This is a genomic window from Arthrobacter sp. WCS2018Hpa-7 (assembly GCF_031843805.1).
Taxonomy (GTDB): domain Bacteria; phylum Actinomycetota; class Actinomycetes; order Actinomycetales; family Micrococcaceae; genus Arthrobacter.
In genome coordinates this window covers 56892-284194 of the sequence record NZ_JAVTJB010000004.1, presented here as the reverse complement: position 1 = coordinate 284194, position 227303 = coordinate 56892, and the positions used below count along the sequence as shown (strand labels likewise).

Genomic DNA, 227303 nt, shown 5'->3' with positions numbered 1-227303 from the left:
TGGCTGGGAGTTGAAGGCGGTGGGGCCGAACTTGGTCAGCTCGTAGATGGCGCGGGCCTGCTCGTCGGTGACCTCACCGGCAAAGCTGTTGGCGGTACGGGCTTCGGCAAAAATGGCGTCGACTGCTGCGGCGTCAATGACTGCTTCTTCGTGGGCGATCGTCATTCGTAAACCTTTCGCTGGGCCCTGGCCCTGAACCGGCCGGGCACTTCTGCTTTCCATGGTTGCAACTTCAACTTCCGTTGTCCTCTTCCCGTGACGGCCCGTGACGTTGGGCACACAGCGTGACTCCGCGTGTCGTTTCCTTGCGTTGTGAGGCCCGCTTTGCGCTTCATTCGGCGCGCGAGGCGCGTAGAGCGGGCCCCGCAATGGCGGTAATGTTGCACCGAATCCCAACACTCTTCTGAGGAAGGCCCGCCATGAGCATGCTCGGCATCAAATGGAAGCTCCACGGCAACGGCAAGTCCATTCGCCCCGGCCACGTGGTGGCGCCCGACGAGCGGCTGGCTTGGCCCCTGACCATCGGCATCGGCATGCAGCACGTGGTGGCCATGTTCGGAGCGACGTTCCTGGTGCCCATCATCACGGGCATGCCGCCGGCCACCACCCTGCTCTTCTCCGGCATCGGCACCCTGCTGTTTCTGGTGATCACCAAGGGCCGCGTGCCCAGCTACCTTGGTTCGAGCTTCGCGTTCATCGCCCCGATCATGGCGTCCCAGCAGCAGTACGGCGTCAGTGGCGCCTTGGGCGGCGTGGTGCTGGCCGGCGTCGTACTGGCGCTTATTGGTGCGGTGGTCCAGAAGTTTGGCGCCGAATGGATCAACCGGCTGATGCCGCCGATCGTCACCGGTGCCATTGTGGCGCTGATTGGTCTCAACCTGGCGCCGGCCGCAAAGGCGAACTTCGACCTCGCGCCGGTTACCGCCCTCATCACGCTTGTCACGATCATCCTGGTTTCCGTTCTATTCCGGGGAATTCTGGGGCGACTGAGCATCCTGGTGGGCGTTGTCGTGGGGTACCTCGTTGCGATGATGCGCGGCGAGGTTTCCTACGAAAAGATGGACGCCGCCGCGTGGATTGGCCTCCCCCTGTTCCAGACCCCCGAGTTCCACATCGGTGTGGTGGGGCTGTTCGTGCCGGTAGTGCTGGTGCTCGTGGCTGAGAACGTGGGGCACGTGAAGTCTGTGGCCGCGATGACCGGCCAGAACCTCGACGGCGTCTCCGGCCGCGCGCTGATGGCCGACGGCGCCGCGACCGTACTTGCCGGGTTCGGTGGCGGTTCCGGTACCACGACGTATGCGGAAAACATCGGCGTTATGGCAGCCACCAAGGTCTACTCGACGGCGGCCTACTGGGTGGCCGGTATCTTCGCCATCTTGCTGAGCTTCTCCCCGAAATTCGGCGAACTCATCGCCACCGTCCCGGCCGGTGTCCTGGGCGGCGCCGCGACCATGCTGTACGGCATGATCGGCGTGCTCGGCGTGAAAATCTGGGTGCAGAACAAGGTCAACTTCTCCAACCCGATCAACCTGACCACAGCTGCCGTGGCTCTGATTATCGGCATCGCTGACTACACGTGGACGATTGGCGAACTGAAGTTCACCGGCATCGCTCTGGGCTCCGCTGCTGCCTTGGTGATCTACCACGGCATGAAGGGGCTGGCTCGCTGGCGCGGGACCGTCGCTGAGCCGGAAACCGAGACGGCGGGGCTGCCGCCTGCGGTGAAGTCGGCGATGAACGCTGCGGCTAAGCGGGGCGGGAAGAAGGGGAAGTAGGGGGGGTGGCACCGGCAGGAATGTCACGCGTTCCGGATAACTGGTTGCTGGCTAGGGGGCTTGTGATCGTGGCCGGCCTCAAGTTCAGCGTACGGGACACCAAGGGCTGATAAACCACGACGGCGGTCCTCGCCTCAGACTAAGGCGAGGACCGCCGTCGTGGTTCAGGCAAAACGCGTCAGTCCGCGGCCTCGCGTCCCATGGACCTTTCCACCTGGCCAAGCCAGTCCCCGACGAGGGCAGCCGTTAGCTCCGGTTGATCCAGGTGCGCGTTGTGACCGGCTCGATCAAGAACGGCGGTGGTGGATTGTGCGTAGCTGCGCGCGAGCTCGGTCTGATCCTCAAACCCCACTACATGGTCCTGGCGCCCAGCGAGAATCAGCGTGGGTCCCCGAAAGTTGGCCAAGCGATCTTCCGGCTCGGCACGGAGTGCGTAGCTGCTCGAAATCCGCTGGACCGCTGCTTGATCGAAGACTCTTAACCCAGGCAGGGCCGCATCTCGGAAACGAAACCAATTCTCGGGGGATTGGACCACGGCCATGGCCTCATAGTCGGCCGCATCCGCGGGTTCCAAGGCCGCCAACAAGGTCGGGTCTGTTTGGAGCACTGTCTTGGCAGGAAGGGTCCGGGAACCGTGATCCGCAACGACCACTGGGCAAAGGAGCGCCAGGCCCAGTACCTGTTCCCCGAATTCGGCCACCAGGTGACGGGCGATCATGCCACCGAAGGAGTTTCCGAGGATCGCGAACCTTTCTGCACCGAAGGTCTTTCGGGCAAAGGAGACAACTGCTTTGGCCACGGCATCCGCGCTATCGATCTCGGGTCCTGCCGCGGATTGGCCCATGCCCGGCAAGTCCACGTAGACCCGCCGCCACTGACCGTGAGCATCGAATACGGGGTCGAGCCCCAACAAAAGGCGATGATCAACGCAGAATCCGTGAATGATCAGGATTGGGGTCCCCGCCCCATAGTCAACAGAATGCACCCTCGAACGCTAACACCGGTGGCAACTGACTGGGACCGCATGTGGCCGGCCTTGCCCGAGTCAGACCCGCGACCTCGAAGCACGGAGGTGGCGCGACAACCAATGGCGATCACCTTGAAGGTGAACGCCTTCTCTCATAATCGAGTCGAATATGGGCGCCTTCCGAACTTCGGACGCTTCGTAGATCATCGGGCGAACGTCATTGCCGGTGAGACGGTAGACGTCTAGGGCCAGATCCCCGATCTGCTCATAGAGTTCATCGCCGGTGCCGTCATGAACGATGAACAGCAAGTCGATATCAGAGTCGTTGCGCATGTCCCCGCGTGCGGCAGAACCAAAAAGAGTTACCTGCAGGGGGCGTTCAGGCCATCTCAATATTGCGCGGGATACGAAACGCGTGAAGCGTTCCCTGCCCTGGGAGGCTTCAGCGATGACGCCGGCGAGCATGTGAGACGAATTCAGGGTGTACTCGGTTCGGTTGCCGACCTGTACGCCCATGACAATGCCGCTGTCTTGAAGTCGCTCCAAGCATCGCCGAGTGCCAGACACCGAGGCATGGATGCCACGGTCCCGAACCAAATGCCCGGGTGTACTTGGACGCCCGTCCGCCAGTGCCATAAGGACATCCGCCTCAAGCGTCGGACATATCGCCCTCAAGGGGTTTTGCAGTTGCATCAGGCCTCCAGAATCGCTTCTTATTATACGCGATTTGCTGCTATCGCCGGGCGCGCTGGACGCGCCTGTCAGAAATCGTTTCTGGCAACACCATCACCTTTGCCGGCACCAATGCGACCCTTCGGGATAGTTGGTGGAGAGCGCCCATCGAGGGGCGAGCTCTCGACAGTAAAGGCCCTCCATACCCCCGAGAGCTAACCCCTCGGCAACTTGAGAGCCAACCCCTCGGCGGGCCGACTTACGAAGACACAGAACCACTGTGAGAGAGCGCTCTCTTGACGTACGTGACTTGCAGCACATACATTGGTCCCACATCCCAGAGAGCGCTCTCTCGCCACAGGCGTACGGTCGCTCGAACACACAAAGGAGTGATCGTGGAGTTTTCGCGACTAAGGAAATTTACTGCCCTGGCGGGCGTAGCCTCTCTTGCCCTCGTGGCGGCAGGCTGCAGCGGCGGAGGCGACAAAGCGGCGAGCGGCGACAACCCCGTCACACTGACCGTGACAACGTTCGGTACCTTCGGATACGACGACCTGTATGCCGAATACGAGAAGCAGAACCCCGGCGTCACCATCGAGGCCACCAACATCGACCGTGGTTCCAACGCCAGGACCGATGCGTTCACCAAGCTGGCCGCCGGCTCCGGACTCAGCGACGTCACGGCAATCGAGGAAGGCTGGCTCGGCTCCATCATGGAGGTTTCGGACCAGTTCGTGGACCTCAAGGAGCACGGCGCCGAGGACATCAAGGGCAACTGGGTGGACTGGAAGTTCAAGCAGGGTACCGACCCCAATGGCCGCGTGATCGGTTACGGAACGGACATCGGACCGCAGGCCTTGTGCTACAACGGCAAGCTCTTTGAAGCAGCAGGCCTGCCGAGCGCCCGTGAGAAGGTCGCGGAATTGTTCGGCGGCAAGGACGCAAGCTGGGACACGTACTTCAAGCTGGGCCGCCAGTACAAAGAGGCCACGGGCAAGGCCTGGTATGACCAGTCCGGCTTCGTCTGGAACTCCATGGTCAACCAGATGGACGAGGGTTACTACGCCAAGGACGGCAAGCTCAACGTCGAGGGCAACAAGGACATGCGGGCAAAGTTCGACATGCTCGCGGCCGGCACTGCCGATGGCCTGTCCTCCAACCAGACCCAATTCGACTGGGGTAACGGCAAGGCATTCGTGGACGGCTCCTTCGCCACGCACGTTTGCCCGGCATGGATGCTCGGCACCATCAAGGGCCAGCTCGAGTCAGCAGGCGGCGGGGCAGCCAGTGGTTGGGACGTAGCCGATGTCTTCCCCGGCGGCGCCTCCAACTGGGGCGGCGCGTTCCTCTCAGTCCCCAAGAGCTCCAAGCACCCCGCTGAAGCAGCCAAGCTGGCAGCATGGCTGACCGCACCTGAGCAGCAGATCAAGCAGTCCGCTGCAGCGAACAATTTCCCGAGCACCCTTGAAGCACAGGCAAAGATCGTGGAAGCAGCAAAGCCGAACGAACTGTTCAACAACGCTCCCTACGGCGCCATCTTTGAGTCCCGCGCTGAGGGTGTCATCGCCCAGTTCAAGGGTCCGGATGACTCCGTGATCCAGGAGAACGTGTTCGGCCCGGCCCTCAAGATGCTCGACTCGGGCAAGGGCACCGCAGATGAGGCCTGGAATGAAGCCGTCAAGCTCCTCAACGACCTCGTGGTCAACAACTAGCAGCACCCGGCCGTGGGGCCTCCGGGAAACCGGAGGCCCCCTCACAGAGTCTGAGACCCGACCATGACCACCACCTTGAACCGCCCGGCGGCCGGCAGAACGGCCCCCACCAAACCGAAACCGACGTTCCGCCAACGCCTTAGCGTCTTCGACATGAAGGCGTCCCCGTACTTCTATATCGCCCCGTTCTTCATCCTGTTCGCTTTGGTGGGCCTCTTTCCCCTGGGCTACACCTTCTTCGTCTCCCTCTTCGACTGGCACCTACTCAAAGGCCAGGGCGAGTTCGTGGGATTCCAGAACTTCGCCGAGGTTCTTCAGGACAGGTTCTTCTGGAACTCCCTGTTCAACACCGTCAGCATCTTCTTGATCTCCACCATCCCCCAGCTGATCATGGCCACCATCATCGCCGCGGTCCTGGACCAGAACCTCCGCGCCAAGACGTTCTGGCGCATGAGCATCCTGCTCCCCTACGTTGTCACTCCCGTGGCTGTCGCCATGATCTTCACCAACATGTTCGGGGAGCAGTACGGGCTCATCAACAACATCCTGTCCAGCTTCGGCATCGACCCGGTGATGTGGAAGAACGACACTCTTCCCAGCCACATCGCGATCGCCACCATGGTGAACTGGCGCTGGACCGGCTACAACGCGCTGATACTCCTGGCCGCCATGCAGTCGGTACCGCGCGATATCTACGAGTCCGCAGCAATCGACGGTGCCGGTTCCGTCCGCCGCTTCTTCAGCATCACACTGCCGAGCATCCGGCCCACCATGGTGTTCGTCATTGTCACTGCGACCATCGGCGGGCTGCAGATCTTCACCGAGCCCCGCCTCTTCGATCCCGTAGCTGCCGGCGGAACGGCACGACAGTTCCAGACCACCGTGCTGTACCTGTGGGAGATGGCCTTCCAGCGGCAGAACTTCGGCAAGGCCTCCACCATCGCCTGGCTCCTGTTCCTGATCATCCTGCTCTTCGGCATCGTGAACTGGCTGATCTCCCGCCGCATCGCCACCAACGGCGACGATCGCGGCGCAGCCAGCCGCCGCCGTCGTCAGCGTTCTTCCGCTGCGAATACAAAAGCGGACGACGCCGGCCTCACCGCCCAGGCGGCAGCGGCACCAGGCGCGGCACCAGACTCAACCCCGAGGAGCGGGAAATGACCCTCACGCAAAACCGGCCACCAGCACCGGCCCCTCAGCGAGCCTCCCGATCCCTGGCCACTCGAAAAGCACTTTTCGGCAACGGCCGGCGACCCGGTTTCCTCACTTATGGGTTGCTGCTCGCCTTCTTCCTGGCCTCCGCCTACCCGCTGTGGTGGTCCGTGATCATCGGCAGCCGCTCCAACGAAGCCCTCGGCGAAACCTGGCCGCCGCTGTTCCCGGGCGGCAACTTCTGGACCAACGTCGGGGAGGTTTTCGACACCGTCCCGTTCTGGCTGGCACTCGGCAACAGCGTCCTGATCTCCGGCATCATCACCATTTCGGTGGTGGGCTTCTCCACCCTGGCCGGATACGCGTTCGCCAAGCTGCGCTTCCGCGGCCGCAACTGGCTGATGGTCGCGGTGATTGCCACCATGGCCATCCCCACGCAGCTCGGCATCATCCCGCTGTTCATGCTGATGCGAACGCTCGGCTGGACGGGTGAGATCGGCGCCGTCGTGATCCCTACGCTGGTAACAGCGTTCGGTGTCTTCTTCATGCGGCAGTATTTGGTGGACGTGATCCCGGACGAGCTCATCGAGTCCGCACGCATGGATGGCGCGTCCATGATCTCCACGTTCTGGCATGTGGCACTGCCGGCCGCGCGCCCGGCCATGGCAATCCTGGGCCTCTTCACGTTCATGACGGCATGGACTGATTTCCTGTGGCCCCTGCTGGTGCTCGACGCCGGCAACCCCACTTTGCAGACGGCGCTCAGCCAACTGCAGTCGGCCCGGTACGTGGACTACTCGATCGTCCTGGCCGGCGCCGTCATGGCAACACTTCCGCTGCTGGCACTTTTCGTCCTGGCGGGCCGTCAACTTATTTCCGGAATCATGCAAGGAGCAGTGAAGGGCTAATGCCATTCGAAGCAACAACCCACCCAGCGATCACCCCCTTTAACAGGGTGTGGCCCGAGGGCTTCCTGTGGGGCTCGGCTACCGCCGCAGCCCAGGTGGAAGGCGCCAGCCACGAGGGCGGCAAGGAAGACTCCGTGTGGGACGCGTTCGCCCGCGTTCCGGGTGCCATCGCCAACGGTGAGACGCTGAAGGACGCGGTGCAGCACTACCATCGCATGCCCCAGGACGTCAGGATCATGAAGGAGCTGGGCCTGGATTCCTACCGCTTCTCCACCAGCTGGTCACGCGTCCGGCCGGGCGGCCCTACAGCGAACGCCGAAGGCCTGGACTTCTACTCCCGTTTGGTCGATGAACTGCTCGACGCCGGCATCCTCCCGTGGTTGACCCTTTACCATTGGGACCTGCCGCAGGCGCTGGAGGAGAAGGGCGGCTGGGCAAACCGCGACACCGCCTACCGCTTCGTCGACTACGCGAACGACGTCTATTCGGCCCTCGGTGACCGTGTTCAGCACTGGACCACGTTCAACGAACCGTTCTGCTCCTCGCTCCTTGGCTATGCGGCGGGCGTGCACGCTCCCGGCCGTCAGGAGCCGGAAGCAGCCGTCGCGGCGATCCACCACCAGCACCTCGCCCACGGCCTGGTGGTCAACGAGCTGCGGAGCCGCGGCGCCCAGCAGTTGGGGATCACGCTCAACCTCAGCAACTCCATCCCGCGGGATCCTTCCGATCCCGTGGACCTCGATGCCGCGCGCCGATTCGATTCGCTGCAGAACAGGATCTTCCTGGATCCGATCCTCCGCGGCACTTACCCCGAGGACACGCTCAACGACCTTGAACAGTTCGGCATCCGGGACGTCATCAAGCCCGGCGACCTGGACATCATCGGTGCACCCATCGATTTCCTGGGCGTCAACCACTATCACGACGACCTCATAAGCGGTCACCCCACCGCGGAACACGGCGACGGCCACTCGGGCGGCGCAACCCGCCCGACGTCGTCTTGCTGGATCGGTTCGGAGGACATCGCGTTCCCGAGCCGAGGCCTGCCGCGAACAGCGATGAACTGGGAGGTCAACCCCGATGGACTGCGGAAACTCCTGGTGCGCCTTGGCGAGGAATACCCCACGCTGCCGCCGGTGTACATCACGGAAAACGGCGCTGCCTACGACGACGTCGTCAGTCCCGACGGCGCAGTCCACGACGCCGAGCGGACCCAGTTTGTCCTCGACCACATCACCGCCGTCGGCGAGGCACTCGACCAAGGCGCCGATGTGCGCGGCTACTTTGTGTGGTCACTCCTGGACAACTTTGAATGGTCTTGGGGTTACGGCAAGCGCTTCGGGGTGGTTCGCGTGGATTACGACACCTATGAGCGGACCGTGAAGGACAGCGGACTGGCATATTCGCGGGTCATCGCCTCGGCCAAGGCATCAGCCGACGTCACTGTGAACGCCTAAAGTAGCCTTCAGAGGCATACTTTTCTTTACGTTCCGGAGATAACGATGACGCAGGACACCAGCGGCCCCCGGCCGGTACCCACCCTAGAGATGGTGGCTGCCTTGGCCGGGGTGTCGCGGGCCACCGTGTCCCGCGTAGTCAACGACAGCCCGAGCGTTGACCCTGAAATGGCGCAGTCCGTGCGGAAAGCCATCCTCGCACTGGACTACACGCCCAACCGCGCAGCCCGTTCGCTCGCCAAACGCCGGGCAAATGCGGTCACGCTGATCGTTCCGGAGTCGACGTCCAAGGTCTTCGCCGATCCCTTTTTCGCCTCGGTAGTGCAGGGCATTGCCCTGTATCTCACCGATACCGAGTACACGCTGAATATGGTGATCTCCTCGGAATCCAAGCCGGAGAAAACCCGCAGCTTCCTGCTCGGAGGCAACGTTGACGGTGTCCTGGTGGTGTCACACCACAGTGGTGACAACTCCTGGACGCACCTTTCCGGGTCCCTTCCGATGGTGTTCGCCGGACGCCCGTTGGTGGGCGGCAAAGAGAGCTACTACGTGGATGTCGCCAATGAGCAGGCGGCCTACGAAGTCACCAAGTTATTGACCGGGAGCGGCCGGACAAACGTAGCCACCGTTGCGGGGCCTCAAGACATGCCACCGGGCCTCGACCGCTTGGCTGGGTGGAGGACTGCCATGCGGGAGGCGGGTCTTGGGGAAAGTTTGGTGGAGGAGGGCGACTTCACCTTGGCTTCCGGCGCCAAAGCAATGCACCGTTTGCTGGATCGCGGCGTGCCCATTGACGCCGTTTTCGCAGCGAACGACCAGATGGCCGCCGGCGCCTACACCGCCATCCAAGGGCGGGGCCTGCGGATTCCGGAGGACATCGCCGTCGTCGGTTTTGACGACGATTCCTTCGCTACCTCCGTCACGCCCGCCCTCACCACCGTGCATCACCCGATCGTTGAACTCGGCAAGAAAATGGCCGAGACCCTCGTTCACCTGATCGAGGGCAAGCCGGCGGAACGCGTCACCAGGATGCCAACGTCGATCGTGATCCGCGATTCCGTCTAGGAGCGATCCTCGGATTGCCATCGCAGCAGATCCCCTGGTTGGCACTCCAACACCTCGCACAGGGCTTCGAGCGTAGTAAACCTCACGGCTTTCGCACGCCCGTTCTTGAGTACAGCCAGGTTCGCCGGGGTGATGCCTACTTTCTCGGCGAGGACTCCGACGGGCATTTTGCGCTTGGCCAGCATGACGTCGATGTCCACGATGATCGGCATCAGATAACCTCGTCCAGCTCGGCCCTCAGTCCAGCGGCTTCGACGTCCCGCGCCACGGCCTGGGCGAGGAGGGTTCGCATCACCAGCACAACCAGCGCCACTCCCCCGATCATCAACGCAGCACCACAAATCAACAACACGATGCCAGGGGCTGTCTCGCCGGGCGCCAGGATCACTGCGATGGCAAACATCAGTACCGCCGCAAAAGCGATGGCTCCGAAGATGACGTCCACAAATCGGAAAGCCCGGTGGGAGAACACCGTCCCGCGGCGGACCATGGTCAGCAAACGCCACACGCAGACCGCAACCACCTGGACACACAGAATTCCCAAGACCATGATGGCCAGCAGCGCAATCCGCGGCCCATCCGGGGCGCCTGCCTCCATCAGGTCGGTTGAAAGCATTGGCACCATCCGCACCTGCACGAACAATGAACCCGCCAGCACCAAGGCAATCACAACCCGCAAGGCGAGGATCGTCAGCTTTCCCATTGAGAACTCCCTTATCGAACAACAACCTGATTCTATCGATATTCGATACTTAAGCAACTGCAGTTACCGCTTTCTCCGATAGTCAGCTTGCTTACTAAAAGCTCTTTCCCTAGGCTTGAACAGGTCAGACAAGAAACTCTCACAGCGGCGGACCACGCTCAAAAGCACTCCGCCGCGCAATGGAGGAGGAACAATGTCAGAACACAACATCGCAGGCAAGAAGGTCGCATTCCTGTTGACGGACGGCGTGGAGCAGGTGGAACTCACCAGCCCATGGCAGGCGGTCAAGGACGCGGGTGGCGAGCCAACCCTCGTGGCTCTGTCCAAGGAAAAGCTCCAAGGCTTCAATGGTGTTGAGAAGGGTGACACCTTCGACGTCGACCTCGCCGTGGCCGATGCCAACGCCTCCGACTTCGACGCCCTTGTCCTTCCCGGCGGCGTCGTGAACGCAGACCATCTCCGTGTAGACAAAGACGCGCAGAACTTCACGCGGGGCTTCTTTGAACAGCACAAGCCGGTGGCCTCAATCTGCCACGGACCGTGGATCCTCATCGATGCCGGCGTTATCAAGGGCCGCAACGTCACCTCCTACCACACCCTCCAGACGGACCTGAGGAATGCGGGCGCCAACTGGACCGACGAGGAAGTGGTGTGCGACCAAGGCTTGGTCACCAGCCGCACCCCGGACGACCTCCCCGCCTTCAACGCCAAGGTGGTCGAGGAGATCTCCGAGGGCCAGCACGCCGGCCAGACCGCTTAGCGGTCACCGACCCGCATACGGCAAGTGCCGCCGTCGTACTTTCACAAGAAGCACGACGGCGGCACTTGGCGTTTCGCTGACCTCACCTATTGGCAGCGGGACTATCCACGCACAGTGACGGAGAACTTCCACACGACTTTCCCGGTGTCGGTCATGATGAAGCACTGACTCGCACGGGTCCAGGAAGAGTTCATCGTGAGGCGCTTCGTGTTGCATGAGGACTGTGTACTGAAGTCCGTCGGGTACAGGTAGGTGTAACCCGCAGCCTGTGCGGGCGCCGCAACCGCGAGGCCTCCGGCGGCAAGTGCGATCGCTGCAACAACACGGGCAATGGTCTTCTGATGCTTCATGGTCTCTCCCCATATAGGCCTGAATGAATATGGGCAAACTATCAGTGCAACCCAGGGGACAAAATGGGCAGGAGTGCCCATGATGGCGATGCGTCGGGCTGTGGGTAGTTCACCCCATCGCGCGCACCTCAGCCGTGCGCGAGGATACGCAAACACGCTTCGGCGAAACCGGACGGCCACCTACATCCCCGATAAAGGAGTAAGAACCATGAAACTCGCCTCAAAGATCGCAAGCGCCGGCGCTCTGCTGGGACTCGCTGCAACGTCACTGCTAGCGGGAGCGCCTGCGGCTAATGCCTCGGGTACGGGCAAAGCCTGCCCGGTAAACCGTGTGTGCCTGTACTTCAACAGCAACTTTGAAGGGGCACGGGCTGACTTCGCATACAGTGATGCCGGCCTGGGCAACGAGCTCTTCACCGATGGCCCAGCTGGCGCGAACGGCTGGGGAGTCCAAGTCAACAACAACGCGGCGTCACTCATCAACAACACCCCAAGCGGAGCTAACATCTATGACGGACCCAACTGCACTGGTGAGGCATGGGCTACCTACGGTGGAGAACGCGTCAACTTGGCTTCCATGGGCATGAAGAACCGGGTTACCTCAATTCAGATAGAAGGCGCATGCATCAACCGGGATCAGTCCTGGGCATAGCAGGCCGACGAAAAGATCAAGGACGTGCTCAAGAGGGAGCACCCCAATTTGATGGCCGGGGCGTGGCGGGCTGTCGGAACTGAGCCCACCACGCCCCGGCTTTGATACGGCACCGACGCCTGTCCCAAACACAACCTGACGTCCCACTTGCTTGGTAGTGGGACACGAAAGCATCAGCCTGATGTAGGGACAGATCTACGGCCACAGGACCATGTCACAGAGGTCTAGTCCCACCAGAGTTCGACAATGGTGCTGCAGTTTGGCTCTGCGGAGACGATGGTGACATCATCGCAGGCTTGTTCCAGCTCCCCTTGGATTCTTGGCAGATCCGGGACAGCCAGGACGAGGGTGGCGTTGTCCGTATCCGAGAGGTGCAGCGGCACGGCACCTGCGAGCCGGTTCCATCGGCGTAGGAGCACTGCGAGTTCCGTTCGGGTGCTTAGGTTGTCGGCGCCTTCCCATTCGACGGAGTGGACGACATCGCCGGGGTTTTCAACTTGAACGGCAACCAGGTTACCCACACCAATACTGACCACCGGGGCATCCGCGGGCAGGACCACTGACTGGGGCCCAGTGTCGCGCCCTGCGGTTGCGTCGGCTACGACCGTGTATTCGTGCAGCGCCCGCTTCTCGGCCTCGGCGTCGAGCAAGGGTGGGAGTTCTTCGGATTCGGGGCCTTGCTCGTCCCATGCTTCGGCGAGTTCTTCAGGGTCCGACGGTTCCACACCGTAGGAGAAAACATGCCAGCCCGGCAGCTTTCCCGTCAGTTCACCCTGGACCTGCCACAGCTGGGCACCGGTCAGGACGCCTGCTCCGCGCGTCCGTTATCGTTGGCCATCAGCCCTTCAAGCATGTGGGTGCGGGCGCGCTCGATGCCTGAGGAGACTACGTGCCGGATTTCGTCTTCCGTCCCGGTGCGGATGATGTCGACGATTCGTCCATGATTGGTGGCCGTGTAGGGACGCCCCTGTGCACCCCGGAAGTTAAGAAATCGCTCGATTTCCTCATGAAGAGAATTTATGGTTTGTGCGAGCAGTGGTATGCGTGACAACTCCGCGATCCGGACATGGAGGAGCCGGTTCCTTTCGTTCAAAGTCGCCGCATCCGCGTCGGGGCTGACGCTGGCCTCACCGAGCTCCGCCAGCGCGTCAAGCTCTTCAGCATTGGCACGCCGGGATGCCAGAACCGCCGCCTCCGGTTCAAGAAGTTGGCGCATGCGGTAGGTGTCTTGGAGTTCCCCGAAGTCAATCGGCTTCACGAGAGTGCCCCGCTTTGGAATCACCACAACCAAGCCCTCGCGACGGAGCAGATTCGTAGCCTCGCGAATTGGGGTTCTACTCATTCCGTACTCTGCGGCCAGATATGTATCCAAGATGGCGCTGCCAGGTCTGAAGCGGCACCGCAGAATGTCCCTCTTGAGCATTTCGTATGCCCGATCCGCCATCGAAACCGGCTTATCCATCAGTCCTGGCCTTCCCCAGCGCCGCAGCGCACGCCTTGCCTCTTGCACTTCTGTTTTCGCGACTGCTATTGACAGCAGCGTGTGACCAGCCTAACATCCCTGTTATATATAACACGAATAACACTTGCATTCTTGAGTCGATGTGCCTTGTAGTTCAGGCCTTAAGCGACGACGCTGAAGGTGTCGAGCTCGAGCGGACCCATCCACTCAGGTAGTCCAACTCAACTCCCCATTTCCATGTGATCCACCTGAACCAGACAAGGCTTTGAGCGATGACACAAGCTCCTGTCGATACGACAATCGATGTCCCTACAAACCGTCTCTATCGGGCTCTCAGCGCCATAGAGCGTGCCGGCAACAAGCTCCCCCACCCGTTTTGGCTCTTTGTCATTTTGATAGTGATTCTCGGTGCGGTGAGCGCGATACTCGCTGGCCTGAACGTCACTGTCACCCTGCCAGGCAAGAACGAGACAGTCGCCGTCAAGAACCTCTTCTCCATGGAGGGGGCCAAGTTCGCTGTTGAGTCCGCGCTGACCAACTACGCCACGTTCCCGCCACTGGCGACTGTTGTCGTCGTTCTGCTCGGCGTTGCCGTCCTGGAACGCAGCGGGCTTCTGACAGCTCTACTCCGGGTCACCATTGGGCGGTTGCCAGCCTCAGTGCTGACCTTCTCCATTGCTTTTAGCTCGATGATCGCCCACGTCATGAGCGACTCCGCCTACCTCGTCATGATCCCCCTCGGCGCACTGGCCTTCCGCGCGGTAGGCCGTAGCCCTGTCCTGGGCCTCATGGTCGCTTACGCTGCAACTGCCGTTGGCTTCAATGCGAGCCCCCTGGTGACACCAGCTGATGCCATTCGGTCCTCGTTGTCGACCGCGGCAGCCCGCCTTGTCGACAAGGACTACGTCATCACCCCGGTGGCAACATACTTCTTCACGGCTGCCTCTTCGGTAGTTCTGGCCGTTGCCATCGCTTTCATCGTGGACAAGCTCCTAGCGCGCCGCCCAGAGTTCGGTTCATCCACCCTCGAAGCTGACTTCGAAAAGGCCGACAAACTCTTCAACACCTCTGCCAACGCCAACAGTGCAGTAAAGCTTGCCCCAATCGAAACGAAGGCGCTCACTGTTTCCGCGCTGACCTTCCTGTTGTGCGTGGCCCTCATCTCGGTGATGCTGTTTCCGGGCTCACCGTTCCTTGGTGAAGGCGGCGACCTCGTGACTTCCGTCGTCGTAAAGAACATCGCCATTTTCCTTTGCATCATCTTCGCCGTCCTTGGCATCGTCTACGGGCGGATCACAGGCTCAATCCCTAAACTCAGCGAGGTCCCCGTGGCCATGGCCGAGGGAATCCGCAATCTTGCACCCGTGCTCGTGCTCTTCTTTGTCGTGGCTCAATTCCTGGCCTATTTCGCATGGACAAACATCGGTTCGGTGATCAGCGTCAATGGCGCCCAGGCGCTTAAGTCCCTCGAAGCACCGCACCTTGTCATCCTGCTGGTGATCGTGCTGGCCATCAGTGTCCTGAACATGCTCATCACCAGCGGCTCGGCAATGTGGTCAATCCTGGCCCCAGTGATCATCCCAATGGTGATGTACGTCGGGCTCAAGCCCGAAGCCTCGATGGTGGCCTTTATGATCGGCGACTCCGTCACAAACTGCGTCACACCGCTGAACGGATACTTCGTGCTGGCCCTCGGCTTCGTCCAGCAATTCCGGAAGGGCGCAGGCATTGGAACCATGCTCTCCTTCACCATTCCGCTGGCCGTTGGAGTCCTCGTGGTCTGGACCGCGTTCTTTGTCCTCTGGTACGCCCTCGGAATCCCTCTCGGACCCGGCGTCCCTGTCCGCTAAGGCAGCGGCCCCTTGTACCTGCGCGGAATAGCTCGTTTCGCGTTCCTCATAAACGAAGGAAACATACCCAAATGGGAAGTATCGCAATTGTTGGAGCAGGAAACGTCGGCCAAGCAATCACCGGCCATATGGTTCTCCAAGGACATGACGTCCGGCTCTTCTCACGCTGGGAGAAGGATTTCGAGGCAATCATTGCCAACAACGGAATCGATCTCTCAGGCGATGTTGAAGGTCACGCAAACAAACCGACGCTGACAACCGACCTCGACGATGCCATCGTTGGCGCTGACGTCGTCATCGTCGCTGCGCCAGCGTTCGCCCATGCCTACCTGTCAGAGCGTCTCGCCGCGTTGCTGGAACCAGAACAACTGGTGGTGTTCCAGCCCAGCGTCCTGGGCAGCTCCGTCGAACTCGCCAGGCACTTCGCCCTGGCACAGCGAACGCCATGCCTCATAGCCGAAACCCCGACAAGCCTATATACCTGCCGCCTCCGTGGCCCGGCGCAGGTCTTCATCGGCGCAATCAAGCAAGCTGTTCACCTGGCAACCATCCCTCACGCGTCCTCCCAAGACGCACTCGACCGTCTAAGCCACTACTTCGGCGACCGCTACATCGCCGGCAGCGATACCCTGTCAGTGGGCCTTGGAAACTGCAACGCGATTTACCACGTCCCCCCGGCAGTGCTGAACATCAAAACCGTCGAAGATGCAGACGCCCGGCCCCACCACACATTGGTAACCCCCCGCGTCGCGGAGGTCATCAACGCGCTCGATCAAGAACGGCTCGCTCTGGCGGAGGCGCTCGGAGTAAAGACGCCGAGCTTCTGGGAATTCCTCGAAAGCGCCTACGGCGTCACCGAGGGAACCCATGTGGAACGAATTGTTCAAGGCTACGGACGTCAAGCATTCCCGGAACCCGATTCTCTGACCCACCGGTACTTTACTGAGGACATCCCCTTCGGTTTGGTGATCTGGAGCTCGCTGGCAAAACAAATCGGGCTCCCCCTCCCACTGACTGACTCCTTCATCAAGATCAGCGGACTCATTTGCGGAACTGACTTCGAAGCCGAAGGCCGGACAGCGGACGTACTCGGCATTGAAGGCCTGGACGCTGCAGCAATCAAAGAAGCCTTCCTAAACGGCGTGACTCCGCTAGTCACCGCGTAAGGAAACCACTGCTGGCAGGGTCAGGTCTTCCTTCGAAGACCTGACCCTGCTGGTTCAGATACAGCTCAGCTCGTGTGTCCCGGATTCGCCCGGACCAAGTAGCGGCACCTGATTCAGCGCAGACGGGACAGACAGATGGGATACGCCACGACGCCAGCCCGAGATTTCACCGCGATCAACTGATGACACCGCCAGCCCGAGATTTCACCGCGATCAACTGATGACACCGCCGGCCCGATCAGCCACGGCGAGAGTGCAGCCATCAAGGACCTCACCCACCGCGACGGAATGCTCCGCGTAGACCAGCTCACTTCGACGGTCCGGGTCCAGCGCCACGACGGCTACCACGCCACGTACGACCTCGACACAGGCCAGACACAGGAACCGTAGACGCAGTCATGCCCGATACGCATGGGACACCCCACCCCAAAACCGGGTCATTCGTTCGCCAAGCGCTCTGTCCGAGCCGACTCCCTGGCGAGCGTCACGGTTCTACAAAGGTGTCCCACAACCTTAGTACTGGAACACTCTCGTTGGGACGGTCCCACTCGGCTGATTTAGGCCGCGACGCCACCCCGACACCGCGCCGTGCCGCAAAACGGACTTAACGGCATCCACTCCGGGGCATCTTGCAAACGGCTTTAGGCCATTCATCAAGGCACTTTTGAGCACTGGTGGAATGCCGAATCAGCCTCCACGTAACATTTCAGTCCCGTATGTTGTCCCAAAACATCCCCTGCAAACAGCTGTCACAAAGACAACTTCCGGGACAGTTCGGTTTGTGACTCAGGAGCCCATATCCATGCGTGAGTACACAGCGGCCTGGCTGACGCCGACGATCTTCAGCCGCAGCTGCCATGTCAGTCATCGCCGTCGTAATGTTGCGCAGGTCACACATCGCACATACGCTGGGGGCGCTGCAGCGTGGCAGCAAGGATGAAAGGCAGTGCATTGGCCAGCGAGAAGCTCTCCGTTGTTGTTCGCGTCGACGTGGACGGCGAACAAATTCAGATCGCAGCAACCGGTCGCGTGACCGCTCTGAGCCTTCAGGGTCTCTACCCCGTGGTCCAACGCACCAAGGGTCTTGGCGGCGGTCTCGGAATTGAGATGGACCTGTCCCAAGCGACCATTGATGAGGATGCGCTGAAACAACTGCAGGTCTACGCCGAACTCCACGAAGTGCCCGTGCGCCTCAGCCCGGACCACAACAATGTGACCGCCCTTCCGTCCCGAGGCTTCCAAACCACCAGCCGCGCCGCCTAACATCGTCGTCATAGCCACCGCCTACCAGGAGAAACAATTGCGCAAAGTCACCGCTGGCCTGTTCCACTCCGTAGACGGCGTAGTTCAGGATCCGTTCAAGTTCCAGTTCGACAGCTTCGACGACGAGCTGGGCACGGGACTCACAAAGATGATCAATTCCGTGGACACCGTCGTCCTGGGGCGGGTCAGCTACCAGGAATGGGCCGGATATTGGCCCAACGCCCCGCGGGACGAGGACTTTGCCGCCTTCATCAATCCCGTGGAAAAGTTCGTGGCATCGCGCACCCTCACAGAGTCTCTTGAATGGGAAAACTCGCACCTGATCGAGGGCGATGTGGAGAAGTTCGTCACCGAGCTGAAGTCGCGTGACGGCGGCGAGATTGCCGTCTGCGGCAGCATCTCCCTGGTCCGCCAGCTGTTTTTCGCGGGCATTCTGGACGAACTGACCCTCATGACGCATCCCGTGGTGGCTGGCAGCGGGCGGCGGCTCTTTGAGGACGGCGCCCCACTGCACCGGCTCGTGTTGGAGGACCAGTACGCCACCAGCAAGGGCAACGTGATCAGCACGTACAGCCTCCGCAAAGACTAAACGCACGACGACGACACCCGCCTGAGGGGCGTCACATGCCAACAGCCGCCTCCCCACGGGTTCGGCCACAGGAAGGCAGCTGTTGGTTATCAGGCGAACGTCAGTGGCTGCCGGTCACTTCCTGCCAAGGAAGCCGGTGTCCGTTGCAGAGAAGGCTGGGCGATTCGCCCTGCTCAGCCAATTCGGCCTTGAGCCCCTGCCTCACGGCCTGACCGTAGGACTGCACCCGGCCCCCTTCGGGGTATGCCGCATCAGGGTGGTCATTCAGGCCCGAGTATGAGCAGATGGAGTTGGAATTATCCGGGCCCTTTTCCACCTGTCCGGCCGCGAAAGCCGGCGTCGCAGATAAGGCCGTCAGCGCGCCCACACAGAGGGCAGCAGAGAGAATTCTGATTCGCATTGTGTTACCTCGCTTAGTTGTGACTTGGCGCGTGCTTCCCAGCCAGCCCGACGCAGGTGGGAACAAGATAGCGCAAGTCCACGCCGAGGGTAAGGGCCCTTCGGTAGCATCCTCGCGCCGCTCACGTTCCCGGTCGTAGACCACGGTCAGTCCCCCTCACATCAATTCGTCATGCCGTTCCTGATCATCACACGAATCTGGCTGCGATTGCTTCGACTCCCGCGGAAGACAGGACTGACCTTATGCGATGTGCACAGTTGACCGCATCGAGCACTGCACATTGCCCAGTGACCTTGGCACGACGCGCAGATACTGTGAAGTGAATCACTCGAAAGGAATGCATGTCATGTCCACCTCCGACACAGGGCACGATGACTACCCCATCACCAGGGTTCCCGCAACGAAGCGGAAGCACTGGTTCGGCATCGCGGTCCAACGCTTCGGTCAGACTTCCGACCTGAGCCAGTTTCTCCTCGGGGCAACCTTTGGCTTTGGAATGACCTTCTGGGACGCCTTCTGGGCGTTCACGGTGGGCGCATTGATCGTCGAAGCCCTCATGATTTTCGTCGGCATCGCCGGCATGCGCCAAGGCCTCACAACATCCATGCTTGCCCGCTGGACGGGCTTTGGCCGCGGGGGCGCCTCCGTCCTTGGACTGGCCATCTGCATCAGCCTCATCGGATGGTTCGGTATCCAGTCAGGGATTTCCGGCGCGGGGCTGAACCAGATTGTCCCCGAGATTCCCACCTGGGCTTGGTCACTGGTCTTTGGCCTGGTGGTCACACTGATTGTGGTCCGCGGCTTTGAATCAATGCAGTGGTTGGCCAACATCACTGTGCCGCTGTTCATGATCCTGATTGCTTGGGCAGCCTGGGCCGAGCTCAGCAACCACTCCATCAGCCAGCTCATGAACGATGCCCCTCCCGGGCCGCAATTGGATTTCGTCACCGCGACCACCATCGTTGCTGGAAGCGCTGTTCTCGGGGCAGTCATTACGCCCGACATGACCCGCTACAACAGGAGCGCCGGCGACGTCGTCAAGCAGACCGTCGTCGGGATGACGCTCGGCAACTACAGCATCGGCATGATCGGCGTCCTGCTGGCCCACGCCGTGAAAACGGCAGACGTCACCCAAATCATCTTCTCCTCCGTGGGCTGGGTGGGCATCCTGATCATCGTCCTGGGAACATCCAAGATCAATGACTGGAATCTCTACAGTGCCGGCCTCGGCGTCGTGTCCTTCTTCAACAGCGCCATGAACAAACGCCTGAACCGGGGACACGTGACGTTGCTGTTGGGCGTCGTCGGAACGGTATTGGCAGCCGCAGGCATCCTGGATAAGTTCATCGACATCCTCATGGTTCTGGGCGTCGTGTTCCCACCTGTAGCCGGCATCATCATGGCCGAATACTTCGTGGTCAAGAAGTGGCGGCCGCTCCTGGAAGCAAGCCGCGATTCCGGGCTCCCACCAGCTGAGTCACCCAATTGGATCCCCGCCACGTTCGTCATCTGGGCGATCTCCGCAGCGCTGGGATACTTCGTCACCTTCGGGCTTCCGGCATTCACCTCGCTGGCCGCTGCCTTCATCCTCTACATCGTCGCCGGCAAGCTGAACCTCTTGCGATCCTATGGCGACAACCTACCAAGCACCCCAAACACCACACAGGAAGAAGCGGTAACCGCACCATGAGCAGCCTGAGAATCGGCATTGACGTCGGCGGCACCAACACGGACGCCGTACTGCTGGACGGCACGCAGGTGCTCGCCTCTACTAAAGTCCCCACCACCAAGGACGTCACCAGCGGCATCACGCAGGTGCTCACCGCGCTGAAGGAACTGAATGGCTTCAGCCCGGACCACATCCGAGGCGTGATGATCGGAACCACGCACTTCATCAACGCCCTTATTGAAGCGCGGGACCTCTGCCCCACAGCTGCGATCCGGCTGGGTCTTCCGGCCACCGCTTCCCTGCCACCATTCACTGACTGGACCGATACCCTCATCAACGCCGTCAGTGGCCGAGCGTATATGGCCCACGGCGGTCACGAGTTCGACGGCCGTGCCATCAGCCCCTTCGACCCCGACGAAATAAGGCGCCACGCTGCCGACATCGCAGCTCACGGCATCCGTTCCGTGGCGGTATCCAGCGTCTTCTCGCCCGTCAACGATGAATTCGAGCAGCGCACCCTGGCCATTCTCCGCGAAGAGCTCGGCCCGGAATTCCCCGTCTCCCTCTCGCACGAAATCGGCCGGGTGGGCCTCCTGGAGCGCGAAAACGCCACTATCGTCAACGCTTCCCTCGCCGAGATGGCCAACCGGATTGTTGATGGCCTCGCAAAAGCCGTGCTGGAGCAGGGCATCACAGCTCCGCTCTACGTCAGCCAGAACGACGGCACGCTCATGGACATCGAGTACACCCGTCGTTACCCGGTTGCCACCTTCGCCTCAGGACCCACCAACTCCATGCGCGGAGCAGCGGCACTGTCCGGGTTCGCCGACTGCCTGATTGTGGACATCGGCGGCACCACTACAGACGTCGGCGTCCTGGTGAACGGGTTCCCCCGCGAGTCCAGCACCCACGTTCGGCTGGCCGGGCTCCGCACCAACTTCCGTATGCCGGACGTGCTATCGGCAGGACTGGGAGGAGGTTCCCGGGTCAGGACCGACCAAGGAACCGTGGGCCCGGACTCGGTAGGCTACCGCCTCACCGACGAGTCGCTCGTCTTTGGCGGTTCCGTCCTGACGGCAACTGACATCGCCGTCCGCAGCGGAAGGGCCGACGTCGGAGACGCATCTTTGGTGAGCCATATCAGTGACACTGTGGTCAGGTCAGCCCTGGAACAGATCGACCGCACCATCGCCGATATCGCGGACCGGATCCGGACCTCGTCGGCAGCCTTGCCGGTTGTCGCCGTCGGGGGTGGATCCATCCTGCTGGCAGACAAACTGGATGGTCTGGGCACCATCCACCGCCCCGGGAATTTCGACGTCGCCAACGCGTACGGGGCCGCAATCGCCCAGATCAGTGGCGAGGTGGACCGCGTGTCCTCCATCGCGGACGGCGATCAAAAGCGCGCCATGGAATCCGCCCGGCAGGAAGCCGTTGACCGCGCCGTAGCCGCCGGCGCCAACCCGGACACTGTGACCATTGTTGAGCAGGAAGCCATACCCATTCCTTACCTGCCGGGAAACGCCATGCGCGTCCGGGTCAAAGCAGCCGGCAACCTCACGTTAGGAAAGTGACATGACCCTTGAAGTGACGCAGGGCCGCAAGCTCAAGAAGATCACCGTGGAGGACATCGATTCCCTGGCGCGCGGGGCGGCCATCCTGGGAACAGGCGGAGGCGGCGATCCCTATATCGGAGCCCTCCTCGCGAAACAGGCCATCCACGAGTTTGGTCCCGTTGAGCTCGTCTCACTCGAAGACCTTCCCGATGATGCCTTCATCGTTCCCATTGCGGCGATCGGTGCCCCCACGGTGTCCGTTGAGAAGCTCGACACCGTGGAGAACCTGCACCTGACCATCCAGAAGTTGGCGGCGTCGTTGAACCGGACCGCGACCCACACCGCCTGCCTGGAGATCGGGGGATCCAACTCGATGCTGCCGATCGTGGCGGCCGCGCAGTTGGGGATTCCGCTGATTGACGGTGACCTGATCGGACGGGCGTTCCCGGAAATACAGATGGGAATGGCACCGCTGTACGGAATCCATGCCACTCCCATGGCCCTGGCTGACGAAAAAGGCAACACTCTTGTCATCGAAGCCATTGACTCGTTCTGGGCCGAGCGCTTTGCCCGCCAGGCCTCCATCGAAATGGGGTGCAACGCCTTCAACAGCACCTATGCCATGACCGGCGCCCAAGCCCGCGAGAGCTTCGTAGGCGGGTCCATGTCGTTCGCCATCACCATCGGCGATGCCGTTGCAGAGGCACAGCACAACAACCTGAACCCCTGCGACGTGTTGGCGGAAACTCTCGGGGGCCGGGTGATCCACCTCGGCAAAGTTGCCGACTTGCAGCGCCAGACAACGGGGGGCTTCGCCAAGGGCCAGGCCTTGATCGAGGGCATGGGCGCCGACACTGGCTCCGTTCTTTCACTGCACTTCCAGAACGAACATTTGCTTGCCACCAAGGACGGAACCGTGGTGACCACTACCCCGGACCTGATCATTGTGGTGGACGCAGAATCCGCAGAACCGGTCACCACCGAAAACCTGCGATACGGGCAACGCGTCTGCATCCTGACCGCGCCCAGTGATCCCCGCTGGCACACCACGGAGGGCCTCGAACTGGCCGGACCGGGGTACTTCGGGTACGGCGTCCCTTCCCACAGGTGGGACGGAACGCCGGAAGAGCACACCGAGTCGATCGAGCGCTACCGCGCCTGACCGCCGTCGAACATGGCCTTGCTGCCGCGCCTCCAACGTCTGTTGGCGGCGCGGCGGTGGCATCATTGGGAGCATAGCCGTCGAGGAGAACCGGAGCAGCAGAATGATTCCCCCGATACCGCTGTGGTCTGTCACGAACCACTCACCGGCGGGCGTGACAGAGAGTGTTGGGGAGCCGCGCAGCGCAACGGTTTCGTCGCTGGTTGCCTTGTCCGGATCCCTCGCCGAGGTCAATCGCCAGGTCCGCGAACAACGGACCCTTGATGGCGACCCCCTCACCCTCCACAACTGCATTTTGCTCCCCCTCGAGCCGTTGCCGTCGCGCGTATCGTGGGACGTGGAGGCCCTGTTGGCGCTGTCTTCAGCGGCCGGCGTCGTGGCCCTTGCGGTAAATCTACAGAACGACGACGGCGCGTTGCCGCCCAACGTGAGAAGGCTCGCCGAGCGCTTGGGGATGGTGGTGCTGGCCGTCCATAACACTTGGCAATTCGGCATCGCGGCGCAGGAGCTGTTGTCCGGCGCCGCGCATCTTCAGGGGCAGTTGATCTCTCGCGTGGCGGCCGAGTGCCGAACGCCCTACGGCACCCTCACCCATCTGCTCCAGCGGCTGGGAGCCGCGATCGGGCATGAAGTGACGCTCGTGGATCCGTCCGGGAAACTGATCTCCGCTGATCCTTCAGGCGCTGGGTCTGTACCGGAGACGGATGGCCCACAAAGCGCAGCGACGGAAATCCTTGCGTCGGTCCATCGGGAACAAGAGAACAGTCCGCGACTCCGGGTTGTCCCCGGCCCCACGTTGGATCAAGAGCGGTCCGCGATCCGCGCAGCCTTGGAAGTCGCGGCCATAGCGGTATCCGAGCTCCTGTCCCGGCAACGGCTGGAGAGGGAGCGCGACGCGCGGCACCGCATCGCCCTGCTGGGTCAGCTCATCGACAACGCTGGAGATGTCACCCCGTCCTTCAGGGCGCGGGCGCTGGAACTGGGATGGACCCTGGACGGATTCCACATTGCGTTCCGCGTCATCACGCGCGAATCCGTGGATCTTGTGGCGCGGAAACCGGACCTGGACCGGGCCCTGATGCGCGAGAAGATCGAGGCTTCAACGGTTGAACAGTCAGACGGCTGGTCCGGCTGGCTAAGCTTCCCCTCCAAGCCCGGGCCGGCGGAAGTCAGCCGCGTCAGCAGTGCGCTTCGTCGGGCTCAGCGGGAGCTCGCAGCTACGGTAGCCACGCAATTCGGAGTGGGACGCCTGCAAGCGCAACCCGAAGGGATCGTCAGCTCGCTGGAGGAAGCCAACGACGCCGCCCGCATCGCGGGTGCCAGGGAAAACTCCGGATACTTCGTGCACGTGGACAGGCTGGATATGGCCCAGCTACTGCTGATTTGGACTAGAACGGACACCTTCCGCCCAGCAGCACGGGAACTCCTTGCCCCGCTTCTCAAAGCCGGCCCCGAGCTCCTGCAGACTCTCACCACCTTCCTGGACTGCGAATCCTCATTGACCGAGACGGCAGCCATCCTCAATGTCCACCGCAACACCGTGAGCGACCGCATCAGGCGAATCCAGTCACTCATTGCCATCAACCTGGAGGATCCGGAAGCGCGGTTGGCTCTGCAGCTGGCTTGTCGAAGCGTGCTGACGGATAAACCGGAGTAGGGCTTCCGGCAGGAGGCTACTTCTTCCCCGCCTTCAGGTCCGCCACCACCTTCGCGATCCGCCGTGCACGCGTCTCCTCGGTCTTGGCATCACCGATCGGCTCAACATAGCGTCGCTGGCTGCTGTAATTCAGGGTCCCGTAGAAGGCCTTTGCCTCAGGTTCGGCATCCAGCGCGGCGGCCAAGTCCCCGGGCACCTCGATCACGCGTGGCTGGGCGTCCACTTCAAGGCCAACCTCAACCGTGTCTCCAGCCGAAGCGCCCGTGAGCTCCCGGTTGGCCGAGCTGACGCCCACCATGTATTTCCCGCCCATCACCGCGATGCTGCTGCGGTAGCTCTGACCGTAGATGGTCACCACCACAGGGGGCCGTTTGCCGGCTCCAAGCCCGTCAACGATCTCATCGGGAACTTCGATGCCGGCCTTGTTGCCATCGCCAACGATGGTGGTTGTGAATTTCATGTCCCAAGTATGCCGTTGGCCATTGGTAGACGCACTGCACCTACAGGACTATTTTCGAGATAGCCGCAATCCCCCCCACCAAAGGAGACACCCGTGGACAACCAAGATCTCTTGGAACGCATCCAGTCGCTGGTCGAAGAGGAGCATCGCTTGCGCGACTCCGAAGGGTCGGGAAACGACGCCGCCCGCCTCGCCCAACTGGAGGCGCAGCTGGACCAATGCTGGGACTTGCTGCGCCAACGCCGCGCCAAGAAGGATGCAGGCGGGAACCCCGACGACGCCGAACCGCGGCCCGTCAGCGAAGTCGAGGGCTACCGGCAGTAATCAGGCTCCCTCGAGCACCTGGCTGGTAGCCCACGCGAGGTATTTGGCGGCATTGGCTACGGCGTCGGCGACGTCAGGAACGCCATCTTTGCGCTGCGCTACGTCCAGCAACTGGGCCGCGGCCACAATGCCGTGCTTCGCGAGGTCTTCGGGCGTTACCGTAATGCGCCCTGCGACGGCGATGACGGGAATTCCGTGCATGCTCGCGGCATCAGCCAGCGCGATCGGCGCCTTGCCTGTGAGCGACTGCTCGTCCATGGAACCTTCGCCGGTGATCACCAGGTCGGCCTCGCCCAAATGCTGCGCGAGGCCTGTGAGCCCGGCGACCAGCGCGAAGCCGCCTTCCAGCGCAGCATCGGTGAAAGCCAGGAACGACGCCGGGAACCCGCCCGCCGCTCCAGCTCCCGGAACGTTCACGTCGCGGCCCGTAGCTTCCCGAAGGAGCGACGCCCAGTTGCGGAGACCGGCGTCGAGCCTTTCAACAGCGTCCTCATCCGCGCCCTTCTGCGGACCGAAAACATGGGCGGCACCCTCCGGCCCATAGAGCGGGTTTTGGACGTCGACGGCGATGCGGAACTTCACGGCGGACAGCCGCGGATCCAGCTCGGAGACGTCGACGGCGACGACGTCGGCCAAGGAACCTCCGCCGAGCGGCACTACGTTCCCCGCCGCATCAAGGGGCTTGAGCCCCAAGGCACGCAAGGCGCCACTGCCGGCGTCGGACATTGCCGAGCCACCCAGGCCAAGCACGATCTCGGTGGCTCCGGCGTCGAGGGCGGCGGCGATCAGCTGGCCGCAGCCGTAGCTGTGGGCTCGCAGCGAATTCTCAGGTGTCGGCTCCATGTGCGCCAGGCCGGAAGCCATCGCGGTCTCGATGACGGCGCTGGCCCCGCCGAAAGCGTCTTTGCGGATCGCCCAGGAGGCTCCGACCGGCTTGAGGATCGGGCCAACAACGGCGTTGTTCCGTTCCTCGTAGCCAGCGGCGATCGCGGCATCCAGTGTGCCTTCGCCACCATCGGCCACCGGGAATTGGGTGGTCACGGCATCGGGGTAGACACGGAGGGCGCCCTCGGCCATGGCTGACGCGGCTTCGGCGGCGGTCAGTGATCCCTTGAACTTGTCCGGGGCGATGAGGATACGCATGGGTCCATCTTGCCAGCTTCGTTCGGAAAGCGCTTGCCCAAGCGTAATGTAGCGGCTGATTAGCCCATGATCACCCGGACAGGAGCCCCATCCAGCCACCCCTTGACGTCCTCGAAAGCCCCGCCATAGAACTGCCGGTAACTCTCGTGGGTCACGTAGCCGACATGCGGTGAGAGCACTGTCCGCGAAGAGTGCAGCAGCGCGTGCCCGGACGGAAGGGGTTCTTCGTCGAACACATCCAGCGCAGCGCCGCGGATCCACCCCTCCTCCAGCGCCTGAATCAATGCAGCCTCATCCACCAACGGCCCGCGCGCAGTGTTGACCAGCACGCCCTCCGGGCCCAGAAGACGCAACTCCTTTGGACCGACGATCCCCTCAGTCCGCGCAGACAAGCGGAGATGCAGCGTCACGACGTCGGATTCCCTGAACAACTCCTCCTTGCTGACCTTGCGTGCACCCGCATCAGCGGCAGCCTCGGCCGTGAGGTTCTGGCTCCAAGCCAGGACGTCCATACCGAATGCTTTCGCGTAGCCTGCCATTCGCTTGCCGATCTTGCCCAGGCCAACGATTCCCAGCGTTTTGCCTTCGAGTTCAAACCCGACGCCGGCCTGCCAGTCGCCTGCGCGCAGGGAGTTCTCCTCCACGGTCAGATTCCGGGCAAAGGCCATGAGCAAGGCCCACGTCAGCTCGGGCGCGGCGGCCGGTGAGCCACCTGTCCCACACACCACGATGCCCCGCTCTGCAGCCGCTTCCAAGTCAATGGCTGCGTTCGCCATTCCAGTGGTCACCAGCAGCTTCAGATTGGGCAGGGATTCCAAAACGTCCTGGGGGAAGCGAGTGCGTTCGCGCATCGCCACAATGATGTCGAACGGCGCCAAGGCGGCCACGGCCTGCTCTTCCGACACGAAAGGTGCGCTGAAGACGCTCACTTTCACGCCGTCGTCGAGCAATGAGTCCCACGGGGCGTAATCGCCGGAGACCTGCTGGTAATCGTCCAGGATGGCTAAACGGAATCGGGTCACGTCACCCATCCTCGCGCGGCGGCCGGTGGTACTCAACCCCATCTCGCGTTAGGTTTTTGAGTGTGACCCAAAATGTGACCTCCGCCATGCCCAAGCCCGAGCACCCCCGCCCGCAACTGGTTCGCAAGAAGTGGATGAACCTCAACGGACCCTGGGGTTTTGAGATCGACGCCGGTGACTCCGGTTTGGAGCGCGGGCTCACCACCCGCGAGCTCAACAGCGAGATCCTGGTTCCGTTCGCACCGGAATCTGCGCTTTCGGGGATTGAACACGTGGACTTCATGGAAGCCGTTTGGTATCGGCGAACCGTGACCATCCCGCAGGAATGGGCCGGACAGAACATCTTGCTTCACTTTGGCGCCGTGGACCATGACGCCACCGTATGGGTCAACGGGGTTGAAGTTGCCCGGCATCGGGGCGGTTTCACTCCCTTCACCGCAGATCTTGGGGGTGTCACGGAGCCCGGTTCGGACGCGGTGATCGTTGTGCGCGCCAGGGATTCACGGCACGAAATGCAGGCCCGCGGCAAGCAGGCAACTTGGTACAACAACACCCACTGCCAGTACACGCGAACCACCGGCATCTGGCAGACCGTGTGGATGGAAGCCGTGCCCGAGGTGCACATCAAACGCCTCCGGATGACCCCAAATCTCGCGGACTCCAGCATCACTCTGGAGGTACCCGTCAGCCAGAACCGGAGCGGGCATGTGGTTGCTGCGGTGCTGACTGACAAATCGGGCCTGAGGATTGAGGCTTCGGCCAAAGCTGATCTGGACCTCACGCCCTCCCTTCGATTCGAAATTCCCGCCGGATCCCTGCGACCCTGGTCCATCGAGGATCCGTTCCTTTATGACCTCGAAGTGAGCGTCCGGGACCAATCCGAAGCCGTCGTCGATGAAGTCAGCAGCTACGCGGCCATCCGCTCAATCGCCCTGGACGGAAAGGTGGTCCGCCTCAACGGCAAGCCCGTTTTCCAGCGGCTGGTCCTGGACCAGGGCTATTGGCCCGATTCCCTCATGACGTCACCGGACGAGGAAGCGCTGATCAAGGACATCGAACTTTCCATGGCCGCAGGATTCAACGGCGCCCGCCTGCACCAAAAGGTCTTTGAGGAGCGTTTCCTCTACCACGCCGACCGGCTCGGGTACCTGGTGTGGGGCGAGTTCGGCGACTGGGGTGTCTCGGGCGGCGGCACCATAGGACACAACCAGCAGCCCACGGCGAGTTTCGTTGCCCAGTGGCTGGAAGTCTTGAAAAGGGACTACAACCACCCGTCCATCATCGGCTGGTGCCCCCTTAATGAGACGCACCAGGTTCTCCACGATCGCCTCACAGTTCTGGATGACGTCACAGAGGCCATGTTCCAGGCCACCAAACTGGCTGATCCGACACGTCCGGTCATCGACGCCTCCGGTTACGCGCACCGGATCCGCGATACGGACATCTACGATTCCCACTCCTATGAGCAGGACCCGGACCGCTTCCGCATCGAGCAGCAGGGCCTGGCAGAGGGGAAGCCCTACATCAACCGCAAGGGCGACGGCGAGGAATACTCGGTGCCGTACGCCGGCCAGCCCTACTTCGTCTCGGAGTTCGGCGGAATCTGGTGGAACGAGGTGGAGGCCCGCCAGGCTGTGGAGGGAAGCGACGTCGCCACATCATGGGGCTACGGCCAGCGGGTCGGTTCAGAGGAAGAGTTCTACACCCGGTTCGACGGACTCTGCTCCGTGCTGCTGGAGAACCCGGACATGTTCGGGTACTGCTACACCCAACTGACGGACGTCTTCCAGGAGAAAAACGGCATCTTCACCTTCGACCGCAGCAACAAATTCGACCTGGCGAGAATCCGCGCAAGCCAAATCCGGCCGGCGGCGATCGAAACCCAGGACTAACCCCCGCCGAGGTGGCATTTAATGACAATGTGAGCGCCTGGGATTGTCATTAAGTGCCATCTCGCGGGGCTGTGCTGCGGGGTTAAACCCACTCGCCCCGGCGGACCAGCACTTCCTTCAGCAGATCCAGGCGGTCCGAGACCAATCCGTCAACTCCCAGGTCCAGCAGACGCTCCATCTCCAAGGGATCGTTGATGGTCCACACATGCACCTGCCTGCCAAGCCGATGCGCGCGACGAATGAAGCCCGGCGTCACCACCGGCAACCGCCCATAGCGGACAGGAACTTGGAAGACGTCGACGCCGGAGAGCAGCTTGCGCGCCAAAGGGGCCGGCAGCACGGGGCCTAGAAGGACGAAAAGCGCTGTCAGGGAGCTGCCTGCCGAGGATGCCACCCGCCGTGACAGCTTGGCAAGGACTGCGCGGCGTCGCTTATCCGAGAAGCTGGTGACCAAAACGCGGTCGTGGATGCGGTGCTTCTCAATGGCCGCAGCCATCGAGTCCACGGAGTTCCAGTCTTTGACGTCCAGGTTGAGCCGGGCTCCGGGCAACGACGTGACCAGCTCGTCAAAAGTTGGCACCGGTTCCACGCCACCGATCCTCGCCGGAGCAACTTCCGCCGCCGTCAGCTCGGACACTTTCCCCACGGAATCAGTCACCCTGTCCAAGGACGAGTCATGGAAAACCAGCAGCACCCCGTCCGATGTGGTGTGGACGTCCGTCTCGAGGTGCACTGTACCCAGCTCCACCGCAGCCCTGAACGCTGCCATGGAATTCTCCAGGCCGTCCAAGGAGAATCCCCGGTGGGCGAAGGCCAGAGGGCCCACTGAACCATCCTTGCGGAGGAAATAGGGCAGCGTCACACCCGTAGCGTAGCCCATCGCCAAGGTGCGCCTAGGACTCCTGCGGGACTGCCGCCGTCGTCCGTTGTGGAACGATCGCCACGCCGTCGCTGACGTGCACCAGCGTTCGGCCGCGACCGTCGTCGAGCTCTACCCACACCGCGGTGGCATCGCCGGTGACGGCGTCCACCACCCCGGACGATTCGTAGCCCGGCGTCAGGGTGACGCTGACCCGATCGCCCTGGCGCAGCGACCGCCATTGATGGTCCGGTTCGATCCGCCGCAACGGCGCAGTATTGACGTTGTTGATCCGACGCTTGGCCATGATTCCCCCTACACATTCAACGAGACGATTTTGACCGTGCGAACGGGTCCTTGGCTGGAAGCCTACGGAGCCAAGTTGAACGCCGGTTGTATGGAAGCTGGGAACTGGGTGACACCGCGGGACTGGCAAACTAAAGGGCATGACTGTGTTGATTGCCGGATGCGGCGACCTTGGGACCGAAGCCGGACTCCGCTTCGCCGCTGCGGGCCATGACGTGGTGGGCTTGCGCCGGTCCCCCGAGAAGTTGCCTGCCGAAATCCGCGGCCTGTACGCGGACCTCTCCACTGAGCTGCCGGACCTGCCGTCGGACGTGGAGATCGTGGTGGTGGCCGTTGCGGCCGACTCCTCCACTGAAGAGGCCTACCGCGCTGCCTACGTGAACGGAGTCAGGAACGTCCTGGACGCGTTGGAGCGGCAGTCCATTCAACCGCGGCGCGTTCTGTTCGTCTCCTCCACGGCGGTGTACAAAGACTCCGGCGGGGCTGTGGTGGACGAGTCGACCCCCACGGAGCCCACGCGGTTCAGCGGCAAAGTCCTGGTGGAGGCCGAAGATCTGCTGTTCGCCCGGACACTCGGGACCAACACCCAGCCCATCTCGCTCAGACTAGGCGGCATTTACGGGCCTGGTCGCACGCGATTGATCGATCAAGTCCGTAGCGGCAAGGCCGTCATTCCGGCGCAGCCACGGCACACCAACCGCGTCCACAGGGACGACGCCGCGGCCATGATTGTCCACCTCACCACCATGAGCCAGGACCCGGACAGGGTGTACGTCGGTGTTGATGACTACGCGGCGGAGATGGGCGACGTCATGCGGTTCCTCGCCTCCGAGGTGGGAGGCCCGGAACCCACGACGGCAGCACCCGGCGACGCCTCCGACGCCGGCCCGGGCGACAAGCGCTGCAGCAACGCACGGCTCAGGGCGACCGGTTTTGATCTCACCTATCCGACGTTCGAAGAGGGCTACCGCGCGCTGCTGGCCGGCGAGGGCGTACGGCACCCGTGAAGCCGCACGCCTCCCACCAGCCCGGGAACTAGTTGGAGCCGGCGAACAGCCCGTTCAGGGAGCCGTAGTCGATGGCTTCGTTCACGGCGGTATAGGTGCCAGCGGTGTTGAGCTCTGCCGCGGCGCGCTGGGCTACGGCATAGGCGGCTTGGGCGACGCTGGATCCGAGGCTGACCCTGGAGACGCCAAGCCTTCCGAGTTCGGTGACACTCAGCGAGCCTGCCCCCACCATCACGTTGACGGGGACAGAGATCCCAGCGGTCAACGCGGCAATCGTATCTGCATCCGATGCTCCGGGAACAAAGATGCCGTCGGCGCCTGCTTCCACATACTTTTCGGCTCTGGCCAGGGCCTCGGCAATTTGCTGCTGGACGGTGCCGTCCCCGGCAAGGAACACGTCGGTGCGTGCATTGATGAACAAGTCGTTGCCCGCGTGCTGTGCGGCATCCCGTGCGGCTGAGATCCTTGCGCAGAATTCGTCCGGATCCCGCGAGCCATCTTCCATGTTGATCCCCACGGCGCCGGCCGCAAGAATATCGGCGACCGTCCCGGCGATTCCTTCCAGCGTTTCCGAATAGCCGCCCTCTATGTCAGCCGTCACGGGCACGTTGACCGCCCTAACGATGCTGGCGATAACGGCCACAGCACGCTCCCTGTCCAGTCGGTCGCCGTCGGGCATACCCAAGGACCAAGCAACTCCGGCGCTGGTGGTGGCTACAGCGGGCGCGCCCGCTGCCTCCGTAATGACGGCGCTGGCGACGTCCCAGGCGTTGCTCAGTGCCAAGGGCTTTTGGCTGGTGTGGAGAGACCTGAAATGGGCTGCGGTTCGGTTATGTTCCGGATTCATCGGTCCATTCCACCAGCCATCACGGTGGATGTCTGGCAGGAATCGGACATCACCAGTGCCGGATCAAACTAGACCCGCTGCTCCGTCAACTTCGCCTCGAGAATCTGGGCCACGCCGTCGTCGTCGAAGTGCGGCGCCTGCTGGCCGGCCGCCAGGATGGCTTCCGGGTGACCACTGGCCATCGCGTAACCGTGGCCGGCCCAGCGAAGCATCTCGATGTCATTGGGCATGTCCCCGAACGCCACCACATCAGCGGCTTCGATGCCCAAGGACTCGGCGTACTTGGCCAGCGTGACGGCCTTGTTGATGCCGGGAACGGACATTTCCAGCATCGCCGTCCGGGGTGCCGAGTGCGTGGTGCTCACCAGGTGCGCGACGGCCGGCTGAACTTCGGCCAGGAATTCGTCCGGCGTACCTTTGCGGGTAATCGCCAGGAACTTCACGACGGCGTCATCCGCCGTGAGCGTCTCAGCCAGCGGTTTCGGGGTGAATTCGGCAAGAAGCTCGCTGGTTTCGTTCTCGATGAAGCCCGGCTCAAGCTGGAAACCCGTGAGGGTCTCAACGGCGAAGAGGGCATCGGGCCGGAGCGACTTGATGATACGGCGGGCCTCGAACACAGATTCCGCGTCCAAGGCACTGGAGGACAGTGCTTTCTCGGTTTCGAGGTCCCACACCACGGCGCCGTTGGAACAGATGACGATTCCGCTGTGTCCCAACTGCTCCTGCAGCGGGTACAACCAGCGCGGTGGGCGACCCGTGACGAAGACGAGTTCCACCCCTGCGTCGCGGCATGCCTGGAATGCCTTGATGGTCCGGTCACTGATTTTGCCGTCGTGACCGAGGATGGTGCCGTCAATATCGCTTGCTACGAGCCGCATCATGCCAGTCTACGTGGGCACAACGGCCCACAAGGTCGCGGGGTTCAGGGAACCCGGCTTAGGCTGAAGTCATGAGTGAGAAGACCAGGGAAGTCGACGAACACAGCACCCGCGGGGCCTATGTCACTGGCAGTGAGTTCACCCGGGACACGAATTACATCGAGGACCGCATCACCCGGGACGGCACTCCCGGAGCGGACGGCGAGCCCGGCTGGCCCGTGGAGCCGGGACGCTACCGGTTGATTGCTGCGCGGGCTTGTCCGTGGGCCAACCGCGCCGTCATTGTGCGCAGGCTGCTGGGACTTGAGGACGTCATCAGCCTTGGCCAGCCCGGCCCCACGCACGACGCCCGGTCCTGGACCTTCGATCTGGATCCGGACGGCAAGGACCCGGTACTCGGCATCGAACGCCTGCAGGAGGCATTCTTCCGACGCTTCCCGGACTACCCCCGCGGCATCACAGTTCCGGCTCTGGTGGACGTCCCCAGCGGACAAGTGGTGACCAACAACTTCCCCCAGATCACCGTGGACTTCTCCACGGAGTGGACGGAATTCCATCGTCCGGGCGCGCCGCAGCTGTATCCGGAGCACCTGCGCGAGGAAATCGACACCGTCAACAAGAGAGTCTTCACCGAGGTCAACAACGGCGTCTACAGGTGCGGCTTCGCCGGGTCCCAGGAAGCCTACGATTCCGCCTATGCCCGTCTGTGGAACGCGTTGGACTGGCTGGAGGAACGGTTGACCGGCCAACGGTACCTCGTGGGCGATTCCATCACCGAAGCCGACGTCCGGCTCTTCACCACTCTGGCACGCTTCGACGCCGTCTATCACGGACACTTCAAGTGCAACCGCAACAAGCTCAGCGAAATGCCGGCGCTTTGGGGCTACGCCCGGGACTTGTTCCAGACGCCGGGCTTCGGAGACACCACCGACTTCGTGCAAATCAAACAGCACTACTACATAGTGCACGAGGACATTAATCCCACGCAGATCGTTCCTGCGGGACCAGATCTGTCCGGCTGGCTGAGTCCCCACGGACGGGAATCCCTGGGCGGAAGTCCGTTCGGGGAGGGCACCCCGCCAGGACCGGTGAAGGCCGGCGAGGAAGTGGCCGCCGGTCACGGGGCCGGTTAGACACCTGCGCTACGCGCCGGGGTTTATGCCACGCGGCGGTTATTCCACGCCGTGATTGAGCTCGGCCCTCGTGGGCGGATTCGCGCCGGCCCGTGACACCGTCACGGCAGCCGCGCGTGTTGCGTGATCCATGATGGCTGCCAAGGTCTCAGCCGGCATGGCCCTCAAGGCGTCACGGTTCTGAGCGCCATCCAGACCATGGTCCACAATGGCGGACAACAGCCCCGCCATGAACGAATCCCCTGCGCCCACGGTGTCCACCACATTCACGGATGGTGCCGGAATCTGGGTCTCGCCTGCCCTGGTGATGCCCCACGGACCACGTGAACCACGCGTCACCACCACCAGGGCCGGGCCTCCGGCGCCGCCCAACGTCAGCCAACGGCGCGCGGATTCCACCGGATCAACACCAGGATAAAGCCACTCAAGGTCCTCGTCGGAGGCCTTGACGACGTCGGACAGCGCCACGAAGCGTTCGGCTTGCGTCCGTGCGTAGTCAACGTCGGTAATGATGCTCGGACGGCAGTTGGGATCGAAGCTGATGGTGCTGCTCGGGTGGGCATGTTCGACGGCGGCAAGCACCTCTGCGGCGCCCGGCTCCAGTGCGGTGGCTATGGAACCTGTGTGCAGCAAGGTAGCGCCCTGCAGCATCAGCGGCAACCTTGCGGCGAGTCCGGGCAATTCCCAGGCGAGGTCAAAGACATAGGTGGCGGCGCCGTCGTCGTCGATTTGCGCGGTGGCCACGCTGGTGGGCTTCTCGTCCGGCGGAAGCGGCACCATCACGGAGCTTGAGCGGAGGTGCGCCGCCACGGAATCGCCGTAGGCGTCCCGGCCATAGCGCCCGATGAACTGCACCGGGTGGTCCAGGCGCGCCAGACCGACGGCTACGTTGAGCGGGCTGCCGCCAACGTGCGCCTCGATTCCGGAGGAGCGTTGAACCACATCAACCAGGGCCTCACCAATGACTGTCAGCATGGGACAACTCTGCCAGAGGCAAGCCCACGCGAACCAGAGATTACGAGAGCAGTCGCTGGACCAGTTCGCGGCACTTCTTGTAGGCGACGGCCTTGGGGTCGATCAGGTCGAAATGGTCGCCGGGGACGCGCAGCAACTGGGCGGCGCTTCCGGCAGCCGTGGCTGCAGCTACGTATGCCTCGGACTGGCTCGCTGGGACGTCCTCATCATCCGTGGCGTGGACGGCATATACGGGAACATCCAGCGGCAGCGAACTCATGGGGTCCGCGTACTTATGCCGCTTGGGGAATCTATGGGAATCCCCGCCCATGAGGTTGCAGACGGCTCCGTTGCTGAGGTTCAACTTCTCCGCGGCCGCGAGGTTCAGAAGGCCGGACTGGCTGACGACGCCGGTCAGGTGCACGGCGTTGTCTTCCGGGCTGCGCTGGAGCTGGCGGTCGGCGTCGGGCGTTCCGATGTCCGAGAGCCGCTGCCGTCCCGCAGCCCAGACAGCCAAATGGCCGCCGGCCGAGTGGCCCAAGGCTACTACTTTGCCGAGCTGGAGATCGTGATCGCCGGCAATGGTGGACAGGTGGTCGATGCCGGCCAGGATGTCCTCGAAAGTATGGGGCCAACCACCGCCGTTGCCGGCCCGCCGGTACTCGAGGTTCCAGGCGGTGATGCCGTGGGCTGCGAGGTCCCGCGCAAGAGGCTCGCCAAGCTCCGCGCCGTACTGTGACCGCCAGTAACCGCCATGGATCACAACAGCGATTCCACCGGCCAGCGCAGACGCGCCGCGATGGTTTCCGTTGGACGGTTCAGGTATGAAGAGTTCGCCCCATTGGCTGGGGTGTTCGCCGTAGCTGTACTTGTGCCGCAACATTGCGCCCTCCTTTGTACTGAGCCTATCGTGACGATTCACAAGTTTGGCTAGAGGCACCCCGACGGCGAGTGGCTCGGTTCAGTGTCGGACCCGCCCCGTAAGCTGGGGGCATGGCAAGCAATTGGGACAGCCTGGACCAGGATCAGCGCGACGCAGTGGAAGCAAACGTGGCGCTCTATGAGCGTGTCCGCCCTGCCCTGAAGCGGGTCACACGTGATGTCCTGCTCACCTTGAGGGACATGCTGAATGACGCCGAGGTCACTCCCTTGTTTGTCACCGGACGGACCAAAACAGTGGAGTCCTTCCGGGAAAAAATTTCCCGGACCGATGATCCCCTGGAGCCGGGCGGGCCCCGGTTGTTGAAGTTCCCGGATCCCTTCCGCACGTTGAATGACATGGTGGGCATCCGTGTCATCACCAAGCTTCCGGCCGAGAATGCTGCGGTGGCCAATATCATCAAGCGGCAGCGGCAGCTCTTCGATTGCCGCGGTGACCGCGAGAAGGACATCGGCTCCATCGAGTCGGGAACCTACGGATACTCCAGCCGGCACCTCATTCTGCGCACCATCCAGAACGAGGCCGTCAAGGAATACCAGCAGGCCTTCAACCCAGACATGCCCGCCAACGGCAGCTACTTCTTCGAATGCCAGATCCGCACCGTTTTTGCCCACGCTTGGAGCGAGATCGAGCACGACATCCGGTTCAAGGCCGAAGATCCGCGTGCGTGGACACCCCACTTTGACCGCCAGTTCACTGCAACGGCTGCCATGTTGGAAACAGTGGAGAGCGCCTTCGCCGATCTTCACGAGCGGTACGAGGAAGTTCGCGGCTACTGGGATCTTGAGGGCGATGGCGGCATGCCCCTGACGCCCAATAGGGTCCGTGACGTCTGGCGTACTCTGCTGCCGCACGTTGACCGTAAAGTTGATGATGACTGGGGATGGGCTGCCGAGCTGCTCGCCGCCCACGGACTCACCAAGACCGTGGAGCTTGCCGGACTGCTCAGCGCCAACCGGATCACCGAGGTCCGCAAGGCCTTGGACCACCGCTACTCCCCCGGCCCGGACCGCCTCCTGGATGACCTCCTGCTGTGGCAGTACGGAACCGAACACCTTGATCTCACCGCTGAGGCGCCCGACGTCGTTCCGCACCCGCGGCGCGACAGCCTCCTGCGGCGCCTTAAGCAGATTGAGCGCTACCGCCAGACTGCGCTCTAGGACAACTGCACTCTAAGGACCCATGACTCCCGAGCAACTCATGTCACTGCGGGCGACCTTCCGTTCGCCCCGCCGCCTGCTGACGGAATCCCTCGCGGGACTCGTGGTGGCGTTGGCTTTGATCCCCGAGGCCATCGCGTTCTCGGTGATTGCTGGGGTTGATCCCCGCATCGGTTTGTTCGCTTCCTTCACCATGGGCGTTGTGACGGCTTTGGTGGGTGGCCGGCCTGCCATGATTTCCGCAGCCACCGGTGCTGTTGCCTTGGTAATTGCCCCGGTGATGAAGGAGCACGGGCTCGATTACCTGATCGCGACGATCATCCTGGCAGGTGTTTTCCAGATCGTCCTGGCGGTGCTGGGCGTCACCAAACTGATGCGTTTCATCCCGCGGTCCGTGATGATCGGCTTTGTGAATGCGCTGGCCATCCTGGTGTTCATGTCCCAGATGCCCGAGCTCTTCAACGTGCCGTGGATGGTCTACCCGATTGTCGTTGTTGGCCTGGTCATTGTGTTCGGGCTGCCCCGCCTGACCACAGCGATCCCGGCTCCTCTGGTGGCTATTGTTGCCATCACATTCGTGACTGTCCTTGGTGGCATCGACGTGCCCACTGTCAGCGACAAGGGTGAGCTCCCGGACAGCCTGCCGGGTTTCTTCCTGCCCAACGTTCCCCTGAACCTGGAAACTTTCCAGATCATTGCGCCCTTCGCACTGTCCATGGCGTTGGTGGGCCTGCTGGAATCCCTGATGACTGCCAAGCTGGTGGACGACATCACGGACACCCGATCCAACAAGACCCGCGTCTCCTGGGGGCAGGGCGCCGCCAACATTGTCACAGGATTCCTTGGTGGCCTGGGTGGTTGCGCGGTGATTGGTCAGACCATGATCAACGTCAAGGGATCTGGCGCTAGGAGCCGGCTCTCGACGTTCCTGGCCGGTGTGTTCCTGCTGGTGCTGGTAGTGGTCCTCGGCGACGTCGTGGGCATGATTCCCATGGCGGCGTTGGTTGCCGTGATGATTTTCGTTTCGCTGATCACCTTCGACTGGCACTCGATTCGTTTGTCCACGCTCAAGCGGCTGCCCAAGTCGGAGACCGCCGTCATGCTGATTACGGTTGCCGCTGTAGTGGCGACGCACAACCTCGCGGTGGGTGTCGGCGTCGGCGTCCTGACCGCCATGGTGCTGTTCGCGCGGCGGGTGGCCCACTTCGCAACGGTGGAGCGGACGGAACTCGAACTCAACGGCGAAGTTGTTGCGACATACACCGTGGACGGCGAACTGTTCTTTGCTTCGTCCAATGATCTGTACACGCAGTTCGACTATTCAAAGGATTCCTCAGAAGGAATAGATCGCGTGATCATCGATCTTCACGGATCACATATCTGGGATGCATCGACTGTTGCCGTGCTGGACTCCGTGACCGAAAAGTACCGGAACCATGGGCGCGAGGTGGAGTTTATCGGGCTCAACGAGGCCAGCATCCGAATGCGTGAGCGGCTTGCCGGAAAACTCAACTCCTGACCCCACCCCTCCCAACTGCGGTTGTCTGACATATTCCCCTGCATGGATGTAAAAAAGTCGTTCGGTTTAGGGGCCAAGTGTGAGCATGGATGAATGCTTGAGGCAACCAATACCCCGTCGAAAACAGAACAACCCGCTGCGCCCGTGAACGCCGCCCTTGCCGCTGAAGCCAGGATTGCGCGCATCGCCGTCACAGTGTTCCCGCTCCTGGTGGTTGTTGCAGGGGTCCTCGGATTCCTGATTCCGGATCTGTTCAAACCCATGGGCGTCGCGGTTCCCTACCTGCTGGGCGTCATCATGTTCTGCATGGGCCTCACGCTCACCCCGCCGGACTTTGCCTCGGTGGCGCGCCGTCCTTGGGCCGTTGCCCTTGGCATCGTGGCGCACTACGTCATCATGCCCGGCGCCGGGTGGCTCATCGCCGTCCTCCTGCAGTTGCCGCCGGAACTGGCCGTCGGACTGATCCTGGTGGGTTGCGCACCTTCCGGCACAGCCTCGAACGTCATGGCGTTCCTGGCCAAGGGCGATGTAGCCCTGTCCGTGGCTGTCGCCTCGGTTTCCACGCTGATCGCGCCCATCGTGACCCCCGCCCTGACACTCTTCCTGGCTGGCTCCTTCCTGCACATCGATGCCGGCGCCATGGTGATGGACATCGTGAAGACCGTGCTGCTGCCGGTAATCGCAGGTCTGTTGGCCCGCCTCTTCCTTTCGAAGCTCGTCGCAAAGGTTCTTCCCGCACTTCCGTGGGCGTCCGCCGTCGTGATTTCGCTGATCGTAGCCATCGTCGTCGCGGGAAGTGCCAGCAAGATCGTGGCTGCAGGCGCGATCGTCTTCCTGGCCGTCGTTCTCCACAACGGTTTTGGTCTGGGCTTGGGCTATTTGGCGGGCAAGCTCGGCCGGCTGGACGACAAGGCACGCCGAGCCCTCGCGTTTGAAGTTGGAATGCAGAACTCCGGCCTGGCCGCCACTCTGGCCACAGCGCACTTCAGCCCCCTGGCCGCACTGCCGTCGGCCGTGTTCTCGCTGTGGCACAACATCTCGGGCGCAATTGTGGCTGCCTGGCTGGCGCGCCGCCCACTGAAGGACTAGCTCCTAGGGCTGCGTGGTGCCTCGGTGGTGCAACTTCCACGGCGAGGCAACCCGGATGCCCTCGGCCGGCGTGGTTCCCGCCAAGCGATCAAGCAGCATCCGGACCACCAGTTCAAAAATCGGGTCCGGCCCAACGGTAGTAAGCGCCGGGTCATACTCCTGGCCCTCGGTGGAGTTTCCTACGCCAACAATCTGGATATCCTCAGGGACCCGCAGGCCCAGGCGATACGCGGCACGGATGGCCTGCAGCGCTTCCATGTCGTCCGTGCAGAAGATGGCCGTGGATCGGTCCGGCAGCTGGAGCAACTCCAACGCCGACTGGTACGCGGTGGCAGGGTGGTGCTGCGACGTCCTGACCAAGGATTCATCCAGGGGTGTGCCCGCCTTCTCCAACCCGGCAGCATAAGCGGCAAAACGGCTCTTGGGCCGGCCCGCCGGGTCTGCCCTGCGGATGCACGCGATTCTGCGGTGGGATGCGGTGAGGAATTCCATGCACTCCGCGAGCCCTTCATCGGACTCGGGAGCCAGGACATCAAACCCCGCGGGCTTCATGGTTCCGGAGATCACCACTTGCGCGACGCCGCGGCGAGCCAGCTCGGTGACGGTTTCGTCGTCTGCCTTGGCCTCGGGGAAATAGCCGATGATGACGCCATCGGCACCCCCGGACATCATGAACTTTCGCCAATCGTCGCCCAGCAGGATCACCGGCTGGTACCCGTGCTCCGGGAGGATCCGGGCCGCCGCCGTGGCGAGGGCACGGTCCCAAGGCCAGTCAAGGTTTCCGATAGCCACGGCCACCACGTCCGTCTTGCCCCGACGCATGCCCCTTGCCGCCTGGTTGGGCACATAGCCGAGCTCCTTCACGGCCGCCAACACGCGGTCCTGCGTGGGCTGGCTGATCCGTGTGGTCCCTCCGTGACGGCCGGAAAGCACGTAGGACACCGTGGTCAGCGATACGTCAGCCGCTTTCGCAACGTCGCGGATGGTGGGCTTGGATCCCTGGCTCACGTGCAGCTCCTGGTAGACAGCGGGTTTCCTTGAACTCTATCGGCAAGGGTTGGACACCCCTTGACGCAAATAGTTGTGAACGTTAACAATTTATGGGAGTCCGTAAACGCCAGATGGGAAGATCATTCAATGAAGAACTGGGCAGGAAACCTCGAATACTCCTCCGCGGAAGTCCACCGCCCCGCTTCGGTGGCCGAACTGCAGGAGCTCGTGGCGAACGCAACCAAGATCAAGGCCCTCGGCTCCAGGCACTCCTTCAACACAGTCGCCGACACGGACGGGACCCATATCCTCCTCGACGCGCTCCCCCAGGAAATTCTCTTGGACACGGCAAAGAGCACGGTCAAAGTCGGCGGCGGCATCAGCTACGGCGCCCTCGGACGCGCGCTCGAGGAGCAGGGCTACGCCATCCACAATCTTGCTTCGCTCCCCCACATCTCAGTCGCCGGTGCCATCCAAACCGGCACGCACGGCAGTGGCGTCAACAATCCCTCCCTCGCTGCCGCCGTCGTGGGTGTTGACCTGGTGCGCGCCTCCGGCGAGCTGGTGACACTGACAGCGGACGACGACGAATTCCTCGCCAGTGTGGTGGGCGTGGGAGCCCTTGGCATTGTCACGGGACTTGAGCTGGCGGTCCGTCCGAGCTACGAGGTCCGCCAACGTGTGCTCACCGGGCTTTCATGGGAGGGTGCCTTGGCAAACTTCCAAGCCATCGCATCCAGTGCCTACAGCGTCAGCTTCTTCACGAATTACACCGGAGACACCATCCCGCAGGTCTGGCTCAAAGCACTCGACTCCGAGGCTCCCCTGCCGGACCTCTTCGGAGCAACAGCAGCAACCGCGGCAATGCACCCGCTGCCGGACATGTCGGCTGAAAACTGCACCGAGCAGCTGGATGTCGCTGGAAAATGGCTGGACCGCCTGCCGCACTTCCGCCACGAATTCACACCGAGCAACGGCGAGGAGCTGCAGAGCGAGTTCCTTCTGCCGCTGGACCAGGCGCCCGCTGCCTTGCAGGCAGTCCGCGCGCTTGCAGGCAAGCTGGCGCCGCTCTTGTTCATCTCGGAAATCCGCACCATTGCTGCTGACGAGTTCTGGCTCAGCCCGTTCTACCAGCAGCAAAGCGTGGCGCTGCACTTCACCTGGAAGCCCCTTCAGTCCGACGTGGAAGCAGTGCTCCCGGAGCTTGAGGAAGCTCTGCGTCCGTTCGGGGCACGCCCGCACTGGGGCAAACTCTTCACGCCCGGGCAGTACGACTTCGCCGCGCTCTACCCGCGGTTCGAAGACTTTCGCGCCTTGGTCCAGGCGAACGACCCCACAGGCAAGTTCCGCAACGGCTTGCTGGACAGCGTGCTGGGCATCTCAGCGGCAGCACACGCCTAGCGGAGCTACTGGATGTGAGCCAGTACGGCGCCGGCGGTGACCACTCCGCCCGGTGCGGACAGGACTTCGGAGAGCGTGCCTGCCCGGTGGGCGGGAACTTGGGTTTCCATTTTCATGGCTTCGAGGACCACCAAGGGATCGCCGGCCGCTACGTCAGCGCCAGGTTCAACGAGCCACTTGACCACCGTGCCGGCCATGCTGGAGACGAGCGCGGATTCGGCTGGGGAGTCTTCGGCGCCGGAGCCCGGCAGGCCCGTCACGTCTGAAGCCGCCGGGAGGCCTTGCCCTGATCGGGCCCAGCCGTCCAGCAGGTCGGCGGGAAGTCCCACGGCGAGGCGTTTTCCGTCCACATCGATGGTGATGGTTCTGCGCTCACCTCCGGGGGCCACCACGTTGTATTCGGGATCCACCGGGATCTGGTCCGCAAAGTCTGTTTCGATCCACCGGGTGTGGACCCGCATTTCGGCAATGGACGTGAAGTCTTCGGATTCCAGAACCGCTCGGTGGAACGGCAGAACAGTGGCGAGTCCGGTGATGTTGATTTCAGCGAGGGCCCGGCGTGCACGGCGGAGTGCCTGCTGGCGATCAGCTCCGCTCACGATCAACTTGGCCAGCAGGGAGTCGAACTGGGGCGCCACGAAGGAACCGGACCGGACACCGGTATCCAGTCGGATGCCTGGTCCCGTCGGTGCTTCGAACAACCCAACGGTGCCCGGCGAGGGAAGGAATCCGCGGCCGACATCCTCTGCGTTGATGCGGAACTCGAAGGAGTGTCCACGCGCAACGGGGTCCTCCGTGATGCTCAGCGGCAGACCGGCAGCAATGCGGAATTGCTCCTGGACAAGGTCAATCCCTGCGGTTTCCTCCGTGATGGGGTGCTCCACCTGAAGCCGGGTGTTGACCTCCAGGAAGGCCACGGCACCGTCGGCTGAGACCAGGAATTCCACTGTCCCGGCACCGTAGTAGCCTGCTTCGCGGACAATGGCCTTGGAGCCCTCGTAGATTTGCTTCCGCTGTTCGTCGCTCAAGAAAGGCGCCGGAGCTTCTTCCACGAGCTTTTGGTGGCGGCGCTGCAGGGAGCAGTCGCGGGTTCCCACCACCACCACGTTGCCGTGGATGTCCGCGATGACCTGCGCCTCCACATGCCGGGGCCGGTCAAGGTACTGCTCCACGAAGCACTCGCCGCGACCGAACGCAGCCACTGCTTCACGCACTGCGGAGTCGAAGGCTTCCTCTACTTCGGCGAGCTCACGAACCACTTTCAGGCCGCGGCCACCGCCGCCGAAGGCCGCCTTGATCGCAAGTGGGAGTCCGTGTTCTTCGGCGAAAGCGCGGGCCTCTGCCGCGGACGAAACCGGGCCGTCGCTGCCGGCCACCAAAGGTGCGCCGGCGCGGACGGCGATATCGCGGGCCGTGATCTTGTTGCCCAGCTGGCGAATCGACTCCGGTGAGGGGCCGATCCACTCGAGTCCGGCGTCGAGCACTGCTTGCGCAAAGTCAGCGTTCTCGGACAGGAATCCGTATCCGGGATGCACGGCGTCAGCGCCGGACTCCTCGGCAACGTTGAGGAGTTTCCCAATGTTCAGGTAGGTATCAGCCGGCGCGTTGCCGCCCAGGCTGTAGGCTTCGTCGGCAGCGCCAACGTGCATGGCATCGGCGTCGATGTCTGCATAAACGGCGACTGACTGGATGCCGGCGTCGTCGCAGGCTCGGGCGACGCGGACTGCGATTTCGCCGCGGTTCGCGATCAGGACCTTGCGCATCAAATACTCAATTCTCTGGGTTCTTGGTAAACGTCGTGGTGAAGTCCGGCGCATCCGGAACGAGGCGGAACCGGATCCGTCCACCGATGGGGACTTGGGCAGCGAGGTCAAGGTGTTCGTCGCGCACCACGCCAATCACCGGATAGCCGCCTGTGATGGGGTGGTCCGCCAGGAACAGGACGGGCAGCCCCGCGGGTGGAATTTGAAGGGCGCCGGCCATGGTGCCCTCGCTGGGGAGTTCGCCCTCACGGGTGCGTCGCAACGGGGTTCCGTCCAGGCGCATGCCCACACGGTTGGACTGCGGCGTGACCAGCCACTCCTGACCGCAGAGGGAATCAAGCGCTTCCTGGTCGAACCAGTCGGCACGTGGTCCGGGAACGACGTCGAGTACCGTGACGCCCTGGCCGGGGAGGCCGGGGAAATCCGGTTGGAGCTCCGGGCTTTCCACTGCTGTGGATGCGGTGGCTTGACCGGCCGGGAGCTCCTGGCCAATTGCCAGAGGCGCGGGACCAATCCCGGACATCGTGTCAGCGGACCGGCTGCCCAGAACCTCAGGAGCATCAACGCCGCCACGGATCGCCACATAGTTTCGGAAACCCGACTGGGGAGCCCCGACGGTGAGCACTTCGCCGTCGAGCAGCGCGAAGGGCGCGGCCATGGGGACGGTCCGCTGAGCGCCGGACTGGACGTAGCCGTCGTCGGATCCTTCAGAATCAACCCACGACGGCGACTCGATGGTAAGCGTCGTCGGTGCACCCGCCACGGCAATCACTTGGTCGCCGATTGCTTCCACCGTGAGTCCGCCGTTGACGCTCTCAACGGCTGCAGCCGACGAAGCATTCCCCACCAGCCGATTGGCGCGGCGCAGCGATGCCCGGTCCAAAGCCCCGGCAGCAGACACCCCCAGCGGACCGTAGCCCCGGCGGCCGAGGTCCTGGATGAGGCTTTGCGCCCCAGGGTTCAGGATCCGAAGACCGGACTCGGTGTGGCGCTCCTTGTCGGAGTCGCCGGCCGAGGAGTCTCCGGCTGAAGCGTCCCCTGCCGAGGAAGGGCTGGCCGTCACAACCTCGCGGACGGCCTTGTACTGCACACGGTCACCGGGTCGAACCAAGGCAGGCTGGGCACGGTCAAGGTCCCACATCCGTGCCCCGGTCCGGCCAATCAGCTGCCAACCGCCTGGTGAACTGCGGGGATAGACAGCCGAGTACTGGCCGCCGAGGGCAACAGATCCAGCGGGAACAGCTGTCCGCGGGGAGGAGCGGCGCGGAACCGTGAGGGCCTCGTCCTCGCCCACCATGTAGCCGAACCCGGGGGCGAAGCCCGCGAAGGCAACGGTCCAGATCTGGCTGGTGTGGGCGGCTATGACGCCGTCCACGCTCAGGCCGGTGAGCTCCGCGACATCGGCGAGGTCGTCGCCGTCGTATACGGTCTCGATGACCACCAGCCCGGAGTCGGTGGCTTCCGAAGCGGTGAGTTCCAGCTCGAGCAACCGGGCGCCGATGGCGCGGGTGGCCGCTGCGGACTCTCCCACGACCATGACAGTTTCGGCGGCGGCAAGAACGTCTACTTGTCCCGGCAGCGGTGACTTGTTGAGCATGTCCTGCAGGGCCAAGACGTCCTGCAGCCCGTCCATTTCAGCCAGCACGGCACGGGTGCCGACGGGCCTGACAGAGCGAACCCTTTTTGCGGTGGCTGTGTGCATCACGGTTTCCATTTTTCGCTACGCCGCCGGCTGAGCGTGCGTCCCCTGCATCAAACGGACGTCTTCTTCCGGCTTGGGGTCGCGGCCAAGGAGCATGCCCACGATCGTCACGACAGAAGCGACGAGGATGTAAACAGCAATCAGGTACCAGCCGCCACCTGCCGCGCCGTAGAGAGCGGTGAAGATGATGGGTGCAACGGCCCCACCGATGACACCGGCCAAGGTGTAGGCCAGTGAGCTGCCGGCGTACCGGAGCCGTGCCGGGAACTGTTCGGTGATGAAGGCCGCCTGGGGTCCGTACATGAAGGCGTGCAGGGCCAGGCCGATGACGGTACCTACGGTCAGCATGGCTACGGACTTGCCCTGGATCATCAGGAAGAAGAGCGGGATATAGGCGGCGGTAGCAGCTGCAGCGATTCCGTAGACCCAGCGACGGTTGAAGCGGTCCGTCAACGCACCGGCCAACGGGATCAGGAAGAGCTGGAAGGCGGAGCCGATCAGGATGGCGGACAAGACGTTGCCCGTTGTCATGCCCAGTTCCTTGGTGGCGTAAACGGCGACGAACACCGTGAACAGCGCGTAAAGGATGTCCGGGCAAACCCGGGACAGCGCTGCGGCGACCAGTGCCTTGGGCTGCGTGGTGAAGACTTCCTTGATGGGAGCCTTGGGACGATCGCCGTGGGCCTGGATGGCCTTGAAGACCGGGGTTTCTTCAAGCTTGAGGCGGATGATCAGGCCGAAGACCACCAAGAAGGCGGAAGCCAGGAAGGCTACGCGCCAGCCCCAGGAAAGGAAGGCTTCATCGCTGAGCGAGGCGGCAAGGATGGCGAGGACACCGTTGGCCATGAGGTTACCGGCGGGCGGGCCGATCTGTGCTGCGGAGGACCAGAAACCGCGCTTGTTGGGATCGCCGAATTCGCTGGAAAGCAGCACGGCACCGCCCCACTCGCCGCCAACGCCGATGCCCTGGGCCAGGCGCAGCAACACAAGGATGGTGGGAGCCGCGACGCCGATCACCGAGTAGTCAGGCAATGCGCCGATGAGGACAGTGGCGACGCCGATCAGGACGAGCGTGAAGACCAGGACGTACTTGCGGCCGATCTTGTCGCCCAATCGGCCGAAGATGACCCCGCCGATTGGTCGGGCCAAGTAACCAACTGCGAAGGCCGAGAAGGAGAGCAGCAACGCCACAAATTCGTCATTGCCGGGGAAGAAGATCTTGGGGAACACGAGGGCCGAAGCCACCGAGTAGATGGCGAAGTCGTAGTACTCAAGCGAGGTGCCGGTGAGGCTGGCGACGTACGCCTTGATGGCGCCGGCCGGTGGCTTCCTTGTCACGGCCTTGGCTGCCTTGTTGGTGCTGGTCATGGTTTCCTCCGGGGGTGAGGGATGTGGTGCTGGGCCTGAATGGAACGGGTTAGAGGAACGAGCCGACGGTGACGCCGGTCTCGCCCAAAGCGGACTTCACCGCGGTGGCCATTGCAACGGCCCCCGGTGAGTCACCATGCACGCAAATGCTCTCTGCGCGGATTTTCAGGATGGAACCATCAGTGGTTCTGACGGATTGTTCGGTGGCCATACGCAGGACGTGCTCAGCCACTTGGGCCGGATCATGGAGAACGGCGCCCGCCTGTGAGCGGGAAACCAGCGTTCCATCCGGGTTGTAGGCGCGGTCCGCAAAAGCCTCGGCAACGCCTCGAAGACCTGCTTCTTCAGCGAGACGCAGTACTTCGGAGCCCGGGAGGCCGAGAATCGGGAGGTTGGGGTCCACCGACTTCACAGCTTCGACGACGGCACGGGCCTGCGCCGTGTGCTTCACGATCGCGTTGTAGAGACCACCATGGGGCTTCACGTACTGGACGCGCGCACCGGCGGTGGCCGCCAGAGCCTGCAGGGCACCGATCTGGTACACCACGTCATCTGCCAGTTCCCTGGGGTCGATGTCCATGAAACGGCGACCGAATCCAGCGAGGTCGCGGTAGCCAACATGGGCGCCAATAACGACGCCGGCCTTCGCCGCCTTTTCGCAGGTGCTGCGGATGACACTGGGGTCCCCAGCATGGAATCCACAAGCGACGTTGGCACTGGAGACCGACTCGAACATGGCTGCGTCGTCACCCAGTGTCCAGCGCCCGAAAGACTCTCCGACGTCGCTGTTCATATCGATGATTGCCATGATGTGATCCCTGCCTCGTGATGTGCGTTACATCTAGGATGCCTTAATCTGCTGGATTGTTCAACGATCCAGCGATCCTAGTTTTTGGCAATCGTGTATTTTTGGTGTCATGGCCAGTGCAGATCAGGAAGTAAACGAACCCGCTGGCCTCAATAGCGCTCGGGCCCGGGTCCGGATGAGAGTCCCATCCGTTGCCGAGAGGGTCGCCGAAGAACTGCGCTACCAACTGGCCGAGGGTTTCCTGGTTCCTGGTTCCAAGCTGACTGAAGCAACCATCGCTGAGGATTTGGGGGTTTCGCGGAACACGGTCCGCGAGGCATTCGCTGAGCTGGCCGGTGAACGGCTACTCCTCCGTCAGCCCAATAAGGGTGTTTTTGTTGCCACCCTTGAAGCCGGCGACATCCACGACGTTTATACGGTTCGCCGCGCCATCGAGGTCAGTTCTCTCCGGGCGGGTGGTTCGCCGGAACGCGTAGCCGCCGTCAGGGCCGCCGTCGACGAGGGGAAGCGGGCCGCAGAGGCCAACGACAACGAAGGACTGGGCAGCGCCAACCAGCACTTTCACGGCGCGATCGTTGCCCTCGCCGAGAGCAACCGGTTGAACACGATCATGGCCCAGATTTTGGCCGAGATGCGCCTGTACTTCCACAAGGCCACCTTGAATGCGCACTTCTACAGCGACTGGCTCACGGAAAACGAGCGCATCTGTTCAGCGCTGGAGGCGGGTGAGCTCGAACGGGCCGGCGACCTTCTTCTGGCCTACCTCAACCGTTCAGAGCAGCAACAAACCGCTATCCACGGCGCGTAGCTAGCGTTTGCCCTTCTTGCGGGAACCTTTACCCCGGCCCTTGTCAGGATTCGGGGCGTAACGTTGCGCGACCGCAGGCTTCCTGGGGCCTCCCCCGCGGCGGTCGGGCTTGGGTTCCTTCTTGGGCTTCTCCTGCTGGGCCGAGGGTTGGCGTGAACTCTGCGCGGTCCGCCCACGCACAATTCCAATGAACTCCTCGATCACGGGGCTGTCGGTTCCAACCAGCCAAGCCAGGCCGATCTGCGTCCCGGGAGCGCCGGTCAGGCGGCGCATGACAGTGTCTTTGGCGTTCAAGTGCCGCGCAACTGACATCGGCAGGATCGCCAACCCAGCACCGGACGCGACAACTTGGAGGGCCATGTCCGGCCCGCCCATTTCCTCGATGTCGAGGAAGTTCTCCTCGGAAAGATCATCGAGGGCCACCTCTTCGAACACGGAGATCTCGTGCCCCTTGGGAGCAACCACCACTGGCTGCTCTTCATACAGGGGGATGACGTTCAGGCCCTCCCGGTCCACGGGCAACCGAACGAAGCTCAGGTCGGCGGAACCGTCATGCAACACCGAAACCTGGGCGTCGTCGTCGGACATGAACGAGTGCAACGGAAAGTTGGGCATGCGCTCTTCCCACCGCCGGATCCATTTCCCAGGGGTCACACCCGCAACATAGGCGAAGCGGAGGCCGGCAAGGGGCCCGGTTGTTTCGGCGGATTCTTCAGCGTCTGGCACACACTCACAGTACCGGCCAGATACCCTTGAAGCATGACGTCCTCGAACTCCCAGTCCATGAAGCCGGCAACAGTTGCCAAGAAACTCGGCATCTACCTGCCCGCTACACCCCAAGAGTTCCAGGATTCGTCCATTACCCGTGACGAATTCGCCGAACTCCAGGCCAATCCCCCGGAATGGCTCGCCGAACTTCGCCGCAACGGCCCGCACCCCCGCCCGGTTGTAGCGCAGAAGCTGAACGTCTCCATCAGCGGCCTCGCCCGCGGCGGCATCGAAGATGCACTCACGACGGCGGAAATCACCGAGCTGCTGCAGGCTCCGCCGCAGTGGCTGGTCACCGAGCGCGCCACCCACGCTGCCGTGCGCACCGAAGCCCAGCGGGTCAAGGACGAAGCTACCAAGAAGGCCGCCACCAAGGAAGCACGGGACAACGCCGCCGCAAAGCGCGACGCCCCGAAGACCTCCAAGCGCGATCACGCTTAAGTCTGTGTAAGTTGTGGCCGGGACCAATGGTCCCGGCCACAACTGTTTCAAGCTCAGTCCTGGTGAAGCTGAATGAAGTTGCCACACCCGTCGTCGAAGACTGCGCTGACCCCTGAAGGATCCTCCGACGGTTCACCCTGGAACGTCACACCGGCGGCAAGCAAACGCTCATACTCAGCCTGCACATCGGGCACGCCGAAGGTGATCGCGGCCAGGCCGGACTCGTGGAGAGCGTTCATGTAGTTCGAGGCGATGGGGTTGTCGCTGGGTTCCAACAAAAGGCCGGGGGAACTGCTGTTCTCCGCGCCGGGATCCTTGATAATGAACAAGTTGTACTCGGGCATGGCCATCAGGGTCTCGAAGCCAAGGGTCTCCGTGTAGAAAACATGGGCTGCTGCGGGGTCCTTGACGTGGATGCTGCACATTTTCAGTCTCATGCTGCCTAGGCTACGCCCCGGCTCTGACAACCTGACCCCTCGCGCCCAAGCAGCCACTGCCGCATACTGAATTCAAAGCAGCGAATTCGCCTGGAGGTGGTCCGATGCCCGCCATGATGCTCCTGTGGGGTGTAGCTCTGGTCCTTGCAACCGCAGCAACCACGTATGTCCTGCACAGGAAACTGACCTACGGCCGCGGCCCGGAGCCTGACGGCGTCTTCTGGGATGTGTTCGGTGGGCTGGTCGTCACAGTGCCCGCCATCATCGTCCCGGCCGTGCAATGGCCGCCGGCCGGGCTGATCATGATTTTCGTAGGCATCACTACTGCGGCAGGAACGCTGCTGAGCATCCGCAAAGTGGAGCGCCTCCACGCAGCTGAGCCCCGCCGTCGTGCTGGTTTCCCGGATGACGCAGCCCGCCACGAAAGCCTTCTGGAGCAATGGCGCCAATACGAGCTGGATCCTGGGCGGACCATCGACTTCCCGGCCATGACTGACGTGAGGGCTGCCGAGACAGCTGCACTGACGCGGGCCATGCGGGAAGCCGAGTACTGCAAGGTGACGGCCGGGACCGACTACCGTGCCGCCGTCGAGCGTCTCGCCCAGGCGCTGACAGACGCCGAGCGGGCAGCAGGCGTCCCCACGCCAGCCCTCCCCTCGCCGAGCTGACACTTCACCCCCATCCCAAGCGGAAACATGGGGGTGAACTGCCAACTCGGCGGCAGGAAACTACAGAACCTTGCCCTTGAAGAACTCGGGCCGCACCCGGTACATCACCAGCATGATCACGACGCCCAACAGGATCACACCCATTCCCAGCACGAACACCAGGCCCACACCGCCCACGGAGGAGCCCGAGCCGTACTCCGGGTCCATCGAGTCCATGGCCGTCTTCACGAACATGACCAGCAGGATCACTCCGCCCACAAGCGGCGCAAGGAACTTGAAGAAGAACGGACGGACACCGCTAAACGCCGATGCCCGGAAGAACCAGACGCAAGCCAGGGCTGTGATGCCGTAGTAGAAGCAGATCATCATGCCCAGGGCAGTGATGGTGTCCCACAGCGCGTTCTCGGACACGGTGCGGGTGATCACGTAGAACGCTGCGGCGGCGATCGCTGCGGCGATGGTCGCGAAGCTGGGCGACTTGTACGTGGGGCTGATCTTGCCAAACTTCGGCGAGATGGCGCGGTAGTGGCCCATGGCCAGCATGGTGCGGGCGGGGGAAACGAACGTCGACTGCAAAGATGCCGCTGAGCTGCTCAGAATGGCCAATGACATCAGGATCGCGAACGGACCCATCACCGGGCCGGCAAGCACGGCGAAGATGCTGGACTGGTTCTCTGGGTTTCCGGCACCCAATCCGGTCTCGCCAACGCCGGCGAAGGACAGGGTAGCCAGTGCAACGGTCATGTAGATGACCACGATGACCAGCACGGTGATGGTCGCTGCGCGGCCAGGGGTCTTCTCGGGGTTCTTCGTTTCCTCGTTCATGGTGAGGGTGACGTCCCAGCCCCAGTAAATGAAGATCGAGAGCGACACACCTGCGGCGAATTGTGAGAACGAGTCCACGGCGAACGGGTTGAACCAGTCCGGTGAAATGGCGGTGGCATCGAAGGCCGTGCCGTTTGCCACGTGGGCGAATGCGGAGACTGCGAACCAGCCCAGGACCAGCAACTGGAAGGCTACCAGCACGTACTGAACGCCCTTGGTGGTCTCCATCCCGCGGTACGAAATCCAACAGGCCAGCGCGATGAACACCAGGGTGGTGGCGATGTTCAGCGGAAGGATCTTGCTGAGCTCACCCAGCTCCGGATTACTGAAGATCTGGGCGAGCATCAGGTAGAAAAAGTCCACCGCCACGGCCGCCAGGTTGGACAGCACAATGATGGTGGCCGCGATCAGCCCCCATCCACCCATCCAACCGATCCACGGACCGAAGGCGCGCGTCGCCCACGTGAAGGAGGTACCGGCGTCGGGCATGGCGTTGTTCAGTTCGCGGTAACCGAGCGCCACCAGCAGCATGGGGATGAAGCCCACCAGGAAGATGGCGGGCAGGTGCACGCCCACCTCGGACACGGTGGGGCCCAGGGCCGCGGTCAGGGTGTAGGCGGGCGCGATGCAGGAAACGCCGATCACGACGGCGCCGATGAGGCCCACCGATCCGGCCTTTAGCCCCTTTTCACTCAAGGCTGGCGATTCTTTCGACTGGACCGTCTTTGGTGCAGTTGACATGGGTTTTGCCTTTCAGGCGATTGCTAGGCGCTGTGGCGCGAGTAGTCGCGGGGGACCACGATCATGGGTACGGGGAGGGCACGCAGGATCCGGTTTGCGGTGGTGCCCAGGAACGTGGCTCTGTGCTGGGCCAGGCGGCTGGAACCGATCAGCAGGATTTCGCCGTCTTCCCAGTCGAGTCGATCCACGGCTTCCTCGATGGTGCGGCCTTGGGCTACGACGATCTCGGGTTTTTCGTGAAGGGAAGCTGTCGGTTCGTTGGCATCACTGGAACCCACGACGGCGGCAAGCCGGGCGGCGGCATGCTCCCGGGCGGCCTCGGCCAACTCAGGCGAGTCACCGCCGTCGAGCGCCAACAGGGAGACGAGCCGCAGCGGAAGGCCCCGGTCACGGGCGGATTCAACGGCCACGTCAAGGAGCTCGTCGGCACCCGGACGGGTGCCGAAACCGCAGCTCATACGGGTGATGGGATCGGTACGGTGATAGCCCTGAGGCGCCAACACCACAGGAACCGGCGACGAATGGAGCAGCGAGCTCGCAACGGAGCCGATAGTGAACCGCTTGAACAAGCCGCTGTTGGCGGCCCCGATGACCAAAGCCGCAGCATCCATTTCCACGGCAGTATCGATCAGGGTTTGCGCCTCGGAATCACCTCGACGGATGTGCCCCCGAGCGGTGACATCGGCCGGAACCAGCGCAAGGCCTTCATCCAGCCAGCGCTGTGCCTGCTCAGTGAGGATGTCGTTGTAGCCGGTCTCCGGCGGGTAGACGGCGTTGAACGGGGAATCCTCCGGCACCACAAGGACCAAGTCCAGGCTCACATCGTGATTCCGGGCCAGCGCAACGGCGAGGTGAACGGCGTCGTGCCCCCTCGCATTGGCGGTGTAGCCAACTACGTAGCGCATGGTGGTCCTTTCCTCGGTCCTGCTTAAACAGTGGTGCCGGCAGGCCGGGAATGACGCTCCCCCGGCCTGCCGGTTTTGGTGGTGCCCGCCTTAGGCGACGGGCAGTGCGCTCATCTTGTTGGCTTCGACGATGCGGGCAGCAGTTGCCTGGCCCATGCGGACCGCGCCGTCAACGTGCTGGTAGCCCTCGGCAGCGAGGTCGGACGAGGACCAGAAGATGGGTCCGACGTTCGCGTGCTGGTCCTTGCCGTAGCGGTGAAGTCCGCCGAGGTCGTAGCTGGATGCGTAGGCGCCGCGGGTCCATTCTTCGGAGCCCCAGTCGGACTCGTAGTAGACCTCGGGAGTGAGGGCCTTATCGCCCAAGAAGCCGGCGATGGATTCGAGGATGGCCTTCTTGCGGTCTTCGGCGCTGAGTTCGAAGACGGCGTCGGCCTTTTCGTCGGAGACGAAGCCCACCAAGGTGCCGCGGGCGTCGCCGTGGTTGGTGTTGTCGTAGACCTCCTGGACGAGTGCGCCTGCACTGAAGCCTGTGCCGGAGAGTCCTTCTTCGCGCCAGAACGGGGTGTCGTACACGGCGTGGACCTTGATGACCAGGCCCAGCGATTGGTGCTGGTGCATCTGGTGCTGGCGGCGCGGCAGCGGGGGCTCGAACGAGACGCGGGAGTACAGGTTCGGCGGCACGGCCATGATCACATACCGCGCGTTGACGGTTGCCTGCTCGGACACGACGGTCACGTTGTTGTCGTCCCACTTGATGGTCCGCACCGGGCTGTTGAGGACGACGTCGTCGCCCAGCTCAGCTGCCTGCAGAAGGGAGACCTGCTGCATGCCGCCGATGACGCGCTTGTCCAGGATGAAATCCTCGTCCGTCAGGTGGCTGAAGGAACCGGCCGAGGCCGCCATGAGGACTGCCTGCAGTGCCGAGAAAGCGTGGGCGGGCTTGGTGAGCATTCCACCAGCGATGAAGAGGCCAATGTTGTTGCAGGCTTCCTCGTCGTTGGAGTTCTGGCGGAGCCAGTGGTGGAAGGAGATGGTGTCCAGCTCGCGTGCCTTGGGGTGTGCCCAGGGCTCGGTGGGGCCGATCTCGGCGGCGAGGCCGTCCAGGATGGCGACGAGCTTGTCCATTTCGGCCTTGGTGGTTTCATTGACCGGGAAAGTGTCACCGGTGTACTGCGTGCGCTTGCCGTCTTCGCCGATGTAGACGGACTCGCCGTCGCGGTAGCGTGAGTACATTTTCAGTCCGAGCTCGTCCAGCAGCTCCATGAGGACCGTCTGGTCCGGGGAAACCCACTGGCCGCCGATTTCCAGCATGGCGCCGTCGATGGTGTCGGTCCAGGTTCGGCCGCCCACGCGGTCGCGCGCTTCGAGCACTGCGACGCTGAGTCCGGCCTTTTTCAATGCGCGTGCGGCCGTCAACCCCGACGGTCCGGCGCCGACGATCACAACGTCGCGATCAAGATTCTGCATGTTGTCCTCTCCGTGGCCGTCCGTGGTGGCTGACCAATAAATGAATGGCATTCATTTACTTCCATAGTAGCGCTGGAGTCAGCCGCTGTGAAGACCCGGTGGAATAATGCTGGGGACACAGGCAGCAGAAAGGCTACCGATGCCCGCACCCACCCCCGCTTCTTCCGCCGGCCCTGCCGGTTCTGCCGGCTCTGTGCGCCGCCGCGCCGGTCGACCTACGGCGGCGGTCCTGGACCAGGACGGGATTACGACGGCGGCGCTCGAGTTGATCAGCTCCAAGGGTTACAACGGACTCACCATGGCGGCACTGGCCCGCTCCCTGGGCGTCGCGCCGTCTGCGTTGTACAACCATGTGGCCTCCAAGGACGACGTTTTGCTGCTGGTGGAGGACCACTTGGCAGCGATGGTTGACGTCTCCACTTTCGGCGTGGAGCCGTGGGACGTAGCCGTGCGCCGCTGGGCCTGGTCCTACCGCGACGTTTTCTCGGAGCATACGCCGCTGATCCCTGTCATTGCAGTACTTCCGGTGGCAAATGCACCCAAGACACTGGCGATGTACGAGGCCGTGACCGCCGGCTTCCGCGAGGCCGGGTTCCCTGAGGAGAAGATCATCTCCGCGATCGTGGCCTTGGAGGCGTTTGTGTTCGGCGCCGCTTACGACGTCAACGCGCCTGAGGACATTTTCGACGCCGGCAGCCTCGCTGAGCAGGTCCCCAACTTCACCGCCGCGGTGGACCGGTTGGCCATGGAAAGGCACCCGCGTCCGACTGACGTTGCCTTCAGCCTGGGACTTGAGGCGTTGATCACGGGGTTCGGCGCGCTGCGGGGATAGTTCCGTACTTAAAGGGTTGCACCGTCGAGGCTGAGATGGCGCGTTTCTGTCGTGTTGTCGGTGTATGTCACCTCGACGGGTACGTCTTGGTCAGAGGAATTCGGCAGCTCCCCACCCGGGAGCCAAAACGCGAACTGGCCTTTGGACACAGTGGCCGTGATCTTTTCCCCGGCACTGCTGGTGTAAGTCATGGCTGCAACGTCCGGACCAACCTGACCTGAAGCCATGGAGAGCGGGTTGTCCGCGATGACGCCGGTACCCAATTGCGTCGCCTTGATTTCACGGCCTACGGGTTCGCGTCCATTGCCGGGCTTTCCCACTGAACCGAAGGACCCCTTCTTAAACCACACGGCCGTGGAGTCGGTGGTGCAGGTGGCTTCGAAACCGTCAGCGCCGCTGAGGACAACCGTGGTCCAGGCCCCGCGCCTCTCGGCGATGGCAACTTCCGCCGCGTTCACATCGCCGGCGAACATGCCGTCACCAACACCTTTACTCGACCGGACGCAGTCGGAGACCGCACTGTCACGCTCGGCACCTGTCAGCGCACCCGGAGCGGCAGTCCACGTTGCGAAGGCAGGGTCGCCTCCCGAGAGTGCCGGAACAACTAAAAACCCTGCTGTGGCGGCAAAAGCAACGGCACCCAAAGCGATGGTTCGACGACGACGACGGCTTGGGCGCGACGTCGTCGTTTTGTATTCCGCGGGTCCGGCGACGCCGGTCGCGGAGGTTGGGGACCTGAGAATCCGTTCCAAGTCGTTCTGCGAACGGCGCGGGTCGGGAGCTGCACTCTGTCCGGCTGCGTCCAAGGAGCGCAGCAGCGTGTCGATATTCCGGCTGTTTTTCATGGTGTCGCCGCCTTTTCGGGAAATGTCGCCGACACCGGCGACTCATTCTGGGGTGCATGGTCAAGAAGCAGTCGCAGGGCCCGCCTTGCGCGGGTGAGGCGGAGGCGAAACGCGACCGGGGAAATACCCACAACATGCGCTGCTTGGGGTGCGGCCAGATTCTCGAAGATTGCAAGCCCAAGGGCCTCTTGGTGGACTTCGGAAAGAAGCGCCCAGGCTCTGCCTAGATCAACGCGGCTGCTGACCAGGTCAGCGTGGGAATCGACGTGGGATATGGCTGTCGCCTCAGCTAATCGGACACCAAGGGCCTGCTGCCGCTGTTCTCCGCGGCGGGCATTCAGCATGAGATTCCGCGTGATGCCGAAGAGCCATGCCCGGGCGTCATCCTCATGCTTTGGCGCTTCCGAAAACCGCCGCCAAACGATAAGAAATGCCTCAGCCACGACGTCCTCGGCATTCACCGCATCCGTACGACGCTGCACGAACTTCAGCAGGTCGGCGTACGCGGATTCGTACAGCGCCCGAAAGGCCTCTTCCCGGTCAGGGGCTCTCGAAAGGTAGCTCATACCCTGTACTTGTCCGCCACATAGCTAAGTGTGTTGCAGTGGCACGAATATTCCCGGAACTCGAAGTGGGTCTTGCGCCGGATCACCGTCCCGGCACGCGTGGTGTAGGCCTCCATCACCAAGGCGGGCTTCCCGGCGTCGTCGACCATTTCAGCAGTAGCTGAAGCGCCGTCCGAAAACGTGACCAGCCCTCAATCTCTTGTAGTACAAGTTTAAAACTTGTATCCTAAGTGGCAGGCAAGGATGCCGCACCCACTAGGAGAACCATGAGCACCGTAGATCTCATTCGCCACGTCAAGCTATCCACGGCACGTTTGCCCCTCACCGTACCCATCAGCGATGCCAAAGTCTTCACGGGCCGGCAAAAGCCCATGACTGAAGTGGTGTTCCTGTTCGCGGAGATCACTACGGAGCAAGGTCACAGCGGCATCGGCTTCAGTTACTCCAAACGTGCAGGCGGACCCGCACAGTACGCCCACGCCAAGGAAGTCGCAGAAGGCATCATCGGCGAGGACCCCAACGACATCGGCAAGATCTACACCAAGCTCCTCTGGGCCGGCGCATCGGTGGGCCGTTCGGGTGTGGCAACGCAGGCACTTGCCGCCATCGATATCGCACTGTACGACCTCAAAGCCAAGCGCGCCGGGCTCCCCCTGGCCAAACTGCTGGGCTCCTACCGCGACTCCGTCCAGACCTACAACACCTCAGGCGGCTTCCTCAACGCAACACTGGACGAGGTCAAGGAACGCGCCACCCGGTCCATCGATGAGGGCATCGGCGGCATCAAGATCAAGGTCGGCCTGCCTGATTCCAAGGAAGACCTGCGACGCGTGGCCGGAGTCCGTGAGCACATCGGCTGGGACGTCCCGCTCATGGTGGACGCCAACCAGCAATGGGACCGTGCCACGGCGCTGCGCATGGGCCGCCAGTTGGAGGAATTCAATCTCATCTGGATCGAAGAACCGCTGGATGCCTACGACTTTGAGGGCCATGCACACCTCGCCCACGTCTTGGACACCCCCATCGCCACCGGCGAGATGCTCGCATCCGTTGCTGAACACAAGGGCCTCATCAACGCCAACAGCTGCGACATCATCCAGCCCGACGCTCCCCGCGTCGGCGGCATCACCCAGTTCCTGCGCCTCGCGGCGTTGGCAGATGAACGCGGCCTTGGCCTGGCACCGCACTTCGCCATGGAGATCCACCTCCACTTGGCCGCCGCCTACCCGCGCGAGCCGTGGGTGGAGCACTTCGACTGGCTGGACCCCCTGTTCGAGGAACGCCTGGAGACCAAGAACGGCCGCATGATCGTTCCCGATCGTCCGGGCTTGGGCGTCACACTCAGCGAGCAGGCCCGCGCGTGGACCACGGAATCCGTAGAGTTCGGCGCGTAATCTTGAAGACATGAGCCGAAACCTGACCGCGGATCTCGCCGCCGACCTTCGCAACCGCATCGTCGACGGCGCCATCCAACCAGGTGAGAAGCTCCCCAGCGAAAACACCCTCATCAGTGAGTTCGGGGTGAGCCGGACCGTCGTCCGTTCTGCCCTGACCCGCTTGCAAGCAGAGGGATTGGTGGAAACCGAACGCGGGCGCGGCAGCTTCGCGCTGACCCCGCCCGCGGAAGGTCCCGCAGCAGCGCCGGGAACGCGGCCCGTTTCCAGCATGGAAGACCGGCTTCAGATGCTCGATTTCCGCATCGGCGTCGAGACCGAAGCCGCCGCAATGGCAGCGAAGAACCACACCGAACAACAACTCAAGGCCGTCCACGGCGCGTTGGAACAATTCACCGCGAGCTCAGGCCACCCGGCGCACTCCATGAAAGCGGATTTCGAGTTCCACCGGGCCGTTGCTGCGGCCACTGGCAATCCCTTCTATACGGACTGCATTTCCGCCCTGGGCCAGACAATGATCACCATGCCCCGCCCGCGCCTCGTTGCCAGCGAAGACCGGGACTCCCCCGAGCGTTTCGCCCAGGTGGTCCACGAACACTCCTCTATATACGCAGCCATCGCGGAGGGCGACCAAGTGGCTGCCGCGGCAGCGATGCGCCTGCACCTGAGCAACTCACGACGCCGGTTCACAGGTTCTGCGCGCAGCTGACGGTCGCGTTCGCCCATCTAAGTCGCAGTTGGGGTCGTTCCCAGCGCTCAGAACGACCTCAACTGCGACTTACTTGGGTGCACGGAAAACAAAAGAGCCCCAGTCCTAAGACCGGGGCTCTTTCAATTGCGTGCGCGAGGGGGGATTTGAACCCCCACACCCTTTCGGATACTGGCACCTGAAGCCAGCGCGTCTGCCGTTCCGCCACTCGCGCGCAACTTCTTTTTCCGGACTTCTGCGGGTTTCCCAGCTTCGTTTCCTTCAAAAGCAGCGAGATCAAGCATAACGGACATTCCCGGCAAAACACCAATCGGGAGATGGCACCCCCTCCGCGAGGCCCTGGAGCCCCTAAAAAATCCCCGATCAACCACTGAACTCCACGGAAATTTCATGGCCCGCCTCCCGCACCAGCAAGGGCCGGAAGCGAACTTTTCCGGGTCGCAAGGCGTTGTGGATTAAGGCCATTCCCAGTCAGTCCCAGTAGTATCGGGAAGTGGAAGGGCCGTCAGGCGCGTACTTCGCTGTGTGCGCAGACGGACTATCGGATCAGGCACAGCGGGTGCCGCGGCAAGGAAAGGAGAAGGACATGGGTTTGCTGGACAAAGTCGAGCGCGGCATTGAAAAAGCCGTTCGCAACGTCTTCTCCACGGGGTCGCGGGCACGTGTTGAGCCAGTGGAGATTGCGAGTAAGTTAAGGCGCGAGTTGGACAACAAGTCCATCACCATCGCCGCCGGCCGCACCCTCGCCCCCAATGTTTTCGATGTCCTGCTCAGTGACGAGGATTTCGCCAGGGCCCAGGAATGGGGAACTCCCCTGGCAGAGGAACTGTGCGACGTCGTCATCCAGCACGTACGCAGCCAGGGCTACACGCTCCAGGGTGCAGTCCGGATTTCGTTCCGCCGCAATGACGAAGAACGTGCCGGGCACTTTGAGATCACTTCCCGGACCGAGAAACCCTCCGATGACGCTGCTCCCGCCCCGCAGGCCCCACGGGCCAACGTTCCGGCGGCCCCGGCACGGCAGCCCATCCGCCTCCAGCCCGTTCTGGACATCGGCGGCCAGCGGTACTCCCTCAATGCCCAGTCCGTGGTGCTGGGACGCTCCTCGGAGGCCGACATCCTGGTGGATGACACCGGTGTCTCCCGGAAGCACCTTGAGGTCCGCACACAGAACGGCAGCACTTGGGCCGTAGACCTTGGCTCCACCAACGGAAGCTACGTCAATGGCCACAAGGTAAACGGCAGCGTGGAACTTACAGACGGCTCAACCATCACGATGGGACGTACCAAGATTATTTTCCGCCTTCTCCCCCAAACCCCGGGTGGCAACGCGTGAACGACGTCAGCGAACTGACCATCACAGCGCTTCGCTTCGGGTTCCTCCTGCTGTTGTGGGTCTTGATCTTCAGCATCGTGTCCACCATGCGCCGCGATCTCCAGATCGGCCGCAAAGCAGTGACCGGAGCCCCCACAGCCCGCGAAGTCCGCAAGCATCCGGAACTTGCCGCGTCACCGGCGCCGGCTATCCAGCATGCACGCACGCTGGTGGTCACTGAGGGTCCGCTCAAGGGCACCACTGTTCCCTTGGCTGCCAGCCCCATCCTGCTGGGCCGCGCGCAGGAAGCCACCTTGGTCCTGGAAGACGACTACGCTTCCGGCCGTCACGCGCGCCTGTTCCCGCAGGGCAGCCGCTGGTTCATTGAGGATCTCGGTTCAACCAACGGCACCTACTTGGCCGATCAACAGCTCACCCGTGCTCTGCCGGTTGAGCTTGGCGTCCCCGTGAGAATCGGCAAGACGGTCATTGAATTGAGGCCGTAGTCCATGGCCTCCCCCGAGACCCCCGAAAGCAAGGAGATACCCGCGGAGCGCCCACTCATCATGCGCTACGCGGCCCGCTCCGACGTGGGAAGGATCCGCTCCAAGAATGACGACTCCGCCTATGTGGGTCGCCATCTGGCAGTGGTGGCCGACGGCATGGGTGGTCATGCCGGCGGCGATGTCGCCTCAGCATCAACGGTGCTGGACATGATCCATCTGGACCATGACGACTACCCTGACGGCGCGGAGACAGTCCTCGCAGACGAGATCCAGACGGCCAATTCGCTGCTTTCCGAGCTTGTTCACCAGAATCCCAAGTTGTCCGGCATGGGAACTACCGTGACTGCCCTTCTCCTGGAAGACCGCAAGCTCCACTTCGCGCACATCGGTGACTCCCGTGCCTACCGGCTGCGCAACAAGAAGTTCGAGCAAATCAGCATCGACCACACGTTCGTGCAGCGGCTCATTGACGAGGGACGCCTCCGTCCCGAGGAAGCCGAAACCCATCCCCATAAGAACGTGCTGATGCGCGTCCTGGGTGACGTCGATGCCAGCCCGGAGCTGGACTTGGACGTCCTCGAAGTCGAACCCGGCGAACGCTGGCTCCTCTGCTCCGATGGCCTCAATTATGTGGCCGGGCACGTCGTGGAGCGCATGGTTCGTGAGACCAAAGACCTCCGCGAATGCGCCGAGATCCTGGTTGACCTTACGTTGGAAGCCGGCGCCCCGGACAACGTCACCGTGGTGATGTTGGAGATCGTGGAAGAGACCGACGACGACGTCAACACGGCCGCCGTCGACGTCGTTCCGGCTGCGGCGCTTGCCGCGGTGGACGAGCCCGTAGCGGTCACCGCCTCCAAGCCCGCCGAGGGTCCTTCCGCCACCAAGTCGGCCGAGGATGCACCGGTCGAGTCCAAAGAGAAGGCCTCGAGGGAGGCCGATGCTGGATCCTCGTTCAGTGCCAATGACCCCAGCGCCACAGACGACGAATCCATTGAGGCTTCCGCATCCCCGGATGAATCCAAAGAACCTCCCATCACCACGGATCCGCACTTGGGCGAGCACCTGTCCGCCGAGGTCCTGCGCGAAGAATTGGCCAGCCGCCCCCATGAGCTGGTTGGCGCTGCGGCAACAGCCGCGGAGACCGGCTCCATTCCTACGGTCGCAGGCCGGACGGTTGCCCGCAGGGCTGCCACCGTCCTGACCCACAAGGCCGAGCAGGATCGACTGGACGTGGAGGAACCTGCACGACGCCGCGTCCGCTGGCTGATGCCCGCCGTTGCAGCTGTTGTTGTAGTGGGCGTCGTCGTTGGCCTGTGGCTTGGCTACGCGTGGACCCAAACCCGTTACTACGTGGGCGAATACGATCAGCGCGTCGCCATCTTCAATGGCATTTCGCAGCGACTCGGCCCCATTCAGCTCTCCCGGCTCGAAGCCGTAACCGATATCAGGGTGGATTCATTGCCGGAATACGGTCAGCAGAGCGTACGCCAGACGGTTCCCGCGGGTGACCTCGACGATGCGCAGGCCATTGTGGAGAACCTCAAGAACACCGGCAGCGCCTCCGCCAACTGCCCCACCACTATTCCAGCGACGGCGACAGCCACCCCGTCGCCCACCAGCACCGTGCCCGTACCGAGTACAGCGGCCGTTGCTACGCCTTCGCCCGTCCCGACTCCCTGTGAGGCGGCCAAGTGATACAGACAGAAACTGCTCCTAAACCGCGCCGGAATGTTGAGCTGGTCCTCATCGTGCTGGCCCTGGCCGTTGGCGTCGGCGCGAGCGCCCTGGTGAGCCTGAACTCCGATGTCGGGTTGGACCGGGACTTCTGGTTCCAGTCGAGCTTGCTGGCTGTGGCGGCTTTCGCCTTCCACATGGTCCTCAGGCTCCGCGCGAAGTATGCCGATCCGGTAATACTTCCTATTGTCGTGGCCCTGAACGGTCTGGGACTTGCCCTGATCCACCGCATGGACGGCCCTGGCGACGATACTGGCAACAACCAGCTCCGCTGGACCCTGATCGCCATGGCAGTATCAATCGCCGTGATCTGGTTCCTCAAGGACCACCGCATCCTGCGCCGTTTCACGTACATTTCCCTGGCGGCCAGTGCGTTCCTGCTTCTCCTTCCCTTGATTCCGGGCATCTCAGCCGGCGAAATCCTGGGTGCGCGAGTGTGGATCCGCGTGGGCCCCATGACATTCCAGCCCGGTGAAATCGCCAAGATCACGCTGGCCATCTTCTTCGCCGGGTATCTCTCCTCCAACCGGGATCTCATCCTCTTGGCGGGCCGGAAGATCGGCCCCATGCAGTTCCCACGTTTCAAGGACCTCGGGCCCATGATTACCGCCTGGCTGGTCAGTATCGGAGTCCTGGTCTTCCAGCGTGACCTCGGGTCCTCCATCCTCTTCTTCGGCCTGTTCATCGTGATGATTTACGTGGCCACCAGCCGTATCTCCTGGGTTGTCATCGGCCTGTTGTTGATCCTCGGCGGCGGTTTCATCGCCTCGCAGATCTTCTCGCACGTGGCTTTCCGCATCGACAGCTGGATCAATGCCTTCACCCCGGAGGTCTTTGGCAGGTCGCCCGGTGGCAGTGGACAGATTGTGCAGGGCTTGTTCGGCATGGCCGACGGCGGTCTGGTGGGTACCGGCCTTGGCCAAGGCCGCCCGGACCTGGTTCCGTTCGCCAACAGCGACATGATTGTGGCCCTCATCGGCGAGGAACTCGGCTTGATCGGCCTCTTCGCCGTCGTCATGCTGTACCTGCTTCTCTTCACCCGTGGCTTCCGCGCCGCCCTCGGTACCCGCGATGCTTTCGGGAAACTCCTGGCATGCGGTTTGTCCTTCGCCATCGCCTTGCAGTGCTTCGTGGTCATTGGTGGCGTCACCCGGCTCATTCCGTTGACTGGCCTGACCACGCCGTTCCTGGCGGCGGGTGGTTCCTCGCTCCTGGCCAACTGGATCATCGTCGGCTTGCTGCTCATGATCTCCAACACGGCCCGCGGGCCGGTGGACACCACTCCCATGGTGGGCAAACCCCCAGCCAGCAGCAGCGCGCCCGCACGTAAACCGACCACAGGACAGACCCCCAGCGCACCAACAGAGGCGGTGAAGCACCAATGAACCAGGCTATTCGCAGCTCCTGGATGGCCGCCGTCGCCATGTTTGCGTTGATCTTCGGCGCCATCAGCTATGTCCAGGTCATTGGCGCCGATGACCTCAACGCCAATCCCTGGAACCAGCGCGCCATCCTCGCCTCGTTCTGTAACGACCGCGGCGCCATCATCGTTGGCGGCAAGCCGGTGGCTGAGTCTGTTGCCGGCACAGAGTCCTGCGCGTTCCAGCGCAAGTACACCGAACCCGAGCTGTACGCGGGGATTACCGGTTACTTCTCCAAGGGCTTCGGCTCAACGGGCCTTGAACAGTCCATGGGCGATACGTTGGCCGGCAACTCCGACCAGCTCTTCCTTGACCGCATCAGCCAGATGTTCCTGGGCAACGAGCCCAAGGGCGCTTCAGTGGAGCTGACCCTGGATCCCGAGATCCAAAAATTGGCCTTCGATCTCATTCCCGATGGCCAACGTGGATCGATCGTGGTCACGAACCCCCGGACCGGCGCAGTTCTCGCAATGGTGTCCAAGCCGTCCTACGACCCCAATTTGATCGCTAGCCATGATACTGCAGCCGCAGCCGCCAGCTACGCCGAGCTGAACCAGGTCCCGGGCATCAACCTGAACCAGAACGTCAGCGGCCCCACGGGCAACCTGCTGTCACCGGGCTCGGTCTTCAAGCTCATCGACACAGCTGCTGCGCTGAACTCAGGCAAATACAACAAGGACAGCGAGCTGCCGAACCCCAGCAGCCTGCCGTTGCCCGGTTCCAGTGCCAGCCTGCCCAACTACGCCGGCGGTAACTGCAATGTCCGGGAGACGGCGTCGTTCGCCTTTGCCCTGGAGCAGTCCTGCAATACTCCGTTCGCCAGCATTGCGCTGGACCTCGGCCAGGATGCCATCCGCGATCAGGCACAGAAGTTTGGCTTCGGCGAGACCTTCGGCGATCAACTCAAGCTCCAGCAGGCGCCCAGTATTTTCCCTGAGGACCTCGACCAGGCCCAGCTCGCACAGTCTTCCGTGGGCCAGCGTGACGTCAAGGCCACCCCGCTGCAGATCAACATGATGACTGCCGCGATCGCCAACGGCGGTGTGCAGATGAAGCCGAACCTCATCAAGACGGTCCGCGCTCCTGACCTCCGCGTCATCAGCGAACTCAGGCCCGAGGCTCTCCGTACCAGCACCACCCAGCCCATCGCGGCCCAGATCACCGAGTGGATGACCAGTGCGGTGGACAACGGCATTGCCAAGGGCGCGGCAGTGTCCGGCGTCAAGGTGGCCGGCAAGACCGGTACCGCGGAACTCGGCGATTCAGGTTTGAACAACTCATGGTTTACCGGGTTCGCCCCGGCAAACGACCCGCAAGTAGCCGTCACCATCGTCATGGAAGGTGTGGATGTGCTCAGCGGTGCCCAGCTAACCAGTCCGAACGCAAAGAAGATTTTTGAGGCGGTGTTGAATAAGTGAGGCCTACTTCGGGAATCACACTCGGCGGCAGGTTCCAGCTGACCAGTCGCATTGCGATTGGCGGCATGGGCGAGGTCTGGAAGGCCAAGGACCAGATCCTTGGCCGGATCGTTGCCATCAAGGTGCTCAAGGAGGAATACACGGGGGATCCCGGCTTCCTCCAGAGGTTCCGTGCCGAGGCACGGCACACCGCCCTCCTCAACCACGTGGGCATCGCCAACGTCTTCGACTACGGCGAGGAAGCCGGATCGGCCTACTTGGTCATGGAGCTCGTTCCGGGCCATCCCTTGAGTGGAATCCTTGAGCGTGACCAGGTCCTGTCTCCGGACATGACGCTCTCCATCATCGCGCAGACAGCACGCGCCTTGGCCGTTGCTCACGCGCAAGGCCTGGTCCACCGCGACATCAAGCCGGGAAACCTGCTGATTACGCCGGACAACCGCGTCAAGGTCACGGACTTCGGCATCGCCCGGCTGGCAGATCAGGTTCCGCTCACGCAGACCGGCCAGGTGATGGGTACCGCCCAGTACTTGGCCCCGGAGCAGGCCACCGGCCAGACAGCTACAGGGGCCTCGGATATCTATTCCCTGGGTGTCATCGGTTACGAGTGCCTCACCGGGCACCGTCCGTTCACCGGCGAATCACAGATCGCCATTGCCCTCGCCCAGGTCAACGACGCGCCGCCGCCCCTGCCGGAAACCCTTCCCACGCCGGTGCGGGCCCTCCTGATGTCCATGTTGGCCAAGGACCCCAAGAACCGTCCTGCCAACGCGATCAAGCTGGCCGAGGCCGCCGACGCCATCCGCAACGGCGACATCGCTACAGCCCATGCCGCCGTACCCGGCATGCTGCTGTTCGAATCCACTACCGGACCCATCACGGCGCCTGTAGACACCGCAACGGCCCCCACCGGCGTCGTCACCTCGCCTTACGGTAAGGAGCAGTCGTCGACGGCGACCTCCGCACTTCCGGTACTGGGCGCCGGTGCAGCCGGAGCTGCTGTGGGAGCGGCTGCCGCTTCGTCCGACAATCCGCTGTCTCGCGCCAATGCCCTGGAGGCAGAACGCCAGCTGAACGACGACGAGGAAGTCGCCTACACGGACGACGAGAACTTCGACGATATTGAGCCGGAACGCAAGAAGCGCAGCCCCTGGACCTGGCCGATGGTTGCCTTGATCCTGCTGGTGCTGTTCGCGCTGGTTGGTTTCCTGATTACCCAGTCCGGTTTCTTCTCGCCGACCCCCAGCCCGAGCCAGTCCACCACTGCCAGCACAAGCCGCTCGGCAAGCCCGACATCCACCTCGGCCACGCCAACGCCATCGCAGACTTCTGAGGCGCCGTCCCCGACGCCGACGCAGTCAACGCCGCAGAAGATCAACGTGATCCCCGAGCAGTACCTGGGTCAACCGTTCCAAACCGTCAGCGCGGAACTCCGCGATCTGGGCCTCGGCGTCAACGGTGTGGAGGTCTTCAACCCGGCTGCTCCAGGGACCGTAGTCGACATCAACCCCACAGGACCTGTTGATCCAGGACAAACCATCACGGTTCAGTACTCCAAGGGGCCTGAGGCGGTGGCCGTCCCCACCATCAGCGTGGGAGCCAGCGAGTCACAGGTTCGTGCGGCCATTGAAGGTGCCGGACTGCGATGGGTAGCCGGGGATCCCGTGAACGGAGGCGTTGGCCAACAGGCCGGTACGTTCGTAAGGTCTTCGCCGGCCGCCGGAGCCGAGGTTCCCGCTGGTTCTACAGTGACCTATTTCCTGTCCAGGACCGTTGTACCAACCAACCCCGGTTCCTCGAGCGCCAGCCCCAGTGGCACCGGCAGCCCGAGCAACTAACTGAGTCCCATGTCCACGCCACGCCAAGGTCCCGCGCATCGAGAGGAGAGCACACCTGTGTCTTCACAGCGCATCCTCAATGAACGCTACGAGCTCGGTGATCTGATCGGTCGTGGTGGCATGGCGGACGTATACCGCGGAACGGATACTTTGCTGGGACGGACCATCGCGGTCAAGATCCTGCGTGCAGACCTGGCCCGCGATCCGCAGTTCCAAGCCCGGTTCAAACGTGAGGCCCAGGCCGTTGCGGCGTTGAACCATCCGTCCATCGTGGCCATTTTCGATACGGGCGAATACTCCGTACCTGGAGGTCCCGGGGAGGACGTCCGGGTGCCGTACATCGTCATGGAATACGTCGCCGGCCGCACCCTGCGCGACATGATCAAGGCGAACGAGCTGGGGGTGGAGAGTTCCATCGGCTTCACCCTCGGTGTTCTGGCGGCCCTGGAGTACAGCCACCGCGCGGGCATTGTCCACCGCGACATCAAGCCGGCCAATGTCATGGTTTGTGCTGACACCGGAGACGTCAAAGTCATGGACTTTGGCATCGCACGCGCCATGGCGGATTCCGCTGCCACCATGACCCAAACCCAGGCCGTGGTGGGCACAGCACAGTACCTGTCACCGGAGCAGGCCCGCGGCGAAACCGTGGACGCACGCAGCGACCTCTACTCGGCCGGGTGTCTCCTCTACGAACTGCTGACCAGCCGGCCGCCGTTTGTCGGCGACAGCCCGGTCTCGGTGGCCTACCAGCACGTCCGCGAAATCCCGGATATGCCCAGCGCCCACAACCCCGACATTTCCGAAGCCCTCGACTCAGTCCTGGCAAAGGCCCTGCAGAAGAGCCGGACAGACCGATTCCAGGACGCTGCCTCCTTCCGCCGCGCCCTGCGCGCGGCAAGCAACGGCATTCCCGTCCCGGCTGTCCCGGCCAGCGAGGCGCCCACAGATCCGAACGACCTCGTGGACCAAGAGGACCCGGCCACCCAACTCCTGAGCTCCACCGCGGTGGGCTTCCTTGCCGCTGACCAGTACAAGGAAGCAGAGTACAAGGACGAACCCGCTGAACAGCAGCCGGAAGAGCCGCTTCCTCTGGGCCTCCCACCAGAACGCGAGCGGTCAGCGGGACAGAACAAACGGCGTCGAACCTGGATTGCCACTTTGGTGATCTTCACGCTCATAGTCCTGGCAGGCGGCGGGTTCTGGCTTTACAACCTCATGAACACGCAACCGCCGCCCCCGGCCAAGATCGCCGTACCCGTGGTGGCCAACATGTCCGAATCGCAGGCCATCCAGGAGTTGTACTCAGCCAAGCTGGTGCCTAAAACGGCGCGCGAAGCCAGCGACACGGTGGCCAAGGACATGACCATCGGCACGTCGCCCACCGCTGGTTCCATGCTCGATCAGGACGCCGAAGTTGTCGTCAAGATTTCCAGCGGACCCAGCTCGGTGACCATTCCGGCCGACATCGTAGGCCGTACGGAGCCGGACGCCCGCGACGCCCTGCGCAGGCTGGGCATCACCGGCGATATCGTGACTGTCCGGACGCACAGTGCCACCGTGCCCGTGGGACTGGTGATCAACACTGGACCGGCCCCTGGCGGAGCCATCGCCATCAGCTCCAAGGTGGAGCTCCAGGTCTCCTCGGGCAAGGTACTCATGCCCCAGCTGATCGGACTGCCGCTGGCTGAAGCGGAAGCCTCACTCAAGACCAACGGCTTGCCCATGGTGGTAGTGGAGCAGGAAAACTCCGAGGTCGCTGCAGGCACGGTAACCGCCCAGAGCGAGACGTACAACACCGAAGTAGATCAGGGCAAGTCCGTCACCATCACAGTGGCGAAGGCCCCCGCCCCGAGCCCCACACCCACTCCGACACCCACGGAGACGGACAAGCCCACCCCCAAACCGACGGCCACCAAAAAATAGCTGGATGACCGAAGGCAGCGGGCCGGCGCCCGGAAGCGTGCGTCAAAGCGAGGAACGAGCTAGCACGCGGAGGGCGGCGGTCGCTGCCGACCGCCGCAGCCCCGCCACTTATTGCTTGATCAGCGGGCTCAGTTTGGAGGCGCGTTCGGCCGCTCCGGCCATCCCCAGGGACTCCAACCAGTTGCCGAGCATCTGGTAGCCACCTTCTGTCAGGACCGATTCGGGGTGGAACTGGACACCGCAGAGGGGTGCGGTCTTGTGTTGCAAGCCCATCACTACGCCGTTGGTGGTTTCCGCGGTGATCTCCAGGACGTCCGGGATGGAATCGCGAACTGCGGCGAGCGAATGGTAGCGCGTTGCGGTGACAGGTGAGGGGAGACCGGCGAATACGCTCTTGCCTTCGTGCTGCACCGGGGATGTCTTGCCGTGCATGAGTTCCGGGGCATGGGTCACCACACCGCCGTACGCTTCGGCCAGGGCCTGGTGGCCGAGGCAGACGCCGAACATCGGTTTGCTGTTGTCGCCACACCACTTGATGAGCTCGATGCAGACGCCGGCTTCGGCAGGGGTGCCGGGACCCGGCGAGACGAGGACGCCGTCGCGCGTTGCTGCGAGTTCAGTGGCCTCGGCGAGTGTCACGTCGTCGTTGCGGACCACGGTGGTCTCCGCACCGAGTTCCTGGAGGTATCCCACCAGGGTGTAGACGAAGCTGTCGTAGTTATCTACTACAAGAATTTTTGTTGTGCTCATGGCTGCTGCACTAAACCAATCGTTGAGTCAGTCAAAGTGGTGAATTGGGAGAACCAGGGGAAAAGGAACTGGACCATCAGTACCAGGGCTGCTGCCACCAATACCAAACAGGTCAGGATCCGCACCCAGACGGGTCCCGGTAGATTGCGGAAAATCCACGCGTACATCCGTTACCCCTTTCCTTGGGCCTTGGCTACTTGAGCGGCAATGTCCGACGGCGGTCCCGCTGCGGCCGGTTGCCAGCCCTCCATGACGGAGTAGGCGATGATGCGTTCCTGCGAGCCGAAACGCGGGTTGCAACTGGTCATGGTCAGGATTCTTTCCTCCGGCGCGACACCCTGCTGGGTGGGTACGGGCAGCAACACATCAGTTCGGTTGGGAAGCACGATCTGGTTGTTGCGGAAGACGTAGGTGTAGTACCCGTCAGCAGTCTGGACGTAGATCTTGTCCCCGGGAACCAGGGTGTGAATGCTGTCCAGGACCGCTCCGTGTGTTTGCCGGTGGCCGGCCACCGCGAAGTTCCCCACGGCGCCGGGCATGCTGGTGCTTCCGTAGTGTCCCAGGCCCAGCGTGTCCAGGACGTCCGCGCCGGTCCCTTCGATGATGGGACGGGTGTAGTCGGCGCCGAAGCGGGGGATGTACATGATCCCGATCGTTTCCCCGTTGGCAGGGGCCGTTCCCACTACTGGGTCCCCATGGTCCGCCGGGTTCGCGGACTCTGCAGGGGTAACGGGCCCCGTGAGTTGCTCGGCGAAGTTTTGAATGGCTTCCGTCTGTTTGGCGTCTGCCTCGACGTTGGTCCACCACAGTTGCCAGCCCACAAAAAGCAACAGGACAACACCGCCCGTGATGAGGAGTTCACCCAGGATCTGGCTGATTTTTCGGATGACGTCCGAAGCGCGGAGCCGCTGGCGTGGACCTTGTTCCGGCCTCTGGCGCCCGGACGGCACGGCGGAAGCCGCCGTCGTCTGCTGATGCGCCACAGCGTCTCCTCGGATCGGGCGCGGGCGCGGCGGGCGGACCCCGAGTTGCGGCTAGACTTGACAGCTAGAACCAACCCGGAACGCCGCGTGGCCGTTAACCGCTGGAATTTTCCTTCCTGCAGGATATCAAGGCTGGCTGGAACGGGTACCCACGTACAGCCAAGGAGGATCCGTGCCCGAGTCCAAGCCCCGCAAGCGGCCTGCCCGTCAGGACCAGCAGGCTTCCGCAGCGCAGCAGTACAAGCCGAACCCGGTTTGGTACAAAGCCGTCATGTTCGGACTGATGATCCTCGGCCTCATCTGGATCATCACCTTTTACATCACCGAGGGACAATTCCCGGTCCGCGACTGGGCCTCATGGAACATCGTGGCCGGCTTCGGCATCGCCATTGTGGGCTTCCTGATGACCACGCGCTGGCGCTCCTAGGAAAGCCGCACCTCACATCTCCGTGCCCGTGGACGTCTACAAGATATGAACAGCCGGCACACCACCATGGATTCCCCGTTGGGGCAGTTGACTCTGACTGCCCGCGGGGAATTTTTGACGGGAATCTTCTATGAGGGCCACTGGCATATGCCTCCGCCCGACTACTTCGGGGTTCCCATAGGACTCGAGGATCCTGTGTTCGCCCGGACCCGGCACGAACTGGACGAGTATCTGAGTGGCCACCGCACCGTATTTGACGTCCCGCACGAGGCACGCGGGAACCCCTTCCAGGAAAAGGTCTGGACGCGGCTCCACGACATTCCTTTTGGAGAAACCGTCAGTTACGGCGAGTTGGCCGCTGAGTTGGGCGATCCTCATCTGGCCCAAGCCGTCGGCTCCGCGGTCGGTCGCAATCCCATCAGCATCATCATTCCGTGCCACCGCGTGGTGGGGCGCAAGGGTCAACTGACCGGGTACGCCGGTGGCCTCCGGAACAAACGCTTCCTTCTTGAATTGGAGGAACCGGTGGCTGTGAAAGAAGGAAAGCTTTTCTGATGGAGCTTCGGCAAACGATCAGCAAGAAACCCTTCGAATCGGTAGTGCACGAACAGGGCGCCACGGTCCTGCGGGTGTGCCGTGCGGTCCTCGGCGTGCACGATGCAGACGACGCTTGGTCCGATACCTTCCTCGCTGCCCTCCAGGCCTATCCTGACCTCCCGCACGACGCCAACGTGCAGGCCTGGCTGGTCACCATAGCGCACAGAAAATGCATCGACCATCTGCGGGCCGGCAACCGTCGGGCCCTCCCGGTGGATTCACCGCCCGAGAACGCCTCGCACCTTGGCATTCCCGGTGAGGACCACTCCGAGTTGCTGGACGCGGTGACCCACCTCCCACCTAAACAACGGCAAGCCGTGGCGTATCACTACCTGGCGGGACTTCCCTATAAAGACGTAGCCGAACTCCTGGGAGGTACTCCCGAGGCCGCACGACGCGCCGGGGCGGACGGCGTCAAAGCCCTCCGCAGCGCACTGGCTGACCTTCCGGCGATGGCACATTCACTTCCGAAGGGAGAAATCCGATGACCCTTGAATCAAGCCCCGACCACGCGGATGTCCTGTCACTCCTGGAACCCCTCGACGCCGGCCTGGAACCCGCGCTTGCGAGCCTTCGCGCACGGCTTGCCCGCGATGCCCAACTGACCCACACCTTGGACGTCGCCTACAGGGTAATGGACTCGCCTGTGGGGAAACTCCTGTTGGCTGCCACTGACCGGGGCATAGTTCGGGTGGCATTTGAGGTGGAGAACCATGCCGCAGTCCTGCAGCGCCTGTCCGACACCATCAGCCCCCGCATTCTTCAGGCACCGGCACGGTTGGACGGTGCTGCGCGACAGCTCGAGGAGTATTTTGGCGGCACCCGGACAGAGTTCGATCTCACCGTGGACTTCCGTCTGTCCCGCGGGTTCCGGTTGAACGTGCTGCAGCACCTGCCCCGGATTGCCTACGGACGCACCGAAAGCTACGCCGAGGTCGCTTTGGCTGCGGGCAGCCCCAATGCAGTCCGGGCTGTAGGAACCGCCTGTGCCACCAACCCGCTTCCCGTCATCATCCCTTGCCATCGTGTAGTGAAATCGGATGGCAGCTTTGGCGGCTACCTCGGGGGACCGGAGGCGAAACGCGCACTGCTGACCATGGAGGCAGCGGCGTGAGTGATGACGCATTGTTCCCTTTGGAGCTGGTTCAGCCGGAAGCGCACGACGCCGGACCCCGGCTGATTGCCCCGGGCGCGGTCCATGTTCCCGGCTGGCTCAGCGCCGAACAGCAGCGGTGGATCGTGGGGCGCTTCGGCGAATGGACCCAGGGGCCGGTACCTTTGCGGGCGGCGACACTTCCCGGCGGCCGCCGGATGTCGGTACGCACCGTGTGCCTTGGGTGGCATTGGCAACCCTACAAGTACACGCGGGAAGCCACCGACGTCAACGGCCGTCCTGTGCTTGTTTTCCCGGACTGGATGGTTCGTTTGGGACGGAAGGCTGTTGCGGACGCATATGCGTCCGGAGCAGACCCTGATGAGTCACTGGCCCACCTCGCCACGGACTACACGCCCGACGCCGCGCTGGTGAACTTCTACGACGATGGCGCTGCCATGGGTATGCACCAGGACAAAGACGAACGCTCCGGGGCACCCGTAGTGTCCCTTAGCATCGGCGAGGGCTGCCTTTTCCGCTTCGGCAACACCACCACACGGACCAAGCCATACACAGATGTGGAACTCCGCTCCGGGGACCTGTTCGTCTTCGGTGGGCCGTCCAGGTTTGCCTATCACGGCATTCCCAAGGTCTTTCCCGGGACGGCTCCCGAGGATTGTGGCCTGTCGCACGGACGGATCAACATAACCATGAGGGTTACTGGACTGTCCTGAGGCGCTGAATGTCAGAGCCACAAGGCAGAATATCCCCAGACGCCATAACAACTGGCCGGGGTTCCAGAAGTGCCGGCTGCGGAGGAGCATGCATGAGCCCGGACAACGGCACCATCACCGGCGAGGACGGTCTTGCCCGCCCCCTGTGGGCTGCGTCGGATCCGCTCATGCAGGCTTACTACGATCACGAGTGGGGAATGCCTGTCCGCGATGAGCAGGGCATGTACGAACGCATCAGCCTGGAAGCCTTCCAAGCGGGCCTGTCCTGGGCCACCATCCTCCGGAAACGGGAAGCATTCCGCACCGCGTTCCTGGACTTCCATCCGGAGAGCGTTGCCGCCTTCACGGATGAGGACGTCGAACGGCTGATGCTGGATGCGGGGATCGTCCGCAACCGCCTCAAGATCCGTGCAGCGATCACCAATGCCAAGGCCACCATTGCCCTGCGCGAGGAGGGCGGTCTGGTGGACTTTGTGTGGTCTTTCCAGCCCCAGAGCACCCCGGCGCCCCGAACCTATGCGGACATTCCCACAACATCTCCTGAGTCAATCGCACTCTCCAAGGCACTCCGGAAGAAGGGCTTCGCTTTCGTTGGGCCCACCACCATGTACGCACTCATGGAAGCAATCGGCATCATAGACACCCATCTTCTGGACAGTCATCGCCGCGGGTCGTCGGGGGTATGGGCCTGAGCCACCGGCTCAACGGGTGCGTGAATCGGGGGGCCAGGCAATCCCCGGCCCTTGTCCACAGAAGTGCGCAACTTTATCCACAGGCGTGGATAAACTCTGTGGACATCCATGGAAATTGGCCACAGATCGTTGCATTGGCGCCACTTTTGACCAGACATCCCGGGTACTGACAGTTATACCCACTGTGTATCAAGCTGTGGATAGTGCTCCAAGCTTCACTCAAAGTTCAACGTCACGGGATTGCCGCTTTTGCCTTGAGTCATTCCGAAGCGTCATCAACTGTGCCCGGGGAAGACACTTTGGCTGCCGTAATTCCACAGGGACAGGGTCAGGCGGGTACCACTGGGATCCAGCGCCCAGGAAGTTACCCACTTAATAACAACCGCCTACCCACAAGTTATCCACAGGTGGGGAAAACTTGTGGGTTTCTCCGGGGGAAATCCCCGCTACGCCGGTCCTCCAGGGTCGCTGAATGCTCTGAACTACACGGGTGTAAGTTATTAACAGTGTTGATAAGCCTGTTGATAGAACGTGCTGCACGGCGTCATTAACAGGGTTGTCCACAAGTGTTGGTATTCGGCCTGACTTGTCCACATAAATGGGTCGGGCGGGGACAAAGTTATCCACAGGTGTGGAGAAATTCATGCCTTTCGGGGGATATCTGCCGATCTGACAGCCTCCATGAGGGCTCATGGGGATAACTACATGCTTGTAAGTTACGCACAGTGTGGATAACAGCTGTGGATAACCTTCCGTATAGCCCGCTCTGCAGAGGACGCGGCCGGATTGTTCGATGCGGTCCTACCGTGCGCGTACCGTGGTCCCATGAAGAGCGACTTCAAGAAAGAGATCCGAACCTACAGTGCCCGGCACGGTGAATTCTCCGTGGTGACCGTTCCCACCCTGCAATTCCTCATGATCGACGGCCACGGGAATCCCGGCACTGCCCAGGCCTATAAAGACGCCCTGACCACGCTGTATCCAGTGGCTTACAAGCTGAAGTTCTTCAGCAAGAACGAACTCGGTAAGGACTACGGAGTGATGCCCTTGGAGGGCCTCTGGTGGGCTGATGACATGGAGTCCTTCACCAGCGCCCGGGACAAATCACGGTGGGACTGGACGTTGATGAACATGGTCCCGGACTGGATCACCCCTGAGCACTTCGATGCAGCGAGGGAGGTAGTAGCCCAGAAGGGGGAGGCCCCCGCATTGGACGCTCTTCGCTTGGAGCCGCTTGAGGAGGGCATGAGTGTGCAGACACTCCATGTAGGCCCCTACGACGCTGAGGGGCCGGTACTGGAGGAGATGCACAGCAGTTTCATTCCCGGAAACTCTCTGGCGATGACAGGGAAGCACCATGAAATCTACCTCGGCGACGTGCGCCGCACGGCACCGGAGAAGCTAAAGACCATCCTCCGACAGCCGGTCAAGCCTGCGGTCTGAAAAAGATCCTGCAGTGTTCTGAAGAAGATGGAGCGAGGAAGGCCCCGCTAGCCGGCAGTGACGCGGAACCACGTGACTACGGCCAACAGGCCGGCCACCAGGATCAGCCCGCCGGCTTGCAGCAGGGCCTGGTTCTTGCCGCGTGGGGCATAGGCGATCACTGCGGCGGCGAGCCCGCCCGTGATCAGCCCTCCCAGGTGCGCTTGCCAGGCGATGCTGGGGACGAAGAAACCTATGGCGCCGTTGATGGCGATCAGGACCCACAGTTGTTTGGTTTCACCGCCACGGTGACGTTGCACCACCAACATGGCGCCGAAGAGGCCGAAGATGGCCCCGGACGCACCCACGACGGCAACGGGCGGAAGCATCGGGGTCAGGGCGAGGTAGCCCACTGATCCGCCGACGGCAGAGATCAGGTACAGAGCGAGGAACCGTATGCGCCCGAGCAAAGGCTCAAGGGCTTGTCCGAAGATCCACAGCGTGTACATGTTCAAGACGATATGAAGCAGGAAACCCTGCGAATGCAGGAAGGCTGCAGTGAGCATGCGCCACGGTTGGGTATCGGCGAAGATGTTCGCGAAGGCGAAGTTCTGGAATACCGCATCCCGGGGCACAATCCACTGAAGGACAAAGATCAACAGGCAGAGGCCAATGATCACGTACGTCACCAAGGGCTTGCCCACAGCCAAGGCGCCGCCGTACGGCGACCGGTAGGCCGGCGTCGTACGTTTTTGTTCGTTGACGCAGTCAACGCATTGGAACCCGACGGCGGCCGCCCGCTGGCACTCGGGGCACGCAGGGCGCCCGCAGCGCTGGCACCGCACATAGGAGGGCCTGTCCGGGTGCCTCGGGCACACCGGAATATCAGCGGACGGCTCTGCCGACGGGATTCCGTAACTCATGAGCTCAGGTTCAGATTGTTGTTAGAGCTGTTCGATGTCGATGCTGTTGATGACGACGTCCTCAACGGGGCGGTCACCCATACCGGTGCGGACGGCCTCAATTGAATCCACGACCTTGCGGGATTCCTCATCGGTGACCTCGCCAAAGATGCTGTGCTTGCCGAACAGCCAGTCGGTGTTCACGGTGGTGATGAAGAACTGTGACCCGTTGGTGCCCTTGCCCATCTGGATACCGGCATTGGCCATGGCCAGCTTGTACGGAGCGTTGAAGGTCAGTTCCGGGTGGATTTCGTCGTCGAACTGGAAGCCCGGTCCGCCAACGCCGCGGCCCAGGGGATCTCCACCCTGAATCATGAAGTCCTTGATGATGCGGTGGAAGATGGTGCCGTCGTACAGCGGCGTCCCGGTCTTGTCTTCGCCCGTTTCGGGGTGGTTCCAGGACTTTTCGCCCGTGGCCAAGCCAATGAAGTTGGCGACCGTCTTGGGCGCGTGGTTGCCGAAGAGGTCAACCTTGATGTCGCCGAGGGTCGTGTGGATCGTTGCTTTTGCGGTTGCGATGGTCATGGCCCCATTCTTCCATGCAGGGTCAACGCCGTTGCAGTTGTAAAGCCGGTTCCGCGCTCGGTGAAATCCGGGACGAATCCGGCAGATGAATAGCCGGTGTTCCCCAAGCGACGTAGGCTAGCAACAAACGAGCATGTGTATCGGGAGGTAGTTGTGAAGAAATCAGACCGTATTGCCCGCGACCTCGAACAATCCGTTGTGGCAGGTGTGGATAACGCCCGCGACTGGGCAGCACCCCGCGTGGAAGCCGCCGTCAACTGGGCTGTTCCGCGTATCCAGCACGGCATTGATACCGCTTCCCCCAAGATTCAAGAGGGGCTGAAGTCCGCTGCGCACAACCTCGCCGACGGCGTTGCTGTTGTTACGCCGCGGATTCAGGATGGATTGGCGCACCTCGCGCCGAAGATCCATGACGTAGTGGAGGACGCCACGCCCAGGATCCAGGAGACGCTCAACAAAGCCACTCCGGCTCTGGGACACGCACGGGACAAAGTTGTGGACGAGTACCTGCCCAAGCTGTCCGAGCAGTTGGGCCAGGCTTCGGTAGCTGTTCACCACGCATTGGAGAACGCGCCGGCCCAGGTTGACGCCGTGGCGCAGAAGCTGGTTGATTCCGGCGTTGTGCACAGCGTCCAGGAGCAGGCGCAGGCCACCGGCAAGCAGCTCAAGGCAGTGGCTGAGGATGCCACCAAGGCCGTTTCCTCCAAGCTGGGCAAGGAGCCGAAGCCCAAGAAGCGCGGCTGGCTGATCGTGACTGTTATCGCCGCGGCTGCTGCCGCCGGCGTTGCCGCATGGAAGGCTTCCAAGCCGGTGGAGGATCCGTGGAAGACACCTTCCCCGGTAACGCCCACGCCCGCTCCGGTTCCGGCTGCCCCGGCTTCGGCTGACGCCTCAGCATCAGCAACGGCTGCCGCAGTGACTGAATCCGGCACGAAGGACATCACGCCGGAGGAAGCCGCAGCTGAGGCAGAGCAGGCCACCAAGGATGCGTTCAAGAACGTTGAAGACTCCTCTGCGAAGGTGGCCACCGACGCCAAAACTGCGGTAAAGAACATCGCCGCCAGCTTGCACAAGGACACTGAGGGTTCGGACTCGGACGCCAAAGGTGTACAGAACTAAACACTGACATGAGGCCTCGAGCAGGGGCCGGCACGTCGAGCAACTGAAGGGATCCCGGCCATCGCCGGGATCCCTTCAGTGTTTGCCGGCTTGTAACCAAAGCCTCCGTCCGACGCACTGCCTCGGGTGTTAGATTTGGAGTGATGTCAGCCGATAGACCCTCTGCGGGTGCCCTTCAGGATGGTCCGGTGCCCCCGGGCGTGTCCATCGTCATCCCGGCGTATAACGAGGAAAGCGTCATTCGCCAGTGCCTCATCGCGGCCATCTACCAGTCGGTTCCTGCTGACGAAATCATTGTGGTGGACAACCTCTCCACGGACCGCACAGCACGGATCGTGCGCCAGATGCAGCAGGAATACCCGGAAAGCCCCATCATCCTCCTCCGCCAGGAAGCCTCGCAGGGCCTGATCCCCACCCGTAATCATGGCCTCAACAGCGCCACAGGCGAGGTTGTGGGACGCATCGACGCTGATTCCGTCCTGGAACCGGACTGGGTTGAACAAGTCCAAAAGGCGTTCACCGACCAGTCGATCGCTGCGGCAACGGGTCCAGTGGTCTATTACGACATGCCCATGCGCCGCTTCGGCCTCAAGGCGGATGACAAGATGCGCCAGCTCATGTTGCGCCTGGCCAAGCACCAGTACCATTTCCTCTTCGGTTCCAACATGGCCCTGCGCCGCACTGCCTGGGAGACCATCCGCGACGAAGCGTGCCTGGATCCCAAGGACGAGATGCACGAGGACATTGATCTGTCCCTGCACCTCTTCGAGCACGATCTCAAAGTGCAGTACGTGCCGCAGATGGTGTCCGGGATGTCCGCCCGCCGGCTGGAGGATTCACCCCGCGATTACCGCTACTACGTGCAGCGCTTCGACCGGACCTACAAGGCCCACAACGTCAAAAAGATGGCCCTGAAAGCACCCATGGTGGTGTTCTTCTCGGTGTATTTCCCGGCCAAGATACTGCGGGCCATCCACACGGCCAACGCCGCGCAGGGCGCCCGCCGCGGTGGCATCTAGGCGCGCAGCGCCTGCAATAAGCGCCCGACGCCGGATCCTCAGTCCGTGCCCAGCTCGGCTTCGCGGCGGTCTGCCTGAGGGCCGTCTGCTTCAGGCCTGCCCCGCCGCTGCCCGGCCACAACCACTGCCAGTCCAACCAGGATCAGCGCCAGGCCCGGATAGGTCCCGGCCGGCAAGGTCTCAGCCAGGAATATGGCGGCCAGGATTGCAGCACCTGGAATCTCCAGCAGGATGATCATGGACACCAGCAGCGGACTCATCGTGGCCAGCAAGTGGTTGAAGGCCGTGTGCCCCACCAGCTGCGCGCAGACGGTGATGGCAATAATGCCAAGCCAGCCTCCGGCGTCGAACCCTGTCAGTGGCTGGGCGCTGAACAGGGCCAGTACCGCCACAATCGCCGCGCACATGCCGTAGCAAAGCGTGGTGTAGGTACCTGTTCCCATGGTTTGGCGGGCTTTCCCGCCCGCAAGTGTGTACAGACCCGCCAGAGCGCCGCCGGCAAGCGCCAGCAGGTCTCCGAGCAGTGCTTCCGGCGAGGAACCCATGTCGAACCCCGTAATGGCCACCACGCCACCGAAGGCGATCCCCAGGCCCACAAGCACCGGCCACCGGTGCCGTGTGCCCCGGAACAGCTGGAACACCGCGATCCACGCCGACTGCAGGCACACCAAAGCAGTAGCGGCCGCCACCGACGTCAGTTGGAGGGCGGTGATGAAGCAGGCGAAGTGGAAGGCCAGTGCAACGGCAGCAACAGTGGACCAGCCGAATTCCCGTCGGGTGATCCTGCCGAACGCTTTCGGCTCGCGGATGGCCACGGGAGTTGCCATCACCACCGCACCGATCGCATTCCGCCAGAAAGCGATGGCCAGTGCCGTCACTGAAGTGGCTCCGAGGGTGCCCGCAATGAGCGGTCCGGAGGAGGCAACACCCAGGACACCCAGGGCGGCAATGAGAAGGGTCACGGATCAACATTAGTGGGGCGGGGCAGTGTTCCAACCCCTATCTGATGCTCCAACAGTGTGATTGTCTTGACTCAGCATTCCCGAGTGCCGGTGACGGCGTACCCAAGGGGTTATCTGATTGAACACGGCACCCGTGGGCCCCGGCGCAAAGCGTCGGCGGTCAGTCCTGCTGCTGGTGGCGGCCGGGGTGCTCGCGGCTGCCCTGATCGTCGCTGGATGGTCCACTGTTTCACATGACCGTCCTGACGGACCCCAGGGAACCGGCGGAAACGGGGCAGGTGTTCCAAGCATCTTCCCGGTACCTCAGCATGCCCGGGCCGGAACAGGTGCCGCTGTTCCGTTGACCGGTCACGTGTACGTTGTGGCACCCGCCGGAACCGATAAGTCCTCCACCGCCGCCGTGCAGGACCTCGTTGCCGGTGCTGGAGGCACCGCGGACATCGTGACGCAGCTTGCCAACCCCCGCGAAGGATCATCTGCCATCCATCTTGGCACCGAATCCGCCGTTGCTCCGGTGCTCAAGGCCTTGAAAGTGGACGGCGACCCGTCCCTCCGTGATGCCCTTGGGCGCGCCGAAGGCTATGCGATTGCTACCGGACAGCCTGACGGGATTCCGACGGCGGTCCTCGCCGGACGCGATGACGACGGCGTCTTCCACGCCGTCCAAACCCTCCGGCAGTTGCTCAAGGCCGGCTCTGTGGCCCCGGTCCTGGTCAGTGACTGGCCTCTGATGAAGACCCGCGGCGTCATTGAGGGCTTCTATGGCACACCGTGGTCCCACCAGGCCCGTCTGGATGTCATTGAATTTGCGGGCAGCCAGAAGATGAACACCTACATCTACTCGCCCAAGGACGATCCTCTGTTGCGCGACAAGTGGCGCGAGCTGTACACCGACAAAGAGCTCGAGGAACTGCGGGAACTGATCGACGCTGCTGCAGCCAACCACGTCCGCTTCAGCTACGCCCTCTCACCAGGGATCGATGTTTGTTATTCGCGCGAGGCCGACCTTGAGGACGCGGTGGCGAAGCTTGAATCCCTGTATGCGCTGGGAGTTCGTTCGTACGTGATTCCACTGGATGACATCGCCACCAAAGTCCAATGCGCGGAAGACCTCCGGGAATTTGGTGCGGGGCAAGAAAACCTGGCGAAGGCGCAAGCGTCCTTCCTCAACGACGTGAATGAAAAGTTCATCTCCGCCAAAGACGGCGTCCTCCCCTTGGAAACAGTCCCCACCTTCTACAACGGCTCACCGAGCACTCCGTACAAGCGCGAACTCGGTCAGGCATTGAACCCTGGAATCGTGGTGCAGTGGACCGGTGAAGACGTAGTCTCCCACCGGATCACCCGGAGGTCAGCAGAGACAGCCGGCCAGAGCTACGGAGCGGCCGGTGCCCCCCGGAGCATAGTCATCTGGGATAACTATCCGGTCAACGACTTCTCCCAAGACCATCTCTTCCTGGCACCCGTGATTGGCAGGGACGCAGATCTGCACACCTCCATCCAGGGCATTGTCACCAACCCGATGATCCAGCCATATCTCTCCCTCCCCGCCATTTTCAACTATGCAGACCTCGCGTGGAACGGCCCCGCTTACAATGCTTCCAACTCCATGAACGCCGCGTTAGCCTTGCTCGCTGGCCCCGATCCTGAGGTCCAGGCAGCGGTGCGGGCCTTCGTGGACCTGAACCAGGACTGGCAGGACGACGAACTCACCCCTTCCGCACCAGAGCTGCGGCGCGATATTGCCCAGTTCTGGACAGAGTACGACGCCGGCAAGCAACCCTCGGGGGCACTGAGGAACCGCGCTGAGCTGATTCAGCGGCTTCCCGCTCTCCTGCCCCGGATGGCCGAGCCCGGTTTCGCCCAGGACGGCTCTACGTGGGTTGCAGCGGCGGCAGAGTACGGACGTGGCGTGGAGGAGGCCCTCACCATGCTGGAAGCGGCCAAACGCGGCGATACAGAAGCCGCAGCGGCCGCAGGCACCACAGTGCAAGGTGCCCTGAAGACTGCTGGAGCCAAGACACAGCCCACCTTGGAACTCGGCGTAGTGACACCTGTCCTGGGCAACAACGAGCTGGCGGCGTTTTTGGAGCGCGCACTGCAACAGGTCCCGGCTGGCTGAGAGCCATGTGGTTCATGCCCTGCTGCGAGCCGGTGGCTGAGTGAGAGCCTTGGGGCGCATGCCCTGCTGCGGGGCCGGTAGCCGGGGGCAGGGCTTAAACGCAAAAGTCCCGGTCATTTCTGACCGGGACTTTTCTTATGGTGGAGGCACGGGGACTCGAACCCCGAACCCCCTGCTTGCAAAGCAGGTGCGCTACCAATTGCGCCATGCCCCCATAAGAAGCAACCCGTCAATCATACCCCATGTCCACCCTGGTAATTACCAGTTCGAACCGGGCTCTTCGGCTAGTCGACCGTGTCGGTTGACTTGCTCCAGATATCCTTCCGGGCTTCGGATTCCTGGGCCTTTTTATAGACCAGGACACCTGCGATCGCCGCTGCCACAACTACCAGCAACTTCTTCACAAGTACCTCATTCCGGTTCAGTTTTACCTGAACCTCTTTTGGTTCCGTGGGCGTACCAGGACTTGAACCTGGGACCTCTTCGTTATCAGCGAAGCGCTCTAACCGCCTGAGCTATACGCCCCGATGCCTCATCGGGCCGAGATATGACTGTACAGCACATCCCGGCCCGATCTCAAATCGAGGCATTTCCGTAAGGATAATCCGCCAATTTCGGCGTATTTCCGCGGATTTTTCCTAGTCGTCGGTCAAAGTGACGCCGACGCCGCCAACCAACGTTGCGGAAATGTTATACAGGACCGCGGAAAGCATGGACAGTGCGGTCAGCAGGACCACGTTCACCACGGCAATAATGGTGGCGAAGGATGCCACCTGGCCGAGGGATGCGATCTTCTTCAGTTCGAATCCACTGCCTTCCGATCCCGCCAAGGTCCCCAGGAGGCTATCCACCTGGTTGAAGATGCCCGTGAGATCCAACACAGTCCACAGGACGATGGCAGCCACAACTGTGACGATGCCCAACGCAACGGACAGGAGGAACGCCATCTTCAGGACGGACCAGGGATCCACCTTGCTGACGAGCAGCCGTGCGCGGCGGACCTTGGCCTTTGGAGCGGGCTTCACCAAGCCGGGAGCACCCTGTGCGGGGCGCTGACCTGACTGGGCAGGGCGCTGGCCGGGCTGGGCCGGGCGCTGTCCAGGAGTGCCGGCAGGCCGTTGTCCTGCCTGGGCGGGCCGCTGTCCGGGAGCTCCGGTGGGCCGCTGCGCGGAGTTCGTGCCAGTTGCTGGGCGCGCTCCAGCGGCTCCGGCTCCAGTAGCCCCGGTTCCGGGACGCTGTTGGGGCCGTGCAGGCGTTCCTGATTGCGCGCTGCCCGAGGGCTGCCGGAGTCCGCCGGGGACACCTGTGCTCGGCTTGGGATATGAGTCGGAATTACTCACTCGTTACCTCCGGTGTTGTCTTCGTTCAGCTCCGCGCCCGTTTCGGTTTCCGGGTCTGCGTCGTTTTCCGTTTCGGCCGTCACGGTCGCCTCAGAGGCGCCGTCGTTTGCAGCCAACGTTACGTCATCGTCGAGTCCGTCTTCTGACTCTTCGACTTCCAAGCCACGTTCGCTGTTGCGCGCAACCTCAATAATGCGGTCATTCTTGTCCGGCTTGGCGAAGATGACGCCCATGGTGTCACGGCCCTTGGCAGGCACTCCGGTTACTGCCGAGCGCACCACCTTGCCGCCCTCCATGACCACCAGGACTTCGTCCTCTTCCTGCACGATCAAGGCGCCCACAAGGTCACCGCGGTCTTCAGCAAGCTTGGCGACCTTGATGCCCAGGCCGCCACGGCCCTGCAAACGGTATTCGTCCACGGCGGTTCGCTTGGCGTAGCCACCCTCGGTCACGATGAAGACGAAGGAACCGTCCTGGACCACGTCTGCGGCAAGCAATTCGTCGTCTTCACGGAACTTCATACCCGTCACACCGGACGTAGCACGGCCCATGGGGCGCAGCGCGTCATCGGTGGCCGTGAAGCGGATGGACTGGCCCTTGCGTGACACCAGGAGGAGGTCGTCGGTCTCGCTGACCAGCTGGGCGGAAACCAACTCGTCCTCGTCGCGCAGGTTGATGGCGATGACACCGGCCGTGCGGTTGGTGTCGTAATCCTCGAGCCTCGTCTTCTTGACCAGGCCGTTCTTGGTGGCGAGCACCAGGTACGGGGCCTGCTGGTAGTCCCGGAGGTCCAGAACCTGGGCGATGTGCTCATCCGGTTGGAAAGCCAGCAGGTTGGCCACGTGCTGGCCCTTGGCGTCTCGTCCCGCTTCTGCAAGCTCATAAGCCTTGGCACGGTAGACGCGGCCGAGGTTGGTGAAGAACAGCAGCCAGTGGTGGGTGGTGGTGACGAAGAAGTGCTCCACGACGTCGTCGCCGCGCAGCTGTGCGCCCTTGATGCCCTTGCCGCCGCGCTGCTGGGAACGGTAGTTGTCGCTGCGGGTGCGCTTGACGTAGCCGCCGCGGGTAATGGTGACAACCATTTCCTCTTCGGGGATCAAGTCCTCCATGGACATGTCGCCGTCGAAACCCATCAGGATGTGGGTGCGGCGGTCATCGCCGTGCTTGGCCACGATCTCCGCGAGTTCTTCACTGATGATCTGGCGCTGCCGCTCCTCGGAAGCAAGGATCGAGTTGTATTCCTCGATCATCGACTCGAGCTCGGAGTGGCGATCCTGGATCTTCTGGCGTTCCAGGGCGGCCAGACGGCGCAGCTGCATGTCCAGGATGGCGCGGGCCTGGAGTTCGTCGATCTCCAGGAGTTCCATGAGACCTTCACGGGCAGCCTCTGTGGTGTTGGACGCGCGGATGAGGGCAATGACCTCATCCAGCATGTCCAGTGCCTTGAGGAGCGCACGCAGGATGTGCGCCTCTTCCTCGGCCTTGCGCAGGCGGTAGCGGGTGCGGCGTGCAATGACGTCCATCTGGTGCGCAACCCAGTGCCGGATGAAGGCGTCAAGGCTCAAGGTGCGCGGAACGCCGTCGACAATTGCCAGCATGTTCGCCGAGAAGTTGTCCTGCAACTGCGTGTGCTTGTAAAGGTTGTTCAGTACAACCTTGGCCACGGCATCGCGCTTGAGCACGATCACCAGGCGCTGGCCGGTACGGCCGGAGGTTTCATCGCGGAGGTCCGCAATGCCCGAAATCTTGCCGTCCTTGACCAGTTCGGCAATCTTGATGGCCAAGTTGTCCGGGTTGGCTTGGTACGGCAGCTCGGTTACCACCAGGCAGGTACGGCCCTGGAGTTCCTCGACGTTGACCACGGCGCGCATCGTGATGGAACCGCGGCCGGTACGGTAGGCATCTTCGATGCCCTTGTGGCCCAAGATGGTGGCACCTGTGGGGAAGTCAGGACCCTTGATGCGAAGCAACAGCGCCTCAAGAAGCTCTTCCCGCGTGGCCGTGGGGTTTTCGAGCGCCCACTGCACGCCCTGGGCAACCTCGCGCAGGTTGTGCGGCGGAATGTTGGTGGCCATGCCGACGGCGATACCGGAGGAGCCGTTGACCAGCAGGTTGGGGAAACGCGCCGGCAGGATGGTGGGTTCCTGGTTCTTGCCGTCGTAGTTGTCCTGGAAGTCGACGGTTTCCTCGTCGATGTCCCGGACCATTTCCATGGCCAGCTGTGCCATCTTGGTTTCGGTGTAACGCGGTGCAGCGGCGCCGTCGTTGCCCGGTGACCCGAAGTTGCCCTGGCCAAGTGCCAGCGGGTACCGCATGGTCCAGTCCTGGATCAGGCGCACCAGGGCATCATAGATCGCCATGTCACCGTGCGGGTGGTAGGTACCCATGACGTCGCCAACCACGCGGGCGCACTTGTTGAACGAGCGGTCGGGGCGGTAACCGCCGTCGAACATTGCGTACAAAACGCGGCGGTGTACCGGCTTCAGGCCATCGCGGACGTCCGGGAGGGCGCGGCCGACGATAACGGCCATGGCGTAATCGAGGTAGGACCGCTGCATCTCTGTCTGCAGGTCCACCTGCTCCACGCGGTCGGTCAGCACATCGCCCTCAAGAACTACGTCGTCAGCAGTGTTTTCCGCCGGGACTTCGGGAGTTTCGTCACTCATAATCTAAGTTTTCCGTTTCAGGTATATGTCAGTTCGGGAATATTCAGATGCCCTTGCGGAGCCCTAGATATCGAGGAACCTGACGTCCTTGGCGTTCTGCTGGATGAAGTTACGGCGCGATTCAACGTCCTCGCCCATCAGGACAGAGAAGGTCTGGTCGGCAGCCAGGGCATCATCCATGGTGACCTGCAGCAGTGTGCGGCGATCCGGGTCCATGGTGGTGTCCCACAGTTCGGTGTAATCCATCTCGCCGAGACCCTTGTAGCGCTGGATGCCGTTGTCCTTGGGGAGCCGCTTGTTCATGGAAGCACCCTTGCGGATGGTTTCATCACGTTCGCGATCACTGTAGACGTAGTCGTGGGCTGCGTTGGACCACTTGATCCTGTACAGCGGCGGCTGGGCCAGATAGACGTAGCCGTTTTCGATCAGCGGGCGCATGTAGCGGAACAACAGCGTCATCAGCAGGGTGGTGATGTGCTGGCCATCAACATCAGCATCGGCCATCAAAACAATCTTGTGATAGCGCAGCTTGGAAATATCGAAGTCTTCACCAATACCCGTTCCGAACGCGGTGATCATGGACTGGACTTCGGCGTTGCCAAGGGCCTTGTCCAGGCGGGCACGCTCAACATTCAGGATCTTGCCGCGCAGTGGCAGGATGGCCTGGGTTTCCGGGTTCCGGCCGCGCTTGGCCGAACCACCTGCGGAGTCACCCTCCACCAGGTAAACCTCGCAACGCGAAGGATCCTTGGAGGAGCAGTCGGAGAGCTTGCCGGGCATGCCGAACGATTCCAGCGGGCTCTTCCGGCGGGCGTTATCGCGGGCCTTGCGGGCGGCCATGCGTGCCTGGGCAGCCGAGATGGCTTTACGGATCACGTCGCGGGCGGGGCCGGGGTTGCGCTCAAGCCAGTCACCCAACTGATCTGTGACAACCCGCTGGACAAAGCCCTTGACCTCGGAGTTGCCCAGCTTGGTCTTGGTTTGGCCTTCGAACTGGGGCTCGGAAAGCTTGACGGAGATAACGGCAGTCAGACCTTCGCGGATGTCATCACCCGTGAGGTTGTCTTCCTTCTCCTTGATGATGCTCTTCTCCCGCGCGTAGCGGTTGATAAGCGAGGTCATCGCGGCGCGGAAACCTTCTTCGTGCGTTCCGCCCTCATGGGTGTTGATGGTGTTTGCGTAGGTGTGGACGCTCTCGGAATACGCGGTGGTCCACTGCATGGCAACCTCGACGGCGATATGCCGCTCGGTGTCCTCGGTTTCGAAAGCGATGACGTCCTCGTGGACAATCTCGACCTTCTTGTTCGAGTTCAGGTGCTTGACGTAGTCCAGCAGGCCGTCCGGGTACTGGTACACCACGGTGCGGTGCTCGGCGGCGACTTCGCCTTCGGTGGCGACGGCGTCGAGGTCGAGGTCATCATCGCCCTCGCGGTTAACCGGACGCTCATCGGTCAGCGTGATCCGCAGGCCCTTATTGAGGAAGGCCATCTGTTGGAACCGCGCACGAAGCGTCTCGAAGTCGAACTCAGTGGACTCGAAAATGGTCCCGTCCGGGTAGAACGTTTGGGACGTCCCGGTAACGTCAGTGGCTTCACCCTTGACGAGTTCGCCCTGGGGCTTGCCGCCGTCGGCGAAGGTCATCCGCCATACGTGGCCCTGCCGGCGGACTTCAGTATCCACGCGGCGGGACAAGGCGTTCACCACGGAGATACCCACACCGTGGAGGCCGCCGGAAACAGCGTAGCCGCCGCCTCCGAACTTACCGCCGGCGTGAAGGATGGTCATGACCACTTCAACCGTTGGCTTGCCTTCGGTCGGGTGAATGTCTACGGGAATGCCGCGGCCATCATCCACAACGCGGACGCCGCCGTCGGCGCGGAGAGTGATCTCGATGTGGCTGCAGTAACCAGCCAGTGCCTCATCGACAGAGTTGTCCACCACTTCATAGACCAAGTGGTGCAAGCCGCGGGGACCAGTGGATCCGATATACATACCGGGGCGTTTGCGCACCGCTTCGAGGCCCTCCAGCACCGTGATGTCGCTGGCACCGTACTCCCTGGGCGCCTCTGCGGGCGTGTCAGGCTTGGGAACAGTCTCCTCTTCGGGCTCTACTGCCAAGGTCTCTGCATTGTCGTTAGCCACAGGCGCTTTCGACTCCTCTGTACTCGATGTCGGCCGTTCCCGGTGGTGTCCGCGGCGAACCGCAGCCGTCAACGGGCACGTGACTGATTGCGCCGATTACTCCGACGAGGGGGTTCCCAGTGCCACAAGAGTGGATCCAGGACCGCAACGACGTTTCACCGGCGCTCAGTGATCTACGCCAATTCTATCGTGGAAACCCACGAATCCTTGCAAATACGGGGGCAGCCGAGAGCTGAATATGGCCATAGGAGGCCGCTGGCCCTATCTGCAATGGCCCTACGGTGGTCCCGATGGGGGCCTATACGACTCCGGGGCGTTGAATCGCCCTGCACGCCGTTTAGCCGTAAGTATCTCGCGGGCCGCGCCCGTTGACGCTCCGCCCGCCTTTTCGCCAACTTGGAGCCGATGGACCCAGCACCTGGATGCTGGTCACCACTCCTTCACCCAGTTCGTTGCGGAACATCTCCAGGAGGCTCGTGCTAAGCAGGCGAAGCTGCGTCGCCCACGCCGTGGAATCGCACCTGACGTGGAGCGTCGTGTCCGTGAAACTCTCCGGCGTGCAATGGGCGGAGATGTCCGTCCCAACAAGGGTTTCCCACTCTGCCATGACGGATCCGACTGCCACAGGTGACGTCCACCCGCGCTCAGCCACCAAACGGCCCACCACATTGCCGAGGCCCAAAGGATCCCGGCCGCTGCCGTGGAATTTCGCGAAACCCCGGGTATCCCGGATTCCCTTGCGTTGGGGGGCGGATCCTGGCCGGGGGGCGCGCTGCCGTACTTCGCCCCGGGCGGCGGCGGCCTCGCGCATACGGTTCAACGCCGCTTGGGCAGCATCTATCTCATCGGGATCGCGTCCGGGTTGAAGTCCGTCGCGGCTATCCTTCGCCATCGATGCCTCCCGGAACAACGGTTACGCGCCGTCCGGCCAGCTCCTCGGGGATATCGGCGTCGACGGCGGCAGTCACCAGCACTTGCTCGGCACCGGCCACTATTGCAGCCAGTTTACGCCGCCGCTGGACGTCCAATTCTGCGAAAACATCGTCCAAAATGAGGATCGGAGCGGTTCCACCCGTACGGGCGTCATCCAACATCACGTAGTAAGAAGCAAGGCGCAAAGACAAGCACATGGACCAGGTTTCACCATGGGACGCGTAGCCCTTGGCGGGAGCTTGGCCCAACACCAGTTCCAGTTCATCGCGGTGCGGACCCACCAAGGAGATGCCGCGTTCCAGCTCCTTTTTCCGCGATGCTGCGAACGCCTGGATGTAGCGATCGGTGAGTTCATCCACGGACAGCAGCCGGAGGTCATCAACCGACGCCGAAGGTTCCGTAGCGTGGTCGGCTGGACCGCCGTCGTCATCCAGGACGCCCTGGATGGTTGAGCGGTAGACCGCCCCAGCCTCCTTGGATCCGTCGGTAAGCTGCGCGTAGGCGCTGTTCAGGTGGGGCCGCAAACGTTCCACCAGTTCCAGCCGGGCGTGGAGCAGTTCCGCGCCGGCCCGGGCCATGTGCTGATCCCAAACATCCAGGGTTGCCTCATGACCGGCCGTGAATTTTCCCGCACGGGCGGATTTCAGGAGGGCGTTGCGCTGCTTCAGGACGCGGTCATAGTCGCTCCGCGTGGCAGCATGGCGTGGCACGAGGCTGACCAGCAGCTCGTCCAGGAAACGGCGGCGACTTGAGGGATCGCCCTTGACCAGTGCCAAGTCCTCCGGCGCGAACAACACCGTGTGGCAGATCCCCAGGATGTCCCTGGCCCGCACCGGGTTGCTGCGGTTGATCCGTCCCCGGTTGGCCCGCCCGGCGTTGATCTCCAGTTCGATCACCGTGGCTTGATCCCCGCGGACCAGCTTGGCGCGGATCATGGCGCGTTCTGCACCGAAACGGAGCAAAGGCGCATCCGTGCTGACACGGTGGGAGCTCAACGTCGCCAAATATCCAATGGCTTCCATGAGATTGGTCTTGCCGATTCCATTGGAACCAACCAGGACAGTCACGCCCGGGCCGAGTTTCAGGTCAACCTGTGCGTAGCTGCGGAAATCCGTGAGTGAAAGATGTTCGAGGTACACGCCGTTTGCAGGACTCCTGCGGCCTAGTTGGCCGGACGGGTGGCGTGTCCGCCGAACTGGTGACGCAGGGCAGAAACCATCTTCATGGCCGGAGAATTGTCCTCGCGGGAAGCAAACCTGGCGAAAAGCGCAGCCGTAATGGCTGGTGCCGGTACTGCGTTGGCGATCGCTTCCTCCACGGTCCAGCGGCCCTCGCCGGAATCCTCGACGTAATCGTCAATCGAGGCCAGACCGGGGTCTTCGTCCAGTGCCTTGACCATGAGGTCCAGAAGCCAGGAGCGGACCACAGTTCCTTTTTGCCAAGCCCGGAAAGTCCCCGGAAGGTCCTTCACGATGTCCTTGGCTGCCAGCAGTTCGTAGCCTTCGGCGTAGGCCTGCATCAGACCATATTCGATGCCGTTGTGGACCATTTTCGCGTAGTGGCCGGCGCCAACGCCGCCAACGTGGACAAAGCTGTCGGCGCGTTCCCCTTCAGGGCGGAGGGCGTCGAACACCGGCAAGGCGAGCTCGATATCTTCATCGGCGCCGCCTGCCATCAGGCCGTAACCATTCTCAAGGCCCCAGACACCTCCGGAAACACCGCAATCGGCAAAACGGATGCCCTTTTCGGCAAGTGCCGCAGCGTGCTTCTGGTCTTCGGTGAAACGTGAGTTGCCGCCGTCGATCACCAGGTCACCCGGGCTGAGTTTCTCACCAAGTTCGGTTACCACTGCATCAGTGATCGCGCCTGACGGGACCATGACCCACACCAGCCGCGGGCTGGGAAGTGCCGCGATGAGTTCATCAACGGAAGCAACATCAGTGACGTCCGGATTGCGGTCGAAACCAGTGACCTCGATGCCGCCGTTCCGCATGCGCTGGCGCATGTTGAAACCCATTTTTCCGAGGCCGATCAGACCGATGTGCACAGTGTGAACTCTTTTCTGCGAAGGTGGCGGGTACGTTCCGGTTAGTTGGGAAGGCGGACCGGCATCACGAGGTAGCGGTAGTCGTCCTGGTCATCACCATCCGCCTCAGCCTGCGCCGTGATCATGGCTGGCTTGGGGGCGGTGGTGAAGGAGAAACGGACGTACTTGGTCTCGATGACGCTCAGACCCTCAACGAGGTAGTGCGGGTTGAAGGCCACAGTGATGTCTTCGCCGGAAAGCTGGGCTTCGAGCTCTTCGGAAGCCTGCGCGTCCTCGCCTGTACCGGCGTCGAGATTCAGCAGTCCTTGGGTGAAGGCGAGACGGACCGGAGTGTTTCGCTCGGCCACGAGGGAAACACGGCGAACTGCCTCAACAAGCTCCTGGGTCTGGACCGTGGCGTGGATGGGTGTGGAGTCCGGGAAAAGCGAACGGATCTTGGGGTAGTCACCATCCACCAGGAGTGAGGTGGTAGTGCGTCCGCCGCTCTCGAAGCCGATGAGCCGGCTGTCGTCGTCTGCAAGGGCGAGGTTGATGTCGCCACTGCCGCCGAGGGTCTTGGCAACCTCGTTCAAGGTCTTGGACTTGACCAGGGCGCTGGTGGAAATCCCGGGAGTAACCGGCTTCCAAGGGACTTCGCGCATGGCGAGGCGGTAGCGGTCGGTGGCAAGGAGGGTGATGAGATCATCCTCGATCTCCATGCGCACACCGGTGAGGATCGGGAGGGTATCGTCCTTGCTGGCCGCAATGATCACCTGTGAAACAGCCTGGGCGAAAGAATCGCCGGGCAACGTGCCGCTGATGGTGGGCAAGGCCGGGAGTGCCGGGTACTCAGCCTCGGGCATGGTTGCGAGGTGGAAGCTGCTTCGACGGCAAGTGAGCGTCACTTTACTGCCATCGGTTTCTACTTCCACGGGAGCCGACGGAAGGCTGCGGCAGATGTCTGCCAGCAAGCGTCCCGAGACCAAAATGGTGCCCTCAACTGCAATATCTGCGGGAATTTCCAGGCGTGCGGAGGTCTCGTAGTCGAAGCTCGAGAGACTGACGGTTCCTGCCTCAGCTTTGAGGAGGAGGCCGGAAAGCACGGGTACTGGCGGCCGCGGAGACAACGACCGCGCGGTCCACGTAACGGCTTCTGCCAGGACGTCGCGGTCGACTCTGAACTTCACGGAGGGGTGCCGCCTTTCATTGCTGCTGCCAAGTAGTAGCCGCGGATTCCTGCTTGGAAGCCGCTAAATCTTCGCAATCCGGCACCGGAACCTGCATGGTCCGCACTCAGCGAACTACAAACAGACCCAAGGATGGGAGCGCTGCTGACAGCTTAGCCGGAAGATCCGCGATTAACCCATCCCCGTCGGGCCGGGCCCTCCGTATGTGGACAGCCGCCGGCTGGCTTTTGGGTCTATCTGTGGTCTGCCCCTGGCAGGGCGGGACGGTGGCAGAACGAGATTGTTATTTGAGGGATTTCAATTTTTTGGGATTCGTAGTGTTAATAACTGCTGTGGAAACTGTGGATAACCCGATCCTGCCGCGTCGTTCAGCGGTTAAGCCCTGTTCACTCATTGTGCGTTAACTGGGTTTTAAACAGGGTGTGGATGGGGACAACTCCCAGGCCGGTTTTTAACGATCCACAGATGGCTTAAGGGTTTTAAGCCCACTAACCGAGCTTGTCCCCTTAACTATCCACAGGCTTATCCACATGTGCCTGTTAATAAGGTATGTAGTGGCGGACGCTGTGTGGATTTCAGGAGTCGCGCTGCTGCTGTTTGATGCGGTTGGTGAGCTCAGTGACCTGGTTGTAAATCACACGACGCTCCGCCATCAGTTCGCGGATCTTGCGATCAGCGTGGATGACGGTGGTGTGGTCGCGGCCGCCGAGCTCTTGTCCGATCTTCGGCAGGGACATATCCGTCAGTTCACGGCACAGGTACATGGCGATCTGGCGGGCGGTTACCAACGTGCGGGTGCGCGACTTGCTGCAGAGCTCTTCCATGCTGAGCTTGAAGTAGTCCGCCGTCTGGTCCAGGATCTGCTTCGCCGTGATCTCCTGGGCGCCGTCATCAGTGATGAGGTCCTTGAGCACCATCTCCGCCAAGGCAACATCCACCGGCTGGCGGTTGAGGCTGGCGAACGCCGTGACGCGGATCAGGGCACCCTCAAGTTCGCGAATGTTGCTCGAGATCTTGGATGCGATGTACTCCAGTGCATCGTCCGGTGCCGACAAGCCTTCGCTGAGACCCTTCTTGCGGAGGATGGCAATGCGGGTTTCGAGCTCCGGCGGCTGGATGTCGGTCAGCAGGCCCCACTCGAAGCGGGACGTCATGCGGTCCTCGAAACCGGCGAGCATCTTGGGCGGCTGGTCGGAGGTGATGACAACCTGCTTATTGGCATTGTGCAGGGCGTTGAACGTGTGGAAGAACTCCTCCTGCGTCCGGTCCTTGCCCGCCAGGAACTGGATGTCATCGATCAGCAGCACATCCACGTTCCGGTACGTGGTCTTGAAGCTGGTGCCTTCGTCGTCGCGGATGGAGTTGATGAAGTCGTTGGTGAATTCCTCGGAGTTCACGTAGCGGACCCGGATGCCGCTGTAGAGCCGCCGGGCATAATGACCGATGGCGTGCAGCAGGTGGGTCTTGCCCAAGCCCGAGTCGCCGTAGATGAACAGTGGGTTGTACGCCTTGGCCGGCGCTTCGGCAACGGCGACGGCGGCCGCGTGCGCAAAGCGGTTCGAGGACCCGATCACGAAGGTATCGAAGATGTACTTCGGATTCAGGCGGCCGAACTCATGGGAAGTACTGGGCGGAGTGGGCTGTGGCTTCGGCTCCGCGAAGTCGGATACCGCAGAAAGCTCGACGACGGGTTCCGGCTCTGCATGGACCGGCACCAGATCGGTGTCGACGTCGATGGCGCAGCGGATGTCGTCCGAGAAGACGCTGCGAAGGGCATCATCCAGGGCATCCTTGACCTGGGTCTGCAGGACTTCGCGGGTGAGTTCGTTGGGAACGGCCACCAGGAGTGTGGAGCCAATGAGGCCTTGTGCCTGGGCGAGGATGACGAAACCGCGCTGACGGGGTGAAACCCGGTCGTCCTGTTCCATGAGGCTCAGCACCCTGCGCCAGGAACTTCCGACAGTGTTGGCGTGGTTGGCTTCGTCTACTGTCATCAATCAGTTCCTAAATACTTGCTTGCCGGCGTTGCTGGCAGCCGAAGTCTCTCCGGCCGCGCTGTTCTGGGCGATAATCCACAGAGTTATACACAGCGGGTGGACATTGGGCTACTGAGCCACTCTAGGGGATGGAAACGCTAGAAGATAGCTGGGAAGTTGCCTGTGGATAATTACACCGGTGTTGTTCTGGAATGCGGTCTGTGAGCCACTTCATCCACAGGCTGGGGACGGTGGTTGGGAACAGCTGTGGATAGCTCCGCGGCAGGCTCCCGGTTTGACTGTGGGTGCCTTTTTGCCCTAACGTTGTGAAGTCCTTTGTGTCCGCTTTTGAGATCAGTTGTAACTCCGTACGTTCATCGTGCGGAAGGCAACGGCGGCAGGCACATACAAAACTTAGCGTCGGCCAGTTCTTCCCCTTTTTTGATCGGGTGGGCGCACCTTTGATCCACTGGAGTAACTAACGTGAGCAAGCGGACTTTTCAGCCGAATAACCGCCGTCGGGCCAAGAAGCACGGCTTCCGCCTTCGTATGCGCACCCGTGCCGGCCGCGCCATCCTGGCTGCCCGTCGCGGCAAGGGCCGCGTCGAACTGTCGGCGTAAATAACTGACTTGTCGGTCAGGGTCTTTTTGCGGGTTCGACGGTGCTAGCCACCCCTAACCGTCTGCGGACGTCTACCGACTTTTCAACAACTGTACGTTCCGGCGTCCGCAATGGACGCCGGAACTTAGTGTTATATACGGCCTCTATCGGGGCCGGGGAGCCGAGTCGAATCGGCTTCATTGTCTCCAAAGCCGTCGGGAACGCCGTGACCAGGAACCTCGTTAAGAGGAGACTGAGAGAAATAGGCGCACTGTCCTTGCACACGCATGGAACGGGTCTGGCGGTCGTGGTCCGGGCGTTGCCCGCAGCTGCATCTGCCAGCTGGGAGCAACTGCTCTCGGACTACAACGCCGCACTGGCAGTGACGACGAAGCGATTGAGTGGTTCAGCTCCACGCAACGCTTCGACTGAACACAACGGCACCACAACGGAAGGGACACCGCGTGCATGACATAAGCACCGCCGTCGTTCCTTCCTCAAGCGACCCCTCCGGCAAGGTTCCCTCAAGGAATCTGCCGGCGGCGGTTGGCACGTTCCTCTGGGAACTGCCCCGCAACATCCTCATCCTTTTGCTGAAGACGTACCGCAAGGTCATCTCGCCCCTGTACGGCCAGGTTTGCCGTTTCTTTCCCTCCTGCTCCGCCTACGCGCTGGAAGCAGTAACGGTGCATGGCGCCGTGAAGGGCAGCTGGCTCGCAGCCAAAAGGCTCGCCAAATGTCACCCTTGGAACGCCGGTGGAGTGGACCATGTCCCCACCGGCCATCGTCATTGGCCTGAAGGCCGGACGCCCACAATTGTTGTACTGAACAATCCGGACCAGTTCCTGGCTGCTCAGGCTGATGAAGAAGGCCGCTCGGCGGCCTAACGAATAGGGATATCGTATGGACTTCTTTGAAACAATCATGTTTCCGTTCAAGTGGCTGGTGTCAATCATCATGGTTGGCTTCCACGAGGGACTGAGCTTCATTGGCCTGCCCGCCGCTAACGGCTGGACGTGGACTCTGTCCATCATCGGCCTCGTGTTGGTGATCCGTGCCGCCCTGATCCCTGTCTTCGTCAAGCAGATCAAAGCGCAGCGCGGCATGCAGCTGCTGCAGCCGGATCTGAAGAAACTGCAGACCAAGTACAAGGGCAAGACCGATCAGCTGTCCCGCCAGGCAATGGCGCAGGAACAGATGGCGCTGTACAAAAAGCACGGCACCAACCCATTCTCGGCCTGTTTGCCGATGCTGATCCAGATGCCGTTCTTCTTCGCGCTGTTCCAGGTGTTGTCGGGTATCTCGACGAACGCCAAGCAGGGCCAGGGCGTTGGCGCGATGAGCCATGAACAGGTAGTCCAGTTCGACTCATCCAGCATCTTTGGTGCACCATTGTCGGCGTCGCTGCTCCACGGTGACCCCAGCGGCGGTAACAGCGCTGTGGCCGTTTGGGTTCTGAGTATCATCATGATCATTGCCATGACGGCCTCGCAGTTCATCACGCAGAAGCAGATCATGGCCAAGAACATGTCCGAAGAGGCCATGGCCAGCCCGTTCATGCGTCAGCAGAAAATGATGCTTTACATCCTGCCGCTCGTGTTCGGTATCGGTGGCATCAACTTCCCCATCGGTGTCCTCATCTACTGGACCACCACCAACCTGTGGACCATGGGCCAGCAGTTCTTCGTCATCCGCCGTATGCCCACCCCGGGTTCCCCTGCCGCCAAGGCATTGGAGGAGCGCCGTGCCGCCAAGGGCCTGCCGCCGCTGCTGGGTGGTAAGAAGACCGCTGCTGCGGACGCCGCCGCTGAAGCCGAAGCTGCTGCCGCGGCAGCAGCCGAAATCCGGGCACAGCGCGTCCAGCCACAACGTAAGAACAGGAAGAAGAAGTAATGTCTGCCGAGAGCACTGAAGAAGTTATCGCCACTGTGACTGAAGAGCAGGACGAGACCCAGGAAGAGACGCAGTCCAAGACGGCCAGCCGTTTGGAAGAGGAAGGCGACATCGCCGCCGACTACCTCGAAGAACTCCTCGATATTGCCGATATCGACGGTGATATCGACATCGAGGTCCGCAATGGACGCACGTACATCTCCATTGGCGCTGACGAAGAGTCGGCAGCGTTGGACAGCCTCGTAGGACGTGACGGCGAGGTTCTGGAAGCTCTGCAGGAGCTGGCCCGCCTGTCAGTCCTTTCCGCTACTGAAAGCCGTTCGCGCCTTGTGCTGGACATCAACGGCTACCGCAAGGAACGCGCCGGCGTGCTTCAGCAAATCGCTGAAGACGCCGTGGCCAAGGTTAAGGCCGACGGCGGTACGGTGGCCCTTGAGCCGATGAGCGCCTACGAGCGAAAGATTGTCCACGACGCCGTTGCTGACCTCGGATTCGTTTCCGAGTCCGAAGGCGAAGGCGCAGGCCGCCACATCGTCGTTTCGGCTGACTAGCAGCTCATGGTTGAAATTACCGCAGCTGAACTTGAAGCGGCAGAGAAGATCTTTGGAGAGCGCTTGGATCTCGCCAAGCGCTACGTGGAACACCTCGCCACATCCGGAACTGAGCGTGGGCTGATTGGCCCACGTGAGATTCCGCGTTTGTGGAGTCGCCACGTACTGAACTGTGCAGTTATTGAATCTGCCATTGCTATGGACAGCCACGTCGCCGACGTCGGATCCGGTGCAGGCCTGCCGGGCCTTTGCTTGGCAATTGCTCGTCCGGACCTTGAACTGACGTTGATTGAGCCGCTTGAGCGTCGTGTCATCTGGCTCCAGGAAGTCGTAGATGACCTGGGCCTGGATAACGTCACCATCATGAGGACGCGTGCTGAGCTGGCCGTTGGAATGGTGGATGCCGATGTTGTGACGGCGCGGGCTGTTTCTGCGCTCAGCAACCTAGCGGGCCTGACGATTCCCCTCTTGAACGGCCGAGGCGAAGTTGTGGCCATCAAGGGTCGCAGTGCCGCCGAGGAAATTGAGAAAGCCAAGAAGGTCATTCGCAAACTGGGCGGCGTGGAAACGTCGGTTGTGGTTTGTGGACAGGAGCTTTTGGAGGAACCCACTACTGTGGTGAGGATTATCGTCAACAAGCCCGGAAAGACGGCCTGAGACCCGCTCGGTTTCCCGCGTGTCGGCGGCTGAGCAGTTAGGCTAGAGAACGGCAGCAAGCGCCGAATGAGAGTGAGAGTGTGACCAGTGGGCAGTAGTGAAACCTCCACGCAGCGAATCCCCCCGTTTATGTCGTTGGGGTCCGCTCGGGCAATGGCTACACCCTCCGCGTCCCTCCAATCCGCAATAGTGCGCAGTAATTCGGTTGATAACGCTGCCGTTTCACGTGAAACCGTATCTGATGGAGTACATAACGTGATGGATTCCATTGATGACTCGAGTCCCATCGCACGTCAGTTGGCTAACGAGACCCGACGGCGTGAACGGCTGATCGGCAGGGAACTGCCCAAGCCGGACAAAACCCGTATCTTCACGGTCTCCAATCAAAAAGGTGGGGTCGGCAAGACGACCACCACCGTGAATATTGCTGCTGCTTTGGCCTCTGCCGGCCTTAACGTGCTGGTGATCGATATTGATCCCCAAGGCAACGCGTCAACGGCTTTGGGTATTGAGCACCATGCCGACGTTGACAGTATCTACGACGTCCTGATCAACGACCTTCCCCTGAAGGACGTTGTGGCCCCTTGCCCTGACATTCCCAACCTGATCTGCGCACCCGCCACCATCCATCTGGCCGGCGCTGAAATCGAGCTGGTTTCCTTGGTTGCCCGGGAACAGAGGCTCCGACGTGCCATTGACGTCTACGCCAAGGAACGGGAGAAGAGCGGCGAGAGCCGCCTGGACTTCATCTTTATCGACTGCCCGCCCAGCCTGGGGTTGCTGACAGTCAACGCGTTCTGCGCCGCAAGTGAAGTCCTTATCCCCATCCAGTGCGAGTACTACGCGCTGGAAGGGTTGAGCCAGCTCCTCAAGAACATCGAAATGATCCAGAAGCACCTCAATGCTGACCTGGAGGTCTCCACGATTCTCCTGACCATGTACGACGGCCGGACAAACCTGGCCGCGCAGGTTGCGTCCGAAGTGCGCCAGCACTTCCCCGAGCAAGTTCTGGGAGCAGTGGTTCCGCGTTCTGTGCGCATCTCTGAAGCACCGAGCTACCAGCAGACGGTCATGACCTACGATCCTTCGTCGAGCGGCGCGCTCTCCTACATGGAAGCCGCCGCCGAAATCGCTGAACGCTAGAATTCTTGAAACACTGCAACAGCCTGAGCAGTTCCGTGCTCGGCCATTTCATCGGAGGGATGAATCAATGAGCGAAAAGCGAAGGGGCCTCGGTAGGGGTCTTGGGGCTCTCATTCCTAGCTCGGCCGCGGCCCAGGGAAACGGCGCAGCGCCATCACGTCCTGTGGATCTGTTCTTCCCTGAAGCCCGGAAGACCGGAGAACCGGCAGTGGAAGCTCCGGTTCAGGACTCAGCTGTTGAGGCGGCGTCAAAGGAGTCGGCAGCGACGCCGGCCGCTGGTAAAACTGCAGCGCCCAAGGCCGCAGCTGCCAAGGCGCCAACCAAGTCCTCCACCTCCAAGACATCTACATCGAAGCCTGCCGCCAAGCGAGCCTCGGTGCCCTCTGATCACGCAGCGGATGAATCGGCGTCCGCGGGGGCCGCAACCAAGTCCTCCAATCGCTCGACGCCGGACGTGGAACTGGTCGAAGTTCCCGGTGCCCGCTTTGCGGAGATTCCGGTCGGTGACATCCATCCGAACCGTAAACAGCCTCGTTCGGTCTTCGATGAAGACGACATGGCCGAGCTGGTGCACTCTGTCCGTGAAATAGGCGTCCTCCAGCCAATTGTTGTACGAACTTCAACCGAAAAGGGTGGAGAGCCGTATGAATTGGTCATGGGCGAACGTCGCTGGCGTGCCGTACAGGCTGCCGGACTCGAAACCATCCCTGCTATCGTCCGCGACACCACTGACGACGACCTCCTTCGCGATGCTTTGCTGGAAAACCTCCATCGCAGCCAGCTGAACCCCCTGGAAGAGGCTGCGGCCTACCAGCAGCTCTTGGAAGACTTTGGGACCACTCACGAACAGCTTGCAGACCGTATCGGTCGTTCTCGGCCGCAGGTATCCAACACACTCCGTCTGCTGAAGCTTCCGCCCCTGGTCCAGCGGCGCGTAGCAGCCAGCGTTCTCTCTGCCGGCCATGCGCGGGCTCTCTTGGCACTGCCGGATGCGGCTGCAATGGAACGCTTGGCGCAGAAGATTGTTGCCGAGGGTATGTCCGTGAGGGCCACAGAAGAGGCCGTGGCTCTTTACCAAGATCCCACCGCTCCGGCCAAGAGCAGCATCCCGAAGCCCAATGCGCGCCACGAGCGTTTGGACTATTTGGCGTCGTCACTCTCGGACCGCCTGGACACCAATGTGAAGATCACGTTGGGGGCACGGAAAGGCCGAGTGAGCATTGAGTTCGCCAGCGTTGAGGATCTCAACCGTATTATGGATGTACTGGGTCCTGGCGCCGAAGATTGATTTTCATTGAACAACTGAATGGGGCTTACTCTTCGAGTAGGTCCCATTTTTTGTGTCTGGACACTCGCCATTCAGTTGTAGCTTGTCATTTGCGGCCTGTCTGAGGTGCGTTGCGGTTTGTCTGTTGAAAGTGGTTGTCATGCCGATCTGGACTGCCGAAAATCTCGATGTTTCACGTGAAACTCGACTTAGAGTCCGTGGGGCGCGGAGGCATAGGCTCGATGCAAGTCTGGCGTAGGGGCTGCGCACAAGTCGAACCGTCAGTTACTGCAACGCCAGCTCGGCCCATGATTCCAGGCTCCTCACTTACCGTCTATAGGAATTCTCGGGGAGCGTTCTGACGGAATCACCGCCCTATAGAGGTTCGAGTCTCCTGGAACACGCCCCCCGGCTTTTGCTTTAAGAGCGTAGTGGGCCATTTTCACCGAATCTACTCGAAGAGAAGTTCTCTAGCCGGAGAAGTGACTGTCGACGACAGGATCGCGTTCGTTCGGATTCTTGGAACTATCGCCGACATACCGCGGTCTCAACAAGCATGGGTGACGATACCTCTCTTCGCGAGTTGTTTGGCGTTGTTCGGTCCAGGATTTCGTTCCTTCTTCGGTGCACCGAACGCGCTATAGCCATGTTTCACGTGAAACATCATGCATAGATCATAGAGATGTGCACCTGCTTGAGCTGAGAGAGAGCATGCAAGTTAGCCTGTGCAGAATGGGTATTTTGGACGGGCAACCGTGCTTTGAGCAGCGACCAGCCGAGTGGTGCGGACCTAGGGCGCGTGGTGCACTCGACATCCATGATGGCCTACGAGCCGCCGTTCGCACTGTCCCCGACCGTTCGATGCGCCCAGCGTCGTTAGGGGCGCCTGTTCAGCAATTCAGTGCTGTAAGGCATTCCATACCCAATGGACGACTACTGCGGCAACCTGGAAGCCAACTCCAACGGCGGATTTCCTGTTCTCTGGACCTCGCGGACATTTAGGTCATGGAAGTGCCTTGGGCACCATTTTGAGCGCTGGACGAAACCGACCCCCCGCCAACTGCTTGATTCCTGGGGCAGTGTTTCACGTGACCCTGCCTCAGGAATTCGGCGGAATGCGGCTTGTTTTCTGCCAGACGCACCCGGCGTCGGCGAAGCATTGACTTTGCGATTCGGGCTCTAGAGAAGATCGCATTCTCCGGCATTCTGTTCGTAGAGGGGATGGGTCTACCTCGTTGGCAAGGGCAGATGAGGCGAATAGCCTGCTGGCACCTGGGGTCGCCATGGTGGTTCACGTGAAACGGGCGACATGGTGGTTTCACGTGAAACGGGCGACTTCTCGGTACAGGTTTTGAAACCTTTATACGATCAGAACAGCTGTAATGGACGGACTGCTACCCACTAGCAGGCGCGTGTGGATGGTGATGTGATGCGTACCCCAAAGCCAAGATTTTAGTGGCGAATTGACTTCGCTGAAGCCCTACTCAGCTGGAGCGCGGTCCTTCCCCTGATCGATTCCCTGGAATCTGTGCAGGATTACTCGGTAGTGATGAAGTGAACTAGTAAGTGCCCCACTAATGGCTTATCCGAAATAGTAGATTCACCTAACTCGGCAAAGGCAACTGGGGAGCTCGAGCAATTCCTATCGAAGGCCGACAATCAAGGGTCCATTGGCTTGCAGGTCAGCAGCTAAGCTTCGCTCCCCTCGTAGGGATCGTCCGTACTCGTCCTGCACCTCAAGCCCACCGCAGCTTCTGACGATCGTACTGGAGCTGACTTCATGCCCTAGTAGTGAATGGAGCTATGTCCTGCCGACGGAGCGTAGCCGGGTGCTGGCTGGGCATCAGGCGTAGTACTGAGCCCGGCTCCGACGTGTCAAACGCGCATAGTGCTGATGCGAGCAGCTTTCAGTGCTTCCATGGCCTTACACCAGTCCGGTGCCGATCAGTCTTTAACAGCGGCGGTAGTTCGATGCACGGCCCCCGGACTTCATCACGCTATGGACCTCAGATTTTCAGGTTGACGATTTGGGTCGCTGACTCTGGCCTTGCGTTGCTATGTTCAAGCAATGTCTTCGAGCCCTTGAGTGGTGACCCTGGGGTAACGGGCCACAGTTTCTTGCTACCGCGTAGCGCGTCACGCGCGCCCAATCTGGCGCTATCGTCATAGCGGTTACCAACAACGGTTCCGTGTATGGGGGAATCACTGTACAGGGACCGTGCAATCTAGTTGTAGATCAATGCGGTGGGACTCCCCCGACTAGTGCCTGTGGACAGCCTATACAGAGCACGACTCAAAAATTTTGGAGTACGGCTTCGTCAAGCAGCGTTCGTCAGAGTGGCTTCCGGGGGCGTTAGACAGTGGTTGGGTCAGCCGTACTGCACCCGTAGGCGATCAAACAACTGGCCCCCTCAATAAGATGACGAAACGCGGTGGACCGGGAATGGTCAGATGTCGTCCGTGCCGGTGAGTAGTTCGATTTCTTCTGTCCCGACCGCCTACAGCGAAGGCGCCAGCTAGAGCGTTGTGGCCTACTCCTGAGGCCCTGCCGCATTGTGTCGTCTGCTCTGCCAATGTGCCTCAAGGTCTCGTGTTTCACGTGAAACAAAGCGCTAACTGTACGGGCAAGCTACGACCGGGAGCGCATATGCACTTGTGCATATCGCGGTGGATATCATTGTGGATAACTCTGGGGATAACTTGAGTCGTTGATCACTATCTTTGGCTACCCTGAGTCGACGAAGCGGCAATGAAGTTATTTATCCTTCCTTCGTCCATTTCGCAATCAAGGGGTCCCATCCAGAGTGAGTCCGCGCCACGGCGGCCCTAGGCGGATTTACCTGTGTTTAACGCCTCATTCCATTGATTACACTCATGTTTGCTCTTCATAAATGCTCGCTGGAGGGTGGTCGACAAAAGCACAAGTTTTTGGTGCTCCTTCGCCGGCTCCTGCCGAGAAAGAGGGGATGAAATGGTGCCCTGTGAATAATCTCATGTGCGGTGGATAAGCCTGTGGATAAGGCTGTGTACAACTTGAACTCCGACCCACCGCCCTCGGTGGACAACTGTCGCTGCCGAAGTGACTCCCAGGCATTAGCGCGTGGGTCGAGTGGAATCTCGGGACTTTATCTCGTCAGGCACCAACGCTGCGCCGGAGCTTGGGCGCAGCGCATCGACGATCCACGGATTGTGTACCCCGCGATTCGGTATGGCGCACCTGCCCTCCGAGGAGAATTGGGCGAGCAGCTGGCCGTCCTCCTGAGCACCAAAGACTGTCTGCCTTGACATTCATCCGATGTCTTGGGTGCGGCCTATGTGGGACTCGTTCCCGCGGCCTAGGAGATCGAATGCCCTCCAGGCGCCAGGCGCCAGGCACCAGGCCTTAGGCTTCGGACTCCGTGCGCCTAGTCGCCAGTGGACCCTCACCATAAATTCATGCGGGACTCCGGACTGTGTCTAGGAACGAGACGTCTGGCTTCTCTGGACTCCCCCGTCATAATATAGGTGGGTCATGACGGAGGATGGCAACAGATCCAACGGACGCCGCTACACGACTCGTTTGCAGGACCAAGGGCAAAGAGCCGTCTCCAGGGCCAGTGGAGCCTGTAGGGGTCAGTTCCTGCTGGCGACCATGGCATCAGCGTCGCATTAGGGACTAGAAAGGATTCTTGTGGTCCACGCAGTTGCTTGATCGAACAGCTTGGCCGGATCCTTCGTTCGCGCAGCATGGACCCTGTTCTCATCCTTCAAGGATGGGTTCCCGCAACCGACCCCTGCATTTGCACGGTTTCACGTGAAACACTTCGTCGGTGTCGATGGGTTTTGCGTGCCGTCAGCGAGTAGCTATCCGGAGGTCGACATATCTCGAAGACGATGCCCAGTTTGATTAATCAGTTTAAGTCGGAACTCCAGAAAAGCCAGAGGGTGCTCTAGACAGTAAGCGATCTAGACTGACTTGTTGTTCAGGCACTCTCTTTGATTCGTGTAGGTGATTGCTCTAAGGGATTGGTCATGATTGGGGTTGGTCATGATGAGCCGCAGCCTGGCCCGACCACCGCGCGCTCTGCATTAGATCACTTAGTCTCAGAGGGGCCTTGCTGTTGGCACTGACAAACAAGCCCTAGCCAGCGACTCAGCGCAGGTGCACTGCGAAGATGCGCCGGACACCTCGCAGAGTTTCTGTTGGATCGTAGGTTTGAGAGATGCCAATACCAAACTGGCACCCGGAGCGTGGGTTCATCGACGAGGCGACGCACTTCTCCAATGCTGAGACGAGCTGAGTGCGGAGCTGACCACGAACATATCTCCGCATCCCTATTCCACTGATATGCGACGTGCAGGTTGTCGTCTAATGAAGGGGCAATATGTCTCTGCGTGGCTGGACTGACGTGTTTCACGTGAAACATGTCCTGGTTCGACGGGCATCGCTTCAATGAGTTCGGTTTTCGAAGAGTTAGTTGGCTTCACATTGATTGGGTTCGCCCCAGAGTATGAAGCTGCTGAGCGGATCAGCGGCAGGTGCTACTCCCGAAAGGATCTGATCTGTTGAGTGGGCGGGCGCCTTGTCGCATGCGGCGTGCGCAATAGCAACGCTTGTCAGACTCGATTGCACCAGTCGAACCCCCAAGGCCTGTTGTATCTACATATCGCGTTGAACGACTGAGCTGCTTGGACGCCTACTCATCCATCTCTTACGAGGTTCGGAGCCGCAAAACCCTTCGATAGTAGTCGCAGGTCCGCACCGCGGCCAGATACCTGATGGCGGGTACACCAGCATGTCCTGGTGGTGCTTCCAGTTGATTCCAAGGTTCAGCCACTCCTGATGCTGGGTCTTCTTGAGGTGCATAGGGCACGGGCGGAGCAGTCAGCAGGAGGATGCTCTGGCAGAGCACCGTCCCACATGCAGAATGGACGGCAAGACGCTCCTAGAAGGCTTCGTGTGCGTGTCTGACCGGGGAATCTCCCCCAATGTACTGCCGGCGTCTTCCCTAGGAGGGAAGGGCTCCTATGCTCAGGCAGTGTACCTCTAGTGATGGTCGAGGCCCAGGAGGCGTCGACCAGACGTCGGCAGAAGGGCCTAGTACCCTGCTCATGTTGAAGATTCTCTGAGTGGCGTGGACTCATCACAAATCAGCCGTCCCGACTCTCTAAGGTCAATCTGGTCCCACCAGTACGGGTTCCACGACAGGAGTCCGGACCCGTTCAAATGAAGCATGTTTCACGTGAAACACGCCTTAGGGCCGGAGTTCTAGCAACCTAAGGGGCTAATTCGCACCACGTTTCACGTGAAACAACGAGTATCGCACCCGCCTCCACAGGCGTAAGGGGACGTGCCCATTGCCGGCAACCATTCCCTGAATCGTGGACCCCAACATTCGCCAGATCCCATTGCATTCCGCCGTGGCCAGGTAGCGGCCCGGTAGTCAGCTCCGATTCAACCCGGATATGGTCAAACTGCATTCCGACGGGGGAAACAGTATTCTTATGAGTTCTGCCCCGCCATGAAGGATATGGGCTGATGGAATGTTTCGACAGGGCGGCGTCGCAACGTTTCGCGTGGTGGTCACGTGTACTGCGGCTCGCTTCATGCCGAGAGATGGGGATCCGCAGACGCGAGTCCTTCTAGGCGTGATTGAGTTGTTTTCCCACCAACGAGTCTGTCTGACGACTTCAACCTCCAGCGTCCCTGGTTCTGGCATCGCAAGTCCAGGTTCCATGAGGCCCTGGACAAGGCTGCGCACCCTTCAAGATGGTTCACGCAGGGACTCCAGTCATCCCAGGCGTTGCAATCACGGTGCCGATGTATCATTCCGGACCAGTATTCTCACTGGCAGCTCGACGGCCCGAAGGTAGCGCCGAAATCGATTGATGGCTAATTCCCTTTAGAGCCGCCCTTTTCTAGAGCGACCAGTCATCCGTCAAGCGCATGGGGTCAAAGCACGGACGACGCCGGACCCCTTCAGGTCAGCTACGGCAGTCAAGACTGGAGTTGCTGACTCCCCGGTTAGCAGTGACAGGTGAGAGAGGGTGGGGGTGGAGGGTGTGGGAGGTGAGAGAGGGTGGGGGTGGAGGGTGTGGGAGGTGAGAGAGGGTGGGGTTGGAGGACGCGGGAGGTGAGAGAGGGTGGGGTGGGAGGGTGTGGGAGGTGAGAGAGGACAATGTTTGGCCTACCCCAGGTAGGGTGACGTGAAGCGCGCCCATTGAGCGGATCCCATGCCCTCCACGGCAACCACAACACCAAAAGTAAACGCAAATGGTTCATTACCCTAAAGACGACAAAAAACGGCGGCTCCCGCTCCGTGAGGAGCAGCAACCGCCGGCTTTTTTTGAATCAGGGTGAGGAATCGACCCTAGGACAGGACGTCCGCGAATTCCTTCTCGAAGAACTGCTTCGGCTTGGCGCCAATGACAGTGCTCTTCACTTCTCCCCCGCTGAACAGGTACACGGCCGGGATGGACGTGATGCCATATTCGGCGGCGATGGCAGGGTTGTCGTCGACGTTGAGTTTCACAACGTCAACCTTGTCGCCGTACTCAACGGAGATCTCGTCGAGGATGGGCCCGAGCTTGCGGCAGGGGCCGCACCACTCTGCCCAGAAGTCCACAATGACCGGCTTCTCGGAAGCCAGGACATCAGTGCTGAAGCTTGCGTCAGTTACGTCTTTTGCGTTGCTCATAACTTTTCCCTTCGTATGGTTGCTTGGATGCAGCTTAGGAGTGCAAGTCTGCGAGGTAGTGCTCAACATCGAGGGCCGCTACACAACCGGAGCCCGAAGCCGTGATGGCCTGGCGGTAGGTGGGGTCGATGACGTCGCCCGCGGCGAAGACACCCTTGATGTTGGTCCGGGAGCTGCGGCCCTCCACGGCGATGGTTCCCTCGGGCGTCAGATCAACCTTGCCCTTGATGAGGTCCGTGCGGGGATCGTTACCGATAGCGACGAAGACGCCGGTGACAGCGAGTTCGGACTCGGTGCCATCCACGAGGTTCTTCAGCTTCAGGCCAGTGACCTTGTCTCCACCCAGAACGTCCTCAACGGCGGTGTTCCACACGAAGTTGATCTTCTCGTGAGCCTGCGCGCGATCGCCCATGATCTTTGAAGCCTTGAGCGTATCGCGTCGGTGGACCACCGTGACGGACTTTGCGAACTTGGTGAGGAACAGTGCTTCCTCCATGGCGGAGTCGCCACCACCGATAACGGCGATGTCCTGATCCTTGAAGAAGAAACCGTCGCAGGTTGCACACCAGCTTACGCCGTGGCCTGAGAGGCGCTTTTCGTTCGCCAAGCCGAGCTCGCGGTAGGCCGAACCAGTGGACAGGATGATGGCCTTCGCCTGGAAGGTCTCCCCCGTACCGATGGTCACGGTCTTGATGTCGCCGTCGAGGTCCAATTCGGTGACGTCCTCGAACTGGATTTCGGTACCGAAACGTGCGGCCTGCTTTTCGAAGTTCTCCATGAGGTCCGGGCCCATGATGCCGTCGGGGAAGCCCGGGTAGTTTTCCACGTCCGTGGTGTTCATGAGTTCGCCACCAGCGGTGACGGAACCGGCAATGAGCAGAGGCTTCATGTTGGCACGGGCGGTGTAAACGGCGGCGGTGTAACCGGCGGGGCCTGAACCTACGATGATGACGTCACGCACCTGCGATGCGCTGTTTTCTGCAATGCTCACGTGGCGTGAACCTCTTCCTTAGTCGATGCTGCGGCTTTCGGGGCATCCACCTGACTCAACCCCGGTTACACCCCAAATATTCCGTTGGAGATGGGGACCCTCAAAGCCACCATTGTTAAGGGTACCGTCTGCACGCGTGCCGCTAATAAGCGGTGACGCCAATGCAGAGAGAAGTAGAGGCCGATATGACGAGTCACAACGGCCTCTACTTCTTACCTGCTTGGGTGGGGCTACTGAACGGTGACCTCTGCCAGACGCAGGCCGAATCCGAAACGGGTCTTCGGTGCAGCCAGCTTGGGCAGGGCCTTGATGTCCACAATGACGTACTGGGTCTGCGTCGGCGCAGCCAGGGGCATGGTCAGCTCCGGGGACGTGAAGCTGTTGGTGCCCACAAGCTTGGCTCCGTCCATGGCAGGACGGTCGTTGGTGTAAACGCTGATGCTGCCGCCGGATCCACCCAACTGGTTCAGCACGATGGACTTGACCTCAGTCTTTTCCTTGAGCTCGATCACCAGCGGCATGTTGGTGACGAGTCCACCCCAGTCGGCTGTGGCAAATTCCATGTCAGACCAGTAGCTTGCCGCGTTGCCGTCGAAGGCCCTCGCGAGGTCCTTGTCGTACGTGGCCGCGAAGGGGAAGTCACCGAGGCGTGAGATGCCCTCGATGGCGGGCGGTGCGGCCGGCGGCGCCGTCTCCGAAGGTGTTGGTTCCTCAGATTGCGTGCTGCTGGTTTCAGGTGCGGAGGTACTCTGCGTGGCTGCAGGGGCTCCGCTGGGAAGGAGGCTGCCCAGGTTGGTGACGGCGAGGACAAGTCCTACGATCAAGACGGCAGCAAGCAGGCCGCCGACGAGCCAACGGAGGGAACGCGGCTCCTTCTCCGGAGCGTCGTCCTCGTACACTTCCTCGTCGTCGTAGTCTTCCTGCACAGCGGCCGACGCCGGGAAGCTGGTGGGGGCACGGTCGTAACCGGAGTCGGAGGTACCTCGAGCAGCAGAAGCTGCACCACCGACAGCCCCAGCAGTGGCGCCTCCGCCAGCACCACCCCCGGCAAAGCCATAGTCCTCTTCGGACCACAGGGAAACCTTGGGTTCTGACGGTTCACGAGTCGGTGCAGGCTGGGCATTGACGGCCTGTGTTGGCGGCTGCACCGGGGCTGCCGGCGGAGCCTGGGGAGGTGTTGGCTGTGATGTCACGGCCTGAGTTGGCGGCTGAGCCGATGCACCCGCCGCACCAGCACCCGCCGCGCCAGAACCCGACGTAGCGGCACCGGAGCCAGAGTCAGCGGCACCACTGCCGGCGGCAGCACCGGCGTCGTGGTTCTTGGTCCCGGAGTTCTTCCAGGCGGCCAAACCGGCGGCACCAGCGCCGGCGGCGGCAGCAGCCAGCTTGCCGGCTATGCCGCTCTTGGACGACGACGGGCTGGAAGCAGGCATGGGAGGTACGTTGCTGCCCTGATGGGCGGCAGCAGGATCGGTATCGCCCTCGTTCGGAATGGGGTAGCCATTTTCGTCGTACTGGATGTACTCGGCGTCGTGCTCGTCGTCTTCGTAAAGGCCGTCGTATGTTTCGGGCTCGTGCGTACGTGCCTGGCCAAAGATCTCGCTGCCGAGCGTCTCAGTGAAGAACGGCTCGATGTAGGGCGGGTTGGTCGCGACCACGAGGTCCAGCAAATCAGGCGCGCTGCTGTGGTTGGTGATGAGGTAGGTGGTGTTGTCGCTGACGCCAAGGTCCAGGATCTGGACATGGCCCGGGCGTTCCCCCGTAGCGACCTCGCGGGCACTCTGGGCAACCTGCTCAGCGTTTCCGGGGCCGGCGACAAGGATGCTCACGGGACGGTTGAGGACCTGGTCCACGCCGTCGAGCACCTGATCTTGGTCATGCGAGGTCAACACATTGGCTGTGACCTTATAGCGGCCGCCAAGTACTGATCCGACGTCGATCGGGTGGGACACGTGTTCCTCCTAGGCTGTCCGGGAGCTGCGGGTGGTGCACGAGGCCGGCCCGGCGAGCCGGTTCAACCGCTTTTGCAACTACCTGTATTCATTTTCTAGCCTAGCCGATTGATGCCCTGCGCCCACGTTGGCGCCACCGGCTCACTTCCGGTGGTTTCCGCGCGTTGGGAAGTAGGGATTGCGTCCGGCATCGCCTTGGTAGGTGCGTCGGCCTGGCAACGGGACCTGAGGGCGGAACCTGCTGCCCCGGGCCGTGCTGGCAGCGTCCTCCTCCGGCAGGTACGTTTTCGGTGCATCCGGGACGTCCTCGGCGGGCTGGGAAGGAACGCGTTCCACAGCTGGGCCTGCACGGTAGGACGCGGCGTCGAACTCGCCCGAGATGCGCGGAATCAAACCGGTATCGTCCGAGACCGTGGCGCGTGCCGCCGTCGTGGGTTCTACAACCGCGCCGCTAACCGGTGCGGGGGTGCCGCGTCCGAAGCGTCCCATGAGCGGCCGCAGGAGGTCGCGGAGTTCGGTGACATGGAAGACGCGGAGCAGGACCAGGTAGGCGAGCAGCATGACGGGCCCGACGACGGCCACCGTCACCAAGGCGGCCGGGCGGCTGCTCCACGCGAAACCGTCGGCGCGGTAGCTGCCCAGCAACCATAGGGCGCCGGCGCCGGCAAGCGCAGAACCGAGGCCGGCGTAGCCCATGCGGATGTATGAATTGGCGATGCGCGGACCGTCGAGATGCCCCAGCATCCGGCGCAGGAACATCACGCTGATCACCACGGAGAGAATATTGCCCAGCGTGTACAGGATGGCGATCGCGTAAATGATCTGGCCCACGGGGAGGAACTGAATGAAGAACGCGCCCACCACGTAGATGACGGCCAGCCACAACTGGACGTAAAGGGGTGTACGGGCGTCCTCGTTGGCGTAGAACACGCGGGACATCATGAAGTTTGCGCTCAGGAACGGCGTGCTGAGGGCCAGGATGGTGAGCGTTTGGGCCAGCATGACGCCGTCCTGCGGCTTGCCGCCGGAGAAGAACATGCCCAGCGGGCCGGCCAACGCGAACAAGGCCAAGGCGCCGAAGACGGTGGCCACGGCCATGGTGCGCAGTCCGTGGGACAGGGCGTCACGCAATTCGGCTTTGTTGCCATCCTGCGACGCGCGGGTCATGCGGTTAAAGAGGACCGTGGCCAAGGACAACGCGATGATCGAGTGCGGCAGCAGATACAGCTGGCTTGCGACTTCCAGGACGGCGTTACCGGGAAGGACGGCAGCAGCGGCCTTGTCCCCTGCGTTATCCAGCCGGAGGCGCTCAGCGCCGGGAATGGTAGCGATCCTCATGACATAAAGGAACGCCAACTGCCCGACGGCGGCGGTCGCCAGTGTCCAGACGCTCAGCTTGGCTGCCTGGCCCAGCCCGACACCGCGCCAACCGAAGCGGGGACGCAAACCGAGGCGCAGCCGGAAGACGGGAATGAGGAGAATGGCGGTCTGGGCGATCACGCCGAAGGTTGAGAACCCCGCGATCAGGAACGTCTGGGTGGGGCCCCAGTTGTCCAAAGTGTGCGGGTTGGTGAGGTTGGAACCGAGGATCCAGATGAACATGCCCAAGCCGGCAATGGCCACCAGGTTGTTGAGGATGGGGGCCCACATGGCAGGCCCGAATGCTCCGTGGGCGTTCAGCACCTGCGTCAGGAGGGCATAGAGCCCGTAGAAAAAGATCTGGGGCAGGCACCAGAAAGCGAAGGTGACGGCCAAGGCTTTTTGTTGTTCGGAGTAGCCCTGCGTGGTGAGGTCGATGACCAAGGGTGCCGCGAGCGTCACCAGCGCCGTCAACGCCAGCAGCACCAGCACGGCCAGGGTCAGGAGGCGGCTGATGTAGTCCGCGCCGCGGTCCGGGGCCTTGCTGGCTTTGATGATCTGGGGAACCAGGACGGCATTGAAGACGCCGCCGGCAACCAACAGGAAGATCAGGTTGGGCAGGTTGTTTGCGTTGATGAATGTGTCATTGACCGTGGAACCGAGGCCGAGTGCTGCGCCCAGCATCCATGTTTTGGCGAAGCCTAGGAACCGGGAAACCAGCGTCCCTGCAGCCATGATGGCGCTGGAACGGGCTTCTCCGGATTGAACGGACTGGGTGGTTTTGGCTTCAGACATCGCCTTTATCGTCCCATGTACCCGGGTCAGAGGTGTTCCGGCAGCACTTCCCGTGCCAGGTCGGCGATGCGGCGTTCATTCGGAAAGGACAGTTTGCGGGCCAGTTCGTGGATGGGAACCCACGCCGCGTCCACGGCTTCCTGATCAGGATCATTCTCGATGGTCAGCTCTCCACCCGTTGCCCGGAGCAGGAAATGGTGCACTGTTTTGTGCACCCGGTGGCCGCTCACGGTGAACCAGTAATCGATGCTGCCCAAGGGGGCCAGGATGCTGCCTTCGATGCCGGTTTCCTCGGCGATCTCACGGACAGCAGCTTCCTCGTTGTTCTCGCGGCCTTCCGGGTGGCCCTTCGGCAGGCACCATTCCAGCCGGCCACCCCTGTTAAGGCGGGCAATAATCGCAACCCGGAGTTCGCCGTCGGACGTGTCTACTACAACGCCGCCCGCTGACACTTCCTCCACCGTGGGAAGCGAGGCCTGGACCGGGTGCTGCTGGGCAGGCGCGACGTGCGCGCCGATTGCCGACGGCAACGGTGCGTTTGTCCTCCTGCCAGGAGCGCTCGGGATCGGGTTGGCCATGAGGTCCACTCTAACGACTCTTGCCCTCGAGTGATGACCGGGACATGGCCACAAGATGGACTGCAGGAGATGCTCCGCGGACACATGCTTGATTTCGCATGGAACAGTGGCCCAATGCCGAGCAAAAATCTGCCAAGCTTAAGGAACTATGGCGCACGTATTGGACAGCTCTTCAGTTAACTTCACCATCGACCCGGTGGTGCTCGACCTCGGGCAGCGCTTTGTCGACGCCGGCTTTGAGCTGTCCTTGGTTGGTGGGCCCGTGCGCGACCTCTTCTTGGGGAGGACATCCCCTGACCTCGACTTCACCACCGACGCCACGCCGGACCAGACAATCGCCGTCATCAAGAAGTGGGCGGACAACTTCTGGGAAATCGGGCGCGCCTTCGGCACCATCGGGATGAAGAAGAGCGGCTTCCAGATCGAAATCACCACGTACCGTGCGGAGGCCTACGACCCCGATTCCCGCAAGCCGGTGGTGGCCTTCGGCAACTCCCTGACCGACGACCTGCTGCGCCGGGACTTCACCATCAACGCCATGGCACTGCGGCTGCCCAGCCTTGAACTGGTGGATCCCTTCGGCGGTGTCCGCGATCTCCATGCCTCGGAGCTCGCCACACCAGGCGCGCCGGAAGCGTCCTTCTCGGACGATCCCCTGCGGATGATGCGGGCGGCCCGTTTCGCGTCCCAGCTGGGCGTGTCGGTCCACGACGACGTCCGGCTCGCGATGTCGCAAATGGCAGACCGCATCAAGATCATCTCCGCCGAGCGCGTCCGTGAAGAGCTGGTCAAGCTCATTAACGGAGCGCACCCCCGCGTGGGCATCGACCTCCTGGTGGACACGGGGCTCGCTGAATTCGTGCTTCCGGAGGTTTCGGCGTTGCGCCTCGAAGCCGATGAGCACCACCGCCACAAGGACGTGTACCAGCACTCCCTGCAGGTACTGGAGCAGGCCGCTGCCCTGGAAACAGGACCTGACGGCCCGGTGCCCGGCCCGGACTTCGTGCTGAGGTTCGCAGCGTTAATGCACGACGTCGGCAAGCCGGCGACGCGTCGTTTTGAACCGGGCGGCGCAGTCAGCTTCCGCCATCACGATGTTGTGGGGTCCAAGCTGACGGCGAAGAGGATGAAGGCACTGCGTTTCGACAACGAGTCGATCAAAGCAGTGTCACGCCTGGTGGAACTCCACATGCGCTTCTACGGCTACGGCGATGCGGGCTGGAGCGATTCCGCAGTCCGTCGCTACGTAACCGACGCCGGTCCCGTGCTGGAGCGCCTGCACCGCCTCACACGGTCCGACGTCACCACGCGTAACCAGCGCAAGGCCGACCGCTTGTCCTTCGCCTACGATGACCTTGAGCAACGCATCACAACGCTCTTGGAGCAGGAATCGCTGGCGGCTGTGCGCCCGGACCTTGATGGAGCGCAGATCATGGCACTCCTGGGGCTAAAGCCCGGTCCGGTGGTGGGCAAGGCCTACAAGTTCCTTCTCGAAGAACGCATGGAACACGGACCGCTGTCCCCCGAGGAAGCCGAGCAGAAGCTTTTGGCTTGGTGGGAAGCGCAACCCGAGTCCGCCGTCGTCGAGCCTTTGACCGAAACCGAGGAGACCTCATGAACGCTGCGACTTCCCCACGTCCGCAACTCTGGATCCTTCGCCACGGCGAGACGGAGTGGTCCAAGAGCGGCCAGTACACCGGCCTGACGGACCTTCCCCTCACTGTCGAGGGTGAGCAGCAGGCGGTAGAGGCCCGCAAGGTGCTGGAAGGGATCGACTTTGACCTGGTCCTGACCTCGCCGCTCCGCCGCGCCCGCCGTACGGCAGAATTGGCCGGCTACCCGGAAGCCGTGCATGAGCCCTTGGCGGTCGAATGGAACTACGGCGACTACGAAGGCATCAGCTCCGACCTCATCCGCAAGGACAACCCGGACTACCTCATCTGGACGGACGGTGTGCCCAACGGTGAAAGCCTGGACGAAGTAGCTGCCCGGGCCGACAAGATCATTGGACGCATCCTGGAATCCGGCATGGACAATGTCCTGGTGGTGGCACACGGACATTTCTCCCGGATTCTGACTGCCCGCTGGCTGGAAATGGACGCCCGCGAGGGCCGTCATTTCATTCTGGGAACGGCGAAGGTTTGCACTCTCGGTTGGGATAAGCGAACGCCGGCAATTGTGCGTTGGGGTCTCTAAAACACGAATATGAAAAAACTTTTGGTGAATTAGCCAATTGTGCTGGTCAAATCCCCTGTTGATGGGGTAGCTTATATCTTGTTCTCAGAGCGACCCGCCGGGAACTAGGCGTGCATTCATCGGTCAGTCAGCCGGGACAATGCTACAGCAGGCTGTAACGGCCAGAATAGGAGGTTGGGAAAAATGATTACTTTGACTAGCGGACGGAAGTTGACCGTCACTGCTACCCCGGCCTCTGCTGATGATCGACGCCATTTTTGCTCTCTGACCCACTCCTGAACCATCCGGACCGGCCCTGACGCCGGCGGAGTTTCATGGTCGGCCACTCTCCGTGGTTGGCCTTCTGAGTAGTCAGTTGTAGGCGCGGACCCACGCAGCATGCCGCGGGCGCGCAGTTTCCCCAAAGTTCGGAACCAGCTTCTTGTTGGGTCGACTGCCGGAAGCACGCGCAATTGCATGACGATACCCTTTTCGGTTCGGTCCGCAAATCCCCTTTATTAGCCTCGGCTCTTTATGCCCTTTTTGGCCTTGATTTCTTTCGAATTCATATGGCTCTAATTGTTGCGCCTAAATTCCGATGATTCCCCCTGGAAAGGAGGTGAACCATGCGAAAACGCCCAGAAGACATGCGCTTCTTCAAGAGCACCAACGCTCCTAAGGACCGCACCCTGTTCAACGGCCAGTTGCTCGACCAGCGCCGTGAAGACGTCTACGTTGTCCTGCACCAAATGGGACTCATCCGCTGATGCCCTGCAACAGTCCCTAAGGAGTTCAGGTGCCACACCTTCATGCTGAACCTCAAGGAGCCCACGCGGCTACGCGTGGGCTCCCCCCTTTTAACGGCGATACAACTTAACGGCGTTACAACGGAGGGATGCTTGCCGCGCGTGATGCTGCAGGCCAAGGCGTGACGGTAAGCTCGATCCATGCAGGAGACGAAGCCGCACCGGCAGCAAAAGCGTGCCCGCTTTGTGGTTCCCAGCCGCAGCGACTCCTTGCTTCGGAACTTCACGGAGCTCATAGGCGGCCCCTTGGGGAAGCACTCGTCTCCGGGAAAGGTCTCCTCCGGGCCGTTCACCGTTGAGCGGGTCCTCATCGTCCTGACCGTGGTGGCCGCGCTGCTGGCTTTCCTGGCCAAAGAATACTGCCGCGCCAACGGGTGGCAAACGCCGGGGCAGTTCTACGCCACCTGCTACTCCGACTTCCCCGAGCTCTTCAAGAACCGCGGCCTCGGCGACGGCGTCTTTCCCTTCTTCACGCAAGGCAGCCTGTTCGAGTATCCCGTCCTCATGGGAATCATCGCCGGTATCACCGCCTTGATGGTCCCTGGCCAAGGGGTGGGCAGCGAACGCATCCTGGGCTACTTCGATATCAATGCGACGTTGATCGTGGCCGTCTGGATGATCACCGTGCTGCTGACGGCACGAATCAACAAGCGTCGCCCCTGGGACGCCGCCATGGTGGCCGTCGCCCCCGGGATCATCCTTGCCGGCTTCATCAACTGGGATATGTGGGCCGTGGGGCTGCTGGCCCTGGGAATGTACTTCTTCTCACGGGACAAACTGATGCTGGCCGGCGTGTTCATCGGCCTGGGCACGGCCACCAAGCTCTACCCCGTCCTGATCCTCGGCGCTGTACTGGTCCTGGCTCTGCGCAGCGGCAAACTGCGGACGTTCTTCATCACCGCAGGTGCCGCCTTGGCTTCGTGGCTGGCAGTCAACCTGCCGATCGCCGCGATGAATCCCTCCGGCTGGCGCTACTTCTTTGAGTTCACCCAGGAACGCCCGGCGGGGTACAGCTCCCCGTGGTTTGCTTACAACCTGGTGGCCGACCGGGTCCAGTGGACGCAAATGAACGCGGCCACCATCAACTCGCTGGCGCTGTACCTGTTCATCCTGGCGTGTGCACTCATCGGAGCCCTGGCGTTGTGTGCGCCGCGGCGGCCCCGGATCGCCCAGCTCGTGTTTCTCATAGTTGCTGCGTTCATCCTCACCAACAAGGTGTACTCACCACAATTTGTCATCTGGCTCATCCCGCTCCTAGCGCTGGCCCGGCCGCGCTGGCGCGACTTCCTCATCTGGCAGGCAGCCGAGGGGCTGCATTGGGCTGCCATTTGGATGTACTTGGGCCAGGCGACCAGCGGCGGCTCAGTCCAGCACAACATCGATATGTCCTACTACGTCCTGGCAGTCGGCCTGCACATGACGGTGACCGCTTATCTGATGGCACGAGTGGTTATGGACATCTGGGATCCGGCACAGGACCCGTTGCGTATCCATGGCGAGGACGATCCCCATGGAGGGCCCTTTAATGGGGCGTCGGATTGGCTCCGGATAGACCTCTTCCGTCCCTCGCGGTCTTTGTTGCCTTGGAGCACCGCCCACCGCGCCACCGAACCCCAGCAGTCCAGCGAGCGGAGGTAAACGGAAATGGGTGATGTCGCCGTCGTCGGAGCCGGTCCGAACGGTCTGGCCGCCGCAGTAGTCATGGCGCGCGCCGGACTGGACGTCCACCTTTACGAGGCCGCTGACGCAATCGGCGGTGGCTCGCGTACCAGTGAACTCATGGAACCGGGCTACCTCTACGATGTCTGCTCCGCCGTCCATCCCATGGCCCTGGCGTCACCGTTCTTCCGCGCCTTCGAGCTTTCCCGGCGGATAGACCTCCGGGTGCCCGAAGTCCAGCACGGCACTCCCTTGGACACAGGCGGTGCGGCGCTGGCGTACCAGTCGCTGGAGCGGACCGTCCTGGAATTGGGCATGGACGGGGAGGCGTACCGGCGGCTCTTAGGGCCCTTGGTGGAGCGGGTCAACGGAGTGGTGGACTTTACCTCCAACCAACTCCTGCGTATCCCGAAGGATCCCATCGCGGCCGTCCTGTTCGGGCTTGCCACCCTTGATCAGGGGACGCCGCTCTGGAGCCGCCGCTTCCGGGAAGATGCGGCTCCCGCGCTGTTGACGGGGGTCATGTCGCACGCCCTGGGCTCGCAACCGTCCCTCAGTTCCACCGGTGCAGGCCTGCTGCTCAGCACGCTGGCCCACGTGGAAGGATGGGCAATACCCGTTGGCGGTTCGATGTCCATCGCGACGGCCATGGCGGACGACCTGACAGCCCACGGCGGGACAATCCACGTGGGTGAACGCGTCGACTCGCTGGATCAGGTCCGGCCTGCGAAGACCATCCTGCTGGACGTCGCTCCGCCCACCTTGGCGAGGCTCGGCGGAACGGAAGTTCCCGACCGCTACAGGCGTGCACTTGAAACATTCCGGTTCGGGAATGCAGCATGCAAGGTTGATTTCATCCTGTCGGGACCGGTTCCGTGGCTGGATTCCGGACTGGCGAAGGCAGGAACCGTCCATGTGGGTGGCTCGCGGCTTGCCATGGCCGAGTCCGAGAACCTGGTGGACATGGGGAAGCACCCCAAACAGCCCTACGTCCTGGTGTCCCAGCCATCGGTGGTGGACCCCACCCGGGCACCGGAAGGCCGCCAGATTCTCTGGTCCTATTGCCATGTGCCTGCCAATTCCACAGTGGACATGGCTGAGGCCGTCACGGCCCGGATTGAGCAGTACGCCCCCGGCTTCCGGGACGTCGTGGTCGCTTCACAAACCACGACGGCGGCGGAATTGGCTGCGTACAACGAGAACTATGTTGGGGGCGACTTCAGCGCCGGCCTCCTGGACCTGCGTGGCCTGGTGCAGCGGCCCGTGGTGTCCAACGTGCCGTGGAGGACGCCGATGCCGGGTGTGTATCTGTGTTCGTCGTCCACTCCGCCTGGGCCGGGTGTAACAGGAATGCCCGGGTACCACGCAGCGAAACATGCCCTCAAGGACATCTTTGGAATGCGGGTACCCGGGCTGGGCCTGGGGCTTTAGCGTGGGCTAGTTGGCGGCCGTGAAACGGGCGCGTCGGTAGGCCGGGCTTTCGATCTCGTCCACCATTGCTACTGCGTAATCCTGCGAAGAGATGCTGTTGCCGGCAGGGGAATCCTTGGCCACGGTGTATTGACCGGTGCGTTCGCCCGGCTGGATGACCGGGGCAGGGGCAAGGACGGTCCAATCAACGGATTCCGGGGTCTGCTTGACGGCCTCGAGGGCTGTTGCGGCGGTGGTCGCCTCAGCTTTGTAGGCCTCCGGGAAGTCCGGTGAATCGAGCAGGCGGACGCCATCGATTTCCAAGGTGCCGGCACCGCCGACGATCATGAGCCGCGTGCCTTCGGCGTTGCTGTAGGCGGTAGCCATGGCATCGAGCCATTCGCCATGGTCGCCGCCGGTGCGGCTGGGGCCCGTAGCCAGCACCACGACGTCGTGCTCTTTTGCGATGGAGGCGAACGCCGGGCCGTCAGCCAGATCCGCGGCCTGCGCGGCAGCGCCGGGAACCTCTGTGCCCTTGCGCGAGATGGCTGTGACCTGGTGGCCGCGGGTGATGGACTCGTTGACGATCTGGCTGCCGACCATGCCCGTTGCGCCGTAGACTGCGATTTTCATAGCTCTCCTTGGGGTTGGTATCCTTGCAATAAGACAACGGTATCCATTGGATACTGATAGCTTCAAAGGAACTGAGTTACCTCGTGGATACTAATAACCTTCCCGGCAACGTCCTGGACCCCAATTGCCCGTCGCGGGTGGTTTTCCAGCGCATCGGCGATAAGTGGGCGTCTTTGGTGATTCAGGTACTCGGGGACGGGCCGGTCCGTTTTTCGGAACTGCGAAAAATGGTCAACGTCGTAACTCCGAAGGTCCTGACCCAAACCTTGCGCACCTTGGAACGCGACGGCCTGATTACACGGACCGTCTACGCACAGGTGCCGCCACGTGTTGAGTATGAGCTGACGGCCCTGGGCGAATCACTGCTGCAGCCGCTGACCATGCTGCGCCAGTGGGCGGAGAGCCACGTCCCCAGCATTCTCGAGGCCCGCGACGCCTACGACGACGCCCAGGACGATGCCCTCCTCGGCTCACCCAACTGAGTCGCAGGTAAGCGCGTTTTGCCGGCTCAAGACGCGCTCTGCTGCGACCTAGTTGGGCTGCGCAGCGGGGACCAACGCGGGGCTGATCCGTCCGTCGCGCATGGTGGCGACTGCATCCGTGAGGGGCAGGAACTCGGTGTCGTGCGTGACCATGACAGTAGCCGTGGAGAACTCATCCGTCACCCGCCGCAGCAGCCGGACGATCGACTCACTGCGTTCATGGTCAAGCGCCGCGGTTGGTTCGTCCACCAGCAGGACAGTGGGGTTGCCCATGAGCGCCCGGGCAATGTTCACCCGTTGTCGCTGTCCCCCTGACAGCTGGTGGGGCCTTTTGTGCGTCGCTGCGGACAGGCCCACAACGTCCAGCAGCCCTTCGGCCGTGCGGCGGGCTTCCTTCAACGGATTGCCCCGCACGTGCTCGCGGATCAGCAACTGCTCGACGGCGGTCAGCGAGGGAAGCAGGTTTGGCTGCTGGAAGATGATGCCCACCTTGTCCCGGCGAAGCGCCGTGCGGTCGGCCTCCTTGAGGGCGGAGACGTCTTGCCCATCGATCACCACCAGCCCGCTACTGGGTTTGACCAGAGTGGCCGCTACGGCGAGCAAGGATGATTTTCCGGATCCGGAGGGACCCACCAGGGACAGGAACCCACCCCTGCTGACGGTGAGGTTGACGGCGTCCAGAGCCTTCAGGACGGAGCCACCATCCGGGTACTCAAGCGAGACGTTGACGAGGTTCAGTGCGTGTGTCACGGTGTATGCCTTTCAGGGAATGTATTAGTTGCCGCCGAGGGCGAGCAGTGGATCCACGGAGGTGACTTTGCGGACCGCGAGAACCGCGCCTGCCAACCCCAGCACAACGATTCCCACCACGGGGACCAGGGTTGTCAGGGGAGTAATCAGGAAGGGAGCGGCCTGGGCGGCGAAGACTCCCCCGGCCAGGCCAATGGCACCACCCACGGCTGCGCCCGCCAGCAGCACCATGGCGGCTTGGGCCAAGGCGTCCTTGAGAACGTACCCCGAGGATGCGCCCAAAGCCTTGAGTACGGCGATATCGCGGGTCCGCTGCACGGTCCAGACCGTCAGGAAGGCAATGATCACCAGTGCGGAGATGCCGTAAAGAAATGCCTGCATCAGCATGAGTGAGCCGTTCTCGCTCTTATACGAGGAAAGTGCCTGGAACGAACCCACGGGATCCGTACTCACCGTGCCGGCCGCCGCGTTGGCGGCGTCGAGGTCCAAGGAGGTCCCGGCGTCGTGCGTGACGGCGAGAACGGTAGCAGTACCCGGGGCCGCGTGCGCGATGGTCCGCCAGGAATCAAGGGTGGTCCAGATGACGCCGGTGTGCGAGTACCACTGGTCCTCCACAACGTCGGCCACGGCCAGCTCCGTGCCCCCAACGCTGACACGACTGCCGGGAGTCAGGGACAGATCCTTGGCCAGGGATTCGCCGATGATGACGCTCCCGTCCTTCACAGTGGCTGGGGCGGGCCCACCGCCAAAGACCGCAACGTTCGCGGTGCCGCCAGGGGCACCGGCATCGTCCAGGGACTGGAACCGGCTTTGGCTGATCCCCAGTGCTTGCGTTGACGTGACGCCCGGCTGTTCCCGCCAGGCTTCGAGTTGTGTCGTGGACACCTCAGACTCGGTGTACGACGCCTTCGGCTCACCGCCTGCGGGGGCGCCAAACACGATTTGCTGCACGGGCAGCGTCGCAATGGCCGACGTCGACTGGTTGCCCAGGCCTGCCGTCAGCCCGGACAGCATGACGAGGAGCAAGGTGATCAGGGCGACCACGCTGCCCATGAGCGCGAAGCGGCCCTTGGCAAAACGGATGTCGCGGATGGCGAGAAACATCAGAATCCTTTGCTTGATTGCGGGCTTGATCCCGGTACTTACAACCATTCCGGTGATGGTGCCCCGGCACATCGGGAGCCGGATGGATCAGCCGGCGACGAGAGGTTGGGATGGCGATCATCCGAATGGTTGATTCACGCGTAGGGACGTCGAATACGGAGCCTGCGCGGACTTGCCGGGGATACGCTGGGAGGCATGCAGTCCACCGGCGCCGCCACCATCCTTCGCGTGCTGCGGGTGTCCCTGCACGTCGGCTTCGCGGTGCTGCTGCTGGTGGCGGTTGTTCGCTTGCTGACCGGAGTTGGAACGTCCGGGGCGCCATCGCCGGTGGCCGTGGCGGCGGGGCTGGGGTTATCTGCCTTGCTGGCCCTGGTGTATCTCGCTGGCACAATCCTTGAGAAGCGCCACGCCGCCGAGGCCTCCCGTTTCAACCCCACGCCGTATGCGCGGTGGTGGTTGGCCGTGGTCATGCTGCTCTGGTTGCTGCTCCTGCTGGTCAGCGGGGACTTCGCCTGGGTGGCCTTTCCCCTGTTCTTCCTGCTGCTCCACCTGCTCCCCCGGAGGCTTGCCCTCCCTGCCATCGCGCTGAGCACGGCGCTGCTGGTGGGTGCTCTGTGGTTCCATAGCCGGGGATCGGCAGGCGGCGGATTGCAACTGGCCATGGTCCTGGGGCCGGTGTTTGGGGCCGTCTTCGCAGTGGTCACCGGGCTGGCCTACCGGGCGCTGTTCCTGGAAGCCGAGAACCAGCGAACCGTTGCCGACGATCTCCGGCGGACGCGCGCCGAACTTGCGCAAACCCAGCACGACGCCGGCACGCTGGCTGAGCGTGAACGGCTGGCCCGCGAAATACACGACACCCTGGCCCAGGGATTCTCCAGCATCATCTTGATGGGCAGGTCCGCTGAGAAAGCCTTGGATGACGGGGATCCACAGGCGGCCAAGGAGCGGCTCAGGATTGTCCAGGACACGGCGTCCACCAATCTTGCGGAGGCGCGGAGTTTTGTCCGGGGCCTGCGGTCGCCCGATCTGGAGCAGTCCGGCCTGGTGGAGACCCTGCGCAGGCTCTGCGGGAAGACCGAGACCGAAGCCGCTGCCAGGGGGACATCCCTTCGATGCCGGTTCCAGCTGGTGGGGACGCCCGTTGAACTTCCGAACACGTACCAGACCACCCTGCTCCGGGCCGCCCAGGCTTCCCTCGCGAACGTGTGGGCACACGCCCACGCACGTGCCGCCGTCGTGACCTTGTCCTTTCTGGGCACTGAGGTGACCTTGGACGTTTTCGACGACGGCGTGGGTTTTGAGCCGTCGACGGCGGACGGTACAGCGCGTGGTGACGGCACCGGTGTCGGACTCGCAAGTTTGCGTGAGCGGCTGGCCGCGCTGGAAGGCAGCCTGGAGATTGAATCGGCGCCTGGCGAAGGAACAGTGGTGGCCGTCCGTGTGCCGCTGCCGGCGGATGATGGTGTGTCATGAGCGAAATCCGGGTCTTGTTGGTGGATGACCATCCCGTGGTCAGGGCCGGGCTCCGCGCCATGCTGGCGGACTTCCCGGGCGTCACGGTAGTTGCTGAGGCGTCCGACGGCGACGCGGCGCTGGCTGAGTTGGGCAAGCTCCACGCACTCGGGGAGCCGGTGGATCTTGTGCTCATGGACCTGCAGATGGGCAGTGGCATGGACGGGGTCACGGCCACCGGGAAAATCAAGGCAGGAGAGGCCGGAACTCCCCCGCCGCCAGTGCTGATTCTGACCACGTACGACACCGATGCCGACATCCTTGCGGCAGTGGAAGCGGGTGCCAGCGGCTACATGCTCAAGGACGCTCCGCCCGAACAGATCCGTCAGGCTGTGTTGTCTGCGGCCGCCGGTCAAACTGCGCTGGCACCTGAGGTTGCGGCACGTCTTATGGGCCGCATCCGGAATCCAGCCCCGACGTTGAGCGCCCGCGAAGTCCAACTGCTGGAGCTGCTCGCCACGGGGATGAGCAACAGGGCCATGGCCAAGCAACTCTTCATTTCCGAGGCCACCGTGAAGACACATTTGGTGCATATCTACTCGAAGCTCGGGGTGGATAACCGCACGGCCGCCATTGCAGTGGCAACGCAGCGCAGGATCATCCGCGGGCGCTGACTTCACCCAACTGAGTCGCATTTCAGGTCGTTCTGAGCGCTCAATACGGCTTTAACTGCGACCTAGTTGGGTAGGTCAATTTTGGTGAAACGGTTGACCTTTGGGCATTTTGCAGTGACGATTAGTGCACGTTTCGCTATGAGTTAGATCACAAAGAGTCACTCGTCGAAAGTTGGCCCCACATGTCCGCACCCTCCTTGGGTCTGTCCGGAGTTGTCCCCAACAGCTCCGGACGCACCACCAAAGGTTCGTTAGCCAGGAAGGCCGCTGCACTCGGCCTCGCCTCATTACTCCTCGCGGGAGCCATTCCCGCACTGTCCTTCGCTGCAGCGAACGCCGCTCCCGGCGATCCCGCGTCGATCAAAACCGTCACCCCCGAAGTACCTGTCGATGCCGCCGGAGTACCACTCGGGGCGGTGACGGGCTTTACCCAGTCCGGCAACATCGTGAACCTTTCCACCGAAAAGGGCGCCATCCGCGTCACGTTCCTGGACGACGGCAACTTCCGCCTGGAAGCTGACCCCAGCGGAACCTTCACGGATCCCGCCAACACGGATCAAGGCGACCCGGCCAGGACCGCCAATATCGTGGTGGGCAAGGACAAGTTCCCGGGCGTCACCCCTGCTGTCACTGACGGTGACTGGCTGGTCCTGAAGACCGCAAAGATCAGCGTCGCGATCAACAAAGCCACCACCCAACTCCGCGTCGTCAGGGCTGACGGTTCACTGGTCCTGGAGGAATCCGCGCCCATGACCTTCGGAGCCAACTCCGCCACCCAGCACCTCGCCCAGCAGGATGGGGAGCAGTTCATCGGCGGCGGCATGCAGAATGGCCGCTCCGTGCACACCGGCGCCCTGATCAACATCGCGAAAAACTTTGACTGGGACGACGACGGCTATCCCAACGCCGTGCCGTACTACATGTCCTCCAACGGCTATGGCGTCCTGCGCGACACATTTGCCCGCGGCTCCTACAACTTCGGCGGCCAGCCCACCACCACGCATGAGGAAAAGCGCTTTGACGCCTACTACTTCGTGGGCGACTACAAGCAGTCGTTGGGTGCTTACACCACGCTGACCGGGAAGCCGATGATGCCTCCGGTCTACGCTCTGGAATACGGCGATGCCGACTGCTACAACCGCTCCAATCCGGGCTATTCGTCCTCCGGCTATGGCGATCCCGACGGCGCCAAGCAGCGCACGCCGGACGCCATCAAGACCGCGCGGAAGTTCGTCGAGAACGACATGCCGGCCGGCTGGATGCTGGTCAACGACGGTTACGGCTGCGAGTACCAGCAACTCCCGGAAACCGTCAGCAACATCGAGGAAGAAACCGACCTCAAAGTTGGCCTCTGGACCCAGCGCTCCTTGACCAACCAGGAGTATGAAGTGGGCGAAGCCGGCGTCCGGCTGCGGAAGCTCGACGTCGCCTGGGTGGGCCAGGGTTACCGCCAAGCACTCACCGGGTGCGAAGCTGCGCACGGCGGGATCGAGCAATACTCCAACGCCCGCGGCACCTCGCTGATGGTGGAAGGTTGGGCCGGCTCCCAGCGTTGCGGCATGCAGTGGACGGGTGATCATTCAGGAAACCTCGACGCCGTCCGCTGGCAGGTCTCTGCCCTCACCGGTGCCGGCAACTCGGGTCTGGCGTTCACCACCGGCGACGTTGACGGCATCTTCGGCGGATCCGCCGAGTCCTACGTCCGTGACCTTCAGTGGAAAGCTTTTGCCCCGGCGCTCTACTCCATGTCCGGCTGGGCCGCCACGGACAAGCGTCCGTGGCTCTACGGCGACGAGGCCACGGCCATCAACCGCCAGTACCTGCAGCTCCGCCAGCAATTGATGCCCTTTATTTACACGCTGGCTCAGGAATCCTCCACCACCGGCGTTTCGATGATGCGCTCCATGGCCCTCGAGTTCCCTGACCAGCAGTGGTCCTACGGGGCCGAGGCCAACAACCAGTTCATGCTCGGCTCCGATTTCCTGGTGGCTCCGGTCTTTACCCAGACCGATGTCCGCAACGGCATCTTCCTTCCGGAAGGCCAGCAGTGGGTGGATTACTGGACGGGCAAGCTCTACCAGGGCGGTCAGATCCTCAACGGCTACAACGCGCCGCTGGACAAGCTTCCGGTCTTCGTTCGTGCAGGCGCGGTGATCCCACAAGGCATCGTGGCCCGCAATGCTTCCTTGGTTCCCGAAGATTCCATGATCACTTTGGATGTCTACGCCAAGGGCCAGGACACGTTCACTCTCTACGAGGACGACAAGGTCACCCGCGAATTCAAGGACGGCAAGGCATCCAGCCAGGTCTTCACCGTGGATGCTCCCGGTACGGGCAACAGCAGCGTGAAGGTCTCCATCGGAGAGCGGAAGGGCGACTACACGGGCAAGGCAGCAGCCCGTCCCTACGAGCTCAAGGTTCACGCGGGCGCAGCACCCAAGGATGTGAAGATCGGCGGCACCAAGCTCGCCCAACACTCCACCCAGGCCGCCTATGCTGCAGCAACCACGGGCTGGTACTTCGACGAAGCCAACAACGGCACCATCTGGGTGAAGACGGGCTCCCTCGCCTCCAACCAGTCGGCCACCGTGCAACTCCAGCAGGCCGGTCCACTGGGCGGCAAGAGCCAGGAGGACACCGCGGCTGAAGTTCGGGTGACCACCGGCGAGCAGGTCTTCCAGGACCAGGAAACCACTGTCACTGCGGCGTTCGTGAACACCGGAACCAAGGCAAAGACCAACGTGGTCCTGACGCCGGTGCTCCCTGAAGGCTGGACCGTGGTCTCTTCTTCAGGCGCCACTGCCGCCAAGGTCGACGGCGGTGCCACAACCACGGCAACGTTCGTCATCAAACCCGGCTCCAGCGCGAAGGCGGGCCAACAGACCGTGCGGGTTTCGGCGTCGTACGCTGCCTCCGGCTCAACCCAGTCGGTGACCGGCGGGAACCAGATCTACGTCGCCTACGGTTCCCTGGCAGCGGCGTACAACACCGTCTCGGTGACCACCGTTGCGGGCAAGGCCCTCGGAAACTTCGACGGCGGAGGGGCCACCTTCGCTGCCGAGCAGCTGGCCGCCGCTACGGTTCCGGCAGGCGGTGTCCGCCCGGGGAGCCCGGTAACGGTAGACGCCGGAAAGCCTACGCAGGTGGACTACACCTGGCCTTCCGTTGGACCGGACGTACCCAACTCCGTGGCACTCTCTGCCCAGACCATCGCCGTCACGGGCAAGGGAACGCACCTGGCCGTCCTCGGATCTGCCGCGGTGGGCAACGGCACCAGCCCCACCCTGACCCTGACATATGCCGATGGGAGCATGGAAAAGCAGTCCATCTTCTTCCCCAACTGGCTGCAGCCCTCCGTGCTGAACGGCGCTGTCCTGGCCGTGTCCGAACAGGGTCGCAACAACGCCAACGGTCCGTCACCGGAATACACGCAGTACAAGTATCAGGCGTTCTCCAACACCGTCCGGTTGAACCCCACCAAGGAACTGGCATCCGTCACGTTGCCGACAGACACCCGGGTGAAGTTCTTCGATTGGAAAGTGACCTCACAGCCCTTGCCGAATGTGCCGGTGGGCTCCGTGTACGCCTCCGAAACCCCGTGGGTCCAGGCCTTGAACGGTTACGGCGTGATCGGCAAGAACGTGGCCAACAAGGACGCCGCGTCGTCCCCGGACAAGCCGCTGGCCATCAATTACACGGACCCCGTAACCGGGCAGCAGCCCGTGTTCGCCAAGGGTCTGGGGGTCCACGCTGCCTCGAAGATCACGTACTACCTCGGCGGCAAGTGCACCTCGTTTACCTCGCAGGTGGGCCTTGAGAGCGGCTTCGGTGGCAACATCATCTTCAAGGTCAATGCCGACGGCGTGAACAAGTACCAGTCGCGCACCTACACCCCCGGGTTCGCTCCTGAGTCGGTGTCTGTTGACCTGACGGGCGCGGCCTACGTGGAACTGGTGGTGGACCCTTCCGGTTCCGTCAACGGCGCGCACGGTGTCTGGGGTGATGCAAAGTTCACCTGCGCTCCGTAATTTGATGTTCCTGACAGCCGTCGCTTGCCGCCTCTTCCCGGGGCTGGCTGGCGGCGGCTGTCCGCTTCCCGGGCACGACAAGAAACTGTCAGGGGAACGGGGCATAATGTGCCAAATGGGGAAACTGAAAATGCAGCAGGGTTTTGTCCTTGGTCTCGTAGCGCTAGTGATGGCTGGTTCACTGACGGCCTGCGACGACGGTCGCGCCGGTGCGGAGGGAGCAGCCAAGCAGTTCGCCTCCTCCCTGGCAGCGCTCGACGTCGGTTCGCTCGCCGTGGAGGGCAAGGACGCTGCCGCGGCCAACGATGAACTCAAAGCCGTCTTCGAGGGCTTGGGCGCGAAGCCGTCGGTTGCCTCCGGGGACGTGAAGCTGGACGGCGACACCGCAACTTTCCCCCTTAACTACAGCTGGAACATTGGCTCGGCCAAGTGGGAGTACAGCTCCGACGCCACGCTGAAGAAGTCGGGTGACAAATGGGCCGTTCAGTGGAGCCCTGCCCTGCTTGCGCCGCAACTCTCCGACGGCGAGACGTTGTCCGTCAAGACCGTTGCCGCCCAGCGCGGCCAGATCCTCGGCGCTGGGGACGCCCCCATTGTTGAGGACCGCCCAGTATTCCGGGTAGGCGTCGACAAAACCAAGGTTCCCGCTGAACAAGCGGACGCTTCTGCCCGTGCCATGGCGGCTTTGCTCGGCTTGGATGCCGAAGAGTATGCCAAGCAGGTGGCTGCCTCCGGACCACAGGCCTTTGTGGAGGGATTGGTCCTCCGCGCTTACACCGCTGACATCACTGAGGCCAAGATCAAGGCCATTCCCGGTGGCGTCAGCATCCTGGACTCCATGGCATTGGCACCCACACGCACGTTTGCCCGCGCCTTGCTGGGGAGCGTCGGCCAAGCCAACGCGGAGCAGATCGAGAAATCCAATGGCGCCCTGCGCGCCGGCGACACCACGGGAACCGGCGGACTGCAGCAAAAGTACGACACCCTGCTGCGTGGCAAAGACGGCGTTGAGGTAGTGGCCACCCCCGCTGAAAAGACCGACGGCGAAACCCCCGGCACCAAGGTGTTCTTCTCGTCCCTTCCCTCGCCCGGCACCACGCTCAAGACCACCCTGGACCTGAAGCTTCAGCAGTTGGCCGAGGAAACGTTGGCTGGAATCGAACCGGCTTCCGCCATCGTGGCCCTCAGGCCCTCCACAGGTGCCGTTCTGGCTGCAGCGTCCGGACCCGGAAGTAACGGCTACAACACTGCACTCCTGGGACAGTACGCACCCGGATCCACCTTCAAGATGGTTGATTCGCTGGCGATGTTCCGCAACGGTGCCACTCCGGATTCCAAGGTGGAGTGCCCGTCAACGCTCGTAGTGGACGGCCGCACCTTCAAGAACGCCGAAGGCTACCCCGAAACATCACTGGGCTCCGTCGCCCTGAGGGACGCGTTTGCGCACTCCTGCAACACTGCCTTCATCAACGCCCGCGAAACCGTCAGCCAGGACCAACTTGAATCCGCTGCCCAGGCTTTGGGCGTGGCCGTTGAAGCCCCCAAGCTGGGCGCGGATGCTTTCCTTGGATCGGTTCCCGGGGCTGCAGAAGGAACCGAGCACGCCGCGTCCATGATCGGCCAGGGCAAGGTCCTCTTCTCGCCGCTCTCGGCCGCTGTCATGGCCGCTTCCGTCGCCAACGGAGCCCCGGTTTCACCGCAGCTCGTCCTGAATGCCGACGCCGCGCAGGACCCCAGCGGTGCTGCGGCCCCGGAAAGCGGCTCGGCCCCGCCGTCGTCCGCTTCCGCAACGGCAAGCGCTGCACCGGCGTCCACGACGCCGATCACCAAGGAAGAGGCCGCTTCGCTGGCCGACATGATGCGCGCCGTGGTCACGTCCGGGCACGCAGGGTTCCTGGCCGAGGTGCCCGGCGCGCCCGTGGGAGCGAAGACCGGAACCGCGGAATTCGGCAACGACAACCCACCCAAGACCCACGCCTGGATCGTGGCGACCCACGGGGACCTGGCAGTCGCAGTCTTTGTTGAAGACGGCGGGCTGGGAGCCACCACCAGCGGGCCGTTGTTGAAGTCGTTCCTGACTGCGGCGGGCTGATACCGCAGGGTACCGGCGTAGGGGAAGTTCCGCCGTCGAGCGTTAATGCCGTCGAGCGTTAATACCGTGCCGTGGGAGGATTGAAACGTGGCCCATATTGACGTTTCCGGCATCGACTACTTCCTCTCCGACGGCACCCAGCTGCTCAACGGGGTGACCTTCAAGGTCCCCGATGGCACCAAGACGGCGCTGATCGGACCGAACGGAACAGGCAAGACGACACTGTTCAAGATCATCTCCGGCGACCTCACGCCGGACGAAGGTGTTGTGGGCCGTTCAGGGAACATGGGCATCATGCGGCAGTTCGTGGGCCAGGTTCGTGACGAATCAACCGTCCGCGACCTCCTCGTTTCCACGGCCCAGGCCGGCCTCGCGGCTGCTGCCAAGGCGGTGGAGGACGCGGAGCTGGCCATGATGGAGCACGACGACGAGCCCACCCAGATGAAATATGCCCAGGCGATCGTGGACTGGGGCGATGCCGGCGGGTACGACGTCGAGACCGTCTGGGACGAAGTCTGCATGGCCGCCTTGGGGATTTCCTTCGACAAGGCGCAGTTCCGCCGCGCTTCGACGCTGTCCGGCGGCGAGCAGAAGCGTTTGGTGCTGGAAGCCCTGTTTGCCGGCCCGGATGAGCTGCTGCTCCTGGACGAACCGGACAACTACTTGGATGTGCCCGGCAAGCGTTGGCTGGAGGGGAAGCTCAACGAGTCCAAGAAGACCGTGCTGTTCATCAGCCACGACCGTGAACTGCTGAACAATGCTGCGGGTCGCATCGTGACACTCGAGCCGGGGATCAACGGCGCCTCAGCGTGGATCCACGGCGGCGGTTTCGGATCCTACGTGGAGGCACGCGCGGACCGTAACGCCCGGTTCGAGGAACTCCGCAAGCGCTGGGACGAGGAGCACGTGAAGCTCAAAGAACTCGTGAACATGTATAAGAACAAGGCCGCTTTCCGCTCCGACATGGCCAACCGGTACCAAGCTGCGCAAACCCGCCTCGCAAAGTTCCTGGAAGCCGGGCCGCCCGAGGCCTTGCCGATCGAGCAGAACGTCAAGATGCGCCTCAAGGGTGGGCGAACGGCCAAGCGTGCCGTAGTAGCGGAGAAGCTCGAACTGACCGGACTCATGAAGCCTTTCTCCACGGAGATCTGGTTCGGTGACCGCGTAGGCGTGCTCGGCTCCAACGGTTCCGGCAAGAGCCACTTCCTGCGGCTCCTTGCCACCGGCGGCACCGATCCGGAGCGCGAGCACCTGCCCGTGTCCGACGTCGTTATTGCTGAAGTGCCGCACGAAGGAACCGTGAAGCTTGGGGCCCGCATCCGGCCCGGATTCTTTGCGCAGACCCATGTCCGGCCTGATCTGTTGGGAAGGACACTGCTGGAGATCCTGCATCGCGGTGACGAGCACCGTTCCGGACTCGCCCGCGAGGCTGCGGCCGGCGCCCTGGATTCGTACGGCTTGGCCGGTCAGTCCGAGCAGAAGTACGAGTCCTTGTCCGGTGGCCAACAGGCCCGCTTCCAGATCCTGCTGCTGCAGCTGTCCGGGGCCACCCTGTTGTTGCTGGACGAGCCAACCGACAACCTTGACCTGCACTCCGGTGAGGCCTTGGAGCGTGCCATCGACTCCTTCGAAGGCACCGTCCTTGCGGTCACGCACGACCGCTGGTTCGCCAAGTCCTTTGACCGGTTCATGATCTTCGGCTCCGACGGCAAGGTCTACGAATCCGAGGAACCCGTCTGGGATGAGAAGCGCGTCGAGCGCGCCCGATAACGCTCACTCACCTACCGTCGGTTTTCCGCGAACGCTCTTGCACTTGCTGCAGGAGCGTTTCGCTTTAAGCCATGGGATGTGAGAGAGGGTTGGTGCGCAAATGATCATCAATGGTGATTAAATGCGCAGTCCTTGCTACCTTTGAAACATGGGAACTGCTGACCGCCACCGGCTCATTGGCGAGCTGCTGCGCACCCGCGAACAAGCCACCGTGGATGAACTCGTGGACGCCACGGGAGCATCGGGTGCCACGATTCGTCGTGACCTTGAGATCCTTGCTGCCAACGGCGTGCTGAAGCGTGTCCACGGCGGGGCCCGCAGCTTGCTGGCGCGCGGAGACAACCCCGGGTACGGGCAGCGCGAGCTGGAAGACCACCAGGCCAAGACCCGCATAGCGGAGGCTGTTGCCGGACTCATCAACGACCGCGAGCATGTGTGGCTGGACAGCGGATCCACCGCCACGGAGATCGCGCGCCGGTTGGGCGCCCGGGATCTCACGGTGATGCCCATGTCCCTTCACGGCGTTGAGGCCCTGACAGGGCCACAATCCGGCAGGACTCCCCAGCTCATCCTCCCCGGCGGCAGCCTCATCCCGGGCGAGCAGTCGTTCCGGGGACCCATGGCCGAAGCCAACATCCGCTCGCTCAGGTTCGACACCGCCGTCGTGACCCCGTGCGCACTTAACCTCAAAGACGGCCTTTTGGCCCACGACCTTGATGATGCGGCCGTGAAACGCGCCGGCCTGGAATCCGCAGCGCGGGTGATTGTGGCCTCCGCAGGCAGCAAATGGAATGCCAGCGCAGTAGCTTTGGTCGCAGCCATGGACGCCGTGGACGTGATCGTGACCGACCAAAAACCATCCCCCGAAGATCTTGCCCGGCTCAATAAACTCTCCGTGGAAGTTGTGATTGCATGACCACCAACACCAGAAGCACCACCAACGTCAATGCCGCGGCGGTGGCGACGTTCCTGATCTTCGGCATGAACGGGCTGGTGTTCGCCAGCTGGGCTGCACGCATCCCGGCGGTGACGGAGGCGCTCAGCCTGACCTCCGGCCAGATGGGCACCTTGCTGCTGTGCACCGCCGTCGGGTCCTTGCTGGCGCTGCCGTCGGCCGGTTGGGTGGTGGGCAGGATCGGCACGGCCAATACGGTGCGTGTGGCGGGCATCGTGGCGGGAGCTGCGGGCGCAGGAATTGCCTTCTCGCTGATGGCAGCTTCCGTTCCGGGCACAGCGGTAGCTCTGTTCTTCTTCGGCATCGGCATCGGATTATGGGATGTCGCCCAGAATATTGAAGGCGCCGACGTTGAGCACCGGCTCAAGCGCACCATCATGCCGCAGTTCCACGCCGCCTTCTCCGGCGGAGCTTTCCTTGGCGCCCTGATCGGTGCCGGCCTTTCGCAGCTTGGCGTCGGCCTGCCTCAACACTTGCTGGTTATCGCAGCCATTGCGGTGGTCCTGGCGCTGACGGTTCCCCGATACTTCCTGCCGCACGAGGCCGCAGAAGTCCACGACGACGGCGCTCCGGTTGCGAAGGGACCTTCGGCTTGGCGGGATGGCAGGACGCTGTTGATCGGCGTCGTAGTCCTGGGAGCCACACTGACCGAAGGCGCTGGCAACGACTGGATCGCGAAGGCTGCTGTGGATGGGCTTGGCGCCTCGGAATCCACGGGTGCGCTGCTGTTCGCGCTCTTCGTCCTGGCGATGACCATCATGCGGTTCTTCGGTGGCAAAGCGATCGACAGGTTTGGCCGCGTGAGCGTGCTGCGGGCCAGCATGGCGGCAGCCGCCGTGGGCCTGGCGTTGTTTGTCTTCGCGGGAAACGTCATTCTGGCCGGCATTGGTGCGGCATTGTGGGGCATCGGCGCGGCGCTGGCCTTCCCCATGGGCATGTCAGCCGCCGCGGACGACCCCAAGCATGCCGCGGCACGGGTTTCGGTGGTTTCCACCATCGGCTACGTCGCCTTCCTGGCGGGTCCGCCGCTCTTGGGCTATTTGGGCGACCACACAGGAATCCACCTGGCTTTGCTGGCCATCGGAGCGCCTATTCTGCTCGCTCTCCTGCTTGCAGGCGTCGCGAAGCCTTTGCCGCCCAAATAGTCCGGCCGTCAGCCAATTCATTCTCCTTGACGCATATATCCCGGAATCGCCACCACATGATCAGGACGATTCCGGCAGCAAGGCAGGCACCGCCAAGGACATCGCTCAGCCAATGAGCCGAGAGGTAGGTGCGGCTCAGCATCATGGCCAGGACACCCATGGCGGCCACTAAAGTCATCCACCAGCGTCCCAGCAGGATGGCCAGGACCATGAGGAACGCAGTGGTTGCCGATACATGCCCTGAGGGGTATGAGCAGGTATCGGTCAGGACCTGGGCACCCTGGGGCCTGTCCCGACCCACCACGGCTTTGGCCAGCTGCGTGAGCGCCAGGGCGGTGATTCCGGAGGTGGCAGCAAAGACTGCTCCCAAGGGCCGTTGCCAGATCAGGAGCGCTAGGGCGAGGATGACGTGGAAAACCAGGATCCCCGCGTAACCCGCCCAATTGAGTACTGCATTCACGCCGTCCCAAAAGGGTGACTGCAAAGTAAAGGTGAAGGCCTGCCATGAGGTGTCAACGCCGTTGAACGCAGGCTCGCCCTGTCCAGCCAGGATCATGATGCCCGGCACCACGAAGGCACAGAGCAGCAGCACGGACGGGACAACCAGTTGCCACCCGGGCTGTTGACGGGGAAGCAGGACACGAATCATCCATTCATCGTAGCCACGGCAGGCGGATGGCATGGGCTGCCCCTCGGCGGGGTTGTGCAGGCGTTACTGTGAAGTAATGCGAGGCTTCGTGGGCAAGGCCCCCAGACGAGTTGCAGGATTCGACCACTTCCTGGTCCGGGCTGTCTCCAGGCAGCCCCAAGGTGACCATGATGTCTTCTTCAGGAGGCTTTCGTCCGCGGCCACCAAGGGAAAGCTCTGGTTCGGGATTGCGGGAATCATGTCCGCGTTCCCCGGAAAGCCGCGCAGGGCGGCCCTTCATGGCGTGTTGGCCTTGGGCGTTGCTTCAGGCGTCACCAACGTCATCTTTAAGCGGGCACTCCCCCGGCGGCGCCCGCTTCCTGAACACCTGCCGCTGTTTCGCTTCGTCAATCCGCAACCCACCAGTTCTTCCATGCCATCAGGGCATTCTGCGTCCGCGGTAGCTTTCGCTGTGGGCGCCGGGATGGTTTCGCCGGCGCTCGGCGCAGTGCTGGCACCCATTGCCGCCGGTGTGGCCTATTCCCGCGTTCATACGGGAGCTCATTGGCCCTCTGATGTGGTCTTCGGTTCTGCCTTGGGGGCAGGCGCGGCGCTACTGACGCGCAGGTGGTGGCCCGCCCGGCCCGCCGAGCCAACGCCCCGCCGAACGCCTGCGGAGGCGCCCGCAATCGCCGACGGCGAGGGGCTGAGTATTGCGGTCAACGTCCTGGGTGGGTCCTACTCTCCAGAAACCGCGGAGCTTCTCACGGTCATATTCCCTAAAGCACATATACACGAGATTGCAGAGGGGGACGACGTCGCCGCGGAAATTGATGCGGCTGCCGCCCGGCCCGGGACCGTTGCCCTGGGCGTGTGGGGCGGTGACGGAACGGTTGGCACCGCCGCCGCGGCCGCCGTCGAACATTCACTGCCGCTGCTGGTACTGCCCGGCGGAACCCTCAACCACTTTGCCCGTGACGTGGGCACCAGCTCGATCGATGACGCCATCGAGGCGGTGACCAAGGGGCAGGCGGCCTCCGTTGACATGGGCCATGTAGTTGTGCAGCGCGGCTTGCCCGAGACGCCGGAAACCACGGAGTTGGCCATGTTGAACACCGCCAGCGTAGGCGTGTATCCCAACCTGGTTCGTCGCCGCGAACGACTGCAGCCGGCTATGGGTAAGCCGCTGGCCAGCGTGGTGGCATCGCTGCGCACCTTCGGGGTGAACTCGCCCACCACGCTCACCGTGGATGGGGTGAAACACAAGCTCTGGATCCTTTACATGGGCAGGGGCAGGTTCTATCCCAGCGACCATGCACCCCTCCGCAGGCCCGTGCTTGATGACGGTGTGTTTGACCTCCGCATGATCACGGCGGACGAGCCGTTCGCCCGGGCGCGGCTGTTGTGGGCCGTCATCACCGGCACTGTGGCAGCGTCCAAGGTTACCCACCTGACCGAGGCCACCACCATCACCGTCGAGGCGATCGGACAGCCCCTGGTCCTGGCGGTGGACGGCGAACCGAAGCCCGGGGTGCGCAGCGCCACCTTCACCGTGAAACCACGCAAACTTCGCGTGTACTCGCCGCTCCCGGCCGGCTGAACCGGCGAGGGTCATCCGCGAGGACTACCCTGACTGAACCCTGAATCATCCCTGAGACCGGCGATTAACGTCCCCGCCATGAGTAGCGTGGTGAGTACATTCAAAACTCATCCGCACAGTCATGTGCTCCGAGGAGGGAACGCTTCCATGATCGAAGCAAAAGGCCTGACCAAGGTCTACGGCGAGAAGACCGCCGTCGGCGGTGTCAGTTTCACTGTCCAGGCCGGACGCGTGACCGGCTTCCTGGGCCCGAACGGTGCCGGCAAGTCCACCACCATGCGCATGATCATGGGGCTGGACTCTCCGTCGTCGGGCTCTGTGACGGTGAACGGTGAACCTTTCGCCCAGCACAAAGCACCGCTCCGCGAAATCGGCGCCCTCCTGGACGCCAAGGCAGTCCATACGAGCCGCACCGCCTACAACCACCTGCTCGCCATGGCAGCGACGCACAGCATCCCCAAGAGCAGGGTCCGCGAAGTCATCGAAATGACCGGCCTGGGCGATGTCGCAAAGAAGAAGGTCAAGGGATTCTCGCTCGGAATGGGTCAGCGCCTCGGCATTGCCGCTGCGCTGCTGGGCGATCCGCAGACCATCATTCTTGATGAGCCCGTCAACGGCCTGGATCCTGAAGGCGTGGTGTGGGTCCGCAACCTCGTGAAGTACCTGGCCTCCGAGGGTCGCACGGTCTTCCTTTCCAGCCACCTCATGAGCGAGATGGCACTGACGGCAGACCACCTGATCGTGATCGGCCGCGGCAAGATCATTGCCGATGCGCCCATCGCCGAAATCATTACCGGCAAAGGCCAGGCACGGACCCGTGTCCGCACTGACCAGCCGGAACGCCTCATGCAACTCCTGGCCGGTACCGGGGTTTCCGTGGAGGTCCACGAACGCGAGCTCCTCGAGGTGTCCGGACTGGACCCCCGGGGCATCGCCAGGACCGCCCTGGAAAACCAAGTCATGGTGTACGAGCTCACCCCGCTCCAGGCGAGCCTGGAAGAGGCGTACATGGAACTGACCAAGGACGAGGTGGAATACCACTCGCACATCACCACCGGGGCCACGGTTCCCGCCCAGGCCGGAGGGAAATAGACATGAGCACCACCACTATGGACCGCAAGTCCATCCGTAACTCCGTCGGTCCGGGACCGGCATTCCACCGCGTGCTGAACTCGGAATTCATCAAGTTCCGCACCCTGATGTCCACGCTGATCCTGCTGGCTTCCACCGCGATTGTCATGGTTGGCTTCGCGGCCCTCGCAGCATGGGGGACGGGAAGTTTCGCAGAGCAGGCAGCGCAGGATCCCGAAGCCGCAGCAGCAATCGCCGCGCAGGGTGGGGACCTCGCCGTCAGCATTCCTACCTCGGGAATCTCGTTCGCGCAGCTCATTCTTGGTTCCCTGGGCGTCCTGCTCATGAGCTCCGAGTTCACCACGGGCATGGCACGCTCCACTTTTGCCGCCGTACCCAAGCGGCTTACGCCTTTCGTGGCCAAGCTCATCGTTGTAGTCGTGAGCGCCTTCCTCCTCACGGCCGTCTCCACTTACATTGCGGGCCTCGTTTCGCTGCCGATCGTGGATAACTACGGTCTTGAGCTGGATCTTGGCAGCTCCCAGTCCATCAAGCTGCTGCTGGTCAACAGCATCTACGTTGCTGCCGTGGCCGCTATTGGCATGGCACTCGGAACCATCGTCCGCAACTCTGCAGGCGGCATCATGAGCCTGGTCGGCATCTTCTTCGTCCTGCCGATCGCTTTCCAGCTCATCCCCGGCGACTTCTTCAAGGAAGCCAGCAAGTACCTGCCCACCAGCACGCTCAGCCCGCTGACCGCCGTCGAGCACGTCCCGGAAACGCTGGAAGCCTGGCAGGCCGCGCTGGTCCTGGGTGCCTGGGTTGTTGTACCGGTTGCACTGGCGATGATCCTGCTGAAGAAGCGGGACGTCTAGGACGGGTTGCCGTCTAGGCTCAATCCATGACTGAAGCTCCACAGGTGAAGGACGCGTCCGCCGCTACGGTGGACGCGTCCTTCGCTGAAATCACCCAGCGCCGCAGGGGCCGTATCCGGCGCTACTTCTACAAGCGCCCGCGCGCCATGGACGCTGTGGTGGTCCTCTGCTACGTGCTCCTGGCCCTGCCCACCATCATCACCTCCATCACTGAAGGCAAGTGGCTGGTGGTGGCACTGCTGCTGATGATCGCGGCCGTGCTGACGTTCAGGCGCCGGTACCCGCTTCAGGTGGTCGCCGCCGTCGTCCTTCTCGAGGTTGCGGCCACCATCCTGAACCCGTGGGGTTCCAACGTCTCAGCGGGCCTGTGGTTTGCGCTGTACGCCGTGGCATCCATCAGGAAGCGCAGCCTTGCTTTGGTGGTGTTTGTTGCCGCCAGCCTGCCCCTGAGCCTGCTTTACCTGTTCATGTGGACGAGTCCCGCGGGCATGGACACGTTGCAGGAGGTCCCGGAGAATTTTCACCTGATCAACAACATCGCCACGGCGGTGACCATTATGTTGTCCAACCTCCTGGCCACCGGCATCGGTATTTCCGTCCGCCAGCGGCGGGAGCATGAGGCCGAGATCGCCGCATGGGCGGCCCGCACCACCCACCTCGGCAAAGTGACCGAGCGGAACAGGATCGCTCGCGAGATGCACGACGTCGTGGCACATTCCCTGACGGTGATGATCAGCCTGTCGGACGGTGCTGCCGTGGTGGTCAAGAAGAATCCAGAGCGCGCCGGCGAGGTCCTGGGCGAATTGTCCCGGACCGGCAGGGCCGCCTTGGCCGACATGCGCCGCGTGCTGGGCGTCCTTCGCGACGACTCCGGGCGGCCTGCACCGCTCACGCCCCTGGAATCCGGTCACAACCTCTCCAAACTCCTGGATGGCTTCCGGACCGCGGGCCTGCCTCTGCATTATGCGCACTCAGGTCCCGGATTACCGGCCGATCCCGCCTTTGAACTCACCGTCTACCGGATTGTGCAGGAGTCGCTGACCAATGTCCTGCGGTACGGCCGCTCACTGAGCCGCGTTGACGTCCAGGTGGCCCGCGACGCCGACCTGGTCACCATTGACGTGCACGACGACGGCCGCGGAACCTTGGAGGGTGGCAGCGAACCCGTGGGCAGCCTGGGCACCGGGCAGGGCATCGCGGGAATGAATGAACGCGCCGGAATCTATGCTGGAATCGTTACTGCCGGTCCCAGTAAAAGGGGAGGCTGGGCAGTTCACGCCGAGCTCCGCTGGGCCGGCGACAAGGGGGAATCATGACAGAAGACATCATCAAAGTGCTGCTCGTGGATGATCAGCCGCTGCTTCGGATGGGCTTCCGGCTCATCCTGGAAGGCGAGGACGACTTCCACGTGGTGGGTGAGGCGTCCGATGGCGTCGAAGCCGTACGCCAGGTGGAAGCACTCGCGCCGGATGTGGTCCTCATGGACGTGCGGATGCCCACCATGGACGGGATTGAGGCGACGCGCCGGATCTCGGACTCCGGGTCCGAGGCACGGGTCATCATCCTCACCACCTTTGACCTCGATGAGTACGCCTTCACCGGTTTGCAGGCCGGCGCCTCCGCTTTCCTGCTCAAAGACGTTGCCCCCTCGGAACTGGTCCACGCTGTCCGCCTCGTGGCCAGCGGCGATGCTGTGGTGGCTCCCCGGGTGACGCAGCGGCTCCTGGAGACGTACGTTCGTGGCGGAGCAGTACCCGGGCAGTCACCAACTCCCCACCGGGACCCGTTGCTGGACGATCTCACGCCACGCGAAACCGAGATCCTCACCACCATCGCCGAGGGCCTGTCCAACGCGGAGATCGCCCACAAATTCTTCCTCTCCGAGGCGACCGTGAAGACCCACGTCCGCCGGATCCTGAGCAAACTCCAGTTGCGGGACCGGGTGCAGGTGGTGGTTTACGCCTACGAGACCGGGCTTGTGGTGCCGAGCAACCCGGACTACTGAGTAGGGAAAACGCCCCGCGGACTTGTGGAAGTATCATTTCTTCGTGGGCCTTTCGGCCGAGGCAGGGGCTGTTGTTCCTGCAGGGGTAGGTGGAAAGGGACACATGGAGCGGGCTGGTCTGGACGGCATCGATCAAAGGATCCTCGCGGAACTCACCAAAAATGCCCGCGTCCCTCACGCTGAACTTGCCGGCAAGGTCCTTCTGTCCAGGAATGCGGTGCGGCAGCGGATCGACCGCATGGAGCGGCAGGGGTATATCCAGGGCTACACAGTGGTGGCTGGAGTAGACGCCGAATCCCTGGTTTCCGCCTTCCTGATGGTTTACCGCAAGGACCGGATGCGGGGGGCCGACGTCCTGAACGAACTCCGATCCATACCCGAAGTGGTCCTGTGCGATGTTCTCAGCGGCGACTTTGACCTCATTGTCCGCGTCGAAGCGCGATCCCTTGGCCGCGTCCAGGAGATCTGGGAGCAGATCGCTGCCCTTCCCGGAGTGAGCGACACCGTGACGGCAATGACCTTGTCCAACGTCATCCGACGGGCTTCCCTGTAGGAGTTTTGCCAGGTGAAGGCTCGGAGTCCGTCACGCCTCCGCGCAACCATGAGTGATCGGGCCCCAATGCAGGGGCATTCTGACCATTGAAAGTTCACATCGCCATGCCCGCGGCGCAAAGTGTGCGTTATTCGCATTCATAAATGTTTTTAATGACTAAAGTCACCCGATCTATGTTACCTTCGTCACTACAAGCGCCCCCACGGCTCCCCGCCCGGAAGTCCTCGGCGTACCGTTCGCACCTGTCACTTAACGGAGACAAGACATGGAATCTTCTACACCCCTGAAACTGGATCACCCAGCCGATACCCCCTTGGCTCCGCCGGAACCCGGGTTGCGCCGCTCCATGGGGCCACGGCACCTGATCATGATCGCCATGGGAGGTGTGATCGGTTCAGGGCTTTTCCTGAGCTCGGGCTACACCATCTCGCAAGCGGGTCCGCTGGGGGCCGTGATCGCCTACTTGGTTGGCGCCTTCGTGGTCTACCTGGTGATGGCATGCCTTGGCGAGCTCGCCATTGCCTACCCCGTCTCCGGTGCCTTCCACATCTACGCGTCCCGCTCGATCGGCCCGGCCACCGGCTTCGCTACCGCCTGGCTCTACTGGCTCTGCTGGGCAGTGGCCATCGGATCTGAGTTCACAGCCTCAGGTTTGCTCATGCAGCGCTGGTTCCCCGATGTTGAGGTCTGGGTGTGGTGCCTCGTCTTCGCTGCCATCCTCTTCGGCTTCAACGCTTTCTCCTCCAAGTTCTTCGGGGAATCCGAGTTCTGGTTCTCCATCGTCAAAGTGGGCGCGATCATCGCGTTGATCGTCTTCGGCGGGGCTGCACTGTTTGGATTCCATCCCCTCGCAGAGTCCGGCAACCACCCATTCCTCTTCGAGAACTTCAACACCTCAGGCGGCCTCTTCCCCAACGGTTTCACCGGCGTCCTGGTCACCGCCCTGGCCGTCTTCTACGCCTTCTCCGGCTCTGAACTGATCGGCGTTGCCGCTGGGGAGACCAAGGACCCTGCCAAGAACATCCCCAAGGCCATGCGCAGCACCGTTATCCGGCTCCTGATCTTCTTTGTGGGCGCCATTGCCGTCATCGCCGCAACGGTCCCTTACGACCAAGTTGGATTGGATGAAAGCCCGTTCGTCACGGTTTTCTCCTCTGTGGGCATCCCGTTCGCGGCGGACATCATGAACTTTGTCATCATCACCGCGCTGTTGTCAGCGGGGAACAGCGGCTTGTTCTCCTGTGCACGAATGCTCTATTCGCTGGCCGATGAAGGACACGGCCCCAGGGCACTCAAGAAGCTGACCCGGCGAGGAATACCCCTGATTGCCCTTTCCGTCAGCATGGTGGGTGGGCTGGCATCCCTGGTCAGCAGTGTGGCTGCACCGGAGACCGTCTACCTGGCCTTGGTGTCCATTGCCGGATTCGCGGTGGTGGGAGTCTGGATGTCCATCACTGCCTCACATTTCTTCCACCGGAGGGCATTCATCCGGAACGGCGGAAAGGTGGCTGATCTGGCCTACAAGGCCCCCTTCTTCCCGGTGCTGCCCATTCTGGCCTTTACCCTCTGCCTTGTATCCCTGATCGGTATAGCCTTCGACCCCACCCAGATCGCTGCGCTGTACTTTGGTGTTCCGTTCGTTGCAGCCTGCTACCTGTTCTTCCACTTCCGCTACGGCCCGAAGGCCAAGGCAAAGCGTTCGGCCTGATTCGAGATTGGCCATGCGTCACGGCCGGGCTGCATGCCCGGCCGTGTTCGCCATTTCCGGGGGACATCAAAATGAATGCGAATGAAAACCTCTCTGCGGCGACGGACAATCTTTCCAGTTGGCTTGAGATTGACGGCGCCGCCTTCGACGCAAATGTCCGGTCCATGCTGGCGATGCTCCAAGGCAGGGCTCTGTTGTGCGCCGTGATCAAGTCCGACGCCTACGGGCACGGTGCGGACCTGCTGCTGCCGTTCCTGGTGGCGTCCGGGGTTCCGTACATAGGGGTTGGCACCAACGCGGAAGCAGGGCTTGCCCGGGCGCATGGGTTCAACGGGAGGCTGTTGCGGGTCCGGGCCGCGGCACCGCAGGAGATCAGGGCGGGCCTGGCCCACGGTATCGAGGAACTTGTTGCCGATCCACAGAGTGCGTGGGAAATGAGCAGGATCGCCGCAGGGGAGGGGCGGGTTCTGCGTGTGCACCTGGACATCAATTCCTCGGGAATCAGCCGTCACAGCCTCGATGTGTCCTCGCCATTGGGACGGGCCTCCGCAGTGGGAATCGTCAGTCATCCGCAGTTGGAGCTTGCTGGCATCATGACGCACTTTCCACAGGATGACGTTGACCACGTGAAGCACGCCCTGAGCCGCTTCAAAGCCGAAGCGAACGCAATCCTTCACGAGGCGGGAATACCCCGGCGCGATGTCCTGCTGCATGCCGCGAACTCCTTTGCGGCCCTGAACGTCCCCTCGGCCTGGTTGGACATGGTGCGCACGGGCGCTGCGCTCTACGGTGATTCGGATCCGGGGCACGCCATGTTCCAAAGGTGCATGACGTTCAAAGCCAGGATCGGGTCTGTCAATGGCTACCCGGCGGGAAGCGGCGTGGGATACGGGCTCACCCATACTCTTGCGACGGATTCACGCCTCGCAACGGTCACCGTGGGCTACGGCGATGGGTATCGACGCTCACTAGGCCGGAGGGGAAATGTGCTGGTCCGTGGACAACGGGTGCCGGTGGTGGACATCATCTCCATGAACTCCATGGTCGTGGACGTCACTTCGGTGAGGGAGGTCCGGCCGGGGGACGAGGTGGTCCTCTTCGGTGGGCAGGACGGCGGAAAAATCACGGTAGGAGAACTGGAAGCGGCGAATGCCGCGATACTCGCTGACCTCTACACCGTGTGGGCCAGCAGGACCCGTGTCCTTGCAGCGGACGCCACCGTGTGAGAATGGCGTGAACGCTTGGTGGAAGGAGCGGATTCGTGGAGGTGTCACCGGAGGCGTCATCCCTGGGCCAGGGTCTTCGCCTTGTCCGCATGGTCACAGACCGCGAAAAGCAGGGACGCCAACTTTTGGGAGTCTCGCAGCTGGCTGCCGGACTGGACATGGAGCAAAGCCGGGTCTCCCGATTGGCCCAGGAATTGTGTGATCTTGGACTGCTGGAACGGGTGGACCGTGGCCCATTCCGCACAGGACCGCGGTTCTTCAGCCTCGCGGCCTCCTTGAACAGCACGTGGGTTCAGCAGTCACCTGCGGAACTTGAAGAACTGGTGTCCGCGTTCGGACTGCGGTCGCGGCTGTCCGTGCGGGAGGGTGTCCGCGTTCTCCTGCTGCGTTCGTCAACCAATAACTCAGTCCTGGGTGGGTTCGCCAAACCTGGCATGGTCACCCCCGTGTGGTGCACGGGTTCTGGGCGGGCCTTGCTGTGGGACCACTCGCCAAAGGACATCGGAGTCCTGCTCAGGGATGTTAACTTCATCGGCGTAGGCGGACCGGCCGCGGCGCACACCGCCCCCGAAGTCGCCGATTTGATGGAGCGGGACAGGCCGGGAGGCTACGTCCTGGCTGCCGAAGAATTTGAACACGGAGTCTGGGAGCTGGCCGTTCCCGTTCGGGCTGAGGATGGCCGGATCATTGCTGCTCTGAGCGTGCTGGGCAGCCGGTCCGGCGTGGAGTCTGCTGCCCCCGAGATCGCCGCTGTTCTTCACTCAAGCGCCCAACGGCTCAGCGTCAGGCCGGGCCTCGAAGCTTAGGCGTCGAACTGGCGTGAGCCTCCGCCAACCCTGGACTCGAGCCACGTCCGCCAGGAACCGAGAGCCACGGCGAAGGCTTCCCGCTGGGGCTCCACGCGCAATTTTGGCCCAACGATTTGCAGGGCCGCGGCAACATCTCCCTTGAAGTCCCGGATGGGCGCGGACAATGAGTAGAGCCCGGGTTCGGCTTCTTCATCAACAATCGAGTATCCGCGGACGCGGGCTTTGTTGAGCCGTTCCAGGAAATCATCCACGGAAACCGGCGTGTTGGGCCCATGCCTCACGAACTCCACTGTGCTGAAGATCTTCCGGATTTCCGCCTCCGGGGCATCCCACAGGAGCGCCTGGCCGGCATCACTGCAGTAGGCGGGGTAGGGGCGGCCCAACCAGGAGCCCACAAGGTTTGCGCTCTCGGGAACTTGCTCGCCGATAGTGACCGTGCTGTTTCCGCTGAGTACGCCCAGGAAGCAGGCCTCGTTGGTTTCGGTGGCCAACCCCTCCAAGGCCGTGAGGCCGTCGGTCTTCAGCCGTTGCTCTGTGACCAGTTGGGCGTCCGTCAGGATGGACCAGTCCAAGCTGTATTCGCGTTGGTCCGAACGCAGCAGGAAGCCTTCCTGCTGCGCACCCTTGAGGCTTCGCGACACCTGGCTGCGGTCTTTGCCGAGGCGGGCTGCGACGTCGGCCACCGTGCCGCCGTCGAAACCTTCCGCATGACGCGCCCCCACCGCAAGAAGGGCCATCATGCCGCGGCCCATACTGGAGGTCTTTGACATGGATCGATTCTAGCTACCTAGGCCTGCTCAGGCGTCACAGCCGGCGGTACTGCCGGCGTCACAGGACGGCCGGAGTCAGTGGATGGAGAAGACCCTGGCCGGGAAACCACTGCCCTCGAGCGGCTTTGCCCACGTGGCGACCAAGGCGGCACCGGCCTCCGGGAGATGGTCCAGGGCGGCAAGAAGCTCTATCTGCCACTTGTCCTGGGCAAGTACGTAGGTTTCCAAGCTGAAATCCTGCTGCGATGTGGCCATGCCGGGGTCGGTGTCCGTCTGTTCATGGCCGATCGCGCTGACTGATCGCTTTTCGATCAGGTACTCCAAAACTTCCCGCGACCATCCGGGGGTGTGGCTGATCCCGGCTTGGTCGACGTTGGCCATGGCAGCGCTGTCCGGCCAGCGGTGGCTCCAGCCGGTGCGAAGGGCCACGAACGACCCGGCAGGGATGTCCCCATTCCGCGTCTCCCAGCCCAGGACGTCATCCACGGTAGGGGTAGCATCCGGATTGCCCGCGACGCGTTCGCTGATGTCCAGGACAACCAGCGGCAGGACCATGTCCTCCACGGGGAGTTGATCGAGTGTGCGGCCGCCCAGGACAAAATGCGACGGCGGATCCACGTGGGTGCCCCACTGGCCAACGATCGAGTATCTGTGGGCAGTGAACCCGTCTCCCTTTTCCAGGTCGAAGAGGGTTTCCCTGGTTTCGTCAGGGAAGGCCGGAAAATGCGGCTGGCCGGGATGAAAGGCGTGTGTCAGGTCCGTGAAGGTCCTGTTTCGGAGAAGGGGTGCCAATTCCTGCCAAAGGGGAGAGCTCATGATGCCACCCGCGTTTCGGCATGGACGGCGGAGCTGCTGGAGACACTGAGCGGACCCGAGACCTCGATGACAGGGACTTCCCACGGATGGATGTCCACAATCCGTTGCACCAACTCCTGGACAGTCCGGTGGTCCAGGGAATCGTCGAAGTAGGTGGTGAACACAAAAGTGGGCGAGATGGTCCGCTGGCCTACAGCGCCGAGAGTGGGCTTGGCACCCTCAGCTACCGTGAATCCCTCAAAACCCGCGGAGGACTCGAAAACGTGGTGGTAGTTGCCGAAGCCGCCCAGTTCGGGTGCCGACTGCAGTTCGTTCAGCAGGGAGGCAATGCCTTCATCAGAATCAAGGGCGCCGAGGTCGCCGGCGGCCATTTGCTTCATGGTTTCCACGGGAATGGGCCAGTGAATTCGAAGCTTTCGCACTGGTTTCAGTTCAATGTTCATGGCGAGTGACCTTCCGTCATTATGTCCGTGGAGACATCGTGCCACGACGTGACGAGCATTACAAGCATATAGAAATGTTTATACTGCACATCAAAGGAGATCCTCACAGTCCGGCCACAGCCTTCCCATGTACAAGGCACAGGCCGCACGCGTTACATGGAGACATGACTACTCCCCACCCCGACCACGATCGCGGACTCGCATTCGACCTCTCGACGCTCCTGAGCCGGCGACGCACTTTGGGTGTTCTCTTCGGCGCCGGGACTGCTGCGGCCCTCGCGGCCTGCACGCCGGGTACGGCAGGCAACGGCGCATCGCCGTCGAGCACCTCCAGCGCAACGGCCGCAGCGACGGCGACGGAAGGTGCGACGGCGGCCGCGTCGCCTTCAGCGCCGGCCACCAGCACGGTGACCCGGGCATTTGCTGAATGCGGCGTCGAGATCCCTGAGGAGACGCTCGGGCCCTACCCGGGGGATGGCTCCAATGGTCCCAACGTGCTGGAGGCCTCAGGGGTGGTCCGCCGTGACATCAGGTCCAGTTTCGGAACGTCCACCACTACAGCTGAGGGCGTACCGCTCACGGTAACCCTGACACTCCTGGACAACGCCAATGGCTGCTCGCCGCTGGCTGGTGCTGCAGTCTACGTCTGGCATTGCGACCAAAACGGCAAGTATTCGCTTTACGATTCGGGCCTGGAGAACGAGAACTATCTGAGGGGCGTGCAGGAGGCTGACGCCAACGGGCAGCTGACCTTCAGCACCATCTACCCGGGCGCGTACAACGGCCGATGGCCACATATTCACTTTGAGGTATTCGAATCGATGAGCAACACCACCGCTGCCGGGCAGGTGTTGGCCGTCTCCCAGATTGCCCTCACGGAGACGGCGTGCAAGGCGGTCTACGCAACCGCGGGCTACGAGTCGAGCGCCCGAAACTTCCCCAACACGACACTGACCTCGGACAACGTCTTTGGCGACGATGGAGGTATATACCAACTCGCGACTATATCCGGCTCCGTTGCGGGCGGTTATACGGCCGCGCTGAACGTCACCGTTTAGCCCGGGCGGCGCCTAAAGCGCGGCTAGACTCGGGGTCATGCCTTCGAATGCCTCCGCAGCAGTTGACCACATCCAGGATCTCGGCGCCTACGTTTCTGCGTCACCATCGAGCTTCCATGCAGTCCACGAGGCCGCCCGCCGCCTGGATGCCGCAGGCTTCGCGGCACTGGATGAACTGAAGCCGTGGGATGGCGGAGCGGGCAAGTTCTACGTGATCCGCGACGGCGCCCTGATCGCGTGGGTGACGCCGGAGAATTCGGGCCCCACCACTGCTTTCAACATCCTCGGAGCCCACACTGACTCCCCGTCCTTCAAACTGAAGCCCAAGCCCACCACCGGAAAATTCGGCTGGCTGCAGGCCGGCGTCGAGGTCTACGGCGGACCCCTGCTGAATTCCTGGCTGGACCGGGAACTGCAGCTGGCGGGCCGTTTGGTCATGCGCGACGGCACGCAGCATCTGACAGCCACGGGCCCTCTTCTTCGCTTCCCCCAGTTGGCGATCCACCTGGACCGCGGGGTGAACGACAATGGACTGCATCTGTCCAAGCAGCAGCATATGAACCCGATCTTCGGCCAGGGCGACCCCGCCGGGGAGGACCTCCTGGGGTTGCTCGCCGATCGTGTTGAGGGTGCCGCTGTGGATGCAGCCGCCATTGGCGGGTACGACGTCGTGGTGGCAGACACTCAAGCCCCTGCGGTTTTCGGGGCCAACAGCGAGTTCTTCGCGTCAGGCCGCATGGATAACCTCTCCTCCACCCACGCGGGTCTGGTGGCACTGATCAGCCACGCGGCGTCAACTCCGGTGGAGGGACCGATCGCTGTCCTGGCCGCCTTCGATCACGAGGAGATCGGCTCCAACTCGCGCTCCGGAGCGTGCGGCCCCATCCTTGAGGACATCCTGGTCCGCATCTCTGACGGTCTCGGCGCCTCGGTGAGCCAGCGGCGGCAGGCGCTGGCGGCGTCGTTCTGCGTTTCCGCCGATGCCGGCCATGCCGTGCACCCGAACTATGCGGAAAAGCATGATCCCGCCAACAAGCCAATGTTGAACGGTGGGCCGCTGCTGAAGATCAATGCCAACCAGCGCTACGCCACGGATGCCACAGGTGCTGCGTTCTGGGCCCGGTTGTGCGATGAGTCCGGTGTTCCGTACCAGGAATACGTATCCAACAACGATCTCCCGTGTGGATCCACCATCGGCCCCCTGACTGCCACGCGCCTTGGTATCCGGACCGTGGATGTGGGCATCCCCTTGTTGTCCATGCACTCAGCGCGCGAGCTCTGCGGCGTTGAGGATCCGCGGTATCTGGCAACTGTTGTTGAGTTGTTCTTCCGCACCTCCGTCTGAGGGAAGCCTCAAACACTCATTTCAGGGGTATTACAAAAGTTTCCAATACGAAACGTTGGATGCCTCAGGGTTTACATTTTGTGCACTCCCCCCTTTTTAGCGGATTCAAAATGTTCAGCTGCACAGCCATGCAGGTGATGCAGCAGGCTAGCGTGAATGAGTCATGTGGCCCGTGGCACACCACGGCGGCCACCCCGCGAAAACCTAAAGGACGGCGCAGATCCATGCACGCTGACCAACAACTTTCAAAATCCCTGAAGCCCCGGCACCTCTCCATGATCGCCATCGCCGGCGTGATTGGCGCAGGCCTGTTCGTAGGCTCCGGCGCTGCCATCCAGCAGGCCGGTCCCGGCATCCTTGTGGCCTACCTGGCTGCCGGCCTGGTGGTCATCCTGGTCATGCGCATGCTGGGCGAGATGGCTGCTGCCAACCCGGAGACGGGCTCCTTTTCCACCTACGCCGACAAGGCCCTTGGCCGCTGGGCGGGCTTCAGTATTGGCTGGCTCTATGCCTGGTTCTGGATCATTGTCCTCGGCATCGAGGCCACGGCGGGCGCCGCCATCATGCACCGCTGGGTCCCCGGTGTGGACCAGTGGATCTGGGCGCTGATCCTGATGGTGCTCCTGACGCTGACCAACCTTGGTTCCGTGAAGTCCTATGGCGAGTTCGAGTTCTGGTTCGCGTCCATCAAGGTCGCCGCCATCGTCATCTTCCTGCTCGCAGGCATCGCTGCCATCCTGGGCCTCATGCCGGGCGTCTCCGCTCCGGGCGTCGCCAACCTCCTGGACCAGGGCGGCTTCATGCCGAACGGTCCGGGCGCAGTCCTGGCGGGCATCCTCGTAGTGGTCTTCTCGTTCTTCGGCGCCGAAATCGCCACCATCGCTGCCGGCGAATCGGAGAACCCCGTGGACGCCGTCAAGAAGGCCGTGAAGTCCACTGTGTGGCGCATCCTGATCTTCTACATCGGCTCCATCGCCATTGTTGTCACACTTCTGCCGTGGAACGACGCTTCCGTTGCCAAGAGCCCGTACGTTGCCGTGATCGAGCTCTACGGAATCCCGGGCGCAGGCACCATCATGGACATCGTTGTCCTCACCTCGGTGCTGTCCTGCTTGAACTCCGGCCTCTACACCGCCAGCCGCATGCTGTTCTCCCTTTCACAGCGCGGCGACGCTCCCCGGTCCTGGATGAAGATCTCCAAGCGCGGCGTCCCGGCAGCAGCAGTACTGGCCTCCACGGTGGTGGGGTTCGTTACGGTTGGCCTGAACTACATAGCCCCGGACACAGTATTCCTGTTCCTCGTGAACACCTCCGGTGCCATCGCGCTCTTCGTGTGGCTGGTCATTGCGTCCTCGCAACTCATCCTGCGCAAGCGCATGGGCGCTGCGGCCAAGGACCTCGATCTCAAGATGTGGCTGTTCCCGTACCTCACGTGGATCGCCATTGGCGCCATCGTGGCCCTCATCATCGGGATGGTGGTCATCGAATCCACGCGTGAATCGCTCTTCCTGTCGCTGGCGTTGGCCGCGATCGTGGTGGGCATAGGTATTTGGCGCTACCGCAAGCGAGGTTCCACCTCACCTGAGGAGACCACCGCGGAAGCCGAGCAGGCGACGGTCGGTGGGGGACCGGCGTCGTAAGCGTCTTTCAGCAGCGGGGCAGCCAGCGTCAACGTTCGACGACGGCTGCCCCGTTTGGCTTTTAAGGTCACCGCCCTGGGCCTCTTGGCTACTGCGCCAGGCCGATGACGAGGTTGATGGTGACGGCCAGGATGACGGTTCCAAACAAGTAGGACAGCAGGCTGTGCTTCAGCGCTTCCAGCCGGATCGAGTGGTTGCCGAGGTTGGTGTCCGATACCTGGTACGTCATGCCCAGGCTCGTGGCCACATAGGCGAAGTCCGTGTACTGCGGCGGCCGGTCCTGGTTGAAGTTGATGCCGCCCACTTCACCGCCGGCGGGGGCGTCCTGGCCGTAGTACAGCTCTGCGTACCGCAGTGTGAAGAGCGTCTGGACCAGCATCCAGGACAGTCCCACACAGGCCAGGGCGAGTGCCGCAGAGGACAAGCGGGAACCGCTTCCTTCCGTGTGCGAATTGACGATCACGGCGGCCACGGCAGCAAGGCTGGCCAAATTGGCCACAAGGATCAGCAGGTCGGTGACTCCCCGCGACGGGTCCTCGGACGTTGCATGGTGCTGCGTTTCGGCAGGATCGAGCCGCGCGATCACCAGCCACACCCAGGCAACGTAGACCAGGGCGGCCACGGCCCAGCCGACCGCCGGCGCATCCACCCAACTGCCTGAGACGCCGGTAGCGACGAAAGCTGCTGTGCCGGCCAGGACCATGACCACAAAGCGCAGCCGGCTCCGCCTCACCCTGACGTTGTCCATGTGCCCACCCTAGTGGGGGCGCTCAAAAGTTGGTTGGGCGTGACGGCTCCGCCTGCTCGCTGCGCTTCTTGTCGGCCTGGAGGATTCCGTCCCGGACGCCTGAGCGGATCACGAAGTACAGGACGTAGAGTCCGATCGCAGCGAATACGACGGTCAGGAGCAGAGCGCTAAGGGGTGTGGCATCCATGGCCACGACCCTAGCGAGGCTCCCTCAAGACCCCAGGAATCCACGGATCGGCCCTGTTCGTGTTACTGTCTTTGTCGCTGTCGAGGAGAAAAATGAAACACTGATTCTCCTGATCACCTTGCGCGGGTGGCGGAATGGCAGACGCGCTAGCTTGAGGTGCTAGTCCTCGAAAGGGGGTGGGGGTTCAAGTCCCCCTCCGCGCACAAAAAAACCCCCGGAAGGTCACCTTCCGGGGGTTTTGTCGCCTTCGGACCTACGCTCCCGGACGGGGTGCGAACATGATGACGCCAACGCCGACTATGCATATAGCCGCCCCGATCACGTCCCAGCGGTCAGGACGGAAGCCGTCCACCAGCATTCCCCAGGCCAACGAGCCGGCGATGAACACACCCCCGTAGGCGGCCAGGACCCTGCCGAAGTGCGCGTCGGGCTGAAACGCTGCGAAAAAGCCGTAGATGCCCAGTGCCACGATGCCGAGACCGGCCCACCACCAGGCTTTACCCTCACGGACGGCTTGCCAGATCAGCCACGCACCGCCGATCTCTGCAACGGCGGCCAGGACGAAGAGAATGATGGACTTCAGGGCGGTCATTGCTCCAGTATTCCCTGCTGGATGCCCGGGTTATCCACATCCGCCAAGTGCCCGGTTCCGGCTGCGGATCCCCTCGAATAGCTTTGGGTGCAGGAGATGCACTAAGATATTGAAGTCTGTGTTGCGCCCTCCTTCCGAGTCTTCGGCGGGGGAGCGGGTACACGGCATCGCAAATGAACCTCCTGTTACGGAAATACCGTAACCGCTTAGCCCAAAGGAGGTGGGTTCACATATGCGTCCTTACGAATTGATGGTAATCATCGACCCCGAGGTCGAAGAGCGTACCGTAGAGTCGTCGCTTCAGAAGTTCCTCAATGTCATCACCACCGATGGTGGAACCATCGAAAAGGTTGACATCTGGGGCCGTCGCCGTCTGGCGTACGACATCAAGAAGAAGTCCGAAGGTATCTACGCCGTGGTGAACTTCACCGCTGCACCGGCTACCGCCAAGGAACTTGATCGCCAGCTGTCTCTTAACGAGACGATCATGCGCACCAAGATCATCCGTCCTGAAGACCAGAAGGTCGTTGCTGAGTAATCAGCCCCTTCCAGATCTTTATCCCGCAGGAACGAACAAGGAGGCAGTAGATGGCAGGCGAAACCACTATTACGGTCATCGGTAATCTCACCAATGACCCCGAGCTGCGGTTCACCCCGTCTGGCTCAGCAGTAGCGAACTTCACCATCGCTTCTACTCCCCGGACCTTTGACCGCCAGTCCAATGAGTGGAAGGACGGGGAAACCCTGTTCCTCCGCGCATCTGTATGGCGCGAAGCAGCCGAGAACGTGGCCGAGTCCCTCACAAAGGGCATGCGCGTCATCGTTTCCGGCCGTTTGAAGAGCCGTTCCTACGAAACAAAAGAAGGCGAAAAGCGCACCGTAATCGAGCTTGAGGTCGACGAAATCGGCCCCAGCCTGCGTTACGCAAACGCCAAGGTCAACCGTACCCAGCGCTCCGGCGGCGGGCAGGGCGGCTTCGGTGGCGGCAACGCCGGTAATTCCGGTGGCTTTGGAGGTGGCGCTCCTGGTGGAAACCAGGGCGGCGGCAACTCCGGTGGAACCTGGGGCGGCAACCAGCCCGCACAGCAGCAGGATGACCCTTGGGCTACGCCCGGTGTCAGCAATGCTGGCGGTGGCGGCTGGGGCAACGGCCCGGACTCCGAACCTCCCTTCTAAACAAAAAATAAACGTCCGACGCCGGACGCCCACCCGGACTGCCGAAAGGCACCTTGGTGACAACCGCCGTCGAACACCACCATCCCGTGGATCAATATCCACGGGCTCCATAGAAAAGGAGCTCCACGATGGCTAAGGCTGAACTCCGTAAGCCCAAACCAAAGTCCAACCCCTTGAAGGCCGCTGACATCACCGTCATCGACTACAAGGACGTAGCACTGCTGCGCAAGTTCATCTCCGACCGCGGAAAGATCCGCGCTCGTCGCGTTACTGGCGTTACCGTTCAGGAACAGCGCAAGATCGCCCAGGCAATCAAGAACGCCCGCGAAGTTGCTCTGCTGCCTTACTCCGGCGCTGGCCGCGGCTAAGGGAAGGGATTAACTAACATGGCAAAGCTCATTCTGACCCACGAAGTAACCGGTCTCGGTGCTGCTGGCGACGTTGTGGAGGTCAAGGACGGTTACGCACGTAACTTCCTGCTGCCCCGCGGCTTCGCTCTGACCTGGTCCAAGGGTGGCGAGAAGCAGGTTGAGTCCATCAAGGCTGCCCGCGCCGCTCGTGCGCACGCTTCTGTTGAAGCTGCACAGGCACAGGCCCAGGCTCTGTCCTCCAAGAAGGTCAAGCTCGAGGTGAAGGCCGGCGAGTCCGGTCGTCTCTTCGGCACCGTCAAGCCTGCTGACGTCGCTGCTGCTGTTGAGGCTGCTGGCCTCGGCGCCATCGACAAGCGCAACGTTGAACTGCCGAACCACATCAAGTCTGTCGGTTCGTACACGGCCAACGTTCGCCTGCACGAGGACGTTTCCGCTGTCATCGACCTTGAGGTCGTTGCAGCAAAGTAGTCTCTGACTGCATCTAAAGACCCCCGCTGCCGGATTCCGGTGGTGGGGGTCTTTTGTGTGCTCACCGACTCCGCCGAGTTGACACTTCACCCCCATGTTGGCGCTCAACATGGGGGTGAACTGCCAACTCGACAGGGGATTTATGGCGTGTGGAGCTCCTCCATGACGTGCTGGTACCCCGTACGGATCATTTGCGCAAGGACGTCGCGGTCCACGTCGTCGAGCTTGTTGACGTAGAGGCAGGCGGCGCCTGTCTTGTGCTTGCCGAGTTCGGGGAGCAGCCGGTCCGCATCGGGACCGTACGTCAGTCCGTACAGCGCCAAATTGCCCTTGCGTGGTGAAAATCCGATGGCCGCCGAGTCGCCTTCGCGGCCGGTCTCGTATTTGTAGTGATAGCTGCCGAAGCCCACAATGGTGGGTCCCCACATGACGGCTTCCTGGCCGGTGATGTCACGCATCATCTCCAGCAGTTCGAAGCCGTCCGCACGCCGCGTCGGGTGCTCCACGGAGGCCAGGAATTCTTCCACGGACACGTCACTGGGCTGGGTCTTGTTCTCTGCCATGCTGGTAGTTTCGCAGACGCAGGGCGCGTGCGTCAGCAAAACCGGCCAGCAACCGGTGATAGCCTGCAGCGGTGACTTCAGAAGCCCTCCGCAGCCGCCCGTTCCACCAAGTGGACGTCTTCTCCGATCAACCGTACCGGGGCAATCCGCTTGCCGTGGTGGTCGATGCCGAAGGCCTCAGCGGAGAGACCATGCAGCACTTCGCCAACTGGACCAATCTTTCCGAGACCACGTTTCTCCTCCCTCCCACTGACCCCTTGGCGGACTACAAGGTGCGGATCTTCACGGGCAGCGAGGAGTTTCCGTTCGCAGGACATCCCACCTTGGGTTCAGCGCACACGTGGCTTCAGGCTGGGGGAGTGCCTAAAACTGAGGGGGTCCTTGTCCAGGAGTGCGGCGCCGGTTTGGTGAGGCTGAAGCACGACGCCGGTCGGTTGGCTTTCGCCGCGCCCCCACTGACGCGCTTCGGCCCGGTCGGTGAGGATATCAAGACCCAGCTCGCGGCAGCCCTGCGTCTTCCGCAGGATGAGTTGCTGGACATTTCGTGGCTGGTCAACGGACCCACATGGATCGGCGTGCTGCTCGGCTCCGCGGAACAGGTGCTGGCCATCGAGCCGGACCTTGTTGCCATGGGTGACCTCAAGGTCGGTGTGATTGGACCGCATCAACCGGGTACCGGCATCGACTTTGAAGTCCGTACGTTCATCCCGGGCGACGCCATGGTGGAAGACCCGGTCACGGGTAGTTTCAATGCCGGCGCGGCGCAGTGGTTGATCGGCAGTGGCCGGGCGCCTGAGGAGTACGTGGCAGCCCAAGGCACGGTGCTGGGCAGGGCGGGCAGGATCCACATCAAAGCTCAGGACGGCGAGATCTGGGTGGGCGGAGCATCGGCCACGTGCATCGAAGGAACGGTGCTGCTCTAAGAGTTTCGCCTGGGTACTTCCCTCAGCGCTGTCACGTGCGCTTGGGCCTCGACAGCACCACCACCAGGAAAATCCCTGCACTGAACACGGCCTGCACCATCAGGACGACCCCCGGGACGTACCCCAGATAGAGCGCCACGAGCAGCGGGATGGTCGCCAGGATGGTCACGTCCAGCCCGCGCAGCAGGGAGCCCAACTGCGCACGGGGAACAGGTCCGAACGGAGTTTCAACCGGCGGAGCGGTCCAGTCAGGAGGCGTCCTGGTGGCCGAGCGGAGAGTTCCCGCGCCCATGCCCACACCTGCGAGGGCGCCGACCAGCACCAACCAAGGATCCGCAGCGCCGAGGAGAGCCAAAAGCCCACTGAGCACGGCCATCCATACGGACATGGCAAGGCACGGCATGAGTGTGCGGCTGGTCCTGACCAGTGCCGGATGCAGTGGCAGCACGGCGTCGAGTTCAGGAACCAGGGCGGTCTTCCGGGCCACGGTCCCCAACCCGGACGCCGTGGCGCACCCCGCGATCACGATCACCGCCAACTGTACGAACTCCGGCAGCCCGCCTTCCACCAGGAGCATGGCGATGCAGGCAGCAAGCCACAGGACCGGTGGCAGCAGCGGAGGATTGAGTCTGAGGAAGGCAACTGCATCAGCTCGGATCAGCGCCCCCAGGGGGCCGCGCGTTGGTCGGGCGTAAAAGCGGGCTGCCCTGCCGCCGTCGACCTTTTGACGGCCGCCGCTCAAGGCGCGCAGCACCTCATTGGAGTCCATTATGAAGAGAGACGCCCCCGCATGACCGGCCACGGCTCCGCCCCGAACCAGCTCGTCACCCCGCACGCGTCCGGACCGCGGCACAACAAGCGCCAAAAGTCCGACGACGGCAAGGCCCGCCAGCGCTGTTGGCCACGGAGACCAGGACAGCGCGGGAAGGAGCGAGCACCCCAGAAGCGCCGCTGCCGTGATCGCTTTACCCACACGGGGACTTGGCAGACCGAGCTGTTGGACAGCTGCCAGAACCAGCGCAATGGCGCCGGCGCAGCCGAAGGTGAGTGAAGCGAGAAGGTGTTCAACCGGAGCGCGGTCAACGGCGGTCACCATGCTGAAGGGAAGATGGATGATGGCCGAACCAGCGGCGGTGAGCGCGACTTTACGGAGGAACGGCGGCAGGACCATGGGGCGGCGATCCACCGGAAGTGTCAGCCACCAGGTACTTTCCGCGCCATTAACGGTCATGGGTCCGAGTTTGCGTGCCAGGTTGCTGATGACCAGAAGGACCGCGAAGGTCACGGACGTCCACAGGACGGGTTCCGGCAGGACGATCCATTGCTCGCCGATAATGCTGCCGGTGGTGGAAGCACGGTCCGCGATTTCGTTGCGCAGCGCAAGAACGAACGAGGCCGCGATGGTCAGGGACACGCCGATGCCGAGGGCCCAGCTGTAGGCATCGACGAACCTGTCGCCCCACGAGATACGACTGCGTTCATAGCGTCGGGCGGAGCGGCGGGTGAACCGGACGATCTCAGCGGCCAGCTCCCTGTTCTGCCCAATCGGTTCAAGGGTGAGCATGTCAGGAGCCGGCAATGATCGAGGCCCCCTGTTCCGGATCGAATTCCTGGACTTCCTCGTCAATCACCAAACACGTGGAGGCCGTAGCGAGCAGCAGCTGGGGATCGTGGGTTACCAGAACCACTGCTCCACCGCTTTTGGCATGGGCGGCGATGCGCTCACCGAGGGCCACGCGCATCCGGGGATCGAGCCGTTGCTCCGGCTCATCAAGGATCAGGAGCGACGACGGGCGGATCAGTCCTGCTGCCAGCAGCAGCCTGCGCCGCTGGCCGGATGAGAGGGCATCAGGGATGGCTTGCGATCTCCCCACGAGCCCGAAGAAGTCCAGCTCTTCCTCAACGCGCGCTTCGGGATGGTCCAATGAATGGCCCCGGGCAATGAGGAGAAGGTGTTCCCGGACTGTGAGGGACGGGAAGAAGAGGTCGTCGTCGAACACTGCTGAAACCTGGCGGCGGAAGGGAACGGCGTCCGGGTCGATGAGGAGGCCGTGGACTTTTACGTCGCCGGCCAAAGAAGCCTGCCGTCCCGCAAGAGTGCGGGCCACTGTGGATTTTCCCGCGCCGTTGACACCCACGATTCCCAAGACTTCACCCGCGTCCACGGATGTAGAAACTTCCCCGCACACCGGAGCACCGGCGTACCCGACCAGCACGCCTTCGGCTTCCAAAACCATCCCCATGCTGCAACCCTACCGGCGGGATTGGCGCGACCTTGCCGGACCGTTTAGCGTGAGTCCTATGTCAGCATCCGATGCTTCCGCGAAGGCCAACGGCAACCCTTTGCTTGTCCTGGGCAAGATCACGTCCATCCTGGATGCTTTCTCGTTGTCCAACCCTGTACTGCAGTTGGCCGACATCCGCGAGTTCACCGGCATGCCCACGTCAACGGTGCAGCGGCTGGTCACTAACCTCACGTCGCAGGGCTTCCTGGATCGTGAGGGCGACGCGTACCGCATCGGCATGCGGATGGCCTACTGGGCGGCGCCGGCAACCCGCGGCATGGAGGTGGTGGATATCCTGAGTCCGCTGCTCAAGACCCTGCGGGACACCACCGGCGAGGCTGCGTGCTTCTTCAAAGCAGAGCAGCACTACAGGGTCTGCGTGGCCATGGCGGATACGCACCACGCGCTCCGCCGGGAGATGCACCTGGGCAAAATTGTCCCGCTCCACGCAGGGTCGGCAGGCAGGGTGCTCCTGGCCTGGTCACCGGAATTGATGGAAGCTGTCCTGCGGGATCCGTTGGAATCCATCACGGACTACACCATCACCAGTTCAGAGGAGCTCGAAGCGGCCGTCAAGAAGACCCACGCGGACGGGTTTGCCATCACCGTGGGCGAGCGGGAAGACGGCGCATCAGGGCTATCCGCGCCGGTTTTCGATTCGGCCGCCGGTCTGGTGGGTGCCGTAACCATCAGCGGGCCAACCCTTCGGATGCCGCTGGAGACATGCGAGGCTTGGGTGGAGCCCCTGCTGGCTACCGCTGAGCACATGACCAGGCTGATCGGTGGACGTTTTCCCGGCGAGAGCTGAGCAATCAACGTGAGGGAGAATGACGATGGCTGAGAAACACCCCACGGTGGACGCCTACATCGCAGCGCAGCCTGAGGCCACCGGGCTGATCCTCCAGGAGATCCGTAGAAGCATTCACGCAGCAGTCCCCGATACCGGTGAGATGATCAGTTATGACATTCCCACCATCACCATCGATGGACACTACGTGGTGTATTTCGCGGCTTGGGCACACCACATTTCGGTGTATCCGGTCCCGCGGGCCGATGAACCCTTGAACAACGAGTTTCAGCCCTATCTGTCCGGGAAGGGAACCTTGAAGTTTCCGCTGGCCAAGCCGGTCCCTTACGAGCTGATTGCCAGGGTTGCCGCCCAGCTCGCGGCGGAGAGAAGACGGGAACACTGATGCGTGATTTTGAGACCCTGGTGGCGGAGGCCGAGGAAGCCGACGTGAACGGCTGGGGATTCGGATGGCTGGACGGGCGGGCCAGCGAAGAACGCCCGCCGTGGGGATTCGCCGGGCTGCTGGCGGATCGCCTTGCCACCGTCCGGAGCGCTCTTGATGTGGACACAGGCGGCGGCGAGGTGCTCTCCGAAGCCGCCCAGTTTCCCGAATTGATGGCTGCCACCGAGGGGTGGCCGCCCAACGCCCAACAGGCCCGTGGGTTACTGGGGCCGCGTGGGGTGGACATCGTGGAAACAACAGCCGGCTCCGGCCTGCCATTCCCTGACGGCTCCTTCGAGCTCGTGACCGCACGCCACCCGGTCAGCCCCGATTGGGAAGAGATTCACCGCGTCCTGGTCCCCGGCGGCCACTATTTCGCCCAACATGTGGGACCGGCGTCGGCCTTTGAACTGATTGAGCATTTCCTGGGGCCTTTACCGGAACAGCGGAAGGGCCGTGACCCCCACTCTGAGTCAGCGGCCGCGGAAGCCGTAGGCCTCACCGTCACCGACCTCCGAACGGCCAGGTGCCGCATGGAATTCTTTGACGTGGGCGCGGTGGTGTGGATTTTGCGGAAATGCGTGTGGTGGGTCCCCGGCTTTTCGGCAGAGACCTACATGGGCAAGCTCAGGGAGCTGGACCACCGGATGAGGGCGGGCCACCCGTTTGTTGCCCATTCAACGCGGCACCTGATCGAGGCCCGTAAAGAGCCTAGCTAGCAGGCCGGTGCAGCCCGGCCGGCTGCACTTACAGCAGCGCCCGGGCCTCAAGGTCTTCCATGGCCCAGGTGAGGATCTTAAGGTCGAAAGGATCGCGATCCTGGATGCCGAAGAGGTAGGCGTCGAAATCCCAAGGCCTGGCGTTCCCACCATTGGCCCAATACCAGGCCCAAAGATCGTCCAGGGTGACCTCATGCTCCATGACCAGCGCTCGGGCAGTTTGGCGTGAGTCTTCCATGATTTCCCCACTGCTGACGCAGCACCAGACCGCATCAGGCTGATTGACGTGGATCCTGCTTCTTAAGGTGCATTTTCATGCTTTCACGTTCGGGGCTCATCCGAAACCCCAGTAGCTTTACGAATACTATGGGAACTTCCGAGGAAAACTACCGCCTGAAAAGGGACCTCGCAATGAATCAGGAGCACACTGTGGATTCTGCACGGACCTTTGAGTCGATCGTCATTATTTTCAATCCCAACAGCACCGGGGATGCGCCTGAGTTGGCGCAGCAGTTGCATGACCGGCTGAAGGAACTCCTCACCTACCAGCCCGAGATCACCCTCCAGCCCACCGAGCACGCCGGCCACGCCGTCGATCTGGCGCGGGAAGCGGCCGGCAAGGGCGGCGACGTCCTGGTAGTGTCCGTCAGCGGCGATGGCGGCTACAACGAGGTGGTTAACGGCGTAATGCAGGCCGGGAACCCCAACGCCGTCTGTGCAGTCAGGGCTGCCGGCAATGCCAACGACCACAGCAGGATCATGGCCACCAAGCCTTTGGAGGAGGCCATCGCGGAGGGCCACGTGCACAACATCGATCTCCTCCGCATCCACACGGGCCAAAAAGAGAATGAGCCCCTCGAATATGCGCATTCCTACATCGGATTCGGCTTGACCCCTGTGGTGGCCACTGAATTGGAAAAAGGCAGCAAGGGGGCGCTGACGGAAATGGTCACCGTGATCCAGACCTTTTCCAAGTTTGAGCCCTTCGCCGTCCGATTGGAGGACGGGAAACGCCACAGGTTCGACAGCCTCGTCTTCGCCAATATCAATGAAATGGCCAAGTACGCCACGCTCAGTGAAGCAGCAAGCCACCCGTCGGACGGCAAATTCGAAGTCATTATCTTCCCCCACATGCCTAAATGGCGGGTCCTGCTGACTGCGCTGAAGGCCACCACACAGGGCCTGGGCGACCAGCCGAGCGTGAGCAGCTACGAATTCACCACGCTCAAGCCATTGCCGTACCAAATGGACGGTGAGGTGAAGAGCGTCGAAGCCAACGTCAAAGTCACTGTGGAATGCGCCCCCGGCGCCTTGGCTACGCTCGGTTAGTCCGCGCCTAGCCTGTAGGGGCGCAGGCGGCGGTGACGAAGTCGTAGATCCGGCCGCGCAGTTCATTCGACGCCGCGATCTTCACCAACCCCTGCCGTTCTCCCACGGTGATCCTTAGCGGAAGGAGCGTCCCTACTTTGTCCTCGGCCACCGCATGTGGGTCACAGCGCGCGGGTCTGATGTGCAAGGCCAGATCTCGTGTGGCGTCACCGGGCGTGATGGTCACGTTCCGAGGCCAAGGATCAGTGGGCGTCTCCGCCAGGAGAGTAGTTCCGTCGATCGACTCAATGGTGAGGCGCTTCGCCGTTCCACCCGGGGTGGCCGGCGTGACGACAAGGCGCACGACGGCGGTGCGGCCGTCCGCTGCTACCTCAAGTGCGGGGTCCAGGTCCATGGTGGCGACGGCGGCGGCTTCGGCTGCGAGGCACAGCTCGCCTGCGTTTCGGGTCAGGACGCCGAAGGGATCGGAAGCGGCGGCGTTTTCCGCCTCGGGGTCTTTGCCCGGAGCAGCGTAGGTGATCCTGGCGTTGAGTTCCGGTGACGCGTCTCCTTCCCGTGCTTCGCAGGCTGCCGCGGGCAAAGCAGCAGGAAGGCTTTTAGGTTGACGGGGCGGCAGCTCCAGGCCGCCTTCTGACGGTTCCCAGGAAATGTCATCGTCAAAAAGCGTGGATCGCAGCCGTGCTCCCGTCACCGTCAGGGGAGCGTCCGTGGTGTTGGTGAGCTGCAGCAGGATGGCCTGCTTGCCGTATTGGTCCCGGGACTGGTTGACCTCAACGGTGATGGGGCCTGAGCCAGTGGTGGAGGGCTGCTGGCTGGAATCCCCGGAGTCACACGCGGCTGCAAGCGGCAGGGCCACTCCAATGGCCATCCCCACCACAAGAGAACGCCACGTCCGGTCCGCCATGCGATCAGTGTAGGGCGCACGTCAATAACAGTCTGCGGTATCAGCTACTGCGTGAGCCCCTGGTGTTTGGAAAGCGCCAGGCAAGATCTCAGCCTGTATTGGGCATTAGCTGGTGCGTTCAGGCCGATAGGATGTCCGCACGTACTAAAGAATTCCGTCCGTTGACGCAACGACGAAAGGCGACACTGATGTCGTTCCAGGCTTACCTCGATGCCATAGAAGACAAGACCGGCCTCACTCCGAGGCAATTGGTTGAAATTGCTGAAACCAAGGGCTTCAACGACCCCTCGGTCAAGGCAGGAACCATTCTTGAATGGCTCAAAGCGGACTATGAACTTGGCCGCGGCCATGGAATGGCGCTGGTGCACGTCATCAAGAAGGGCCCACAGATCGACAGCAAGCATGTGGGTTCGGACGGCACGCACCGCGACGAGTCGGACACGCTTTGGCTGGACGGCAAGGCCAGCAAGCCACAGCCGTGACGGGCGGCGGCCTATGGCGGGCATTCACTAAGCATGCTTAGCTTAAGGTCATCGCCACGGCCGTCCGTTTCAGAAAGGGATCCGCATGTCCACAGTGACCCAGGTATTCGACGCTCCCGCGGCTCACGTGTGGAAAGTGATCGCTGACGGGTGGCTCTACTCTGGCTGGGTTGTGGGTGCCTCGAGGATCCGCGCCGTAGACGATCAGTGGCCGCAGGTGGGCTCCACGTTGCACCATTCTGTAGGATCCTGGCCCTTCCTCATCGACGACAGCACCCGCGTGACCAGCGTGGAACCCGGCCGGGAGTTGGAGCTTTTGGCTAAAGGCTGGCCACTGGGCGAAGCCAAGATCCGGATCACACTGGAAGACCTGGGCGGTTCCGAGAGCCGGGTTTCCATCGCCGAAGATGCCGTCCGCGGCCCGGGGAAAGTGATTCCCAAGGCCCTGCGGGACCCAGTGATTGCTGTCCGAAACCGAGAGACCCTGAAGCGTTTGGAACTTATGGCCAAGGGCGGAGCGGGCAGGCTGAGCTAGAGCGCCGCGATTGCCCTGCCGGCAGCCCGCATGGCTCCGACATCGGTAGCTACCAAAATGCGTGCAAAGTTGTCGGCGTAGCTGCCCAGGTCCTCGTGAACCGAGCCCACCACAGCCACCACGGGGATGGCCCGGCCTGAGCGTTGCACCCGCTTCAGGATGGCCGAGATGATCTTTCCCTCGCCAGTCTGGGAATCCAAACGCCCCTCGCCCACCACAACGGCTTCAGCGGTAGCCAGCAGGGAATCGAAGCCGGCCGCATCCAGCACGGCTTCGGCCCCGGATACCAGTTCGGCGCCAAAATGTGCCCACAGCCCACCGGACAATCCGCCTGCCGCACCGGTGCGGGGCACTCCGGAAGGATCGCGTGGAAGCGAAGACGCCAGGCGCCCCAAGCGTTCCTCCAGCAGGGCAACCGTTGCTGGATCAGCACCTTTCTGGGGCCCGAACACCCGCGGGGCATCCAGGAACGATGTGGTGACGTCGGACAGCACCGTGATCCGGGCATCGCCAAGACCCCCATTTTCGGCGATGGCCCGGACAGCACCGGCACCCCCATCAGTGGTCGCTGAACCACCCGCGGCCACCAGGATGGTCTTCGCTCCGAGGTTTACCGCCGCCGCAATCAGGAGCCCGGTGCCATAGGTACTGGCCGACATCGCGTCCTGGGGACTTGAACGGACAGCGGACAGCCCACTAGCCTGCGCAACCTCTACGACGGCGGTCCCGTCCGGTGCCAGGCCCAGGACCGCCCGCAGCGGCTCACCCCAGGAATCGACGACGTCGACACTCACCGGAGAGGCGCGAAGGCTGCGGCAGAGCGCATCAAAAGTTCCCTCCCCACCGTCGGCGACGGGAAGCTGCGTAGCCGAGCCGCCGCCGTCGTGAATTCCTGCTGCGATGGCGGCCGCCACCTCGGCAGCCGTGTAGGTGCCCTTGAAACTGTCCGGGGCGACGAGGATGGTCATGCCCGGATGAGCGGGTTGACGGGGTGGAGCGGCAGGCGGCCGTCAGCCATGGCAATCGCGTTAAGGGCGCTGAGCCTGGCCATCTCCGCGCGGACTGGGACTGTAGCGCTGCCAACGTGGGGGAGGAGGACCGTGCTGGGCAACTCGGCGAGGCCGGACGCGAGTCGCGGTTCATCCTCGAAAACGTCCAAGCCAGCACCGCTGATCACGCCGTTGCGCAGCGCATGAACCAGCGCGGCCTCGTCCACCACCGGACCGCGGGCCGTGTTGATGAGGATGGCTTCGGGCTTCATCCGTTGCAAGACGGACGCATCCACCAGGTGCCGGGTCTGATCGTTGAGAGGGACGTGCAGTGATAGGAAATCGCTGCCCTCCACGAGTGAATCCCACGGTACCTGCCGGACCTTGCCGGCGAACTCTCCCAGCTCTTCATCACTGACAGGGCGGTCACCTGGCGGACGCGGAGCAAAGAGCACCTCCATGCCGAAGCCCAGCGCGCGCCGAGCCACAGCCCGGGCGATCCTGCCGAAACCGGCCAATCCCAGGACGGCGCCGGAAACATCGCGGCCCAGCATGAACTCCGGCTCCCACCCAAGGAACTTTCCTTCGCGGACTACCCGGTCTGCTTCCACCACGCGACGGGCGGTACCGAGCACGAGCAGCATGGCAATGTCCGCGGTGGCATCTGTCAGGACGCCGGGCGTATTGCCCACCAGGATGCCGTGCCGGGTAGCGGCGTCGATGTCGATGTTGTTGTAGCCCACCGCGTAGTTGGAGACGCCTTTCAGGCGGGCTGCCGCCAGCAGCGGTTCATCGATGACGTCGCGCAGCTGGGTGAGGACAACGTCGTAGTCGCCTGAAGCGCACAGAGCGGAGAGCGCATCGTAGTCAGGCGGTTCGGGCAGGACGGTGACCTGACCGGCGTCGGACAGCAGTCGAAGGCCAGGTTCCGGGATGGCCGTGGTGACCAGGAAATGATGACCCATGCTTAGTTGCCTCCAGCGGAGGCCGGCTGAACAACGGAAGGTATCACCCAGTCAAAGGCCGCTGCCTTGGAACGCGCTCCCTGAGCTGCCTTGGAACGGTTCGGCTCACCCAGTTCCTCCAACAACTTCTCTGAAAGGGCCACAAGCTCGCCGAAAACGTCCGGAGTCAGCCACTCGGGACGTGTCGCAAAGAGTATGTCCTCGCTGGAGGTGTTGCCGCTGGCGCCGGGTGCGAACGGGCAGCCGCCCAGTCCACCCAGGGCGCCGTCCACCATGGCGGCTCCGGCCTGGATAGCGGCGAGTGTGTTTGCTACACCCAAGCCCCAGGTATCGTGGCCGTGATAGACGATCCTGCGTGCAGGGGACTCGTCCCGAACCCGGGTGATGAGCCGGGCGACCTGCGCTGGAACGGCCTGCCCCAGGGTGTCGCAGATGACGATGTCCGTGGTGCCCTCAGCCCGGGGGTCGTTGGCGATGGAAAGGATCCGCTCCTCGGGAACGTAGCCCTCAAAGGGGCAGGTGAAGGACGTGGCGATGCACAGCTGGATGCGGCCATTCACTGCGCGGGTGTACTCGACAGCTTCGGGCAAAGCGGCCAGGCTCTCATCAGTGGTCCGACCGATGTTGGCCTTGTTGTGCGAATCGGAGGCGGACAAGCAGTACTGGAAGTTCCGTGCTCCGGCGGCCGATGCTTTGGCGACGTGACCGGGAGTGGCAACCCAGATCCAGCATTTTTCCAGTTCCTCGGGGGTGAGGGCTTGGACTACTTCCAAGGTGTTGGCCATGGTGGGGACAAGGTCCGCGCGGGCCATGGAGCCCAGCTCGATCGCCGGAACTCCGAGTCGGAGCAGTTCGCGCACGGTCTCGATCTTCTGCTCTGTGGGCAGCAGCTTGCCGGTGAGCTGGAGCCCGTCGCGCAGCGTGACGTCCCGCAGTATGACGTTGCCCAGCGTAGTGGCCAAGGGGCTTTCGAAGCGGTTCATGGTCGGAGGGCCTCCTCGCGGCCGGAAGCCGCATTGATCTGTGCGGCGTCCATGTTCAGGAGCCCGCCAAGGATTTCTTGCGTATTTTCGCCCAAGTCCGGTCCGAGGTTTCGGATGGGCAGGGACTGGTCCCCGATCACCGGAACAATGCCCGGGAAGCCCACGCCTGGGAGGATTTCCTCGCCGGTGGAAACGTCGAACTTCTGGATCATGTTGCGGGCGGCATACTGGCTGTCCGTGCTGATGTCGGCGGCGGTATAGATGGGTCCGGCCGGAACCCCTGCGGCCTCGAGTGCGGCCAGCGCCTCAGCACCTGAAAGCGTGGCTGCCCACTCGCCGATCGCCTGATCCAGCTCCTCACGTTGGGCCCAGCGCCCGGCATTCGTTTGCAGCGAAGGGTCCTCAGCGAGGTCGGGGCGCCCGATGGTCTGCATGTACCGCTGGTAAATGGAATCGCCGTTGCCTGCCACCACGATGCTCGCTCCGTCCATGCACACGTATGCGTTGGAGGGAGCGATGCCCTCCATCCGGCCGCCCACGCGCTGCCGGTCCACGCCGTACGCCTGGTAATCCGGAATCAGCGATTCCATCATGGAGAACATGGCTTCGTTCAGCGCAACGTCGATGATGCGCTCGGTGAGCGGAACAGCGCCGGCCGAGTCCCGGCGTCGTGCTTCACGCTGGTACAGGCTCATCATGGAGCCGAAGGCGGCGTACAGTCCCGCGATCGAGTCTCCGATAGAGACGCCAACCCGGACGGGCGCGCGGTCCGGGTCGCCCACCAGGTTGCGGAACCCGCCGTAGGCTTCGGCGACGGCGGCGAAGCCGGGCCGCTCTGACAGCGGCCCCGTCTGCCCGAACGCGGAGATCCGCGTAACGATGAGGTCGGGGTTGGCCTCGTTGAGGACCTCGGGGCCAAGGCCCCACTTTTCCAGGGTGCCGGGCCGGAAGTTCTCCAGGAGGATGTCGCACTTGGCCACCAGCTCCAGTACTGCTTGCTTGCCGGCCTCCGTGCGGAGATCCAGGACCACGGACTTCTTGTTGCGGTTCAGCGTGCGGTACAGCATGGACGTGTTGCCCTTGTGCAGGCGCCAGTTGCGCAGTTCGTCGCCGGTTCCGGGCCGTTCAACCTTGATGACCTCAGCGCCGAAGTCGGCCAGGAGCCTGCCTGCTGTGGGTGCGGCGATGTAGTTGCCGAGTTCCAGGACCCGGACGCCGTCCAGAGGGGCGATTGTTTGGTGTGTCATGGTCTTCTTTCGTGCGTGGTGGGTAGGCAGTTGGCGGGGCCGGTCAGAACAGCAGGCTCATGGGCAGGATCAGCAGGATCGCCACCACGGAGGCTACGGACACTCCCACCGTGACCGATTTGAGTGCACCCCTCACACTCTGGCCCAAAAGTGACTGCAGGAGCCAGAACGTGTTGCTGGTGACGTGAACCATGAAGAGCGATCCCGCGCCGGCAGCAAGGGCCAGCAGCACAGGATCCAGGCCGATGGCCGGTGCGATGGGTGCCAGCAACCCGGCCGCAGTGATGGCGGACAACGTTACGGACCCGACGGCGATGTGCAGCACAGCGGCGATGGCCCAGACCACCAGCAGCGGGGCCACGGTGCTCGCGGAGAAGAAGCCGCCCAGGATGTCGCCCAAACCGGCTGCGGCGACGGTTGCGGCCAGCGATCCGCCCACGCCGGTAAGGATGAGGATCTGGCCACTTTCCTTGAATCCCACCGCGATGGCCTCTTCAACCTTCTTCTGTCCGATGGCCACCCGCGTCACCAAGCAGGTACCGATCAGGCCGATCAGCAGCGCAATCACGGGCTCGCCGAGGAGTTGGAGCCAGGGGAGCTCGATCTCGAAAATCTCCAGGATGGCACCGGCTCCGATGAGGAGCAGGGAGGTCAGCAGGGGTGCGAACAGCAGGATCAGCGGGGCTTCTTTGCGTTCACGTTCGACGACGGCGACACTTCCGCCGGACGGTTGGGCGCTGGATGCTGGAGAGCCGGGCGCTTTGTTCGCAGCTGACGGCACGGGTGCCTGGTCGCCGGCAGCGGGCTCTTCGCCCTCGCTGTCTTCCTCGGCCACGAACGTGTGGTCCTCATCCTTGGCTTCATTCCAGAATCCTCGGCGGAACAGGAAGGTCATGATGGCAATCGAGATGATGATGGTGGGGATGACCAGAAGCAGGCCGAAGAGCAGCATCTTCCCGAGCGGCACGTTAAGGAGGCCGGCAAGGGCAAGGGAAGCGACGCCGGGAACGGTGAAGACAATGCCGCATTCAAGGGCGATGGCCATGGCGGTAGCCATCCGAGACGTGCCGAGCTTTCCGATCTTCGGGGCGAGCTTCCGGGCCAGTGGAGCGGAGATGACCAGCTGCACGTCCAGGAAGATCGACTGAAGGACCGTGCCGATGGCCAGGCCCATGGTGTAGGGGAGGCGCTTGGGACCGAAAGTCTTGAGCAGGTTCTCTACGAGGCGCCGGATCGCGCCGCTCTGATTCAGGATGGAGCCCATCAGGACGCCGAACGCGATGAGTAAGCCGACGTCCACCATAATCTCGCCGAAGCCACCCGTGATGGTTTTGACGGTCTCTTCGACGCCGAGGCCCACCGCCAAGCCAAGGTATACGGAGGCGAGGATCAGGGAAATCACCGGGTTGACCCGGAAGCGGACGATCAACAGGACAGCGGCCAGAACCGCGACAGCTGTGTTGATCAGAACAGCAATGTCTGACATGGGAAATCCGATCGTTGGGCCTTCCACTTTGAAGGCTGAATCTGATGGGCGCAGCGTGAGCCGGACCACATCACTCATCCCATATTATGAGTTTCAACTCATAATGCAAGCCTTTTCTGCAAATTAGACTGAACGGATGTCCTTCACCATCCGGTCAGCCCATCCCGTCGATGTGGCGGGCATTGTCGCTGCGGACATGTCAGCTGGGCGGACTTCAAACGCTGACGCTGAGCGATTCGCGGCGAACATCAGCGCCGCGGTCGCGGACCCCGCCCGTCTCGTCCTGGTGGCCGAAGCGCATGATGACGCGAACGCGGAAGGAGGGTCCGGCGTCGTGGGTTGGGCCAAAACGCATCACTGGGACTATGCGGACGGCCCGGCGCTGGCTGGGCACTACCTGGGTGGCGTCACCGTGCGGCCTGAATTCCGGCGCAGGGGCCTTGCGGCCCAGCTGACTGAGGCCCGTCTCTACTGGATATGGGATCGGGCAGAGTTCGCTTGGTATGTGGTCAACGCGCGCAACGAGGCATCGCTGGCGTTGCACCGAAGATGGGGCTTCAGGGAGGTCGCGCGGGGCGCCTGCTTTCACACCGTTTCGTTCGACGGCGGCGAAGGAGTGTTGCTGTCAGCGGCACGGCCCCAGGGCTGACGGCGGTAAACGCCGTGGCGGCCTTAGCATGGTCCACAGGTGCACCGACCGGGGGAGTGTGTGATGGGACCGTTGGAATCGATCCAAAGAAGCGCGGATAAGAGCCAATCAGCAGGCGCGGGCCCCGGTTCGCGGCCCCCGAGACCACGTTCCTCAAGGCTGAAGAAGCTGGATGTTGCGATTCTCCTGGTCCTGATCGTCCTTCTTGCACTGTCCGCTACCCCGTGGCCGTCCGCGATGTTGATCCGCAGTGTTTTTGAGCGTGGGGCGCAGGCGACCATCGACGAGATGACCCCCTACGTGCCGGATACGCCTCTGCAAACCCAGGCCGGCGTGGTGTACAAACCCGGGTCCACCTTCGATGTTTTCAGCCCTGAGGGGACCACCGCGCCGCTGCCAACAGTGGTGTGGATTCATGGGGGTGCCTGGATTTCCGGAGCGCAGCGCGACGTGAATCCGTATCTCCAGATCATCGCCGCCGAGGGTTACACCACCATCGGCATGAGCTATCCGATCGCCCCCGAGGCCACCTATCCCACCGCCGTGCGTGACATCAACGAGGCCCTCGCCTACATCAAGGCCCATGCAGCCGAGCTGAACGTCGACACCAGCCGCATTGTGCTGGCCGGTGACTCTGCCGGGGCCCAGCTTGCGAGCCAGATGACCACGCTCACCGTAAACCCTGAGTACGCCAATCTGATGGGGATTCAACCCGCCCTTCAGAAGTCGGAGTTGGCCGCCACCATTCTGCATTGCGGTGTGTACGATCTTCGGGCCATGGCTGACCTTAGCGGCATCGTCGCCTGGGGATTCAAGACCTCCCTTTGGGCTTATACGGGCACCAAGGACTGGTCCGCCACCTACGCCGGGGCCACCATGTCCACCATCGACTTTGTCACCGACGACTTCCCGCCGACGTTCATCAGCGGTGGCAACGGTGATGGGCTCACGTGGCTCCAGTCCGTGCCCTACAGCAACCGCCTCAAGGATGCCGGCGTTCCGGTGACCGAGCTGTTCTGGCCCGCCACCCATGAGCCGGAACTGCCGCACGAGTACCAGTTCCACCTGAACTTCGATGAGGCGCGGGAGGCGCGGGACAAGACGTTCACCTTCCTGTCCACGCACGCCCCGCGGCGCTGATCATCCGCTTTTCCGGGAAAGTTCAAAGTATCTCCATGATGGAACTATTATTGGAGTATGACCTCCTCCCCTGAAGCCCCACCCGTCACGCGCAGGCCAGCGCTCTTCTGGGCCTCTGTCCCGTGTGCTGCCACCTTGGTCCTGGTGCCCCTGTGGATGCTGCTCGGGAATCCCGCTGTCCTGCGCGGGCACCCGTTGCTGCCCGCGCTGTTGGTGACTGCCGTCGTCGTCGGACTTCTTTGGGCTGTTCTGCTGTGGCGCGGCCGCCGCGCGTCCCGCAAGCGTTCGGCGCTAAGGGCTGCTGGCGCGTGGGCCGGGCGCGTCGCTGTGCTGGCACTGGTGGCCATGCTGGTGTGGCTGAATCCGTTCGCCTACCAGCAGGGCGCCGTAGCGGCCGGGTCATCCTCCAAGGTGTCGGTGGTTGAAGAGCCGACGGCCATTGTCATGACGCCCGACGGTGCGCCCGCCAGCAAAGGGCTCGTTTTCTACCCCGGCGCCCGCGTGGAGGCGCGTGCGTATGCGGATATCCTCAGGCCGGCAGTGGACGCCGGGGTGTTGGTGGTGATCCTCAAGGCACCCCTCAATCTCAGCTTGTTGGACGGAAACCAGGCCCGGGGCGCCATGGCGGCCCATCCGGAGATCTCCACGTGGGCGGTTGGCGGGCATTCACTTGGCGGCGTCAGCGCGAGCTCGTTCGCCTTAGACAACCAGGACGTCGACGGCCTGCTGCTGTACGCCTCCTACCCGCTGGATTCCATGCGCGACCGCGCGGGGCTGAAGGTCCTGTCCATCTCAGGCCCGGAGGACGGGCTCAGCACGCCGGAGAAGATCGACGCCTCCCGCGAACTGCTGCCTCCTGACGCCGCATTTGTGGAGGCCCAGGGCGGCAATCATGCGTTCTTCGGAGACTACGGGCCGCAGCCCGGCGACGGCGAACCTACCGTTGGTCGCGACGTTGTCCAGAAGCAGATCGCATCCGCCACGGTTGCCTTCCTGACGGGGATCGTCGGGAGCTAAGGCCCGCCGGGAATAGTTCCGGCCACGCGCCTGTTCATTGATTTAGATGCAAACGCATGTAAGCTGGATGAACAAGCAACAGGAGAATGCCATGGAAACCCGCCGCATCACCGTCCTTTCTGCCGGACTCGGTGTCCCGTCGTCGAGCCGCCTGCTGGCCGATCAGCTGGCCGTTTCCGCCGAGCGACAGTTGCGGGCGGCAGGGTACGACGTGAAGATCGACATTGTTGAACTGCGCGACCTTGCCGTGGATATCGCCAACAATTTCGTCACTGGTTATGCCGCCCCTCGCCTCGCTGAGGTGATTGCCGGCGTCGATGATTCTGACGCCATCATCGCCGTCAGCCCCGTCTTCAGCGCCTCCTACAGCGGCTTGTTCAAGTCGTTCATCGACGTGCTGGACCCGAAGTCGCTGGACGGCAAAGCTGTTCTCCTCGGCGCCACAGGCGGCACCGACCGCCACCAGATGGTCCTCGATTACGCCATGCGCCCCCTGTTCACCTACCTGCGCACCAGGATTGCCGCCACAGGCGTTTTCGCGGGGCCGCAGGACTGGGGAAACACCGACGACGGCGGCTCGCCCCTTTCGGTTCGCGTGGACCGCGCTGCGGGTGAACTGGTGCAGTTGCTCAGCGGCCTCCAGCCGAACCGCAAGCCCGATGCCCTTGAATCACTGCCGTTCGAACAACTGTTGGCAGGTATTTCAGCGGGGCGGTAGCCCGCTTTCAGGAGAGTGGAAATACTCGCTCTGCCATGCCTGGGTCTTCCGTGCCTGGGCGTTGGCGGTTGCGGACCACGGAGGATAGACCCGGAACCCGCGCTTCCCGCCCCGGCCATTGATGGAACTGATGCCATGAGTGACCAAGGCGGACCGGGGAAAGACGAAGTGACCGGAGTTTTCTGCTTCCCGGACGGAGATCACCAAAGTGTCGGCGTCGTTGGCTTCCGGGTGGTCCGCCGGGAACGGTTCCGTACCTCCGGCGGCTGACCGACGCCACACCGCAACGAAGAGACCCACCTTGTTGGGCGTCACCTTGGCCACCCGGAAACGGATCAGCGCAGTGTCGCTTGTCGCGGTTGCGGATCCGTACTCCGTGTTGTCCGGCTCGGCAACGGGGAGGGTGCACTTCCTCCCCAGTTGGTTCAATAGCCGGTGCGATTGAAGGACATCGGGATGAACCATCCGATCAGTATGCACGTGGTGCCGGGCGCTTGGTGAATCCCAGCCCTTGGGTGGCCCGAACTTTTTCACCTGCCTGATCGTTGGGGCAACCATGAAGTGTCCTGTGGATTCCATTGACCTGGTGATGAGCGAACGAAGCGGCGTGGAGATTGACTACTGCCCGCAATGCAGGGGAGTGTGGCTGGACCGTGGGGAGCTGGACAAGATCATTGATCGCGTTGCAGCAGAAACCGTCCCTGCCCCCGCCCGGCCGGCGGCTGCGCCGTCCCAGCCGCCCATCGCGCCGCCACCCCTCTACAACCCGTTCGAATCCCGTCCGCAACAGCCGCGCTATGACGACAGGGACAGGCGCGACTATGACCGGCGGGATGGTGATCGGCGTGAAGGCTACGATCGCGACGGGTACGGACGCAAGCGCAAGAAAAAGGAAGGCTTCCTCGGGGACCTGTTCGACTTCTAAGTCTTCCTAGTCGTCCAACAGCTCAATAAACTCGCGGGCCTGTTTGATGGTGATGTCTGAGTGGCGCGTCAAGGCGATGGCGGCGCCCTCAACATCGCCGCTTTTGGCGAGCGTCCGGATTCGACCGTAGATCTCATCGTTGAGCATGTTGCTGCTCACTTCACGCGTCACCTCGCCTTTACTGACTATTGCACGGTAACGGTACGGAAAACGTTCGGGCTCGTCATCATCCTCCGCCAGCAGGTCCTTGGCAGGCGTCTCCGGCGTGAAAGGCTGAGGGTGGGCCGCCAAGGCGCCCACCGCATCACGCGAGGCGCGCAGGCCCTCGCCAGTGGCCTGCAGGTAGAGCTTGATCGCTGCCATGCCCTGCCCCCGGGCGATCAGGGAGTAGAGCTGTCGGTGCTGCTCCTGGTTGAGCTTGGCGGCAGATTTCCTGGCCAGCTCCACGGGATCCTTCGGGGCATTCGCGGCTGCGACGCCCGCTTTGGTCTCAGCAGAGCGCTTGGAGAAGGAGCGCATCAGCAGCAGCACGCCCGCAATGACCGCAACGAGGATCAGGAGCGGGATGAGGATGGAATCCATGGCGTTGTCAGAGCCGATCTACGTAGTTCTTGGCGGTAAGCAGGTCCGAGTGGGTGGCTTGGCGCAGAACCTTGATGGCCTCGATCTTCTTCCCGCTGCGGACCAGGTTTTGCAGCTCGAGCGCAAGCTGCGGGTTCAGTTGGCCATTGGGAAGGACGGCGGGCTGTTGACCGGTCTGGCCGGCAGCGTGTGACCTGGCTGCCTGGGCCTGAATAGCGGACCTCGTGTTCTCCGCCTGTTCCCGGTGGCTGGCCTCATTCTGGCTCGGCTTGGTAGTGGCTTCGATCCGGGCGCGCAGCGCCAGCGCCTCCTGTACTTGGGACGCTTGGTGCGCAGCCGAACGGGCCGCCAGTTCACGTTGATACCTCTCCGCGTCGGAGACCCCGGTATCCCGCGGTTTGAAGGCCGCCGTGAGTGCCCACAACAAGCCCACGAGGACAAGAAGCGGAAGGGCAATCGTCAACACGTCACCAAAGTTCATCCCCATACTTAGAGCTTATGCCAGAACTTGGTTATCCACAGCACATTCCACTTCCGGCATAGGCTTCTGAGATGGTGGTGTCAAATTAAGGCCCCACTTGTAAGATGCATCACATTTGCGGCATGTTTGGGGTGCTTTTCAACCCTCATAGGCCTCGACGCGGCGGGGCGTCTGTGGATGAAAATGCCGCAAATCTTTCTTTAGTCCACAGCTTGTGAGCGACGTTTCCGCAGGTCAGAGGCTAGTTTCCCCGAAAAGAATTTCTCTATCCACAGGGTAACGCACAGTCTGTGCACAACGTGGGGCTTGTATTCCACAGGTTATCCACAGGGGGTGCCAGGCGTCTGCTGTAACGTGTCTGGAGTGTCCATTTTGGACGCGAATATCCCCTGTTGAGATTCCCGGACGCTGCTTGAATGACCATCGGCAGCGGGCCTTGGCGGATCGACTGTGGATAACTTGTGGATACGGAATGCTATTTTGTCGGCCCTGCCTGACATCGTCAGAGACACCGGGCGGACTTCGTCACCACACACTGCGCTTTACGGGCCGCCTGGGAGTAAATCTCTGCAGCGGTACACAAATGGAGGACGGCTTTGTCAGTTACGCACTTGGACTCAATCGAGGGCACACGCGCTTCGGACTCGAGCCGGAAACCTCCCCAGGACATCCCTGCTGAACAGTCGGTGCTTGGCGGCATGATGTTGTCCAAGGACGCGATCGCGGATGTCGTCGAGATCGTCCGTGGGCATGACTTCTACCGTCCGGCCCACGAAACCATTTATGAGTCCATCATTGACCTCTATGGTCGTGGTGAACCGGCCGACGCTGTCACCGTCTCGGATGAACTGACCAAGCGTGGTGAGATCAACAGGATCGGTGGCCCCGCCTACCTCCACGAGCTCATCCAGACCGTGCCGACGGCTGCAAACGCCGGCTACTACGCCGAAATTGTTGCCGAGCGAGCGGTCCTTCGCCGCCTCGTTAATGCGGGCACCAAGATCGTCCAGATGGGCTACGGCCAGGACGGCGAAGTGGAGGACCTGGTCAATCAGGCCCAGGCCGAGGTCTACGCGGTAGCGGAAAAGCGAACAGCGGAGGACTACGTGGCGTTGAAAGACGTCATGGAATCCACCGTGGACGAGATCGAAGCTTCCGGCCACCGCGGCGAAGGCATGACCGGTGTTCCCACCGGCTTCTACGAGCTGGACGAGCTGACGCATGGACTCCACCCCGGCCAGATGATCGTCATCGCGGCGCGTCCTGCCGTGGGTAAGTCCACGTTCGCGCTGGACTTCGCCCGTTCGGCCGCCATCAAGAACAACCTGGCTACGGTCATGTTCTCCTTGGAAATGGGCCGGAACGAGATCGCCATGCGTCTTCTCTCCGCAGAGGCCACTATTGGTCTGCAAGACCTCCGCAAGGGCACCATCAAGGACGAGCAATGGTCCAAGATTGCCACCACCATGGGTCGCATGAACGATGCTCCGCTGTTCATCGATGACAGCCCCAACATGTCCCTCATGGAGATCCGGGCCAAGTGCCGCCGCCTGAAGCAGCAGCACGACCTCAAACTGGTGATCCTCGATTACCTCCAGCTCATGAGCTCCGGCAAAAAGGTGGAATCCCGCCAGCAGGAAGTTTCCGAGTTCTCGCGTGCGCTCAAGCTGCTCGCCAAGGAGCTCCAGGTTCCGGTCATCGCCCTGTCGCAGCTGAACCGTGGTTCCGAGCAGCGCCAGGATAAGCGCCCCATGGTGTCCGACCTCCGTGAATCCGGCTCCATCGAGCAGGACGCCGACATGGTTATCCTGTTGCACCGCGAGGATGTGTATGACAAAGAGTCGCCCCGCGCCGGTGAAGCGGACATCCTCATTGCCAAGCACCGTAACGGTCCCACCAAGGACATCGTGGTTGCGTTCCAAGGCCACTACTCACGTTTCGCCAATATGGCAGGCGACGCAGGCGCTGGCGGCGGCGGCTTCTAGCCCCCACGGCTTGGTCCATGCGGTCAAGCCGGGACAGTAGTGTTGGTGACGTCCGTGTCCGCGGGCGAATCACTGACTTATTGGGGAAACACATGAAGAAAAATTCGTTGCTCGGATTCGGGGCATCGGCACTGGTCCTTCTGGCGCTCACGGCATGCGGTGGTTCCACCACGGCATCACAGGCATCAGCGTCGGCCCCTGCCAGCGAGACTGCCACGCCGACGCCGACGCCCGCGAAGCAGTACACCAACGAAGAGCTCGTCGGCTTGGTCGGGCAGGTCAAGGAAGCCGATGGCACCAGCCGGGCGGTAGTTTCCGGACAGGAACTGGTAGCCCAGTATGAAGCGGTCCGGGTGCTGACGAAGGCAACCATCGAACCTGCCGATTGCGCGAACCTGGGCACCCTCGGTACGTACCAGTCCATCGACGGCTCTACGTCTGCAGGCACCACCAGGTCCAAAACCGGCGACTTCATCACCAGCCTGGCGCTGACCTCCGGCGTTGACGCAGGGCTGCTCCAGGCGAGCTTGGACAAGAGTCAGTCGCAGATCGAGGCGTGCAAGAAGGTGACGCTTTCCGCGGAGGGGGACACCATGACGCTTACTACCGAAAAGATCAGTGGCGTCGGCAACGTGCCCGGGACGGTGGCGCTGAAAACCCTGATGGTCATGCCGGATGGGAAGGCTGGAGCCATATACAGCGCCCACGCAATCAAGGACGGCGTCCTGATTTTCGCCACGGCGTCCAGCAATGATGCCGCATCCGGCGGGCCGGAAGCAGCCGGCGCCCTCATGGACCAGGCGGCCGCGCTGATCAAGTAGTTCTTACGGCCTCAAGGCCGCGCAGGTAGGTTTCTTGCCGCCTGCGCGGCCTTTTGCGTACTTCTATCGAGTCGGGATACTGCGGCGTGATCACCGTGTGTCGGCTGCCATGAACGTCGGGCCACGCCTTGGTCAGGGACGTTACCGGCCGCGAAATTTCCTTGGCTCGGTATAGGGTTGTGCGGCATGGCACTGCGACTGGTTCAAGTGAACTTCAAGGCCCGGGATGACTCTGCTCTCGGGAAGTTTTGGGCTGAAGCTCTGGGTTGGGGTATTTCCAGTGAGGGACCCGGTGTGACCAACGTTGAACCCGTGGGTTTCACGTGGCCGGACCCTTCAGCTGTCTGCGTCGACGTTGTGACAGTTCCGGACCCGGAGACGGTGAAGTACCGGGTGCATCTCGATCTCGCTACCAGCTCTGCCGCCCATCAGGTGGAGCTTGTTGCGCGGCTCAAGGAGCTGGGGGCGACTCCGGCCGATATAGGGCAGGGAGAGGTGCCATGGACTGTGTTGGCAGATCCCGAGGGCAACCTGTTCTGCGTCTTGGAACCCCGACCGATTTACCAGGACACGGGACCCATTGCCACTGTGGTGGTCAATTGCGCAGATCCGCGGGCCATGGCCACCTTCTGGAGCCGTGCGATGGACTGGACCCTCCACGAGGTGACGGATGAACACGCGAGGCTGCGTTCGTCCGCGGGGGTCGGGCCATATCTGGAGTTGCTCCGCACGTCGGACCCCGACTCACTGCAGAACCGAATACACCTCGACCTGATGCCTTACTCCGGTGACGACCAAGCGGCAGAAGTGGACCGGCTGCACACGCTGGGTGCCGTTGACGCCGACATCGGCCAAGGAGATGTGTCGTGGCGGTGCCTCACCGACCCTGAGGGCAACGAGTTCTGCGTGCTGCGGCCAGGATGACGAACCGGCGAGGTGTCTAGCTGCCTTCGGCCACCGGCAGCGTAAGGCTGAAGTGTGCCCCGTTTGGGCTCGGATGCGCTTTAGCCATGCCATGGTGGGCGATGGCCACGTTGTGGACCACGGCGAGGCCCACACCGGATCCGGCCACGCTGCGGGTGCTGGTGGAACGGTAGAACCTGTCGAAGACACGATCCAGATCCTCCGAAGGAATGCCCGGTCCCGTATCCCGCACATCAAGAGTGACACCACCCTCTGAGGCGGTTAAGGCCACCCGGACCTGGCCCGGCTCGGGAGTGAATTTGCCGGCGTTGTCCAGTAGATTCGCGATGGCGCGGGCCAGCCTGACGCGTTCGCCCGCCACCAGGAGAGGTCCACCGGGTCCTGCCAGGGACCAAACTACCCCGGGGTAACGCCGTTTTGCGTTGTCCATGCAGAAGAGAACAAGTTCGTTGAGATCCATTTCCTCAATGAAGGCGGGTGACTCTTCGTTTCTGGCCAGATCGATCAGGTCCTCGATGAGGGACTGCATGGCTATCAACTCATGCTCCAGTGCCCCGGAAATACGTTCCTTGCTGCCCTGCGACAGTTCGGGATTCCTGAGCATGGCTGCGTTGGTCCTCAGTGACGTCAGCGGAGTCCGCAGTTCATGGGAGGCATCGGCGATCAACTGTTCCTGCTGGTGGCGGGAATGCTCCAATTCGCCCAGCATCGTGTTGAAGGCGTTGCTGAGCCTGTTGGTCTCAGTGGTGCTGCTTTGAGGGATCCTGATGTCAGTGTTGCCGGTTTGGGCGATACTCTCGGCTACGGCAGTGAGGCGATCAACCGGACGTAGTCCGCGTCGTGCGGCTACGTAGGCAGTGCCCGCGGCTACTACCAGAGCCCCCAGCACCGTTGCCGCGAGCAGCCAAATGAGTCGCTCGAAGGACGCCAGCACCCTGTCGTCCCGGACACCCACTACCAATGCGCGCTGATTCGGCAGGGGCCTGACGTACACGCGGATGGGGTCGTCGCCGATGGCTGCTTCCGTGAAGAACGCCGTACTCGTGCCGGATGCCACCTCGCGCATCTGATCGGTGATGGGCAATGCTGGGCCCGCGCCAGAGTCCGGGTCTTCCAGGGGAGTTGGGGCCACCAGCTGGGCACAGGCCGGCGAGCGGACCCAGGTGCATTGCGAAAACCCTTGCCAATGGGGATCGGTCTGGATCAGTTGGATGATGCGATCCGATTCGCGCCTCAGGGAAAGATCCTCGTTCTTGCGCAATTCATGACCCACAAAGACGTATACCAGTACTGCGAACGCTGAAACAGTGAGGGTGATGGCCGCTGCGATTACCAGCGTCATCCGCAGCCGTAGCGTCACGATGCGGCCAGCCTGTATCCAACGCCCCGAACGGTCTGGATGATCCGTGGCTCACCCTCGGCTTCGAGTTTTCGACGCAGATAGCTGATGTAGACCTCAAGGGAATTGGAGGCTGGAGTCATTGCGTATCCCCACACGGCGTCGCTGATCTGGCCTCGACTGAGTGCTTGCTCCGGGTTCTCCGCGAGCACGCAAAGGATGGCGAACTCAGTGCTGCTGAGGTCGATCCATCGCCCGTTTTGCCTCACGGCGTGGGCCTCGGATACCAGTTCCAAGTCGTTGTACCCAGTGGGGCTGGCCGGAAGGTTGGTTGTCCGGCGTGCCATGGCCCTCAACCGTGCCAACAGCTCATCGGGTTCAAACGGCTTGGAGAGGTAGTCATCCGCTCCGGCGTCCAGCCCCGCAACGCAGTCGGCCACGTCGCTGCGGGCCGTGAGCAAGAGGATCGGAATCGCATTGCCGGCAGCTCGGAGCATTCGGCAGAGGCCGAGGCCATCCATCAACGGCATCACAACGTCCGCCACCAGCAGATCCGGGGACGTTGCGGCGACCCTTTCGAGAGCTTCACGGCCGTCAGCGGCAGATTCAACCCGGTAGCCGGTCGCTTCAAGCAGGGACTGCAGGGAGCTCCTGATGTCCTGATCGTCGTCGACGACCAGTACTGTTATGGGCTCCGTCATGGCCACCAGCATAATTGGCCTGGCTTCATAATCCTTTAAGTTCCCCGATGAATCATGGGGCCATGGATAAGGACATCGGAACCACCTACGCCACCGCCGCGCAGCGAGGTCTGCTCACGTCGCGGCGTCGTCGTCCACGGGCCAGGGACTGGGTTGTGGGCATCTCTGCCGGGGCAATGATGGCACTGATTCTCGGCCACGGACTGGTGCCGGAGGCTCACGGGCTGGCACTCGCCGTCGAGAGCTTCCTGCCATGGCTGGGGGTGGTCATAGCTGCCCTGTTGATCTTGGCGCTGTTTGCAAGAGCGTGGGCTGGCTCCATCCCAGCGGCGGCCGCTCTGGTTTCCTGGTGCGTGGTCTTCCTGCCAGTCATGGCGACGTGCATCGCGCCGGCTTCCGCTGCAGGCACCTCGGAGGAGGCTGACAGCGGATGGAGCGTCGTCACGCAGAACCTCCGGGCGGGAAATCCGGAGGCCGATGAGGCAGTAGAAAAAGTGATCCAGTCAGGTGCCGCCGTCGTGGTCCTCCAGGAGCTCACCGGGCCCACCTTGGAGCGGATTGCTCCGGTGATGGACCGGGCTTTTGGGTATCGGCAGGTAGCTGGAACGGTGGGAGTATGGAGCCGGTTTCCCCTGAGCCAAGGAAGGCCCTTGACCTTGGGACTTGGCTGGTCCCGCGCCATGAGCGTGCAGTTGGAGTCTCCGGATGGTCCCGTTCAGCTCTATGCCGTGCATCTGCCCTCGGTCCGACCCGGCGAAGTACGCAACCGGAACGCCGGGCTTGCCAAGCTCAGCAGACTGGTGGAGGCGGATCCGTCGTCGCGACTCCTGGTGGTCGGCGACTTCAATACGGCGAACACAGACCGCTCCTTTGGCCCACTGCTGGGGACGCTCGACGACGCCCGGTCCGGTTTCGGTTTCACCTGGCCGGCCAGCCTCCCGGCCACCCGACCGGACCACATTCTGTTCCGCGGATTCACCGTTTCCGGTGCGTCCGTCATCAAAACGCCGGGTACCGACCATCTGGCAGCGATGGCATGGCTGCAGCCGGGGCCAGCCCGGCCGACGGTGAGCCTTCACCGATAACGGGGACCTCGTGCAGTCCGGCACTCAAGGTCAGCCGGCTCCCTTAGTTGCCCGACGCCTTCAGCAAGTGATCCGGCAGCCTGTTTCCCGGTGCCCGCCCACGGATTTCCAGCAGTTCGCGGGCATGAGCGTGCAGCTTCTTGTCCTCCTCGGAGACTGGCACCCAGGACGGAATCGGCACGGCAGTGCCGGTTTCATCGCGTGCCACCATCACCGTGAGGCAATACGTGGTCAAGTTCATTTCCCGGTTCTTGGGATCACCGGAGCGGACGTGTACTGCAATATGCATGCCCTTGGCGCCGGTGTAGACGAGACGGGCTTCCACCTCTACGACGTGACCGATCAGCAGTGGCCGGTAGAAACGCACGCCACCGGAGAACACGGCCACTGTGTCCTTCCCGGCGTACCGGGAGGCGCAAACATAAGCAGCTTCGTCGATCCACTTCATGACGATGCCACCGTGGACCTTGCCGCCCCAATTCACATCAGTGGGGGACGCCATGAACCGCAGGACGACGCGCTCGGCCGTTCCGGCGTCGGTATATTCCTGGGCGTTCATCGCATTGACGATCTGCTCGCGGACTTCGATGCGCGCCAGGGCATGGTCGCGTTGCTCGATCTCCCCAGGCGTCGACGGCTCAAACTGGGGGACAGGAATCGGCTTGCCATCGGGTCCCACCGCCACAAAGATCACCATGCACTGGCTGTGCATCGTCTCGGGACCGCCCTTGGGATCGCGCGAGCTGACAACGGTATGGATATGCATGGAGGAGCGGCCGGTGTAGACGATGGTGGACGTCACCTCCACCATGTCGCCGCTGTTGACCGGATCCGTGAAGTGGATATTGCCCACGTAGGCGGTGACACAATACGACTTCGACCAGCCCACTGCTGCTGCGTAGGCTGCCTTATCCACCCACTCAAGGACTGTGCCGGCGTCGACTGACCCGCTGTGTCCGATGTCCATGGGAGCCGCCAGGAAGCGGAGGGTCACTGAATTGGCGGCGTCATCGCTCATGCTTGGAATCTTACTGTCGGCAGGTTTCTGTTACGTGACTAAGTCGGCAGTCTCAGGGGTTGAACGAGTCACATGCGCTGGAGGCCAAGGGTGGCGATGAGATCCTCGTGAAGCTCGAACCAGGTGCGGTGGAACGAATCGCGGTCCGTTGCCGTCAACCAGGCCGTATCTTCCGGAGCGCGCTTGAGTGCGTTCAGTAAGCGTTCGGAGTAACCCTCAAAGCGAGGGAGCACGCCAGCGAGCCGGGCTTCGAGTGGACGCCACGCTGCCAAGGCACCGATCAGGACATCCAGAGCCCCCTCAACGGCCGGAGTTTGCAGCTGGATGGCGCTGCAAGCTTCCACGACGCCGGCGTTGAAGTCCGCGAAATCGTCATGTACGGCCAAAACCGCGCCGCGTGCCCCCGCGTTGTCCAGTTCATCGGCAAGCAGCCGCTCGTTCTCAGTCCGACCAACGCTCGATAACGACCAACCGCTGCTCCCCGCAAACGTGCTGTACGTGACGAGGCCGTTCACGCCGGCGTCGATGAGCTGGGACTCCACCGCAGCGCGATCCTGCGCGAAGCGCGCCGCTACAGCCTCCGTCTCGGCGAATCCGAGGAGGCGCACGGCGTGAAGGGTGAGAAGTGTCATTTGCTGTCCGTCACGGTGACGGTTCCCTGCGTGCCGTCTACGGTCAGCGGGCTTCCATCAGGGACCACGTCAAGGGCGTCGCGGACGCCCAGCACGGCTGGAATTCCGTATTCCCTGGCCACAATCGCTGCGTGGGACAGCATTCCGCCGGTCTGTGTGACTACTGCGGATGCCATGCCGAACAAGGGGGTCCATGCGGGGTCGGTGGTGCGGCAGATCAGGACATCGCCGGTCTGGAAGCGGATGAATTCGTCGGGTCCGTGAACGAGCCGGGCCGGCCCTTGGACAGTCCCCGCGCTCGCGCCGACGCCGGTGAGTATCGTCTTCATCAGGCTAGTTCTACCACCGAAACCGCTGCCCCGGCACCATTCGGTCCCGGGCCAGCGGATCGAAAAGGAGTCACTTATCTCCCATATATGCGATCTTCGGCATAGAAGGGGCGTGCATGCCCGCACCGATATAGAAGCCCCCGGTGCGCCGCGAAGTGTGACAAGAGAGCTGATCCACCGACTTGCACCATAAATGAGAATCAATATCATTTAACTCATGCCTCATCACCCCACTCTCGTGTCCCCTGTCCGCACCACGCGAAAAAGCAGACTTCGCGCCCAGCCGATTGCCGCCGTCGGGCTCTCTGCCCTTCTGTTGACAGCGTGCGCCGCCCCTGGTGGCACAGCCGGCAACGCAGCCGAGGCAACCCCCCAGGCCACTTCCTCACCCAGTGCCAAGGAGGCCGGAGCGCCGACTCCGCGGCTCGTTTACACCCACGACGCCGGCATTTCAGTTCTGGACGCTACCTCGCTTGAGCAGGTAGGAAGTGCCGAAATGTCCGGTTTCAACAGGCTTAACCCGGCTGGCGACGGCCGGCACGTCTTCGTGTCCACGGGCGACTCCTTCCGCCTCTTCGACGCAGGCGCCTGGACGGAGCCGCACGGCGATCACAGCCACCACTATGTGGCTGAGCCCAAGCTGACTGAGCTGGCGTTTGCGGCAGACAAGGCCGGTCACGTGGTGCTGCACGGAGATAAGACCGTGCTTTTCAACGACGGTTCCGGGAGGGTGGAGAGCTTCGAAACCTCTGCGCTGGCCGCCGCCGTTGAGGACGGAAAGCTGCCTGCTACAGACGTCTACACCACACCCGAGGCACATCACGGTGTGGCTGTGGAGCTGGAAGACGGCAAGCTCCTGGTGACGCTCGGTAACGAGGAAGGGCGCTCAGGCATCGCGGTGCTGTCGGCGGGCAAGGGCCAGGAGCGCGCGGAAGTAGTGCGCAACGAAGAATGCCCCGGAGCGCACGGCGAGGCCGTCGCCGCCAACGAAGCCGTAGTGGTTGGCTGCGAAAACGGAATGCTCATCTACAAGGACGGTGCCATCACCAAGGTTGCCAGCCCTGACGCCTACGGCCGGATGGGAAACCAGGCTGGCTCCGAAAAGTCGCCTGTCATTCTCGGTGACTACAAAGTGGATAAGGCCGCCGAGCTCGAGCGGCCCACGCGGATCTCCTTGGTCAACACTGAGACCGCCAGCCTGCAGTTGGTGGATATCGGCACCAGCTACTCCTTCCGCTCGCTTGGCCGCGGGCCTGCCGGCGAGGCGCTGGTACTTGGTACGGATGGCGGGCTGCGTGTGATCGATCCCCTGACCGGTACCGTCACGTCGACCATCCCGGTGGTTGGTGCTTGGGAAGAGTCGACGACGTGGCAGGACCCGCGGCCCACGCTGTTCGTCCAGGGCTCGACGGCGTTCGTCACCGAGCCGGCGACCCGCACCATCCATGCGGTGGACTTGAAGACCGGCAAGCTAGCGAAGTCGGCGCAGGTGGAGCATGTTCCGAACGAGCTGAGCGGCGTCAAGGGCTAGCCCCTCCCCCCGATCCTCTCTCACATCCCCATGATTAAACGCCAACGGTCTCTCACTTTTCTGAAGGAAGTGAGAGACCGTTGGCGTTTAGGGGCTGTTATGTGAGAGAGCGTCGGTGAGGCGTTGACGCAGGGCCGCTGTCGGGGGGTGTTTACGCCAGGACGCGGAGCTTGGATCCTGAGCGGCCGAACAGTGCGGCGTCGGCGGAGATCCTGCCTGCGCCGGCCAATGCGAGGGCCAGGGCGGCTCCGGCGAAGAGCAGCACCAGCTCATACCCGCCATTGCCGACGAAGACGCCGGCCGGTGCGTGCACCAGGAAGAGTGCGCCGAGCATGTTGACGGCCAGGAGCGCTGCGAACACGCGGGTAAGAAGCCCGATGATCAGCGCAATGCCGCCCACGAGCTCCAGGGTTGCCACGATCGGGGCTACTGTCGAGGCGCCCGGCACGCCCATCTGGGCGAAGGAGGCCTGGGTGCCTGCGATGGTGAATTCGTTGAACTTCTGCCAACCGTGCGCGGCGAAGAGAAATCCTGCAATAACGCGCAGGATGGTCAGGACTGTGGTGGTCAAGCTGGACTTGTTCATGGTTCAACCCTTCAGGAGATAACTTGAAGTGTCAACTAATCATGGCATTTGTGACCAAATTCCCAGCTACTGCCCGCGCTCGGATTCGTGCTCGTCAGCGGCTGCGCCGGGGCTTCGCCTGAAGCCACGGCTGCAGCAGACGGGTGGTGACCGGCAGGAAGATGTACGTCATCAATGGCGTGAGGATCACGATGTTGAGGAGCACTGCGAACACCAACGGCCAGTCCTGCGTCAACGGATGCAGCAGGAAATTGGCCAGCAGGCTCAAGGGGAAAAAGGGTAGGAAGATGCTGATGGCCTGCTTCCAACGAGGCGGCACCACCGTTTCGGGCACCACCACCGAGACGTCGCCCGGCCGCGAGAACCAGCCCTCAATGCCGGTGTGGCGCTCCACGCGGGTGGTCTCCATCATGTCCCTGGCGCTGTCGATCCACCAGCGCCGCTCCTCGGATTCCTCCCACTCCTGCAGCGAATCGGCGTCAGCAAAGCGGTAAAGCATGTGCCATTCGGTGGAGTCCACCCCATTGCGAACCCACCCCGACCCCAGGTATCCGGGCCATTCGCGGGCGAGTTCCTGGCCCGCGTGGGCCCACGCGTTGGCTTGGCGGGTGTAGCCCGGAAGGATGGTGCGGGCGACGGAAACGGTGACGGGATGCTCGTGTGACACGGCCCAAATGTACCCGGCCCGCAGCGGACTAGGCTTGTTTAGTGCCTCAAACCACAACCACACCCACGCGCTCCAACGCCCGCGAGATCCTCCGCCTGGCCGTCCCTGCGTTCGGCGCGCTCATTGCCGAGCCGCTGTTCCTGCTTGCCGACTCCGCAATCGTTGGGCATCTGGGCGTCGACCAACTGGCCGGTGTGGGGCTCGCGTCCACCATCCTGCACACCGCAGTGGGGCTGATGGTCTTCCTGGCGTATTCGACGACGCCGGCAGTGGCCCGGGCGATCGGCGACGGCAAGTTGGGGAAGGCTTTGGCAGCAGGGCGCGACGGCGTGTGGCTGGCGCTGCTGCTGGGCCTGGTCCTCGCGGTGGTTGGCTTTGTGGCGGCTGAACCGCTGGTTGGCTTCATGGGAGCCAGTGGAGACGTTGGACAGTTCGCGGTCGATTACCTGCGCTGGTCCATGCCGGGCCTGGCCGCGATGCTGCTAATTTTCGCCGGTACCGGTGTTCTCCGCGGGCTCCAGGACACCCGGACTCCGCTGCTAGTGGCCACCGCCGGTTTTGCGCTGAACATCGCACTCAACGTGTTCCTGGTCTACGGGCTGAATCTCTCGGTAGCCGGCTCAGCGATCGGCACCAGCATTGCGCAGTGGGCCATGGCGGCGGTCTATTTGGTGATGGTGAGCCGAAATGCGCGGCAACACGGCGTGTCCTTGAAGCCCAACTGGCATGGCATCCGCGCCATGACCAAGGTGGGTTCGTGGCTCATGCTGCGCACCCTGAGTCTCCGCCTCGCCATCCTCGCCACGGTTCTGGTGGTGACCGCCCAAGGCGCAGTGAACCTCGCCGCGCACCAGTTGGCCATGACCATTTTCTCGTTCCTCGCGTTCGCCCTGGATGCCCTGGCGATCGCCGCGCAAGCCTTGATCGGCAAGGAACTCGGCGCCAGGAACGCCCAACGCGTCCGGGAGTTGACCCGCACCATGATCCGCTGGGGGCTCGGATTCGGCGTGATCACCGGTGTGCTCCTTGCCATTGCTGCTCCGTGGGCCGGCTACCTCTTCACTCCCGACGCCGGTGTCCGCTCCGCCCTCACCGTCGCCCTCTGGGTCCTGGCGGTCGGGCAGCCGCTGGCCGGCTACGTCTTCGTCCTGGACGGAGTCCTCATCGGCGCCGGCGACGCGCGCTATTTGGCGATTGCCGGCGTCGTCAACCTGGTGGTCTACCTGCCGCTGCTGGTGGCCATCCACCAATTAAGGCCCGACGGCGAGGCGGGGCTCCTCTGGCTGTGGGCCGCGTTTGCGCTGGGCTACATGCTGGCCCGCGGGGTGACTTTGGGGCTGCGCGCACGCACGGATCGGTGGATGGTGCTGGGTTCGCACTAAACTGGACGGGTGACTCTCCCAGCGACTCCTGCCCAGACTCCTTCTGCCTCCGCGGCCGGACTCTGGAAACCCGTGCTGATCCGTGCCACGGTGGCACTGTTGTTTGGCGCGGTCACCATCTTCTGGGCCTCACCGTCTGTGCATGTCCTGGCGTGGGCTGTGGGCCTGTATTTGCTTGCGACTGCCGGGGCCGTGTGGATGTCCCGCGCTCTGCCCGTGGCGGTGCCTGCGGTGGTGGCGCTCGGCGGAATCGGGGCGCTGGTCACGCAGTCTGACGAGGGAGTCGCTCTTTCAGCCATGCTGGCGTTGCTGGTGCTGGGCCTCCTCGAACTGGTGCATGGGATCAGGAAACGTGATTCCCTGGCCCGCGACTGGCTCGTTTCCGGGGTTATTTCCGTTGGCACGGCCGTTTTGCTGCCATTCTTCACCTCGCTCGGCGCCCATGCGCTGCTGGGTGTTGCCGGCGGCGGGGCCATCATTTCCGGCGTGCTGTGGATCCTGTCCGGGCTGACCTTGCGGCACGACGCCAAGGCAACCTCCGGTGGCACGGCGCAGGCTGCTGGGCCCAGTGCTTCGCCCGAGGCCGTAAACTAGTAGCTGGACGTTCTACTCGTTGTAGAACTTTTGCAGACCGGCGGACACGAACCGCCATCATTGGAGGAATGACCGTGGCTGACCAGACACCAGGAGAACCGCGCAAGATGCGGACCTCGGTCAAGGGACCCCTCATGTTCTCCGCGTTCTTTGCAGTACTGGCCTTCGTGGCCGTGCTCATCTTCGCTTCGGGCGGCAGCGCAAAGGCCCCGCGGTTCGACCTCGCCTTCACCGGCGCCGGCATCGCATTCATCGTGAGCCTTGTTGTGGCGGCCATGCTGTCCATGAGCCACAAGGAAAACGCGGACCACCTCGGCAAGGGCTCCGGGGTGAACCTCAGCTCCAAGCGTCCCGGCCATGGCGGCCACGGCGGCCCGGCTGCTCCAGACGACCAGGTTGAAACGCCCGACGCCGGCCGCTGACCTTCCAGCGCTTCCCCACCGTGGTGGGGGAGCGCTTTTTTGTGTGTGCTGTGGCATTCCGCTGGCTGAAGCCCACGGGTAGGGTGGGCCCACGACTATCTTTCTTGGGGGGAATTGATGGCACCTTGGCGGGAATCCGTGGATATAACGGCTCAGGCGGACGTGGATACCTTGCTCAACCTGGCGTTGGCACTGGTAGTGCAACGCCTCACCGTTTCCGGCTGGCTCCACCCCTTCGCCGCAGCCATCAAGGACGACGGCGACCATTTCCTCATCTGCCCGGAGGAGAAACCCGGGGAGTACACGGTGAAGTCCAACGCCGCCATCGCCGAATGCTACGACGCGCTGGCCGTCCAGCGGCAGGATCTGCGGGCCGCCGTCGTGGTGTCCGACGTCAGGCTTGTGGGCCTGGAAGGCGACGCCGTTCATCTCGCGTTGGAGCACTCAGCGGGATTCGCGCTGAGTCTGGTGCAGCCGTACACGCTGGTCCGGGGACGGGGCGTGAGTTTGGGGCCGATGTCGATGGTCTCCGGCGACCGTGTGACGTGGCCGGAAAGTGCGGCTTGACCGGACCGGTCATTCCTCGTCTGAAGGCAATTGCCGCAGCCGCCAAGCGATGATCTCGTGAATGAGCTCGATGGGGAGCGGGGCGTTGTGGGGCAGTTGGATGGCGTGCTCGGTGGTTCCGTAGTCGCTCAAAGCCGTTGAGAAGTGCGTGATGGCCTGCGGTGTGGGGTAGAACCCGACGTGGCGCTTTGTTCCCTCTGCCTTTTTACTCGCCCTCGGCGGCCTTCCTTGCTCGGTAGGCCGCGACGTGGGCACGGTTGGCGCAATTGCCGGTGTCGCAGTAGAGCTTGGAGCGGTTGCGGCTGAGGTCCAGCACCACGGCGTCGCAGTCCTCGGCCGCGCACACGCGCATGCGGTCCATTTCCCTGCTGCGGATGACGTCGACGATGGCCATGGCTGCCTCTGTGCCCATTCGGTCTGCCAGCGGGGCTTCAGGGGTGGTGGCGTGGAGGTGCCAGTCCCAGTGGTCGTGTTTCACAAGTTGGGGGAGTGCCTTGGCGTCGATCAGCAGCTTGTTGACGGACTTGGCCGCCGTATCCTCGTCGGCACTCCAGAGCGCTGCGAGTTCGCTGCGGAGACGCTTGATGCTGGTCAGTTCCGCGGGGGAGTTAACCCTGGAGCCCGTGAACTCTTCGGCGTCCAGGAAGGCATTGAGGTCCTCCAGCGTGGCGAGCGATTCCTCTCCGTTGGCGGCCGTGTTGATGAGATTGACGACGCTGCGCAGGGCAACTTCGGTGTCAGGCGCAAAAAGCACTTTGACTCCTTACAAGTTTCGGGAGTACTGTCATGACCATAAGCCCACTTTACTCCTGACAGGAGGCTGCTGTGTCAGCTCCAACGACGAAGGCTGATGCACAAGGTTTCCTGGCATCAGGACTCGGCATCGCACTCTTTTCTTCCGCTGTCTTTGGCACGTCCGGCTCATTCGCCAAGTCGATGCTGGAAACCGGCTGGTCACCCGGCGCCGCAGTTGCCGTGCGCCTCACCGGTGCCGCGCTGATTCTGCTGATTCCCGCCGTCGTGGTTCTCCGCGGCCGCTGGCACCAACTCAAGGACAACTGGCTGACCATCCTGCTGTTCGGCCTTATTGGTGTTGCAGGTTGCCAGCTCTTCTACTTCAACGCCGTCGCGCGGTTGTCCGTGGGCGTCGCTTTGCTGCTGGAGTACCTGGCTCCGGTGATGATCGTCCTGTGGCTGTGGATCGCAAGCCGCCGCCGGCCCCGGGCCCTGACCGCTGTGGGCGCGCTCCTGTCACTGGGTGGCCTGGTCCTGGTGCTCGACCTGACCGGTGCCGTGAAGGTGGACTTCATTGGTGTTCTTTGGGGCATGGCCGCGGCCGTATGCCTGGTGATCTACTTCTTCATCACCGCCAAGGAGAACGACACCCTGCCTCCGCTGGTGCTTGCGTCGGGCGGCCTCATGGTGGGTGCACTGGTGATGTGGCTGGTCGGTCTCCTGGGTTTGCTGCCCATGACGTTCAGCACCGCCGATACAACCCTGGGTCCGTGGACAACGCCGTGGTGGGTGTCCGCCGTCGGGCTCATCATCCTGGCCACGGTCCTGGCCTATGTTTCCGGAATCATGGCCGCCCGGAGCCTGGGTTCCAAGGTGGCATCGTTCGTGTCCCTGACCGAAGTTCTGTTCGCCGTGATCTGGGCGTGGTTGTTGCTGGGCGAACTGCCTGGTCCGATTCAGTTGCTGGGTGGCCTCTTCATTGTGGGCGGCGTAGTCCTGGTCCGCGTCGATGAGTTGCGGGGAGACCGTCGCGCCGTCCCGGTCCTGGACCACCCGAACGACGTCGAACCCGTCCCGTCAGGGTCCGTCACCAAAGCGCCCCGCGGCTAAGCCGGAGGAATCCCGGGCTTGTTCGAAATCTCCGCCGAACAACGGCAGCGTGTGCGAACAACGCAGGGGATCGCTACTCCCTTAACAGCAAAGAACCCGGACGCTTGTGCGTCCGGGTTCTTCCCAACTGTCTTAGTTGGAGGCCTGCTGCTGCTGCTCAGCGTTCTTCTGAGCGCGATCGCCGGCTTCGCGAAGTGCGTCGGCAACCTTCTTCAGGTTGGAAGCGTGCTGGCTGTCCCACTCGCCGCGGAACTTGTCAGCGTCCGGGCCCTTCCAGTCGGTGCCGTCAAGTGCACCCTTCAGCTGTGAACGCTGCTGCTCGATGTTCTCGGCACCTGCCTTCAGCTTGTTACCGAGCTGACGAAGCTGATCAACATCTGCACCCCAAATAGCCATGAGATTCTCCTTCATTTGTTCGGACCCGAGCTCTTCGGCATCCCCAGCGGCCTCCGGCTCATCCGGAAGATCCAATAAGTAAAACCTATCCCGGGAATCCAAAAACCGTCGATGGGCACCCCTCCCCATGCAGCACTGCCCATGGTTAGCATGGGTTTATGTGCCGCAATATCAGGACCCTGCATAACTTCGAACCGCATGCCACGAACGCCGAAGTGGAGGCCGCAGCACTGCAATACGTGCGCAAGATCAGCGGTTCCACCAAGCCTTCCAAAGCCAACGAGGAAGCCTTTGCCGAGGCAGTCCACGAGATCGCCCACATTACGCAGCATCTCCTGGACTCCCTGGTGAGCCACGCTCCGGCGAAGAATCGTGACGAGGAAGCAGCCAAGGCAAAGGCCCGGTCGGCCGTCCGTTTCGGGACGGCCTAGCCCGGGCCCCTGTTCGCTTTCCGGGTCTACTTCCCGAAGGACCGCAGTCTCAGCGAGTTCGCTACCACCAGCACCGAGCTCGCTGCCATTGCTGCGCCGGCGATCATCGGGTTCAGGAATCCGAGTGCTGCCACCGGGATACCGATCGCGTTGTAGAAGAACGCCCAGAACAGGTTGGTCTTGATGGTGGACAGTGTCTTACGGGAAAGCTCTATGGCCTGGACCAGCTGACCCAGGTCGCTCCCCATCACCGTGAGATCCGAGGCCTCGATGGCGACATCCGTGCCCGATCCCATCGCGATGCCAAGGTCCGACTGCGCCAAGGCGGCCGCGTCATTGACGCCGTCACCGGCCATGGCCACCGTAGCGCCGGACGCCTGCAACTTCCTGACGGCCTCGACCTTGCCCTCCGGCAGGACACCGGCGAATACGTCCTCAGGTGAAATCCCGACGGCGGCAGCCACTTGGGCGGCCACGGCGGCGTTATCCCCGGTCAACAGGATGGGGCGGATACCCAGGTCCTTCAACTTCTGGATTGCTGCTGCCGAGCCGGGCTTGATGGTGTCGCTCAGGCTGACAATGCCGGCAGCCTGGCCGTCGATGGCAACCCAGATTGCTGTGGCACCACCGTTTTCCTCCGCAGTCAGTGCTTCATGGTGACTTGAGTCGAGCGTGACGCTGTTCTCCTCGAGCCAGCCGGAGCGTCCAACGACGACAGTCTTGGTCACCCCGTCCAGCGCAACGGTTCCCCGCACGCCGCCGCCCGGAGCGGAACTGAAGCCCTCCACGCGAGGCAGGCTGCCGGCGTCGTGCAGTGCTTCTTGGGCCGCAGCGGCGATCGCGTGGGCGATCGGATGCTCGGAAGCGGTTTCAACGGCTCCTGCCAGTGTCAGGACGGTGGCCGGTGAATGTCCGTTCAGTGCGACAGTGTGGTCCACGGCGAGCTTGCCGCTGGTCACGGTGCCCGTCTTGTCCAGCAGGATAGTGTCCACGTGGCGGGTGTCCTCAAGGACCTGTGGGCCCTTGATGAGAATGCCCAGCTGAGCGCCGCGGCCCGTTCCCGTCAGCAGACCGACGGGAGTGGCCAGACCCAAGGCGCAGGGGCAAGCAATCACCAGGACAGCGACGGCGGCCGTGAAGGCTGCGTTGAGGTCACCGGAGAAGAACAGCCATAGCAGGAACGTCACCAGGGCAATGACCAGCACGATCGGCACAAAGACAGAACTGATCCTGTCCGCGAGCCGGGCAATAGGTGCTTTGCCGGTCTGTGCCTGGCTGACCAGGCGACCCATCTGGGCGAGTGTCGTGTCCGAGCCGACACGGGTTGCACGGACCAGCAGGCGGCCCGAAGTGTTGATCGTAGCGCCTGTCACAGCGCTGCCCGGACCGACCTCGACCGGCACCGATTCGCCCGTCACCAGTGAAGCGTCGACGGCGGAAGCGCCATCAGTGACCACGCCGTCGGTGGCAATCTTCTCGCCTGGGCGGACCACAATGACGTCGTCCACCAGAAGTTGATCGGCCGGAATCTTTTGCTCCACGCCGTCCACCAGGATCGTGGCGTCCTTGGCACCCAGATTCAGCAGGGCCTTGAGGGCATTGCCGGCCTTGGCCTTCGCGTTCGCCTCAAGGTAGCGGCCCAGCAGCAGGAACGTGGTGACCACGGCGGCGACCTCGAAGTACAGCCCGCCCCCGGACATGCTTTCCATGCCGGGATGTTCAGTCATTCGGGGGTCCGCGAACAACTGCCACGCAGAGTAGAGGTACGCGGCGATCACACCGATGGACACGAGGGTGTCCATCGTGGAGGCGAAGTGGCGGGCGTTGATGGCAGCAGCCCTGTGGAAAGGCCAAGCCGCCCAGCTCACCACCGGCAGGGCCAGCGCCCCGACAACCCAACCCCAGTTGGCGAACTGGAGGGCGGGGATCATCGAGATCGCGAACACCGGTACGGTCAACAGCGCTGCGGCAATCAGGCGGGGGCGGAGCGTCGACGCGGAGGGCCCATGGTCCATGTGATTTTCGTGCTCGGCGCCGCCGGAAGTGTGCTCGTCTTCCGTCGCCTCGCTTCCGTGGTGGTGCTCGTGGGGGTGGGGTTCGCGGGTGTGGGACGGTGGGGCTTGGCGGACTGTGGCTTTGTAGCCTGTGGCGTTGACCGTGTCCACGATTTGCTGGTCCGTTACGGTTGCCGGGACGGTGACGTGGGCTGATTCGAGGGGCAGGTTGACGCTGGCCTCGACGCCTTCAAGTTTGCCCAGTTTTCGTTCCACTCGATTGACGCACGAGGCGCAGGTCATGCCCTCGATGTCCAGTTCGATCACCCTGTGTGCAGGTTGGTTGAAAGTCTCCTGGCTACTCAAGAGGACTCCTATGCTTCGTTGGCTACCACCAGGTAGCCGGCTTCTGCCACGGCTTCGCCAATTTCAGACGGCGAGAGCTCCTTGGTTGAGGTGATGGTTACGGTGGACAGTCCACCGGGGTTGAGGTCTACGGCCACGTTTTCGACGCCGGTAAGCGACTCAAGTTCTTCGCTCACGCTGGAGACGCAGTGGCCGCAGGTCATACCGGAAACGTTGACGTTGGTCTGGATGGTCTGGCTCATGGGGCTCTCCTTGGTGGTGAGTTGAATGGTGTGGTGGTTATTGGCGGAATTACCGCAGCAGGCGCCCGATGGCATCGGTGGCCTCCTTCACTTTGGCGTCGATCTGTTCGGCGCGGGCTTCAGGGTTGGGCTCGGAGGCAGCACCGACCACACAGTGGCCGATGTGCTCCTCTACGAGTCCAAGGCTGACGGCATGGAGGGCCTTGGTGGCGGCGGCTACTTGGGTGAGGATGTCGATGCAGTATTTGTCGTCCTCCACCATCCGCGCTATTCCGCGGACTTGCCCCTCGATCCGTTTCAACCGTTTGAGGTAGGCGTCCTTGTTGCTGGTGTACCCGTGGGGTGCGGCGTGCTCCAGATCCACCTCGATGAGGGGTGCGTCTGGATGGCCCATGCTCAGATCTGGCGTGCTCATGACACAAACTTATACCCCATGGGGGTATTAAGCAAGTACCCCCTAGGGGTATATCTTGGCGGTTACTAGAGCAGGGCGGTCATGGCATTCCAGCCCTGTCCGATCCGGACGGTAGGCAGCCACGCTCCATCGCTGGCGCTCGGGTACAAGAAGAGTGAGCCGCTGCCATCGCGGGCCACAATGTCCGGCCGCCCGTCACCGTTGAAATCTCCTGGGGCGATGATGGACGTCATGCTGTTCCAACCGTCGCCAACCTTCTGGCGGTCCCACGCCCAGCCTCCGGTGCCGTTCCCGTTGTAGAGCCACAGGACGCCGGATCCGTCGCGGGCAAGGACATCGGGGGTGCCATCGCTGTTGAAATCCCCTGAACCTACGATGGCCGTCAATGCATTCCAGCCAGTCCCTAGATTGGTCCTGGGCAACCAACCTCCCCGACCGTCGCCGGGGTACATCCAAAGGGTCCCGGAGGCATCGCGCGCGAGAAGGTCGGCCGTTCCGTCCCCGTTGAAATCTCCGGGCGTGACGATGGCCGTGATGGTATTCCAGCCTGAGCCGACGTGAACCCGCGCCAGCCAGCCACCCGTCCCGTTTCCTGGGTACATCCACAGGTGACCGGCGCTATCGCGGGCAAGAACGTCCGGTTTCCTGTCGCCGTTGAAGTCGCCAGGGCTCACGACGGCGGTCATGGAGTTCCAGGCGGAGCCCACCTGCGTGCGGGGCAGCCATCCGGCGGCTCCGTTTCCCGGGTAGAGCCACAAGACACCGGTGGTGTCGCGGGCCAATAGGTCCGTCTTTCGATCACCGCTGAAATCGTTCTTCAGGGGTGTGGGGCTGTTTCCGTCAATGATCGTGACGGACCCTTGCCAATTGCTTGCGTAGATTTTGTTGGTGGCCTCATTGATGGCCATGGTGCCCGTAAAGGGGTGCGACAGTGTGGAGAGAGCGAAGGTTTTTCCATCGACCACGGTGGTGCCCCTGTAACCGGACTCAAAATACACCTTGTTGGTGGTTCCGTTGACAGTAATCGCTCCCGGGCTTCCGCCCGTTCTGATATCGACCCGCCCCGGTCCGTCGTCGTCGAATATCGCCAGCAGGCCGGTCCACGACGAGATTGTCCCGTCGCCCAGCGAAGTCCTGCCGAAGTAAACCCGATTGTTCTTTTCATCCACGGAGAGCGACGTGGGGCTCGCGTTGAGGTCGGAGAACATCCCGCCTGCTTGGTTTGTGGCTCCATCAACAACTTGCAGTGCTGCGTACTGCCGCGCCCGTACGGCGACGTATACCTTGTTGGTCACCTGGTTGATGGCCAAGTAACCCGGCATTGCATTGGTGCCCAGGTCAATGCGAGTCACGGCGTTGGTTGCAGTGTCGATGACATTGAGGCCGCCTCCACCCAGGGTATACAGCCGATGGGTCACCTGATTGATGACCAGCGTACTGACCGATCCGGAGTTGATGATGGTGCTGGCGTTGGTACTTCCGTTGATGACGGAAACGCCGTCAAGGGTGCCCGCGTAGATCTTGTTGGTCTTTTGGTCGATGACCAGCTCTCCGGGAGAGGCGCCGACCGTCACCCTTGCGACGGCATTCGTGGCGCCGTTCACGACGGCCACGGATCCCGGCGTGGATGGGTCACTTTTGAGGCTGAGGTAGATCTTGTTGGTCGCAGTGTTAACCGCGACAGCCACCGGGGTGCTCCCCGTTGCTATTTTGACTGTGGCTTGCGTCTTGCCATTGATGACGGTCAGCCCATCGCGGGTAGTGACATACACAGTATTGGTGACCGGGTTGACCGCTACGTCGCTGGCTTCGGGCCCCACGTCGATGATGTCCGCGACGATGTCTGCCGCAGCAGGAGAAGTTGGGATCCCGGAAATGAGCAACGACGCCACTCCGGCGGCTACCGCGAAGGCACCCCACCGCCGTCCTCTCCGGCCCAAAAAGCGGCGCACCGGCGTTCCTGAAACACTGACAACAGTTCCCACTGCAATCCCCCCAAAGTGCAAACGACGCTTCCCCCGCGCCTGGGCTGGAGTCTAACCCCGCACTTGGGTTGCGGAACAGGCCTCGACGGCGGGACGCGCCAGAGGCGCCTTGGGAAACACCCAGGTGTTCTGGCCGTAGCCGGAGGGCCGGGACTACGATGAATTTCTGCCCCAACCCACCGGTCACACGTTGCTTCGCGGACCCGGTGGGGACGGCAGGCACGGTGAACGGGGAGGGAAAATGGCGGTTTTCATACTGATTCATGGCGGCGGATCCACGGCGTGGGACTGGCACTTGGTCAAGCCCTTGCTCGAATCGACGGGCCATGAGGTCATCGCGGTCGACCTCCCCATCGAAGACGACGGCGCGATGCTTGAGGACTACACCCGCGCGGCAACCGAGGCGGCCGACGGCGCCCGGCACACCATCGTGGTGGGCCACTCACTGGGTGGCTTTACGGCACCCTTGGTCAGCAATGAACTCACCTCAGACGGCCTGGTGTATCTCTCGGCAATGATTCCGATGCCGGGCGAGACCTTCGGTGACTGGTGGACCAATACCGGGCATGACCGCGAGACCATCCCCGAAGAGGCGTTCTTTAACCTCGTCCCTGACGATCTTGCACAGCAAGCGCGGAACAAGGAGCGCGATCAGCAGGGGGCCTGGATGTCAGGACCTTGGCCTGGCCACCATCCGGACGTGCCCACACTGGCCATTCTGTGCCGTGACGACCTGTTCTTTCCAGCGGCGTTCATGCGGCGCCAAGTACAGGATCGATTGGGAATCGAAGCGGTGGAAGTCCCGGGCGGCCACTACGCCACACTGAGCCACCCGGGCGCTGTGGCTGCGGCGCTGAACCACTTCGCCCAACAGTTGCATACGAACCACCTGAACGAGACCAAGAGCTGAATCCCCCCAAAAGCGCGACGTCGGCACCCACCCGGGTGCCGACGTCGAACCTTACTCACGTGGTGACCACCTACCGAAGTGTCGGCGTCGATCCTGCGTCCGGCCGGAACGCATTCAACGCCGGGAGCGCGCGGTTGTTGTAGTCGAACATGGCCTGGTTTTCCCACGCATTGCCGGAAGAGGGGTCGGCCGGGTCCCAGCCGTTTCCGGGGACGGACGTCCAGGCCGGCTCCCAGTAGACAGCGCCGAGGCCACGGCCGCCCGGGGCGGAGGCCACCACATCCTGGACTGCGCGGAAGTTCGCGGCCTGCCCGGAAGGTGTGGCTGGGTAGCCCTTGACCAGCTGGCCCGGATTGGCGATGACGTTTTCCCAGGGAGCATTCGGGTTGTCAGCGAGGGTGAAAGGGTACGAGGTTTCCACCACGATCACGTCCTTGTTGTACCGGGCGGACAACGAGGTCACGGAGCTCTGCAGGGTGGCGAGTGTGCCGTGCCAGTAGCCGTAGTAGGACAAGCCGATGATGTCGAACGGCACGGAGCGGGCGGTGGCTTGGTCGTACCACCAGTTGATTCCGTCAATCCCGTTGTTCAGGTTGGTCAGGTGGAGGATCTTCTTGGTGCCGGGGCTGACTTCGCTGACTGCGCGTGCCCCTGCCTTCAGGAAGGACGCCAGGTTGTCCCACTGGGCGCCTGTCACGGAATCGTTGGGGTCCACATCGTAGGACTGGCCGTAGGGCCACAGCATACCGGGGTTGATTTCGTTGCCGATCTGGGCGGCGTACGGGGTGACACCAGCAGCTTTAACCGCGGCCATGACGTCACGGGTGTGGTTGTACACGGCGTCCGCGAGCCCTGTGGGAGTCAGTCCCTGCCACGCAGCCGGGACTCCCTGGGCGCCGGGATCCGTCCACCGGTCCGAGTAGTGGAAATCGATCAGAACACGCATGCCCTGGGCATCCGCGCGCCGGGCCATCGCTGCGACTTGTTCCTTCATGTTGAAGCCGTCCGCCGGGTTGACCCACACTTTCAGCCGGACCAGGTTGGTTCCTGCGTCCGCGAAGGCCTCGACCGGATCCACGGAGTTGCCGTCTCTGTCGGCGTACACGGCGCCGTTCGCTTCATTCTTGGGAATGCTGGAGAGGTCTGCTCCGCGGACCTTACGATCGACCTTGCCTTGGGTGAAGGTGACGTTGTCCATGCTCGCCCAGGCACCAGCGCCGCTGGTGGTGAGCTTGAGCGTGCACTTGCCGCTGCTGACGTTCGCGCTCACGGCCATCGACAACCATTGGTCGTCCGTTTCGGTGGACGGCAGGACTGTTGTCCCGTGCGCCCCGCATCCGGTGAGGGTCAGCCGGGACGAGTCCACGGGGCCGCCGGATTTGATGTTGGCCCGGAACGTCCACCACCCTTTCGCGAGACCGCTGAGGGTCTGTGACGTAGTGACCGTCCCATTGCCCGAAAGCCAGTGCGTCAGACGGCTGGCGGATTGAAACCCGCCGGACTCCACTGTGGCCGCATCTTTGTGTCCATTAACAGTCCAGCCATTCAGCCCAGCCTCGAAACCTGCATTGGTGACGGTTCCGGCAGCCGTTGCCGCGCCAGGGGCAAGCAAGCTGCCGCCTGCCAGGGTCAAAGCGAGGACGACGGCGGGTAGCAGCCGCCGCTGCTGTTTCAGTCTTCCTGGGGTACTCAGCGTGGATCCGGGGTGGTTCATGGTTCGTCCTCCTTGACGGGTGCTGCCGGGGTCTTACCTGAAAGTGGGACTGTTTGCGGTTAGTGGCTGCGCTCGCGGGTGAGGCCGAACGGGACCTCGTCGCTGACGGAGATGCTGAAGTGCCCGGGGTTGAGCTTGGTCACCAGGATGCCGTGACCGCTGCGGGTGGCCTGCGGCTGCAGGTGTTGGATGGCGGCGTTGAGCCGGTCCTCGAGTTGGGCGGCGGTTTCCACCCGGACTTCCACTGAGGTGTCGGTGGCAGTGTTCATGAGGCACCTTTCGGATAAAGCAGGGAGCTGACGATTGGAATACCGGCCCGGACCGTGGTCGGTCCGGGCCGGCGGCCTGCGTTCAGCGGGTCAGGAGTGGTCCGCTGGAGTATGGATGACGCAGATGGTCCCGGCGGGAACGTGCGCGGTTCCGCCGACGGCTTCGCCGGAGAGCAGGTTGAGCCCTGTTGCCGGGTATTGTGCGTCCGCATCGGTGTGGTTGATGAGGAAGATGAACGTGCCGTCCTCGGAGCACCGTGACGCCACTTCCAGCCCGGCCGGGGGCTGGACTCCGGTATCGATTCCGGCATTCCGGACGGCGTCCAGGACAACGTCGGCGAGGTGTCCGCCGTCGAGCTTGGTGGAAACGTACCACGCGGTACCGCTGCCGAAATCGTTGCGGGTGATGGCGGGTCCGGAGGCCGCAGGTCCACTGGTGTAGCGGCTGAGGACCGTGGCGGTGCCGGGGTGGATTTCCTCTGACCACACGGTGCCGGTGGCGCCGTTCCCGAGGGTGACGATTTCTTCCTCGCGCAGGGGCATGAATTCGTGGATCTCCAGGCCAAGAACATCACGGAGGCCACCGGGGGAGGCGCCGGCCGGGACAGTGTCGTTGCTGTCCACAATTCCGGAGAAGTAGGACACCATCAGGTGGCCGCCGTCGTGGACGTAGCGGCTCAGGTTCGCGGACGCCTTGTCTCCCACCAGGTAGAGCGCCGGAGCCAGGACCAGATCGTAGCCGGACAGGTCGGCTTCGGGATGGGCGAAGTCCACGCTGATGCCGTGGTTCCACAGGACGGAGTAGAAGGATTCGATGCGTTCGCGGTGGTCGAGATCGCTGCTGGGGCGCCATTCCAGGTCCTGCGCCCAGAACGATTCCACGTCCCAGAGGATGGCCACGCGTGATGACACGGTGGAGCCTTTGACGGGGGAGAGCTTCCCCAGGTCATCGCCGAGATCCAGGACTTCGCGCCAGATTCGGGTGCCGGTGCCGGCGTGCGGGAGCATGGCCGAGTGGAACTTTTCCGCGCCATAGCGGGAAGCCCGGAACTGGAAGAACATCACGGCGTCGGCGCCGCGGGCCACGTGGGACAGGCTGTTGCGGGCCAGTTCGCCGGGGCGTTTGGCGATGTTGCGGCCTTGCCAGTTCACGGCTCCGGTTGAGTGTTCCATCAGCATCCAGGGACGGTTGCCTGCCAGGGAGCGTGTGAGGTCGGCGTCCATGGAGAGGAGAACATGGTTGTCCTTGCGCTGGGCCACGAGGTAGTGGTCGTTCGCCACGATGTCCACCTCTTTGGCCCAGGCCCAGTAGTCCGGGGACAGGCAGTTGGTGGCCATGAAGTTGGTGGTGACGGGCAGATCAGGGGTGTATTTCTTGATGACGTCGCGCTCGGCAATGAAGCATTGGAGCATTGCGTCGGAGGTGAACCGGTGGAAGTCCAGGCGCTGGGCCTGGTTGCTGACACTTGCTGAGACCCTGGGGGCGTCAATCTCGTCCCATTCGCCGTACTTCTGTCCCCAGAACAGCGTGCCCCACGCGTGGTTGAGCGCCTCCAGGGTGACGTAGCGGTGACGGAGCCAGTCGCGGAACGCCAGCACGGAATTCTGGTCGTATGAATCGCTGACAGGTACGCCGTACTCGTTGTGGACGTGCCACAGAACCAATGCGGGGTGGGAAGCGTAGCGGCGCGCGAGCTGCTCGGTGATGTTGGTGGCTGCCCGGCGGTATTCCGGTGAGCTGGGGCTGGCCATGCCGCGGGATCCGTTGCCCAGCGTGACCCCATCGCGGGTTACGGGACGCGCATGCGGGTATTTCTTCCAGAACCACGCAGGCGGTGCGGCGGTGGGAGTTCCGAGGTCCACGCTGATGCCGGCATCGGCCAGCAGATCCATGAGGTGGTCCAGCCATTCGAAGTCGTATTCGCCTTCGCGGGGCTCCAGCAACACCCAGGAGAAGATGCCGATGCTGACCAGGTTGATCCCGGCCTCCTTCATCAGCGCGATGTCTTCCACCCAGACCTCGCGGGGCCATTGCTCGGGGTTGTAATCCCCGCCGTAGCAAAGGCCGGCCGGTCGCTGTACCCAAGGCGCCTGTGCGGGTTGGGTGGCGGGGGCCTGCAGGACGTCTGTCATCAAATCTCCTAAGAACTGTGTGCGCTCCCAGTAGTATCACAGCTCTAATTCCGCTGGCTAGATCAAATTCAGGGTTGACATGGATCACATCGCTGTGACTAACTGGAACCGCTCACAGTCATGCGACTCCAGTTCGGATGAGCGGTGAAACCCCAGACAGACCCATTCAGCTTTTCGACAAGGAGGACGAAATGCGCAAGTCATTTCGTGCAGGCGCCGTAGCCATGCTCGCAGCGGCCACGATGCTCGCCGCAGGATGTTCCGCAGGCTCCACCGCCGGCAGCCAGGATGCTGCAGCCAGCGACCCCAACCAGAAGGTGGAACTGACCTACTGGGCATGGGCCCCGAACCTGGACAAGGTGGTGGAACTCTGGAACGAGAAGAACCCCACCATCCACGTCACGGTCAACAAGCAGGACGGCGGTGACCCCGCGGTCACCAAGCTGCTCACCGCCGTCAAGGCAGGCAGCGGCGCACCGGACCTGATCCAGGCCGAGTACCAGAAGATCCCCACGCTGGTGGCCGCAGATGCGCTCGCCGATCTGTCCGGCACCGCAGCCAACGACACCAAGAGCCACTTCCCCGAAGGTGTCTGGAACTCCGTGACGCTGGGCAGCGAAGCGCTGTACTCGGTCCCGCAGGATACCGGCCCCATGGTCTTCTATTACCGCGCCGACATCTTCGAGAAACTCGGCATTGCTGTCCCCACCACGTGGGATGAATATGCAGCCGCCGCCAAGGCCGTGCATGCCGCCGATCCTGAGGCCTACCTCGGTACGTTCTCCTCCAACGATGCCGGCTGGTTTACCGGCATGGCACAGCAGGCCGGAGCTTCCTGGTGGGGTGTTGATGGTGATGCCTGGAACGTCAAGATTGCCGAAGAGCCCACTGAAAAGGTAGCCGGCTACTGGGGTGGCCTCGTCGAAGAGGGCATCATCGACAACAAGCCCATGTACACGCCTGAGTGGAACACCGCGCTCAACACCGGCAAGCAGGTTGGCTGGCTCAGCGCGGCCTGGGGCCCGGGGGTTCTCGAGGGCAACGCAGGAGCGACAGCCGGTATGTGGAAGGCAGCACCCATGCCGCAGTGGGATGCCTCCAAGCCGTCCACGGGTAACTGGGGTGGCTCATCGACCGCTGTCACCTCCCAGTCCAAGAACCTCGACGCCGCCGCCAAGTTCGCCACCTGGCTGAACACGGACCCTGAGGCAGTGAAGGCCTTGGTCAAGGAAACCGGCATCTACCCGGCCGACACCGCCGGCGCCGAATCCTCCCTCACCGAGGCTCCCGCGTTCTTCTCCAACCAGCCGGACTTCTACACCGTGGTGGGAGAGGCCGCCAAGAGCGTGGGTTCATTCACCTACGGCCCCAACGTCAACGTTGCCTTCAACGCCTACAACGATCAGTTCGCCAAGGCTGCCCAGTCCAAGCAGAAGAGTGCCTTCCTGGACGCGGTCAACAGCATGCAGCAGGTCACCGTTGATGACCTGAAGAAGACCGGTTTCACGGTCAAATAGCCGTTCCAAGTAACCGCACCAGCTGCGGGAGGGTGGTGCCCCGCCCTCCCGCAGCGTCTCCACCCAGAGTCTTACCTTCGAACCACCACAAGGAAGTGCACCCGTGGCAATGACCGCAACCAGGCCCGGTCCGGCAGCCGGAAGAACAGCAGATACTCCCAGGCGGGCCAAGAACTTCAAGTCCCGGGTGCTCATCCCTTACTCAATGCTGGCCCCGGGCATCATCCTGTTCCTCGTCTTCATGGCAGCGCCCATCATTTACACGTTGGTGCTCAGCTTCCAGAAGAAGAAGGTCAGCGGCCTGGGCCTTGGCAAAGGCTCGCAAAGCACTGCGTTCGCTGGCTTGGACAACTACATCAGCGCACTGACGGACCCCGAATTCCTGGGCAGCGTCCTCCGGGTCCTGACGTACGGGCTCATCCTGATTCCCCTGATGCTCGGCTTCGCCCTGCTGTTCGCGCTGCTGCTGGATTCGCGGCGTACACGGGCCGGAAGCTTCTCCCGCACCGCGATCTTCCTGCCCTACGCAGTCCCGGCAGTGATCAGCTCACTCCTGTGGGGTTTCCTTTACCTGCCCGGTGTCAGCCCGTTCCACTTCCTGGCCCGGCAATTCGGGATGGAACTGCCCTCGCTGCTGGATCCCAACCTGGTCACGTTCGCCATCTGCAACATCGCGCTGTGGGGTGGCGTGGGTTTCAACATGATTGTCATGTACACCTCGCTCAAGGCTGTTCCCAGCGAAATCTACGAGGCCGCCAAGCTGGATGGGTGCTCTGAAATCCAGACCGCCATCAGGATCAAGATCCCCATCATTGCCCCTTCCCTGGTGATGACCGCGCTGTTCTCGATGATCGCAACGCTGCAGGTCTTCGCCGAGCCCACCACGCTGCGTCCCCTGGCCAACAGCCTTTCCACCAGTTGGTCCCCGCTCATGCTGGTGTACCGCGACGCCTTCACGCGGAATGACGTCTTCTCCGCGGCCGCCACCAGCATCGTGATTGCGCTGGCTACCTTCATCATTTCGTTCCTGTTCCTGCGCATCGTGCAGAAGCGGGCCTTCGGACAGGAGAACTGACCGTGACTGCCCTCGCCACGCCGCCCAAAAGCCGCCGCGCCAACCCCAAGCCAAGCAAGCCACGCAAGGCCACCAAGCCGGAGTACGTCAAGGAAAAGCCCAGCTACCTGTCCACCGGCATCCTGATCCTGGGTGCGCTCTACTGCCTCTTCCCGGTGATCTGGGTGGTGGCTGCGGCGAGCAAGGACGGCACTGAGCTGTTCTCCACCTTTACCCTGGCCCCCAGCACGCACCTCTGGGACAACATTGTGGAGCTCACCGAATACCGCGACGGCCTGTTCTGGCGCTGGATGCTCAACACGGCCCTCTACGCGGGCGTCGGCGCAATCGTGTCCACCTGGGTCTCAGCCCTTTCCGGCTACGTCCTGGCGAAGTTCGACTTCCCGGGTAAGTCCGGAGTCTTCAAGATCCTGCTGATGGGTGTGCTGGTTCCCGGCGTCATCCTCGCCATTCCGCAATACCTGATGCTGGCCCAGGCGGGCCTCACCAACACTTACTGGTCGGTGCTCCTGCCCCAGATCATCAGCCCCTACGGCATTTACCTGGCCCGCATCTACGCTGCGGCTTCAGTTCCCGGCGACGTCATTGAGGCCGCCCGCACTGAGGGTGCCAAGGAGATGTACATCTTCAACCGCATCGCCGCGCCCATGATGCTGCCGGGCCTGGTGACCATCTTCCTGTTCCAGTTCGTCGCCATCTGGAACAACTTCATGCTGCCCTACATCATGCTGGGCGATGACCACCTGTTTCCCATCACCGTGGGGCTCAACGGCCTGCTGAACCAGGGAGCCTCCGCGCCGGCTCTCTACACGTTGGTCCTTGCCGGTGCGCTGCTGTCGATCGTCCCGCTGGTCATCATGTTCCTGCTGCTGCAACGCTATTGGCGGGTCGATCTGGCCGCCGGCGTCGTCAAAGCCTAGTCCTAGGTAGGCTTTGGTCATGACGCAACCCACCCATCGGCCAAGGCCCAAAATCGACGACGTGGCCGCAGAGGCGGGCGTCTCGCGAGGTACGGTCTCCCGGGTTCTCAACGGAGGCCACTGGGTCAGCCCGTCTGCGCTGGCAGCCGTCAACGCAGCCATCAAGAAGACCGGGTACCGCGTCAACCCGCATGCGAGGAACCTGGCTACCAACCGGGCCAACTCCGTGGCGTTCCTGCTCACGGAAACGCAGGAGAGGCTGTTCGAGGACCCCAACTTCGCCGTGCTCATGCGCGGCGCAGCAGACGCCTTGGCCGTTCACGACATCCCGTTGGTGCTGATCATGGCCGGCACGGATGACGAGCAGCGGCGCGCCACCGACTTCCTCACCGCCGGCCACGTTGACGGCGTCCTGCTGATCTCGTCCCACGGCAGCCGGAAGGGCATCATTGCGGACATTATCGCCGCGGGTGTCCCGGCCATTGCCTGTGGCGTCCCCTTGGGCTTCGAGAAGAAGATGGGCTACGTCGCGGCCGATGACTACGAGGGCGCCCGGGATGTTCTGCGGTACCTGCACGACGGCGGGAGGCAGCGGATTGCCACCATCGCCGGCCCTGCGGACACCTCGGGCGGTACGCGCCGGCTCGAAGCGTACCGGGACCATCAAGGGGCGGACCTAGATGAAACCCTCATCGTGCACGGAGACTACAGCCGCGACAGCGGGGCCAAGGCCATGCGGGAACTCCTGAACCGCACCCGGGAGATTGACGCCGTCTTCGCCGCGAACGACCTCATGGCACTCGGCGCAATGGACGTCCTGCGGCACGCCGGCCTGACAACGCCTGGTGACGTGGCCGTCGTCGGATTTGATGACATCAAAATCTCCCAGGAGGCAGCGCCGCCACTGACCACCGTGCGCCAGCCCTTTGACCGGATCAGCGAGGAGATGGTGCGGCTCCTGCTGGACGTCATCAGCGGCAAGCGCCCCGCCGCCGTCACCATCCCCACCGAGCTGGTCATCCGCGAATCGGCCTGAGCCGGGACCGCGGGGGCACCTCCCCCAGCGCATAGGCTTGGACCATGCTGAACCTGGTCCTTGGACTTCTCTTTGCGGGGCTCTTCCTTGCCTCCTACCAGTCCGATCGGCGCAGGCTCCGCAACGGGGTGCTCCTGCTGGTGGCGGTATGGCTCCTGTTGCAGGCCATCCTGGACTTCCTGATCGACCTGAACCCGTGGTTCGAATGGCTGAACCTGGTGGTCGTGGTGGTTCCGGTGGTGAGCATTTTCGTGTTCGCCGGCTTCCTGATCGCCAACGGGATCACGATGGTCCGCAGGGAAGGCCCCGGCATCAGCAGCTTTCTGCCCATTGCGGTGGGGCTGGCCGTGTTCCTCGCTCCGGTGGTCGCGTTCCTCTTTGTCCTGAGCGGGCAGCCCGTCCTGGCAGGCCTCGCCGCCTTGGCCTTCTTCCTCTGCGCTTACCTCGGCTGCGCGTTTGTGGTGTTCCTCGGGTATGCCTTGGTGTATTCAAGGATGCGGTTCAGCGCGAATCCGGCGGCCGTCATTGTGCTGGGTTCCGGTTTGATAGACGGCAAGGTCCCGCCGTTGCTGGCCGCGCGCCTGAACAAGGCTTTGGAAATTTACGACGGCGGCGCACCGGTCAGGCCGGTCCTGGTGCCTTCCGGGGGTCAAGGCCCGGATGAACCCCGGCCCGAGTCCACGGCAATGAAGGAGTATCTGGTGGCAAAGGGCGCTGCCTCCGGCGACGTTCTGGAAGAGAACCAGGCCACCACCACCCGCGAGAACCTGGCCTATTCAGTTGCCTTGCTTGCTGAAAAGGGAATCCAAGGGCCATTGCTGGTGTGCACCAACAACTACCACGTACTCCGTGCGGCCCTCCTGTCCAGACGCCAGAAGATCAACGCGGAGGTAGTGGGCGCTCCGACCGCCAGGTACTTTGTGCCCAGCGCCTTCCTTCGCGAGTTCGTGGCCGTGATGAGGGACAACCGCCTGACCAACATGGTCCTTTGCCTGCCGATGTTCGGGGTTGCCCTGCTCATCACGGTGGCACTGATGAACTCGTCGGTGGTGTGAGGCCTTGAGCCGTTTAACCTGAACCTACGGCTTGGGGAGCCCCGTGGTGAACGTGTGGCTCCATTCCGTGACGGCGCCTTCGGTAAAGACGTACCCCTTGCCGCGGACTGCAGTGACCGTCACGGTGCCCTCAGGCTTCTTGTAGGTCCCGGCCCCGATCTCCTTGCCGTCAACCAGGTAGGCCACGCCGTCCACCGCCGGAACCGTGTACGAGTCCTGCCCGCGGCCCGGCTTGTCCGTGAAGGTGACCGCTGCCGGCGTCGCGGTGTCGTAGTGCAGGCCGAAGCCCAAAGGCACCAGGACGCCGTCGCCGCCTGCTTCCGGGATGTTGACCGGAAGCTTGCCGCCGGGGTTCACCGCACCCGAAATGGCGCGGACGGCACCGTGGAAATTGACGTCCTTGACCCCGTAGCTGTTGAGCACGGCATCGGCGCCGGGGAAGACGCTGATGTCGTAGGGGTTGCGTGTGGCCACAACGATCACGGGAGTCCCAGTGGCTGCCAGGTCCGCAACCATCTGCTGCTGCGCAGCGTTGCCGGTTGCGTTGTAGGAAGCGAAGACCACGGCATCCACGGTGCCGGCCGCGGCTACCGCACGCGCGCGGTACGCCGTTGAGGGGGAAGCCCCATCCTCGTAGTCTTCACTAACCGCGAATCCCTGCTCCTTGAGCATCGGGCCCGCGAGCTCCGGCCAGGCTGAACCGGCCCCCACCATGAGCACCGAACTGCCGGATGCGAGGGGCAGGATCTTGTCCTCATTGCGGAGCAGGGTCACTGCGCGGTCCGAGATCAGCTTGGCCGTGGCCAGGTTCTCCGCGCTTCCAACAAGGGTGTCCACGGCGTTGGGGTTTGCCATCGGTTGCTCGAAGACTCCCCGCTTGACCTTCCACTCGAGGATCCGCCGGACGGACTCATCAAGGCGGCTCTCGGTGACCTCACCGGACTCGACGGCGGCACGGACCCCTGCGAACGAGGCGTCCACATCGGGGGAGTTAAGCAGGATGTCAGAGCCGGCCTGGATGGCCTTGACGGCAATTTCCTCCTGGGGCCATTCGGCGGCCATCGCGGCCATATCCAAGGCATCGGTGGTGACCAGGCCCTTGAAGCCCAGCTCATCGCGAAGCAAGCCAGTGAGGACCTTGTGGGACAGGGTGCCGGGCATCTCCGCGTCGATGGCCTCCACAATGATGTGGGCTGTCATGACCATGTCAACGCCACCGTCAATGGCGGCTTTGAAGGGTTTCAGGTGCTGGTTCAGGGTCTCGCGGTCGTAGGTGACGGTGGGGAGTCCGTAGTGGGAATCCACCGAGGTATCGCCGTGCCCGGGGAAGTGTTTGGCTGCCGCGCCGACGTTGTGTTCCTGGATGCCGTCGATTTGAGCCACACCGAGCGCGCTGACCAACGCGGGATCTTCGCCCATGGAGCGGATGCCGATCACGGGATTATCCGGGTTGGAGTTGAGGTCCAGCACGGGTGCGAAGTCCACGTTGATGCCCATGGCCCGCATCTCGGAGCCCAGGATTTCGCCCTGTGCCCGCGCGAGTTCCGCGTCTGCCGTGGCTCCCAACGCCATGTTGCCCGGGAGGACGGTGGCCGGCGGTCCGATGCGGGCAACCAGGCCGCCTTCCTGGTCGATGGTAACTGCCAGCGGGATGCCGGTTCCGTCCTGGCCCACGGCAGCTCGTTGCAGACCGTTGGACAGGCCGGCAACCTGCTGGGGGTTGTTCGTGTTCCCGGACCACGCGAAGTAGAGGACACCGCCAAGGTTGTACTTGGCCACGACTTCAGCAGGAGTGTTGACGCCGTAACGTTCCTGGTTGGTGGCGGCCATGGAGGTGTCATCGGCCGAGGATCCGTAGACGTGGGTCCAGGTCATCTGGCCGATCTTTTCGTCCAGCGACATGCCGGAGATCAGCGCCTCGATGTCCGGTGAGGCGGTGACCGTCGTCGTGCGTGCCGTGGTGGGCGGGGCGGCCGCAGCGACCCCGCCCGTCACCACCCCCGCGCCCGTCATGAGCAGCGCTGTTGCGGCGGCCGTCATCAAGGTAGTTCCTTTTCTGAGCATGTGAATTCCCATCCCAATCGTCTGAGTATTTCCGGCTGGCCTAGCGCGGCCCGTTGTAGAGGAGGTACTGGCGGGTATCGCGGACGAACTGACCCAGTTCCGCCCGCCAGCTGTCCAGGATGGTCCGGGCGTCAGCACCGGCGTCGAGCTGTTCGGCAAAGCGGGCGGACCCGCTCAGCAGCCCCATCCAGCGCCCGGCGTCGCCGCGCCACGCGAAGCCCGGGTACAAGCGCTTGGCTTCCACCAACATGTGCGTGCCGATTTCGAGGGCCTCCACGCGGGCAGGATCGGTGATGTGCACCTGGACTCCTCCGCAGATGACGCCCTGGTTCTTGGAGAGGGTGGGCTGGAAGTAGGCCTCGCGGAACGTGACACCGGCGAGGCCTTTGCTGTTGAGCGCCTCCGCCCAGCGGTAATCCACGTAGGGGGCGCCGATCAGTTCGAAGGGCCGGGTGGTTCCGCGGCCTTCGGACATATTGGTGGCCTCGAAAAGTGCCGTGCCCGGGTACAAGAGGGCCGTCTCCGGGGTGGGCATGTTGGGGCTCGGGAGGATCCAGGACTCCCGGTTGTCCGGGCCGGTCATCTCGCGGCGCCACCCCTGCGCTTCCACCACTTGGAGGTCCTTCAGGGGAGCGAGGCCCACGGCCGGCAAGTGCACCGCATTGAAGTACTTGGCGAGCTCACCCACGGTCATGCCGTGCTGGAGTGCGATGCCCAGTTTTCCTACTCCGGACTCGAATCCGCTCTGCAGGACCGGTCCCCTTGCCTGCCCGCCGATCGGGTTGGGGCGGTCCAGGACGACAAACCTGGCACCCGTCCGGGAGGCGGCCTGCATGGCACCCCACATGGTCCAGATATAGGTGTAGAACCGCGCGCCCACGTCCTGGATGTCGAAGCAGATGGTGTCCACGCCGGACTTTTCGTAGAAGCCCACGTACTGGTCCACGTCGGCGCCGTAGGAGTCGTAGACCGTGATGCCGGTGCGGGGATCCACGGAGGTCCCTTCGCTGGCGCCGTCCTGGGCAGTGCCCCGGAAGCCGTGTTCGGGACCGAAAACTGCCCTCACGTCGACGCCTTTTTGCGCCATGTCATCAACAATCGAGTGGAAGTTCGCCAGGACTCCGGTGGGGTTGGTGATGACTCCCACCCGGCGGCCGGCGAAGATGCTCCAGTTATCGGCGGCGGCGACGTCGGCGCCGGGGGTTGCTGTTCCGGGCTTTCCGGGGCGGGCGGTTTGGGTGGTGTCTGCAGCAGCGCTGGCGGCAAAGGGCGCGACGACGGCGGCCGCGGCGGCCAGTCCCGATGCGTGGATGAGGTTTCGGCGGTTGAGTGTCATGGGGAGCCTTTCCGGATGAGCAGGGCATGACAACTTTTGTGATGTCGCTTACATCGACCGTATTCGCTGGGAGGATATGCGTCAATCGTTTACCACTCGTGCTGTAGTTGGGTAAATTATTTACATGGGCCGGTCGCTACTGCGGATTGGCTGGTCACTTGGAAGGAAACATCATGGAAGAGGCGCTGAGCGGGCAGTTGTCACGGACCGTCCTGGTGCGGATCCGTTCCGCGCTGCCGTCGTTGCGCCCCTCCGAGCGCGCCATTGCCGAGCTTGTCCTGGCGGACCCTTCCCGCGCGGCCACGATGTCCATCGGCGATCTCGCCGGGCAGGGCGGAACCTCCACCACGTCGGTGGTCCGTTTCTACAAGAAAGTGGGCTACAGCGGATACTCGGATCTGCGTCTGGATCTTGCCCGGGAAACCGCACGCGAGAGCCTCGCCAACAATGTGCCGGCGGGGGTCTATGAGGACATCAATACGTCCGATTCGCTGCGCGACATCGTTTCGAAAATTGCCTTCAACGAGACCATGTCCATCGCCGACACGGCCCAAGTGCTCGACGTCGACAAACTCGCCCAGGCGGTGCAGGCCATCTCCACCTCGCGGAGGACCGACATCTTCGGCGTTGGGGCGGGCGGCCTGGTGGGCGAGGACCTGCAGCAGAAGCTGCACAGGATTGGCCTGACGTCCTTCAGTTGGTCGGACCCCCACGCGGCGCTGGCATCTGCGGCACTCCTGGACGGCGACGGCGTTGCTGTCGCCGTCTCCCACTCGGGGACCACAGTGGATACGGTCGACTTCCTGCTGGCAGCGAAGGCGGCAGGGGCAACCACCATTGCGGTCACCAACCACGCCGATTCTGCATTGGGGCGGACGGCCGACATTGTGCTGAGCACCGCCGCGCGTGAGACAACCTTCAGGTCCGGGGCCATGGGGAGCCGCATCGCCCAGATGATGGTGGTTGACTGTCTCTTCGTTGGAGTGGCCCAGCATTCCCATGAGGCGTCGGTCGCGGCGCTGCAGAAGACTCACGCCGCGGTCCAGGGGCGGAAATTGCTCCGGGGGAACGCGTCAGCCTAAGCGTGGTTAACCGTCGGGCCCTTCCGCCCGGCCCTTCCGCCCGGCCCTTCCCCCGGGCGGAACCGGGCCAATCCGCTGGGGTAGGGTCGGGGGATGCTGACGCTTGTTGCCCCGGACGTGTCCTTCTACGAGTCATTCATCGAGTCGCACCGCGAATGGGATGGCGCCCATCAGGATGGTGCCGGGTTGTTTGCCGGCGATGACATCGGCTCGGCCGAGGGTTTCGCTGCGTGGGTGGCCAAGTTGCTCGCTGCTGAACACGCCGACGAAGTGAACGGCATTGTCCCCTGCACCTATCGCTGGATGACAGAAGGATCCCGATATGTGGGCGCCATCGCCTTCCGGCACTACCTGACTCCGGCGCTTCTCAACTCGGGCGGACACCTTGGGTACGGCGTCCGCCCTTCGGATCGCGGCCGTGGTGCAGCAACCTGGGCCCTGCGGGAAATGTGCTCCAGCCTGGCGGCAGCGGCTGGCCCAAGCCGTGTGCTCCTGACCTGCGATGACGGCAATGAAGCGTCTGCAAGGACCATTGAACGAAACGGTGGCGTGCTGGAAGATGTGCGCCTCGACGATGAAGGCCGGCCCTTCCGCCGCTACTGGATTGAGCTCGCCGGACCCGCAGGCGAGTAAATTTGTCACCCTGGGGTTGACGCGGCGCTGTCGCGCATGGAGTATTGGCATATGACAAGTCAACCCGGGGGTGACAGTGCAGCTTCCGAAGCCGCTGATCCGCAGTGGCAGCATGTGCTCACCCATCGTCCGGCCGACGACGGATCCCGCGACGCTGCTGCCAAAAGGTTCGCGGAACGCGGCATCACCCCGGAGCAACTCCGCGCCATCCTGACCGATGGCGGGGATGCCCTGTACGCGGCAGCCGCAGCGGGCGATCCCGGCTGGGCAGAACCGTTCGGAGGTCCTTTGGCCGTGGCACTGCTGTCCGCGGAGGTCAGTGTCTTTGCCGCACATCTAAATTCCAGGGCGTCCGGAGTCAGGTCAGCCGCTGTCGCCGAACTCCTGGATGAGTACAGCGCCGTGACGGTGGCCGCAGAGCTCGGAGTGGCTCGCCAGAAGGTATACGAAATTGCACGGGCAGGTCTTCGTCCGCCCTACATTGAGCAGGTCCCTTGGAGGACATCGTGAATCCCATCGAAGAGAAGGTCCAGCTACCGGACCCGAAAACCCACTTTCTTGTCCATCCCCTTGACCTGCCCGGAGCCCGGAAGGAATTCCTGCTGGGCTGGTGGTTGGGGGTCTTCGCCACGCCCCAGGTCTACACGGCTCTGCTGGCAGTCCTGTGGGCCGTCAGCAACAACTACGTCACGCCCGTGCTGGTCCCCTTGGTCCTGGTGGTGATTGCGGGGTGGATCAGTGTGAAGCTCACGCGCGGCGCGTGGGACTACATTCCGGGGAAGCGCCATGACAAGGACCGTCGCATGACGGGGATGACCATCGCGGCATCGCTCATCACCTCGCTTGCACTCTTTGCCGGTCTGCTGATCTTCATGGCGTGGGCTTCATCGCAGGACTTGGTTCCCGGTTTCAGCGCCTATCCGCTGGGCATGGGCTCGGCCATCGCGCTGATCATGGCAGGAGAGCTGGTGATCAAGCTGGTTCGCCGCAGGTCCGTGGAACTGGTTTCCGACGCCATCAGCTTGATCGTGGTGGTTGCCGCAGTGTGGATCGGCTTCGGCCTCCTCCCTGAAGGGCGGGACATCGCACCCCTGGACCTGCTGCCCGGCGCCGCCATCCTAGTGGGCGTCTGGTTGGTCTGGCTGCTGTTCACCAAAACAGAGGACCGCCGCAATCACGGCTGATGGCCGAAACCCTGTTCATGTTCCCGTCACCATCCATTGCTAGGCTGCCGGGCACTACACGGCTGACCAGGAGGACCGCATGACGGAGGCAAACTCACTATCCACATCACTGGACGATTGGTGGGTCAGGGACAACCTGCGGGAGACCATCGATCACCTGGTGGAGTTGGGCTACACCATCAGCGGCGGGCAAGGGGAGGACCCGGACCTGATCGATCCAGGCGGATCAGCGGTGGAGACGTGGAACGAGGGTTACCCCTACGAGCAGCGGATGACCCGCGACGAGTATGAGATCGAGAAGTACCGCCTCCAGATCGAGTTGCTGAAGTTCCAGTACTGGGGCCAGGACCGCGGCCTCAAGCATGTCATTGTCTTCGAGGGCAGGGACGCCGCCGGCAAGGGCGGCACCATCAAGCGCTTCACGGAGCACCTGGATCCCCGATCCGCCAGGACAGTTGCCTTGGCCAAGCCTTCGGACCGTGAACAGGGTCAATGGTATTTCCAGCGCTATATCCAGCACCTTCCCACTGCCGGCGAGATCGTCATGTTCGACCGCTCCTGGTACAACCGGGCCAACGTGGAGAAGGTCATGGGCTTCTGCACAGACGACGAGTACGACACTTTCATGGGGCAGGCGCCGGTCTTCGAAAAGATGCTGGTGGACGCCGGGATCCACGTGACCAAATTCTGGTTCTCGGTCACCCGGCAGGAGCAACGGACCCGCTTCGCCATCCGCCAGATCGATCCCGTCCGCCGCTGGAAGCTCTCGCCCATGGACCTCGCTTCCCTGGACCGCTGGGCGGAATACACCGACGCCAAGGAACAAACGTTCCTGCACACGGACTCCGACCACGCGCCGTGGATCACCATCAAGTCCAACGACAAGAAGCGCGCCCGCATCAACGCCATGCGCTACTTCCTGAACCAATTCGACTATGAGGACAAGGACACCTCGGTGGTCTACGACGCCGATCCCCTGATTCTCCGACGCGGCCGCGACGCCGTAGGCGACTAACCCTTCCGCGAGTTGGCAGATAACCCCCATGTTTTCCAAAAACATGGGGGTTATCTGCCAACTCGCGGAAGGTTTGGTTACATTTTGTCGTGCTTTCCTATTCGGCGGACTCTTCCTCAACAACCGGGTCCTTCAACAGCAGCGCCGTGCCCTGGAAGGCCGGCAGCTCGAGGTAGAAGCTGTGGAGGTCGTCCACCTGGCCTACGTTGTCGCCGTTGAAGAGGTCGTGCACGCTGGCGCCGGGAACAAGGTGACCGGACTGGATGCTGCCTGCAATGTCCTGGTCCGAGAAGTTCAGGACCGTGACCTGCAATGCTCCGTCGGCGAGCTGGTTGACCAAAACCAGCAGCCCCCGGTTGGAAACGTCAGGCACATCCAGCAGAGTGCTGGTGGCGATGCCGGATTCCTCCCGCACTGTGAGGATCTGCTGGAGCCGCCGTGCGTAGGACCGCGAATCCTTGAGCTGCTCGGGCAGTGAACCGTAGAGACTGCGGGCACGGGCCATGCCGGCCAGCGAGGTCTTCGCGTCCGGGCTGGTGCCCATGAGGTCGTGGGCTCCGCGGTTGATCCAGCGGGTATCGCCCTGCGACGTGAGTTCCTTGACGGTTTCGCGGTCCAGTGCCGTGATGCCGGTGAGGTCCCAGCCCGAGAGCGCGAAGACGCCCGGCTGCAGCGCGTTGTACATGGACAACAGCACGTGGGCGTCCAATACCTGGGCTTCCTGCTCCGGGGTGAGGGCGTCCTGGTCCTTGATGCCCAGCGCGGCCATGATGAAGCTGACCGTGGTGCAGGCGATGCCGTTGGTGGTGAACAGTGCGTTGTAGGGCCCGTTTTCGCCCGTGAGCCGTTCCCGCAGGGTCTCCTGCACCTTCTCCGCAACCTCGGCCCCCGTCAGTTCTTCACCGCCGAGCTCGAAAACGTCGTCCCTGTGTCCGGCAGCGAAGTGCAGCAACTCGTACGTCAGTTCGTCATGGTTCTGGAGTGCGTGGACCAAGGAGGCCTGGTCCACCCCGATCTCCATGGAGAGGCGCAGGGTCAGGCGCAGGAATTCGGTATCTCCGGTGACGAAGGCGTAGTGGTACGCGGGCCGGGTGATGAAGTCGTACGAGAGGTCGGGCCCCGATTCCGACTGGGCCTTGATGTCATCGATGGTGAGGTTGAGTTCCTGGAAGGAGAACCCGCCCACCTTGCGGATCATGGAGCCGATGAGCTGGTTTGCCGCCTCGGACAGCGGGTGGCCCTCTGACCATCCCGGTTCTTCTTCCGCGCTCTTTTCGACGCCAAGGAAGCCGTTGGCATCAAGCCGCAACGCACCGGTGCCGAGGTCCAGCAGCGAATGCAGCGCGTCACCGACCACCAGGCGCATGCCGGCGAACGTTGGGTCCAGCCAGTTGATGGACGGCTGGCCGGACTTGAAGTAGTGGAGGTAGACCCAGCGTCGGGTCTTGCCGGTGGTGTCGATAATGGGCTTGGTGGCGCTCCAGTTGGTTTCCTTGACGCCGGGTTCGTAGAAAATGACCCGCTGCAGCCGCCCAATAATGTAGCCCGCCTTTTGCAGGGCTTCCTCAGCCGCCGGGCTGATATTGACCGAGTCTTCGCCCTCGGGGACGTCCGGCAGCAGGTGCCAATCCTCCTCGGGGATGTCCACCATGTGATAGATACCGGGGTAGTCCCGGAAGTTCATCTCAGCGAGCCGGAAGTCCGCGCCCTTGCCGGTGTGCCCGGGGACGATGTCGTCAATGATGGTGCCGCCGTGCTCGTTGGCGACCTCGCACATCTGACGGAACTCTTCTTCTGTCCCGAACGCGGGATCGATCGCCATGGAGATGCGGTCAAAGTGCCCATCCACGCTGGGTGTCTGCGACCAGCCGCGGATGCCGCCCGCCAGCTTCACCGGGCCCGTGTGCAGCCCACGGATGCCGATTTTGCTGAACGCATCCCAGAGCTCGGGATCACCCAGCGCCGAGAGGAAGGACTGGCCGTCCTTGGTGATGAAGGACAACGGGTAGGCGGTGAACCAGACAGGTGAACGCTCAACGGCTGCGCGCGGGTTGGGCCGGGCGTAAGAGTTCTGCCACATACTGGCCTGCCCGGACAGTTGCCGGGCCATGGTGTTGGCGTCACCCAGCATGGACTGGTTCCGGAGCCAGTCCACATAGGTGGAATTCAGGCCGTCGAATTCCAGGGAGGGCCGGGCGGCAAAGAACTGCCGCCTCCGGGCGATCGGCCGCAGCGCCTTGGGCCGGGCAGGGTAGAACTGTTCATCAAAGGTGATTTCCGCCGGTTCGCTTGCGGTTTCATCGGGCGTTTCCAGGGGCGTCTCCTCCGGATTTTCCTCTGGAGTTTCGCTGGTTTCTGACACGCTCGCGTTGACTGCAGGCTCCCGCACAGTTGTCTCCTTACGTGGTCGCCGCGTCAACGCCGACCGTCCGAGGGGGGTCGTTCAAGAGGTCACGTACCCGGGCTTGCCCGGACTATTCATGCTAGTCACGTTGGCCTCCGGTTTGTCGAACCCGGGAACAAGTAAGTCTCGTGATCATCCGGCGGCTTGACGTTCGGTCGACTGGGAGGTCAACCACAGCAAAGCCCGACGTCGGCACTCACGTGGGTGCCGACGTCGGGCTTCGAGGATCTCTTAGCGCGCGGCTTACGAGGACCGCCACACTACGGACCGAGGCAGTCAACGGTTCCCGGAACTGCGTTGGCCCTACCGATGCACCCTCATCAGCCAGTACCGTGGCTCGTGGAGATCGGAGAACCCATGAAAATCGTAGTGATCGGCGGCAGCGGCCACATCGGGTCCTTCCTTGTCCCCAGGCTTGTTCGCGCCGGACACGAGGTGGTCAACATCAGCCGCGGAAGCCGCCTGCCCTATGCGGACGTCCCTGAGTGGCAGCAGGTCCGCAAGGTCACCGCGGACCGTGACCACGAGGAACGCGCGGGCACGTTTGGTGACCGGGTAGCGGAACTGGGCGCCGACGTCGTGGTTGACCTCCTGTGCTTCACCCACGAATCGGCCACTGCGCTGGTGGATCGCTTGCGCGGCGAAACAGGCCATCTGCTGCACTGCGGCTCCATCTGGCGATACGGCGTGAGCCTGAAGTTGCCCCTTGCCGAAGGAGCGGACTCCGCCGAAGAGCCAGTGGATGACTACGGGATCCAGAAGCGTGACATCGCCCGCATGCTCAAGGACGAGACTGCTTCAGGGGGACTGGCCACAACATCCATTCATCCCGGACACATTGTGGGCCCTGGATGGCAGCCGATCGGGCCCCTGGGCAACCTTGATCCTGGGGTGTGGCAGACGATTGCCTCCGGGCAGCCACTCCGGATTCCCGGAATCGGTACTGAGTTGATGCACCATGTGCATGCCGACGACGTCGCGCAAGCTTTCGAGAAAGCCATCCTGAATCGTGACGCGGCGGCCGGGGAGGATTTCAATATTGTTGCCCCGAGCGCCCTGACGGTGCGGGGTTACGTGAGCGTCGCTGCTTCCTGGTTTGGGCAGGAGCCGCATATGGAACCCGTGAGCTGGGAGGAGTTCCGGCGGACCACTACCAGCGAATCTGCCGATATCAGTTGGGCGCACCTCTCCCGCAATCACTGCGTGAGCATCCACAAGGCATCGTCGCTGATCGGGTATGCGCCGCGCTATGAACCAGAGCAGGCAGTGCTCGAATCCGTGCAGTGGCTCGTCAGCAACGGTCAGCTCAACGTGCCGAAACTGCTGACCTAAGCCTGTACAACTGCCACCCGAGGCCCGAAGCTTAAGGGGCCACAAGGGGGAGCTTCATGGACAAAGTGTCGAACAAGGACGTCACGGACAGCCGGCTCGATCACGGGTTCTTCGTCTTGGGTGGAGCCGCGGCGGTGTGGTTGGCTTTCCTGCTGGTGGGGGAGAGCTTCCATTTGGGGTGGGGCCAGCTGTGGTTTTCCTTCGTGTTCTGGGCGTTCCTTGCCTACCTGCTTTTGCCGAGGCTGCACCGGATCCTGACCACCATTTACGTCCCCGGCTATTTCATCGGCCGCGCCCGAACCAGCGATGGGCTGCTGGGCGACCCCGTGAATGCGGCGTTGTTGGGGGCCGAACCCCAGATCCACGCGATCATGAGGTCCGCAGGGTGGACCATGGCCGACGACGTCACCTTCGCCAGCAGCCGCCGCATCGTCAGCTCCACCATTTTCCGGCGGAGCTACACCGAAGCGCCGGTCAGCCCCTTGTATCTCTTCGACCGGCAACAGGACTTTGCGTACCAACAAGAGGTCAACAACACCCCCGGCAAACGCCACCACGTCCGCTTCTGGCGTTGCCCCGAGGGGTGGCTCCTCCCCGGCGGGCACAAAGTGGATTGGCTCGCCGCCGGAACCTACGACCGCAGCGTTGGCTTCTCGCTCTTCACACTCCAGATCACGCACAAGATCGAGCAGAACACCGACGTGGAGCGGGACCACATCGTTTCCACCGTTTCCTCTGCCGAGCCTGCCGTCACGGTGCAGGTGATCGAGGACTTCTCCACCGGATATCACACGCGCAACGGCGGCGGCGATTCCATCTCCACCGACGGCGACCTCCCCATCATCGACGCCAGCCGCGTCCAGGTCCCCGCCAACCAGCCGCCCAGCCGTACCGACAGCCGTGATCGGCGACCGGCGCCCATCGTCACCGGCGCTGTCCTGGTGGCCATCCGCGCGATTGCAGCTTTTACGTTGGCGGTGACACTGCTGACGTCAGGCGGCGACATTGGACTCGACGACGTCCCCCTGGACCCGGAAACCACGACGACGGCGATCGTCGCCATGGCGGTCATCGTCCTGCTCTTCGGGCTCGGTGAGGTATTCCTGGCATGGCGGATTTTCCTCGGCAGCAACGGCGCCCGGGTGATCGCCATGGCCCTGAGCTCCATCTCGATCCTGGTGCAGGCCATCGACTACTCCACCGGGACTGCGAATCTCACCCTCGAAGCGGGTCTCTCCGGCCTTGCCTCGGACATCCTGGTCCTGCTGGCGCTGTCCAGCCAGCGGGCCAGGGTCTACGCCAAACGGCAGCGTGTCCCGGCCGTTCCGGCTTCAGTGGTGGTGCGGCGGGTGCCTTCCTGACCTTCTTTGAGTGTGGGTTCCGTCCGACACTCCGGCCTTTGCGGCGTGTCGGGGTGGTTTCGGGTTGAAAGTGGGTGGTGACGGCGCGTGGCAGCCCCGCCGTCTCCTGCCCGATAGGGTTAATCCGTTCCCAGCCAGCCTGCGTCACCAGCCGGGCCTCCAGAGTACGGATTGAGGAAAACGGTGTGGACGGAGTCCTTCAAGGTTTCTTTGTGGTCAGCGTGGTCCTGCTCATTGGCTATATCCTTGGCAGAACCAAGGCACTGGGTCCCGAAGGCGGCAAGGTTCTCTCGACGCTGACTTTCATGGTGGGGCTGCCCTGCCTGATGTTTTCGGCGATTGCCTCCCGCCACATTTCAGATGTCCTCAGTGCCACGGGCTTGATTTCGGTGGTCACCGCGGTGGCGGTCATGCTCGTGTTTACCGTGGCTGGCCTCATTGGCCGCTGGGGTGTCCGGCGGACCACTATCGGCGCGCTGTCCGTGGGAATCGTGAACTCCACCAATCTGGGCGTGCCGTTGTCCCTGTATATCCTCGGCAGCGCCACGTACGTCACGCCCATCATGCTGTTTCAGTTGGCGATCGTGACACCCATCGCCCTGACCATCCTCGACCTCACAGATCCCGCAGGCAAGCAGGTCTCCGTCTGGCGGGTGCTCTCCATCCCGTTCCGCAACCCTGTCACCGTGGCAGCAATTCTCGGGGTGGCCGTGAGCGCTTTGGGCATCGAAGTACCCACGCTTATCCTCGATCCCCTGGCGCTTGTGGCCCAGTTGGCGGTGCCGCTGATGTTGATCATCTTCGGCATGTCCCTGCACGGGCTCTCGGTCCGGCCCGGCATCGGCGACCGGGCTCCCACCACTGTGGCCGTGATCCTCAAGTCTGCGGTCCAGCCGGCTCTTGCCTGGATCTTGGCAGCATTCGTCTTTCATCTGGACCCGTTCAGCACGTTCGTGGTCACCGCCTGCGCCATCCTTCCCACCGGCCAAAACGTGGTGCTCTACGCGGTCCGGTACGGCGTGGGCCAGGGCATTGCCCAATCCACGGCGGTGTTCACCAGCATCCTGGCGGTCCCGCTGCTTCTTGGGGCGGCGTGGCTGTTCGGCTGAGCCGTTGTGATTTCCCATCCGCGAGTAGTTGGAGTCGGCGCTCACGCCGTGGAAGTTCCGCTTTCAAAAGTGGGCGGTCCCGCCACCACTGACTTTGAATCGGCTGACGGCTGGACACGCCGGTGAGTGCGGCGTGTTGCCGTGCTCGGAGATCCAAAGTGGGTGGCGAGCGTACGGGGCATGAAGCCAGCCACTCTTTAGGGCCGTCCCTTTAAGGCTCGACGGCGGCACTCACCTTGAGCGCCGCCGTCCTTCGGTCTGCGTGGGAGGTGAGAGAGCGCTAATCGGGAGGGCGTGGGAGGTGAGAGAGCGCTGGGGTTAAACAAAAGAGCTCCGGAGTGCGTTATTGGGGGATACGCACTCCGGAGCGGTCTTTGAGCAGGGGCTTTCGCTGACCTGCAGTAATCACTCTACGTTGCGCGCAACCCCTTCGCCACCACCTCGAATAAGTACTTTCGCTTTAGTTTCTTTGGGCAGCTTCCGGCCGCTTTTTCTGCGGCACAATCAGCACAGGGCGGCGTTGATGGTGGCTCAACCATGCAGCCACTGAGCCGTTGAGCGCCTCGGAAATCCGGTGGCCCAAGCCGGGCTCCGGGGTCCCCACGATGATCATGGATGCGTTGATGTCCGCGGCGAGCCTGCCCAACGCCCGTGCTGGATCACCGGCCAGCAGGCGCAAGGTCCAATCTGCCGTGCCGCCGTCCATCGCGTTTGCGATCACCCTGCCAAGGTCGCCTCGTACGGCCTCGACGTCGGCGTCGTCCTTCTCCGGGTGGAGCGACATCCGGTGTGTCTCCCGGGACGGGTCCCACTCCACGAGGTAACTGGCCTCGTCCACGTAGGCGCACACCAACGGGACGCCGAGTCGCTCAGCCAAGGTCCGGGCAGTTTGGAGTACTTCCACATGCTGGTCCGGGAGAACCCCCACCACCAGGGGAATCGGTCCGCTGAAATTTTCCGCAGCCATACCCTTATTGTTGCGCCGGGGCGATCCAAAGAACAGGTGGTTGAGAGGGTATCCGGGGTCAGGTTTCCGTCGGCTTGTTCCAGGTGAGCCGCACCTTGAAATTGGACCCCGTGCTTGCCGACGCGATGAAAGCGCCCGCCTCCGCGTGAAGGTCAATGCCGAACTCCACGCTCACCTCATCCGGCCGGTTCTCCAGGCTCAGGAGCTCATCGATCACCCCCTGCACCGCTGGACGCACGTGTGCCAGGGCACGCTCGAACGTTTGCTGCGCCCGCGCGAAAACCCCCGAATGGTCCCCCGCGTGATCGCCACCCCTGGTTACCAGGCTCCCCGCGGCGTTCGCGACCTCCACAACTACCGTGCCGCCGTCGTCGGTGGTGAATTCAACCAGCCTGCTCATGTTCCTGTCCCTTCTCCGGCGCCCGCAGTCGGCGGGCCGCAAGCACGAAACCGATTCCGGCAGCGCACAAAATCAGCAGCTGAATCAACACAAAGTAGGCGTGCGTCCGGTACCAGGACTCAAGGAACACGCCCTTGTCCTGAACCCAGACCAGCGGAACCGTCACGGTTGGCCACAGCAGCAGCCACCCGAACGGCTCGGATGTGCGGGAACGCATGGCCAGGATGCCCGCCCACAATCCGAAGCCCGCATGCACGAATCCGGCGATGACAGTGGTGGGATCCACCGTTTCGGTGAGCCCCGAGAGCCCAAAGAGAGCACCCGAAACAACCGCCCCCGCCATCACAACGCGGGCCATCGTGGTGCGATCGGGGAGGCCCGCGACCGCCAACAGCAGGTACCCAAGAGGTGCCACCAGGCCGTAAACGATGCGGAGGGAGCCGTCGCCGCCGCTCTCGTACCAATAGTTGTCGTCCAGCCACAGGAAGTAGACCGCGAAGCACGCCCCGAGGCCGCCCGCCACGATCAGTGCGACGCCGCCCCACAGCAGCGGCGCCCTCAGCGGGGGAGCCAACCCGCCGACGGCGACGGGTGCTGAGCTGCCGGGCTTTGACCCCCGGAGGCCAGCGCTCGACGGCGGAGCACCAGTGGGTGCCTCGGCTTCGGATGCGGACGGGGTTGGGTTCAGTGCTGAAGACGGGATGGGGCGGGGTTCGGGAAGGGGTTCGGCGTTCGAAGTGGGGCCGGCGTCGGGTTTTGTGCGGGTGCGCGGGCTGGGGCCGGTTGTCGGTTCGGGGGCCGCGATCCCGGAAACTGGGCCTGAGTTGGGACTTGCGTCCGCCGCGATGGTGCGGGCCGGGGCCTTATTCCGTACTGGCCGTACCGGCCGTACTGGAGGGTCGGCCACTGTGTACGAGCCCTGCGGTTTCTCATCGTCAGACGCCGCGGGCACCTCGGCCGTTTCAGTGGGAGCCGGCTCTTTCGGCTTGGCCTTCTCGATCTCCGCCCGGGCTGCGGTTGCGAGGCCATCGGGATCTGCGGCGTTGGGGTCCACGGTGGCCAACTCTGCAGACACGTCCACCACTGCTTCCCAGGAGCCGAGGGAGGAATGGTATCGAAGCTCTCCTTGCAGATCCGAGATCCGTTGCCGGCGCTCGCAGTCCTGGCGTCGGACGGCGGCGTCAGGAAACCCGGGGTCATCCTGCACCAGGGCGAAGCCGTCTACTGCGGCCAGCCAGTCTTCGGCTTTCTCTGCCTGCAGTGCTTCGCGGTAGATGCGTTCCAGCTCCAGGCGGTGCCGTGCCTTGTCTCTGAGCGCCGTCGCGTCCCGGTATCCAGGCTCCAGGGTGAGGAGGTCTTCGAACAGTTCCACGGCCTGTTCCAAGCGCCGGGCCCGCAACTCGGCGGACGCCTGGACGTACAGTGCCCGCAGCTGCGCCCGTTTCATGGCTTGCCCGGAGTCGGTTTGCCGGGCGTTGGCCTGCCCGGAGTCGGCCTGCGGCTGTGTGGCCGGTACCGGCGTCGTTTGGGCCGGCGTGGTGCGATCCTGTCCGGTTCCGGACGGTGGGGCCGGGGAACTGGCCTGGGCTGGTCCTGTACTTTGACGGACCGAGGCCCCGACCGTCGTCGAACTTTCAACCGATACCGGCGCGCGCGGTGTTCCCGTGAGTGTGAACAGCTGGGTGGTGCCCCCGCGGACGTAGAGTGCCGGGGTGACCCATTCCAGCGTTCCGTCCGGACTGGCCATGACCGAGATTCTGCCGACGCGCGCCGCCTCGTCCACGGTGCGGCCGTTGGCGATTGCTGCGTAGAAGCCGTGCGCGAAGGCGATGGCGGCGTAGTCGCTGATGGCGAACTGCATGGCGGCCACTGCGCCGATCCCGCTCCGGACCAGCGCGGACGCCGTGCCCGAGAAGAGGTCCGACTGGCCCATTTCCCCGGAGGAACACGAGTTCAGCACCACCAACCGCGGGCGGGGAGCAGCGACGCTGAGCAGGGCCATGAGGCGGACAGCGCGGACCATGGCTGCCCTTCCGTCGGGTCCCACCAGCGCTATCCTGCCTTCGTCGGTGCGGGTGTCGTAGTCGCCGTGGCCTACGAAGTGGACCACATGCCAAGGCCCGGCCAGCAGCATGGATTGCACGTCATCCCAGGTTCCACTTTTTGCCCAGACCAGCTCCACCCGGCCTTCGGACACCGGCCCGGCCAGGGCACGGCTCAGGTGGTCCTTCTCGGCGGTGACGTCCAGGCTGGGGAGGTCCCTTGGCGAGGCGACGATCCCCAGAATGCGCAGGGGTGGCGCTACATCCAAGGGATTCAGGTTGTAGTCGGGTGCGGGGATGTGACGGAGGAGGGGCTCGGTCTGGCAGAGGTAGGTTTCGGTTTCGGGGTCGAACAGGGTCTCCCACGGCATGGTCGCCAGTTCAGGGGCGGACAACCTCAGGACCACCCTGAGCTGCTGTCCGGCGTGTTGGGCTGCGCCGAGGCTGGCCCGGTAGGTGCCGTAAACCTCGCGGGTGAACAGGGCCTGGAACAACTGCTGGCCCACTTCGCGGACTGCCATCTCAGCCACGGGCATGGTCCTGCGGGCGGCCACGGCGGACGCCAGAACGGTGGCTTCAAGTTGGGGGAGCCGTTCGAGGATGCCCTCCACGTCCAGGGTGAACATGCCCGAGGCGTGGCCTCCCGCCGGTGCACGGACCACGCGCACCGTATATTCGCCGCGTGCAGAGCCGGCATCAATCTCCAGCTCGATGTCACAGTCCATCGCGGATCCCTTGTGTGACGGGCGGTCCGGCCGAACGTCGCGGGGCCGGGAGCACCCTTAGGAATAGATTGGCCCTAAGACCGGCGCGCCACAAGAGCAGGACCCTTGTAGACGCTCCTGACCCGGCCTACGGTTAATCCGGGTCCACGGCGCATCAGAACCAATGGCCCATCTGACGGAAGGCGGTCCGCGATGGAAATTTTCATGTGGTGGCTCGATCTGCATCTGGACAGCAAGGAATGGCTGCGTGAGAACCTGCGCGCCGACGAACTCCCGCTGACCGTGCTGCAGCATATTGCCGAGGCCGGCGGGCCCAATCGGGACAAGGTCAGCGGCGTACTGACCGAAGCGGATTGGGACTTCATCGAGACACAATCGGAGTTCGTGGACTGACTGGGCTGACGGGGCTGACGGGGCGGCTTAGGCGGCAGGCTTCCAGCCCAGGGCCGGCCCCAGTTTGCCCGCGATGTCGGTGAGGATCTGCACGTAGTCCTCGTGGTCAAAGCTGAAGGGCAGCGCGAAGGCCACCTCGTCCACTTCCTGGAATCCTCGGTGGGCATAGAGCTGCTCGGCGATGTCATCGCTGGTGCCAATAATGTCCTGTGCAAACATCATGCCCTTCGGCCCTTGGGGCGCGCGGGTGCGTGGGGTGCGTTCGTCGACGTAGCGTTGGTATTTCTTCCGCTGGGCAGTTGAGGCCGAGTCTGTGGGAATCACCACCAAGCCCTGTGAGACGCGGGCGGTGTTCCCTTCCCTGGCAGCGGCTTCGCGGTAGGCGCGGATCTGTGACTGTTGGACGGCGGCGAAGTCCGGTTCCTGGTCCTTATCCGGGAAGATCACGCTGCTGGAGAGCAGGTTGAAGCCGTTTTCCCCTGCCCACACCGCCGATTTCATGCTCGCCGCCCCGTACCAAAGACGGGAACGCAGCCCGGCAGCGTGCGGCTCCACGCGGTTGGAGAACTCTTCCACCACTCCCTGTTTGCCGGAGAAGTCCCGCACTTTCTCGCCGGCGACCAGGCGGGCAAGCCGGTTTACGCGGGCGTAGCTGAAGTCCTCCACGCCGGCAGTGTCCGGGTAGAGCTCATGTTTTACGGTGCCGTAATTCATGGGTTCCCCTACGCTCAGCCCCGGATTGATCCGGCCGCCGGAGAGCAGGTCCACGGTG

General features: G+C 62.7%; 219 protein-coding genes, 4 tRNA genes and 1 pseudogene (2 of these 224 cut by a window edge). 123 read left to right on the top strand and 101 right to left on the bottom strand.

Annotated features, from left to right (window positions below; translation table 11 throughout):
* Positions 1-165 carry the 5' end (the start) of a malonic semialdehyde reductase gene (locus RQH14_RS07055; protein ID WP_311212602.1) on the bottom strand. Its footprint begins 441 nt before the window's first position, so the window shows 165 of its 606 coding nt (coding positions 1-165); the start codon lies at positions 163-165; its stop codon lies beyond the left edge, outside the window.
* A gap of 254 nt (positions 166-419) precedes the next feature.
* Between RQH14_RS07055 and RQH14_RS07050 the strand changes: the two genes are divergently transcribed.
* A complete protein-coding gene (locus RQH14_RS07050; RefSeq protein ID WP_311212601.1) occupies positions 420-1775 on the top strand; it encodes a solute carrier family 23 protein in 1356 nt (451 codons plus the stop codon).
* Positions 1776-1953: 178 nt separating this feature from the next.
* Here the strand turns inward: RQH14_RS07050 and RQH14_RS07045 are convergent, their stop codons facing one another.
* Together RQH14_RS07045 and RQH14_RS07040 are read right to left on the bottom strand one after the other, a co-directional pair.
* Positions 1954-2760 carry an alpha/beta fold hydrolase gene (locus RQH14_RS07045; protein ID WP_311212600.1) on the bottom strand — a complete coding sequence of 269 codons (807 nt, stop codon included), beginning with the start codon at positions 2758-2760 and terminating at the stop codon, positions 1954-1956.
* Positions 2761-2820: 60 nt separating this feature from the next.
* Positions 2821-3258 carry a nucleotidyltransferase domain-containing protein gene (locus RQH14_RS07040; protein WP_311212599.1) on the bottom strand — a complete coding sequence of 146 codons (438 nt, stop codon included), beginning with the start codon at positions 3256-3258 and terminating at the stop codon, positions 2821-2823.
* A 551-nt stretch (positions 3259-3809) separates the two neighbouring features.
* On the opposite strand from RQH14_RS07040, the gene RQH14_RS07035 reads away from it, so the two are divergent.
* From RQH14_RS07035 to RQH14_RS07015, 5 genes are all read left to right on the top strand, one after another.
* Positions 3810-5126, top strand: a complete 1317-nt coding sequence (locus RQH14_RS07035; RefSeq protein WP_311212598.1) for an extracellular solute-binding protein — start codon at positions 3810-3812, stop codon at positions 5124-5126.
* A 63-nt stretch (positions 5127-5189) separates the two neighbouring features.
* Positions 5190-6287 carry a sugar ABC transporter permease gene (locus RQH14_RS07030; RefSeq protein WP_311212597.1) on the top strand — a complete coding sequence of 366 codons (1098 nt, stop codon included), beginning with the start codon at positions 5190-5192 and terminating at the stop codon, positions 6285-6287.
* A complete protein-coding gene (locus tag RQH14_RS07025) occupies positions 6284-7186 on the top strand; it encodes a carbohydrate ABC transporter permease (RefSeq protein WP_311212596.1) in 903 nt (300 codons plus the stop codon). Before RQH14_RS07030 ends, RQH14_RS07025 begins: the two co-directional genes overlap by 4 nt.
* Positions 7186-8643, top strand: a complete 1458-nt coding sequence (locus RQH14_RS07020) for a GH1 family beta-glucosidase (protein ID WP_311212595.1) — start codon at positions 7186-7188, stop codon at positions 8641-8643. The genes RQH14_RS07025 and RQH14_RS07020 overlap by 1 nt, the downstream gene beginning before the upstream one ends.
* A gap of 45 nt (positions 8644-8688) precedes the next feature.
* The gene (locus tag RQH14_RS07015; RefSeq protein WP_311212594.1) at positions 8689-9708 is read left to right on the top strand and encodes a LacI family DNA-binding transcriptional regulator; all 1020 of its coding nucleotides are present in this window, start codon (positions 8689-8691) and stop codon (positions 9706-9708) included.
* Here RQH14_RS07015 and RQH14_RS07010 read toward each other — a convergent pair.
* Together RQH14_RS07010 and RQH14_RS07005 are read right to left on the bottom strand one after the other, a co-directional pair.
* Entirely contained in the window at positions 9705-9920 is a 216-nt protein-coding gene (locus RQH14_RS07010) for a helix-turn-helix transcriptional regulator (protein WP_311212593.1), read from the bottom strand. The two genes, RQH14_RS07015 and RQH14_RS07010, sit on opposite strands and share 4 nt — an antisense overlap.
* Positions 9920-10411, bottom strand: coding sequence for a DUF2975 domain-containing protein (locus tag RQH14_RS07005; protein WP_311212592.1), 492 nt, complete (start codon positions 10409-10411; stop codon positions 9920-9922). The genes RQH14_RS07010 and RQH14_RS07005 overlap by 1 nt, the downstream gene beginning before the upstream one ends.
* A gap of 193 nt (positions 10412-10604) precedes the next feature.
* Between RQH14_RS07005 and RQH14_RS07000 the strand changes: the two genes are divergently transcribed.
* Positions 10605-11171: a type 1 glutamine amidotransferase domain-containing protein gene (locus tag RQH14_RS07000; protein ID WP_311212591.1), complete on the top strand. Its 567-nt coding sequence runs from the start codon at positions 10605-10607 to the stop codon at positions 11169-11171.
* 101 nt (positions 11172-11272) lie between these two features.
* Here the strand turns inward: RQH14_RS07000 and RQH14_RS06995 are convergent, their stop codons facing one another.
* Positions 11273-11521, bottom strand: a complete 249-nt coding sequence (locus RQH14_RS06995) for a hypothetical protein (protein ID WP_311212590.1) — start codon at positions 11519-11521, stop codon at positions 11273-11275.
* 208 nt (positions 11522-11729) lie between these two features.
* On the opposite strand from RQH14_RS06995, the gene RQH14_RS06990 reads away from it, so the two are divergent.
* The gene (locus RQH14_RS06990) at positions 11730-12173 is read left to right on the top strand and encodes a peptidase inhibitor family I36 protein (RefSeq protein WP_311212589.1); all 444 of its coding nucleotides are present in this window, start codon (positions 11730-11732) and stop codon (positions 12171-12173) included.
* A 224-nt stretch (positions 12174-12397) separates the two neighbouring features.
* On the opposite strand, the gene RQH14_RS06985 is transcribed toward RQH14_RS06990, so the two are convergent.
* A complete protein-coding gene (locus RQH14_RS06985; protein WP_311212588.1) occupies positions 12398-12898 on the bottom strand; it encodes a hypothetical protein in 501 nt (166 codons plus the stop codon).
* A gap of 74 nt (positions 12899-12972) precedes the next feature.
* Positions 12973-13635: a GntR family transcriptional regulator gene (locus tag RQH14_RS06980; protein WP_311212587.1), complete on the bottom strand. Its 663-nt coding sequence runs from the start codon at positions 13633-13635 to the stop codon at positions 12973-12975.
* A 272-nt stretch (positions 13636-13907) separates the two neighbouring features.
* Here RQH14_RS06980 and RQH14_RS06975 point away from each other — a divergent pair, with 272 nt between their 5' ends.
* Together RQH14_RS06975 and RQH14_RS06970 are read left to right on the top strand one after the other, a co-directional pair.
* Positions 13908-15485 (top strand): AbgT family transporter, encoded by a 1578-nt coding sequence (locus tag RQH14_RS06975; protein ID WP_311212586.1) that lies wholly within the window; start codon positions 13908-13910, stop codon positions 15483-15485.
* 71 nt (positions 15486-15556) lie between these two features.
* Complete coding sequence (locus RQH14_RS06970) at positions 15557-16651, top strand: NAD/NADP octopine/nopaline dehydrogenase family protein (RefSeq protein ID WP_311212585.1); 1095 nt, start codon at positions 15557-15559, stop codon at positions 16649-16651.
* 213 nt (positions 16652-16864) lie between these two features.
* Here the strand turns inward: RQH14_RS06970 and RQH14_RS06965 are convergent, their stop codons facing one another.
* A complete protein-coding gene (locus tag RQH14_RS06965) occupies positions 16865-16999 on the bottom strand; it encodes a hypothetical protein (protein WP_311212584.1) in 135 nt (44 codons plus the stop codon).
* Between the two features lie 588 nt (positions 17000-17587).
* On the opposite strand from RQH14_RS06965, the gene RQH14_RS06960 reads away from it, so the two are divergent.
* Together RQH14_RS06960 and RQH14_RS06955 are read left to right on the top strand one after the other, a co-directional pair.
* Entirely contained in the window at positions 17588-17914 is a 327-nt protein-coding gene (locus RQH14_RS06960; RefSeq protein WP_311212583.1) for a hypothetical protein, read from the top strand.
* A 37-nt stretch (positions 17915-17951) separates the two neighbouring features.
* Entirely contained in the window at positions 17952-18503 is a 552-nt protein-coding gene (locus RQH14_RS06955; protein WP_311212582.1) for a dihydrofolate reductase family protein, read from the top strand.
* A 100-nt stretch (positions 18504-18603) separates the two neighbouring features.
* Here RQH14_RS06955 and RQH14_RS06950 read toward each other — a convergent pair whose 3' ends face one another.
* Positions 18604-18903, bottom strand: coding sequence for a hypothetical protein (locus RQH14_RS06950; RefSeq protein ID WP_311212581.1), 300 nt, complete (start codon positions 18901-18903; stop codon positions 18604-18606).
* Between the two features lie 346 nt (positions 18904-19249).
* Between RQH14_RS06950 and RQH14_RS06945 the strand changes: the two genes are divergently transcribed.
* The 4 genes from RQH14_RS06945 (at position 19250) to RQH14_RS06930 (ending at position 24947) form a co-directional block, all read left to right on the top strand.
* Positions 19250-20593 (top strand): cytosine permease, encoded by a 1344-nt coding sequence (locus RQH14_RS06945; RefSeq protein WP_311212580.1) that lies wholly within the window; start codon positions 19250-19252, stop codon positions 20591-20593.
* A 5-nt stretch (positions 20594-20598) separates the two neighbouring features.
* Positions 20599-22146, top strand: a complete 1548-nt coding sequence (locus RQH14_RS06940; RefSeq protein ID WP_311212651.1) for a hydantoinase/oxoprolinase family protein — start codon at positions 20599-20601, stop codon at positions 22144-22146.
* 1 nt (position 22147) lies between these two features.
* Positions 22148-23290 carry a DUF917 domain-containing protein gene (locus tag RQH14_RS06935; protein WP_311212579.1) on the top strand — a complete coding sequence of 381 codons (1143 nt, stop codon included), beginning with the start codon at positions 22148-22150 and terminating at the stop codon, positions 23288-23290.
* Positions 23291-23444: 154 nt separating this feature from the next.
* Positions 23445-24947 carry a helix-turn-helix domain-containing protein gene (locus RQH14_RS06930; protein ID WP_311212578.1) on the top strand — a complete coding sequence of 501 codons (1503 nt, stop codon included), beginning with the start codon at positions 23445-23447 and terminating at the stop codon, positions 24945-24947.
* 16 nt (positions 24948-24963) lie between these two features.
* Here the strand turns inward: RQH14_RS06930 and RQH14_RS06925 are convergent, their stop codons facing one another.
* On the bottom strand, positions 24964-25407 hold the full coding sequence (locus RQH14_RS06925) for a YdeI/OmpD-associated family protein (protein ID WP_311212577.1): 444 nt from the start codon (positions 25405-25407) through the stop codon (positions 24964-24966).
* Between the two features lie 93 nt (positions 25408-25500).
* On the opposite strand from RQH14_RS06925, the gene RQH14_RS06920 reads away from it, so the two are divergent.
* Positions 25501-25731: a DUF2630 family protein gene (locus RQH14_RS06920; protein WP_311212576.1), complete on the top strand. Its 231-nt coding sequence runs from the start codon at positions 25501-25503 to the stop codon at positions 25729-25731.
* On the opposite strand, the gene RQH14_RS06915 is transcribed toward RQH14_RS06920, so the two are convergent.
* Together RQH14_RS06915 and RQH14_RS06910 are read right to left on the bottom strand one after the other, a co-directional pair.
* Positions 25732-26874, bottom strand: a complete 1143-nt coding sequence (locus RQH14_RS06915) for a glycerate kinase (RefSeq protein WP_311212575.1) — start codon at positions 26872-26874, stop codon at positions 25732-25734.
* Positions 26875-26933: 59 nt separating this feature from the next.
* Positions 26934-27905 carry a D-2-hydroxyacid dehydrogenase family protein gene (locus tag RQH14_RS06910; RefSeq protein WP_311212650.1) on the bottom strand — a complete coding sequence of 324 codons (972 nt, stop codon included), beginning with the start codon at positions 27903-27905 and terminating at the stop codon, positions 26934-26936.
* A 65-nt stretch (positions 27906-27970) separates the two neighbouring features.
* On the opposite strand from RQH14_RS06910, the gene RQH14_RS06905 reads away from it, so the two are divergent.
* Complete coding sequence (locus tag RQH14_RS06905; RefSeq protein WP_311212649.1) at positions 27971-29788, top strand: sugar-binding domain-containing protein; 1818 nt, start codon at positions 27971-27973, stop codon at positions 29786-29788.
* Positions 29789-29870: 82 nt separating this feature from the next.
* Here RQH14_RS06905 and RQH14_RS06900 read toward each other — a convergent pair whose 3' ends face one another.
* Both RQH14_RS06900 and RQH14_RS06895 read right to left on the bottom strand, forming a co-directional pair.
* A complete protein-coding gene (locus RQH14_RS06900) occupies positions 29871-30668 on the bottom strand; it encodes a glycerophosphodiester phosphodiesterase (RefSeq protein ID WP_311212574.1) in 798 nt (265 codons plus the stop codon).
* Between the two features lie 13 nt (positions 30669-30681).
* On the bottom strand, positions 30682-30954 hold the full coding sequence (locus tag RQH14_RS06895) for a hypothetical protein (protein ID WP_311212573.1): 273 nt from the start codon (positions 30952-30954) through the stop codon (positions 30682-30684).
* Between the two features lie 139 nt (positions 30955-31093).
* On the opposite strand from RQH14_RS06895, the gene RQH14_RS06890 reads away from it, so the two are divergent.
* Positions 31094-31960: an NAD-dependent epimerase/dehydratase family protein gene (locus RQH14_RS06890; RefSeq protein ID WP_311212572.1), complete on the top strand. Its 867-nt coding sequence runs from the start codon at positions 31094-31096 to the stop codon at positions 31958-31960.
* A 28-nt stretch (positions 31961-31988) separates the two neighbouring features.
* Here the strand turns inward: RQH14_RS06890 and RQH14_RS06885 are convergent, their stop codons facing one another.
* Together RQH14_RS06885 and RQH14_RS06880 are read right to left on the bottom strand one after the other, a co-directional pair.
* Positions 31989-32807: an isocitrate lyase/phosphoenolpyruvate mutase family protein gene (locus RQH14_RS06885; RefSeq protein ID WP_311212571.1), complete on the bottom strand. Its 819-nt coding sequence runs from the start codon at positions 32805-32807 to the stop codon at positions 31989-31991.
* 68 nt (positions 32808-32875) lie between these two features.
* Complete coding sequence (locus RQH14_RS06880; RefSeq protein ID WP_311212648.1) at positions 32876-33685, bottom strand: HAD family hydrolase; 810 nt, start codon at positions 33683-33685, stop codon at positions 32876-32878.
* A 71-nt stretch (positions 33686-33756) separates the two neighbouring features.
* Here RQH14_RS06880 and RQH14_RS06875 point away from each other — a divergent pair, with 71 nt between their 5' ends.
* Entirely contained in the window at positions 33757-34818 is a 1062-nt protein-coding gene (locus RQH14_RS06875) for a glutathione S-transferase family protein (protein ID WP_311212570.1), read from the top strand.
* A gap of 39 nt (positions 34819-34857) precedes the next feature.
* Here RQH14_RS06875 and RQH14_RS06870 read toward each other — a convergent pair whose 3' ends face one another.
* The gene (locus RQH14_RS06870) at positions 34858-35793 is read right to left on the bottom strand and encodes a carbohydrate kinase (protein WP_311212569.1); all 936 of its coding nucleotides are present in this window, start codon (positions 35791-35793) and stop codon (positions 34858-34860) included.
* A gap of 40 nt (positions 35794-35833) precedes the next feature.
* The gene (locus RQH14_RS06865; RefSeq protein ID WP_311212568.1) at positions 35834-36655 is read right to left on the bottom strand and encodes an alpha/beta hydrolase; all 822 of its coding nucleotides are present in this window, start codon (positions 36653-36655) and stop codon (positions 35834-35836) included.
* Positions 36656-36765: 110 nt separating this feature from the next.
* Here RQH14_RS06865 and RQH14_RS06860 point away from each other — a divergent pair, with 110 nt between their 5' ends.
* The 3 genes from RQH14_RS06860 (at position 36766) to RQH14_RS06850 (ending at position 40480) form a co-directional block, all read left to right on the top strand.
* Positions 36766-37872, top strand: coding sequence for a RelA/SpoT domain-containing protein (locus RQH14_RS06860; protein WP_311212567.1), 1107 nt, complete (start codon positions 36766-36768; stop codon positions 37870-37872).
* A 22-nt stretch (positions 37873-37894) separates the two neighbouring features.
* Positions 37895-39391 carry a SulP family inorganic anion transporter gene (locus tag RQH14_RS06855; RefSeq protein ID WP_311212566.1) on the top strand — a complete coding sequence of 499 codons (1497 nt, stop codon included), beginning with the start codon at positions 37895-37897 and terminating at the stop codon, positions 39389-39391.
* 93 nt (positions 39392-39484) lie between these two features.
* Positions 39485-40480 (top strand): bile acid:sodium symporter family protein, encoded by a 996-nt coding sequence (locus RQH14_RS06850; protein ID WP_311212565.1) that lies wholly within the window; start codon positions 39485-39487, stop codon positions 40478-40480.
* Between the two features lie 3 nt (positions 40481-40483).
* Here RQH14_RS06850 and RQH14_RS06845 read toward each other — a convergent pair whose 3' ends face one another.
* Complete coding sequence (locus tag RQH14_RS06845; protein WP_311212564.1) at positions 40484-41488, bottom strand: LacI family DNA-binding transcriptional regulator; 1005 nt, start codon at positions 41486-41488, stop codon at positions 40484-40486.
* 129 nt (positions 41489-41617) lie between these two features.
* Here RQH14_RS06845 and RQH14_RS06840 point away from each other — a divergent pair, with 129 nt between their 5' ends.
* Positions 41618-42871 (top strand): D-arabinono-1,4-lactone oxidase, encoded by a 1254-nt coding sequence (locus tag RQH14_RS06840; RefSeq protein ID WP_311212563.1) that lies wholly within the window; start codon positions 41618-41620, stop codon positions 42869-42871.
* A 5-nt stretch (positions 42872-42876) separates the two neighbouring features.
* Here the strand turns inward: RQH14_RS06840 and RQH14_RS06835 are convergent, their stop codons facing one another.
* Genes RQH14_RS06835 through RQH14_RS06820 form a run of 4 tightly spaced genes read right to left on the bottom strand, consistent with a single transcriptional unit; the run spans position 42877 to position 48512 of the window.
* Positions 42877-44634, bottom strand: a complete 1758-nt coding sequence (locus RQH14_RS06835; protein ID WP_311212562.1) for a biotin carboxylase N-terminal domain-containing protein — start codon at positions 44632-44634, stop codon at positions 42877-42879.
* A 7-nt stretch (positions 44635-44641) separates the two neighbouring features.
* The gene (locus tag RQH14_RS06830) at positions 44642-46348 is read right to left on the bottom strand and encodes a 5-oxoprolinase/urea amidolyase family protein (protein ID WP_311212561.1); all 1707 of its coding nucleotides are present in this window, start codon (positions 46346-46348) and stop codon (positions 44642-44644) included.
* Between the two features lie 6 nt (positions 46349-46354).
* Positions 46355-47704, bottom strand: coding sequence for an MFS transporter (locus tag RQH14_RS06825; RefSeq protein ID WP_311212560.1), 1350 nt, complete (start codon positions 47702-47704; stop codon positions 46355-46357).
* 49 nt (positions 47705-47753) lie between these two features.
* Positions 47754-48512, bottom strand: a complete 759-nt coding sequence (locus RQH14_RS06820) for a 5-oxoprolinase subunit PxpA (RefSeq protein WP_311212559.1) — start codon at positions 48510-48512, stop codon at positions 47754-47756.
* A 109-nt stretch (positions 48513-48621) separates the two neighbouring features.
* On the opposite strand from RQH14_RS06820, the gene RQH14_RS06815 reads away from it, so the two are divergent.
* Positions 48622-49320, top strand: coding sequence for a GntR family transcriptional regulator (locus tag RQH14_RS06815; RefSeq protein ID WP_311212558.1), 699 nt, complete (start codon positions 48622-48624; stop codon positions 49318-49320).
* Here the strand turns inward: RQH14_RS06815 and RQH14_RS06810 are convergent, their stop codons facing one another.
* On the bottom strand, positions 49321-50046 hold the full coding sequence (locus RQH14_RS06810) for a LysR family transcriptional regulator substrate-binding protein (RefSeq protein WP_311212557.1): 726 nt from the start codon (positions 50044-50046) through the stop codon (positions 49321-49323).
* A 33-nt stretch (positions 50047-50079) separates the two neighbouring features.
* On the opposite strand from RQH14_RS06810, the gene RQH14_RS06805 reads away from it, so the two are divergent.
* A complete protein-coding gene (locus tag RQH14_RS06805; protein WP_311212556.1) occupies positions 50080-50529 on the top strand; it encodes a DUF5997 family protein in 450 nt (149 codons plus the stop codon).
* Positions 50530-50582: 53 nt separating this feature from the next.
* On the opposite strand, the gene RQH14_RS06800 is transcribed toward RQH14_RS06805, so the two are convergent.
* Positions 50583-50966, bottom strand: coding sequence for a VOC family protein (locus RQH14_RS06800; protein ID WP_311212555.1), 384 nt, complete (start codon positions 50964-50966; stop codon positions 50583-50585).
* Between the two features lie 104 nt (positions 50967-51070).
* On the opposite strand from RQH14_RS06800, the gene RQH14_RS06795 reads away from it, so the two are divergent.
* Positions 51071-51634 (top strand): hypothetical protein, encoded by a 564-nt coding sequence (locus tag RQH14_RS06795; protein WP_311212554.1) that lies wholly within the window; start codon positions 51071-51073, stop codon positions 51632-51634.
* A 60-nt stretch (positions 51635-51694) separates the two neighbouring features.
* Here the strand turns inward: RQH14_RS06795 and RQH14_RS06790 are convergent, their stop codons facing one another.
* The 3 genes from RQH14_RS06790 to RQH14_RS06780 all read right to left on the bottom strand — a co-directional run bounded on the left by RQH14_RS06790 (position 51695) and on the right by RQH14_RS06780 (position 55572).
* A complete protein-coding gene (locus RQH14_RS06790) occupies positions 51695-53200 on the bottom strand; it encodes an APC family permease (protein ID WP_311212553.1) in 1506 nt (501 codons plus the stop codon).
* Positions 53201-53223: 23 nt separating this feature from the next.
* A complete protein-coding gene (locus RQH14_RS06785; protein WP_311212552.1) occupies positions 53224-54105 on the bottom strand; it encodes a universal stress protein in 882 nt (293 codons plus the stop codon).
* 90 nt (positions 54106-54195) lie between these two features.
* Positions 54196-55572 carry an NAD(P)/FAD-dependent oxidoreductase gene (locus RQH14_RS06780; RefSeq protein WP_311212647.1) on the bottom strand — a complete coding sequence of 459 codons (1377 nt, stop codon included), beginning with the start codon at positions 55570-55572 and terminating at the stop codon, positions 54196-54198.
* A 106-nt stretch (positions 55573-55678) separates the two neighbouring features.
* On the opposite strand from RQH14_RS06780, the gene RQH14_RS06775 reads away from it, so the two are divergent.
* Entirely contained in the window at positions 55679-56404 is a 726-nt protein-coding gene (locus RQH14_RS06775; RefSeq protein WP_311212551.1) for a TetR/AcrR family transcriptional regulator, read from the top strand.
* 8 nt (positions 56405-56412) lie between these two features.
* Here RQH14_RS06775 and RQH14_RS06770 read toward each other — a convergent pair whose 3' ends face one another.
* Genes RQH14_RS06770 through RQH14_RS06760 form a run of 3 tightly spaced genes read right to left on the bottom strand, consistent with a single transcriptional unit; the run spans position 56413 to position 57964 of the window.
* Positions 56413-57249, bottom strand: coding sequence for a hypothetical protein (locus RQH14_RS06770; protein WP_311212550.1), 837 nt, complete (start codon positions 57247-57249; stop codon positions 56413-56415).
* Positions 57246-57815, bottom strand: a complete 570-nt coding sequence (locus RQH14_RS06765; RefSeq protein WP_311212549.1) for a sigma-70 family RNA polymerase sigma factor — start codon at positions 57813-57815, stop codon at positions 57246-57248. The genes RQH14_RS06770 and RQH14_RS06765 overlap by 4 nt, the downstream gene beginning before the upstream one ends.
* Positions 57812-57964: a hypothetical protein gene (locus tag RQH14_RS06760; RefSeq protein ID WP_311212548.1), complete on the bottom strand. Its 153-nt coding sequence runs from the start codon at positions 57962-57964 to the stop codon at positions 57812-57814. The genes RQH14_RS06765 and RQH14_RS06760 overlap by 4 nt, the downstream gene beginning before the upstream one ends.
* 117 nt (positions 57965-58081) lie before the next feature.
* Here RQH14_RS06760 and RQH14_RS06755 point away from each other — a divergent pair, with 117 nt between their 5' ends.
* Positions 58082-59209: an L-talarate/galactarate dehydratase gene (locus tag RQH14_RS06755; protein WP_311212547.1), complete on the top strand. Its 1128-nt coding sequence runs from the start codon at positions 58082-58084 to the stop codon at positions 59207-59209.
* A 10-nt stretch (positions 59210-59219) separates the two neighbouring features.
* Entirely contained in the window at positions 59220-59918 is a 699-nt protein-coding gene (locus RQH14_RS06750) for a FadR/GntR family transcriptional regulator (protein ID WP_311212546.1), read from the top strand.
* 131 nt (positions 59919-60049) lie between these two features.
* On the opposite strand, the gene RQH14_RS06745 is transcribed toward RQH14_RS06750, so the two are convergent.
* Positions 60050-60132, bottom strand: a tRNA-Leu gene (locus RQH14_RS06745).
* 372 nt (positions 60133-60504) lie between these two features.
* Here RQH14_RS06745 and RQH14_RS06740 point away from each other — a divergent pair.
* The 7 genes from RQH14_RS06740 to pknB are packed head-to-tail and all read left to right on the top strand — an operon-like array spanning position 60505 to position 70079.
* Positions 60505-61254 carry a DUF3662 and FHA domain-containing protein gene (locus RQH14_RS06740; protein ID WP_311212545.1) on the top strand — a complete coding sequence of 250 codons (750 nt, stop codon included), beginning with the start codon at positions 60505-60507 and terminating at the stop codon, positions 61252-61254.
* Positions 61251-61739 carry an FHA domain-containing protein gene (locus RQH14_RS06735; RefSeq protein WP_311212544.1) on the top strand — a complete coding sequence of 163 codons (489 nt, stop codon included), beginning with the start codon at positions 61251-61253 and terminating at the stop codon, positions 61737-61739. The genes RQH14_RS06740 and RQH14_RS06735 overlap by 4 nt, the downstream gene beginning before the upstream one ends.
* A 3-nt stretch (positions 61740-61742) precedes the next feature.
* Entirely contained in the window at positions 61743-63437 is a 1695-nt protein-coding gene (locus RQH14_RS06730; RefSeq protein ID WP_311212543.1) for a protein phosphatase 2C domain-containing protein, read from the top strand.
* Entirely contained in the window at positions 63434-64861 is a 1428-nt protein-coding gene (locus tag RQH14_RS06725) for an FtsW/RodA/SpoVE family cell cycle protein (RefSeq protein ID WP_311212542.1), read from the top strand. Before RQH14_RS06730 ends, RQH14_RS06725 begins: the two co-directional genes overlap by 4 nt.
* Positions 64858-66315 (top strand): penicillin-binding transpeptidase domain-containing protein, encoded by a 1458-nt coding sequence (locus RQH14_RS06720; protein ID WP_311212541.1) that lies wholly within the window; start codon positions 64858-64860, stop codon positions 66313-66315. Before RQH14_RS06725 ends, RQH14_RS06720 begins: the two co-directional genes overlap by 4 nt.
* A complete protein-coding gene (locus RQH14_RS06715; RefSeq protein ID WP_311212540.1) occupies positions 66312-68153 on the top strand; it encodes a protein kinase domain-containing protein in 1842 nt (613 codons plus the stop codon). Before RQH14_RS06720 ends, RQH14_RS06715 begins: the two co-directional genes overlap by 4 nt.
* Positions 68154-68162: 9 nt before the next feature.
* The gene (pknB, locus tag RQH14_RS06710; RefSeq protein ID WP_311212539.1) at positions 68163-70079 is read left to right on the top strand and encodes a Stk1 family PASTA domain-containing Ser/Thr kinase; all 1917 of its coding nucleotides are present in this window, start codon (positions 68163-68165) and stop codon (positions 70077-70079) included.
* Between the two features lie 108 nt (positions 70080-70187).
* On the opposite strand, the gene RQH14_RS06705 is transcribed toward pknB, so the two are convergent.
* On the bottom strand, positions 70188-70829 hold the full coding sequence (locus RQH14_RS06705) for an aminodeoxychorismate/anthranilate synthase component II (protein WP_311212538.1): 642 nt from the start codon (positions 70827-70829) through the stop codon (positions 70188-70190).
* 170 nt (positions 70830-70999) lie between these two features.
* Positions 71000-71827 (bottom strand): class E sortase, encoded by an 828-nt coding sequence (locus RQH14_RS06700; protein WP_396136275.1) that lies wholly within the window; start codon positions 71825-71827, stop codon positions 71000-71002.
* Positions 71828-71984: 157 nt separating this feature from the next.
* Here RQH14_RS06700 and RQH14_RS06695 point away from each other — a divergent pair, with 157 nt between their 5' ends.
* From RQH14_RS06695 to RQH14_RS06665, 7 genes are all read left to right on the top strand, one after another.
* The gene (locus RQH14_RS06695) at positions 71985-72239 is read left to right on the top strand and encodes a cell division protein CrgA (protein WP_172321984.1); all 255 of its coding nucleotides are present in this window, start codon (positions 71985-71987) and stop codon (positions 72237-72239) included.
* A 45-nt stretch (positions 72240-72284) separates the two neighbouring features.
* Positions 72285-72794: a methylated-DNA--[protein]-cysteine S-methyltransferase gene (locus tag RQH14_RS06690; RefSeq protein WP_311212537.1), complete on the top strand. Its 510-nt coding sequence runs from the start codon at positions 72285-72287 to the stop codon at positions 72792-72794.
* Positions 72794-73324 (top strand): RNA polymerase sigma factor, encoded by a 531-nt coding sequence (locus RQH14_RS06685; protein WP_311212536.1) that lies wholly within the window; start codon positions 72794-72796, stop codon positions 73322-73324. Before RQH14_RS06690 ends, RQH14_RS06685 begins: the two co-directional genes overlap by 1 nt.
* A complete protein-coding gene (locus RQH14_RS06680) occupies positions 73321-73950 on the top strand; it encodes a methylated-DNA--[protein]-cysteine S-methyltransferase (RefSeq protein WP_311212535.1) in 630 nt (209 codons plus the stop codon). Before RQH14_RS06685 ends, RQH14_RS06680 begins: the two co-directional genes overlap by 4 nt.
* The gene (locus tag RQH14_RS06675) at positions 73947-74663 is read left to right on the top strand and encodes an alpha-ketoglutarate-dependent dioxygenase AlkB (RefSeq protein ID WP_311212534.1); all 717 of its coding nucleotides are present in this window, start codon (positions 73947-73949) and stop codon (positions 74661-74663) included. Before RQH14_RS06680 ends, RQH14_RS06675 begins: the two co-directional genes overlap by 4 nt.
* A gap of 92 nt (positions 74664-74755) precedes the next feature.
* Complete coding sequence (locus tag RQH14_RS06670) at positions 74756-75355, top strand: DNA-3-methyladenine glycosylase I (RefSeq protein ID WP_311212533.1); 600 nt, start codon at positions 74756-74758, stop codon at positions 75353-75355.
* Positions 75356-76180: 825 nt separating this feature from the next.
* Positions 76181-76798, top strand: a complete 618-nt coding sequence (locus RQH14_RS06665) for a GyrI-like domain-containing protein (RefSeq protein WP_311212532.1) — start codon at positions 76181-76183, stop codon at positions 76796-76798.
* A gap of 47 nt (positions 76799-76845) precedes the next feature.
* Here RQH14_RS06665 and RQH14_RS06660 read toward each other — a convergent pair whose 3' ends face one another.
* Positions 76846-77700 carry a rhomboid family intramembrane serine protease gene (locus tag RQH14_RS06660; RefSeq protein ID WP_311212531.1) on the bottom strand — a complete coding sequence of 285 codons (855 nt, stop codon included), beginning with the start codon at positions 77698-77700 and terminating at the stop codon, positions 76846-76848.
* Between the two features lie 21 nt (positions 77701-77721).
* Positions 77722-78264: a peptidylprolyl isomerase gene (locus RQH14_RS06655; protein ID WP_159700318.1), complete on the bottom strand. Its 543-nt coding sequence runs from the start codon at positions 78262-78264 to the stop codon at positions 77722-77724.
* Positions 78265-78417: 153 nt separating this feature from the next.
* On the opposite strand from RQH14_RS06655, the gene RQH14_RS06650 reads away from it, so the two are divergent.
* Together RQH14_RS06650 and RQH14_RS06645 are read left to right on the top strand one after the other, a co-directional pair.
* Positions 78418-79383: a hypothetical protein gene (locus RQH14_RS06650; protein WP_311212530.1), complete on the top strand. Its 966-nt coding sequence runs from the start codon at positions 78418-78420 to the stop codon at positions 79381-79383.
* A gap of 143 nt (positions 79384-79526) precedes the next feature.
* Positions 79527-80402, top strand: coding sequence for a glycosyltransferase family 2 protein (locus RQH14_RS06645; RefSeq protein WP_311212529.1), 876 nt, complete (start codon positions 79527-79529; stop codon positions 80400-80402).
* A gap of 38 nt (positions 80403-80440) precedes the next feature.
* On the opposite strand, the gene RQH14_RS06640 is transcribed toward RQH14_RS06645, so the two are convergent.
* A complete protein-coding gene (locus tag RQH14_RS06640) occupies positions 80441-81364 on the bottom strand; it encodes a DMT family transporter (RefSeq protein WP_311212528.1) in 924 nt (307 codons plus the stop codon).
* Between the two features lie 118 nt (positions 81365-81482).
* Here RQH14_RS06640 and RQH14_RS06635 point away from each other — a divergent pair, with 118 nt between their 5' ends.
* Positions 81483-83486, top strand: coding sequence for a beta-N-acetylglucosaminidase domain-containing protein (locus tag RQH14_RS06635; RefSeq protein WP_311212527.1), 2004 nt, complete (start codon positions 81483-81485; stop codon positions 83484-83486).
* Positions 83487-83624: 138 nt separating this feature from the next.
* Here RQH14_RS06635 and RQH14_RS06630 read toward each other — a convergent pair.
* The 11 genes and pseudogenes from RQH14_RS06630 to dnaA all read right to left on the bottom strand — a co-directional run bounded on the left by RQH14_RS06630 (position 83625) and on the right by dnaA (position 95774).
* Positions 83625-83700: transfer RNA gene (locus RQH14_RS06630), tRNA-Ala, on the bottom strand.
* Between the two features lie 70 nt (positions 83701-83770).
* Positions 83771-83890 carry a DLW-39 family protein gene (locus RQH14_RS06625; RefSeq protein ID WP_311212526.1) on the bottom strand — a complete coding sequence of 40 codons (120 nt, stop codon included), beginning with the start codon at positions 83888-83890 and terminating at the stop codon, positions 83771-83773.
* A gap of 47 nt (positions 83891-83937) precedes the next feature.
* Positions 83938-84011: transfer RNA gene (locus tag RQH14_RS06620), tRNA-Ile, on the bottom strand.
* A gap of 113 nt (positions 84012-84124) precedes the next feature.
* The gene (locus RQH14_RS06615; protein WP_311212525.1) at positions 84125-84826 is read right to left on the bottom strand and encodes a DUF3566 domain-containing protein; all 702 of its coding nucleotides are present in this window, start codon (positions 84824-84826) and stop codon (positions 84125-84127) included.
* Positions 84823-87492, bottom strand: a complete 2670-nt coding sequence (gyrA, locus tag RQH14_RS06610) for a DNA gyrase subunit A (RefSeq protein ID WP_311212524.1) — start codon at positions 87490-87492, stop codon at positions 84823-84825. The genes RQH14_RS06615 and gyrA overlap by 4 nt, the downstream gene beginning before the upstream one ends.
* A 63-nt stretch (positions 87493-87555) precedes the next feature.
* Complete coding sequence (gene gyrB, locus RQH14_RS06605) at positions 87556-89634, bottom strand: DNA topoisomerase (ATP-hydrolyzing) subunit B (protein WP_311212523.1); 2079 nt, start codon at positions 89632-89634, stop codon at positions 87556-87558.
* A gap of 337 nt (positions 89635-89971) precedes the next feature.
* Complete coding sequence (locus RQH14_RS06600; RefSeq protein ID WP_207595585.1) at positions 89972-90526, bottom strand: DUF721 domain-containing protein; 555 nt, start codon at positions 90524-90526, stop codon at positions 89972-89974.
* Positions 90513-91706 carry a DNA replication/repair protein RecF gene (recF, locus tag RQH14_RS06595; protein ID WP_311212522.1) on the bottom strand — a complete coding sequence of 398 codons (1194 nt, stop codon included), beginning with the start codon at positions 91704-91706 and terminating at the stop codon, positions 90513-90515. The genes RQH14_RS06600 and recF overlap by 14 nt, the downstream gene beginning before the upstream one ends.
* Before the next feature lie 23 nt (positions 91707-91729).
* Positions 91730-92644, bottom strand: a pseudogene (gene gnd, locus RQH14_RS06590) (phosphogluconate dehydrogenase (NAD(+)-dependent, decarboxylating)); the annotation flags it as partial.
* Between the two features lie 11 nt (positions 92645-92655).
* A complete protein-coding gene (gene dnaN / locus RQH14_RS06585) occupies positions 92656-93780 on the bottom strand; it encodes a DNA polymerase III subunit beta (protein ID WP_311212520.1) in 1125 nt (374 codons plus the stop codon).
* A gap of 575 nt (positions 93781-94355) precedes the next feature.
* Positions 94356-95774 (bottom strand): chromosomal replication initiator protein DnaA, encoded by a 1419-nt coding sequence (gene dnaA, locus RQH14_RS06580; protein WP_026541014.1) that lies wholly within the window; start codon positions 95772-95774, stop codon positions 94356-94358.
* A gap of 465 nt (positions 95775-96239) precedes the next feature.
* Between dnaA and rpmH the strand changes: the two genes are divergently transcribed.
* The 8 genes from rpmH to RQH14_RS06540 all read left to right on the top strand — a co-directional run bounded on the left by rpmH (position 96240) and on the right by RQH14_RS06540 (position 101889).
* Complete coding sequence (gene rpmH / locus RQH14_RS06575; protein WP_011776797.1) at positions 96240-96377, top strand: 50S ribosomal protein L34; 138 nt, start codon at positions 96240-96242, stop codon at positions 96375-96377.
* 41 nt (positions 96378-96418) lie between these two features.
* Positions 96419-96829, top strand: coding sequence for a ribonuclease P protein component (gene rnpA / locus RQH14_RS06570; RefSeq protein WP_311212519.1), 411 nt, complete (start codon positions 96419-96421; stop codon positions 96827-96829).
* Complete coding sequence (gene yidD, locus RQH14_RS06565; protein ID WP_396136274.1) at positions 96759-97244, top strand: membrane protein insertion efficiency factor YidD; 486 nt, start codon at positions 96759-96761, stop codon at positions 97242-97244. Before rnpA ends, yidD begins: the two co-directional genes overlap by 71 nt.
* A gap of 16 nt (positions 97245-97260) precedes the next feature.
* Complete coding sequence (yidC, locus tag RQH14_RS06560) at positions 97261-98250, top strand: membrane protein insertase YidC (RefSeq protein ID WP_261609572.1); 990 nt, start codon at positions 97261-97263, stop codon at positions 98248-98250.
* The gene (locus RQH14_RS06555) at positions 98250-98801 is read left to right on the top strand and encodes a R3H domain-containing nucleic acid-binding protein (protein ID WP_311212518.1); all 552 of its coding nucleotides are present in this window, start codon (positions 98250-98252) and stop codon (positions 98799-98801) included. Before yidC ends, RQH14_RS06555 begins: the two co-directional genes overlap by 1 nt.
* A 6-nt stretch (positions 98802-98807) precedes the next feature.
* The gene (rsmG, locus tag RQH14_RS06550; protein WP_311212517.1) at positions 98808-99458 is read left to right on the top strand and encodes a 16S rRNA (guanine(527)-N(7))-methyltransferase RsmG; all 651 of its coding nucleotides are present in this window, start codon (positions 98808-98810) and stop codon (positions 99456-99458) included.
* An 87-nt stretch (positions 99459-99545) separates the two neighbouring features.
* Positions 99546-100601, top strand: a complete 1056-nt coding sequence (locus RQH14_RS06545; protein WP_311212516.1) for a ParA family protein — start codon at positions 99546-99548, stop codon at positions 100599-100601.
* A 67-nt stretch (positions 100602-100668) separates the two neighbouring features.
* On the top strand, positions 100669-101889 hold the full coding sequence (locus tag RQH14_RS06540; protein ID WP_311212515.1) for a ParB/RepB/Spo0J family partition protein: 1221 nt from the start codon (positions 100669-100671) through the stop codon (positions 101887-101889).
* 6329 nt (positions 101890-108218) lie between these two features.
* Here RQH14_RS06540 and trxA read toward each other — a convergent pair.
* From trxA to RQH14_RS06515, 5 genes are all read right to left on the bottom strand, one after another.
* Entirely contained in the window at positions 108219-108545 is a 327-nt protein-coding gene (gene trxA / locus RQH14_RS06535; RefSeq protein ID WP_021473158.1) for a thioredoxin, read from the bottom strand.
* A 34-nt stretch (positions 108546-108579) separates the two neighbouring features.
* Complete coding sequence (gene trxB, locus RQH14_RS06530; RefSeq protein WP_311212514.1) at positions 108580-109536, bottom strand: thioredoxin-disulfide reductase; 957 nt, start codon at positions 109534-109536, stop codon at positions 108580-108582.
* A 230-nt stretch (positions 109537-109766) separates the two neighbouring features.
* Positions 109767-111488 carry an ABC transporter substrate-binding protein gene (locus RQH14_RS06525; protein ID WP_311212513.1) on the bottom strand — a complete coding sequence of 574 codons (1722 nt, stop codon included), beginning with the start codon at positions 111486-111488 and terminating at the stop codon, positions 109767-109769.
* A gap of 141 nt (positions 111489-111629) precedes the next feature.
* Positions 111630-113642 (bottom strand): murein biosynthesis integral membrane protein MurJ, encoded by a 2013-nt coding sequence (gene murJ / locus RQH14_RS06520; protein ID WP_311212512.1) that lies wholly within the window; start codon positions 113640-113642, stop codon positions 111630-111632.
* Between the two features lie 26 nt (positions 113643-113668).
* The gene (locus RQH14_RS06515) at positions 113669-114172 is read right to left on the bottom strand and encodes an NUDIX hydrolase (RefSeq protein ID WP_311212644.1); all 504 of its coding nucleotides are present in this window, start codon (positions 114170-114172) and stop codon (positions 113669-113671) included.
* Between the two features lie 196 nt (positions 114173-114368).
* On the opposite strand from RQH14_RS06515, the gene RQH14_RS06510 reads away from it, so the two are divergent.
* The 5 genes from RQH14_RS06510 to RQH14_RS06490 all read left to right on the top strand — a co-directional run bounded on the left by RQH14_RS06510 (position 114369) and on the right by RQH14_RS06490 (position 120291).
* The gene (locus tag RQH14_RS06510) at positions 114369-115838 is read left to right on the top strand and encodes a CCA tRNA nucleotidyltransferase (protein WP_311212511.1); all 1470 of its coding nucleotides are present in this window, start codon (positions 114369-114371) and stop codon (positions 115836-115838) included.
* Entirely contained in the window at positions 115835-116416 is a 582-nt protein-coding gene (locus RQH14_RS06505; protein ID WP_311212510.1) for a histidine phosphatase family protein, read from the top strand. The genes RQH14_RS06510 and RQH14_RS06505 overlap by 4 nt, the downstream gene beginning before the upstream one ends.
* Before the next feature lie 605 nt (positions 116417-117021).
* Positions 117022-117162, top strand: a complete 141-nt coding sequence (locus tag RQH14_RS06500) for a hypothetical protein (RefSeq protein ID WP_181151794.1) — start codon at positions 117022-117024, stop codon at positions 117160-117162.
* Between the two features lie 180 nt (positions 117163-117342).
* Positions 117343-118839, top strand: a complete 1497-nt coding sequence (locus RQH14_RS06495) for a glycosyltransferase 87 family protein (RefSeq protein ID WP_311212509.1) — start codon at positions 117343-117345, stop codon at positions 118837-118839.
* Between the two features lie 6 nt (positions 118840-118845).
* Positions 118846-120291, top strand: coding sequence for an NAD(P)/FAD-dependent oxidoreductase (locus tag RQH14_RS06490; protein WP_311212508.1), 1446 nt, complete (start codon positions 118846-118848; stop codon positions 120289-120291).
* 6 nt (positions 120292-120297) lie between these two features.
* On the opposite strand, the gene RQH14_RS06485 is transcribed toward RQH14_RS06490, so the two are convergent.
* A complete protein-coding gene (locus RQH14_RS06485; RefSeq protein ID WP_311212507.1) occupies positions 120298-120903 on the bottom strand; it encodes an NAD(P)H-binding protein in 606 nt (201 codons plus the stop codon).
* 83 nt (positions 120904-120986) lie between these two features.
* On the opposite strand from RQH14_RS06485, the gene RQH14_RS06480 reads away from it, so the two are divergent.
* Complete coding sequence (locus RQH14_RS06480) at positions 120987-121385, top strand: helix-turn-helix domain-containing protein (RefSeq protein ID WP_311212506.1); 399 nt, start codon at positions 120987-120989, stop codon at positions 121383-121385.
* 48 nt (positions 121386-121433) lie between these two features.
* Here RQH14_RS06480 and RQH14_RS06475 read toward each other — a convergent pair whose 3' ends face one another.
* Together RQH14_RS06475 and RQH14_RS06470 are read right to left on the bottom strand one after the other, a co-directional pair.
* On the bottom strand, positions 121434-122135 hold the full coding sequence (locus tag RQH14_RS06475) for an ABC transporter ATP-binding protein (RefSeq protein WP_311212505.1): 702 nt from the start codon (positions 122133-122135) through the stop codon (positions 121434-121436).
* A 24-nt stretch (positions 122136-122159) separates the two neighbouring features.
* Positions 122160-123239, bottom strand: a complete 1080-nt coding sequence (locus RQH14_RS06470; RefSeq protein ID WP_311212504.1) for an FtsX-like permease family protein — start codon at positions 123237-123239, stop codon at positions 122160-122162.
* 195 nt (positions 123240-123434) lie between these two features.
* On the opposite strand from RQH14_RS06470, the gene RQH14_RS06465 reads away from it, so the two are divergent.
* The 7 genes from RQH14_RS06465 (at position 123435) to RQH14_RS06435 (ending at position 135355) form a co-directional block, all read left to right on the top strand.
* Positions 123435-124712 (top strand): sensor histidine kinase, encoded by a 1278-nt coding sequence (locus RQH14_RS06465; protein WP_311212503.1) that lies wholly within the window; start codon positions 123435-123437, stop codon positions 124710-124712.
* Positions 124709-125365 carry a response regulator transcription factor gene (locus RQH14_RS06460; protein ID WP_311212502.1) on the top strand — a complete coding sequence of 219 codons (657 nt, stop codon included), beginning with the start codon at positions 124709-124711 and terminating at the stop codon, positions 125363-125365. The genes RQH14_RS06465 and RQH14_RS06460 overlap by 4 nt, the downstream gene beginning before the upstream one ends.
* A gap of 182 nt (positions 125366-125547) precedes the next feature.
* Positions 125548-129393: an NPCBM/NEW2 domain-containing protein gene (locus RQH14_RS06455; RefSeq protein ID WP_311212501.1), complete on the top strand. Its 3846-nt coding sequence runs from the start codon at positions 125548-125550 to the stop codon at positions 129391-129393.
* Between the two features lie 106 nt (positions 129394-129499).
* A complete protein-coding gene (locus tag RQH14_RS06450) occupies positions 129500-131485 on the top strand; it encodes a penicillin-binding transpeptidase domain-containing protein (protein WP_311212500.1) in 1986 nt (661 codons plus the stop codon).
* An 87-nt stretch (positions 131486-131572) separates the two neighbouring features.
* Positions 131573-133255: an ABC-F family ATP-binding cassette domain-containing protein gene (locus RQH14_RS06445; protein ID WP_089597051.1), complete on the top strand. Its 1683-nt coding sequence runs from the start codon at positions 131573-131575 to the stop codon at positions 133253-133255.
* Between the two features lie 148 nt (positions 133256-133403).
* Entirely contained in the window at positions 133404-134171 is a 768-nt protein-coding gene (locus RQH14_RS06440; protein ID WP_311212499.1) for a DeoR/GlpR family DNA-binding transcription regulator, read from the top strand.
* The gene (locus RQH14_RS06435; RefSeq protein ID WP_311212498.1) at positions 134168-135355 is read left to right on the top strand and encodes an MFS transporter; all 1188 of its coding nucleotides are present in this window, start codon (positions 134168-134170) and stop codon (positions 135353-135355) included. Before RQH14_RS06440 ends, RQH14_RS06435 begins: the two co-directional genes overlap by 4 nt.
* Here RQH14_RS06435 and RQH14_RS06430 read toward each other — a convergent pair.
* Positions 135300-136037 carry a phosphatase PAP2 family protein gene (locus RQH14_RS06430; RefSeq protein WP_311212497.1) on the bottom strand — a complete coding sequence of 246 codons (738 nt, stop codon included), beginning with the start codon at positions 136035-136037 and terminating at the stop codon, positions 135300-135302. The two genes, RQH14_RS06435 and RQH14_RS06430, sit on opposite strands and share 56 nt — an antisense overlap.
* 43 nt (positions 136038-136080) lie before the next feature.
* On the opposite strand from RQH14_RS06430, the gene RQH14_RS06425 reads away from it, so the two are divergent.
* The 9 genes from RQH14_RS06425 (at position 136081) to RQH14_RS06385 (ending at position 145827) form a co-directional block, all read left to right on the top strand.
* A complete protein-coding gene (locus RQH14_RS06425; protein ID WP_311212496.1) occupies positions 136081-137583 on the top strand; it encodes a phosphatase PAP2 family protein in 1503 nt (500 codons plus the stop codon).
* 147 nt (positions 137584-137730) lie between these two features.
* Positions 137731-138675 carry an ATP-binding cassette domain-containing protein gene (locus RQH14_RS06420; protein WP_311212495.1) on the top strand — a complete coding sequence of 315 codons (945 nt, stop codon included), beginning with the start codon at positions 137731-137733 and terminating at the stop codon, positions 138673-138675.
* A 2-nt stretch (positions 138676-138677) separates the two neighbouring features.
* On the top strand, positions 138678-139529 hold the full coding sequence (locus RQH14_RS06415) for an ABC transporter permease (RefSeq protein WP_311212494.1): 852 nt from the start codon (positions 138678-138680) through the stop codon (positions 139527-139529).
* A gap of 26 nt (positions 139530-139555) precedes the next feature.
* Entirely contained in the window at positions 139556-140845 is a 1290-nt protein-coding gene (locus RQH14_RS06410) for a histidine kinase (RefSeq protein WP_311212493.1), read from the top strand.
* A complete protein-coding gene (locus RQH14_RS06405; RefSeq protein WP_311212492.1) occupies positions 140842-141534 on the top strand; it encodes a response regulator transcription factor in 693 nt (230 codons plus the stop codon). Before RQH14_RS06410 ends, RQH14_RS06405 begins: the two co-directional genes overlap by 4 nt.
* A 103-nt stretch (positions 141535-141637) precedes the next feature.
* Positions 141638-142087 (top strand): Lrp/AsnC family transcriptional regulator, encoded by a 450-nt coding sequence (locus tag RQH14_RS06400; RefSeq protein ID WP_354231659.1) that lies wholly within the window; start codon positions 141638-141640, stop codon positions 142085-142087.
* 265 nt (positions 142088-142352) lie between these two features.
* Positions 142353-143795, top strand: a complete 1443-nt coding sequence (locus tag RQH14_RS06395) for an amino acid permease (RefSeq protein WP_311212490.1) — start codon at positions 142353-142355, stop codon at positions 143793-143795.
* Between the two features lie 71 nt (positions 143796-143866).
* Positions 143867-145021 carry an alanine racemase gene (alr, locus tag RQH14_RS06390; RefSeq protein WP_311212489.1) on the top strand — a complete coding sequence of 385 codons (1155 nt, stop codon included), beginning with the start codon at positions 143867-143869 and terminating at the stop codon, positions 145019-145021.
* Positions 145022-145056: 35 nt separating this feature from the next.
* Complete coding sequence (locus tag RQH14_RS06385) at positions 145057-145827, top strand: IclR family transcriptional regulator C-terminal domain-containing protein (RefSeq protein ID WP_311212488.1); 771 nt, start codon at positions 145057-145059, stop codon at positions 145825-145827.
* Here RQH14_RS06385 and RQH14_RS06380 read toward each other — a convergent pair.
* The 3 genes from RQH14_RS06380 to RQH14_RS06370 all read right to left on the bottom strand — a co-directional run bounded on the left by RQH14_RS06380 (position 145824) and on the right by RQH14_RS06370 (position 147859).
* A complete protein-coding gene (locus RQH14_RS06380; protein ID WP_311212487.1) occupies positions 145824-146600 on the bottom strand; it encodes an IclR family transcriptional regulator in 777 nt (258 codons plus the stop codon). The genes RQH14_RS06385 and RQH14_RS06380 overlap by 4 nt on opposite strands.
* Before the next feature lie 75 nt (positions 146601-146675).
* Positions 146676-147416 (bottom strand): cyclase family protein, encoded by a 741-nt coding sequence (locus RQH14_RS06375; protein WP_311212486.1) that lies wholly within the window; start codon positions 147414-147416, stop codon positions 146676-146678.
* A complete protein-coding gene (locus RQH14_RS06370) occupies positions 147413-147859 on the bottom strand; it encodes a hypothetical protein (RefSeq protein WP_311212485.1) in 447 nt (148 codons plus the stop codon). The genes RQH14_RS06375 and RQH14_RS06370 overlap by 4 nt, the downstream gene beginning before the upstream one ends.
* Positions 147860-148023: 164 nt before the next feature.
* Between RQH14_RS06370 and RQH14_RS06365 the strand changes: the two genes are divergently transcribed.
* The 3 genes from RQH14_RS06365 to RQH14_RS06355 all read left to right on the top strand — a co-directional run bounded on the left by RQH14_RS06365 (position 148024) and on the right by RQH14_RS06355 (position 151902).
* A complete protein-coding gene (locus RQH14_RS06365; RefSeq protein WP_311212484.1) occupies positions 148024-148917 on the top strand; it encodes an intradiol ring-cleavage dioxygenase in 894 nt (297 codons plus the stop codon).
* Between the two features lie 37 nt (positions 148918-148954).
* Positions 148955-150262: a M18 family aminopeptidase gene (locus RQH14_RS06360; RefSeq protein WP_311212483.1), complete on the top strand. Its 1308-nt coding sequence runs from the start codon at positions 148955-148957 to the stop codon at positions 150260-150262.
* A 224-nt stretch (positions 150263-150486) separates the two neighbouring features.
* A complete protein-coding gene (locus RQH14_RS06355; RefSeq protein WP_311212482.1) occupies positions 150487-151902 on the top strand; it encodes an amino acid permease in 1416 nt (471 codons plus the stop codon).
* 88 nt (positions 151903-151990) lie between these two features.
* Here the strand turns inward: RQH14_RS06355 and RQH14_RS06350 are convergent, their stop codons facing one another.
* Positions 151991-152650, bottom strand: a complete 660-nt coding sequence (locus RQH14_RS06350; RefSeq protein WP_311212481.1) for a DUF1345 domain-containing protein — start codon at positions 152648-152650, stop codon at positions 151991-151993.
* 22 nt (positions 152651-152672) lie between these two features.
* A complete protein-coding gene (locus RQH14_RS06345; protein WP_311212480.1) occupies positions 152673-152837 on the bottom strand; it encodes a hypothetical protein in 165 nt (54 codons plus the stop codon).
* A gap of 120 nt (positions 152838-152957) precedes the next feature.
* Between RQH14_RS06345 and RQH14_RS06340 the strand changes: the two genes are divergently transcribed.
* Positions 152958-153040 (top strand) — tRNA-Leu (locus RQH14_RS06340).
* A gap of 50 nt (positions 153041-153090) precedes the next feature.
* Here RQH14_RS06340 and RQH14_RS06335 read toward each other — a convergent pair.
* Positions 153091-153429: a YnfA family protein gene (locus RQH14_RS06335; RefSeq protein WP_311212479.1), complete on the bottom strand. Its 339-nt coding sequence runs from the start codon at positions 153427-153429 to the stop codon at positions 153091-153093.
* A gap of 232 nt (positions 153430-153661) precedes the next feature.
* On the opposite strand from RQH14_RS06335, the gene rpsF reads away from it, so the two are divergent.
* From rpsF to rplI, 4 genes are all read left to right on the top strand, one after another.
* Positions 153662-153967: a 30S ribosomal protein S6 gene (gene rpsF, locus RQH14_RS06330; RefSeq protein ID WP_011776755.1), complete on the top strand. Its 306-nt coding sequence runs from the start codon at positions 153662-153664 to the stop codon at positions 153965-153967.
* A gap of 50 nt (positions 153968-154017) precedes the next feature.
* Complete coding sequence (locus tag RQH14_RS06325) at positions 154018-154605, top strand: single-stranded DNA-binding protein (protein ID WP_089597032.1); 588 nt, start codon at positions 154018-154020, stop codon at positions 154603-154605.
* Positions 154606-154733: 128 nt separating this feature from the next.
* Positions 154734-154973, top strand: coding sequence for a 30S ribosomal protein S18 (rpsR, locus tag RQH14_RS06320; protein WP_003800144.1), 240 nt, complete (start codon positions 154734-154736; stop codon positions 154971-154973).
* A gap of 18 nt (positions 154974-154991) precedes the next feature.
* Positions 154992-155444: a 50S ribosomal protein L9 gene (gene rplI / locus RQH14_RS06315; RefSeq protein WP_089597031.1), complete on the top strand. Its 453-nt coding sequence runs from the start codon at positions 154992-154994 to the stop codon at positions 155442-155444.
* A gap of 140 nt (positions 155445-155584) precedes the next feature.
* Here rplI and RQH14_RS06310 read toward each other — a convergent pair whose 3' ends face one another.
* Positions 155585-156007 (bottom strand): DUF1801 domain-containing protein, encoded by a 423-nt coding sequence (locus tag RQH14_RS06310; protein ID WP_311212478.1) that lies wholly within the window; start codon positions 156005-156007, stop codon positions 155585-155587.
* 71 nt (positions 156008-156078) lie between these two features.
* Between RQH14_RS06310 and RQH14_RS06305 the strand changes: the two genes are divergently transcribed.
* Complete coding sequence (locus RQH14_RS06305; RefSeq protein WP_311212477.1) at positions 156079-156930, top strand: PhzF family phenazine biosynthesis protein; 852 nt, start codon at positions 156079-156081, stop codon at positions 156928-156930.
* 31 nt (positions 156931-156961) lie between these two features.
* Here RQH14_RS06305 and RQH14_RS06300 read toward each other — a convergent pair whose 3' ends face one another.
* Both RQH14_RS06300 and RQH14_RS06295 read right to left on the bottom strand, forming a co-directional pair.
* Positions 156962-158494 (bottom strand): DUF6297 family protein, encoded by a 1533-nt coding sequence (locus RQH14_RS06300; RefSeq protein ID WP_311212476.1) that lies wholly within the window; start codon positions 158492-158494, stop codon positions 156962-156964.
* A 1-nt stretch (position 158495) separates the two neighbouring features.
* A complete protein-coding gene (locus RQH14_RS06295) occupies positions 158496-159173 on the bottom strand; it encodes an ABC transporter ATP-binding protein (RefSeq protein ID WP_311212475.1) in 678 nt (225 codons plus the stop codon).
* Between the two features lie 58 nt (positions 159174-159231).
* On the opposite strand from RQH14_RS06295, the gene RQH14_RS06290 reads away from it, so the two are divergent.
* From RQH14_RS06290 to RQH14_RS06280, 3 genes are read left to right on the top strand one after another with little or no spacing between them, the layout of a single operon-like run.
* A complete protein-coding gene (locus tag RQH14_RS06290; RefSeq protein ID WP_311212474.1) occupies positions 159232-160023 on the top strand; it encodes an IclR family transcriptional regulator in 792 nt (263 codons plus the stop codon).
* A 25-nt stretch (positions 160024-160048) separates the two neighbouring features.
* The gene (locus RQH14_RS06285) at positions 160049-160408 is read left to right on the top strand and encodes a DUF1801 domain-containing protein (RefSeq protein ID WP_311212473.1); all 360 of its coding nucleotides are present in this window, start codon (positions 160049-160051) and stop codon (positions 160406-160408) included.
* Positions 160408-161166, top strand: coding sequence for a class I SAM-dependent methyltransferase (locus RQH14_RS06280; RefSeq protein WP_311212472.1), 759 nt, complete (start codon positions 160408-160410; stop codon positions 161164-161166). Before RQH14_RS06285 ends, RQH14_RS06280 begins: the two co-directional genes overlap by 1 nt.
* Positions 161167-161194: 28 nt before the next feature.
* On the opposite strand, the gene RQH14_RS06275 is transcribed toward RQH14_RS06280, so the two are convergent.
* Entirely contained in the window at positions 161195-161404 is a 210-nt protein-coding gene (locus RQH14_RS06275; protein WP_311212471.1) for a hypothetical protein, read from the bottom strand.
* Between the two features lie 173 nt (positions 161405-161577).
* Here RQH14_RS06275 and RQH14_RS06270 point away from each other — a divergent pair, with 173 nt between their 5' ends.
* Positions 161578-162495 carry a diacylglycerol/lipid kinase family protein gene (locus RQH14_RS06270; RefSeq protein WP_396136273.1) on the top strand — a complete coding sequence of 306 codons (918 nt, stop codon included), beginning with the start codon at positions 161578-161580 and terminating at the stop codon, positions 162493-162495.
* 7 nt (positions 162496-162502) lie between these two features.
* On the opposite strand, the gene RQH14_RS06265 is transcribed toward RQH14_RS06270, so the two are convergent.
* Complete coding sequence (locus RQH14_RS06265) at positions 162503-163399, bottom strand: hypothetical protein (RefSeq protein ID WP_311212470.1); 897 nt, start codon at positions 163397-163399, stop codon at positions 162503-162505.
* 188 nt (positions 163400-163587) lie between these two features.
* Between RQH14_RS06265 and RQH14_RS06260 the strand changes: the two genes are divergently transcribed.
* Positions 163588-163881: a DUF4287 domain-containing protein gene (locus tag RQH14_RS06260; protein WP_311212469.1), complete on the top strand. Its 294-nt coding sequence runs from the start codon at positions 163588-163590 to the stop codon at positions 163879-163881.
* Positions 163882-163966: 85 nt separating this feature from the next.
* Entirely contained in the window at positions 163967-164416 is a 450-nt protein-coding gene (locus tag RQH14_RS06255) for an SRPBCC family protein (RefSeq protein ID WP_311212468.1), read from the top strand.
* On the opposite strand, the gene RQH14_RS06250 is transcribed toward RQH14_RS06255, so the two are convergent.
* The 5 genes from RQH14_RS06250 to RQH14_RS06230 are packed head-to-tail and all read right to left on the bottom strand — an operon-like array spanning position 164413 to position 170086.
* Complete coding sequence (locus RQH14_RS06250) at positions 164413-165384, bottom strand: glycerate kinase (RefSeq protein ID WP_311212467.1); 972 nt, start codon at positions 165382-165384, stop codon at positions 164413-164415. The two genes, RQH14_RS06255 and RQH14_RS06250, sit on opposite strands and share 4 nt — an antisense overlap.
* Positions 165381-166370: a D-glycerate dehydrogenase gene (locus tag RQH14_RS06245; RefSeq protein ID WP_311212466.1), complete on the bottom strand. Its 990-nt coding sequence runs from the start codon at positions 166368-166370 to the stop codon at positions 165381-165383. Before RQH14_RS06245 ends, RQH14_RS06250 begins: the two co-directional genes overlap by 4 nt.
* 2 nt (positions 166371-166372) lie before the next feature.
* Positions 166373-167353: a hydroxymethylglutaryl-CoA lyase gene (locus tag RQH14_RS06240; protein ID WP_311212465.1), complete on the bottom strand. Its 981-nt coding sequence runs from the start codon at positions 167351-167353 to the stop codon at positions 166373-166375.
* Positions 167350-168600: a CaiB/BaiF CoA-transferase family protein gene (locus RQH14_RS06235; RefSeq protein ID WP_311212464.1), complete on the bottom strand. Its 1251-nt coding sequence runs from the start codon at positions 168598-168600 to the stop codon at positions 167350-167352. The genes RQH14_RS06240 and RQH14_RS06235 overlap by 4 nt, the downstream gene beginning before the upstream one ends.
* 43 nt (positions 168601-168643) lie before the next feature.
* Positions 168644-170086: an SLC13 family permease gene (locus RQH14_RS06230; RefSeq protein ID WP_311212463.1), complete on the bottom strand. Its 1443-nt coding sequence runs from the start codon at positions 170084-170086 to the stop codon at positions 168644-168646.
* Between the two features lie 136 nt (positions 170087-170222).
* Between RQH14_RS06230 and RQH14_RS06225 the strand changes: the two genes are divergently transcribed.
* From RQH14_RS06225 to RQH14_RS06210, 4 genes are all read left to right on the top strand, one after another.
* A complete protein-coding gene (locus RQH14_RS06225) occupies positions 170223-170735 on the top strand; it encodes a GNAT family N-acetyltransferase (protein WP_311212462.1) in 513 nt (170 codons plus the stop codon).
* A gap of 63 nt (positions 170736-170798) precedes the next feature.
* Positions 170799-171875 carry an alpha/beta hydrolase gene (locus RQH14_RS06220; protein ID WP_311212461.1) on the top strand — a complete coding sequence of 359 codons (1077 nt, stop codon included), beginning with the start codon at positions 170799-170801 and terminating at the stop codon, positions 171873-171875.
* Between the two features lie 57 nt (positions 171876-171932).
* Positions 171933-172892, top strand: a complete 960-nt coding sequence (locus tag RQH14_RS06215) for an alpha/beta hydrolase (RefSeq protein ID WP_311212460.1) — start codon at positions 171933-171935, stop codon at positions 172890-172892.
* Positions 172893-172983: 91 nt separating this feature from the next.
* Positions 172984-173610: an FMN reductase gene (locus RQH14_RS06210; protein WP_311212642.1), complete on the top strand. Its 627-nt coding sequence runs from the start codon at positions 172984-172986 to the stop codon at positions 173608-173610.
* Here RQH14_RS06210 and RQH14_RS06205 read toward each other — a convergent pair.
* A complete protein-coding gene (locus RQH14_RS06205) occupies positions 173596-174075 on the bottom strand; it encodes a MepB family protein (protein WP_311212459.1) in 480 nt (159 codons plus the stop codon). The two genes, RQH14_RS06210 and RQH14_RS06205, sit on opposite strands and share 15 nt — an antisense overlap.
* Positions 174076-174178: 103 nt before the next feature.
* On the opposite strand from RQH14_RS06205, the gene RQH14_RS06200 reads away from it, so the two are divergent.
* Positions 174179-174535, top strand: a complete 357-nt coding sequence (locus RQH14_RS06200; protein ID WP_311212458.1) for a zf-TFIIB domain-containing protein — start codon at positions 174179-174181, stop codon at positions 174533-174535.
* Between the two features lie 6 nt (positions 174536-174541).
* Here the strand turns inward: RQH14_RS06200 and RQH14_RS06195 are convergent, their stop codons facing one another.
* Both RQH14_RS06195 and RQH14_RS06190 read right to left on the bottom strand, forming a co-directional pair.
* On the bottom strand, positions 174542-175117 hold the full coding sequence (locus tag RQH14_RS06195) for a hypothetical protein (protein WP_311212457.1): 576 nt from the start codon (positions 175115-175117) through the stop codon (positions 174542-174544).
* A 7-nt stretch (positions 175118-175124) separates the two neighbouring features.
* Positions 175125-175598 (bottom strand): hypothetical protein, encoded by a 474-nt coding sequence (locus RQH14_RS06190; RefSeq protein WP_311212641.1) that lies wholly within the window; start codon positions 175596-175598, stop codon positions 175125-175127.
* Between the two features lie 596 nt (positions 175599-176194).
* On the opposite strand from RQH14_RS06190, the gene dnaB reads away from it, so the two are divergent.
* From dnaB to RQH14_RS06175, 3 genes are all read left to right on the top strand, one after another.
* Complete coding sequence (gene dnaB, locus RQH14_RS06185; protein WP_089597011.1) at positions 176195-177583, top strand: replicative DNA helicase; 1389 nt, start codon at positions 176195-176197, stop codon at positions 177581-177583.
* Positions 177584-177675: 92 nt separating this feature from the next.
* A complete protein-coding gene (locus RQH14_RS06180; RefSeq protein WP_311212456.1) occupies positions 177676-178404 on the top strand; it encodes a hypothetical protein in 729 nt (242 codons plus the stop codon).
* A 186-nt stretch (positions 178405-178590) separates the two neighbouring features.
* Positions 178591-179328, top strand: coding sequence for a VOC family protein (locus RQH14_RS06175; RefSeq protein ID WP_311212455.1), 738 nt, complete (start codon positions 178591-178593; stop codon positions 179326-179328).
* A 16-nt stretch (positions 179329-179344) separates the two neighbouring features.
* Here the strand turns inward: RQH14_RS06175 and RQH14_RS06170 are convergent, their stop codons facing one another.
* Positions 179345-180670, bottom strand: coding sequence for a HAMP domain-containing sensor histidine kinase (locus tag RQH14_RS06170; protein ID WP_311212454.1), 1326 nt, complete (start codon positions 180668-180670; stop codon positions 179345-179347).
* A gap of 14 nt (positions 180671-180684) precedes the next feature.
* The gene (locus tag RQH14_RS06165; RefSeq protein WP_311212453.1) at positions 180685-181368 is read right to left on the bottom strand and encodes a response regulator transcription factor; all 684 of its coding nucleotides are present in this window, start codon (positions 181366-181368) and stop codon (positions 180685-180687) included.
* Between the two features lie 62 nt (positions 181369-181430).
* Between RQH14_RS06165 and RQH14_RS06160 the strand changes: the two genes are divergently transcribed.
* Positions 181431-182453 carry an endonuclease/exonuclease/phosphatase family protein gene (locus RQH14_RS06160; protein WP_311212452.1) on the top strand — a complete coding sequence of 341 codons (1023 nt, stop codon included), beginning with the start codon at positions 181431-181433 and terminating at the stop codon, positions 182451-182453.
* Positions 182454-182496: 43 nt separating this feature from the next.
* On the opposite strand, the gene RQH14_RS06155 is transcribed toward RQH14_RS06160, so the two are convergent.
* The 3 genes from RQH14_RS06155 to RQH14_RS06145 all read right to left on the bottom strand — a co-directional run bounded on the left by RQH14_RS06155 (position 182497) and on the right by RQH14_RS06145 (position 184432).
* Positions 182497-183471 (bottom strand): acyl-CoA thioesterase, encoded by a 975-nt coding sequence (locus RQH14_RS06155; RefSeq protein ID WP_311212451.1) that lies wholly within the window; start codon positions 183469-183471, stop codon positions 182497-182499.
* A 68-nt stretch (positions 183472-183539) separates the two neighbouring features.
* On the bottom strand, positions 183540-184103 hold the full coding sequence (locus RQH14_RS06150) for a hypothetical protein (protein ID WP_311212450.1): 564 nt from the start codon (positions 184101-184103) through the stop codon (positions 183540-183542).
* A complete protein-coding gene (locus tag RQH14_RS06145; RefSeq protein WP_311212449.1) occupies positions 184100-184432 on the bottom strand; it encodes a PEP-utilizing enzyme in 333 nt (110 codons plus the stop codon). Before RQH14_RS06145 ends, RQH14_RS06150 begins: the two co-directional genes overlap by 4 nt.
* Before the next feature lie 217 nt (positions 184433-184649).
* Here RQH14_RS06145 and aztD point away from each other — a divergent pair, with 217 nt between their 5' ends.
* A complete protein-coding gene (aztD, locus tag RQH14_RS06140) occupies positions 184650-185963 on the top strand; it encodes a zinc metallochaperone AztD (RefSeq protein WP_311212448.1) in 1314 nt (437 codons plus the stop codon).
* Positions 185964-186114: 151 nt separating this feature from the next.
* On the opposite strand, the gene RQH14_RS06135 is transcribed toward aztD, so the two are convergent.
* On the bottom strand, positions 186115-186549 hold the full coding sequence (locus tag RQH14_RS06135) for a DoxX family protein (RefSeq protein WP_311212447.1): 435 nt from the start codon (positions 186547-186549) through the stop codon (positions 186115-186117).
* Positions 186550-186643: 94 nt separating this feature from the next.
* Positions 186644-187216: an antibiotic biosynthesis monooxygenase gene (locus tag RQH14_RS06130; RefSeq protein WP_311212446.1), complete on the bottom strand. Its 573-nt coding sequence runs from the start codon at positions 187214-187216 to the stop codon at positions 186644-186646.
* A gap of 41 nt (positions 187217-187257) precedes the next feature.
* Here RQH14_RS06130 and RQH14_RS06125 point away from each other — a divergent pair, with 41 nt between their 5' ends.
* From RQH14_RS06125 to RQH14_RS06110, 4 genes are all read left to right on the top strand, one after another.
* Positions 187258-188598, top strand: coding sequence for an MATE family efflux transporter (locus RQH14_RS06125; protein ID WP_311212445.1), 1341 nt, complete (start codon positions 187258-187260; stop codon positions 188596-188598).
* A 9-nt stretch (positions 188599-188607) separates the two neighbouring features.
* Positions 188608-189192, top strand: coding sequence for a DUF308 domain-containing protein (locus tag RQH14_RS06120; protein WP_311212444.1), 585 nt, complete (start codon positions 188608-188610; stop codon positions 189190-189192).
* Between the two features lie 68 nt (positions 189193-189260).
* A complete protein-coding gene (locus RQH14_RS06115; RefSeq protein ID WP_311212443.1) occupies positions 189261-189614 on the top strand; it encodes a hypothetical protein in 354 nt (117 codons plus the stop codon).
* Positions 189615-189731: 117 nt separating this feature from the next.
* Entirely contained in the window at positions 189732-190181 is a 450-nt protein-coding gene (locus RQH14_RS06110) for a hypothetical protein (protein WP_311212442.1), read from the top strand.
* A 9-nt stretch (positions 190182-190190) separates the two neighbouring features.
* Here the strand turns inward: RQH14_RS06110 and RQH14_RS06105 are convergent, their stop codons facing one another.
* A complete protein-coding gene (locus RQH14_RS06105; RefSeq protein ID WP_311212441.1) occupies positions 190191-190313 on the bottom strand; it encodes a hypothetical protein in 123 nt (40 codons plus the stop codon).
* A 73-nt stretch (positions 190314-190386) separates the two neighbouring features.
* Complete coding sequence (locus tag RQH14_RS06100; protein ID WP_311212440.1) at positions 190387-190935, bottom strand: CGNR zinc finger domain-containing protein; 549 nt, start codon at positions 190933-190935, stop codon at positions 190387-190389.
* Between the two features lie 71 nt (positions 190936-191006).
* Here RQH14_RS06100 and RQH14_RS06095 point away from each other — a divergent pair, with 71 nt between their 5' ends.
* Positions 191007-192026, top strand: a complete 1020-nt coding sequence (locus RQH14_RS06095) for an EamA family transporter (protein ID WP_311212439.1) — start codon at positions 191007-191009, stop codon at positions 192024-192026.
* A 132-nt stretch (positions 192027-192158) separates the two neighbouring features.
* Here the strand turns inward: RQH14_RS06095 and RQH14_RS06090 are convergent, their stop codons facing one another.
* Positions 192159-192422, bottom strand: coding sequence for a WXG100 family type VII secretion target (locus RQH14_RS06090; RefSeq protein ID WP_011776688.1), 264 nt, complete (start codon positions 192420-192422; stop codon positions 192159-192161).
* 158 nt (positions 192423-192580) lie between these two features.
* Between RQH14_RS06090 and RQH14_RS06085 the strand changes: the two genes are divergently transcribed.
* Positions 192581-192853 carry a DUF2277 domain-containing protein gene (locus RQH14_RS06085; protein WP_231342225.1) on the top strand — a complete coding sequence of 91 codons (273 nt, stop codon included), beginning with the start codon at positions 192581-192583 and terminating at the stop codon, positions 192851-192853.
* Between the two features lie 26 nt (positions 192854-192879).
* On the opposite strand, the gene RQH14_RS06080 is transcribed toward RQH14_RS06085, so the two are convergent.
* From RQH14_RS06080 to RQH14_RS06065, 4 genes are all read right to left on the bottom strand, one after another.
* A complete protein-coding gene (locus RQH14_RS06080) occupies positions 192880-195213 on the bottom strand; it encodes a heavy metal translocating P-type ATPase (RefSeq protein ID WP_311212438.1) in 2334 nt (777 codons plus the stop codon).
* Between the two features lie 8 nt (positions 195214-195221).
* The gene (locus RQH14_RS06075; protein WP_232481475.1) at positions 195222-195455 is read right to left on the bottom strand and encodes a heavy-metal-associated domain-containing protein; all 234 of its coding nucleotides are present in this window, start codon (positions 195453-195455) and stop codon (positions 195222-195224) included.
* Positions 195456-195504: 49 nt separating this feature from the next.
* Complete coding sequence (locus tag RQH14_RS06070; RefSeq protein WP_311212437.1) at positions 195505-195870, bottom strand: metal-sensitive transcriptional regulator; 366 nt, start codon at positions 195868-195870, stop codon at positions 195505-195507.
* Between the two features lie 65 nt (positions 195871-195935).
* A complete protein-coding gene (locus RQH14_RS06065; protein ID WP_311212436.1) occupies positions 195936-197822 on the bottom strand; it encodes an FG-GAP-like repeat-containing protein in 1887 nt (628 codons plus the stop codon).
* A 274-nt stretch (positions 197823-198096) separates the two neighbouring features.
* Between RQH14_RS06065 and RQH14_RS06060 the strand changes: the two genes are divergently transcribed.
* Positions 198097-198765 carry an alpha/beta hydrolase gene (locus RQH14_RS06060; protein ID WP_311212435.1) on the top strand — a complete coding sequence of 223 codons (669 nt, stop codon included), beginning with the start codon at positions 198097-198099 and terminating at the stop codon, positions 198763-198765.
* 70 nt (positions 198766-198835) lie between these two features.
* Here RQH14_RS06060 and RQH14_RS06055 read toward each other — a convergent pair whose 3' ends face one another.
* The 3 genes from RQH14_RS06055 to RQH14_RS06045 form a co-directional block, all read right to left on the bottom strand.
* Positions 198836-200479: a glycosyl hydrolase 53 family protein gene (locus tag RQH14_RS06055; RefSeq protein ID WP_311212434.1), complete on the bottom strand. Its 1644-nt coding sequence runs from the start codon at positions 200477-200479 to the stop codon at positions 198836-198838.
* A 59-nt stretch (positions 200480-200538) separates the two neighbouring features.
* The gene (locus tag RQH14_RS06050; RefSeq protein WP_311212433.1) at positions 200539-200748 is read right to left on the bottom strand and encodes a hypothetical protein; all 210 of its coding nucleotides are present in this window, start codon (positions 200746-200748) and stop codon (positions 200539-200541) included.
* 90 nt (positions 200749-200838) lie between these two features.
* A complete protein-coding gene (locus RQH14_RS06045) occupies positions 200839-202881 on the bottom strand; it encodes a beta-galactosidase (RefSeq protein WP_311212432.1) in 2043 nt (680 codons plus the stop codon).
* Positions 202882-203072: 191 nt separating this feature from the next.
* Here RQH14_RS06045 and RQH14_RS06040 point away from each other — a divergent pair, with 191 nt between their 5' ends.
* The 5 genes from RQH14_RS06040 (at position 203073) to RQH14_RS06020 (ending at position 208484) form a co-directional block, all read left to right on the top strand.
* Complete coding sequence (locus tag RQH14_RS06040; RefSeq protein ID WP_311212431.1) at positions 203073-204398, top strand: extracellular solute-binding protein; 1326 nt, start codon at positions 203073-203075, stop codon at positions 204396-204398.
* Between the two features lie 109 nt (positions 204399-204507).
* Positions 204508-205473, top strand: a complete 966-nt coding sequence (locus RQH14_RS06035) for a carbohydrate ABC transporter permease (RefSeq protein WP_172326105.1) — start codon at positions 204508-204510, stop codon at positions 205471-205473.
* A 2-nt stretch (positions 205474-205475) separates the two neighbouring features.
* On the top strand, positions 205476-206393 hold the full coding sequence (locus RQH14_RS06030) for a carbohydrate ABC transporter permease (RefSeq protein WP_311212430.1): 918 nt from the start codon (positions 205476-205478) through the stop codon (positions 206391-206393).
* Positions 206394-206412: 19 nt separating this feature from the next.
* Complete coding sequence (locus RQH14_RS06025) at positions 206413-207429, top strand: LacI family DNA-binding transcriptional regulator (RefSeq protein ID WP_311212429.1); 1017 nt, start codon at positions 206413-206415, stop codon at positions 207427-207429.
* A 44-nt stretch (positions 207430-207473) separates the two neighbouring features.
* Positions 207474-208484: a YdcF family protein gene (locus tag RQH14_RS06020; RefSeq protein WP_089596971.1), complete on the top strand. Its 1011-nt coding sequence runs from the start codon at positions 207474-207476 to the stop codon at positions 208482-208484.
* Between the two features lie 24 nt (positions 208485-208508).
* On the opposite strand, the gene RQH14_RS06015 is transcribed toward RQH14_RS06020, so the two are convergent.
* Together RQH14_RS06015 and RQH14_RS06010 are read right to left on the bottom strand one after the other, a co-directional pair.
* Positions 208509-210524: a glycoside hydrolase family 3 N-terminal domain-containing protein gene (locus RQH14_RS06015; RefSeq protein ID WP_311212428.1), complete on the bottom strand. Its 2016-nt coding sequence runs from the start codon at positions 210522-210524 to the stop codon at positions 208509-208511.
* Positions 210525-210588: 64 nt separating this feature from the next.
* Positions 210589-211884: a DUF1343 domain-containing protein gene (locus tag RQH14_RS06010; RefSeq protein ID WP_311212427.1), complete on the bottom strand. Its 1296-nt coding sequence runs from the start codon at positions 211882-211884 to the stop codon at positions 210589-210591.
* A 173-nt stretch (positions 211885-212057) separates the two neighbouring features.
* Here RQH14_RS06010 and RQH14_RS06005 point away from each other — a divergent pair, with 173 nt between their 5' ends.
* The 5 genes from RQH14_RS06005 (at position 212058) to ppk2 (ending at position 215798) form a co-directional block, all read left to right on the top strand.
* A complete protein-coding gene (locus RQH14_RS06005; RefSeq protein ID WP_311212426.1) occupies positions 212058-212966 on the top strand; it encodes a MurR/RpiR family transcriptional regulator in 909 nt (302 codons plus the stop codon).
* A gap of 93 nt (positions 212967-213059) precedes the next feature.
* Positions 213060-213599 (top strand): GNAT family N-acetyltransferase, encoded by a 540-nt coding sequence (locus tag RQH14_RS06000; RefSeq protein ID WP_311212425.1) that lies wholly within the window; start codon positions 213060-213062, stop codon positions 213597-213599.
* A 51-nt stretch (positions 213600-213650) separates the two neighbouring features.
* A complete protein-coding gene (locus tag RQH14_RS05995; RefSeq protein WP_311212424.1) occupies positions 213651-214109 on the top strand; it encodes a hypothetical protein in 459 nt (152 codons plus the stop codon).
* A complete protein-coding gene (locus tag RQH14_RS05990; protein WP_311212423.1) occupies positions 214106-214783 on the top strand; it encodes a hypothetical protein in 678 nt (225 codons plus the stop codon). Before RQH14_RS05995 ends, RQH14_RS05990 begins: the two co-directional genes overlap by 4 nt.
* A 79-nt stretch (positions 214784-214862) precedes the next feature.
* On the top strand, positions 214863-215798 hold the full coding sequence (gene ppk2 / locus RQH14_RS05985; RefSeq protein WP_311212422.1) for a polyphosphate kinase 2: 936 nt from the start codon (positions 214863-214865) through the stop codon (positions 215796-215798).
* Between the two features lie 97 nt (positions 215799-215895).
* Here ppk2 and treS read toward each other — a convergent pair whose 3' ends face one another.
* Entirely contained in the window at positions 215896-218187 is a 2292-nt protein-coding gene (gene treS, locus RQH14_RS05980; protein ID WP_311212421.1) for a maltose alpha-D-glucosyltransferase, read from the bottom strand.
* Between the two features lie 372 nt (positions 218188-218559).
* Between treS and RQH14_RS05975 the strand changes: the two genes are divergently transcribed.
* The 3 genes from RQH14_RS05975 (at position 218560) to RQH14_RS05965 (ending at position 222004) form a co-directional block, all read left to right on the top strand.
* Positions 218560-219534 (top strand): NAD-dependent epimerase/dehydratase family protein, encoded by a 975-nt coding sequence (locus RQH14_RS05975; RefSeq protein ID WP_311212420.1) that lies wholly within the window; start codon positions 218560-218562, stop codon positions 219532-219534.
* A 56-nt stretch (positions 219535-219590) separates the two neighbouring features.
* Positions 219591-220895, top strand: coding sequence for an LssY C-terminal domain-containing protein (locus tag RQH14_RS05970; protein ID WP_311212419.1), 1305 nt, complete (start codon positions 219591-219593; stop codon positions 220893-220895).
* Positions 220896-221080: 185 nt separating this feature from the next.
* A complete protein-coding gene (locus RQH14_RS05965; RefSeq protein ID WP_311212418.1) occupies positions 221081-222004 on the top strand; it encodes an AEC family transporter in 924 nt (307 codons plus the stop codon).
* A 460-nt stretch (positions 222005-222464) separates the two neighbouring features.
* On the opposite strand, the gene RQH14_RS05960 is transcribed toward RQH14_RS05965, so the two are convergent.
* From RQH14_RS05960 to RQH14_RS05950, 3 genes are read right to left on the bottom strand one after another with little or no spacing between them, the layout of a single operon-like run.
* On the bottom strand, positions 222465-222971 hold the full coding sequence (locus RQH14_RS05960; protein WP_311212417.1) for a universal stress protein: 507 nt from the start codon (positions 222969-222971) through the stop codon (positions 222465-222467).
* Between the two features lie 58 nt (positions 222972-223029).
* Positions 223030-223371 (bottom strand): CU044_2847 family protein, encoded by a 342-nt coding sequence (locus tag RQH14_RS05955; RefSeq protein WP_311212416.1) that lies wholly within the window; start codon positions 223369-223371, stop codon positions 223030-223032.
* Positions 223355-226138, bottom strand: a complete 2784-nt coding sequence (locus tag RQH14_RS05950) for a CHAT domain-containing protein (protein ID WP_311212415.1) — start codon at positions 226136-226138, stop codon at positions 223355-223357. Before RQH14_RS05950 ends, RQH14_RS05955 begins: the two co-directional genes overlap by 17 nt.
* 192 nt (positions 226139-226330) lie before the next feature.
* Between RQH14_RS05950 and RQH14_RS05945 the strand changes: the two genes are divergently transcribed.
* The gene (locus RQH14_RS05945) at positions 226331-226531 is read left to right on the top strand and encodes a hypothetical protein (RefSeq protein WP_311212414.1); all 201 of its coding nucleotides are present in this window, start codon (positions 226331-226333) and stop codon (positions 226529-226531) included.
* Positions 226532-226558: 27 nt separating this feature from the next.
* On the opposite strand, the gene RQH14_RS05940 is transcribed toward RQH14_RS05945, so the two are convergent.
* A protein-coding gene (locus RQH14_RS05940) for an LLM class flavin-dependent oxidoreductase (RefSeq protein WP_311212413.1) crosses the window boundary here: on the bottom strand, positions 226559-227303 show its 3' portion. 287 nt of this gene lie beyond the right edge of the window; the window shows 745 of its 1032 coding nt (coding positions 288-1032); its start codon lies off the right edge, out of view; it ends in the stop codon at positions 226559-226561.

Coding starts and splice junctions, on each gene's coding strand:
- RQH14_RS06295 (WP_311212475.1), bottom strand. CDS start 159,173: ATGGGGATGGTTTTGGAAGCCGAAGGCGTGCTGGTCGGGTACGCCGGT.
- RQH14_RS06895 (WP_311212573.1), bottom strand. CDS start 30,954: ATGGCCAAGCGTCGGATCAACAACGTCAATACTGCGCCGTTGCGGCGG.
- RQH14_RS06115 (WP_311212443.1), top strand. CDS start 189,261: ATGACCGTGGCTGACCAGACACCAGGAGAACCGCGCAAGATGCGGACC.
- RQH14_RS06830 (WP_311212561.1), bottom strand. CDS start 46,348: ATGGAAACCGTGATGCACACAGCCACCGCAAAAAGGGTTCGCTCTGTC.
- RQH14_RS06170 (WP_311212454.1), bottom strand. CDS start 180,670: ATGACGCTGGTAATCGCAGCGGCCATCACCCTCACTGTTTCAGCGTTC.
- RQH14_RS06915 (WP_311212575.1), bottom strand. CDS start 26,874: ATGCGTATCCTCATCGCCCCGGACAAGTTCAAGGGATCACTGACCGCC.
- RQH14_RS06500 (WP_181151794.1), top strand. CDS start 117,022: ATGCGAAAACGCCCAGAAGACATGCGCTTCTTCAAGAGCACCAACGCT.
- RQH14_RS06980 (WP_311212587.1), bottom strand. CDS start 13,635: ATGGATAAGCCGGTTTCGATGGCGGATCGGGCATACGAAATGCTCAAG.
- RQH14_RS06325 (WP_089597032.1), top strand. CDS start 154,018: ATGGCAGGCGAAACCACTATTACGGTCATCGGTAATCTCACCAATGAC.
- RQH14_RS06900 (WP_311212574.1), bottom strand. CDS start 30,668: ATGGGCTACGCTACGGGTGTGACGCTGCCCTATTTCCTCCGCAAGGAT.
- RQH14_RS06260 (WP_311212469.1), top strand. CDS start 163,588: ATGTCGTTCCAGGCTTACCTCGATGCCATAGAAGACAAGACCGGCCTC.
- RQH14_RS07025 (WP_311212596.1), top strand. CDS start 6,284: ATGACCCTCACGCAAAACCGGCCACCAGCACCGGCCCCTCAGCGAGCC.
- RQH14_RS06840 (WP_311212563.1), top strand. CDS start 41,618: ATGAAGAACTGGGCAGGAAACCTCGAATACTCCTCCGCGGAAGTCCAC.
- RQH14_RS05945 (WP_311212414.1), top strand. CDS start 226,331: ATGGAAATTTTCATGTGGTGGCTCGATCTGCATCTGGACAGCAAGGAA.
- RQH14_RS06040 (WP_311212431.1), top strand. CDS start 203,073: ATGCGCAAGTCATTTCGTGCAGGCGCCGTAGCCATGCTCGCAGCGGCC.
- RQH14_RS06290 (WP_311212474.1), top strand. CDS start 159,232: ATGTCAGCATCCGATGCTTCCGCGAAGGCCAACGGCAACCCTTTGCTT.
- RQH14_RS06310 (WP_311212478.1), bottom strand. CDS start 156,007: ATGGCAGAGAACAAGACCCAGCCCAGTGACGTGTCCGTGGAAGAATTC.
- RQH14_RS06070 (WP_311212437.1), bottom strand. CDS start 195,870: ATGAGCACGCCAGATCTGAGCATGGGCCATCCAGACGCACCCCTCATC.
- RQH14_RS06510 (WP_311212511.1), top strand. CDS start 114,369: ATGGCGCACGTATTGGACAGCTCTTCAGTTAACTTCACCATCGACCCG.
- yidC (WP_261609572.1), top strand. CDS start 97,261: ATGGACTTCTTTGAAACAATCATGTTTCCGTTCAAGTGGCTGGTGTCA.
- RQH14_RS06085 (WP_231342225.1), top strand. CDS start 192,581: ATGTGCCGCAATATCAGGACCCTGCATAACTTCGAACCGCATGCCACG.
- RQH14_RS06910 (WP_311212650.1), bottom strand. CDS start 27,905: ATGGGTGACGTGACCCGATTCCGTTTAGCCATCCTGGACGATTACCAG.
- RQH14_RS06020 (WP_089596971.1), top strand. CDS start 207,474: ATGCTGAACCTGGTCCTTGGACTTCTCTTTGCGGGGCTCTTCCTTGCC.
- RQH14_RS06050 (WP_311212433.1), bottom strand. CDS start 200,748: ATGAACACTGCCACCGACACCTCAGTGGAAGTCCGGGTGGAAACCGCC.
- RQH14_RS05960 (WP_311212417.1), bottom strand. CDS start 222,971: ATGGCTGCGGAAAATTTCAGCGGACCGATTCCCCTGGTGGTGGGGGTT.
- RQH14_RS06765 (WP_311212549.1), bottom strand. CDS start 57,815: ATGAGCTACCTTTCGAGAGCCCCTGACCGGGAAGAGGCCTTTCGGGCG.
- rplI (WP_089597031.1), top strand. CDS start 154,992: ATGGCAAAGCTCATTCTGACCCACGAAGTAACCGGTCTCGGTGCTGCT.
- RQH14_RS06865 (WP_311212568.1), bottom strand. CDS start 36,655: ATGTTGCGGCACAAGTACAGCTACGGCGAACACCCCAGCCAATGGGGC.
- RQH14_RS06660 (WP_311212531.1), bottom strand. CDS start 77,700: ATGAGTTACGGAATCCCGTCGGCAGAGCCGTCCGCTGATATTCCGGTG.
- RQH14_RS06335 (WP_311212479.1), bottom strand. CDS start 153,429: ATGACCGCCCTGAAGTCCATCATTCTCTTCGTCCTGGCCGCCGTTGCA.
- RQH14_RS06990 (WP_311212589.1), top strand. CDS start 11,730: ATGAAACTCGCCTCAAAGATCGCAAGCGCCGGCGCTCTGCTGGGACTC.
- RQH14_RS06835 (WP_311212562.1), bottom strand. CDS start 44,634: ATGCGCAAGGTCCTGATCGCGAACCGCGGCGAAATCGCAGTCCGCGTC.
- RQH14_RS06225 (WP_311212462.1), top strand. CDS start 170,223: ATGTCCTTCACCATCCGGTCAGCCCATCCCGTCGATGTGGCGGGCATT.
- RQH14_RS06250 (WP_311212467.1), bottom strand. CDS start 165,384: ATGACCATCCTCGTCGCCCCGGACAGTTTCAAGGGCACCTACACGGCT.
- RQH14_RS05975 (WP_311212420.1), top strand. CDS start 218,560: ATGAAAATCGTAGTGATCGGCGGCAGCGGCCACATCGGGTCCTTCCTT.
- RQH14_RS06760 (WP_311212548.1), bottom strand. CDS start 57,964: ATGGTCGACGACGCCGGGAAGCCCGCCTTGGTGATGGAGGCCTACACC.
- RQH14_RS06685 (WP_311212536.1), top strand. CDS start 72,794: ATGGAGCTTCGGCAAACGATCAGCAAGAAACCCTTCGAATCGGTAGTG.
- murJ (WP_311212512.1), bottom strand. CDS start 113,642: ATGTCTGAAGCCAAAACCACCCAGTCCGTTCAATCCGGAGAAGCCCGT.
- RQH14_RS06230 (WP_311212463.1), bottom strand. CDS start 170,086: ATGTCAGACATTGCTGTTCTGATCAACACAGCTGTCGCGGTTCTGGCC.
- RQH14_RS06850 (WP_311212565.1), top strand. CDS start 39,485: ATGCTTGAGGCAACCAATACCCCGTCGAAAACAGAACAACCCGCTGCG.
- RQH14_RS07030 (WP_311212597.1), top strand. CDS start 5,190: ATGACCACCACCTTGAACCGCCCGGCGGCCGGCAGAACGGCCCCCACC.
- RQH14_RS06885 (WP_311212571.1), bottom strand. CDS start 32,807: ATGAATCCGGAACATAACCGAACCGCAGCCCATTTCAGGTCTCTCCAC.
- RQH14_RS06505 (WP_311212510.1), top strand. CDS start 115,835: ATGAACGCTGCGACTTCCCCACGTCCGCAACTCTGGATCCTTCGCCAC.
- RQH14_RS06005 (WP_311212426.1), top strand. CDS start 212,058: ATGGAAGAGGCGCTGAGCGGGCAGTTGTCACGGACCGTCCTGGTGCGG.
- RQH14_RS06245 (WP_311212466.1), bottom strand. CDS start 166,370: ATGGGTCATCATTTCCTGGTCACCACGGCCATCCCGGAACCTGGCCTT.
- RQH14_RS06820 (WP_311212559.1), bottom strand. CDS start 48,512: ATGGCAATCATCGATATGAACAGCGACGTCGGAGAGTCTTTCGGGCGC.
- RQH14_RS06720 (WP_311212541.1), top strand. CDS start 64,858: ATGAACCAGGCTATTCGCAGCTCCTGGATGGCCGCCGTCGCCATGTTT.
- RQH14_RS06420 (WP_311212495.1), top strand. CDS start 137,731: ATGATCGAAGCAAAAGGCCTGACCAAGGTCTACGGCGAGAAGACCGCC.
- RQH14_RS06415 (WP_311212494.1), top strand. CDS start 138,678: ATGAGCACCACCACTATGGACCGCAAGTCCATCCGTAACTCCGTCGGT.
- RQH14_RS06215 (WP_311212460.1), top strand. CDS start 171,933: ATGACCTCCTCCCCTGAAGCCCCACCCGTCACGCGCAGGCCAGCGCTC.
- dnaA (WP_026541014.1), bottom strand. CDS start 95,774: ATGACAGTAGACGAAGCCAACCACGCCAACACTGTCGGAAGTTCCTGG.
- RQH14_RS06360 (WP_311212483.1), top strand. CDS start 148,955: ATGCCTTCGAATGCCTCCGCAGCAGTTGACCACATCCAGGATCTCGGC.
- RQH14_RS06665 (WP_311212532.1), top strand. CDS start 76,181: ATGAAGAGCGACTTCAAGAAAGAGATCCGAACCTACAGTGCCCGGCAC.
- RQH14_RS07040 (WP_311212599.1), bottom strand. CDS start 3,258: ATGGGCGTACAGGTCGGCAACCGAACCGAGTACACCCTGAATTCGTCT.
- RQH14_RS06400 (WP_354231659.1), top strand. CDS start 141,638: ATGGAGCGGGCTGGTCTGGACGGCATCGATCAAAGGATCCTCGCGGAA.
- RQH14_RS05970 (WP_311212419.1), top strand. CDS start 219,591: ATGGACAAAGTGTCGAACAAGGACGTCACGGACAGCCGGCTCGATCAC.
- RQH14_RS06460 (WP_311212502.1), top strand. CDS start 124,709: ATGAGCGAAATCCGGGTCTTGTTGGTGGATGACCATCCCGTGGTCAGG.
- RQH14_RS06815 (WP_311212558.1), top strand. CDS start 48,622: ATGGCCAGTGCAGATCAGGAAGTAAACGAACCCGCTGGCCTCAATAGC.
- RQH14_RS06945 (WP_311212580.1), top strand. CDS start 19,250: ATGTCCACCTCCGACACAGGGCACGATGACTACCCCATCACCAGGGTT.
- aztD (WP_311212448.1), top strand. CDS start 184,650: ATGCCTCATCACCCCACTCTCGTGTCCCCTGTCCGCACCACGCGAAAA.
- RQH14_RS06555 (WP_311212518.1), top strand. CDS start 98,250: ATGTCTGCCGAGAGCACTGAAGAAGTTATCGCCACTGTGACTGAAGAG.
- RQH14_RS06780 (WP_311212647.1), bottom strand. CDS start 55,572: ATGCAGAATCTTGATCGCGACGTTGTGATCGTCGGCGCCGGACCGTCG.
- RQH14_RS06110 (WP_311212442.1), top strand. CDS start 189,732: ATGGCACCTTGGCGGGAATCCGTGGATATAACGGCTCAGGCGGACGTG.
- RQH14_RS06875 (WP_311212570.1), top strand. CDS start 33,757: ATGAGTGAGAAGACCAGGGAAGTCGACGAACACAGCACCCGCGGGGCC.
- RQH14_RS06370 (WP_311212485.1), bottom strand. CDS start 147,859: ATGAACATTGAACTGAAACCAGTGCGAAAGCTTCGAATTCACTGGCCC.
- RQH14_RS06195 (WP_311212457.1), bottom strand. CDS start 175,117: ATGGATTCCATCCTCATCCCGCTCCTGATCCTCGTTGCGGTCATTGCG.
- RQH14_RS06240 (WP_311212465.1), bottom strand. CDS start 167,353: ATGAACCGCTTCGAAAGCCCCTTGGCCACTACGCTGGGCAACGTCATA.
- rsmG (WP_311212517.1), top strand. CDS start 98,808: ATGGTTGAAATTACCGCAGCTGAACTTGAAGCGGCAGAGAAGATCTTT.
- RQH14_RS07010 (WP_311212593.1), bottom strand. CDS start 9,920: ATGCCGATCATCGTGGACATCGACGTCATGCTGGCCAAGCGCAAAATG.
- RQH14_RS06805 (WP_311212556.1), top strand. CDS start 50,080: ATGACGTCCTCGAACTCCCAGTCCATGAAGCCGGCAACAGTTGCCAAG.
- RQH14_RS06995 (WP_311212590.1), bottom strand. CDS start 11,521: ATGAAGCATCAGAAGACCATTGCCCGTGTTGTTGCAGCGATCGCACTT.
- RQH14_RS06730 (WP_311212543.1), top strand. CDS start 61,743: ATGGCCTCCCCCGAGACCCCCGAAAGCAAGGAGATACCCGCGGAGCGC.
- RQH14_RS06470 (WP_311212504.1), bottom strand. CDS start 123,239: ATGTTTCTCGCCATCCGCGACATCCGTTTTGCCAAGGGCCGCTTCGCG.
- RQH14_RS06345 (WP_311212480.1), bottom strand. CDS start 152,837: ATGGATGCCACACCCCTTAGCGCTCTGCTCCTGACCGTCGTATTCGCT.
- RQH14_RS06540 (WP_311212515.1), top strand. CDS start 100,669: ATGAGCGAAAAGCGAAGGGGCCTCGGTAGGGGTCTTGGGGCTCTCATT.
- RQH14_RS06180 (WP_311212456.1), top strand. CDS start 177,676: ATGAAGAAAAATTCGTTGCTCGGATTCGGGGCATCGGCACTGGTCCTT.
- RQH14_RS06890 (WP_311212572.1), top strand. CDS start 31,094: ATGACTGTGTTGATTGCCGGATGCGGCGACCTTGGGACCGAAGCCGGA.
- RQH14_RS06355 (WP_311212482.1), top strand. CDS start 150,487: ATGCACGCTGACCAACAACTTTCAAAATCCCTGAAGCCCCGGCACCTC.
- RQH14_RS07000 (WP_311212591.1), top strand. CDS start 10,605: ATGTCAGAACACAACATCGCAGGCAAGAAGGTCGCATTCCTGTTGACG.
- RQH14_RS06145 (WP_311212449.1), bottom strand. CDS start 184,432: ATGAAGACGATACTCACCGGCGTCGGCGCGAGCGCGGGGACTGTCCAA.
- RQH14_RS06770 (WP_311212550.1), bottom strand. CDS start 57,249: ATGAAAAACAGCCGGAATATCGACACGCTGCTGCGCTCCTTGGACGCA.
- RQH14_RS06365 (WP_311212484.1), top strand. CDS start 148,024: ATGACTACTCCCCACCCCGACCACGATCGCGGACTCGCATTCGACCTC.
- rpsR (WP_003800144.1), top strand. CDS start 154,734: ATGGCTAAGGCTGAACTCCGTAAGCCCAAACCAAAGTCCAACCCCTTG.
- RQH14_RS06300 (WP_311212476.1), bottom strand. CDS start 158,494: ATGCTCACCCTTGAACCGATTGGGCAGAACAGGGAGCTGGCCGCTGAG.
- RQH14_RS06750 (WP_311212546.1), top strand. CDS start 59,220: ATGAGCCGAAACCTGACCGCGGATCTCGCCGCCGACCTTCGCAACCGC.
- RQH14_RS06055 (WP_311212434.1), bottom strand. CDS start 200,479: ATGAACCACCCCGGATCCACGCTGAGTACCCCAGGAAGACTGAAACAG.
- RQH14_RS06495 (WP_311212509.1), top strand. CDS start 117,343: ATGCAGGAGACGAAGCCGCACCGGCAGCAAAAGCGTGCCCGCTTTGTG.
- RQH14_RS06645 (WP_311212529.1), top strand. CDS start 79,527: ATGTCAGCCGATAGACCCTCTGCGGGTGCCCTTCAGGATGGTCCGGTG.
- alr (WP_311212489.1), top strand. CDS start 143,867: ATGAATGCGAATGAAAACCTCTCTGCGGCGACGGACAATCTTTCCAGT.
- RQH14_RS06935 (WP_311212579.1), top strand. CDS start 22,148: ATGACCCTTGAAGTGACGCAGGGCCGCAAGCTCAAGAAGATCACCGTG.
- RQH14_RS06970 (WP_311212585.1), top strand. CDS start 15,557: ATGGGAAGTATCGCAATTGTTGGAGCAGGAAACGTCGGCCAAGCAATC.
- RQH14_RS06270 (WP_396136273.1), top strand. CDS start 161,578: ATGAATCAGGAGCACACTGTGGATTCTGCACGGACCTTTGAGTCGATC.
- RQH14_RS06000 (WP_311212425.1), top strand. CDS start 213,060: ATGCTGACGCTTGTTGCCCCGGACGTGTCCTTCTACGAGTCATTCATC.
- RQH14_RS06690 (WP_311212537.1), top strand. CDS start 72,285: ATGAACAGCCGGCACACCACCATGGATTCCCCGTTGGGGCAGTTGACT.
- RQH14_RS06205 (WP_311212459.1), bottom strand. CDS start 174,075: ATGGTTCATCCCGATGTCCTTCAATCGCACCGGCTATTGAACCAACTG.
- RQH14_RS06425 (WP_311212496.1), top strand. CDS start 136,081: ATGCGAGGCTTCGTGGGCAAGGCCCCCAGACGAGTTGCAGGATTCGAC.
- RQH14_RS06405 (WP_311212492.1), top strand. CDS start 140,842: ATGACAGAAGACATCATCAAAGTGCTGCTCGTGGATGATCAGCCGCTG.
- RQH14_RS06350 (WP_311212481.1), bottom strand. CDS start 152,650: ATGGACAACGTCAGGGTGAGGCGGAGCCGGCTGCGCTTTGTGGTCATG.
- RQH14_RS06975 (WP_311212586.1), top strand. CDS start 13,908: ATGACACAAGCTCCTGTCGATACGACAATCGATGTCCCTACAAACCGT.
- RQH14_RS06430 (WP_311212497.1), bottom strand. CDS start 136,037: ATGCCATCCGCCTGCCGTGGCTACGATGAATGGATGATTCGTGTCCTG.
- RQH14_RS06375 (WP_311212486.1), bottom strand. CDS start 147,416: ATGAGCTCTCCCCTTTGGCAGGAATTGGCACCCCTTCTCCGAAACAGG.
- pknB (WP_311212539.1), top strand. CDS start 68,163: ATGTCCACGCCACGCCAAGGTCCCGCGCATCGAGAGGAGAGCACACCT.
- RQH14_RS05950 (WP_311212415.1), bottom strand. CDS start 226,138: ATGGACTGTGACATCGAGCTGGAGATTGATGCCGGCTCTGCACGCGGC.
- RQH14_RS06680 (WP_311212535.1), top strand. CDS start 73,321: ATGACCCTTGAATCAAGCCCCGACCACGCGGATGTCCTGTCACTCCTG.
- RQH14_RS06655 (WP_159700318.1), bottom strand. CDS start 78,264: ATGACCATCGCAACCGCAAAAGCAACGATCCACACGACCCTCGGCGAC.
- RQH14_RS06950 (WP_311212581.1), bottom strand. CDS start 18,903: ATGCGAATCAGAATTCTCTCTGCTGCCCTCTGTGTGGGCGCGCTGACG.
- RQH14_RS06870 (WP_311212569.1), bottom strand. CDS start 35,793: ATGCTGACAGTCATTGGTGAGGCCCTGGTTGATGTGGTTCAACGCTCC.
- RQH14_RS06775 (WP_311212551.1), top strand. CDS start 55,679: ATGCTGGGGACACAGGCAGCAGAAAGGCTACCGATGCCCGCACCCACC.
- gyrA (WP_311212524.1), bottom strand. CDS start 87,492: ATGAGTGACGAAACTCCCGAAGTCCCGGCGGAAAACACTGCTGACGAC.
- RQH14_RS06485 (WP_311212507.1), bottom strand. CDS start 120,903: ATGAAAATCGCAGTCTACGGCGCAACGGGCATGGTCGGCAGCCAGATC.
- RQH14_RS06825 (WP_311212560.1), bottom strand. CDS start 47,704: ATGACCAGCACCAACAAGGCAGCCAAGGCCGTGACAAGGAAGCCACCG.
- RQH14_RS06190 (WP_311212641.1), bottom strand. CDS start 175,598: ATGAACTTTGGTGACGTGTTGACGATTGCCCTTCCGCTTCTTGTCCTC.
- RQH14_RS06755 (WP_311212547.1), top strand. CDS start 58,082: ATGAGCACCGTAGATCTCATTCGCCACGTCAAGCTATCCACGGCACGT.
- RQH14_RS06705 (WP_311212538.1), bottom strand. CDS start 70,829: ATGAGCACAACAAAAATTCTTGTAGTAGATAACTACGACAGCTTCGTC.
- RQH14_RS06075 (WP_232481475.1), bottom strand. CDS start 195,455: ATGAGCCAGACCATCCAGACCAACGTCAACGTTTCCGGTATGACCTGC.
- RQH14_RS06490 (WP_311212508.1), top strand. CDS start 118,846: ATGGGTGATGTCGCCGTCGTCGGAGCCGGTCCGAACGGTCTGGCCGCC.
- RQH14_RS06160 (WP_311212452.1), top strand. CDS start 181,431: ATGGATAAGGACATCGGAACCACCTACGCCACCGCCGCGCAGCGAGGT.
- RQH14_RS06210 (WP_311212642.1), top strand. CDS start 172,984: ATGGAAACCCGCCGCATCACCGTCCTTTCTGCCGGACTCGGTGTCCCG.
- RQH14_RS06960 (WP_311212583.1), top strand. CDS start 17,588: ATGAAAGGCAGTGCATTGGCCAGCGAGAAGCTCTCCGTTGTTGTTCGC.
- RQH14_RS06450 (WP_311212500.1), top strand. CDS start 129,500: ATGTGCCAAATGGGGAAACTGAAAATGCAGCAGGGTTTTGTCCTTGGT.
- RQH14_RS06150 (WP_311212450.1), bottom strand. CDS start 184,103: ATGACACTTCTCACCCTTCACGCCGTGCGCCTCCTCGGATTCGCCGAG.
- RQH14_RS06410 (WP_311212493.1), top strand. CDS start 139,556: ATGACTGAAGCTCCACAGGTGAAGGACGCGTCCGCCGCTACGGTGGAC.
- RQH14_RS06060 (WP_311212435.1), top strand. CDS start 198,097: ATGGCGGTTTTCATACTGATTCATGGCGGCGGATCCACGGCGTGGGAC.
- RQH14_RS06010 (WP_311212427.1), bottom strand. CDS start 211,884: ATGACACTCAACCGCCGAAACCTCATCCACGCATCGGGACTGGCCGCC.
- RQH14_RS06175 (WP_311212455.1), top strand. CDS start 178,591: ATGGCACTGCGACTGGTTCAAGTGAACTTCAAGGCCCGGGATGACTCT.
- rpsF (WP_011776755.1), top strand. CDS start 153,662: ATGCGTCCTTACGAATTGATGGTAATCATCGACCCCGAGGTCGAAGAG.
- RQH14_RS06265 (WP_311212470.1), bottom strand. CDS start 163,399: ATGGCGGACCGGACGTGGCGTTCTCTTGTGGTGGGGATGGCCATTGGA.
- RQH14_RS06025 (WP_311212429.1), top strand. CDS start 206,413: ATGACGCAACCCACCCATCGGCCAAGGCCCAAAATCGACGACGTGGCC.
- RQH14_RS06740 (WP_311212545.1), top strand. CDS start 60,505: ATGGGTTTGCTGGACAAAGTCGAGCGCGGCATTGAAAAAGCCGTTCGC.
- RQH14_RS06045 (WP_311212432.1), bottom strand. CDS start 202,881: ATGACAGACGTCCTGCAGGCCCCCGCCACCCAACCCGCACAGGCGCCT.
- RQH14_RS06795 (WP_311212554.1), top strand. CDS start 51,071: ATGCCCGCCATGATGCTCCTGTGGGGTGTAGCTCTGGTCCTTGCAACC.
- RQH14_RS07015 (WP_311212594.1), top strand. CDS start 8,689: ATGACGCAGGACACCAGCGGCCCCCGGCCGGTACCCACCCTAGAGATG.
- RQH14_RS06015 (WP_311212428.1), bottom strand. CDS start 210,524: ATGACGGCCGCCGCAACAGCGCTGCTCATGACGGGCGCGGGGGTGGTG.
- RQH14_RS06435 (WP_311212498.1), top strand. CDS start 134,168: ATGACCACCAACACCAGAAGCACCACCAACGTCAATGCCGCGGCGGTG.
- RQH14_RS06440 (WP_311212499.1), top strand. CDS start 133,404: ATGGGAACTGCTGACCGCCACCGGCTCATTGGCGAGCTGCTGCGCACC.
- RQH14_RS06155 (WP_311212451.1), bottom strand. CDS start 183,471: ATGAGCGATGACGCCGCCAATTCAGTGACCCTCCGCTTCCTGGCGGCT.
- RQH14_RS06135 (WP_311212447.1), bottom strand. CDS start 186,549: ATGAACAAGTCCAGCTTGACCACCACAGTCCTGACCATCCTGCGCGTT.
- RQH14_RS06880 (WP_311212648.1), bottom strand. CDS start 33,685: ATGCGGCTCGTAGCAAGCGATATTGACGGCACCATCCTCGGTCACGAC.
- RQH14_RS06090 (WP_011776688.1), bottom strand. CDS start 192,422: ATGGCTATTTGGGGTGCAGATGTTGATCAGCTTCGTCAGCTCGGTAAC.
- RQH14_RS06285 (WP_311212473.1), top strand. CDS start 160,049: ATGGCTGAGAAACACCCCACGGTGGACGCCTACATCGCAGCGCAGCCT.
- RQH14_RS07005 (WP_311212592.1), bottom strand. CDS start 10,411: ATGGGAAAGCTGACGATCCTCGCCTTGCGGGTTGTGATTGCCTTGGTG.
- RQH14_RS06235 (WP_311212464.1), bottom strand. CDS start 168,600: ATGACACACCAAACAATCGCCCCTCTGGACGGCGTCCGGGTCCTGGAA.
- RQH14_RS06280 (WP_311212472.1), top strand. CDS start 160,408: ATGCGTGATTTTGAGACCCTGGTGGCGGAGGCCGAGGAAGCCGACGTG.
- RQH14_RS06785 (WP_311212552.1), bottom strand. CDS start 54,105: ATGCGCTACGTAGTTGGCTACACCGCCAATGCGAGGGGGCACGACGCC.
- ppk2 (WP_311212422.1), top strand. CDS start 214,863: ATGACGGAGGCAAACTCACTATCCACATCACTGGACGATTGGTGGGTC.
- RQH14_RS06220 (WP_311212461.1), top strand. CDS start 170,799: ATGGGACCGTTGGAATCGATCCAAAGAAGCGCGGATAAGAGCCAATCA.
- RQH14_RS05955 (WP_311212416.1), bottom strand. CDS start 223,371: ATGAGCAGGCTGGTTGAATTCACCACCGACGACGGCGGCACGGTAGTT.
- RQH14_RS06800 (WP_311212555.1), bottom strand. CDS start 50,966: ATGAGACTGAAAATGTGCAGCATCCACGTCAAGGACCCCGCAGCAGCC.
- RQH14_RS07020 (WP_311212595.1), top strand. CDS start 7,186: ATGCCATTCGAAGCAACAACCCACCCAGCGATCACCCCCTTTAACAGG.
- RQH14_RS06855 (WP_311212566.1), top strand. CDS start 37,895: ATGACTCCCGAGCAACTCATGTCACTGCGGGCGACCTTCCGTTCGCCC.
- RQH14_RS06465 (WP_311212503.1), top strand. CDS start 123,435: ATGCAGTCCACCGGCGCCGCCACCATCCTTCGCGTGCTGCGGGTGTCC.
- trxA (WP_021473158.1), bottom strand. CDS start 108,545: ATGAGCAACGCAAAAGACGTAACTGACGCAAGCTTCAGCACTGATGTC.
- RQH14_RS06600 (WP_207595585.1), bottom strand. CDS start 90,526: ATGGCGAAGGATAGCCGCGACGGACTTCAACCCGGACGCGATCCCGAT.
- RQH14_RS06275 (WP_311212471.1), bottom strand. CDS start 161,404: ATGGAAGACTCACGCCAAACTGCCCGAGCGCTGGTCATGGAGCATGAG.
- RQH14_RS06395 (WP_311212490.1), top strand. CDS start 142,353: ATGGAATCTTCTACACCCCTGAAACTGGATCACCCAGCCGATACCCCC.
- RQH14_RS06860 (WP_311212567.1), top strand. CDS start 36,766: ATGGCAAGCAATTGGGACAGCCTGGACCAGGATCAGCGCGACGCAGTG.
- RQH14_RS06790 (WP_311212553.1), bottom strand. CDS start 53,200: ATGTCAACTGCACCAAAGACGGTCCAGTCGAAAGAATCGCCAGCCTTG.
- RQH14_RS05995 (WP_311212424.1), top strand. CDS start 213,651: ATGACAAGTCAACCCGGGGGTGACAGTGCAGCTTCCGAAGCCGCTGAT.
- RQH14_RS06255 (WP_311212468.1), top strand. CDS start 163,967: ATGTCCACAGTGACCCAGGTATTCGACGCTCCCGCGGCTCACGTGTGG.
- RQH14_RS06925 (WP_311212577.1), bottom strand. CDS start 25,407: ATGAAATTCACAACCACCATCGTTGGCGATGGCAACAAGGCCGGCATC.
- RQH14_RS06670 (WP_311212533.1), top strand. CDS start 74,756: ATGAGCCCGGACAACGGCACCATCACCGGCGAGGACGGTCTTGCCCGC.
- RQH14_RS06455 (WP_311212501.1), top strand. CDS start 125,548: ATGTCCGCACCCTCCTTGGGTCTGTCCGGAGTTGTCCCCAACAGCTCC.
- RQH14_RS07050 (WP_311212601.1), top strand. CDS start 420: ATGAGCATGCTCGGCATCAAATGGAAGCTCCACGGCAACGGCAAGTCC.
- RQH14_RS06035 (WP_172326105.1), top strand. CDS start 204,508: ATGACCGCAACCAGGCCCGGTCCGGCAGCCGGAAGAACAGCAGATACT.
- RQH14_RS06165 (WP_311212453.1), bottom strand. CDS start 181,368: ATGACGGAGCCCATAACAGTACTGGTCGTCGACGACGATCAGGACATC.
- RQH14_RS06380 (WP_311212487.1), bottom strand. CDS start 146,600: ATGTCAAAGACCTCCAGTATGGGCCGCGGCATGATGGCCCTTCTTGCG.